At 54.8% G+C, this 228,378-nt stretch carries 222 protein-coding genes, 2 tRNA genes, 1 pseudogene and 1 riboswitch (2 of these 226 running past the window's edge); of the genes and pseudogenes, 101 read left to right on the top strand and 124 right to left on the bottom strand.

The genetic code is table 11. The features are described from left to right. Both AAC632_RS02660 and AAC632_RS02665 read right to left on the bottom strand, forming a co-directional pair. Positions 1–262 carry the 5' end (the start) of an aspartate-semialdehyde dehydrogenase gene (locus AAC632_RS02660; RefSeq protein WP_340253858.1) on the bottom strand. Its footprint begins 761 nt before the window's first position, so 262 of the gene's 1,023 nt are visible here — the first part of the coding sequence; its start codon is at positions 260–262; the stop codon falls past the left edge of the window. Positions 263–353: 91 nt separating this feature from the next. After that, positions 354–1,529: an MFS transporter gene (locus AAC632_RS02665; RefSeq protein WP_340262902.1), complete on the bottom strand. Its 1,176-nt coding sequence runs from the start codon at positions 1,527–1,529 to the stop codon at positions 354–356. Between the two features lie 177 nt (positions 1,530–1,706). On the opposite strand from AAC632_RS02665, the gene AAC632_RS02670 reads away from it, so the two are divergent. After that, a complete protein-coding gene (locus AAC632_RS02670) occupies positions 1,707–2,726 on the top strand; it encodes an extracellular solute-binding protein (RefSeq protein ID WP_340298275.1) in 1,020 nt (339 codons plus the stop codon). A 140-nt stretch (positions 2,727–2,866) separates the two neighbouring features. Here AAC632_RS02670 and AAC632_RS02675 read toward each other — a convergent pair whose 3' ends face one another. From AAC632_RS02675 to AAC632_RS02710, 8 genes are all read right to left on the bottom strand, one after another. Further along, positions 2,867–4,510: an ABC transporter permease gene (locus AAC632_RS02675; RefSeq protein WP_445322662.1), complete on the bottom strand. Its 1,644-nt coding sequence runs from the start codon at positions 4,508–4,510 to the stop codon at positions 2,867–2,869. Between the two features lie 70 nt (positions 4,511–4,580). After that, entirely contained in the window at positions 4,581–5,549 is a 969-nt protein-coding gene (locus AAC632_RS02680) for a DMT family transporter (protein ID WP_340298273.1), read from the bottom strand. 181 nt (positions 5,550–5,730) lie between these two features. Further along, the gene (gene leuB, locus AAC632_RS02685; protein ID WP_340243754.1) at positions 5,731–6,837 is read right to left on the bottom strand and encodes a 3-isopropylmalate dehydrogenase; all 1,107 of its coding nucleotides are present in this window, start codon (positions 6,835–6,837) and stop codon (positions 5,731–5,733) included. 82 nt (positions 6,838–6,919) lie between these two features. Beyond that, entirely contained in the window at positions 6,920–7,042 is a 123-nt protein-coding gene (locus AAC632_RS02690; protein WP_340298271.1) for a hypothetical protein, read from the bottom strand. After that, entirely contained in the window at positions 7,039–7,323 is a 285-nt protein-coding gene (locus tag AAC632_RS02695) for a hypothetical protein (protein ID WP_340298270.1), read from the bottom strand. The genes AAC632_RS02690 and AAC632_RS02695 overlap by 4 nt, the downstream gene beginning before the upstream one ends. Positions 7,324–7,404: 81 nt before the next feature. Continuing rightward, positions 7,405–7,731: a hypothetical protein gene (locus tag AAC632_RS02700; protein WP_340298269.1), complete on the bottom strand. Its 327-nt coding sequence runs from the start codon at positions 7,729–7,731 to the stop codon at positions 7,405–7,407. Positions 7,732–7,986: 255 nt separating this feature from the next. Next, complete coding sequence (leuD, locus tag AAC632_RS02705; RefSeq protein WP_340298268.1) at positions 7,987–8,592, bottom strand: 3-isopropylmalate dehydratase small subunit; 606 nt, start codon at positions 8,590–8,592, stop codon at positions 7,987–7,989. 73 nt (positions 8,593–8,665) lie between these two features. Then, positions 8,666–9,463, bottom strand: coding sequence for a DUF4198 domain-containing protein (locus tag AAC632_RS02710; RefSeq protein WP_340298266.1), 798 nt, complete (start codon positions 9,461–9,463; stop codon positions 8,666–8,668). A 98-nt stretch (positions 9,464–9,561) separates the two neighbouring features. Between AAC632_RS02710 and AAC632_RS02715 the strand changes: the two genes are divergently transcribed. Further along, positions 9,562–10,641: a HupE/UreJ family protein gene (locus tag AAC632_RS02715; RefSeq protein WP_340298265.1), complete on the top strand. Its 1,080-nt coding sequence runs from the start codon at positions 9,562–9,564 to the stop codon at positions 10,639–10,641. A gap of 59 nt (positions 10,642–10,700) precedes the next feature. Here AAC632_RS02715 and leuC read toward each other — a convergent pair whose 3' ends face one another. Both leuC and AAC632_RS02725 read right to left on the bottom strand, forming a co-directional pair. Next, on the bottom strand, positions 10,701–12,104 hold the full coding sequence (leuC, locus tag AAC632_RS02720; protein WP_340253828.1) for a 3-isopropylmalate dehydratase large subunit: 1,404 nt from the start codon (positions 12,102–12,104) through the stop codon (positions 10,701–10,703). A gap of 192 nt (positions 12,105–12,296) precedes the next feature. Continuing rightward, positions 12,297–13,949 carry a thiamine pyrophosphate-dependent enzyme gene (locus AAC632_RS02725; RefSeq protein WP_340298264.1) on the bottom strand — a complete coding sequence of 551 codons (1,653 nt, stop codon included), beginning with the start codon at positions 13,947–13,949 and terminating at the stop codon, positions 12,297–12,299. Positions 13,950–14,007: 58 nt separating this feature from the next. Here AAC632_RS02725 and AAC632_RS02730 point away from each other — a divergent pair, with 58 nt between their 5' ends. Continuing rightward, the gene (locus AAC632_RS02730; protein WP_340298262.1) at positions 14,008–14,547 is read left to right on the top strand and encodes an NADPH-dependent FMN reductase; all 540 of its coding nucleotides are present in this window, start codon (positions 14,008–14,010) and stop codon (positions 14,545–14,547) included. Here the strand turns inward: AAC632_RS02730 and AAC632_RS02735 are convergent. Then, the gene (locus tag AAC632_RS02735) at positions 14,544–15,602 is read right to left on the bottom strand and encodes an NAD(P)/FAD-dependent oxidoreductase (RefSeq protein ID WP_340298260.1); all 1,059 of its coding nucleotides are present in this window, start codon (positions 15,600–15,602) and stop codon (positions 14,544–14,546) included. The two genes, AAC632_RS02730 and AAC632_RS02735, sit on opposite strands and share 4 nt — an antisense overlap. Positions 15,603–15,682: 80 nt before the next feature. On the opposite strand from AAC632_RS02735, the gene mnmD reads away from it, so the two are divergent. Beyond that, the gene (gene mnmD, locus AAC632_RS02740) at positions 15,683–16,360 is read left to right on the top strand and encodes a tRNA (5-methylaminomethyl-2-thiouridine)(34)-methyltransferase MnmD (protein WP_340262879.1); all 678 of its coding nucleotides are present in this window, start codon (positions 15,683–15,685) and stop codon (positions 16,358–16,360) included. Next, positions 16,357–17,319: a DMT family transporter gene (locus tag AAC632_RS02745; protein ID WP_340253813.1), complete on the top strand. Its 963-nt coding sequence runs from the start codon at positions 16,357–16,359 to the stop codon at positions 17,317–17,319. The genes mnmD and AAC632_RS02745 overlap by 4 nt, the downstream gene beginning before the upstream one ends. Here AAC632_RS02745 and AAC632_RS02750 read toward each other — a convergent pair. Beyond that, positions 17,234–19,213 carry a lytic transglycosylase domain-containing protein gene (locus tag AAC632_RS02750; protein WP_340298258.1) on the bottom strand — a complete coding sequence of 660 codons (1,980 nt, stop codon included), beginning with the start codon at positions 19,211–19,213 and terminating at the stop codon, positions 17,234–17,236. The genes AAC632_RS02745 and AAC632_RS02750 overlap by 86 nt on opposite strands. 206 nt (positions 19,214–19,419) lie before the next feature. Between AAC632_RS02750 and dapA the strand changes: the two genes are divergently transcribed. The 7 genes from dapA to AAC632_RS02785 all read left to right on the top strand — a co-directional run bounded on the left by dapA (position 19,420) and on the right by AAC632_RS02785 (position 24,989). Continuing rightward, positions 19,420–20,292 (top strand): 4-hydroxy-tetrahydrodipicolinate synthase, encoded by an 873-nt coding sequence (gene dapA / locus AAC632_RS02755; protein WP_340262873.1) that lies wholly within the window; start codon positions 19,420–19,422, stop codon positions 20,290–20,292. Positions 20,293–20,310: 18 nt separating this feature from the next. Beyond that, complete coding sequence (gene smpB / locus AAC632_RS02760) at positions 20,311–20,787, top strand: SsrA-binding protein SmpB (RefSeq protein ID WP_340298256.1); 477 nt, start codon at positions 20,311–20,313, stop codon at positions 20,785–20,787. 86 nt (positions 20,788–20,873) lie between these two features. Continuing rightward, positions 20,874–21,722, top strand: coding sequence for a 3-mercaptopyruvate sulfurtransferase (gene sseA / locus AAC632_RS02765; RefSeq protein WP_340298255.1), 849 nt, complete (start codon positions 20,874–20,876; stop codon positions 21,720–21,722). Continuing rightward, positions 21,719–22,276: a GNAT family N-acetyltransferase gene (locus AAC632_RS02770; protein ID WP_340298254.1), complete on the top strand. Its 558-nt coding sequence runs from the start codon at positions 21,719–21,721 to the stop codon at positions 22,274–22,276. The genes sseA and AAC632_RS02770 overlap by 4 nt, the downstream gene beginning before the upstream one ends. Before the next feature lie 9 nt (positions 22,277–22,285). After that, complete coding sequence (locus AAC632_RS02775) at positions 22,286–23,476, top strand: amino acid aminotransferase (protein WP_340298253.1); 1,191 nt, start codon at positions 22,286–22,288, stop codon at positions 23,474–23,476. A 68-nt stretch (positions 23,477–23,544) separates the two neighbouring features. After that, positions 23,545–24,168, top strand: a complete 624-nt coding sequence (locus tag AAC632_RS02780) for a queuosine precursor transporter (protein WP_317657216.1) — start codon at positions 23,545–23,547, stop codon at positions 24,166–24,168. 242 nt (positions 24,169–24,410) lie between these two features. Then, positions 24,411–24,989 (top strand): hemerythrin domain-containing protein, encoded by a 579-nt coding sequence (locus AAC632_RS02785; RefSeq protein ID WP_340298252.1) that lies wholly within the window; start codon positions 24,411–24,413, stop codon positions 24,987–24,989. A gap of 37 nt (positions 24,990–25,026) precedes the next feature. Here the strand turns inward: AAC632_RS02785 and gyrB are convergent, their stop codons facing one another. From gyrB to mutM, 8 genes are all read right to left on the bottom strand, one after another. Continuing rightward, positions 25,027–27,444 carry a DNA topoisomerase (ATP-hydrolyzing) subunit B gene (gyrB, locus tag AAC632_RS02790; protein WP_340298251.1) on the bottom strand — a complete coding sequence of 806 codons (2,418 nt, stop codon included), beginning with the start codon at positions 27,442–27,444 and terminating at the stop codon, positions 25,027–25,029. 73 nt (positions 27,445–27,517) lie between these two features. Continuing rightward, positions 27,518–28,144 carry a LysE family translocator gene (locus AAC632_RS02795; protein ID WP_340298250.1) on the bottom strand — a complete coding sequence of 209 codons (627 nt, stop codon included), beginning with the start codon at positions 28,142–28,144 and terminating at the stop codon, positions 27,518–27,520. Between the two features lie 8 nt (positions 28,145–28,152). After that, positions 28,153–29,229, bottom strand: a complete 1,077-nt coding sequence (gene recF, locus AAC632_RS02800; RefSeq protein ID WP_340298248.1) for a DNA replication/repair protein RecF — start codon at positions 29,227–29,229, stop codon at positions 28,153–28,155. A 39-nt stretch (positions 29,230–29,268) separates the two neighbouring features. Then, entirely contained in the window at positions 29,269–30,387 is a 1,119-nt protein-coding gene (gene dnaN / locus AAC632_RS02805; RefSeq protein ID WP_340298247.1) for a DNA polymerase III subunit beta, read from the bottom strand. 138 nt (positions 30,388–30,525) lie between these two features. Beyond that, the gene (gene dnaA / locus AAC632_RS02810; RefSeq protein WP_340298246.1) at positions 30,526–31,902 is read right to left on the bottom strand and encodes a chromosomal replication initiator protein DnaA; all 1,377 of its coding nucleotides are present in this window, start codon (positions 31,900–31,902) and stop codon (positions 30,526–30,528) included. Between the two features lie 619 nt (positions 31,903–32,521). Further along, positions 32,522–32,791 carry a 30S ribosomal protein S20 gene (gene rpsT, locus AAC632_RS02815; RefSeq protein WP_317657210.1) on the bottom strand — a complete coding sequence of 90 codons (270 nt, stop codon included), beginning with the start codon at positions 32,789–32,791 and terminating at the stop codon, positions 32,522–32,524. 160 nt (positions 32,792–32,951) lie between these two features. Beyond that, a complete protein-coding gene (locus AAC632_RS02820; protein ID WP_317657209.1) occupies positions 32,952–33,728 on the bottom strand; it encodes an enoyl-CoA hydratase in 777 nt (258 codons plus the stop codon). A 64-nt stretch (positions 33,729–33,792) separates the two neighbouring features. Beyond that, positions 33,793–34,659, bottom strand: coding sequence for a bifunctional DNA-formamidopyrimidine glycosylase/DNA-(apurinic or apyrimidinic site) lyase (gene mutM / locus AAC632_RS02825; protein WP_340298245.1), 867 nt, complete (start codon positions 34,657–34,659; stop codon positions 33,793–33,795). Positions 34,660–34,747: 88 nt separating this feature from the next. On the opposite strand from mutM, the gene ubiE reads away from it, so the two are divergent. Then, positions 34,748–35,512: a bifunctional demethylmenaquinone methyltransferase/2-methoxy-6-polyprenyl-1,4-benzoquinol methylase UbiE gene (gene ubiE / locus AAC632_RS02830; protein WP_340298244.1), complete on the top strand. Its 765-nt coding sequence runs from the start codon at positions 34,748–34,750 to the stop codon at positions 35,510–35,512. Positions 35,513–35,515: 3 nt separating this feature from the next. Continuing rightward, positions 35,516–37,045 (top strand): 2-polyprenylphenol 6-hydroxylase, encoded by a 1,530-nt coding sequence (gene ubiB / locus AAC632_RS02835; protein ID WP_340298243.1) that lies wholly within the window; start codon positions 35,516–35,518, stop codon positions 37,043–37,045. Between the two features lie 6 nt (positions 37,046–37,051). On the opposite strand, the gene AAC632_RS12220 is transcribed toward ubiB, so the two are convergent. Next, positions 37,052–37,648 (bottom strand): flagellar motor protein MotB, encoded by a 597-nt coding sequence (locus AAC632_RS12220; RefSeq protein ID WP_445322661.1) that lies wholly within the window; start codon positions 37,646–37,648, stop codon positions 37,052–37,054. 150 nt (positions 37,649–37,798) lie between these two features. Here AAC632_RS12220 and aroQ point away from each other — a divergent pair, with 150 nt between their 5' ends. Further along, positions 37,799–38,236, top strand: coding sequence for a type II 3-dehydroquinate dehydratase (aroQ, locus tag AAC632_RS02850; protein ID WP_340243793.1), 438 nt, complete (start codon positions 37,799–37,801; stop codon positions 38,234–38,236). On the opposite strand, the gene AAC632_RS02855 is transcribed toward aroQ, so the two are convergent. Both AAC632_RS02855 and AAC632_RS02860 read right to left on the bottom strand, forming a co-directional pair. Further along, on the bottom strand, positions 38,237–39,121 hold the full coding sequence (locus tag AAC632_RS02855) for a UDP-2,3-diacylglucosamine diphosphatase (protein ID WP_340298241.1): 885 nt from the start codon (positions 39,119–39,121) through the stop codon (positions 38,237–38,239). Beyond that, positions 39,114–40,178, bottom strand: coding sequence for a glycosyltransferase family 4 protein (locus AAC632_RS02860; RefSeq protein WP_340298240.1), 1,065 nt, complete (start codon positions 40,176–40,178; stop codon positions 39,114–39,116). Before AAC632_RS02860 ends, AAC632_RS02855 begins: the two co-directional genes overlap by 8 nt. 165 nt (positions 40,179–40,343) lie before the next feature. On the opposite strand from AAC632_RS02860, the gene AAC632_RS02865 reads away from it, so the two are divergent. Further along, positions 40,344–41,744 (top strand): amidase, encoded by a 1,401-nt coding sequence (locus tag AAC632_RS02865; protein WP_340298238.1) that lies wholly within the window; start codon positions 40,344–40,346, stop codon positions 41,742–41,744. Positions 41,745–41,909: 165 nt separating this feature from the next. On the opposite strand, the gene AAC632_RS02870 is transcribed toward AAC632_RS02865, so the two are convergent. The 4 genes from AAC632_RS02870 to AAC632_RS02885 form a co-directional block, all read right to left on the bottom strand. Beyond that, positions 41,910–41,985 (bottom strand) — tRNA-Thr (locus AAC632_RS02870). Between the two features lie 59 nt (positions 41,986–42,044). Beyond that, positions 42,045–43,616, bottom strand: coding sequence for a heme biosynthesis protein HemY (locus AAC632_RS02875; protein ID WP_340298237.1), 1,572 nt, complete (start codon positions 43,614–43,616; stop codon positions 42,045–42,047). Positions 43,617–43,629: 13 nt separating this feature from the next. Continuing rightward, a complete protein-coding gene (locus tag AAC632_RS02880) occupies positions 43,630–44,889 on the bottom strand; it encodes a COG4223 family protein (protein WP_340298236.1) in 1,260 nt (419 codons plus the stop codon). Positions 44,890–45,002: 113 nt separating this feature from the next. Beyond that, a complete protein-coding gene (locus AAC632_RS02885; protein WP_340298235.1) occupies positions 45,003–45,731 on the bottom strand; it encodes a uroporphyrinogen-III synthase in 729 nt (242 codons plus the stop codon). 91 nt (positions 45,732–45,822) lie between these two features. Between AAC632_RS02885 and tsaD the strand changes: the two genes are divergently transcribed. From tsaD to AAC632_RS02905, 4 genes are read left to right on the top strand one after another with little or no spacing between them, the layout of a single operon-like run. After that, entirely contained in the window at positions 45,823–46,914 is a 1,092-nt protein-coding gene (tsaD, locus tag AAC632_RS02890; protein WP_340298234.1) for a tRNA (adenosine(37)-N6)-threonylcarbamoyltransferase complex transferase subunit TsaD, read from the top strand. Then, positions 46,911–47,849 (top strand): NAD(P)H-dependent glycerol-3-phosphate dehydrogenase, encoded by a 939-nt coding sequence (locus tag AAC632_RS02895; RefSeq protein ID WP_340298233.1) that lies wholly within the window; start codon positions 46,911–46,913, stop codon positions 47,847–47,849. The genes tsaD and AAC632_RS02895 overlap by 4 nt, the downstream gene beginning before the upstream one ends. Before the next feature lie 5 nt (positions 47,850–47,854). After that, complete coding sequence (locus tag AAC632_RS02900) at positions 47,855–48,127, top strand: YciI family protein (RefSeq protein ID WP_340298232.1); 273 nt, start codon at positions 47,855–47,857, stop codon at positions 48,125–48,127. After that, on the top strand, positions 48,127–48,543 hold the full coding sequence (locus tag AAC632_RS02905) for an EVE domain-containing protein (RefSeq protein WP_340298231.1): 417 nt from the start codon (positions 48,127–48,129) through the stop codon (positions 48,541–48,543). Before AAC632_RS02900 ends, AAC632_RS02905 begins: the two co-directional genes overlap by 1 nt. Positions 48,544–48,758: 215 nt before the next feature. On the opposite strand, the gene AAC632_RS02910 is transcribed toward AAC632_RS02905, so the two are convergent. Both AAC632_RS02910 and ahcY read right to left on the bottom strand, forming a co-directional pair. Then, positions 48,759–49,100 carry a DUF2853 family protein gene (locus tag AAC632_RS02910; RefSeq protein WP_340298230.1) on the bottom strand — a complete coding sequence of 114 codons (342 nt, stop codon included), beginning with the start codon at positions 49,098–49,100 and terminating at the stop codon, positions 48,759–48,761. A 158-nt stretch (positions 49,101–49,258) separates the two neighbouring features. Then, a complete protein-coding gene (ahcY, locus tag AAC632_RS02915) occupies positions 49,259–50,644 on the bottom strand; it encodes an adenosylhomocysteinase (RefSeq protein WP_340262812.1) in 1,386 nt (461 codons plus the stop codon). A 163-nt stretch (positions 50,645–50,807) separates the two neighbouring features. Between ahcY and AAC632_RS02920 the strand changes: the two genes are divergently transcribed. Then, on the top strand, positions 50,808–51,407 hold the full coding sequence (locus tag AAC632_RS02920) for an HD family hydrolase (RefSeq protein WP_340298229.1): 600 nt from the start codon (positions 50,808–50,810) through the stop codon (positions 51,405–51,407). Between the two features lie 3 nt (positions 51,408–51,410). Here the strand turns inward: AAC632_RS02920 and AAC632_RS02925 are convergent, their stop codons facing one another. Further along, the gene (locus AAC632_RS02925; RefSeq protein WP_340243822.1) at positions 51,411–51,968 is read right to left on the bottom strand and encodes an ActR/PrrA/RegA family redox response regulator transcription factor; all 558 of its coding nucleotides are present in this window, start codon (positions 51,966–51,968) and stop codon (positions 51,411–51,413) included. 139 nt (positions 51,969–52,107) lie between these two features. Beyond that, on the bottom strand, positions 52,108–52,791 hold the full coding sequence (locus AAC632_RS02930) for an SCO family protein (protein WP_340298228.1): 684 nt from the start codon (positions 52,789–52,791) through the stop codon (positions 52,108–52,110). A 93-nt stretch (positions 52,792–52,884) separates the two neighbouring features. Here AAC632_RS02930 and regB point away from each other — a divergent pair, with 93 nt between their 5' ends. From regB to trxA, 7 genes are all read left to right on the top strand, one after another. Beyond that, positions 52,885–54,309, top strand: coding sequence for a sensor histidine kinase RegB (gene regB / locus AAC632_RS02935; protein ID WP_340298227.1), 1,425 nt, complete (start codon positions 52,885–52,887; stop codon positions 54,307–54,309). A 158-nt stretch (positions 54,310–54,467) separates the two neighbouring features. Continuing rightward, entirely contained in the window at positions 54,468–54,758 is a 291-nt protein-coding gene (locus AAC632_RS02940) for a hypothetical protein (RefSeq protein ID WP_340298226.1), read from the top strand. Positions 54,759–54,851: 93 nt separating this feature from the next. Next, positions 54,852–55,382, top strand: coding sequence for a tRNA (adenosine(37)-N6)-threonylcarbamoyltransferase complex ATPase subunit type 1 TsaE (gene tsaE, locus AAC632_RS02945; protein ID WP_340298225.1), 531 nt, complete (start codon positions 54,852–54,854; stop codon positions 55,380–55,382). Continuing rightward, positions 55,379–57,058, top strand: a complete 1,680-nt coding sequence (locus tag AAC632_RS02950; protein ID WP_340298224.1) for a phosphotransferase — start codon at positions 55,379–55,381, stop codon at positions 57,056–57,058. Before tsaE ends, AAC632_RS02950 begins: the two co-directional genes overlap by 4 nt. Continuing rightward, positions 57,055–60,033 (top strand): double-strand break repair protein AddB, encoded by a 2,979-nt coding sequence (gene addB, locus AAC632_RS02955; protein ID WP_340298223.1) that lies wholly within the window; start codon positions 57,055–57,057, stop codon positions 60,031–60,033. The genes AAC632_RS02950 and addB overlap by 4 nt, the downstream gene beginning before the upstream one ends. After that, complete coding sequence (addA, locus tag AAC632_RS02960) at positions 60,030–63,485, top strand: double-strand break repair helicase AddA (RefSeq protein ID WP_340298222.1); 3,456 nt, start codon at positions 60,030–60,032, stop codon at positions 63,483–63,485. The genes addB and addA overlap by 4 nt, the downstream gene beginning before the upstream one ends. 62 nt (positions 63,486–63,547) lie before the next feature. Next, entirely contained in the window at positions 63,548–63,868 is a 321-nt protein-coding gene (gene trxA / locus AAC632_RS02965) for a thioredoxin (protein ID WP_340253718.1), read from the top strand. A gap of 103 nt (positions 63,869–63,971) precedes the next feature. On the opposite strand, the gene AAC632_RS02970 is transcribed toward trxA, so the two are convergent. Continuing rightward, positions 63,972–65,300 (bottom strand): ammonium transporter, encoded by a 1,329-nt coding sequence (locus AAC632_RS02970; RefSeq protein ID WP_340253715.1) that lies wholly within the window; start codon positions 65,298–65,300, stop codon positions 63,972–63,974. A 31-nt stretch (positions 65,301–65,331) separates the two neighbouring features. Further along, a complete protein-coding gene (locus tag AAC632_RS02975; RefSeq protein WP_340298221.1) occupies positions 65,332–65,670 on the bottom strand; it encodes a P-II family nitrogen regulator in 339 nt (112 codons plus the stop codon). Positions 65,671–65,916: 246 nt separating this feature from the next. On the opposite strand from AAC632_RS02975, the gene AAC632_RS02980 reads away from it, so the two are divergent. After that, a complete protein-coding gene (locus AAC632_RS02980) occupies positions 65,917–68,091 on the top strand; it encodes a transglycosylase domain-containing protein (protein WP_340298220.1) in 2,175 nt (724 codons plus the stop codon). Here AAC632_RS02980 and AAC632_RS02985 read toward each other — a convergent pair whose 3' ends face one another. Together AAC632_RS02985 and AAC632_RS02990 are read right to left on the bottom strand one after the other, a co-directional pair. Then, positions 68,092–68,694, bottom strand: coding sequence for an MlaC/ttg2D family ABC transporter substrate-binding protein (locus tag AAC632_RS02985; RefSeq protein WP_340298218.1), 603 nt, complete (start codon positions 68,692–68,694; stop codon positions 68,092–68,094). 14 nt (positions 68,695–68,708) lie between these two features. After that, complete coding sequence (locus tag AAC632_RS02990) at positions 68,709–69,545, bottom strand: MlaA family lipoprotein (RefSeq protein ID WP_340298217.1); 837 nt, start codon at positions 69,543–69,545, stop codon at positions 68,709–68,711. 216 nt (positions 69,546–69,761) lie between these two features. Here AAC632_RS02990 and AAC632_RS02995 point away from each other — a divergent pair, with 216 nt between their 5' ends. From AAC632_RS02995 to AAC632_RS03005, 3 genes are all read left to right on the top strand, one after another. Continuing rightward, the gene (locus AAC632_RS02995) at positions 69,762–70,229 is read left to right on the top strand and encodes a RidA family protein (RefSeq protein ID WP_340298216.1); all 468 of its coding nucleotides are present in this window, start codon (positions 69,762–69,764) and stop codon (positions 70,227–70,229) included. Positions 70,230–70,317: 88 nt separating this feature from the next. Then, positions 70,318–71,505 carry a GNAT family N-acetyltransferase gene (locus tag AAC632_RS03000; protein ID WP_340298215.1) on the top strand — a complete coding sequence of 396 codons (1,188 nt, stop codon included), beginning with the start codon at positions 70,318–70,320 and terminating at the stop codon, positions 71,503–71,505. Next, positions 71,502–71,801 (top strand): 4a-hydroxytetrahydrobiopterin dehydratase, encoded by a 300-nt coding sequence (locus AAC632_RS03005; protein ID WP_340262782.1) that lies wholly within the window; start codon positions 71,502–71,504, stop codon positions 71,799–71,801. The genes AAC632_RS03000 and AAC632_RS03005 overlap by 4 nt, the downstream gene beginning before the upstream one ends. A gap of 37 nt (positions 71,802–71,838) precedes the next feature. Here AAC632_RS03005 and AAC632_RS03010 read toward each other — a convergent pair whose 3' ends face one another. Continuing rightward, positions 71,839–72,327: a peroxiredoxin gene (locus AAC632_RS03010; RefSeq protein WP_340262779.1), complete on the bottom strand. Its 489-nt coding sequence runs from the start codon at positions 72,325–72,327 to the stop codon at positions 71,839–71,841. A 92-nt stretch (positions 72,328–72,419) separates the two neighbouring features. On the opposite strand from AAC632_RS03010, the gene AAC632_RS03015 reads away from it, so the two are divergent. From AAC632_RS03015 to yaaA, 5 genes are read left to right on the top strand one after another with little or no spacing between them, the layout of a single operon-like run. Next, complete coding sequence (locus AAC632_RS03015) at positions 72,420–73,628, top strand: NAD(P)/FAD-dependent oxidoreductase (RefSeq protein ID WP_340298214.1); 1,209 nt, start codon at positions 72,420–72,422, stop codon at positions 73,626–73,628. Beyond that, the gene (rsmD, locus tag AAC632_RS03020) at positions 73,628–74,188 is read left to right on the top strand and encodes a 16S rRNA (guanine(966)-N(2))-methyltransferase RsmD (protein ID WP_340298213.1); all 561 of its coding nucleotides are present in this window, start codon (positions 73,628–73,630) and stop codon (positions 74,186–74,188) included. The genes AAC632_RS03015 and rsmD overlap by 1 nt, the downstream gene beginning before the upstream one ends. Before the next feature lie 2 nt (positions 74,189–74,190). Next, a complete protein-coding gene (locus tag AAC632_RS03025) occupies positions 74,191–74,850 on the top strand; it encodes an HAD family hydrolase (protein ID WP_340298212.1) in 660 nt (219 codons plus the stop codon). Positions 74,851–74,910: 60 nt separating this feature from the next. Then, positions 74,911–76,953, top strand: a complete 2,043-nt coding sequence (gene recQ, locus AAC632_RS03030) for a DNA helicase RecQ (RefSeq protein ID WP_340298211.1) — start codon at positions 74,911–74,913, stop codon at positions 76,951–76,953. A 52-nt stretch (positions 76,954–77,005) separates the two neighbouring features. Next, positions 77,006–77,779: a peroxide stress protein YaaA gene (gene yaaA, locus AAC632_RS03035; protein ID WP_340298210.1), complete on the top strand. Its 774-nt coding sequence runs from the start codon at positions 77,006–77,008 to the stop codon at positions 77,777–77,779. On the opposite strand, the gene AAC632_RS03040 is transcribed toward yaaA, so the two are convergent. Both AAC632_RS03040 and AAC632_RS03045 read right to left on the bottom strand, forming a co-directional pair. Then, positions 77,776–78,072: a DUF1244 domain-containing protein gene (locus AAC632_RS03040; protein ID WP_340298208.1), complete on the bottom strand. Its 297-nt coding sequence runs from the start codon at positions 78,070–78,072 to the stop codon at positions 77,776–77,778. The genes yaaA and AAC632_RS03040 overlap by 4 nt on opposite strands. 22 nt (positions 78,073–78,094) lie before the next feature. Next, positions 78,095–78,865 carry an N-formylglutamate amidohydrolase gene (locus AAC632_RS03045; protein ID WP_340298206.1) on the bottom strand — a complete coding sequence of 257 codons (771 nt, stop codon included), beginning with the start codon at positions 78,863–78,865 and terminating at the stop codon, positions 78,095–78,097. A gap of 195 nt (positions 78,866–79,060) precedes the next feature. Here AAC632_RS03045 and pyk point away from each other — a divergent pair, with 195 nt between their 5' ends. From pyk to pheT, 6 genes are all read left to right on the top strand, one after another. Beyond that, positions 79,061–80,509, top strand: a complete 1,449-nt coding sequence (pyk, locus tag AAC632_RS03050; RefSeq protein WP_317657152.1) for a pyruvate kinase — start codon at positions 79,061–79,063, stop codon at positions 80,507–80,509. Between the two features lie 6 nt (positions 80,510–80,515). Further along, a complete protein-coding gene (locus AAC632_RS03055) occupies positions 80,516–80,743 on the top strand; it encodes a hypothetical protein (RefSeq protein ID WP_340298204.1) in 228 nt (75 codons plus the stop codon). 112 nt (positions 80,744–80,855) lie between these two features. Beyond that, complete coding sequence (rpmI, locus tag AAC632_RS03060; protein WP_340298202.1) at positions 80,856–81,056, top strand: 50S ribosomal protein L35; 201 nt, start codon at positions 80,856–80,858, stop codon at positions 81,054–81,056. Between the two features lie 12 nt (positions 81,057–81,068). Continuing rightward, positions 81,069–81,428 (top strand): 50S ribosomal protein L20, encoded by a 360-nt coding sequence (gene rplT / locus AAC632_RS03065; protein ID WP_317657149.1) that lies wholly within the window; start codon positions 81,069–81,071, stop codon positions 81,426–81,428. A 155-nt stretch (positions 81,429–81,583) separates the two neighbouring features. Continuing rightward, positions 81,584–82,654: a phenylalanine--tRNA ligase subunit alpha gene (pheS, locus tag AAC632_RS03070; protein ID WP_340298201.1), complete on the top strand. Its 1,071-nt coding sequence runs from the start codon at positions 81,584–81,586 to the stop codon at positions 82,652–82,654. A gap of 251 nt (positions 82,655–82,905) precedes the next feature. Further along, positions 82,906–85,314 carry a phenylalanine--tRNA ligase subunit beta gene (gene pheT, locus AAC632_RS03075; protein WP_340298199.1) on the top strand — a complete coding sequence of 803 codons (2,409 nt, stop codon included), beginning with the start codon at positions 82,906–82,908 and terminating at the stop codon, positions 85,312–85,314. Between the two features lie 77 nt (positions 85,315–85,391). Here pheT and AAC632_RS03080 read toward each other — a convergent pair whose 3' ends face one another. The 4 genes and pseudogenes from AAC632_RS03080 to ilvD form a co-directional block, all read right to left on the bottom strand. After that, positions 85,392–85,661: a hypothetical protein gene (locus AAC632_RS03080; protein ID WP_340298197.1), complete on the bottom strand. Its 270-nt coding sequence runs from the start codon at positions 85,659–85,661 to the stop codon at positions 85,392–85,394. A 16-nt stretch (positions 85,662–85,677) separates the two neighbouring features. Next, positions 85,678–86,454, bottom strand: a pseudogene (locus AAC632_RS03085) (DUF6478 family protein). A gap of 87 nt (positions 86,455–86,541) precedes the next feature. After that, the gene (locus AAC632_RS03090) at positions 86,542–87,402 is read right to left on the bottom strand and encodes a hypothetical protein (protein WP_340298195.1); all 861 of its coding nucleotides are present in this window, start codon (positions 87,400–87,402) and stop codon (positions 86,542–86,544) included. Beyond that, complete coding sequence (gene ilvD / locus AAC632_RS03095; protein ID WP_340298194.1) at positions 87,383–89,116, bottom strand: dihydroxy-acid dehydratase; 1,734 nt, start codon at positions 89,114–89,116, stop codon at positions 87,383–87,385. The genes AAC632_RS03090 and ilvD overlap by 20 nt, the downstream gene beginning before the upstream one ends. A gap of 156 nt (positions 89,117–89,272) precedes the next feature. On the opposite strand from ilvD, the gene AAC632_RS03100 reads away from it, so the two are divergent. The 6 genes from AAC632_RS03100 (at position 89,273) to AAC632_RS03125 (ending at position 94,992) form a co-directional block, all read left to right on the top strand. Then, complete coding sequence (locus AAC632_RS03100) at positions 89,273–90,187, top strand: CPBP family intramembrane glutamic endopeptidase (protein ID WP_340298193.1); 915 nt, start codon at positions 89,273–89,275, stop codon at positions 90,185–90,187. A 61-nt stretch (positions 90,188–90,248) separates the two neighbouring features. Then, on the top strand, positions 90,249–91,163 hold the full coding sequence (accD, locus tag AAC632_RS03105) for an acetyl-CoA carboxylase, carboxyltransferase subunit beta (RefSeq protein ID WP_340298192.1): 915 nt from the start codon (positions 90,249–90,251) through the stop codon (positions 91,161–91,163). 2 nt (positions 91,164–91,165) lie between these two features. Next, positions 91,166–92,440 carry a bifunctional folylpolyglutamate synthase/dihydrofolate synthase gene (locus AAC632_RS03110; RefSeq protein WP_340298191.1) on the top strand — a complete coding sequence of 425 codons (1,275 nt, stop codon included), beginning with the start codon at positions 91,166–91,168 and terminating at the stop codon, positions 92,438–92,440. 40 nt (positions 92,441–92,480) lie between these two features. Beyond that, entirely contained in the window at positions 92,481–93,428 is a 948-nt protein-coding gene (locus AAC632_RS03115) for an AEC family transporter (RefSeq protein ID WP_340298190.1), read from the top strand. A 17-nt stretch (positions 93,429–93,445) separates the two neighbouring features. Then, positions 93,446–94,072, top strand: a complete 627-nt coding sequence (locus AAC632_RS03120; protein WP_340298188.1) for an HAD family hydrolase — start codon at positions 93,446–93,448, stop codon at positions 94,070–94,072. Beyond that, positions 94,069–94,992, top strand: coding sequence for an ornithine cyclodeaminase family protein (locus tag AAC632_RS03125; RefSeq protein ID WP_340298187.1), 924 nt, complete (start codon positions 94,069–94,071; stop codon positions 94,990–94,992). Before AAC632_RS03120 ends, AAC632_RS03125 begins: the two co-directional genes overlap by 4 nt. On the opposite strand, the gene AAC632_RS03130 is transcribed toward AAC632_RS03125, so the two are convergent. Further along, complete coding sequence (locus AAC632_RS03130) at positions 94,989–96,236, bottom strand: MFS transporter (protein WP_445322670.1); 1,248 nt, start codon at positions 96,234–96,236, stop codon at positions 94,989–94,991. The two genes, AAC632_RS03125 and AAC632_RS03130, sit on opposite strands and share 4 nt — an antisense overlap. A 129-nt stretch (positions 96,237–96,365) precedes the next feature. Between AAC632_RS03130 and zapE the strand changes: the two genes are divergently transcribed. Together zapE and AAC632_RS03140 are read left to right on the top strand one after the other, a co-directional pair. Next, positions 96,366–97,448: a cell division protein ZapE gene (zapE, locus tag AAC632_RS03135; RefSeq protein ID WP_340298185.1), complete on the top strand. Its 1,083-nt coding sequence runs from the start codon at positions 96,366–96,368 to the stop codon at positions 97,446–97,448. A gap of 63 nt (positions 97,449–97,511) precedes the next feature. Next, on the top strand, positions 97,512–98,129 hold the full coding sequence (locus tag AAC632_RS03140) for a TetR/AcrR family transcriptional regulator (protein WP_340298183.1): 618 nt from the start codon (positions 97,512–97,514) through the stop codon (positions 98,127–98,129). Here the strand turns inward: AAC632_RS03140 and AAC632_RS03145 are convergent. Then, the gene (locus AAC632_RS03145; protein WP_340298182.1) at positions 98,126–98,632 is read right to left on the bottom strand and encodes a GNAT family N-acetyltransferase; all 507 of its coding nucleotides are present in this window, start codon (positions 98,630–98,632) and stop codon (positions 98,126–98,128) included. The two genes, AAC632_RS03140 and AAC632_RS03145, sit on opposite strands and share 4 nt — an antisense overlap. A 168-nt stretch (positions 98,633–98,800) precedes the next feature. Here AAC632_RS03145 and rimP point away from each other — a divergent pair, with 168 nt between their 5' ends. The 4 genes from rimP to infB are packed head-to-tail and all read left to right on the top strand — an operon-like array spanning position 98,801 to position 104,135. Continuing rightward, positions 98,801–99,385 carry a ribosome maturation factor RimP gene (rimP, locus tag AAC632_RS03150; RefSeq protein ID WP_340243892.1) on the top strand — a complete coding sequence of 195 codons (585 nt, stop codon included), beginning with the start codon at positions 98,801–98,803 and terminating at the stop codon, positions 99,383–99,385. A gap of 6 nt (positions 99,386–99,391) precedes the next feature. Next, a complete protein-coding gene (gene nusA, locus AAC632_RS03155; protein WP_340262714.1) occupies positions 99,392–100,987 on the top strand; it encodes a transcription termination factor NusA in 1,596 nt (531 codons plus the stop codon). A gap of 23 nt (positions 100,988–101,010) precedes the next feature. Further along, positions 101,011–101,649, top strand: coding sequence for an RNA-binding protein (locus AAC632_RS03160; protein ID WP_340298180.1), 639 nt, complete (start codon positions 101,011–101,013; stop codon positions 101,647–101,649). After that, positions 101,646–104,135, top strand: coding sequence for a translation initiation factor IF-2 (gene infB, locus AAC632_RS03165; RefSeq protein ID WP_340298179.1), 2,490 nt, complete (start codon positions 101,646–101,648; stop codon positions 104,133–104,135). Before AAC632_RS03160 ends, infB begins: the two co-directional genes overlap by 4 nt. 47 nt (positions 104,136–104,182) lie before the next feature. Here infB and tspO read toward each other — a convergent pair whose 3' ends face one another. Genes tspO through AAC632_RS03180 form a run of 3 tightly spaced genes read right to left on the bottom strand, consistent with a single transcriptional unit; the run spans position 104,183 to position 107,280 of the window. Beyond that, positions 104,183–104,653, bottom strand: coding sequence for a tryptophan-rich sensory protein TspO (gene tspO, locus AAC632_RS03170; protein ID WP_340298177.1), 471 nt, complete (start codon positions 104,651–104,653; stop codon positions 104,183–104,185). Positions 104,654–104,671: 18 nt separating this feature from the next. Further along, a complete protein-coding gene (gene crtB, locus AAC632_RS03175) occupies positions 104,672–105,694 on the bottom strand; it encodes a 15-cis-phytoene synthase (protein WP_340298175.1) in 1,023 nt (340 codons plus the stop codon). Further along, complete coding sequence (locus AAC632_RS03180) at positions 105,691–107,280, bottom strand: phytoene desaturase (RefSeq protein WP_340298174.1); 1,590 nt, start codon at positions 107,278–107,280, stop codon at positions 105,691–105,693. Before AAC632_RS03180 ends, crtB begins: the two co-directional genes overlap by 4 nt. Before the next feature lie 170 nt (positions 107,281–107,450). Here AAC632_RS03180 and crtA point away from each other — a divergent pair, with 170 nt between their 5' ends. The 4 genes from crtA to bchO are packed head-to-tail and all read left to right on the top strand — an operon-like array spanning position 107,451 to position 111,746. Continuing rightward, positions 107,451–108,173, top strand: coding sequence for a spheroidene monooxygenase (crtA, locus tag AAC632_RS03185; protein WP_340298173.1), 723 nt, complete (start codon positions 107,451–107,453; stop codon positions 108,171–108,173). After that, positions 108,170–109,174, top strand: a complete 1,005-nt coding sequence (gene bchI / locus AAC632_RS03190; protein WP_340298172.1) for a magnesium chelatase ATPase subunit I — start codon at positions 108,170–108,172, stop codon at positions 109,172–109,174. The genes crtA and bchI overlap by 4 nt, the downstream gene beginning before the upstream one ends. Further along, positions 109,171–110,880: a magnesium chelatase subunit D gene (locus AAC632_RS03195; protein WP_340298170.1), complete on the top strand. Its 1,710-nt coding sequence runs from the start codon at positions 109,171–109,173 to the stop codon at positions 110,878–110,880. The genes bchI and AAC632_RS03195 overlap by 4 nt, the downstream gene beginning before the upstream one ends. Further along, positions 110,877–111,746: an alpha/beta fold hydrolase BchO gene (gene bchO / locus AAC632_RS03200; RefSeq protein ID WP_340298168.1), complete on the top strand. Its 870-nt coding sequence runs from the start codon at positions 110,877–110,879 to the stop codon at positions 111,744–111,746. The genes AAC632_RS03195 and bchO overlap by 4 nt, the downstream gene beginning before the upstream one ends. 52 nt (positions 111,747–111,798) lie before the next feature. Here the strand turns inward: bchO and AAC632_RS03205 are convergent, their stop codons facing one another. The 15 genes from AAC632_RS03205 to bchF form a co-directional block, all read right to left on the bottom strand. Next, positions 111,799–112,242 carry a c-type cytochrome gene (locus AAC632_RS03205; protein WP_340298166.1) on the bottom strand — a complete coding sequence of 148 codons (444 nt, stop codon included), beginning with the start codon at positions 112,240–112,242 and terminating at the stop codon, positions 111,799–111,801. Between the two features lie 91 nt (positions 112,243–112,333). Beyond that, the gene (hemA, locus tag AAC632_RS03210) at positions 112,334–113,545 is read right to left on the bottom strand and encodes a 5-aminolevulinate synthase (protein ID WP_340298164.1); all 1,212 of its coding nucleotides are present in this window, start codon (positions 113,543–113,545) and stop codon (positions 112,334–112,336) included. Further along, positions 113,542–114,381, bottom strand: a complete 840-nt coding sequence (gene puhE, locus AAC632_RS03215) for a putative photosynthetic complex assembly protein PuhE (RefSeq protein WP_340298162.1) — start codon at positions 114,379–114,381, stop codon at positions 113,542–113,544. The genes hemA and puhE overlap by 4 nt, the downstream gene beginning before the upstream one ends. Beyond that, the gene (gene acsF / locus AAC632_RS03220; protein ID WP_340298161.1) at positions 114,378–115,496 is read right to left on the bottom strand and encodes a magnesium-protoporphyrin IX monomethyl ester (oxidative) cyclase; all 1,119 of its coding nucleotides are present in this window, start codon (positions 115,494–115,496) and stop codon (positions 114,378–114,380) included. Before acsF ends, puhE begins: the two co-directional genes overlap by 4 nt. Beyond that, positions 115,493–115,789, bottom strand: a complete 297-nt coding sequence (locus tag AAC632_RS03225) for a hypothetical protein (protein ID WP_317657116.1) — start codon at positions 115,787–115,789, stop codon at positions 115,493–115,495. The genes acsF and AAC632_RS03225 overlap by 4 nt, the downstream gene beginning before the upstream one ends. Before the next feature lie 3 nt (positions 115,790–115,792). Further along, on the bottom strand, positions 115,793–116,266 hold the full coding sequence (puhC, locus tag AAC632_RS03230) for a photosynthetic complex assembly protein PuhC (RefSeq protein WP_340243912.1): 474 nt from the start codon (positions 116,264–116,266) through the stop codon (positions 115,793–115,795). 13 nt (positions 116,267–116,279) lie between these two features. After that, entirely contained in the window at positions 116,280–116,918 is a 639-nt protein-coding gene (gene puhB, locus AAC632_RS03235) for a photosynthetic complex putative assembly protein PuhB (protein ID WP_340298160.1), read from the bottom strand. A gap of 30 nt (positions 116,919–116,948) precedes the next feature. Next, positions 116,949–117,710 (bottom strand): photosynthetic reaction center subunit H, encoded by a 762-nt coding sequence (puhA, locus tag AAC632_RS03240; RefSeq protein WP_340298159.1) that lies wholly within the window; start codon positions 117,708–117,710, stop codon positions 116,949–116,951. A 26-nt stretch (positions 117,711–117,736) separates the two neighbouring features. After that, positions 117,737–119,158 carry a PucC family protein gene (locus AAC632_RS03245; protein ID WP_340298157.1) on the bottom strand — a complete coding sequence of 474 codons (1,422 nt, stop codon included), beginning with the start codon at positions 119,156–119,158 and terminating at the stop codon, positions 117,737–117,739. Then, on the bottom strand, positions 119,155–119,847 hold the full coding sequence (bchM, locus tag AAC632_RS03250) for a magnesium protoporphyrin IX methyltransferase (RefSeq protein ID WP_340298156.1): 693 nt from the start codon (positions 119,845–119,847) through the stop codon (positions 119,155–119,157). The genes AAC632_RS03245 and bchM overlap by 4 nt, the downstream gene beginning before the upstream one ends. Continuing rightward, positions 119,847–120,809 (bottom strand): ferredoxin:protochlorophyllide reductase (ATP-dependent) iron-sulfur ATP-binding protein, encoded by a 963-nt coding sequence (bchL, locus tag AAC632_RS03255; protein WP_317657109.1) that lies wholly within the window; start codon positions 120,807–120,809, stop codon positions 119,847–119,849. The genes bchM and bchL overlap by 1 nt, the downstream gene beginning before the upstream one ends. An 11-nt stretch (positions 120,810–120,820) precedes the next feature. After that, a complete protein-coding gene (locus tag AAC632_RS03260; RefSeq protein ID WP_340298155.1) occupies positions 120,821–124,381 on the bottom strand; it encodes a magnesium chelatase subunit H in 3,561 nt (1,186 codons plus the stop codon). Further along, positions 124,371–125,903, bottom strand: a complete 1,533-nt coding sequence (gene bchB, locus AAC632_RS03265) for a ferredoxin:protochlorophyllide reductase (ATP-dependent) subunit B (protein WP_340298153.1) — start codon at positions 125,901–125,903, stop codon at positions 124,371–124,373. The genes AAC632_RS03260 and bchB overlap by 11 nt, the downstream gene beginning before the upstream one ends. Next, entirely contained in the window at positions 125,900–127,183 is a 1,284-nt protein-coding gene (locus AAC632_RS03270) for a ferredoxin:protochlorophyllide reductase (ATP-dependent) subunit N (RefSeq protein ID WP_340298152.1), read from the bottom strand. The genes bchB and AAC632_RS03270 overlap by 4 nt, the downstream gene beginning before the upstream one ends. After that, positions 127,180–127,659 carry a 2-vinyl bacteriochlorophyllide hydratase gene (gene bchF / locus AAC632_RS03275; protein WP_340298150.1) on the bottom strand — a complete coding sequence of 160 codons (480 nt, stop codon included), beginning with the start codon at positions 127,657–127,659 and terminating at the stop codon, positions 127,180–127,182. The genes AAC632_RS03270 and bchF overlap by 4 nt, the downstream gene beginning before the upstream one ends. A gap of 211 nt (positions 127,660–127,870) precedes the next feature. Between bchF and AAC632_RS03280 the strand changes: the two genes are divergently transcribed. From AAC632_RS03280 to idi, 6 genes are all read left to right on the top strand, one after another. Then, positions 127,871–128,890, top strand: coding sequence for a cobalamin B12-binding domain-containing protein (locus tag AAC632_RS03280; protein WP_340298148.1), 1,020 nt, complete (start codon positions 127,871–127,873; stop codon positions 128,888–128,890). 21 nt (positions 128,891–128,911) lie between these two features. Beyond that, positions 128,912–130,348 (top strand): transcriptional regulator PpsR, encoded by a 1,437-nt coding sequence (gene ppsR / locus AAC632_RS03285; RefSeq protein ID WP_340298147.1) that lies wholly within the window; start codon positions 128,912–128,914, stop codon positions 130,346–130,348. Positions 130,349–130,445: 97 nt separating this feature from the next. Continuing rightward, positions 130,446–131,360 carry a chlorophyll synthase ChlG gene (gene chlG, locus AAC632_RS03290; RefSeq protein WP_340298146.1) on the top strand — a complete coding sequence of 305 codons (915 nt, stop codon included), beginning with the start codon at positions 130,446–130,448 and terminating at the stop codon, positions 131,358–131,360. Positions 131,361–131,364: 4 nt separating this feature from the next. Then, entirely contained in the window at positions 131,365–132,657 is a 1,293-nt protein-coding gene (locus AAC632_RS03295; RefSeq protein WP_340298143.1) for a BCD family MFS transporter, read from the top strand. 1 nt (position 132,658) lies between these two features. Continuing rightward, positions 132,659–133,843 carry a geranylgeranyl diphosphate reductase gene (locus AAC632_RS03300; protein ID WP_340298141.1) on the top strand — a complete coding sequence of 395 codons (1,185 nt, stop codon included), beginning with the start codon at positions 132,659–132,661 and terminating at the stop codon, positions 133,841–133,843. A gap of 14 nt (positions 133,844–133,857) precedes the next feature. Beyond that, positions 133,858–134,379, top strand: a complete 522-nt coding sequence (gene idi / locus AAC632_RS03305; protein ID WP_317657098.1) for an isopentenyl-diphosphate Delta-isomerase — start codon at positions 133,858–133,860, stop codon at positions 134,377–134,379. Here idi and dxs read toward each other — a convergent pair. The 13 genes from dxs to AAC632_RS03370 all read right to left on the bottom strand — a co-directional run bounded on the left by dxs (position 134,376) and on the right by AAC632_RS03370 (position 147,516). After that, a complete protein-coding gene (gene dxs, locus AAC632_RS03310) occupies positions 134,376–136,325 on the bottom strand; it encodes a 1-deoxy-D-xylulose-5-phosphate synthase (protein WP_340298139.1) in 1,950 nt (649 codons plus the stop codon). The two genes, idi and dxs, sit on opposite strands and share 4 nt — an antisense overlap. Before the next feature lie 165 nt (positions 136,326–136,490). Beyond that, the gene (pufC, locus tag AAC632_RS03315; RefSeq protein ID WP_340298138.1) at positions 136,491–137,591 is read right to left on the bottom strand and encodes a photosynthetic reaction center cytochrome PufC; all 1,101 of its coding nucleotides are present in this window, start codon (positions 137,589–137,591) and stop codon (positions 136,491–136,493) included. 1 nt (position 137,592) lies between these two features. Beyond that, positions 137,593–138,594, bottom strand: coding sequence for a photosynthetic reaction center subunit M (pufM, locus tag AAC632_RS03320; RefSeq protein ID WP_340262654.1), 1,002 nt, complete (start codon positions 138,592–138,594; stop codon positions 137,593–137,595). 3 nt (positions 138,595–138,597) lie between these two features. Continuing rightward, entirely contained in the window at positions 138,598–139,458 is an 861-nt protein-coding gene (gene pufL / locus AAC632_RS03325) for a photosynthetic reaction center subunit L (RefSeq protein WP_317657095.1), read from the bottom strand. A gap of 139 nt (positions 139,459–139,597) precedes the next feature. Beyond that, entirely contained in the window at positions 139,598–139,753 is a 156-nt protein-coding gene (pufA, locus tag AAC632_RS03330) for a light-harvesting antenna LH1, alpha subunit (protein WP_340262652.1), read from the bottom strand. 10 nt (positions 139,754–139,763) lie between these two features. Beyond that, positions 139,764–139,916, bottom strand: a complete 153-nt coding sequence (pufB, locus tag AAC632_RS03335; RefSeq protein ID WP_213674587.1) for a light-harvesting antenna LH1, beta subunit — start codon at positions 139,914–139,916, stop codon at positions 139,764–139,766. 213 nt (positions 139,917–140,129) lie between these two features. Next, positions 140,130–140,348, bottom strand: a complete 219-nt coding sequence (gene pufQ / locus AAC632_RS03340) for a cytochrome PufQ (protein ID WP_317657094.1) — start codon at positions 140,346–140,348, stop codon at positions 140,130–140,132. Then, positions 140,348–141,826, bottom strand: coding sequence for a chlorophyllide a reductase subunit Z (gene bchZ, locus AAC632_RS03345; RefSeq protein WP_340298137.1), 1,479 nt, complete (start codon positions 141,824–141,826; stop codon positions 140,348–140,350). The genes pufQ and bchZ overlap by 1 nt, the downstream gene beginning before the upstream one ends. Continuing rightward, positions 141,826–143,412 carry a chlorophyllide a reductase subunit Y gene (bchY, locus tag AAC632_RS03350; protein ID WP_340298136.1) on the bottom strand — a complete coding sequence of 529 codons (1,587 nt, stop codon included), beginning with the start codon at positions 143,410–143,412 and terminating at the stop codon, positions 141,826–141,828. Before bchY ends, bchZ begins: the two co-directional genes overlap by 1 nt. Before the next feature lie 6 nt (positions 143,413–143,418). Further along, positions 143,419–144,423, bottom strand: coding sequence for a chlorophyllide a reductase iron protein subunit X (locus tag AAC632_RS03355; RefSeq protein ID WP_340298134.1), 1,005 nt, complete (start codon positions 144,421–144,423; stop codon positions 143,419–143,421). After that, entirely contained in the window at positions 144,420–145,355 is a 936-nt protein-coding gene (gene bchC / locus AAC632_RS03360) for a chlorophyll synthesis pathway protein BchC (RefSeq protein WP_340298133.1), read from the bottom strand. Before bchC ends, AAC632_RS03355 begins: the two co-directional genes overlap by 4 nt. 133 nt (positions 145,356–145,488) lie before the next feature. Continuing rightward, on the bottom strand, positions 145,489–146,640 hold the full coding sequence (locus tag AAC632_RS03365; RefSeq protein ID WP_340298132.1) for a methyltransferase: 1,152 nt from the start codon (positions 146,638–146,640) through the stop codon (positions 145,489–145,491). Positions 146,641–146,643: 3 nt separating this feature from the next. Continuing rightward, entirely contained in the window at positions 146,644–147,516 is an 873-nt protein-coding gene (locus AAC632_RS03370) for a polyprenyl synthetase family protein (RefSeq protein WP_340262640.1), read from the bottom strand. Between the two features lie 132 nt (positions 147,517–147,648). Between AAC632_RS03370 and crtD the strand changes: the two genes are divergently transcribed. From crtD to hslU, 4 genes are read left to right on the top strand one after another with little or no spacing between them, the layout of a single operon-like run. Further along, entirely contained in the window at positions 147,649–149,190 is a 1,542-nt protein-coding gene (crtD, locus tag AAC632_RS03375; protein ID WP_340298131.1) for a 1-hydroxycarotenoid 3,4-desaturase CrtD, read from the top strand. After that, positions 149,187–150,062: a carotenoid 1,2-hydratase gene (crtC, locus tag AAC632_RS03380; protein ID WP_340298775.1), complete on the top strand. Its 876-nt coding sequence runs from the start codon at positions 149,187–149,189 to the stop codon at positions 150,060–150,062. The genes crtD and crtC overlap by 4 nt, the downstream gene beginning before the upstream one ends. Before the next feature lie 46 nt (positions 150,063–150,108). Beyond that, the gene (gene hslV / locus AAC632_RS03385) at positions 150,109–150,663 is read left to right on the top strand and encodes an ATP-dependent protease subunit HslV (RefSeq protein WP_340262636.1); all 555 of its coding nucleotides are present in this window, start codon (positions 150,109–150,111) and stop codon (positions 150,661–150,663) included. Then, on the top strand, positions 150,660–151,973 hold the full coding sequence (gene hslU / locus AAC632_RS03390; protein WP_340298130.1) for an ATP-dependent protease ATPase subunit HslU: 1,314 nt from the start codon (positions 150,660–150,662) through the stop codon (positions 151,971–151,973). Before hslV ends, hslU begins: the two co-directional genes overlap by 4 nt. A gap of 3 nt (positions 151,974–151,976) precedes the next feature. Here hslU and AAC632_RS03395 read toward each other — a convergent pair whose 3' ends face one another. The 3 genes from AAC632_RS03395 to AAC632_RS03405 are packed head-to-tail and all read right to left on the bottom strand — an operon-like array spanning position 151,977 to position 154,181. Continuing rightward, a complete protein-coding gene (locus tag AAC632_RS03395) occupies positions 151,977–152,561 on the bottom strand; it encodes a Smr/MutS family protein (RefSeq protein WP_340298129.1) in 585 nt (194 codons plus the stop codon). A 3-nt stretch (positions 152,562–152,564) separates the two neighbouring features. Further along, positions 152,565–153,500 carry a murein transglycosylase A gene (gene mltA / locus AAC632_RS03400; RefSeq protein ID WP_340298128.1) on the bottom strand — a complete coding sequence of 312 codons (936 nt, stop codon included), beginning with the start codon at positions 153,498–153,500 and terminating at the stop codon, positions 152,565–152,567. 21 nt (positions 153,501–153,521) lie between these two features. Then, positions 153,522–154,181 carry a Tim44/TimA family putative adaptor protein gene (locus tag AAC632_RS03405; protein ID WP_340262627.1) on the bottom strand — a complete coding sequence of 220 codons (660 nt, stop codon included), beginning with the start codon at positions 154,179–154,181 and terminating at the stop codon, positions 153,522–153,524. A 146-nt stretch (positions 154,182–154,327) separates the two neighbouring features. Here AAC632_RS03405 and AAC632_RS03410 point away from each other — a divergent pair, with 146 nt between their 5' ends. After that, positions 154,328–154,789: an FxsA family protein gene (locus tag AAC632_RS03410; RefSeq protein ID WP_340298126.1), complete on the top strand. Its 462-nt coding sequence runs from the start codon at positions 154,328–154,330 to the stop codon at positions 154,787–154,789. A 56-nt stretch (positions 154,790–154,845) separates the two neighbouring features. Then, on the top strand, positions 154,846–155,352 hold the full coding sequence (gene secB, locus AAC632_RS03415) for a protein-export chaperone SecB (RefSeq protein ID WP_340298125.1): 507 nt from the start codon (positions 154,846–154,848) through the stop codon (positions 155,350–155,352). 3 nt (positions 155,353–155,355) lie between these two features. Here secB and dnaQ read toward each other — a convergent pair whose 3' ends face one another. Genes dnaQ through AAC632_RS03435 form a run of 4 tightly spaced genes read right to left on the bottom strand, consistent with a single transcriptional unit; the run spans position 155,356 to position 158,055 of the window. After that, on the bottom strand, positions 155,356–156,042 hold the full coding sequence (gene dnaQ, locus AAC632_RS03420) for a DNA polymerase III subunit epsilon (protein ID WP_340298124.1): 687 nt from the start codon (positions 156,040–156,042) through the stop codon (positions 155,356–155,358). After that, the gene (coaE, locus tag AAC632_RS03425) at positions 156,042–156,632 is read right to left on the bottom strand and encodes a dephospho-CoA kinase (protein WP_340298122.1); all 591 of its coding nucleotides are present in this window, start codon (positions 156,630–156,632) and stop codon (positions 156,042–156,044) included. The genes dnaQ and coaE overlap by 1 nt, the downstream gene beginning before the upstream one ends. Next, positions 156,629–157,462: a shikimate dehydrogenase gene (locus AAC632_RS03430; protein WP_340298120.1), complete on the bottom strand. Its 834-nt coding sequence runs from the start codon at positions 157,460–157,462 to the stop codon at positions 156,629–156,631. Before AAC632_RS03430 ends, coaE begins: the two co-directional genes overlap by 4 nt. Continuing rightward, positions 157,459–158,055, bottom strand: coding sequence for a Maf family protein (locus AAC632_RS03435; protein WP_340298119.1), 597 nt, complete (start codon positions 158,053–158,055; stop codon positions 157,459–157,461). The genes AAC632_RS03430 and AAC632_RS03435 overlap by 4 nt, the downstream gene beginning before the upstream one ends. A 529-nt stretch (positions 158,056–158,584) precedes the next feature. Here AAC632_RS03435 and rho point away from each other — a divergent pair. The 6 genes from rho to AAC632_RS03465 are packed head-to-tail and all read left to right on the top strand — an operon-like array spanning position 158,585 to position 165,384. Continuing rightward, on the top strand, positions 158,585–159,856 hold the full coding sequence (gene rho / locus AAC632_RS03440; RefSeq protein WP_317657073.1) for a transcription termination factor Rho: 1,272 nt from the start codon (positions 158,585–158,587) through the stop codon (positions 159,854–159,856). 1 nt (position 159,857) lies between these two features. After that, positions 159,858–161,159 carry a tRNA uridine-5-carboxymethylaminomethyl(34) synthesis GTPase MnmE gene (gene mnmE / locus AAC632_RS03445; protein WP_340298117.1) on the top strand — a complete coding sequence of 434 codons (1,302 nt, stop codon included), beginning with the start codon at positions 159,858–159,860 and terminating at the stop codon, positions 161,157–161,159. A 10-nt stretch (positions 161,160–161,169) separates the two neighbouring features. Further along, complete coding sequence (mnmG, locus tag AAC632_RS03450; RefSeq protein WP_340298115.1) at positions 161,170–163,044, top strand: tRNA uridine-5-carboxymethylaminomethyl(34) synthesis enzyme MnmG; 1,875 nt, start codon at positions 161,170–161,172, stop codon at positions 163,042–163,044. Next, positions 163,041–163,667 (top strand): 16S rRNA (guanine(527)-N(7))-methyltransferase RsmG, encoded by a 627-nt coding sequence (rsmG, locus tag AAC632_RS03455; protein ID WP_340298113.1) that lies wholly within the window; start codon positions 163,041–163,043, stop codon positions 163,665–163,667. Before mnmG ends, rsmG begins: the two co-directional genes overlap by 4 nt. After that, positions 163,660–164,451, top strand: coding sequence for a ParA family protein (locus AAC632_RS03460; protein WP_340298111.1), 792 nt, complete (start codon positions 163,660–163,662; stop codon positions 164,449–164,451). The genes rsmG and AAC632_RS03460 overlap by 8 nt, the downstream gene beginning before the upstream one ends. Positions 164,452–164,460: 9 nt before the next feature. After that, complete coding sequence (locus AAC632_RS03465) at positions 164,461–165,384, top strand: ParB/RepB/Spo0J family partition protein (RefSeq protein WP_340298109.1); 924 nt, start codon at positions 164,461–164,463, stop codon at positions 165,382–165,384. Here AAC632_RS03465 and hemW read toward each other — a convergent pair. From hemW to rph, 3 genes are read right to left on the bottom strand one after another with little or no spacing between them, the layout of a single operon-like run. Further along, complete coding sequence (gene hemW / locus AAC632_RS03470; protein ID WP_340298108.1) at positions 165,381–166,544, bottom strand: radical SAM family heme chaperone HemW; 1,164 nt, start codon at positions 166,542–166,544, stop codon at positions 165,381–165,383. The genes AAC632_RS03465 and hemW overlap by 4 nt on opposite strands. Then, positions 166,531–167,142, bottom strand: a complete 612-nt coding sequence (gene rdgB, locus AAC632_RS03475; protein ID WP_340298107.1) for an RdgB/HAM1 family non-canonical purine NTP pyrophosphatase — start codon at positions 167,140–167,142, stop codon at positions 166,531–166,533. The genes hemW and rdgB overlap by 14 nt, the downstream gene beginning before the upstream one ends. Next, entirely contained in the window at positions 167,142–167,855 is a 714-nt protein-coding gene (rph, locus tag AAC632_RS03480; protein ID WP_340298106.1) for a ribonuclease PH, read from the bottom strand. Before rph ends, rdgB begins: the two co-directional genes overlap by 1 nt. Positions 167,856–167,971: 116 nt before the next feature. On the opposite strand from rph, the gene hrcA reads away from it, so the two are divergent. After that, entirely contained in the window at positions 167,972–169,036 is a 1,065-nt protein-coding gene (gene hrcA, locus AAC632_RS03485; protein ID WP_340298105.1) for a heat-inducible transcriptional repressor HrcA, read from the top strand. A 10-nt stretch (positions 169,037–169,046) separates the two neighbouring features. After that, complete coding sequence (locus tag AAC632_RS03490) at positions 169,047–169,619, top strand: nucleotide exchange factor GrpE (protein ID WP_340262593.1); 573 nt, start codon at positions 169,047–169,049, stop codon at positions 169,617–169,619. Here AAC632_RS03490 and mutS read toward each other — a convergent pair. Further along, positions 169,616–172,249, bottom strand: a complete 2,634-nt coding sequence (gene mutS / locus AAC632_RS03495) for a DNA mismatch repair protein MutS (protein ID WP_340298103.1) — start codon at positions 172,247–172,249, stop codon at positions 169,616–169,618. The two genes, AAC632_RS03490 and mutS, sit on opposite strands and share 4 nt — an antisense overlap. A 119-nt stretch (positions 172,250–172,368) precedes the next feature. Here mutS and AAC632_RS03500 point away from each other — a divergent pair, with 119 nt between their 5' ends. Beyond that, positions 172,369–174,630, top strand: a complete 2,262-nt coding sequence (locus tag AAC632_RS03500) for an NADP-dependent malic enzyme (protein WP_340298101.1) — start codon at positions 172,369–172,371, stop codon at positions 174,628–174,630. Between the two features lie 30 nt (positions 174,631–174,660). Here the strand turns inward: AAC632_RS03500 and dnaJ are convergent, their stop codons facing one another. From dnaJ to AAC632_RS03520, 4 genes are all read right to left on the bottom strand, one after another. Next, positions 174,661–175,812, bottom strand: coding sequence for a molecular chaperone DnaJ (gene dnaJ, locus AAC632_RS03505; protein WP_340298098.1), 1,152 nt, complete (start codon positions 175,810–175,812; stop codon positions 174,661–174,663). Positions 175,813–175,888: 76 nt separating this feature from the next. Then, positions 175,889–177,787 carry a molecular chaperone DnaK gene (gene dnaK / locus AAC632_RS03510; RefSeq protein WP_340298097.1) on the bottom strand — a complete coding sequence of 633 codons (1,899 nt, stop codon included), beginning with the start codon at positions 177,785–177,787 and terminating at the stop codon, positions 175,889–175,891. 187 nt (positions 177,788–177,974) lie between these two features. Next, positions 177,975–178,403 carry an ABC transporter permease gene (locus tag AAC632_RS03515; protein WP_340299868.1) on the bottom strand — a complete coding sequence of 143 codons (429 nt, stop codon included), beginning with the start codon at positions 178,401–178,403 and terminating at the stop codon, positions 177,975–177,977. Positions 178,404–178,409: 6 nt separating this feature from the next. Beyond that, positions 178,410–178,796, bottom strand: a complete 387-nt coding sequence (locus tag AAC632_RS03520; protein ID WP_340298093.1) for a hypothetical protein — start codon at positions 178,794–178,796, stop codon at positions 178,410–178,412. A 131-nt stretch (positions 178,797–178,927) separates the two neighbouring features. Between AAC632_RS03520 and cysQ the strand changes: the two genes are divergently transcribed. The 3 genes from cysQ to AAC632_RS03535 are packed head-to-tail and all read left to right on the top strand — an operon-like array spanning position 178,928 to position 180,980. After that, on the top strand, positions 178,928–179,725 hold the full coding sequence (gene cysQ, locus AAC632_RS03525; RefSeq protein WP_340298092.1) for a 3'(2'),5'-bisphosphate nucleotidase CysQ: 798 nt from the start codon (positions 178,928–178,930) through the stop codon (positions 179,723–179,725). After that, positions 179,722–180,522, top strand: coding sequence for a 3-deoxy-manno-octulosonate cytidylyltransferase (locus AAC632_RS03530; RefSeq protein WP_340298091.1), 801 nt, complete (start codon positions 179,722–179,724; stop codon positions 180,520–180,522). The genes cysQ and AAC632_RS03530 overlap by 4 nt, the downstream gene beginning before the upstream one ends. Continuing rightward, entirely contained in the window at positions 180,519–180,980 is a 462-nt protein-coding gene (locus tag AAC632_RS03535; RefSeq protein ID WP_340298089.1) for a hypothetical protein, read from the top strand. Before AAC632_RS03530 ends, AAC632_RS03535 begins: the two co-directional genes overlap by 4 nt. On the opposite strand, the gene AAC632_RS03540 is transcribed toward AAC632_RS03535, so the two are convergent. The 8 genes from AAC632_RS03540 to AAC632_RS03575 form a co-directional block, all read right to left on the bottom strand. Further along, positions 180,977–181,441, bottom strand: a complete 465-nt coding sequence (locus AAC632_RS03540) for a PTS sugar transporter subunit IIA (RefSeq protein WP_340298088.1) — start codon at positions 181,439–181,441, stop codon at positions 180,977–180,979. The genes AAC632_RS03535 and AAC632_RS03540 overlap by 4 nt on opposite strands. A gap of 39 nt (positions 181,442–181,480) precedes the next feature. Beyond that, positions 181,481–182,047, bottom strand: coding sequence for a ribosome hibernation-promoting factor, HPF/YfiA family (hpf, locus tag AAC632_RS03545; protein ID WP_340298087.1), 567 nt, complete (start codon positions 182,045–182,047; stop codon positions 181,481–181,483). A 204-nt stretch (positions 182,048–182,251) separates the two neighbouring features. After that, positions 182,252–183,013: an LPS export ABC transporter ATP-binding protein gene (gene lptB / locus AAC632_RS03550; RefSeq protein ID WP_340298086.1), complete on the bottom strand. Its 762-nt coding sequence runs from the start codon at positions 183,011–183,013 to the stop codon at positions 182,252–182,254. Between the two features lie 6 nt (positions 183,014–183,019). Continuing rightward, entirely contained in the window at positions 183,020–183,511 is a 492-nt protein-coding gene (locus AAC632_RS03555) for an LptA/OstA family protein (RefSeq protein WP_340298085.1), read from the bottom strand. 8 nt (positions 183,512–183,519) lie between these two features. Then, positions 183,520–184,113: an LPS export ABC transporter periplasmic protein LptC gene (gene lptC, locus AAC632_RS03560; protein WP_340298083.1), complete on the bottom strand. Its 594-nt coding sequence runs from the start codon at positions 184,111–184,113 to the stop codon at positions 183,520–183,522. A gap of 9 nt (positions 184,114–184,122) precedes the next feature. Next, positions 184,123–184,734 carry a ribonuclease D gene (locus AAC632_RS03565; protein ID WP_340298081.1) on the bottom strand — a complete coding sequence of 204 codons (612 nt, stop codon included), beginning with the start codon at positions 184,732–184,734 and terminating at the stop codon, positions 184,123–184,125. A gap of 150 nt (positions 184,735–184,884) precedes the next feature. Continuing rightward, positions 184,885–185,262 (bottom strand): diacylglycerol kinase, encoded by a 378-nt coding sequence (locus AAC632_RS03570; RefSeq protein ID WP_340298080.1) that lies wholly within the window; start codon positions 185,260–185,262, stop codon positions 184,885–184,887. 8 nt (positions 185,263–185,270) lie between these two features. After that, positions 185,271–186,917, bottom strand: coding sequence for a phosphoethanolamine transferase (locus AAC632_RS03575; protein WP_340298078.1), 1,647 nt, complete (start codon positions 186,915–186,917; stop codon positions 185,271–185,273). Positions 186,918–187,112: 195 nt separating this feature from the next. On the opposite strand from AAC632_RS03575, the gene AAC632_RS03580 reads away from it, so the two are divergent. The 5 genes from AAC632_RS03580 (at position 187,113) to AAC632_RS03600 (ending at position 190,504) form a co-directional block, all read left to right on the top strand. Next, the gene (locus tag AAC632_RS03580) at positions 187,113–187,637 is read left to right on the top strand and encodes a helix-turn-helix transcriptional regulator (RefSeq protein ID WP_340298077.1); all 525 of its coding nucleotides are present in this window, start codon (positions 187,113–187,115) and stop codon (positions 187,635–187,637) included. Between the two features lie 222 nt (positions 187,638–187,859). Beyond that, a complete protein-coding gene (locus AAC632_RS03585) occupies positions 187,860–188,069 on the top strand; it encodes a hypothetical protein (RefSeq protein ID WP_340253398.1) in 210 nt (69 codons plus the stop codon). Positions 188,070–188,632: 563 nt separating this feature from the next. Further along, on the top strand, positions 188,633–189,523 hold the full coding sequence (locus AAC632_RS03590; protein WP_340298076.1) for a hypothetical protein: 891 nt from the start codon (positions 188,633–188,635) through the stop codon (positions 189,521–189,523). Continuing rightward, complete coding sequence (locus tag AAC632_RS03595) at positions 189,523–189,954, top strand: hypothetical protein (RefSeq protein WP_340298075.1); 432 nt, start codon at positions 189,523–189,525, stop codon at positions 189,952–189,954. The genes AAC632_RS03590 and AAC632_RS03595 overlap by 1 nt, the downstream gene beginning before the upstream one ends. A 127-nt stretch (positions 189,955–190,081) precedes the next feature. Then, the gene (locus AAC632_RS03600; protein WP_340298073.1) at positions 190,082–190,504 is read left to right on the top strand and encodes a hypothetical protein; all 423 of its coding nucleotides are present in this window, start codon (positions 190,082–190,084) and stop codon (positions 190,502–190,504) included. A 53-nt stretch (positions 190,505–190,557) separates the two neighbouring features. Here AAC632_RS03600 and AAC632_RS03605 read toward each other — a convergent pair whose 3' ends face one another. Together AAC632_RS03605 and AAC632_RS03610 are read right to left on the bottom strand one after the other, a co-directional pair. Next, the gene (locus tag AAC632_RS03605; protein ID WP_340298071.1) at positions 190,558–190,857 is read right to left on the bottom strand and encodes a hypothetical protein; all 300 of its coding nucleotides are present in this window, start codon (positions 190,855–190,857) and stop codon (positions 190,558–190,560) included. Between the two features lie 8 nt (positions 190,858–190,865). Beyond that, positions 190,866–191,423, bottom strand: a complete 558-nt coding sequence (locus AAC632_RS03610; RefSeq protein ID WP_340298070.1) for a hypothetical protein — start codon at positions 191,421–191,423, stop codon at positions 190,866–190,868. Between the two features lie 107 nt (positions 191,424–191,530). On the opposite strand from AAC632_RS03610, the gene AAC632_RS03615 reads away from it, so the two are divergent. Both AAC632_RS03615 and AAC632_RS03620 read left to right on the top strand, forming a co-directional pair. Continuing rightward, the gene (locus AAC632_RS03615; protein ID WP_340298068.1) at positions 191,531–191,869 is read left to right on the top strand and encodes a hypothetical protein; all 339 of its coding nucleotides are present in this window, start codon (positions 191,531–191,533) and stop codon (positions 191,867–191,869) included. A 1-nt stretch (position 191,870) separates the two neighbouring features. Beyond that, complete coding sequence (locus AAC632_RS03620) at positions 191,871–192,584, top strand: hypothetical protein (protein ID WP_340298066.1); 714 nt, start codon at positions 191,871–191,873, stop codon at positions 192,582–192,584. A 368-nt stretch (positions 192,585–192,952) separates the two neighbouring features. Here the strand turns inward: AAC632_RS03620 and AAC632_RS03625 are convergent, their stop codons facing one another. Continuing rightward, the gene (locus AAC632_RS03625; protein WP_340298065.1) at positions 192,953–193,120 is read right to left on the bottom strand and encodes a hypothetical protein; all 168 of its coding nucleotides are present in this window, start codon (positions 193,118–193,120) and stop codon (positions 192,953–192,955) included. Between the two features lie 302 nt (positions 193,121–193,422). On the opposite strand from AAC632_RS03625, the gene AAC632_RS03630 reads away from it, so the two are divergent. The 4 genes from AAC632_RS03630 to AAC632_RS03645 all read left to right on the top strand — a co-directional run bounded on the left by AAC632_RS03630 (position 193,423) and on the right by AAC632_RS03645 (position 197,244). Next, the gene (locus AAC632_RS03630) at positions 193,423–194,124 is read left to right on the top strand and encodes a recombinase family protein (protein ID WP_340298063.1); all 702 of its coding nucleotides are present in this window, start codon (positions 193,423–193,425) and stop codon (positions 194,122–194,124) included. After that, a complete protein-coding gene (locus AAC632_RS03635) occupies positions 194,124–195,119 on the top strand; it encodes a hypothetical protein (protein ID WP_340298062.1) in 996 nt (331 codons plus the stop codon). The genes AAC632_RS03630 and AAC632_RS03635 overlap by 1 nt, the downstream gene beginning before the upstream one ends. Before the next feature lie 411 nt (positions 195,120–195,530). Continuing rightward, the gene (locus AAC632_RS03640) at positions 195,531–196,997 is read left to right on the top strand and encodes a peptidoglycan-binding protein (RefSeq protein ID WP_340298061.1); all 1,467 of its coding nucleotides are present in this window, start codon (positions 195,531–195,533) and stop codon (positions 196,995–196,997) included. Between the two features lie 40 nt (positions 196,998–197,037). Beyond that, positions 197,038–197,244: a hypothetical protein gene (locus tag AAC632_RS03645; protein ID WP_340298060.1), complete on the top strand. Its 207-nt coding sequence runs from the start codon at positions 197,038–197,040 to the stop codon at positions 197,242–197,244. On the opposite strand, the gene AAC632_RS03650 is transcribed toward AAC632_RS03645, so the two are convergent. After that, positions 197,226–198,914 carry a site-specific integrase gene (locus AAC632_RS03650; protein WP_340298059.1) on the bottom strand — a complete coding sequence of 563 codons (1,689 nt, stop codon included), beginning with the start codon at positions 198,912–198,914 and terminating at the stop codon, positions 197,226–197,228. The two genes, AAC632_RS03645 and AAC632_RS03650, sit on opposite strands and share 19 nt — an antisense overlap. A gap of 124 nt (positions 198,915–199,038) precedes the next feature. Beyond that, positions 199,039–199,125: transfer RNA gene (locus tag AAC632_RS03655), tRNA-Leu, on the bottom strand. A gap of 196 nt (positions 199,126–199,321) precedes the next feature. Between AAC632_RS03655 and AAC632_RS03660 the strand changes: the two genes are divergently transcribed. Next, positions 199,322–200,302, top strand: a complete 981-nt coding sequence (locus AAC632_RS03660; RefSeq protein WP_340298058.1) for a complex I NDUFA9 subunit family protein — start codon at positions 199,322–199,324, stop codon at positions 200,300–200,302. Between the two features lie 3 nt (positions 200,303–200,305). Here AAC632_RS03660 and AAC632_RS03665 read toward each other — a convergent pair whose 3' ends face one another. Beyond that, on the bottom strand, positions 200,306–201,109 hold the full coding sequence (locus AAC632_RS03665) for an undecaprenyl-diphosphate phosphatase (RefSeq protein ID WP_340298057.1): 804 nt from the start codon (positions 201,107–201,109) through the stop codon (positions 200,306–200,308). 214 nt (positions 201,110–201,323) lie between these two features. Between AAC632_RS03665 and AAC632_RS03670 the strand changes: the two genes are divergently transcribed. From AAC632_RS03670 to gltB, 3 genes are read left to right on the top strand one after another with little or no spacing between them, the layout of a single operon-like run. Further along, positions 201,324–202,757 (top strand): NAD(P)-dependent oxidoreductase, encoded by a 1,434-nt coding sequence (locus tag AAC632_RS03670; protein ID WP_340298056.1) that lies wholly within the window; start codon positions 201,324–201,326, stop codon positions 202,755–202,757. 6 nt (positions 202,758–202,763) lie between these two features. Beyond that, positions 202,764–203,471 (top strand): hypothetical protein, encoded by a 708-nt coding sequence (locus tag AAC632_RS03675; protein ID WP_340298055.1) that lies wholly within the window; start codon positions 202,764–202,766, stop codon positions 203,469–203,471. Between the two features lie 58 nt (positions 203,472–203,529). Beyond that, the gene (gene gltB / locus AAC632_RS03680) at positions 203,530–208,068 is read left to right on the top strand and encodes a glutamate synthase large subunit (protein ID WP_340298054.1); all 4,539 of its coding nucleotides are present in this window, start codon (positions 203,530–203,532) and stop codon (positions 208,066–208,068) included. A gap of 43 nt (positions 208,069–208,111) precedes the next feature. On the opposite strand, the gene serB is transcribed toward gltB, so the two are convergent. After that, complete coding sequence (serB, locus tag AAC632_RS03685; protein ID WP_340298053.1) at positions 208,112–208,987, bottom strand: phosphoserine phosphatase SerB; 876 nt, start codon at positions 208,985–208,987, stop codon at positions 208,112–208,114. 150 nt (positions 208,988–209,137) lie between these two features. Between serB and AAC632_RS03690 the strand changes: the two genes are divergently transcribed. Then, a complete protein-coding gene (locus AAC632_RS03690) occupies positions 209,138–210,643 on the top strand; it encodes an alpha/beta fold hydrolase (RefSeq protein ID WP_340298052.1) in 1,506 nt (501 codons plus the stop codon). Here AAC632_RS03690 and AAC632_RS03695 read toward each other — a convergent pair. The 16 genes from AAC632_RS03695 to AAC632_RS03770 form a co-directional block, all read right to left on the bottom strand. After that, positions 210,640–211,716 carry a lipocalin-like domain-containing protein gene (locus tag AAC632_RS03695; protein ID WP_340298051.1) on the bottom strand — a complete coding sequence of 359 codons (1,077 nt, stop codon included), beginning with the start codon at positions 211,714–211,716 and terminating at the stop codon, positions 210,640–210,642. The genes AAC632_RS03690 and AAC632_RS03695 overlap by 4 nt on opposite strands. After that, the gene (locus AAC632_RS03700) at positions 211,706–214,156 is read right to left on the bottom strand and encodes an FtsX-like permease family protein (protein WP_340298050.1); all 2,451 of its coding nucleotides are present in this window, start codon (positions 214,154–214,156) and stop codon (positions 211,706–211,708) included. The genes AAC632_RS03695 and AAC632_RS03700 overlap by 11 nt, the downstream gene beginning before the upstream one ends. Continuing rightward, positions 214,153–214,821, bottom strand: coding sequence for an ABC transporter ATP-binding protein (locus AAC632_RS03705; RefSeq protein ID WP_340298049.1), 669 nt, complete (start codon positions 214,819–214,821; stop codon positions 214,153–214,155). Before AAC632_RS03705 ends, AAC632_RS03700 begins: the two co-directional genes overlap by 4 nt. Positions 214,822–214,885: 64 nt before the next feature. Next, the gene (locus AAC632_RS03710) at positions 214,886–215,638 is read right to left on the bottom strand and encodes an energy transducer TonB (RefSeq protein ID WP_340298048.1); all 753 of its coding nucleotides are present in this window, start codon (positions 215,636–215,638) and stop codon (positions 214,886–214,888) included. After that, on the bottom strand, positions 215,635–216,060 hold the full coding sequence (locus tag AAC632_RS03715) for an ExbD/TolR family protein (RefSeq protein ID WP_340299871.1): 426 nt from the start codon (positions 216,058–216,060) through the stop codon (positions 215,635–215,637). The genes AAC632_RS03710 and AAC632_RS03715 overlap by 4 nt, the downstream gene beginning before the upstream one ends. Then, positions 216,057–216,464, bottom strand: coding sequence for an ExbD/TolR family protein (locus AAC632_RS03720; protein ID WP_340298046.1), 408 nt, complete (start codon positions 216,462–216,464; stop codon positions 216,057–216,059). The genes AAC632_RS03715 and AAC632_RS03720 overlap by 4 nt, the downstream gene beginning before the upstream one ends. Then, on the bottom strand, positions 216,461–217,075 hold the full coding sequence (locus AAC632_RS03725) for a MotA/TolQ/ExbB proton channel family protein (RefSeq protein ID WP_340298045.1): 615 nt from the start codon (positions 217,073–217,075) through the stop codon (positions 216,461–216,463). Before AAC632_RS03725 ends, AAC632_RS03720 begins: the two co-directional genes overlap by 4 nt. Beyond that, on the bottom strand, positions 217,072–217,743 hold the full coding sequence (locus tag AAC632_RS03730; RefSeq protein WP_340298044.1) for an adenosylcobinamide amidohydrolase: 672 nt from the start codon (positions 217,741–217,743) through the stop codon (positions 217,072–217,074). The genes AAC632_RS03725 and AAC632_RS03730 overlap by 4 nt, the downstream gene beginning before the upstream one ends. Continuing rightward, positions 217,740–218,504, bottom strand: a complete 765-nt coding sequence (locus AAC632_RS03735; RefSeq protein ID WP_340298043.1) for an ABC transporter ATP-binding protein — start codon at positions 218,502–218,504, stop codon at positions 217,740–217,742. Before AAC632_RS03735 ends, AAC632_RS03730 begins: the two co-directional genes overlap by 4 nt. Continuing rightward, positions 218,501–219,490, bottom strand: coding sequence for a FecCD family ABC transporter permease (locus AAC632_RS03740; RefSeq protein ID WP_445322660.1), 990 nt, complete (start codon positions 219,488–219,490; stop codon positions 218,501–218,503). Before AAC632_RS03740 ends, AAC632_RS03735 begins: the two co-directional genes overlap by 4 nt. Before the next feature lie 5 nt (positions 219,491–219,495). After that, positions 219,496–220,275, bottom strand: coding sequence for an ABC transporter substrate-binding protein (locus AAC632_RS03745; RefSeq protein WP_340298041.1), 780 nt, complete (start codon positions 220,273–220,275; stop codon positions 219,496–219,498). Between the two features lie 28 nt (positions 220,276–220,303). Continuing rightward, a complete protein-coding gene (locus AAC632_RS03750) occupies positions 220,304–222,217 on the bottom strand; it encodes a TonB-dependent receptor plug domain-containing protein (RefSeq protein WP_340298040.1) in 1,914 nt (637 codons plus the stop codon). Between the two features lie 143 nt (positions 222,218–222,360). Beyond that, a riboswitch (cobalamin riboswitch) is annotated at positions 222,361–222,561 on the bottom strand. A 73-nt stretch (positions 222,562–222,634) separates the two neighbouring features. Next, positions 222,635–223,552: a metal ABC transporter permease gene (locus AAC632_RS03755; protein ID WP_340298039.1), complete on the bottom strand. Its 918-nt coding sequence runs from the start codon at positions 223,550–223,552 to the stop codon at positions 222,635–222,637. Further along, positions 223,549–224,727 carry a metal ABC transporter permease gene (locus AAC632_RS03760; protein WP_445322659.1) on the bottom strand — a complete coding sequence of 393 codons (1,179 nt, stop codon included), beginning with the start codon at positions 224,725–224,727 and terminating at the stop codon, positions 223,549–223,551. The genes AAC632_RS03755 and AAC632_RS03760 overlap by 4 nt, the downstream gene beginning before the upstream one ends. Positions 224,728–224,738: 11 nt before the next feature. Then, positions 224,739–225,530, bottom strand: a complete 792-nt coding sequence (locus tag AAC632_RS03765) for a metal ABC transporter ATP-binding protein (protein WP_340298037.1) — start codon at positions 225,528–225,530, stop codon at positions 224,739–224,741. Between the two features lie 16 nt (positions 225,531–225,546). Further along, on the bottom strand, positions 225,547–226,494 hold the full coding sequence (locus AAC632_RS03770; protein WP_445322658.1) for a metal ABC transporter solute-binding protein, Zn/Mn family: 948 nt from the start codon (positions 226,492–226,494) through the stop codon (positions 225,547–225,549). 182 nt (positions 226,495–226,676) lie between these two features. Between AAC632_RS03770 and AAC632_RS03775 the strand changes: the two genes are divergently transcribed. Continuing rightward, a complete protein-coding gene (locus AAC632_RS03775) occupies positions 226,677–227,483 on the top strand; it encodes an alpha/beta hydrolase (protein WP_340298036.1) in 807 nt (268 codons plus the stop codon). Here the strand turns inward: AAC632_RS03775 and AAC632_RS03780 are convergent. Beyond that, the gene (locus AAC632_RS03780; protein WP_340298035.1) at positions 227,480–227,947 is read right to left on the bottom strand and encodes a MarR family winged helix-turn-helix transcriptional regulator; all 468 of its coding nucleotides are present in this window, start codon (positions 227,945–227,947) and stop codon (positions 227,480–227,482) included. The two genes, AAC632_RS03775 and AAC632_RS03780, sit on opposite strands and share 4 nt — an antisense overlap. A gap of 260 nt (positions 227,948–228,207) precedes the next feature. Between AAC632_RS03780 and AAC632_RS03785 the strand changes: the two genes are divergently transcribed. Further along, a protein-coding gene (locus tag AAC632_RS03785; RefSeq protein ID WP_340298034.1) for a phosphoserine transaminase crosses the window boundary here: on the top strand, positions 228,208–228,378 show its start. The gene runs 984 nt beyond the window's last position; 171 of the gene's 1,155 nt are visible here — the first part of the coding sequence; it begins with the start codon at positions 228,208–228,210; its stop codon lies off the right edge, out of view.

The raw sequence follows: 228,378 nt of genomic DNA on the forward strand, positions 1-228,378 counted from the left end.
CTTGCGAGGCCGCAATCGGTGCATAGGTTTTTGTAGCTTCAGACCCAACCGCGAAAAATGCTATATCCCAGCCTGTGAAATCGAATGTATCGAGATCCTTGGTCTTTAGGGTCTTGTCACCAAAGCTGCATTCTGTGCCAAGCGATTTACGCGAGGCAAGCACGGCGATCTCGTCAACGGGGAATTGACGCTCGTCTAGAATGTTGAGCATTTCGCGGCCCACATTGCCCGTGGCGCCGACAACGACAACTTTGTAACCCATGTTCCATATCCTTCAGGCTTACGACTGCGCATGCCCTTAAATCATGTGCGACCAAAGCGAAAGGGGCACTTGGCGCGCAATCTGATCGCGCTTAGTCAAGGCGATCTTCGCTAAAGAGGTAAATTGCGCATCCGATCAGAACGGCAAGCCCAAAGACCCCAAACAAGGCCCCATAGGCGGCAGGCAAGGCCATCGTGCCTGACAGCGCAGTGAAGAAAGGGGCTGAGGTGAATTGCATCACACCCACCCCACCGATGCCAAACAAATTCATCAAGGTCACACCACGCCCAACCAAATGCGGGGGAAAGAAGCTGCGCCCATGGGCAACAAGGGCAGGGAAGGACGCCCCAAATAACCCCAAGGCCGCAACCAGAACAGTAGCTGTCAAAATACTGCTTTCGGGAACAGCCCAAATCGCCAAACAGGCGAAGGCACCCAACAGGTTCCCAATCAAGATAACCCATTTGCGCGTGCCAAAAAACCGATCCAGCGGGCCATAGGCAAAACTGCCCACCACCATCGCAACCCCCATGATCAGGCTCACCGTGCCGATCTCAGCAACAGTTAGACCAAAGACATCCCCCATATAAGGCCCAACCCACAGGCCACGCACCCCCGCTGACGGGGCATAGCCCACAAACATCAACGGGAAGATAAGCCAAAGCGCAGGAATGCGCAGCAGATCCATCAAACTGCCTTTTTGATCGCCTTCTGGTTTTGCGGGGTCTTTGATCAAGAGGAACAAAGCCAGCGCAACAAGACCCGTCACAAGCGCCAAGCCCCAAACGGTTTCGCGCCACCCCACGGCCTCAACCGCCCAAGCCATGGGTGTTGCAGCTGCCAAGTTGCCCATTGATCCAATGCCAATCGTCACACCTGCCAGCGTGGCAAAGATGGCCGCAGAATAAACCCGCGCAAAGATGTAATAGGTTGCCATCAAAACGGGCGAACAGCCCAATCCGATCAACCCCATTGCAATTTGCACATCGCGCACATCCGCCGCAGTCGCAAACAGGGCAGCACCCCCCGCACCGCCAACAAGCAGCAACACCGATGCGGTCAGGCGCGGCCCAATGCGGTCAAGTGCGATACCCACAGGAATTTGCATCGCGGCAAAAACGGCGAACCACACGCCCGAAGCTGTCGCCAAGCTTTGCGGAGTAGCCCCGATATCGGATGCCAAAACAGGGGCCATGACGGCCAAAAACGCACGATAAAACTGGCTCAGCACATAGGCGAGCACAAGAAAAGCAATGCCCGCTTTCATGGCTGGCTGTCCTCCTCATCCCTCAGGCAAACTGATGCCGTAGCACCAAGGCAAGGGCAAGCCAGAAGTTAAATCTGATAATTTTTGTCGGAATTTATTTGACCCGCCGCGTGAATCGTGATCAAAAGCGGCATCCCGACTAAAATTGTCGGAAATAACTCGAACAGGAGCTTTAGGATGACCCGACCCCTCTCCCTGCTGCTTGGCAGCGTCGTTTTTCTAACCACCCTAACCGCGGCGCAGGCGCAGGAATTGAACCTGTATTCTTCGCGCCATTACGACACGGATGAGCGGCTATATTCTGATTTTACCGCTGCAACAGGCATCACCATCAACCGCATCGAAGGCAATGCAGATGAGCTGATCGCGCGGATGCAGGCCGAGGGCGCCAATAGCCCTGCAGATGTGTTTTTGACTGTTGACACAGTGCGCTTGGCGCGGGCTGCCGAAATGGGACTGTTGCAGCCCGTGGAAAGCGATGTGCTAGAAACCCGCATTCCTTCTTATCTTCAAGATGACAGCAACCAGTGGTTCGCGTTCTCGCAGCGCGCACGGATTTTGTTCTATGACAAAACCGATGTCGCCAACCCGCCCCAAACCTATCAGGATTTGGCCAAGCCAGAATATGCAGGCCAGATCTGCATCCGCTCTGCCACGAATGTCTATACACAGAACTTCACAGCAGCCTTGATCGCACATTTGGGTGTCGATGCTGTGGAGGACTGGGCCAACGCCGTGGTTGAAAATTTCGCCCGCGCGCCCCAAGGTGGCGACACGGATCAGCTGCGCGGCATTGCCTCTGGTGAATGTGACATTGCGATGTCGAACACCTACTACTTCGCCCGCATCCTGCGCCAAGGGGACGACCAAATCACCCCTGACCAACTGGCCAATATCGGATGGGTGTTTCCAAACCAGAACGATATCGGCGCGCATATGAACGTGTCTGGCGGTGGGGTCGCGGCCCATGCCCCGAACCGCGAGAACGCGATTGCCTTTCTGGAGTATCTGACCTCAGATCAGGCGCAACAGTATTTCTCAGCGGGCAATGATGAATACCCTGCCGTTCCGGGTGTGGGCCTCGCCCCATCGGTCGCGGCACTGGGCATCTTCCGCCCTGATGCGATTGATCTATCGGATATTGCCGAAAATGTCGGCGCAGCGGTTGAGGTTCTGAACACCGCAGGTTGGGAATAGGTTCGCGCAACAGGCCACGAACCACCAAACAACTCACGAGCGTCCTCTCAAGGGGCGCTCGTTTGCTTTTGGGGCGCTGAGGCGTGTTATGCCCTGACCCCACATAGCCCACCTATGGGCGCGGGGTATGATCAACCCGTTCACCTATCTTCTCGGCTCAGGCTCCAACATAAGATGGCCACTGGGATCAAACCAACGGCACCGATGATCAAGCTGGGAACTGCGGCCTCAGCCAATCGTTCATCCGCGGCCAATCGGTGCGCTTGCACGGCGAGCGTATCATAGTTGAAGGGGCGCAGGATCAAGGTGGCGGGCAGCTCCTTCATCACATCAACGAAAACAATCAGCAGCGCGGTCAAGATCGAAGGCTGCAAGATCGGCACATGAATCCGCCGCAACATAGGTGCAGGCCCATGCCCCAATGTGCGCGCCACCGCGTCCATATTCGGGTTCAAGGTGGCCATGCCCGCCTCATAGGTGTTCAGCGCCACCGCCATGAAACGCACCATATAAGCCATGATCATTAGCCAGATCGACCCGCTGATCAAAAGGCCCGTATCAATACCGAAATTCGTCTCCATGAAGTGGTCAAGCGCATTGTCAAAGGCCGCAAAGGGAAACAGCAGACCCACCGCAGTCACGCCACCGGGCACAGCATACCCAATGCCCGCAACCCTAAGGGCCGTTTTTGACATCGGCGTGGGCCGCAAGCGCGCACGAAATCCAAGCGCAATGGCCGCCCCGACAGTCAGGAAAGCCGCAAGCGCGGCAAGTGTCAAAGAGTGCCGCAAGAAGCCCAAATAGCGTTCTGTGAAAAGGATATGCGCTTGATCAGCCGCAAGCATGATCAAGATCCACACGGGCAAAACAAAGCCAAAGAGAACGGGCACACCGCAGAATAAAATAGCCCCCAAAGCAGCGCGGCCATTGAGGGTGACAGGCTCCATCACCTCAAATCTACGGCCCGCGTCATGATGACGGGAATTGCGGCGCTGTCGGCGTTCGAAAGTGGCAAGGGTCAAGGCCACAACCAACAGACACAGGGCAAGCTGCGCCGCCGCTGCGCGGTCAAACAAGCCAAACCAACTGACATAGATGCCCGTGGCAAAGGTCTGAACACCGAAATAGGCGGTGGTTCCGTAATCAGCCAAGGTTTCCATCAAAGCAAGCAGCACACCCCCTGCAATCGCCGGGCGAGCAACGGGCAGACTGACGCGCCAGAATGCGCCCCATGGCCCCTGCCCCAACGTGCGCGCCGCGATATAGGCGGTAGCGCTTTGGCGCAGAAACGCTGCGCGCGCCAGAAGATAAACATAAGGGTAAAGCACCAAGACCAACATTGCCGCCGCACCACCAAGTGATCTGATTTCAGGGAACCAGTAATCGCGAGGGCCCCATCCCATAAAGGCGCGCAAGGTGGACTGCACGAGTCCTGGATGATCAAGCAAATCCGTATAGGCATAAGCCAGAACATAGGCTGGGAAGGCCAAAGGCAGGGCGAGGGCAATTTCCAACACCCGCCGCCCAAAAAACCGCGTCATGGTGACAAGCCATGCGGCACCCGTCCCAATTACGGCCGTTCCTAGCCCTACGATCACACTGAGTTGCAAGGTCGCCCCGACATAGCGGGGCAGAACGCTTTGGCTAAGACTAACAATTGTGTCGAAACCACCCGAAAGCGCGGCAATCGCCACAGCAATCATCGGCAGAAGGCATAATGCGACCACAAGCTTGCCCAAAAGGCCAAACCAATGATCCCCCGTGATGCGCATTTTCTCAGTCATAAGAGAGGGCTTATGTGATTTTCAGACCTGAGGGAAGACATCCGATTAAAACAGTCGGAAATATGCGCCGCTAGTCTGTTTCTTCCTTACCGCGCAAAATTGCCGTCATCCGTGGCACGCTTGGTGCCCCAATGCGGCCATGTGTACGCAAGACAGGCTTTTGGCTATCCGCAGGCCGGCTATCTTCGCGCAGCACGATATAAATACCTGACGCGATGATAACGGCTGCACCGATTACTGTGGCTTGATCCACCCCTTCGCCGAAAAACATTGTGCCAAAAAACACGGCCCAAAGGATCTGCGAATATTGCATAGGCGCAACGATCACCGCATCCGCCATGCGATAGGCCAAAATCACAAGCCACATCGCAAGCAAGGCCAAAATTGCGACCAGCGCCATCAATGCCATATCCAAGAGCGGCATCGGCTCGTAGACGAAAGGCAGAAGCGCGCCCATGACGATAAAATTGGCCATCATCGGATAAAGCATCAGGGTAACGGAGCGTTCCTCAGACCCGATCTTGCGCAAAATCACCGAGACTAAGGCGCCGCCAAATGCAGCCGCCAACGCGGATAAATGCCCAAGGTTCAAATCCGCCGCCCCTGGTCGAAGCACGATCAAAACACCGACAAGCCCCACGACCACCGCGCTTGCGCGCCGAATGCCAATGCGTTCGCCCAACATAGGGATGGCCAGCAATGTGATCAGAACTGGCATCGCAAAAATGATCGCATAGGTCTGGGTCAAGGGCAGGGCTGAGAATGCGTAAAATGCAGTCGCCCCCGTAAACACCACCGCAATCGACCGCAATGCTGTCCAGAACGGGTATTTGGGCCGCAATGTTTCTGGCTTGGGCTCGCCCATCAGCAACAACATGGTGACGGGAAAGCCAAACAAAACCGAGAAGAACACGATCTGAAAAACCGAATAGCTTGCGCCGAGATATTTGATCACCACATCGTGGGTAGCGTAGATTCCGAATGCCGCCAATGCGATCAATGCGCCTTTGATGTTGGTGCTGTTGCGATCTTTCGACATGGCATTTCCTTGGCTTCTTCCTCAATCAAGGCATCGACACAGCCGCTTGCCAAGATTGAATATGAGAGATGGCGATATTCCTGCCCCCGATGCTGCAGCTTTGCATCGGGTGGCGTATATGCACAAAAACACCCGCTCAACCTTGCGGTCAAGCGGGTGAAAATCAGAACAGAGCCGAAACTTACAAAGACGCGTCTAGCGCTTTGACAATGGCATCGCCCATCTGAGCGGTCGAAACGGGTGATCCGCCCTCTGGCCCCATCAAATCGGCTGTGCGCAGGCCATCGGCCAAAACGGCCTCAACCGCTTTTTCCAAACGGGTCGCCTCATCCCCTTGATCAAAGCTATAGCGCAGCGCCATCGCAAAGCTGAGAATGCACGCAATCGGGTTTGCTTTGCCTTGGCCTGCAATATCAGGTGCAGAGCCATGAACGGGCTCATACAATGCTTTGGGGCGGCCATTTGCCATCGGCGCACCCAGACTTGCCGAAGGCAACATGCCCAAAGACCCTGTCAACATTGCTGCCAAATCCGACAGCAGATCACCAAAGAGGTTATCAGTCACGATCACATCAAACTGCTTTGGCCAACGGGTCAGCTGCATTGCGCCAGCGTCAGCATACATATGCGACAATTCCACATCAGAATATTCAGCAGCATGCACTTCGGTCACAACCTGACGCCACAACACGCCCGATTCCATAACATTGGCCTTCTCCATTGAGCAGACCTTGTTGTTGCGGCGGCGCGCCAGCTCGAAGGCCGACCGCGCCACGCGGGCGATTTCGCTCTCGGTGTAACGCTGGGTGTTCACGCCAACGCGCTCATTGCCTTCTTTATGGATGCCGCGTGGCTCACCGAAATATACCCCACTGGTCAGTTCGCGGATGATCATGATGTCCAGACCGCCGACCACATCCGCCTTCAACGAAGAAAAATCCGCGAGGGCATCGAAACACTGCGCAGGCCGAAGGTTTGCATAGAGATCCATCTCTTTGCGCAGGCGCAGCAGGCCGCGCTCGGGCTTTACGCTGAAATCGAGATTGTCATATTTCGGGCCGCCGACCGCGCCAAGCAATACCGCGTCAACGCTTTGCGCTTTTTCCATCGTCTCATCGGTCAAAGGCGTGCCATGCGCATCATATGCGCAACCGCCCACCAGATCTTCGGTGACATCAAAAGTCAGGCCACGCTTTGCGCCATACCAGTCGATGATTTTGCGCACCTCGGTCATAACCTCGGGGCCGATCCCGTCACCGGGAAGAATGAGAAGCGATGGGTTGCTCATGGAACTAATCCGTCTTGAAAATCCTGATTGCACACGCCCTATCCTTTGACTGCGTCTGGGTCAAGAAAGGGCCAGTCTTTCATCAGGTGTCAGCGCCGAGATGATCCTCTTTTGATAGCTGCGGATCATGTAGCGCAACCGCAGCAGGGCCATTGCCCTGACCAACAGGCACATTGGCAAAAAGGCCCATAGGGTCACAACTCAAACCGCGCCTCGCCCATCATAGGCAATGGTGCTGCCTGTCTGCGAAAACACAGAACCCAAGACAGGCGGCAATATCAGCGGCAGGCCCAAGCCCCATATGATATTTCTGCGCGCATCACATTTTAACTGATGGGTCACATCGCTGCCCACTGTCGGGTCGAACATGGGCAGGTTTACCCACATGTTGATCGACATTCCCCGACCAGGCAATTTGCTAAAACGTATGAACAGGGCGAATATGAACAATTTGCCAAGGGCGATGGTCAGGGCGAAAGGGGCCATGATCCGGACGTGATCCATGGCCTGCACGGACAGGGGCGCTGCCCCAAACAAGCGTTGTAACAAATAGTCAGGGCTAAGGTGCTAAAGCCCGCTGTCAAACATCACGCCACTCCAATGGTGCGCTCTATTGGCCATTGCACTGACTGCACCCTCTGGCCCGTTGAACTGCTGCAAATGAACAGGGTCAGCTGAAACAAGGCTCAGCAAGAATAACATCGCAAACAAGGCCAAAATGCGCAGACGATTATAGGGGGGCGCATCTCGAAACTCGATGATAGCAGGATGACGGGCGCTATATTCAAACACCACAAAGAGGGCCGCAATCAATCCAAACAGCATAACGCCTTCCACATCCCCGCGGGATGTATCGCCAAGGACAAGCGATGGTGTCGCGATAACAAAAAACACCAATACTGCCCTAAGCACAGCGCCAAAAAGCTGTGAAAGCACCTGCTCTTCCTCGTTCTGGATGGGGTCGGTTCGTGCCTGCCCCTTATTCCACAGTTTCGCCTCATTCTGACGATAAGGCCGCCTCAATTTCCACAATATTGCCTAAATTTAATACCTAATTAAAAACATTAAAAAAGACCCTCACACCGATAAGGATGCAGGGGTCTAAATTTATCCAGTCAGATCAGGGCAAAAGCGCAGGCGCGCTTGAAACTAGACCCAAGGACTCGCGGATTGCGCGGTTGCTTCAAAGGCGTCAATGGCCTCAACCTTGGTCAAGGACAGCCCGATATCATCCAAGCCATTGAGCAAGCAGTGTTTGCGGAACGGGTCGATTTCGAAGGCGATCTTCTGGCCATCGGGGCGGGTGATCTCTTGAGCCTCAAGGTCGATGGTCAAAGTGGCATTCGCGCCGTTTGACGCGTCATCCATCAGTTTATCGACATCTTCCTGCGGCAGAGGGATCGGCAAAATTCCGTTCTTAAAGCAGTTGTTGAAGAAAATATCAGCAAAGCTCGGTGCAATCACGCAACGAATGCCAAAATCCAACAAGGCCCAAGGCGCGTGTTCGCGCGAGGAGCCGCAGCCAAAATTGTCGCCAGCGACCAAAATCTGCGCGTCCCGATAGGCGGGTTTATTCAGAACGAACTCGGGGAGTTCATTGCCTGACTGATCAAAGCGCATCTCGTCAAAGAGGTTTTTACCCAAACCAGAGCGTTTGATCGTTTTCAAAAACTGCTTGGGGATGATCATATCTGTGTCGATATTGATCAGCGGAAGCGGGGCTGCAATCCCCGTCAGGGTTGTAAACTTATCCATGGGCCTCTCCTTGAGATCAGTCAGGCTTTAGCCAATCTGGCCCGCAGGGGCAAGCCATACTCACACCCCGCGCTCATGGGATCATAAAACTCAGACCTGCCCAACGCGTGCCCCACACGGGGCCATCTTCTTGGGGTGTAATCTCATCCAAAACCACAGCATCGGCGAAATAGGCGTAACCTGACATGACAGGCAAGTTCACCTGGCCTTGATCATTGGTGCGATGCAGCATGATCGTGACCTCACCTTCAGGGCTGCGGGCAAACAGCTCAACCTGAACAGCGGCGCGCGGCGTGTCTTGATCAAAAAGCTGAAGCAAGAACCCATCGCTCACATCGTCAAGATAGGGGTTCTCCAATGCAACGAATTCGGTCGACAGACCAAATCGCTGATCTTGTCCTGCCCCCTCTCCTACGGCGAACAGCGCCTTTACATGGCGGGTATAGGCCTCGGAAAAACCCAAACGTGGCAGGCCGCGCGCATTGTGGCGCGCTTCGACCGCGCCAAAATCTTTATGCGCGGCAAATGCTGCAAATGTTTCCCACTCTGACCATGTGACCAATTTCGGCGTGCTTTCGTGGATCATCACCACCAAACCATCAGCAACACCCGCAACATGGGCAGCAGGGCGATCCCCAAAACGCCCCTCAACGGGCCGCAAGCCATTGGCATCAGCAACTTCAAACCGCGTGAAATCTCGCGGCAGATATACCATCGGCGCACCGCGAAATTCAGTGCCCACACGCAAGTCAGCGCGAATTTCCCCGCCAGACGGAACCATGTATTCGAGGGGATCAATCCAAAATTCATGCGCAAATAGCTTGCCCGCCAACAAAATTGCGCCAATGTTCAAACAAACGGCCAGTTTCATTGCATCTTTCCCCCTTAACCTAGGCACTGACCATGATCTTAAGACGCGTTTTGTCAAACAGTTCCCACATCACTTTTTTGTTGGCGATGCTGTGCTTGATGTTCAGCACATCAGCGCGGGCCCATGAAATTCGCCCCGCAGTGGCCGATGTGTCTGTCACCGCCGATGCGGTGGAGATGAGCATCTCCCTGACGCTAGAGCCGCTGATTGCAGGTATTAATCTAGCGGGTCTAGAAAATACCAATGACGCGCCAGAGGCTTTGATCTATGACCAATTGCGCGCGCAATCGCCCGAGGCCCTGCGCGCCGCGTTCGAGGGGGCATGGCCGCGCATTCAGGACAATATCCAGATTATCGTGGATGGGATGACACTGCCCCCTGAATTTGTGGGTGTCAGCATCACCCCCAATCCCGATTTGGAACTACCACGCGACACCACTTTGACCCTGCGCGCCGATTTACCTATGGGGGATGCGCCCGTTCAAATTGGCTGGAGCGCGTCTTATGGCGAATTGGTGCTGCGTCAGGTGGGCGGCGGCGCGGATGCCTATCAAGGCTTTCTCACCAATGGCGAATTATCAGCACCTTTGCCCCGCGGCACTGCCCTCAGAGAGGGGGCATGGCCCGTCTTTACCCGATATGTTGTTGCTGGGTTTGAGCATATTATCCCCTTAGGGAAAGATCATATTGTGTTTGTTTTGGGCCTGTTTTTCTTCTCACTGCGCCTCAAGCCTTTGTTGCTTCAGGTCAGCGCATTTACCTTGGCCCATACCATTACGCTCGCCCTTGCAAGTCTTGAGATTGTGCGCGTCCCCGCCTCGGTGGTCGAGCCATTAATTGCTGCTTCAATCGTCTATGTGGGCGTCGAAAACATTCTTGGCCGTGAAAACCTACGCGCCCGCACGGCTTTGGTGTTCGGGTTTGGCCTGCTGCACGGGCTTGGCTTCGCTTCGGTTCTTGGGGATTTTGGGATCACCGCAGACCGCTTTGGCGTGGCATTGGTCGGGTTCAATATTGGAGTCGAATTTGGTCAGCTTGCGGTAATCGGTCTGGCCTTCCTTGCGGTTGGCCTCTGGTTTGGCAAGCACGATTGGTATCGCCCCTTCATCGCAATCCCCGCCTCGGTCGTCATCTCCGCCATTGGGGCCTATTGGGTGGTCGAGCGCACCTTGCTTTGAGGCAACAAAAAAGCCCCACCAAATCGGCGGGGCTTTTTCGAAATTCACAAAGGGCGAAATTACATCATCTCGCGCACATCAGTGAGGCGTCCTGTTATCGCCGCAGCCGCAGCCATTGCAGGGCTCATCAAGTGGGTGCGACCACCGCGCCCCTGACGCCCCTCAAAGTTGCGGTTTGATGTTGCTGCACAGCGTTCACCGGGCTGAAGTTGGTCAGGGTTCATCGCAAGACACATTGAGCATCCCGCGAGACGCCATTCAAAACCTGCCTCGATGAAGATATCAGCCAAACCCTCTTCTTCAGCCTGCGCGCGCACAAGGCCAGAGCCGGGCACAACCATCGCGCGCTTTACAGCGATTTTCTTACCCTTCAGAATTTCAGCTGCCGCGCGTAAATCTTCGATGCGGCCATTTGTGCAAGACCCGATAAACACCGTGTCAATCTCGACATCCTGCAAACGCTGACCCGGTTTGAGGCCCATATATTCCAAGGAACGGCGCGCAGCATCGACCTTGCCGCCTTTGAAATCTTCGGGTGCAGGGACAAAATCGGTAATTGGCAATACATCCTCAGGGCTAGTGCCCCATGTCACCACGGGCGCAATGTCCTCGCCCTTGATGGTGATGACCTTATCCCAATGTGCGTCCTCATCCGAGAACAGGGTCTTCCACCATGTCAAAGCGGCCTCCCATTGCGCGCCCTTTGGCGCGTGGGGGCGGCCCATGACATAGTCAAAGGTCTTTTGATCAGGCGCGATCAGGCCCGCGCGCGCGCCGCCCTCAATCGCCATGTTGCAGACCGTCATGCGCCCTTCCATCGACAATTCGCGAATGGCTTGGCCGCAATATTCGATCACATAGCCTGTGCCGCCCGCCGTGCCCGTATGGCCGATGACGGATAGGGTAATGTCCTTGGCCGTCACGCCTGGGCGCAGACTGCCTGTGATCTCGACCTTCATATTCTTGGATTTTTTCTGAATCAGGGTCTGGGTGGCCAGAACATGCTCAACCTCAGATGTGCCGATTCCATGCGCAAGCGCCCCAAAGGCCCCATGGGTCGCGGTATGGCTGTCACCACAAACCACGGTCATGCCTGGCAATGTCCAGCCCTGTTCAGGGCCAACAATATGCACAATGCCCTGACGCACATCAGAAACGGGGTAATAGTGTATCCCGAAATCCTTGGCGTTTTTATCAAGCGCCTCAACCTGAATGCGGCTTTCCTCATTCATCCCACCTTTCAAACGATCAGGTGTGGTGGGGACGTTATGATCTGGCACAGCGATGGTTTTCTCTGGCGCACGCACAGTGCGCCCTGCCATACGCAGACCCTCGAAGGCCTGTGGGCTTGTCACCTCATGCACAAGGTGGCGATCAATATACAAAAGGCAGGTGCCATCCTCAGCCTCATGGACGAGATGGGCATCCCAGATTTTGTCATAAAGCGTTTTTCCTGCGGTCATGTCTTTGCTCCTTACGGGCGATTGGATCAGGGAAATCGGTTTGCGTCACAAGGACGGCAAACGCCCCCTGTCGCCAGAGGCACGCCCGAAAAAGCGCCACGGCAGGCGCGCGCGATCATCCATGTCAAACACCCGTGTCATATGGGCCATTTACTGCGCTTGAGGCTGCGGCGCAAGCGGTGAGCGCGCCACCTAGCCTTTGAGATCAGAGAGGTTAAAGGATGGCGCCAGCATATCTGGGTCAAGCCGCAATTCGATCAGATGCAAGCCTCCCTCCAAAGCCGCCTCAAAGGCAGGCGCAAATTCAGCTGTGCGGGTCACCAAATGACCCGTCCCGCCATAGGCCTTTGCCAAGGCGACATAATCGGGGTTGAATAAATCCGTGCCAGACACGCGCGCTGGATAGGTTTTCTCTTGGTGCATCCGAATGGTGCCGTAGCGGCCATTATTGGCGATCATGACGACAATATCCGCCCCAAATTGCCGCGCGGTCGACAGCTCCTGCAAGGTCATTTGCAAGCAACCATCCCCCGCCATGCAAATTACAGGGGTTTCACGATGCGCCAATTTGGCTGCGACCGCCGCAGGCAATCCATATCCCATCGAGCCAGAAGTCGGCGCAAGCTGTTGACCGTAGCGGCGATAAGAGAAATAGCGATGCACAAAAGCCGCGTAATTGCCTGCGCCATTGGTCACGATCCCACGCCCCCCAAGAATACGGGACATCTCAAGCACGACTTCCTCAAGGCGCACATCACCCGTTGTGGTTTGGGGGTTTTGCCACGCGCGATAGGCCGCATGCGCGCGCGCGGCGCGATCCTGATCTTGTGCGGGGATATCATCTAGAACCGCCCGCGCCACCCGCAGAAAAGCGGGGATGTCACAAACCATACTTGCATCAGGGCGATAGACGCGACCCAATTCATCCGGATCAGTATGCGCGTGATAAAGCCGCCCCTGCCAACCCTTGCGCGGATCGCGCAATACATATCCGCCTGTCACCACCTCACCCATGCGGGTGCCTAGGGCCAGAACCCCATCCGCCTTGGCAAAACTTTGCATGGTTGCAGGACAGGCCCCGACACCCAAATACCCCGCGAAGCAAGGGTGATGATTATCAACGTAATCCTGCCGCCTGAAACTGGTGGCGATTGGGATGTCCAAATGTGCTGCAATCTTTTCAGCATCCGCGCGGGTCTGTTCTGACCAATCGCTGCCACCCACCACCATCATGGGTGATTTGCACGCGGCGAGGGCGCCAAGCCATTCCCGAACAATCTGCGGATCAGGCAAAGAGGACGAAACACCCGAAGGGGCAAAATCAACACAGTCCGCCACAGCCGAAAGAATATCCTCGGGTAGAGCCAAAACCACGGGCCCCTTCCGGCCCGATTGCGCCACGCGAAACGCGCGCGCGATATATTCTGGCAGTCGGTCAGTTTGCTCCACTTCCGCGACCCATTTCACGAGCGGGCCGAAAAACGCACGATAATCAACCTCTTGGAAAGCTGCGCGATCCCGATGCGCCAGCGGAACCTGCCCGACAAAACAGACCAAAGGGGTGCTGTCATGCATGGCCACATGCAGACCAGAGGCGGCATTGCTGGCCCCAGGCCCGCGGGTAACGAATAAAACGCCCACCTCGCCCGTGGTTTTTGCATGGGCCTCGGCCATCATGGCCGCACCCCCCTCTTGGCGACACACGATGTTCTCGATTTGGTGATCGTAAAGCCCATCCAATGCGGCCAGAAAACTTTCACCTGGAACAGAGAAAACACGCCGCACCCCATGCGCTGCAAGTTGATCTGCAAGGATTTTGCCGCCATGGCGTGAAGGGGGGGTCATTGTTTCAATCTCTATCCTGACTATCTTTGCGAGGAGCATAGACGAAGAAGGGTGCGAGATGTCCAGAGGAAGATTAATCGGGCTGTGCGGGGCGTTGCGCAAAGGATCAAGCAATCGAAAACTGATGAACGCGGCTGCGCAGAGCTTTGACCCCGCTGAATTTATTGAAGCGAATTTGCAGCTTCCGCTCTATGATGGGGATGTTGAAGACAGCCAAGGCATCCCTGACGCGGTGATCCGCCTGCGCGATCAAATCGCAGCGGCGGATGCGGTGATCATCTCGACCCCCGAATATAACAAGGCGCTGTCAGGCGTTTTAAAAAATGCGCTTGATTGGATCAGTCGCACCGACAGCAACCCGTGGCGCGATAAACCCGTTGCGATTATGTCTTCAGCAGCAGGGCGCGCAGGCGGCGAGCGGGCGCAATATTCACTGCGCCTCTGTCTAACGCCATTTCGTCCACATCTTTTGACTGGGCCCGAGCTCTGTTTGGCGCAAGGGCCAGATCAATTTAAGGGCGAGGTTTTGATCAATGCGCGCGCGCAAAAAACCCTTGATGAATTGATGGTTGAATTGCGGCGTGCAGCGGGGCTTTAGTCCTGTGCTGGCAAGGACACAGCGGGTGCGAAATCAGAGGGGATAGTATCGCGCCCCTCCAGCACCAAATCTGCCATGACATCGGCAACACGGGGGGCAATGCCAAACCCAATCTTAAAGCCACCATTGGCAATAAAGTGATCCGTCCGAAGCGGATGCCGCCCCAGCATTGGCGCGCGGCTTTTGGCACGGGGGCGCAGACCCGCCCAACGCGTGACAACCTGCGCCTCTGCCAAAGCGGGGCATAGCCTGCGCGCCTTTTCAATCAAAAAATCTAGATTGGCGTCCGTGGTGGATGGGTCATTAAAGTCGCGCTCTGACGTTGACCCGATGGCAACCTGCCCGCGCCCCTGCGGCCCTTCATGCGGCACGAAATGCACCCCATCTATGAAAAGCTGTGGCAGGCTGCCCATATCCGCATCAAGGATTGCCGCCTGTCCCTTTTGGCCCGCGCCCACCGCCACTCCAAAAGCATCGGATAGCTCTGCCAAACCTGCGGCACCTGTAGCCTCAACCACGGGCCCCATCAGCGGGGCATCACTGACGATCTGCCCACCCTTGGCCCGCAAAGCTGCGGCCAAGGCGGCCAAACCTTGACGCGGGGCAAGTCTTGCGCTGAGACTGTCGAAAATAACCTGCGCGGTGGGGCTTGTGATCCATGGCGCATAATCGGCGGCAGGGCGGATGTCCCAGATATAACGGCCCTGCCAATGGGTCTTGGCCCCGCTTTGACGCGCGCGCGCTAGATCAAGCCCTGCCTGATCCATGATCGGCTGCACGCGTCCGACCCGCGCATAGCCAGAAGGCAGGTTTGCGGCATCAGCGACACCTGCCCAAAATACGGCTGCCCCATCAAGAGCTTCGAATTGGAATTGTTTTTTCGCGTTCCATTGTTCGGGCACGTGAGGGGCCAAGGCCCCCACAACACCGCCAGAAGAACCTGCGCCAATGCCGTTAGGATCGACAACTTGCACCTTTGCGCCGCGCGCGGCACAGGCCCATGCAATGGCAAGCCCAAAGATCCCTGCCCCCAAAACTGTCACATCGTAGCGCATGATTTCGCCCCTTGCCAAATTTCGGCGACAGGCTCAGTTTGCCACAAGCCCGCAATGTCGCGGGTCTTTTAAGGCAAGCCATGAATAAGAGCCAGCCACATCCCCTTGAATGGCGGACGGGTGATGTTCCCGTCTCGCGCCAATTCGATGATCCGTTCTTTTCGCTCGATAACGGATTGGCGGAAACCACCTATGTCTTCCTCAGCGGCAATGACCTACCCGAACGGTTTTGCGATGGGTTTCACATTGCGGAACTTGGCTTCGGCACGGGCTTGAATTTTCTGGCCAGCCTTGCCGCGTTTCGCGCGGCCAAGACCGCGGGCGTTTTACATTTCACATCGTTTGAAGCCTTCCCGCTGCAAAGTGATGACTTGACCCGCGCATGGGGGGCGCATCGCGCGAATTTGCCCGCCGATGCCTGTGCCGCGCTGACCCAAACCCCTAATTTGCCACCACAAATCATAGGCCCTGACTACGTTTTGCAGCTTGTTTTCGGGGATGCGCGCATGACATTGCCCCAATGGGATGGGGTCGCAGATGCGTGGTTTCTTGACGGGTTTTCACCTGCCAAAAACCCCGAGCTTTGGGAAGATGATCTTATGCAAACCGTGGCAGAGCATACCAAACAGGGCGGCACTTGTGCGACCTACACCGCCGCAGGCGCAGTGCGCCGCGCCCTTGAGTGCGCGGGGTTTTCTATCACGAGAGCGCAAGGGTTTGGCCGCAAACGCCATATGACGAAGGGGCGCAAGAATTGATCGAGCAGAACACCCGCAAGGGCATTTTCCTGATGATTGCCACGACCATCGTCTTTGCCATTCAAGACGGGATCAGCCGCCATTTGGCGGGTGAATACAATGTCATGATGGTCGTGATGATCCGCTATTGGTTCTTTGCGGCATTCGTCATCGCCATATCCGCCCGCAAGGCAGGCGGGCTCAAGGCGGCTGCCGCCACCAACCAACCTTTTTTGCAGGCCTTCCGTGGGATTCTGTTGGCAGCCGAAGTTTGCGTTGCGGTGTTGTCCTTCACGCTTCTCGGTCTGGTCGAAAGCCACGCGATCTTTGCCTGCTATCCGCTTTTGGTCGCGGCCCTATCTGGGCCAATCCTTGGTGAAAAGGTGGGCTGGCGCAGATGGGCGGCCATTGGCACGGGCTTTATCGGCATCCTCATCATCCTTGAACCTGGCGTGACTGTTTTTGCCATTGAGGCGCTAATCCCATTGGCATCGGCGCTGATGTTCGCGGTCTATGGGCTTTTGACGCGCTATGTGTCCCGCCAAGACAGCGCGGCAACCAGTTTCTTTTGGACGGGGATCACGGGTGCGATCTTTATGACGGCAGTGGGCATCTGGTTTTGGGAGGCCATGGCCCCAACCGATTGGATCTGGATGGGTTTTTTGTGCATGACAGGCGCGCTTGGGCATTATTTACTGATCCGCGCTTATGAAGTGGCCGAAGCCAGTGCCGTGCAGCCTTTCGCCTATTTGCAGATGCCGTTTTCCTCGATCATCGGGATATTAATCTTCGGCGATGTGCTGCGGGAAAACGTGGCACTGGGCGCAGGGCTTGTGGTTGCGGCAGGGTTGTTCACCCTCTTCCGCGCCCGCGCCAAAGAAAAAGCGGAGCAAATCAACGCCGTTGCAGCAGTTCCGACAAATGCGGACGCTGCAACGCCCCCGTCAGACGCGCCTCGTAAATCTGAAGGCTCTCCGTGACGCGCATGATGTAATTGCGCGTTTCGGTAAAAGGCACGGCTTCGATCCAATCCACAATATCAACGGAGGGATCGCGCGGATCACCAAATCGCTCGATCCAAGAAGTCGCGCGTGAAAGCCCCGCATTATAGGCGACAGCCAAAAGCACGGGGTTCGTCCCGAAATCTTCGCTGAGATATTGCAAATATCCTGCGCCAAGCCGCGCGTTATAGGCGGGGTCGCTCAGCAAGCGCTGCTCCTCATAAGCGAGGCCTTGTCGGCGCGCCTCGGATTGGGCCGTTCGCGGCATCACCTGCATCAAACCGCGCGCCCCTGCAGGGCTGATAACTGTGGGGTTAAACTCGGACTCGCGCCGCGCGATAGACAGAACAAAGGCAGGGTCAAACCCCAAATCTGCCGATGCCAAATCGGTCACGGGAAAATAGGCAGGCATGATCTCATGCCCATCCAAAGCCGCACGTTTTGCAATCATGACCGCATAATGCGGCTCGCGCAGTTCAAGCGCGAATTGCGCCAGCGCACCTGCCTCGGCACGACTTAGGCTTTCGGTCAAATGGGTCATAAAGCGTTCCGCCAAATCCCCCTCGCCGGCCTGATGTAACAACAACGCCGCGTGAAACACCGAAGAATTCGCAAAGGAAGCCTGCCGCCAATCGCCAAATTGCTCGCGGCCTAGGAACCCTTCATCTTGCGGGAAACCTCCGCGCTCTGCGGCCAATTGACCATAAAAACTTGATTGGAATTCAGCGCCATAGGCATAGGCAGAACGAGCCGCCTCTGTGTTGCTCAAGGCCTCATGCGCGCGCCCAATCCAATAGCCCGCACGTCCTGACGAAATGGGTGAATCCACAACCGATCGCATGGACTCAAAATGGGTCAAGGCGCGGGCAGCATTGCCAGATTTCAGGGCATTATATCCCGCCAACCATTCCAATTCCGCGTAATCGCTTGCATCGCGTTCGGGCGAGAGGAAATGCGGCGCAGCCAATTGGTAGGCCTGCGCAAAATCCCCTTCGCGCATCACATCACGGGCCAATGAGGCACGCCGCCACGACCAATATTCAGGGCGACCCAATCCGTCTTGCGAGTTTGAGCGCGCCAAAATCATCTCACGCGCGCCATCCCAAAGCCCCGCCTCCACGCGCCATCGAAACCGCTCAAAAGCAAGCCCTGCATCATCTGCATACTGCGCTGGAACAGCATCAATCAGCGCGTTGATCCCATCACTGCGCCCAGCCCGAAGGGCCAAACGCGCCGCCGCTAAGGCACGCGCCCCACTTTCCACTTCGGCCATCATCTGCTCGGCAAGGGCGGTTTCACCCTCCCAGAGCAACATATCAAGCCGCGCAAAACTCAGCGCGGTCAGATCCGAACGATGCCGCACCAAGAGATCTGCAACCAAATCGCGGGACAGCGGCATGGTCACCCAAGCCTCACGCAGCACTTGCTGATAGGCTGTGTTGTTTCCACGCGCCTCATGAGCCGCCAACAAACCGCGCAGCCCATCGGTGGTCAGAGGCATAGCACCGCCAAAATAAGCAATAACCTGATCAGGGCTGCCCCCCTCGGCCATGGCCCCCTCACCTTGTTGGTGAAGATATGGCAGACCTGGCCAATCGCTACGGCGCTCTAGAAAATTGGGATATTCTGCCGCTGTGCCCCCTTCGGCGCGCAAAATAACCCATTGCACAACATCGCGGGCAACAGCGTCAGCCAGACCCGATTGAAGCGCGCGCGCGCGCTCAAAATCGCGCTCTGTTGCCGCCGCAATTGCCTCGCTGAGGGGGCTTTGGGCCAACGCAGCGCGAATTGGCATCGCCAATGCGACCAAAGCCAAACCCACGGCCATAATGATCTTATGCCATCTACGTCCTGTGCCTATCGCGCCTGTCACGGGTGAAACCCTATATTTTAAAAGATCAAAACCTGCTCGAGCGCTGTTATGCGCCTCTTTGACCCCCAAGCTATATCTTCCCTCGACATCTGCAAGAGAGGAACTTGGCAATTCTGTCGAAGATCGCTAGTGTCCGCGCGGTCTTGCGCTTATGTTGGGACGGCAAGACAGATCATCGGTCCAGAAACGAAAAAAGGAAGCGTGTCATGTTCAAAGGCTCTATGCCCGCATTGGTAACGCCGTTCACAAACGGCGCTGTTGATTTCGGCACGCTTGAAAAACTCGTGGACTGGCAAATCACCGAAGGCAGCCACGGGCTTGTGCCTGTTGGCACCACAGGCGAAAGCCCAACCCTGAGCCATGAAGAACATGAGGCCGTGATCAAGGCGGTTGTGAAAACCGCCGCAGGGCGCGTGCCCGTTATTGCAGGGGCAGGATCCAACAACACAGTCGAGGCATTGCGCTTTGTGCAATTCGCCAAGGATGTGGGGGCGGAGGCCGCTTTGGTGGTAACGCCCTATTACAACAAGCCCACGCAAAGAGGCATGATTGCCCATTTCGAGGCATTAAACGAAGTCGGCATTCCGATCATTATCTATAACATTCCACCCCGCTCTGTGGTGGATATGATGCCTGATACGATGGGCGCACTCGCCAAGTTGCCAAATATTATCGGGGTGAAGGATGCCACTGGTGATCTCAGCCGTGTGCCCAAGCAACGCATTACCTGTGGCACGGATTTCGTGCAGTTGTCAGGTGAGGATGCCACTGCCATAGGCTTTAACGCACAAGGCGGCGTGGGCTGTATTTCCGTCACAGCGAATGTTGCGCCCGCGCTCTGTGCCGCGATGCAAGAGGCAACTCTCCGCGGCGATTACGCGGCAGCGCTTGAATATCAAGACAAGCTCATGCCGCTGCATGAGGCCATTTTCCTTGAGCCAGGTGTCGCCGGTGCAAAATATGGGCTGTCTCTGTTGGGGCGCGCAAATGATGAGGTACGGCTGCCATTGACCACGCTGAGCGATGCGACAAAAGCGCGGATCAAATCGGCCATGCAGCACGCGGGTCTGATCGCCTGATCGGCAAGAAGGGCCAGTATGGCAAAGAAAGACGAAAATAAAAACTACAAGGTCATTGCCGAGAACCGCCGCGCGCGGTTTGACTATGCTATTGAATCTGACCTTGAGGTTGGAATCGTCTTGCAAGGCTCCGAGGTGAAGTCACTACGCCAAGGCCAATCCAACATCGCCGACAGCTATGCGGCGGTTGAGGATGGCGAATTGTGGTTGGTGGCCGCCTATATCGCACCATATGCCCAAGCCAAAACTTGGGGTCATGAAGAGCGGCGCAAACGCAAACTTCTTAGCTCAAAACGGGAGGTCGCGCGTCTGTGGAACGCCTCGCAACGCGAAGGCATGACCCTTGTGCCCTTGGTCATGTATTTCAACGATCGCGGCATTGTGAAGCTCAAGATTGGCATCGCCAAAGGTAAAAAAGTCGCCGATAAGCGCGAAACCAGCGCCAAGCGTGATTGGAACCGCCAAAAGCAGCGGATTCTTAAACAAAACGGGTAAGCTGTCATGCGCCCTTTGCCTGATCACCAATTTGGGCTAGGTCTTTTTGGAGGTCGCCTTGACCCAACCGCGCCGTGGAGTTTGCTATGACTGATGATCCTAAAACCCTTGTCTCAACCGAATGGCTTGCGGCCCATCTGTCGGATCCTGACCTGCGGATTTTGGATGCATCTTGGTATTTGCCCGATATGAACCGCGATGCCCGCGCGGAATATGACGCGGGCCATATTCCCGGTGCTCGTTTCTTTGATATTGACGAGATTAGCGACACCCAATCTGCCTTGCCCCATATGGCACCACCCTCTGAGAAATTCATGTCGCGGATGCGCGCGATGGGTGTGGGTGATGGGCATCAGGTCGTGGTCTATGACGGGGCGGGCATATTTTCAGCCGCCCGCGTGTGGTGGCTTTTCCGCCTGATGGGCAAAACGGACATCGCCGTTCTTGATGGGGGATTGAAAAAATGGAAGGCCGAGGGTCGCCCCTTGGAGGATATGGCACCAATCCTGCGCGACCGCCACATGACCGCACAACGCCAAGCAAATTTGGTCAAGGATGTGACCCAAGTCGCTGCTGCCGTGAAATTGCGCGATTGGCAGATTGTTGATGCGCGCGGTCCCGCGCGGTTCCGCGGTGATGAACCTGAACCGCGGGCAGGACTGCGCGCTGGCCATATTCCAGGTGCATTGAACGTGCATTATGCCACGCTGCTCAATTCCGATGGCACCATGAAAAAAGGCGAGGCTTTGCGCGCCGCTTTTACCAATCAAGGCGTTGATCTGGAGCGGCGGATTATCACAAGCTGCGGCTCTGGCGTGACGGCGGCTATTTTGTCCTTGGGGCTAGAGATCCTTGGGCATCGCGATCATGCGCTTTATGATGGATCTTGGGCCGAATGGGGCCAATTCGATCAGCTGAAAGTTGAGACGGGATGAGCCTGATTAAGGCAGGAACCGAGGTTCCCTATCGCGTCACTTTTTTGCGTATGACCGCGCGGCCTGACACCCAAACAGCGCTGCCCCAAGACATCACGCTTGAGCGCGTTATGGATCCGCCACTTTGGTATTTTTTTGCGCTCTATGACGCGGTGGGACGCGATTACGAATGGGTAGATCAACATAATCGCCCCGAGGCTGAACTGCTCGCCTTTCTCGAAAGCCCATTGGTCGAGCTGTGGGTCGCCAAACGTGGCGGCGTGCCGCATGGGTTTTTCATGCTTGATTTCACCGACCCGCCGATCTGCGATCTGGCGTATTTTGGCCTTATGCCAAATGCCGTTGGCCAAGGGTTGGGCCGCGCCCTTCTTAACCAAGCATTGGCACAAGCATGGGATGGTGCAGGCGTCACATCCGTCACAATAAACACCTGCACGCTTGACCATCCACGCGCACTGGCGCTCTATCAATCGGCGGGTTTCGTGGCTGAACGGTTCGAGGATCGCAGTCGCATTCTAACCCGCGACAGAGACACATCGCTTCACCCTGCCTAAAGGCCTATGATGTTTGAAACGCTGACCGCCCCCGAGGCTGATAAAATCATCCGTCTGATGGGAATTTTTGCCGCTGACCCGCGCCCTGAAAAAATCGACCTTGGTGTAGGGGTCTACAGAAACGGCCAAGGACAGACCCCAATCATGGCAGCGGTCAAAGATGCCGAGCGGCGGATTTGGGACGCACAGAACAGCAAATCCTACGTCTCGCTTGCAGGCGATAAGGCCTATCTTGAGGCGGTCGAACAGTTGCTATTTTCCACACGCGGGGCGAAAGCCACGATTGCAACACCTGGTGGAACGGGGGCGTTGCGCCAATGTTTTGAGGCGCTCAAATATCTGCGCCCAAACCTGACGGTATGGCTGCCAGAACCAACATGGCCCAACCACGCCTCAATCCTGCGCTATTTGGATCTGCAGGTTCAGACCTATCGCTTCCGCGATGAGGCAACAGGCGGGTTGGATCACGCAGGCCTGATGGCGGATCTGGCACAAGTGGCACAAGGGGATGCCGTGGTCATCCACGGCTGCTGTCACAATCCAACGGGGATTGAACCAACCCCAGACACATGGCGCGACATCGCCGTGACACTGGCCAAGCGCGGGGCCTTGCCCGTGATTGATATGGCCTATCTGGGATTTGGCAGTGGGATTGAACAAGATCGCGCAGGTTTAGATATGATCTGCGCTGAATGCCCTGAAGTTTTGGTGGGGTTTTCAGCCTCTAAATCCTTTGGGCTGTATCGGGATCGCGTGGGTGCGGTTCTGGCTCAATGCCACAGCCCTGCCATTCAATCTGAGATGCAAGGCTTGCTGACATGGCTTAATCGCCAGAATTACGCCTTTCCCCCAGATCATGGGGCGCGGGTGGTGCAAGTGATTTTGGATGATCCCGAACTGCGTGCCAACTGGGTGGCCGAGCTATCGGCGATGCGTCAAGAGATCGACGCGAACCGCCAATGCTTTGCCAATGATTTACGTCAGCACCAAATGGGTCGCCTCGCAGATCAAATCGCGGAACAACGCGGGATGTTCTCGCTGCTGGGCCTCAGCCCCGATGACGTGCGTCAGCTGCACGAAACGCGGGGGATTTATCTGGTTGAGGACAGTCGCGTCAATCTTGCGGCAATGACACCCACGGCCAGCCGCATCGTGGCAGAAGCCATTTCAACGCTTGCACAAGCTGGGCAATCAGAATAGAGCGCGCCCTGTCCCGCGATGCGCGCGGGGCCAAGTCTCCGACTACCTTGTCAAAACGGATGAACATTATGAAATCTTCCTATCTTCCTGGCATCCTTGCCATGGCGGCCATCGTTTTGGCCTCAAATATCCTTGTGCAGTTTCTATTCGGCAATTGGCTGACATGGGGTGCCTTTACCTATCCACTGGCCTTTTTGGTCACTGACATCATGAACCGCGTCTATGGTGTCGCAGCCGCGCGGCGCGTTGTGTTTGCGGGTTTTGTGACGGGCGTGATCTGCTCTCTCATCGGCACGCAAATCATGGGCGAGTTTGGGCCATTGGTGACGTTGCGTATTGCTCTTGGTTCTGGCCTTGCGTTCCTCGTGGCGCAGTTGATGGATGTGGCCATATTTGACCGCCTGCGCGCAGGCGCATGGTGGCGCGCGCCTGTCGTCTCGACCTTGGTTGGGTCTAGCCTTGATACCGCGCTGTTCTTCACCATCGCATTTTCAGCAAGCCTCAGCTTCCTTGAACCTGCCAATGATGTCTCTTGGGCGGGCGATATCTTGCCCATCTTGGGCCACGGCCCCGAAGCGCCGCTGTGGGTATCCCTTGCCATTGCTGACTGGTTGGTCAAGCTCGCGCTCGCGCTGATCGCGCTTGTGCCATTCCGCCTGATTACCCGCAAAGTTTTGGCACAGGTTGCGTAAAAACTTTTGACAAACACAAAATATGTGGCAACCTGTGGATAACAGAAACGTAATGAAAGGAGGTGATCCAGTGTCTAGAGAGGTATTGGAGAAAGGGTTCGGGACAGCGATGGAGGTGCGCCTTTAAGCAGCCTTAAGGGCGATAACCGAAATGGCTGGGCGATGATTTCCTAACCGCGCCCACCTCCTGATTTCTCGAAGGGCCGCTTGCAAGAGCGGCCCTTTTCGATGAGAGGTTTCCCATGACTGAGATAGATCATCTTGCATTGGCCCACCGCGAGGGCCTGCCCGATGCGCTGCGCATTCTGTTGCAGGATTACCCGCGCGAGACATGGCAAGCGCATCCAAATTTTGGTGGCTTGGTCGCATTCTGGTTAGATCGCCACCTTATGTTCCGCAGACTTGACGCCATGTTGACCGATGCTGTGCAACAGGCGCTAGATCGCAACAATGATCCGCAAAACTTTGCGCGCAACCTGTCTCGCTTTGGTGGGATGCTTCTTGAGCAATTGCACGGCCATCACACGATCGAAGATCAGCATTATTTTCCGTTGCTTGTGCAAAAAGAGCCCAAACTTGAACGTGGTTTTGATATTCTTGACCGTGACCACCACGCGCTTGATCCGCTGTTGGCGGATTTTGCTACGGCAGCGAATGGGGCGATTACGGGCGCGCTTGCGGGTAAAGGACCAGATGCAATTGCCCCTCTTGAGCGAGAGATGGCCCGCCTGTCCCGTCTGTTAGATCGGCATTTGCAAGATGAAGAAGAACTGGTGGTTCCCGTCATTCTAAAATTCGGCCCTTCGGGCCTAGACGGTTAACCCAAAGCCCCCGCGCTTGGGGGCTTTGGGGGAGAGTTTAAAAATCTAAGTTCTCAACACTCAGAGCGTTGGCTTGGATGAATTCGCGGCGGGGTTCTACGACATCGCCCATCAGTTTGGTGAAAATGTCATCCGCATCGGCCAGATCGTCAATTTTGACCTGCAACAAGGTGCGCGCCTCTGGGTCAAGGGTTGTCTCCCACAGCTGGCCTGGGTTCATCTCACCCAAACCCTTATAGCGTTGCAGGGTCAGGCCCTTTTCACCTTCCGCCAAAATGGCATCCAGCAATTCGGTCGGGCCATGGATGATTTGGCTACGTTCTTTACGGGCAAGATGCGCTGGCTTTGCAAAAATCTCGCGTGTTTCGGCGCTGACGGAGGAGAGCTTGCGCGCCTCGCCAGAGCGCAGAACCGCACCATCAAGGTTTCTGATTTCTTCCACCCCGCGCAAAACGCGGCTAAGGCGGATCCCATGATCTTGGGTGATACGCCCTTGCCATCCGCGCTCGTATTCCACGGCGACCAAATCAAGGCGCGCCGCGATTTGATCCGCAACACCCTGAAGATCGCTGTTCAAGCGGTCTTGATCAAAGCCGCCCGCAAGCGCGGCCTGTTCAAGGATGTGACGGGGATAATGGGTTGGGAAGGCCTCAAGAACACGGCGGAAGGCACGCGCGCCATCAACAACACGCGCTAAATCTGCGCCTGCAATTTCTTCACCAGAGGGCATACGCAGAACCGCGCCATCAACGCCCATTTGGATCAGGTAATCATCAAGCGCTGCTTGATCTTTCAAATAGACCTCGGATTTACCGCGCGCCACCTTGTAAAGCGGCGGCTGCGCAATAAAGAGATTTCCCGCCTCAATGATCTGCGGCATCTGGCGGAAGAAGAAGGTCAACAACAACGTGCGGATATGCGCGCCATCAACATCGGCATCCGTCATGATGACGATCTTGTGGTAGCGCAGTTTTGATAGGTCAAACTCGTCCCGCCCGATGCCTGTGCCAAGCGCGGTGATCAGCGTGCCGATCTCTTGGCTTGACAACATGCGATCAAAGCGCGCGCGTTCCACGTTAAGGATTTTCCCGCGCAGAGGCAGAACCGCTTGATTGTGCCGCGACCGGCCCTGTTTGGCGGAACCGCCGGCGCTGTCACCCTCAACCAAGAACAATTCAGATTTGGCAGGATCTTTTTCCTGACAATCCGCCAATTTACCGGGCAGGCTGGCCACATCCATTGCCGTTTTGCGGCGGGTCAACTCGCGCGCTTTACGCGCGGCTTCGCGGGCCAAAGCCGCTTCGACAATCTTGCCCACGATATTACGGGCCTCTTGGGGATGTTCTTCAAACCATTCGCCAAGCTTTTCGTTGACCAAATTCTCCACCGCAGGGCGCACTTCTGAGGACACCAATTTGTCTTTGGTCTGGCTTGAGAATTTTGGATCAGGCACTTTGACAGACAACACGCAGGTCAGCCCCTCGCGCGCATCATCGCCTGTGAAATTGACCTTTTCGCGCTTAGCGATACCCGATGTATTGGCGTAGTGGTTGATCGTGCGGGTCAGCGCACCACGAAAACCTGCCAAATGCGTGCCGCCATCACGTTGTGGGATGTTATTGGTGAAGGGCAGCACGTTCTCATGATAGCTGTCATTCCACCACATCGCGACCTCAACGCCGATGCCATCGCGTTCGCCCGACATAAAAATTGGATCTTCCAGCATTCCTGATTTGGAGCGGTCGATATATTTCACGAATTCGCGCACACCGCCCTCATAGACCATCTCGCTGCGCAAAGGTTCGGCTGGGCGTTCATCCTCAAGCACGATTTTGACGCCCGAGTTCAAAAAAGCCAATTCACGCAGACGCGTCTCTAGGGTTTTGAAACTATATTCCAAGTTCGAAAATGTGGTCAGCGAGGCGAGAAAACGCACTTCCGTGCCCTTTTCACCATCGGAGTCCCCCACAACGCGCAAATGCTCGACCGTTTCGCCACGTTCGAACTTGGCGTAATGCTCTTTGCCATTCCGCCAAATGCGCAGTTCCAGCCAATCGGAAAGGGCGTTTACAACCGACACGCCGACACCATGCAGACCGCCAGAAACCTTATAGGAGTTCTGGTCAAATTTGCCGCCTGCGTGCAGCTGGGTCATAATCACTTCGGCAGCAGATACGCCTTCCTCAGCATGCATATCCACAGGGATACCGCGGCCATTATCGCGCACAGAAACTGAATTATCGGCATGAATTTTGACGGAAACTTGCGTGGCGTGACCTGCCAATGCCTCGTCAATGCCATTATCGACAACCTCATACACCATATGGTGCAGGCCAGAGCCATCATCAGTGTCACCGATATACATACCGGGACGCTTACGAACTGCCTCTAAACCCTTTAGAACTTTGATAGAATCTGCGCCGTATTCCTGCGGCGCGGGCGCGTTTTCGGCCATGGGGACCTCTGCCTGTTTCTTATGCGGTTTTATAACGCGTTATTGTGGGAATGTCACGCCTTTGCCACAATATTTAGCGGTTGAAAACCGCAATCGCTATGGCCACCAAGATCAGCAGGCCGCCTGCGATCTTGTTGATCCGTGTCAGCGCCACTGGGTTCGTCATAAGGCGGCGCGCACGATCCACAAAAAGCGCAAAAAACGTATTTCCAACCAATGGCACAAACATGGAAATGACCCCAATCAGGGCGATATCGGTCGCGTTAATCGTGCTGAGATCAAAGAACCCCGGCAGCATCCCCATGTAGAATAAAATCGCTTTGGGGTTGGCTAAAATCACCGCAAGGCCTGCAATGAACCCTGCCCAGACCCCATTGCGATTAAGGCGGCTATCGGCGCTGATTTGGTGGCCTGCATGACGGATTAGCATGACCCCCATACCTGCAAAAACAACCACAGCGAGCCAACGCAGCGCCTCCATCACCCAATCATAGCTTGCGACAATCCATGCAAGCCCGACCAAGGCCAGAACTGACCATGCGGTATCCCCCAGTGCCACCCCCAACATCAGAGGAAACGCCCCACGCATCCCATGCGCCAATGTGCGCGCGGTCAAGGCCAACCACACAGGGCCAGGGGTGAGAAACAGCACGAAAAGCGCGCCCGCATAGAGCGCCATTTGGGCCAGCGTTATTGTCATTGTCCTACCTAATTGGCCGCCTCCACCCCGAGCGGCACCTCTTGCGCACGCACGCCAAATTCCATGAACAATTCTGCGCCTGTGCCTGTCAAGAAAGCTTGGGCATTCAGCGCGCATATTTCGTCAAAGAGGGCTGCTCGCCTGTCTGCATCAAGATGTGCCGCCACTTCATCCAACAGCACCAAAGGTGCGCGGCCCGTGTCATGCTTTAATGCGCGGGCATTGGCCAAAATAAGAGAAACCAAAAGGGCCTTTTGCTCACCCGTGGAGCATTGCCGCGCTGGGGCATCCTTGGCGCGATAAATCGCGCCAAGATCAGTGCGATGCGGGCCTACCAACGTGCGCCCTGCTGCCATGTCCCGTGACCGCGTGTCAGACCACAACGTGACCAAATCGGTGGGCGCGGTAAAACCCTCTCCCTCCTCCAAGGTCAGATCTGCGATAGGGAAACTGGTTTCCGCCTCCTCTTGCGCGGCAGCAATGCGGGTCAAGGCGGCGTTGCGATTGGCGTATATTTGCTCTGCGGCACCCATCATCTGACGTTCAAGCGCCGCATACCAACCCGCATCGCGCACCTGATCCTTTAGCAAGCGATTGCGATCCCGCATGGATTTTTCATAGGCAAGAACCGCCTCACCATGATCTGGAAAGAAGCTCAGCGTAATGCGATCCAAAAACCGCCTGCGCCCTTCGGCTCCTTCAATCCAAAGCCGATCTTGCGATGGCACCAGCCAAACCATCCGCAAAAGGCGCGCAAGCGCCAATTGGGGCGCGGATTTCTCATCTATCTCGACCTGACGGGGGCTGCTTGGCTCGGCGCGGGTGATGATCTCATGCACAGTGTCGTCAATCTGCAGGGTCGCCGCCACGCGCCACCCAATCACCTCTGGGCGGCGGATCAAATCCTCGGACGGGGCGCGCCGCAGCCCCCGACCAGGGGACAGCATCGAAATCGCTTCTAAGATATTTGTCTTACCCGCCCCATTTGGCCCATAAATCGCAACAGGCCGCCCATCGAAAGACAGCCGCAAACCAAGATGGCTGCGAAAATGCGACAGATGTAAATTCGAGATATAGGCACTCATCCCGCGCGCTCTTTCAATCTACTTGGCGCGCGCGGCGCCTCAGACCCGCATCGGCATTACAACATAGATCGCGCTGGTGTCGTTCCCTTCGCGCATCAAGGTTGGATCACCCGATGAATTGAACATGAACACAGCGTTCTCGCGATCCACTTGGCTGGCGATTTCAAGCAGGTATTTAGCGTTAAAGCCGATCTCGAGCTTTTCATCCGCATAGGCAACCGCCAACTCTTCCTCGGCCGCGCCTGCATCTGGGGCATTCACCGACAGAACCAAACGATCCTCATCAAGGGACAGTTTCACCGCGCGTGAGCGCTCGGACGACACTGTGGCAACACGATCAACTGCACGCGCGAATTCAGAGGCATCCACCTCCAATTTGCGAGTGTTTCCCGATGGGATCACGCGCTGATAATCAGGGAAGGTTCCATCAATCACCTTCGAGGTCAGCGTGATCTCAGGTGTAGCGAACCGAATTTTTGTCTCAGATACGGAAACCGCAATCACCGCATCGTCATCTTCCAACAATTTGCGGATTTCACCCACGGTTTTGCGCGGCACGATCACGCCGGGCATGGCCTCGGCACCTGTGGGCAACTCGGTATCCACGCGCGCCAAGCGGTGACCATCTGTGGCAACCGCGCGCAGCATCCGTCCCTCTTCACCTTCGGCAATATGGAAATAAACGCCGTTGAGATAATAGCGTGTTTCCTCAGTCGAAATCGCGAATTTGGATTTATCGAACAAGCGGCGCAGCGCCGGCGCTTTGGCCGAGAAATTTGCGCTATATTCGGACGAAGACATCACAGGAAAATCTTCCTTGGGCAATGTCGCCAAAGAGAAATTCGATCGGCCCGCCTGAACGATTAAGCGACCCGAGGCTGCATCATCACTGATTTGTACCAAGGCCCCCTCAGGCAGTTTGCGCGTAATTTCATGCAGTGTGACCGCCGAAACCGTGGTGGCACCCGCTTGTTCGACATGGGCATCCACCTTGTCGACCACCTCAATATCAAGGTCGGTGGCACGAAAGGAAACATGGCTACCATCCGCCTCGATCAACACATTCGCCAAAATAGGGATCGTGTTACGGCGTTCGACAACAGATTGGGCTTGGCTGACAGCTTTGAGCAGGGCCGCGCGCTCGATCGAAAATTTCATAGCCTCGTCTCCAACATATAGCGGGGCGCAGAGGTTACTATCTCTGCGCCGCAGCACAAGTATTTTATCAGCAATGTTTCGATTGGCACAGTCGGGGTCAATGACAATCTTTCGATTGGCATGGCTTGGTGCGGAAAATCACGCCTCCAAAAGACGGCGCAGCAATTCTGCATCTTCCACGAATTGGCTATCCGTGCTCATCAATTCTTCGATTTTACGGACGCCATGCAAAATGGTCGTATGATCACGGCCCCCAAATTTGCGCCCGATTTCTGGCAAGGATCGCGTTGTGTATTTCTTACACAAATACATCGCCATTTGCCGAGGGCGCACAATATTGCGCGCGCGATTGGGGCTCATCAAATCTGCTGGACGCACTTTATAATAGTCGCAGGTTTTTTTTATGATTTCATCCATCGTCACCTTGCGGCTGGTCGCGCGCAAAATGTCAGAAAGGCATTCTTGGGTCAGATCTAGCGTGATCTCGGCACCAACCAGATCAGCAAAGGCGCAAAGACGCGTCAAGGCTCCTTCAAGCACCCGCACATTCGATGAGACACGATGCGCAATGAATTCCAAAACCCCGTCTGCGATTTTCAAATCACGATAGCGTTGGCGCTGTGTCTCCAGTTTGGATTGCAGAATACCAAGGCGCAATTCGTAATCGGTTGGATGTAAATCCACCACCAAGCCGCATTGCAAACGCGAGGCGATCCGACTGTCGAGATCCTCCATATCAACAGGCGCACGATCCCCTGAAATGATAATCTGTTTACCAAGTTCCACCAAAGCGTTGAACGTGTGAAAGAACTCTTCTTGTGTAGAATTCTTGCCCGCGATGAATTGCACATCATCAACCATCAAAACATCAACCGAACGGAACATCTGCTTAAAGCCGATCGTATCTTTTTCCCGCAACGCACGCACAAAGCGATACATGAACTGTTCAGCAGATAGGTAGTGAATGCGCTGATTGGGCTTTTTTTTGGTCAACTCCCAAGCAATCGCGTGCATCAAGTGGGTTTTGCCAAGGCCAACACCGCCGTAAAGAAACAGCGGGTTAAACGCCACGGGGCCACCTTCGGCAACACGGCGTGCGGCGGCGTGAGCCAACTCATTCGGTTTGCCCACGATAAAATTCTCGAACGTGTAAGCAGGGTTCAAATTAGACAAAGGAATGTCCGCATCGGCGCTGATCGCGGCCGAGAGGTCAGGCGCAGACTGCACTGGCGCCCCAACTGCGGGCGTTTGCGGTGCATTAAGTGTTTGGGGCGTGCTCTGCACCAAGAATTCCAAGCGGTCTACTGCAAGCCCTGCGCCATGCAGGTGGCGCAAAATTACATCCCCAAATTTTTGCGAAACCCAAGTGCCAAAGAAATTCGTGGGGACACGGAAACGCGCGATGCGGGCATCGATGCAGTCGAACTCAATCGGCTCAATCCAAGATTTGAAGTTATTTTTTCCAATCGCCGATTGCAGTTCATTACACACATCCACCCACTTGTCGTTCGTCATTATGCACCTACGCTTATTTTTAATTTTGCCGCATGAGAACCGCCTTTCTGGCAGCTCCCACGCGGATCATCCCCGCTTAACGTTTTCAGAAAATCTGCCTGGCCCATTGCAAGTCCAACGGCATAATTATGCCCGCTTGCAACGTCCAAACCGCGACAGCGAACCGTCTTGAACGATTTTTGCAAAAAAGGTGCCCACTCGCAGTTTGCGAGATCCTGTTTTGCCGTTCATAAAATACGGTCACCCTCTCGAGGGAACACAAATACGTTCGGTGCAGACGCTTGGCATCTCAGCCATAGATCAGAGCGATAACCATGCGTACAAACGCAATAGCATCACTCAACCTATAGGCAGATTAATCCACCCTGCGCCGCGCACAAAAATTTGCGCGCGTTGGTCCTTACACCTGTCAGCTGTCCCCCCAGACAATCTGAATCACCTTGCAAGGCTAGCGGGAGTCGCGCCCCCCTCGCAATAAAACTTCACGCTTGACACAATTCTTTTTCAAACCCGAATCTGATGCATCCGCAGAACGGCCTTGATCGACAAAGATTTTCCCCAAAAAAAACGCCCGCACAGGCGGGCGAATTTGTCATAATAATTAGGTCAAAGCCCAATATTACTTGGCCGAAAGCGCCTTAACACGGGCCGACAGACGCGACATTTTCCGCGCAACCGTGTTTTTATGCAGGACACCTTTTGTCACACCGCGCATCAGCTCAGGCTGTGCATCGCGCAACGCGGCTGCAGCAACAGATGCATCGCCTGTTGCAATCGCTTCTTCAACTTTGCGCAGGTAAGTGCGAATACGCGAACGGCGCGCTTTATTTACTTCATAGCGGCGCTCATTCTGGCGGGCGCGTTTTTTGGACTGAGGCGTATTTGCCATTGGTTGATCCCTTCTCTCAGGCTCGTATCAATTAAAATGCAACGCGCGCCTGTCCAGCACCAACCACGGGTTTATAACCGGGTCCTCTGGCCAAAGCGGGCCTCACACGCATGTCTGAGACGCGCATTACGGGAATTCTGACAGAATGTGAAGCCCTGAATCACTTGTCGCGAAACTGGGCTTCGCGCTTTTCAAGAAAGGCTGCCATGCCTTCCTTTTGGTCTTCAGTGGCAAATAGCGCATGAAACAGGCGGCGTTCAAACAAAACACCTTCACGAAGCGTGGTTTCATAGCTGCGATTGACCGATTCTTTGACAGCCATCACGGTGACCATGGATTTCTCAGCAATCTTGGCCGCCGCACCCATGACCTCTTCCATCAATTTTTTGGCAGGGACAACACGGCTGACAAGACCGGCCCGCTCTGCTTCTTCAGCGGTCATGAAGCGGCCTGTCAGATGCATATCCATCGCTTTCGACTTACCCACAAAACGGGTGAGGCGCTGCGTGCCGCCGATCCCCGCGACAATGCCCAAATTGATCTCAGGCTGTCCGAATTTTGCAGTATCCGCGGCAATGATGAAGTCGCACATCATCGCCAATTCGCATCCACCGCCCAAGGCATAGCCCGCAACGGCGGCAATAATGGGCTTGCGACAGCGCAGTAATTCTTCCGTCTCAGTTGTGAATAAATCGCCTGCGAATACATCGACAAAGCTTTTCTCGGACATTTCTTTGACATCGGCCCCTGCGGCAAAGGCCTTATCCGAGCCAGTAATAACGATTACGCGAACCTTATCATTAGAATTGGCGGATTTGATGACCTTGGACAATTCGCCGAGCAACTGAATGTTCAGCGCGTTCAACGCATCAGGTCTGTTCAGCTTGATTAGGCAGACATGGTTTTCAATGTCCACAATCAGGGTTTCATAGGCCATCGCCAGTCAATCCTCGCAGGTTTGCATTTGCGGCAGGGTTAACAGGATAAGCCAAAAGTTGAAACTACCTTTGACAGGCAGGGCAGTAGAAACTTGACCGCCCCGATTGCACAATACGGCGGATCACGCCCGCGCATCCCGACTTGAGGCAAGGCTGGCCTTCGCGGTCATAGACTTGGAATCCATGCTGGAAATATCCTAATTCCCCATCTGCTTGGCGATAGTCACGCAAGGATGACCCGCCCGCTTCAAGTGCCTCGGATAAAACCTCGCGAATGATTGGGACAAGGGACGCAACACGCGCAGGTGCAATTCGACCTGCTTGACGGGTTGTGGATATCCCCGCGCGAAACAGGGATTCGCAAACATAGATATTTCCCAAGCCCGCCACGATCCGCTGGTCGAGCAATGCCGCCTTGATCGGTGTTTTGCGCCTAGACAGCGCATCGACCAAATAGCGTTCATCAAACTGGTTACCCAAAGGTTCTGGGCCGATCTCGCGGATCAACCAATGATCCGCCTCACCCGCAGTCGCAAACAAATCCATCGCACCAAATCGGCGTGGATCGTTAAAGGTGACACGCGCGCCTTGTGCCATTTCGAAAATAACGTGATCATGTTTTTGAGGGGCAGGATGGCCATGCACGAACTGCGCAAGTGTCTCGCGCGCGCCTTCAGGCAGCGAAATCAACATTCGCCCCGACATGCCCAAATGGATCAAGACAGTCGTGCCGCGATCTAAATCCATTAAGATGTATTTCGACCGCCGCCGCAAACGCAGGATACGCGCTCCAGAAACATCCCGCGCCATATTGGCAGGGAATGGCCAACGCAAACCCTCACGATTGAGGCGCAATTCTGTGATCACCTGCCCCTCCATGACGGGGATAAGACCACGGCGCACTGTTTCCACTTCGGGAAGTTCTGGCAAATTCTTCACTCCTTGTTCCAAGCGTCGCATTGTCAGGCGGCCCTTGCTGCCTATAAGAGAGGGGAGTAGAGAAGGAGGGCAAGGCCCAATGACATCGAAAGATGAAAGCCAAGACAGCCGCACCACCCATTTCGGTTTCCAAACCGTGGGCGAGGATGAAAAGGCAGGCATGGTGCATGGCGTGTTTTCCAATGTGGCAAGCCGCTATGATGTGATGAATGATGTCATGTCCGCAGGTATTCACCGCGTTTGGAAAGATGCGATGATGGATTGGCTTGCCCCGCGCGCGGGTCAGGACTTGCTCGATGTTGCGGGCGGGACGGGCGATATCGCTTTCCGCTTTCTCAAACGCGCGCCTTCTGCGAAGGCAACAGTGCTTGATATGACGCAATCCATGCTGATCGAGGGGCAAAAGCGCGCTGAAGCCGCGCATATGGCCGACAGCCTGAATTGGATTGTGGGCGATGCCATGGCGCTGCCCTTTGAAAACAATCGTTTTGACGTCTACACCATCAGCTTCGGCATCCGTAACGTGACCCGAGTGCAGGATGCGCTGAATGAGGCGTTTCGTGTCCTCAAATCTGGTGGACGCCTGATGGTTTTGGAATTCAGCCAATTGCCGAATACGGGCCTGCAAAAGCTATATGATCTCTATTCATTCAATGTGATCCCGCGCATGGGTCAGATGATTGCCAATGATCGCGACAGCTATCAATATTTGGTCGAGTCAATCCGTAAATTTCCCGATCAAGAGACCTTTGCAGGGATGATCCGCACCGCTGGGTTTGAGCAAGTATCCTATCGTAATCTCAGCTTTGGCATCGCCGCGCTGCATTCTGGTTGGAAAATTTAACCGATGCGCGGGCCACATAATATTTGGCGTGTTATCCGCACAGGCGCCACATTCGAGCGCACAGGTGCGATGCGTGTGGCGCTTGAGGCGCTGAAGGCGCCGCGATCCTTGCGCATTGCAGCACGGGTTTTGGGCCTGCCGTTTGCATGGCTGGGGCATCGCGGTGACCCCGCCCTACCACCTGTAACACGCGCGCTGACGGCCCTTGGCCCTGCCTATATCAAATTTGGGCAAATTCTATCGACCCGCCCTGATGTGGTGGGTTCAGAATTGGCGCAACAATTGCGCGTGCTGCAAGATAAGCTGCCACCCTTCTCGACAGAGCGCGCCAAAAAGGTCATTTCCGATGAATTGGAAATTCCTGTCGACCAATTATTCAGCGCCTTTTCCGAGCCAGTCGCAGCCGCCTCTATCGCGCAAGTGCATCAAGCGACCTTGGCTGAGACAGGACAAGAGGTTGCAGTTAAGGTGTTACGCCCCCAAATCGTGCGCGCCTTTCGCAAAGATATCGATGCCTTTTACCTGATCGCGTGGCTGGTCGAAACCCTTGCACCTGCCACTCGGCGGTTGCGTCCACGTGAAGTGGTCGAGCATTTCGAAGGTGTGGTTCTGCAGGAACTTGATCTGAGGATCGAAGCTGCCGCAGCAGGGGAATTTGCGGCCAACACGGCAAATGACGAAGGCTTTGATGTGCCTCAAATTCAATGGGGCCTGTCATCGCGGCAGGTGATGACGATGAGTTGGGCCAAAGGTGTGCCGCTTGGCGATGTCGCAGCGATTGACGCGGCAGGCTTTGACCGCCGCGCCTTAGCTGCGCGCGTGCTGCAGATGTTCCTACGCCACGCTCTGCGGGATGGCTATTTCCATGCCGATATGCACCAAGGAAATCTCAAAGTTTCACCTGTGGCTGACATTGTGGCCTTGGATTTCGGAATCATGGGGCGGCTCGATGAATACACGCGCCGCGTCTACGCCGAAATTTTGATGGGCTTTATTCGCAAAGATTACCGCCGCGTGGCAGAGGTGCATTTTGAAGCGGGATATGTGCCCGCCGATCGCGATGTTGATCAATTCGCGCAAGCCCTCAGATCGGTTGGCGAGCCAATTTTCGGCATGGATGCAAGCCGCATTTCCATGGCACGACTTCTGTCATATCTCTTTGATGTGACTGAAAAATTTGGCATGGAAACGCGCACTGAACTGATCTTGCTGCAACGCACAATGGTTGTTGTTGAGGGGGTTGCGCGCTCCCTTGATCCACATATCAATATTTGGGATGTGGCAAAGCCCGTGGTCGAAGATTACATCGCCCGCAACATTGGGCCTAAAGCCGTAATCGCCGACCTTCTGAAAACGGCAAAGGTGCTCGCGCGGTTCGGGCCACGCTTGCCAGATTTAGCTGAGGCGGCGCTGCTTGCGCAGGTCAACACCAAACCCACAAAGCCTGTCTCAAGGTGGAAGGAGCGTGTGGCCTATGGCGCGCTCGGCTTTGGTTTGGCGGGGGGAATTTTGGCAATCGCTGAATTTCTATAGGCGTCTTTATGGCATGCGCAGCACCTCAACCTGATCGGCGGCGATTTCAACCCCACCTGCCATAACCAGGCGCAGTTGATCCCCCTCCATCCGCGCTTCATGAATGCGGGTAAATACGCGGACAGGTTCGGTTTTTGGAACCTCCTTCCCCTCGATATAGGCGCGCGTCTCAAATCGATAGGTGCCATTCGGCAAAGCGGCGCCTGCCTCTGTTTCACCCGTCCATCTGAGCCGTCCCCCTGCAGGGTCAATTGCTTGGGTTTGCACAACTTGGCCCCCGGAATTCATCACCACCAATTCCATCCGCGCGGCACGATCATTTTGCGCCGCGGAGAGCTCGGAAAAGGGGCTTTCACCGCCAAATGCGCCCTCGCCACCACCAGAAATTCGGGCAATTGGAACATTGGGGCTAAAATAATCTGCGATACCCTTGCGCTGCTGCTCGGTTGTGGCGTTCAAAAGCCACATCAACATAAAGAACGCCATCATCGCGGTCACAAAATCCGCATAGGCCACTTTCCACGCGCCGCCGTGATGACCATCCCCGCCAACAACCTTTTTCCGTTTAATGATAATGGGGCGATTTTTCAGATCATCAGCCATAGGCGGCACCCACATTCCCAAAGACAAAGCCTCACCAGCCCATAGCGTAATGCGAGAAACTTTAGGATCGGGTAAACGGCTTTTGCACTTCCCCCAAAGCCGTGGTTAACTGCACGAAAGAACAATCTGCTCATATAGGATGGCATAACGATGGCGCGGATGATTTACATTCTCAATGGCCCAAACCTTAATCTCTTGGGCAAGCGAGAGCCGCATATTTACGGGCATGAAACCCTTGAAGATGTTGAACGGCGGTGTAAGGCGCTGCTTCCCGAAGGGTTTGATCTCTCTTTGCGCCAATCAAATCACGAAGGCCAACTCATTGACTGGATCCATGAGGCGCGCGAAGCCGCCTGTGGTATTGTCATCAATCCAGGCGCTTATACCCATACCTCAATCGCAATTTATGATGCGCTTTGTGCCTATGAGGGGCCAGTGATTGAGGTGCATATATCGAATGTTCATAAACGCGAAGCGTTTCGCCATCATTCCTATGTCTCTGGGCGTGCCGAAGGCGTGATCGCAGGGCTTGGGCTTGACGGATATGAGGCCGCCACGCGGCGCATCGTGACCCTAAATGGCGCGTAATTAGCCCACGCGGCGGTCATGCCATAGCTTTCGGATATAGGTTTCCACAGTCGCGCCAAGCATATCATTGCGGCGGGGCAAATCTGACTGCGTGTCCCCTGTTGGCGCTGTTTCAATCAACTCAAGCTGGCCATTTTCATGTTCGGCAATCGCGTGATGCGGCCCGTCACGGCGCACCCATGAGCCACAATTGGCGAACACACCCCCGCCGGCTTGGCTCAATTCAGGCATATGACTGTGGCCGCAAATGATGCCGTCCAACCCGTCACGCGCAGCGCGCTCAAGCGCGAGCCGTTTGAAGGACTGACCCAAAAGCGGCATCCCCCCTTCAATGGATTTGCGCAAAGACCATCTTTTTTTTCGGCTGGCCACCTCTGAGACGCGGCGCGGGTTGATAGGCTGAACATAGCCTTTCTCAGTCAACCACGACCAAAGATTATCCAAGGATTTAGACGACCCTTTGACCAGACGATTGTCAAATTGATCGCCATGCATGACCAAATACCGCCGCCCATCAGCCGCCAAATGGATCACCCGCTCCTCAATCCGAAGCCCTAATTTTCGCAAAATCAATGGTCGGAGAACCGTGGGTAAAATCTCGCGCAACTTTTCGTCATGATTGCCCGTGATGACCGTCACCCGCACACGTTCATCGCGGCGCAGGCGTAATATCTCGCTCAACACGTTCTGACAATCGTCATTCCAGAACCAACGCTTTTCTAATTTCCAGCCATCAATCACATCGCCAACCAAAAACAGGTTGCGGAATTCATAGCGCGCCAAGAGCCGCCGAACGGCCGCAAGATCAGCAGCTTTGTGGCCCATATGCAGATCAGAGAGAAACAAACTTCTGATCTTGATTGGCTGACGGCGCGGATCAGCCATGGCTCTCGCAGACAAGGTTCTTGTGGAACACATCGGCCACTTCTGGCCATGAATAGCGCGCCTTGGTTTTGTCATGCCGTTCTTGCGGGCTACCTTTGGCAGCAAGAGCGCGGCGCACAGCATCCGCAAGATCAGTGTCACTGATCGCCCCAAGGGTCGGATCGTGACCCATAATGTCGGATGGGCCTGGTTCGTCAAAGGCCGCAATTGGCAAGCCTGAGGCCAACGCCTCAATCAAAACAATTCCAAACGTGTCAGTGCGCGAAGGAAATACGAAAACATCCGCATCCCGATAGGCATCGGCCAAAGCGCGCCCTGTTAAGCTGCCTGTAAACCGCACGCTGCCATAGGCTTTGCGGAGATGTGACAAAAGCGGGCCATCCCCCACAACGATTTTTTCCGCTGCAATTGGAAGCGCAAGGAAAGCTTCGATATTCTTCTCTTTAGATACGCGCCCCACATAGAGAAGCCTTGGAGGCTCGGCGCGCTTTGGATCGGGGACGGGATAGAACAGATCATAATCTACACCACGCAACAACCGCACCATCGGCGCGGTAAACCCGCTATCTCGCAACTGCTGCTCAATCCGCGCAGTCGCAACAAATACGCAGGTCGAGGCATTGTGAAATTTACGCAAAACGGCCATGACACTCCGCTCAGCGAAACTGCTCAAAAATTTGGGAACGCGCAGCGCAATATATCGGGCAAAATCGGTGTGGAAGGCCGTGGTGAATGGAACGCCGCGCGCCGTGCAATAGCGCCAAGCCGCCCAACCCAGTGGGCCTTCAACCGCGATATGGATTGCATCTGGCGCATAGTCTTCAATCAATCGGCGCAAAGGGCGCGCGGGTAAGATTGCCAGTTCAATCTCTTTGTAAAATGGCAGCGCGATCCGCCGAAAATCTTCTGGGCCAATGACCCGAACATCCACATTGCGCGCTTCAAGCGCAGCGATGATATTTTGGTAAGTGCGCACCACACCATTGATCTGGCCGCCCCATGCGTCCGAAATGATCAAAACACGTTTTGGCATTGGCGCTGTTGAGGTGCCGCCCATAGTCGCCTCGCTGATCCGCCATCAAACTTCGTCCCAGATGGCGCGTCTTTGTGACAGGTGCGTGTCAACTTGTGCAAAAAGCCAAAAATTTCTGAGATTTGCTATATCTTCACAACAGCGCAGGCTTCGTTCTTTATGGGGCAACCACATTTTGCGAGATGGATCATGACGACAGCTTATCGCCCCGCCCATGAATTGATGGATGAAATCGCCAAAGGCAGTCTTTCTCCGAGCGCGCTGATGGAAGAAAGCTTGGCGCGCATCGCGGCGACCAATCCCAAGATCAATGCCATCGTGGCGCTCCGTGATGAAGCTGCCTTGATGGACGAGGCCCGCGCCATGGACGCGGCCCCTCTAAAAGGGCCACTGCATGGCCTGCCTTTTGCTGTGAAAGATTTGGTTGCCACCAAAGGGATCACAAGCAGCTGGGGATCACCGATTTTCAAAGATTTCGTACCGAGCAAAGACGACCTTCTTGCAGCGCGCCTCAGGGCCGCTGGTGCGATTTTAATCGGCAAGACGAATGTGCCTGAGTTCGGTTTAGGATCGCACAGCTTTAATCCCCTCTACGGCACAACCAAAAACCCGTATGATTTAGAAAAATCGGCAGGCGGGTCATCGGGCGGCGCAGGTGCGGCTTTGGCGGCGGGTTTGGTCAGTCTTGCCGATGGATCAGACATGATGGGCAGCCTGCGCAATCCGGCCGCATGGAATAATCTATATAGCCTAAGGCCCACGCATGGTCTGGTGCCCGCCGAACCCCAAGGCGAAATGGTCATGCATCCCTTGTCTACCGATGGGCCAATGGCACGCAACCCACAAGATTTGGCACTTTTGTTGAATGTCCTTGCAGGGCCTGATCCGCGCGTGCCGTATCATTGGCCCAAATGTGACTTTCAAAACCTGCCGCATTTCTCTGGGGCCAAAATTGCATGGCTTGGCGATTGGGGTGGGGCCTTAGCTTTGGAGCCTAGCCTAATCACCCATCTCGAGGCCTCTTTGGCAATTCTGTCCGAAGCAGGTGCTACAGTTGCGCCAGACAAACCACCTTTCCCATTCGAGAAGATTTGGGCCTCATGGTGCAGGCTTCGGCATTTTGCAATCTTGGGAAAATTGGGGGGCTATGCGTCCAATCCTCTCCAACGCGACCTGCTAAAACCCGAAGCGATTTGGGAGATTGAGGGCGGTCAATCTCTAACCCCTGCCGATATTCTCGCCGCAAGTGCGGATCGATCTGACTGGCTACGGGCCTCTGCGCACAGCTTTGAAACCGTTGATTTCCTTGCCCTCCCCGCAACGCAGACATGGCCCTTTGCAGCAGAGCTACGCTATCCCAAGGCGATCAATGGCCGCGCAATGGATACCTATCACCACTGGATGGCGGTCGTCACACCCGCAAGCCTTGGCGGCTTACCCGCCCTAACCCTGCCAGCTGGTTTTTGTGAAACAGGCCTTCCCGCGGGAATTCAAATCATCGGGCCAAAAGGATCAGATGCGCAGCTTCTGGCACTCGCCAATGCCTATCACAGCGTCAGTCCGTGGAAGGACAAACGCCCCATACTGTAACCGCCGCCACTCAATCAAGATCCGAGGCAAGCGATGAAGGCAACGCGCACGCGCGCAGGAGCAAACACGCAGCCGCGCGCGTGCGGGACGCGAAACAAAAAAGGTGGATGATCGCCACCCATTAACCGCCAATATACTGATATTTCGTAATAATTGGTCTGAGAGTGGTGCCGCTGAAGGGACTCGAACCCCCGACCCCATCATTACGAATGACGTGCTCTACCAGCTGAGCTACAGCGGCCACGGGCGCGCTCTTAGCAAGGTTGTGCGCGCTTGTGTAGACCTTAATGTGATCCGTGTTTAATTTACGCCACGGGCGGCCTGCACCGCGTCTGCGCCCTTACTGGCGTCCTCCTCATCATCAATCCGGAATTCAGGGCCCAAAGTTAACGTATCCTCGCCCGATACGGGCTCGACCATAGGCTCAGATGGGGCTGTCTGCTGTGGGGTTGCAACTGTTTCAGGCGTTTCCACCGCAGCGGGGCTTGGGCCATCCAAGGCACCCACGATCAAAGGCAGCATCTGTTCAGGCCCTTGGAGCGCGGCCTCACTTTGCGGTGGCACCGCCCAATGCAATGTATCGAAGCCATCACAATGGGTGCAGGTTGGGCGCCATTCGGCATGAACATGGCCACAGGCCTCGCACAACCATTGCGGCCCACGCGATGCTGTAACTGCTTTTGCAAGCCAAGCCCGGACCAGACGATCTTCACCGCCTTCGCCGCGCTCAATTGCGGCCATAACAGTCAGGCTGCGCGCATCTGGCTCATCCTGTGCCAAACTGCCAAGGGCCTTGCGGGCCTCGCCAAATTCCTTCGCGGCGATTTGCAATTCCGCCTCCAAAAGGCGTGCCTCGCGGTGGCCTTGATGCTGCTTTAACAAAGGACGGAAGCGTTTGATCCGCGCCTCTGGCGTTTCTTCGGGAACGATTTCGGCAAAAGCCGCGGCCAGATCAGGGTGCGGCGCAAGACCCCATGCTTTTTGGATCATCGATGCGGCCTGCTTTGCCTTACCCTCGGCAATCGACATGCGCGCCGCCATCACTGCGGCGGGCACAAGGCTGGGCGATTGGCGATTGGCGGATTTTGCCAACTCTGTCGCACGGGCAATTTGGCCATCTGCCAAAGCCTCACGCGCATCGGCAAGGGCCAAGACAGCATCACGGCGCTTATGCACATCGCGCGGCAAAGTGCCTGACCGCAGTTTTGCATTCAATGTGGCCCGTGCCCCTGCCCAATCTTCATATTGCGCTTGAAGACGCAGCAACGTGTCCTGCATATCCGCATTTTTGGGCCGCAGGGCGAGGGCCTTTTCAGCGAGTTTCAACGCCGTGTCGGTGTCACCTGCGGCCAATTTCTGCTGCAACAAGCCCCGAACACCGACAAAACGGGTGCGCTCATCTTGAACCAAGGCTTTGAATGCTTCGGTCGCGCGGGCCTTGTCGCCCGCCATTTCCGCCCCTTGGGCAATCAATAAATTCGTCACCTCTGGCCGCGTCAGCAGCTTGGCTGCCCGCTCTGCTTTACGGATGGCCAAATGCCCTTCACCCGCGGCAAGGGCGAGGATCGAGTCCGACAATGCCTCAAACCCGCGTTTTTCACTGCGGCGATTGAAGTAACGGGTCAGTGCAGTTTCATCGCCATTGAGGAAACGGATACCCGCCACGACCAGCCCTGTGAGGCGCATCAAAACCCACACCAGAACCAAAGCGGCCAGCGCCAACAACATCGACACAAAAGGTGTCAGAACAAATTCGCGCCCTGCCACCGTGATTAGCGCCACATCACCGATCTCGAGCAAATAGGTGGACCCAATCGCCAAAAGGGCGGTGGCGGCTACGAAAATCAGCGCCTTGAGCATGGACCACAACATCACATCACCCCCCTTAACCCGCTTGACCGATTGCGGCGCGATAGGTTTCGAAGGCCTCAGTCACAGAGAGATGCACCTCAACCTGAGCGACCCAATTCGAAAATACGGCTTGGGCAGGGGCAGGCAGGGCCGAAAGTTCGGCCAAAGCCAAAGACAAATCGCCTTGATCAACAGCCCCTTGGGCACGGGACAAGATTGCATCTGGGTCATCCCCGTCACGCGGGCTCAGCGACCGACCACCAATTTGGCCTTGCAGGAACGCCCCCACTCGCGCGCTTAGTGTATCGCCTGCCGTTTCGCGCAAGGCAATTGGCAGCGCATCGCGCGCCAAGGGCGCAAATTCCGTGTGAAGCTGCGACAGGCGTACTAGTCCCGTCTCGGCCGCAGTGTGCAACAGGGCGGGGGCGGAGATGCCTGATCCTGCCTCCGCATCAGATAGCGCTGCTGCAAACGGCGCACCGCTTTCCATCGCCAATGTCAGGCGCACAATCGCGCTGCTTGCCTGCAGGCGCGCCACTTCATTGGTGATCGTCTCACGCAATGCAGCGAGTTCGGTTTCAGCATCTCGTGAAACGGCCTCAAGCGCGCCCCTTTGGCTGTCTACTAGCGCCTGCAATATGGCAATCTGCTGATCCAACGCGACACCATTTGCCCCCAAAAGTGAAACATCTACACCTTCGGGGCGGGCTTCAAGCGTGGCAATGCGCGATTGCAGATCGGAGAGCGCGTTGGCTTGCGCCGCAAGATCGGCGTCAAGCTCATCAAGCTTGGTGGTGATTGGGGCCAAATCAACCTGCGGCACCGAGACTGCATCAATATCCGCGCGAAGATCGGCCAAATCCGCCTCAAGCGGTGCAAGATCGACTGTGGCAGCCCCTTGGTCCGCGAGGCCTGCGCGCAGTTCATCCTGTGTTGCCTCAATGGCAGAGAGACGCGAAGCAATATCATTGGAGAGCTCCGCGCTTGGCAAAAGACTGGCCGCAGCGAAGCCAAGCCCGGCGGCAAGACCACCGCCTAAAACCATCGGCCAGACCGAATTGCGTGGCTTTGGTAAAGTCGTGGCAGCAGGCGCTGTATCGGATTGGCTTGGCACAGCATCCGTTGCGGGCTTAGTTGCAGCATTCGGCGCAGGTTTTGCAGTGGTTTTTGCCGTGGTCTTTACAGCCGCTTTAGGTGTCGCCTTCGCTGAGGTCGATTTGCGCGCCTGTGATGGTGTCCGTTTTGAACGCGACCCCGTCGAAGCCTGCGAAGATGTTGATTTTTTTTCCGCCATACAGACCTCTTACCCGTCAGAATCATGCTGTCCAGTTACATTGACAGCGTTTTTCAGCAGCTTAGAGCAGCCATCCCATGCGCTCAAGCTTTGCAGGCCACCCGATCGCGCCTTTAGCGAAGATATCTCGCTAGCGCATCAATCATCGCGCCCGCATTAGGGGATTGCGCCACAGATACCCGCGCTTGAAACGCGGCAGGGATGGCATCAGCGGTTGCTGCACTGATCGCAACAAGCCGCAAATCCACGCCCATGTTTTCTGGCAAAGCATCAAAAAACAAGGCTGCAGAGCGGGGTGAAAACAGCGGGACAACAATCGATCTATCGCTCTGAAAAAGTGAGGTAAATTCAACATCAGGGGCCAGTGCATCCTGCGCGTATATCGCCAAGTGATCAGCAGTCTGGCCTGCAGCTTGCAAGACCGCGCACAGATCGCCCGCTTGGTGGCGCCCGTGCAAATGGAGCACCCGCGCCGAGCGCGGCAGATCGGCCAAGATCAACGCTGAAAGATCGGTGACATCACCCTCCGCAGATCGTGCCACTAAACCCAAAGCCTGCGCCGCTTGCGCGGTTTTTTGCCCAACACAATAGGCTGTGACCCCCAAAGCCGCGTCAGGTTCCTTTGACAATTCAGAAAAGGCAGAAACCCCGTTTTCCGAGGTGAACACGACCGCATCATAGCGCGAGATATCCACATCCACTGGGATCACAGACATCGTCATCAGGGGATGGATCGAAAGCGCGGGCCGCTGCCCCAAAGCCGCCGTCATCTCATCAGCAAACCGCTGCGATTGCGCAGCAGAACGGGTCAGAAGGATCAAAGGGCAAGCATTGTCAGCCATAGCCTGCAATGATACCTGCCTTGCGAGGCGCTTACAATTGGCTTCCATCGCAGATATCTTTGGTCTGTAATGGGCGAAGGATTCACGGGGCATGACCGCAGGGCAAACACTAACCATCTTGGGGCTGGAATCGAGCTGCGATGATACGGCCGCTGCGGTGCTGCGCCGCGAGGGTTCGGGGGATCTTATTCTTCTGTCTTCTGTTGTGGCAGGTCAAACGTCTCTACACGCCGAATTTGGTGGCGTGGTTCCCGAACTGGCCGCCCGCGCCCATGCTGAAAAATTGGATCACATGGTCGAAGAGGCCTTGGCGCAGGCAGATATCCCCTTAGCCGATATAGACGCCATCGCGGTCACTGCGGGCCCCGGTCTCATTGGGGGCGTTTTGTCAGGCGTCATGGCCGCCAAAGGATTGGCTTATGGTCTCAGCAAACCCTTGATTGGGGTTAATCATTTGGCAGGCCACGCCCTGACCCCACGCCTGACAGATGGGATGCGTTACCCCTATCTGATGCTCTTGGTTTCAGGGGGGCATTGCCAGTTTTTACATGTCAAAGGCCCTGACGATTTCACGCGCCTCGGGGGCACAATTGACGATGCCCCAGGCGAAGCCTTCGATAAGGTTGCACGGATCATGGGATTGCCCCAACCTGGCGGGCCATCAGTGGAAAAGGCGGCACAATCTGGGGACCCCCGCCGATTTTCACTTCCCCGTCCGCTCTTAGATCGCGAGGGCTGCGATATGTCATTCTCAGGCCTAAAAACGGCTGTGCTACGCCAACGTGATCAATTGGTTGCCGCCCAAGATGGGCTTTTTGAACAAGACCGCGCGGATATTTGTGCCAGTTTCCAAGCTGCAATGCGTGATGTTTTGGCCGAGAAATCACGCCGCGCCTTGGCCTTGGCAGATGGGATCACGGGCTTCGCTGTGGCGGGTGGGGTGGCCGCAAATCAAACCCTGCGCAAGGCGCTTGAGGCTGTCTCGGATGAGGCCAATACGCCATTTGTCGCGCCACCATTGGCCCTATGCACAGACAATGCTGCTATGATCGCCATGGCGGGGCTAGAACGCTATCTCGAAGGGGCGCGGGATGATATGACGTTATCCGCCCGCCCACGCTGGCCCTTGGATCAAAGCGCCCATGCCATGCTTGGCTCAGGAAAAAAAGGGGCGAAGGCATGATTGATATCGCAGGCGCAGGCGCCTTTGGCACAAGCCTTGCCATAGCATTGGCCCGTGCGGGTCGGCCTGTGCGCCTTTGGGCCCGAGAGGGTGCCGAAAACATGCGCCAATCCCGCGAAAATACGAAACGTCTGCCCGATATCCGCTTGCCTGACCAAATAGAAGTCACGGATGATTTAGACGCGCTGAGAAGCGATATTTTGCTACTGGCCATTCCGACGCAAAAGCTTGGGTCATTTTTAGATGGCTATAGGCCGCACGCGGGTCATCTTGTCTCCTGCGCGAAGGGGATTGATTTGACCACGGGTCTTGGCCCTGCATCACTGCTGAGCGCGCGATTTCCAGACAAAGTCGCGGCACAGCTCACGGGTCCCAGTTTCGCGGTCGATATCGCGCGCGGCCTGCCAACTGCCCTGACCTTGGCGTGTCAGGATGCGACCGCCGTGACTACGCTGCAAAAGGCGCTATCCACGTCCAATCTACGCCTTTACGGAAGCACCGATGTTATCGGGGCAGAGATGGGGGGCGCCCTAAAAAATGTAATCGCCATTGGGGCAGGTGCAGTCATGGGGCGGGGCTTGGGCGAGAGCGCGCGCGCCGCCCTTATGGCCCGCGGCTTTGCCGAAATGCGCAGGATCGCACGCGGGTTTGGCGCGATAGATGAAACGCTTTCAGGACTGTCGGGACTTGGCGACTTGATCCTGACCTGCACGTCGGAAAAATCGCGCAATATGCGCTTTGGCCTCTCCCTGACCCAAGGCACAGCTTGGTCGGAGGACAGCACAGTTGAGGGGGTTGCGACCGCGCGGGGCTTGGCCGCGCGGGCTGAAATTGACACACCCCTTGTCGATGCCGTGGCCAAGCTGAGCGCAGGTGAAGTAGAGTTTGACGAAATAACAGAGGCGCTTTTGGCGCGCCCTTTGACCATGGAGTAAAGAAAATGCGTTACGCGTTGATGTGCACAGACAAGGCCGAAGCCCTACAAGCCCGCCTTGATAACCGCGAGGCCCATTTGGCCTATATCGCCGAGACAGGCGTGGTTGAAATGGCAGGCCCACTTTTGGATGAGGCAGGCAAGATGATCGGATCGCTCATCATCATCGAGGTCGAAACCCGCGCAGACGCCGAAGCTTGGGCCACAAATGATCCTTACGCAAAAGCAGGGCTTTTTGCGAAAACCCGCATCGAAGCATGGAAAAAGGTCATCGGCTGATGGCGTATTGGCTGTTCAAATCCGAACCCGACACGTGGAGTTGGGCGCAGCAATCTGCCCGCGGGGATCAGGGAGAGGAATGGAACGGCGTGCGCAATTATCAGGCGCGTAACTTCATGCGGCAAATGGAAATCGGGGATCAGGGGTTTTTCTATCATTCCCAGACCGAAAAGGCCGTGGTGGGCCTTGTCGAAGTCATCGCCACAAGCCACCCCGACAGCAACACGGACGACCCGCGTTGGGACTGCGTGGACATAAAAGCCCTCCGCTCCATGCCCCGCCCTGTGAGTTTGGAAATGGTTAAGGCCGAGCCTCGTCTTGCCAAAATGGCCTTGCTGCGCCAATCGCGCCTCTCGGTGCAACCCGTGACACCAGAGGCCTGGGATATCATCTGTAAAATGGGTGGGCTGGAATAAAGAAGGAGGGTCTCGATCAGATCGGAACCCTCCGCCACCCACGCGCTCTTCTCGCTCCGCACGTGTTCGAATGAGGGCCCGCCATACTGGGTATGGATAACATAACCCTTGCGAGCAATCAAAAAAAAGCACGTCGAATTTTATCGATCACATAAGAAGGCCCCCAACACCGCCGTGGCAGTTGGGGGCCTGTTTGACTGATAAAGCGGTCAGGTTCAGCGATAGACGCTTTCTTTACCGAAATGCTTGACCAGCATGTAATAGATCACCGCGCGGTATTTGTTCCGCTCTGAGCGACCATAGGTTTCGATGACGCTATTGATCGCATCCATCAACTGAGGGCCATCGGCCAGACCCAGTTTCTTGATCAGAAAATTATTCTTCACCGTTTCCAATTCGGACGGTTGGCTGCCTGCCACTGTTGAGGCATCTGCATTATAAATGGACGGCCCTAGACCAATCGTCACCTTGGTCAGAAGATCCATATCCGCATTCATGCCGCATTTGTTTTTCAAATCGCCCGCATATGTGGCGATTAAATCATCACGTTTGCCCATCACAAACTCCCCCTAAAGACACATTGGCCCGAAGGGTAATCCCATCGGGCTAAGGGCAGACTGGCAAGTCAAAGATAAAAAATAAACCTAAAAATAAAAGATCGGGTGCTTTTGCCCGATCTTTCAATCTTTTCAGCCATATCGCGCAGGGTCGCGCGTCAGTAGCGGTAATGCTCTGGCTTGAATGGGCCTTCAGGCTGAACACCGATATAATCCGCTTGGGATTTATCCAGCTTGGTCAGCTTCACGCCAATCCGATCCAAATGCAGACGGGCCACTTTCTCGTCCAAATGCTTGGGCAGAATGTAAACCTCGTTCTTATAATTTCCGCCATTCTTCCACAATTCAATCTGCGCAAGCACCTGATTGGTGAAGGAAGCGGACATCACGAAAGAAGGATGGCCTGTGGCATTGCCAAGGTTCAACAAGCGGCCTTCAGACAAAAGAATGATGCGGCTGCCCGAGGGCATTTCGATCATATCCACTTGCTCTTTGATATTAGTCCATTTGTGGTTTTTCAAAGCCGCAACTTGGATCTCATTGTCGAAATGGCCGATATTGCCCACGATGGCCATATCCTTCATTTCGCGCATATGTTCGATGCGGATGACGTCCTTGTTGCCCGTGGTGGTGATGAAGATATCCGCGCTTGCGACCACATCTTCCAACAGCACCACTTCGAACCCGTCCATCGCGGCCTGAAGCGCGCAAATCGGGTCAACCTCGGTGACTTTAACGCGCGCGCCCGCGCCGCGCAAACTCGCGGCGGAACCTTTGCCCACATCGCCATAACCACAGACGACAGCAACCTTACCTGCCATCATCGTATCAGTCGCGCGGCGGATACCGTCAACGAGCGATTCTTTACAACCGTATTTATTGTCGAATTTCGACTTGGTGACGCTGTCATTGACGTTGATCGCAGGGAAGGGCAACTGACCCTCACGCACCAATTGATAAAGGCGGTTCACGCCTGTGGTGGTTTCCTCAGAAACGCCCTTGATCTGGTCGCGCACTTTGGTGAACCAGCCCGGGCTTTGCGCCATGCGCTTTTTGATCTGCGCTTTGATCACTTCTTCTTCTTCAGATTGCGGGACGGGGATGATGTCCTCGCCCGCTTCGGCGCGCGCGCCTAAAAGAACATAAAGCGTGGCATCACCGCCATCATCCAAGATCATGTTGGGGCCATCCTCAAAGAGGAAGGATTTATCAAGATAATCCCAATGCTCTTCCAAGGTTTGGCCTTTGATGGCGAAAACGGGGATGCTGGCCTTGGCAATCGCGGCAGCCGCGTGATCTTGGGTCGAGAAGATATTGCAGCTTGCCCAACGCACATCGGCACCCAAAGCCGCCAATGTTTCAATCAGAACGGCAGTCTGAATGGTCATATGCAAAGAGCCGACAATGCGCGCGCCTTTGAGGGGCTTTTCGGCGCCATATTCCGCACGCAATGCCATCAGGCCTGGCATTTCCGTTTCAGCAATGTCCAATTCTTTGCGGCCATAATCGGCAAGGGCGATATCTTTGACGATGTAATCTTTCACGAGTGCAGCCTCCTTGAGGGCGGATAATCATGTCTCTAATTTGGCGTGGCCATAGCAGCCTTGCGGCCCCACAGCAATGGCGCTGCGTCCATTCGCGCGGGATGCGTTGCATCTGAAGCGAAGGGCTATATGGTTTCGCAAAACGTGAAGGACAAAAGAACCTATGCCGCGCTCAACGCCCATCCGTGCTTGGCAACGAATGTTATCGGGTCGAAGGCTAGACCTGCTTGACCCCACACCCGTTGATATCGAGATCGAGGACATCGCCCATGGCCTCGCGTTCGTAGCGCGTTGGAACGGTCAAACGCGCGGCGATTATCCTTATTCCGTGGCTGAGCATTCGCTGTTGGTTGAACATATTTACGACCTGCAACATCCCAACGGCCCCTTGAAATGGAATCTGGCTGCGCTTTTGCACGATGCGCCCGAATATGTGATTGGCGATATGATCAGCCCCGTTAAATCTGCCGTGGGGCCTGGGTATGCGGAATTGGATGCACGCTTAACCGCTGCAATTCATCTGCGGTTTGGCCTGCCTGCAGAATTGCCCAAAACGGTCAAAACACGGATCAAACAAGCGGATCGCATCAGCGCGTGGATCGAGGCCGTGCAAATCGCAGGCTTTTCAGAAACCGAAGCAGATCAATTTTTTGGCAGGCCCGAAGCCAAGCTTCTGTCGCAAATCACCCTTGCGCTGCGCCCGCCCGCAGAGGTGCGCGCAGATTTCACAGCACGGCACAACGCGCTCATCGTTCGGATTTAAGACTTACTTAGGGCTGCGCTTCGCCAAAATCCGTTGCAACGTGCGGCGATGCATATTCAAGCGCCGTGCCGTCTCAGACACATTGCGATCACATAGCTCATAAACGCGTTGAATATGTTCCCAACGCACGCGGTCAGCACTCATCGGGTTTTCGGGCGGTGGGGGGAGATCATCATCACTGGCCAAAAGCGCGGCGGTGATGTCATTTGCATCCGCTGGTTTCGACAGATAATCAGTCGCGCCAATCTTTACCGCAGCGACCGCAGTTGCAATCGCACCATAACCCGTCAAAACGACAATCCGCGCATCGGGCCGTTTCGCGCGGAGTGTTTCCACAACATCCAAGCCATTGCCATCTTCAAGCCGCAAATCGACAACTGCATAAGCAGGCGGGCGGGCCATCGCGATTGCTTTCCCTGCTGTCACAGTTTCGGCGGCTTCGACCTCAAACCCACGCTTTTCCATGGCGCGCTGCAATCGGCGCAGAAACGGCTCGTCATCATCCACCAAGAGAAGTGACTTGTCAGGCCCGATATCCCGTAAACTGCGCTCTTGCGACATTGGCGTTCCTCCCATGGAGCCAGTCTGCCCAAGGCTCTGGCGGCCAAAATTGGTCTGTATAGCTTAATTAGGGAGAAAATCTGCGCGGGTCAAATGCACGATGTCCGTGACCCACGCAAAGTGATTTGCAAGCAAAGGTTTAGCTGCTTGCATCGAGGAAACACTGCACCGCATCTGCCATCTCTGCAGGGGCGGTATCGCGGCGGAAGAATTCGACAAACCCTGTATCAGGCAACACCAAATAGGTAAAAGTCGAATGATCCACCAAATAATATGGATCGCTCCCATCATCATGGCTGTTGTAATAGGTGCGATAAGCACGGCTTGCAGCGGCGACTTGCGCGTCACTCCCCGTCAGGCCGATCATATCGGGATGAATGTTTTCGGTAAATTCACGCAGCCTTTCGGGCGTGTCGCGCTTAGGATCAATTGAAATGAAAACAGGCAAGACGGCTTCACCGCGTGCGGCGAGAATATCCACAACTTCTGCATTTCGCACCGTGTCCAGCGGGCAAACATCAGGACAAAACGTGTAGCCAAAATAAAGCAAGGTTGGCTCAGTGATCAGCGCCCCACTTGTGACCAACGCGCCGTCCTCGGTGATTAATTCAAACGGGCCGCCAATGGTATCAGACCCGCCCGCGATAACGGTTGAGCGGCATTGCGCATAGGCATCCTCGTTTTGAACAAGCCCCGCGCCACCAAGCGCGCTTGGTTGTTGAAACAATGTCAAAGGCGAGCGCCCTTGCAAGATCAATGCCGTTGTCCCGCCCAAAACCAGAACGAGAATTGCAAAGGCACCAATTGCAAAATACCGTGTCATGAAGCAGCCTTTCACCGCGTTAGTCCCATTTGGGGCAATCTATGGCGAGACCCGCAGAAATTCATCCCCACCTGACTGTGACAGAAAGCCCCAATGACCAAAGACCCCGCCCAAAGATTATTTGCCGATGATGCGCGCAGCGATTGGGTGCGATTAGAGACGCTCTTGCTGTTGCGCTGGTTGGCGATCATTGGCCAGACGATCACTGTCGCCATTGCCGCCTATTTCATTGGCCTTCGGGTGGAATTGGGCCTGTGCTTTTTGGCCATTGGCGCGAGTGTCATCTCTAATCTTGTCGCGATGGCTATTTTCCCACGCAGCCAGAGATTGTCTGATCGCGATGCAATGCTTACCCTTCTTTTTGACCTTACACAGCTGGGGTTTTTGCTGTTTCTGACAGGAGGGTTAAACAATCCTTTCGCCTTGTTGATCTTGGCGCCTGTAACCATTTCGGCCACCGCGCTGACGCTAGGTTCAACTGTCATGCTTGGCGGGATTGCCATTGGTTTGATTACAGTTTTGGCCTTTTACCATGTGCCACTGCGCAGTTTGGACGGATCAGTTCTACAAATCCCCCCGCTTTTCTTGCTTGGGTTTTGGATTGCGATTGTCATCGGCATCGTCTTTCTATCCTCCTATGCGCGGCGCGTGACCAAAGAAACGCATTCGATGAATCAGGCTCTCTTGGCCACGCAAATGGCCCTTGCGCGGGAACAAAAGCTCACCGATCTTGGGGGTGTGGTCGCTGCAGCGGCCCATGAACTGGGCACACCCTTAGCCACGATAAAACTTGTCTCTAGCGAATTGGCCGATGAACTGGCCGAGGCGTTATCAAGCCGACCTGATCTGTTCGAGGATGCAAAATTGATCCGTGACCAAGCGGATCGGTGCCGTGATATCCTTCATTCCATGGGGCGTGCGGGCAAGGATGATTTGCAAATGCGGTCCGCCCCCTTTGGCGAAGTGCTCCGCGAAGCGGCGGAACCCCATGCTGATCGGGGTATTGACCTGCTCTATGATCTGGCACCCGCCCTACCCGATGTCGGCGATGAGGACAGTGCCCCGCCTGTGATCTATCGCAAGCCTGAAATCATCCACGGCCTGCGCAATCTTGTCCAAAACGCCGTAGACTTTGCCAATGCGACAGTCTGGATTGAGGCAACATGGGATTTGGCCGAAATCCGTCTTTGCGTCATTGACGATGGCGCCGGTTTTCCCCCTGAGGTGTTAAGCAGGCTGGGCGATCCATTTTTACGCCGCCGCACCAGACAATCCAACAGCCCGCAACGTATCGGGTATGAAGGCATGGGACTTGGCCTATTTATCGCCAAAACCCTATTAGAGCGTTCGGGCGCGCGGGTTAGCTTTCGTAATTCCAGCGACCCATTCCTGACAGCAGCGGAAAAGGGCGCCAAGCGCGGCGCGGTGGTTGAGGTTGTTTGGCCAAAGTCGCGGATTTGTTTGTCTGAAGAGGAACGAAATAAGCCCCTAGGACAAAACAAAACTTTTTCTCCGTGAAAAACCCTCAAAATTTACGATAATTAACAGAATATTAAGATTTAATCCCCAGTGTTATCCCCAAGGGGTGTTTATGCCCTTCACGCAGCGCGCGTTCATTCTGCACAGTGAGCGCGCTAATATTAATTGGACGATGCACATCTCTGGGGGGTAAGGGTATGGCCGCAATCGGTGCAAACCCGCTATTCATTGTCGGTGGTGTCAGCTTCTTGGCGGCTCTGGTGGCTAGCCTGATGGTTCAGTTTGTCATTTTGCAACAAGGCCGCAAACTGGGGGGGCGGATGGATCGCATCCCGCAAGATGCGATGCGGAAATATGTGTTTCGCGAAAATTACCTGATTTCAGATGTCGAAGCCACTGATTGGTATTTGGCCGATCCCGAGGATCGCGCAGGCGCTTGGCGCAATCTTGCCCTAGGCTTAGAGCATCTGCACCAATCACAATGCTGATGAATTACGCCGCATCACAAAACGGGTAAATATCGAAGGCCGATCCCTTCTCTATGGCTTGCGCCCCGTCTGATCCCTTGTAAACTTGGCGCAATGTCTGATGGATCCGCTGCACCCCTCTCTGATTTGCCACCTTGCCATGCACATCTGTGCTTGGCTTCGCCCGAAGCCATGTCAGAATTTACAGAGGCCCTCGCGCCGCTTTTGGAGTCAGGTGATGTTTTGGCGCTTTCTGGTGATCTTGGCGCAGGTAAAACCCATTTCGCGCGTGGGGTGATCCGAACCCGACTCGCGCAAATCGGACGCGTGGAGGACATCCCCTCCCCAAGTTTTACGCTGGTGCAAATCTACGAGGCCCGCCCCTGTGATATTTGGCATGTTGATCTGTATCGCCTCGGTGATCCGCGTGATGTGGATGAGTTGGGCCTTATAGATGCGTTTGAAACGGAAATATGCCTGATCGAATGGCCCGAACGGATGATGGCCGATCTCCCAACGCGCACAATCTGGCTTTCGTTTATATATGACCAAAGCGCCCCTGATCAGCGTCATATCAGGCTCTGTGCGTCCCAAGATCATCCCAAACTTCCGCAACTTTGCGCCTTGGCTGAGAGGTATCCATGACCACGCTCTCACCAGAGGCACGCGCTTTTCTCGACCGCATGGGATGGGGCATGGCCAAGCCAAGCCCAGTTGCAGGCGATGCTTCGGCGCGCAGCTATACCCGCCTGCATCTCTCAGACGACTATAGTGCGGTTCTGATGCAGGCGCCTAAAAGCGAAATCAAAAGCCAAGCGGCGTTTCGCTATGTGGCCGCCTATTTGCGCGGCTTGGGCTTGTCGGCGCCCACAGTTTTTGGCGAAGATGTTGATGCAGGCTTCCTCTTGGTTGAGGATTTTGGCGATCAAACCTACAGCGCAATTTTGGATCAAGGCCTGACCCATGAGGTTGAGCTTTATCACACCGCGCATGATCTTTTGGCGGTTTTGGCGCGGACGGGCGCAATGGGTGGGCTACCCATTTTGGCCGCCGCTGAATTGGCGCGATTGACCGTAGTCACCTTTGAAGAATTGCCCGAAAACCATGCGCTGAAATCTGAACAAGCCGCCTTTCAAAACGAGCTACAAGGCCTTGCAACATGGATCTTGCGGGGCGTGCCTGTGACGGTGTTGCGCGATTTCCATGCGGGAAATCTGATTTGGCTGCCTGACCGCACAGGGCTGCAACGTGCGGGCGTTATTGATTTTCAAGACGCACTCTGCGGCCCCAAAGGCTATGACCTCGTCTCGCTGATTGATGATGCACGGCGCGATCTGTCGCTTGAATTGCGCACCACATTGATCCGCGATCATGCGCATATTTTGAACATCAGCGAAGATGATATGATCCTGAGGACAAGCCTGCTCTCGCTGCAACGCAACTTCCGTATTTTGGGGCTGTTCCGCCGCCTCGCGCGGACTGGAAAACCAGAGTATCTGCGGCATATGCCACGGGTTGCCGCCCATATTCTTCGCGCTTTAGACCATCCAACGCTTGCGCCCTTGGCCACAACAGCGCGTGCGATCTGCGCGCATTATCTGCAATCCACCGCCGATCACGCCCCCCGCGGTGCAATGATCATGGCCGCAGGGTTTGGCACGCGTATGGGGGCGTTAACCAAAACCACGCCAAAGCCATTGCTGCGGGTGGCGGGACGGGCCTTGATTGACCATGCGCTTAATGTTGCGCGCGCGGGGCATGCCGCGCCATGCGTGATCAACACCCATTATCACGCCAATCAAATGCGCCACCATCTGCGCAACGCAGAGGTCATCCTCAGCGAAGAGCAGCCAGAGATTTTGGAGTCAGGCGGCGGTATTCGCCATGCCCTGCGCTACTTCGCGGATACTGCGATTTTTACACTGAATTCTGACAATGTTTGGACGGGCCCAAATCCCTTTGCCACGCTGTCTGCTGCTTGGCGGCCCACAGAAATGGATGCGCTGATGCTGCTTGTCCCACGGGACAAGGCCACAGGCCGTCAGGGGGATGGTGACTTGGGCCTTGATGCCACAGGGCGGGTTTTGTTTGACGATCCCCAAAAGCCCTATGTGTTCACAGGCGCACAAATCCTAAAGACCGCACCAATCGCCGCCATGGATATCCCCAAATTCGGCCTTCGGATGCCGTGGGAAACCCTTGCGCAAGAGGGGCGGCTGTTTGGTGTCATCCATCAGGGCGGATGGGCCGATGTGGGGCATCCAGAGGGGATCGCGTCAGCAGAAGAATTGCTTGCCACTGAAAAGGTAGCCGCCACATGAGCGGGCGAAACCTCTTTGCCACCCCCATTGGGGTAGAGTTTACCTCAGCATTGATTGCAGGGCTGGACGCGCGGCTTGCAGGGCAGCCACCCGAGGCGATTGCGCGCGTGGAAATTTGGGTGAACTCCGCCCGAATGGAACGAAATCTGCGCGCCCAATATCTGCGCAAAGAAGCGGCATTTTTGCCCCGCATTCGGCCATTCGAGGCCATGGCGCATCTGCCTGATTTGGGTGGTATGGCACAACCTGCCTCAGATTTGCGGCTGCGTTTGCATCTGGCGCAACTGGTCGGGCGGCTTTTGGATGCAGCCCCTGATTTGGCACCGCGTGCCTCGATCTGGTCGCTTGCCGATAGCCTTGCCAATCTATTGGCGGAAATGCACGAAGAACGGGTCGCGCCCGAGGTGCTACAGCGTCTGAATGTCGAAGGACATTCAGAACATTGGCAGCGCAATCTAGAGTTCATCAAAATCCTACGGCACTATTTTGAGGACAACCCCGACCTGCTCACCCAAGCTGCACGCCAAAGCAGTTTGATTGATCGTTTAGCGCAACATTGGCAGGACAACCCACCTGACCATCCCGTTATTATTGCGGGATCAACAGGGTCACGCGGGGCCACCGCGCGCCTGATGAAGGCGGTTGCAGGGCTTAATCACGGCGCGGTGGTTCTGCCAGGATTGGATTATGATCTACCGCATGACATTTGGCAGGCGCTTTTGTCGGGCGATGGCCCCACGGGCGGCCTGACGGGGCAAGACCATCCGCAATACCGATTGGCAAAATTTGCGCATGACTTGAATGTGAACCCTTGGGAAATCCCCCGTTGGATTGAAACCACGCCCCATAATGAAAACCGCAATCGCCTTGTATCCCTTGCCCTAAGACCTGCCCCACAAACGGATCAATGGCTTGAGGAAGGGCCAAAACTTAGCGATCCCCAAGGCGCTCTGCGCGATGTGACCTTGATTGAAGCTGAAACCCCGCGCGAGGAGGCGATGAGCATCGCCCTCGGACTGCGTCACGCCATCGAGGCGGACAAACGGGTCGCGTTAATATGCCCAGATCGGATTTTGGTGCGTCAGGCCTGTGCCATCCTTGCCAGATGGTCGCTCTATCCTGACGATTCTGCAGGCGTGCCCTTGGGGGAAACGGCAACGGGGCGCTTCTTGCGCCATGTCAGTGATCTGATGCTTGCGCCTTTGACGGGCGAGCGGTTGTTGATCATGCTCAAACACCCCCTTTGTCACTCTGGCGGCGCAGATCGGGGCGCGCATCTGCGCCGCACCCGCGAGCTAGAACAAAAGATGCGGCGGTGTCTGTGGGCGTTTCCAAAACGATCTCAGATTATGGATTGGGCGGCTGAGCAAACCGATGATCCAGACCTGATGATCTGGGCGGACTGGGTTTGCCGCGAATTGATAGATCGGCCCATCTTGCCACAATCAGGTGCGATGGCTGAGTTCGTGCGCGCCCATATCGCTTGGGCCGAGCGTTTGGCAGCGGGCCCTCAGGCCACTACCGAGGCCGAAGCATCGGGCGCACTTTGGCGCCAAAATGCGGGCGAAGAGGCGCTACGCCTGATGAACCGCTTAGGCAAAGAAGCCGATGCCGCAGGCGCAGTGAGCTTGCGTGATTATCGTGACCTCTTTTCTGGCATCCTCAGCGAGGCCCTTTTGCGCAACCCCGTCCGACCACATGCAGATCTGTTGATCTGGGGGCCGATGGAGGCGCGGGTGCAAGGCGCAGATCTTTTAATACTTGCAGGCCTGAACGAAGGGGTTTGGCCCAATTCAAGCGGCGCTGATCCATGGCTTAATCGCGCCATGCGGGCTGAGGCGGGGTTGCGCCTCCCAGATCGGCGCATCGGCCTTGCCGCGCATGATTTCCAACAGGCACTCGGCGCGCAAGAAGTTTGGCTCACCCGCGCCAAACGCGATGCAGAGTCCGCCACCATCCCGTCCCGATGGCTCAACCGCTTGGTGAACCTCCTTCGTGGCAGCAGCGATGCAAGCCGCGCGGCCTTGAGTGAAATGACCGAACGAAGCGCGTTTTGGTTAAGCCTTGCCGCAGAGATCGACAGACCAGAGGCGCAAGACCTAAAGCCACGCGCCAAACGACCTGCACCGAAGCCCCCCGCCGATGCGCGACCAAAATCCCTTTCGGTGACGCGCATAGAGACCCTCCTGCGCGACCCTTATGCGATTTACGCCCGCTATGTATTGGGTCTGTATAAATTGGGCGAATTAAACGCCCTGCCCAATGCCACAGATCGGGGAACCGCGCTGCACCGCGTGTTGGAGCGCTTCGTTGACCAATGCCGCAGCGCCGAAGACTTCGGCGACCTGACATCCGCCCGAACAAAACTTTTGACCATGGCCGATGAGGTATTTGCCACAGATGTCCCATGGCCCTCGGCCCAACGGATGTGGCGCGCCAAGGTCGTTAAATTCGCCGATTGGTTCGTTGAAGGGGAATTGCAACGGCGCCAAACCCAAACCCCAGAATTGCTTGAGGCCAAAGGATCTTGGCCGATTGCCGAAATTGATTTCACCCTCACAGGCAGTGCAGATCGAATTGACCGCGATCAAAACGGGAATTTATGGATTTACGACTATAAGACAGGATCCGCTCCAACGCCCAAGCAAGAAGCGAACTTTACGAAGCAACTTTGGCTTGAGGCGTTGATGGCCGAAGCGGGCGCGTTTACGGGCAAACCTGAAACCGTTACAGGTCATGGCTATCTTGCACTTGGGAAACAATCGGATGGCAGCGATTACATCACTGCAGATGATCTGCGCGGCATGTATGAAAGCTTCCTGACACTCATCCGCGCCTATCAGTCGCCCGACAAAGGCTATATCTCGCGGCGTGCCGTGTTTGATCAGAATTTTGACGGCGATTATGATCACCTCGCGCGCTACGGGGAATGGGACGAAACAGAGCTTCCACCACAGGAGGCTGACCCAGAATGACCCTGACGCCCCCAAAATTTGACGAAGCCACGCTGGCACAGGTGATTTCAGCGGATCCTTTGCGCTCGACTTGGCTGTCGGCCAATGCTGGCTCCGGAAAGACGCGAGTTCTGACAGATCGCGTATCGCGCCTCTTGCTGCAATCTGTGCCGCCTGAACGGATTTTATGCCTGACCTATACCAAGGCTGCCGCGGCAGAGATGCAAAACCGCCTTTTCTCGCAACTTGGCAAATGGGCGATGTTAGCCGATGCCGAGTTAATCAAAGCCTTGGCGAAATTAGGGGTAGCCGAGGACGACCTTGGCACAGACACGCTCGCCCATGCCCGCACGCTGTTTGCGCGGGCGGTTGAGGCACCAGGCGGTTTGAAAATCCAGACAATCCACTCCTTTTGCGCCTCAGTTTTGCGGCGCTTTCCTGTTGAGGCGCACATATCGCCCGCCTTTGAGGAAATGGATGATCGCGACCAGACCGACCTCATCTCGGAAATCCTCGAAGATATGGCTACCGATAGTATCGGACAGGGCCGTATCGCATTGGATGCGGTCGCCCCGTTTGTGTCTGACCTCGATGGGCACGAACTGGCCAAGGCGGTCATCAACAAGCGAGAGGCGTTTGATCCTGCCGCCACAGAAACTCAACTACGCCAGTTTTTTGAGCTTGGAACCAAAACTTTTGCAGATCTGATATCTGAGACATTCATGGGGGATGAACAAGCACTTTGCAATAAATTGGCCAAGCTGTTGAGCTATGACAACAACAGGCAAAGAAAGTCCAAGATCACACTAGAAACCTATGATTGGTCAAAACACAGCCTTACTTCCATCGCTGCGATAGAAGATGTTTTCGTCAACGGATCAACGGCGAAAAACAATCCAGATCAGGCCAAAGGCGCCACAATTTTCAACACAGATGTGCGCAAGGAAATGGGGGATGATTTCCCAGCCCTTTGTGATTTCATGGAGCGCCTTGCAACAGCGCGGCAGACCCGCCGCGCCTTGATCATGTTTGAAAAATCAAACACGCTGCATCAATTCGCGGCAGAGTTTCTCGCCCGATATGATCGCGCCAAGGAACGGCGTGGTTGGCTTGATTTTGACGACCTGATCCGCCTGACCAATCGACTTTTGACCAAAACCAGTCTGGCCCAATGGGTGTTGTTCCGCCTTGATGGCGGCATCGACCATATGCTTGTGGATGAGGCGCAAGATACCTCTCCCGCGCAATGGCAGATCATTGCAAAACTGGCTGAAGAATTTGCGGCGGGCCAATCCGCGCGCGATGGTTTGACCCGCACAATTTTCGTTGTGGGGGATAAAAAGCAATCCATCTATTCTTTCCAAGGGGCCGATCCCGAAGGGTTTGATCGCATGCGCGATGAGTTTGATCATCGCCTTGCCGCGGTGCAGTCGAAACTCCATAAAAACGTGCTGAAATATTCCTTCCGCTCGGCGCCAAGCATTTTGCAATTGGTTGACCGCGTGGCCGCCGATCAAGCCTATGCGGGTTTGGGCCAAGATGTGGAACACGCGGCCTATTTTAGCGACCTTCCCGGGCGGGTGGATATTTGGCCCGCAATTCCAAAAACCGAAAAAGCGGATATCCCCGAATGGGACAGCCCCGTAGATTTGGTTCATGACAGCCACCACACCGTGATTTTGGCTGATCAAATCGCTGATTTCATCGCGCAGAAAATCAATTCAAAGCAGATGATCCGCCTGAAAGGGGTAGACCCGCGTCCTGTGCGACCGCGTGATTTTTTGATCTTGCTGCGCAAGCGCAGTGATTTGTTTCACCAAATCATCCGCGCGCTCAAGTCACGGAATTTGCCCATCATGGGCGCGGATCGCCTGCGCATCAGCGCAGAACTGGCTGTGCGCGATCTCACGGCATTGATGAACTTTCTTGCGACACCAGAAGACGATCTTTCACTGGCTGCTTTTTTGCGCTCTCCCCTTGGCGGTTTGAGCGAAGACCAACTTTACGAGTTAGCCCATGGCAGGGCGGGCACGCTGTGGCAGGCGCTCTCTAACCACTCTGCTTACGCGGGGATCGTGTCCACGCTGTGGGAGTTGCGGAACAAAGCTGATTTTGAGAGGCCCTACGAGATTCTGGAAAATATCCTCACCCAAAAAGATGGCCGGCGCGCTTTGATTGCGCGGTTGGGTCAAGAGGCCGAGGATGGGATCAACAGCCTGCTGCAACAGGCGATGAGCTATGAGCGCCACGATGTGCCTAGCATTGCGGGCTTTGCTGCATGGCTTCGGCGCGGGGATGTGACCATCAAGCGGGACATGTCAGGGGATGATGACCAAATCCGCGTCATGTCCATTCACGGGGCCAAGGGTTTAGAAGCCCCGATTGTGATCCTGCCCGATACAGCGCGACAGAATAGTCGTGGCGGGGGTGGGGTTAATCTGCTTCAACCCAAAGACGGGCCACTAATTTGGGCGAATTCGTCAGACGACCTCGATGCCGATCTGCGCGAAGTCCACGAGGCGCGCAAAGCCGCGCAGAATGAGGAAGAAAACCGCCTGCTTTACGTTGCAATGACCCGTGCAGAGACTTGGTTGGTTGTCGCAGCCGCAGGTGATTTATCAGCAAAGTCGGGCGACAAACTATGTTGGTATGATCAAATTCGCGCCGCCGCAGAAAACCTGCCCAATGTGAAAGCCATAGACATGGCGGGGCAAACGGGGCTGCGACTGGAGAATGGCAACTGGGATAGTCACGCCCTCGACACATCTGAACCCGCCTCGCCTCAAGGTGTTTCTGCACAGGTGAAAGCAGCCCTCGCCTCATGGGTGCGACAAGCACCGCCTCCAAAGGCAAAAGACAAACCTGCGCTCACCCCTTCAGATTTGGGGGAGACACCCGCACCTAGCCCGCAAGAGGCCGCCCTCAAGACCCAATTGCGCGATGCGGAGGCAGCCAAACTGCGGGGGCGGCGTCTGCATCTGTTGTTAGAGCATTTGCCCAAAACAACACCCGCCGCATGGGCTGCAACCGCGCCCATGATTTTGGCGGCTGAGGGCGATTGCAGCCCAGAGGAATGCGCCGCCCTCTTGAGAGAGGCAGAGCGTGTCTTGACCCACCCCAATTTGCATGAGCTGTTTGCAGGGGATGCCTTTGCCGAAGTGCCGCTGACAGCCTTTAGCAAAACATTGAACCATCAGGTCTATGGCGTGATTGACCGCTTGATCCTGCGCGATGCAGAAGTATTGGCAGTAGATTTCAAATCCAATCAAATCGTGCCGCAAAGCCCTTCTGAGGTTTCCGAAGGTTATCTGCGCCAAATGGCGGCCTACGGCGAAATGCTAAGGGCGCTATATCCCACACGGGTCGTGAAATTGGCCATTTTGTGGACAAGTAGGCCAAGCTTGATGGAGCTGCCCGATAATCTGTTAGAACAAGCGCTGCAAAGAGCCGCAGGGAAAGGCGTGGGTTCTTGACGCGGGGCAACGGCATTCATAGGTTCCGTGTTAACCACTGTCATCCCAAGGAGGGCTATATCATGGCCACGACCGCAGTTACCGATGCGACCTTCGATAGCGAAGTTCGCCAATCCTCTCTCCCCGTCATTGTTGATTTTTGGGCAGAATGGTGTGGCCCTTGCCGCCAAATTGGCCCCGCTTTGGAAGAACTTTCGTCTGAGTTTGAGGGCAAGGTGAAAATCGTCAAAGTGAATGTTGATGAGAACCCATCCTCGCCGATGGAGCTGGGCGTGCGCGGCATCCCTGCATTGTTCATGTTCAAAGATGGCGAAGTGATTTCAAACAAGGTCGGCGCAGCGCCTAAAGCCGCGCTTCAGAAATGGATCGAAGACACGATCTAATTCACTTCTCAGATATGATCAAAAGGGCGCCCTGATGGGGCGCCCTTTTTCGTATGCCTCTGCCTGAAGGGAGGGAAGATCAGGCAGAGGTAGCGTTCTTTACTCAGCCTTTGGTGAAGTCAGGATAGGCTTCCATGCCCAGCTCTGCCACATCAAGGCCACGGATCTCGTCCTCCTCGGATGGGCGCAGACCCATGATGCCTTTGAGGATGATCCAGACGATCAGCGAGGTTACAAAGACGAAGGCACCGATTGCCGCGATACCGATGATCTGCGCGCCCCAGTTGCCTGTGTAGAAGGCAACGGCAAGTGTGCCCCAGATACCTGCTACAAGGTGAACAGGGATTGCACCCACGACATCGTCGATCTTCATTTTGTCGAGCATTGGCACCGCAAAGACCACAATGACACCACCCACAGCACCAGTCAGCAGAGCGCCGAACAAGGACGGAGCGAGAGGCTCGGCAGTGATCGACACCAGACCTGCGAGAGCGCCGTTAAGCACCATGGTCAAGTCAACCTTACCAAATAGAACCTGTGTCAGGATCAGGGCGGCAACGGCACCTGCTGCTGCGGCCATATTGGTGTTGGCGAAGATACGGCTTACATCCGCAACGTCACCCACAGTGCCCATGGCCAACTGCGAACCACCGTTAAAGCCAAACCAACCCAACCACAGGATGAATGTGCCGAGCGTGGCCAAGGCAAGGTTAGAACCAGGCATTGGGTTCGTCTTGCCGTCTTTGAACTTGCCCAAACGGGGGCCAAGGACGATAGCACCTGCTAGTGCGGCAAAGCCACCTGCTGCGTGCACAAGGGTCGAGCCTGCGAAGTCGGAGAACCCAAGTTCAGACAACCAGCCACCGCCCCACTGCCAAGATGCTTCAATCGGGTAGATGAAGCCAGTCAGCACGACAACGAAGACCAAAAACGGCCATAGTTTAATGCGCTCGGCCAATGTGCCCGAAACAATCGAAGCCGTCGTGGCGCAGAACATCAACTGAAAGAAGAAGTCGGAACCGACAGATGCGTAATCCAATGCGGTATCTTCGGGGGACACGCCGACAGGCTCAAGTGAGGTTGGCGCAAAGGCCCCAAGCCAACCGCCGATGCTCCAGCCATCGCCTGGATACATCAGGTTAAAGCCAACCAACCAATACATGATCGCAGCCAAAGAAAAGAGCGCGATATTTTTGGTCAGCTGCATGGTGACGTTCTTGGAACGCACCAGACCCGCTTCCAACATGGCGAAACCTGCCGCCATCCAGAACACGAGGAAACCACCCATCAAGAAAAGAAGGGTCGTCAGAATATAAGAAGTGTGAAGCGCAGGTTCACCCGTAGCAACTGTGGCGTCCTGTGCAAGCCCCATTGAAGGCAGCGCGACCGAAGCGGCCACGGCGGCGAGGGGAAGGAGGGATTTGGTATTCATTGGAATGATGTCCTTCTTGTCGAAAGAGCGCTCAAAGCGCATCGTCGCCAGTTTCGCCCGTGCGCACGCGCAACGAAGACGCAACGTCCAGAACGAAAATCTTGCCATCGCCGATTTTGTCGGTTTTGGCGGATTTGTGGATGGTGTCGACCACCTGGTCGGCAAGACCATCAGCGACCACGATTTCCAGTTTGACTTTCGGCACGAAGTTCACGGCATATTCCGCGCCGCGATAGATTTCAGTATGACCAGATTGCGAGCCAAAGCCTTTGATCTCGGTCACCATCATGCCGCGCACGCCGATCGAAGTGAGCGCCTCGCGCACTTCTTCCAGCTTGAACGGTTTAATTGCTGCAATGATGAGTTTCACGTCATTTACCCCTTGCGGTTGATGCTGTCCCCTAAGGACGTCACGGCTCTCACAAGACTGTGAGACGGGGGTGGCGACAATAAAACGGGCGGTTTCCAAGGGGCTGGAACGGGAAAAATGCAAAAATTTTGCGCAAATTTTGGTATCTGCCCAATTATTAATCACATGATTTATGACTTCTTTGGCCCCTCCCCCCTCCACAAGTGAGTCGAAAAGGCCTATTTTGTAGAAAATTGGCAGGTCAAAATGAGCAAACTCCCTTCAGGCAGACGGCCCCTCGTGGCCCCACGCCGCAATTCCGCTTCTGCATCACGCAGTGGGAGCGGTGCAGCTCGGCCTGCGCGGCGCAGTTCCAAGAAGAAGAAAAAACCAAGCGGCAATCATTCGCTGCTTGGGCGGTTTTTCCGTTGGATTGGGCGTATGGTGTTTGCCGTGGCGTGGCGTGGCGCGCTTTTCCTTGCGCTGATCCTATTTGGCTTCACCTTCTACTATTACAGCAAGCTGCCCCCCGTGTCCGACCTGTTAGACGCGCGCGCGCGCGGCTCCGTGACGATGTTGGATCGCTACGGCGAAGTTTTCGCATGGCGCGGCGAGCAATTTGGCGGCGCAATCACACGTGACACTGTCAGCCCTCACCTCTTGCATGCGGTTGTCGCAACCGAAGATCGCCGTTTTTACAATCATTTTGGCGTGAGCCCGCGCGGCATTTTGGGCGCAATGATCATTAATATGCGCGAGGGGCGCGGGCCCTTGCAGGGGCATGGTGGCTCAACCATCACGCAGCAGGTGGCCAAGCTGATGTGTTTGGGCACACCCTATGATCCAGAACTCTGGGACAGCGAAGCCGCCTATGAGGCGGATTGCCGCGAAACAACCATCGCCCGTAAACTGCAAGAAGTGCCCTTCGCCCTCGCAATGGAGTGGCGCTACAGCAAAGATGAAATCCTGAACATCTATTTCAATCGCGCCTATCTGGGTGCGGGCACTCGGGGGTTTGAGGCGGCAGCGCAGCGGTATTTTGGAATATCCGCCGCCGAAGTTAACGCACCCCAAGCCGCAATGTTGGCAGGGCTTTTGGTGGCACCTTCCTATTTCGCTCCCACCCGCAACTTGGAGCGTGCGCAAGAGCGGGCCAATGTGATTTTGGGCCTCATGGCGCGCGAAGATTATTTGACGGCTTCTGAATTGTCCGCCGCGCGAGCCAACCCTGCCACGCTTTCGGATGCAGCCCGCGACAATATGGGGGGATATTTCGCCGATTGGATCATGTCCGAAGGGCCAAGCTTTCTGACACGCGACACCACAGAAGATGTGATCCTGCGCACCACCTTTGACCCCGCCATGCAGCGCGCCGCTGAAGACGCAATCAATGATGTCTTTACCAACCAAGTCCGCGAAGGATCAGAGGCGCAAGCCGCAATTGTTGTGATGAGCGCCGATGGGGCTGTGCGTGCCATGGTCGGGGGGCGCGATCTGCGGGGGGCAGGTTTGTTCAACCGCGCAACACAGGCACAGCGCCAGACAGGCTCGGCGTTCAAGCCCTTTGTCTACGCAACCGCGCTGGATTTGGGATGGCGTTTTGACGACCTTATTCTTGATGCGCCGCTGACATTGAACATTCCAGGCTCTGGCGCATGGTCACCTGAGAATTACTCGGGGGAATTTTATGGCGAGGTCACCCTGACCGAGGCGCTTCAAGCCTCGCTCAACACCGCTGCAGTGCGTTTGTCTGAACAGGTGGGCCGGGATTTGGTGCGGCAGGTGGCCAGTGAATTCGGCATAGACAGCGATATGGCGGCTGGCCCTGCCTTGGCGCTTGGGGCTTCTGAATCAAGCCTCTTGGAAATGTCGGGCGCCTATGCAGGTATTTTGAATGGTGGCTCTGCGGTTACGCCTTATGGCTTGTTGGAATTGCGCCTCATGGGGGAGGACACTCCCTTAATGGGCCAAACAGGCGGTATTCGTGAGCGCGTGATCACGGATAATGCAGCGCGCCAATTGATCTATATGATGAACCAAGTGGTCGAAAATGGCACAGGGCAACGGGCAAATCTTGCCGATGTTGAAGTGGCGGGAAAGACGGGCACCACCAACTCAGCGCGGGATGCTTGGTTTATTGGCTTTACCTCCGATTATGTCGCAGGCGTTTGGATGGGTTATGACGATAACCGCCCTCTAACAGGTGTCACAGGCGGCGGATTACCCGCTGAGTTGTGGCGCCAAACAATGGAGCGTATCCAAGCAAATCAACCCGCCTCGCCTTTGCCAATGATTGACCCAATCGCCGAAGGCAGCCGCGGGCCAAATCGTGTGTTAAGCACCAATGAGGGCACAGGCCAAGTCCTAGACGGCGCGGCTGATCTTGCAGAGCAAATTTTGATGCAGGTTTTGGGCGGACTTTTGGGGCGCGGCGACCAATAATCAGCTGGCGTTGAGCGCCGCAATGAGGGCGTCAATGCTGCCGCCATTGGCATCGAGAATCGAGCGCATTTCTTGGCCTTCGGTGCTGCGAAGGTCGATGCCTTCAAACAAGATATTAAAGATGCGCGGCTGCCCAGATCCATCAGACACAAGCCAAATCACCTCAACAGGTGATTGCCCCGCAAGGCGCGCGCGGGAGCGCACTTCGAAAAAGCTGCGGATCGGACGCGCACCCGTCACTTCGATTGAGCCGCCCTCAAATTCATGGAAACGCGCGCCGTATTTACGGGCAAGATACCCGCGCAAGGCCTGTGTGAACCCGCGCCGCTGCGCATCTGACGCACTGCGCCAATCCACCCCCAAGACAGTTTGGGCAATAATCGGCATATCCGCATAGCGATCCAAAATGCGCTCGAACTGTGCGGGCGAAGCCGCGGCACTGCCCGATGCAATGGCGTTTAAATCGGCGCTGACTGTCTGGATCAATGCAGCCGCATCGCCCTCGGTCATCGCGGCTTGCGCCATATGCGCTGTGAAAAGCGCAAGGGACGAGGCCGCAATCAAGGCTGTCAACACAGCACGGCGGTTTGGACGGTCAAACATAGCGCGGCCACCTTTCACTGTGCATAAGGATCCGCGTAGGGATCCAGATATGAATCAGCATGGGGGTCAGATGCGGATGCAGCCTCCCCCTCGCCACTCACGGTTTCCAAATCACCACTTGCGAAATCGTTCAACTCAAACCGTCTGTTCTGCAGATAAATTAGTCGTGACTGCGCATAGCTATCCGCGCTGTCATAAAGCACTGTATCAATTGTGCCGCGCAACGCGTAGCGCAAGCCAACAGTGTCAGCCACGCGCACCCGCCGCGCAGCAGACAGGGCATCATCACTGGGGCTGAGATGCCCCAAGGGATTCATGGCAAAGTCAACAATAAGCCCCGTTGCATCCCGTGTGGTTGACGGGCCGAACAAAGGCAATTCCAAATACGCCCCCTCGCCCGTGCCCCAAACATGGAGGGTCTCACCGAAATCGGCGGGTTGCCCCTCGATCCCCATCAGGGTTGCGACATCAAACAGACCGACCACGCCGATGGTCGAGTTGATCAAAAACCGCGCCCCATTGGTTGCCGCCTGATCCAAACGGGCCTGAAGAAGATTATTCACGAAATTCGAAGGCTCGCCCAAATTCGAGGCCATATTACCGATACCCGTGCGCACAGGCGCAGGGATAACCGTGCCATAGACCATCGAAACAGGGCGCAAAACAACCGTATCGACACCTTTGTTAACCGCGTGCATTCCGCGGTTAACGGGTTCCAAAGGATCATTTGCGCTGCGGCTTGCTGCACCATCGCCCACGGTCGAGCAGCCTGCCAGAATGGCAAAAAGACCTGCGCCAAGCACAGCTCTTGCTCCCCGCTTTTGCAATGTAAAGGTCTTCACAGCCGCCACTTACCAAAATCCTATGAGTCGCAAGATGAGAATAATAGATTAGCGCTGCCTGTTGGCCAGCCCAAGATCAGAAACAATATTTTTTAGATTTAATCACCAATGTGTGCCCATTTGGCCAAGTTATTTGCAGCTGCACTAAAATGCATCGCAATTGCCAATTGGCGGCGGCTGTGGCAGCGGTAGGGTCAAAGCAATGTTATCATAAGGGATACTGCAATGAGCCAAACCTACGAAGCCCGTCTTGCCGAACTGGGCGTGACCCTTCCAGACGCGCCCGCCCCTGCCGCCAATTATGTGCCATTCGTGCAATCGCGCAACATGGTCTATGTATCGGGCCAAATCTCGATGAAAGATGGCGCGCTGATTACCGGCAAATTGGGTGCCGATCTTGACGTGACCGAAGGCGCGGCTGCCGCCAAATGCTGCGCCATTGCCCTATTGGCCCAACTTAAGGCGGCCTGTGGCGGTGATCTTCAGCGTCTACGCCGCGTGGTGAAACTGACGGGGTTTGTAAACTCTACCCCAGATTTCACCGATCAGCCCAAAGTCGTAAACGGCGCCTCGGATTTTCTGGTTGAGGCCTTGGGGGATGCAGGGCGTCATGCCCGCTCAGCGGTTTCCGCTGCGGCTTTGCCGTTGAATGTGGCGGTTGAAATCGAAGCGATTTTCGAAATCTCCGCCTAAAGCTGACTCGCACTGCGCGGGTCTGCCTTGACCCGCGCGGGCCATGCGCCACATCTCATACTCTGACAACAGGGTGACAGCGCGCGCAATGAGCAACGACAATCTCACCATCGAAACGCATGATCGGATCAGCGCAATTGATGCCGAAGATTGGGATCGTTGCGCCTGCCCAGAAGCGCGCGATGGGGGCAGGCCCCTCGACCCTTTTACAACCCACAGATTTCTTGCGGCGCTTGAAGATAGCGGCTCCGTTGGGACGGGTACAGGATGGCAGCCGCTCTATCTCAGCGTCAAATCTGAGGGAAAAATCATCGCCTGCGCGCCGATGTATGCCAAGTCGCACAGCCAAGGCGAATATATCTTCGACCATGCCTTTGCCGATGCCTATATGCGGGCGGGTGGACGCTATTACCCCAAGCTGCAAATCGCCGTGCCTTTTACCCCCGCCACAGGGCGGAGATTGCTTGTCGCCCCAGAAGCAGAAGGTGTTGGGGATCGCGCGCTGATCACGGGTGCGCTTTCGGTGATGGAAGATCACCACCTATCTTCGCTTCATATCACCTTTTGCGCGAAGGACGAGGTGGCCGCCCATGCCGATGCCACCCTCCTGCCACGCAAGACCCAGCAATTTCATTGGCACAATCAGGGCTATCAAACCTTCGATGATTTTCTTTCCGAGCTCTCCTCGCGCAAGCGTAAGAACATCCGCAAAGAACGGGCAGAAGCACAGAATTTTGGGGGCGAGATTGTGCTTTTGACGGGTGATCAGATCGAACCGCATCACTGGGATGCATTCTGGGAATTTTACCAAGACACGGGCGCGCGCAAATGGGGGCAGCCCTATCTAACACGGCGCTTTTTCGATATCGCCCATGAAACCCTGCGTGACGATATGCTGTTGGCCCTTGCCATGCGCGCGGGGCAGCCCGTGGCGGCGGCGCTGAATTTCATCGGACGCGAGACGCTTTATGGCCGCTATTGGGGCTGTGTCGAAGACCATCCCTGCCTGCATTTTGAGCTGTGCTATTATCAGGCGATTGACTGGGCAATTGCGCAAGGTCTGTCACGGGTCGAGGCGGGTGCACAGGGCGGGCATAAACTGGCACGCGGATATCTGCCCGTTGAAACCTATTCGCTGCATGCGATGCGCGAGCCCAGTTTTTCGCGCGCTGTGGCGGAATATCTCAAGGCTGAGGCCCGCGCGATGGAGGAGGAGATCGAGATCCTCACCAGCTATGGCCCATTTCGGAAAAGAGCCGTGGAGGAACAGGAATGAGCATTGCAAAACTGACCCAAGCCGAGCGCGATAGTGATCTGGCTAGCCTTATAGAAAACGGATGGTCACTTGTGGATAACCGCGATGCAATCGCGAAAACCTATCAATTTTCCAATTTTATTGCCGCTTTCGGTTGGATGACCCGCGCTGCGCTACAGGCGGAGAAACTGGATCATCACCCCGAATGGTTCAACGTTTACAACCGTGTCGAAGTGGTTCTGTCCACCCATGATGCAGGCGGCCTGACAGGTTTGGATATCAAATTGGCCCGCGCCATGGATCGCCTTGCAAGCTGAACGCCCTGCCCAACGCGAGGCAGGGCGCGCTTGTCTTTTAGATCGCCGCCAAAAGGGCTTCGCCACCTGAGATTTCGCAGGTGCCAGGGCTTTCTTCAGGATGAAATACTTTCACGATGCCGTCTTCCGCATAAAGCGCATAACGTTTTGAGCGGTCGTAAAAGCCCACAGGTTCGGCAGTAAAATTCATACCGACTGATTTGGTAAATGTTGCTGCTGGATCAGCAAGCATTGTCAAACCTGCGGCCTTTGCCCCGGTTGTCTCTGCCCATGCTTTGACCACGAAAGGATCATTCACAGAGATGCAGATGATCTCGTCCACACCTTTTTTATCAAATTCTGCCTTAGTGCGAATAAAGCTCGGCACATGGGCAGAGGTACAGGTGCCAGTATATGCGCCAGGCAGACCGAAGATCACAACTTTTCGATCCACCAGTTTATCGGTCAAAGCGATAGTTTCAGGACCATTTCCACCAATTTGCAGAAGGGTTGCTGGTGGTAGTTTAGAGCCAACGGTGATCGACATTTTTTAGGCGTCCTTCGCTTGTAAAATTTCTACGTAACTTTATAGGGTGAAGTCAAAACAACGCCAGACCAAATCTGATGAAGGGCGCGTAAATGGCAGGGATTGCAATTATCGGGGCCGGGCAGGCAGGGGCGGCGCTTGCCGCGAAACTGCGCAGCGAAGGGTATGAGGGAGAAATTGCGCTCTTTGGCCGTGAGCGCGTGCCTCCGTATCAGCGTCCGCCCTTGTCAAAGGCCTATCTTTTGGGAGAAAGCCCAAAAGAGCGCCTCTTTCTTCGCCCTGAAACCTTCTACGCCGATCAGAACATCAGCCTGCATCTTGGCCAGACCATCACCAAAATTGATGCCGCAGCACAAAGCATGACCACTGCTGAGGGGGCGGTTTTCATCTATGACCAACTTGCATTTACCACGGGCGCAGAACCCCGCCGCCTGAGTGCCGAACAAGGGGGCGATTTGGGTAATGTTTTGACCATGCGCAGCATGGATGATGCTGACAGGCTCGCGCCCCTATTGGAGGACAGCAAACGCGCGGTGATTATCGGAGGCGGTTATATCGGTTTAGAGGCCGCCGCCGTCTGCGCCAAGCGCGGGATGCAGGTTACTGTAATCGAGGCCACCCCACGCATCTTGGGCCGTGTCGCTTGTGAAGAAACCGCCACCTATTTCCGCGACTTGCATGAGGGCAATGGTGTCACCATCCGCGAAGGCGTAGGGCTTGATCGGCTCAGTGGCACCGATGTGGTGCAAGCAGTACATCTCACCTCGGGCGAGACTTTGGCGGCGGATTTGGTTTTGGTTGGCATCGGGATCATACCTGAAACCCAACTGGCCGAAGCCGCAGGGGTTGCGCTCGATCGGGGGATCGCAACAGACGAGATGGGGGTAACCTCGCGTCCGCATATTTGGGCCGCTGGGGATTGCACAAGCCTACCCTATCGGGGGGAACGTATCCGCCTTGAATCGGTGCAAAACGCGATTGATCAAGCCGAGGCTGTGGCCTGTAACATGCTTGGGGCTGCAACACCTTATGTCCCCAAGCCTTGGTTCTGGTCGGATCAATATGACACTAAACTGCAAATCGCAGGATTGAACACGGGCTATGATCGCATTGTCATTCGCGACAATGGCGAGGGTGCGCGCTCGCATTGGTATTATCAGGGCGACACGCTCTTGGCGGTGGACGCGATGAATGACCCCCGCGCTTATATGGTGGGCAAGCGATTGATTGAAGCGGGTAAAAGCCCCGATGCAGCAGCCATTCAAGATACAAGCGGCGATATAAAATCGCTCCTGCGCTGATGCGGATTATCGGCGGGACATTGCGCGGCAAGAAATTGGCCGAGCTTGGCGCGGGTGATCTGGCCGCACATTTGCGACCGACCTCTGACCGCGTCCGCGAAGGCCTGTTCAATATTTTGATCAACGGGGCGCGCGGAAATCTTGTGTCGGAGGCCCGCGTCCTTGATCTTTTTGCGGGGACGGGCGCCTTGGGGTTGGAGGCGCATAGTCGCGGTGCAAGCTATGTGCAATTTGTGGAAAATGGCGCAAAATCAAACGCCATTCTGCGCGAGAATGTCACTGCCTGCCGCGCCGAAGCGACCACCCACATTCACCGAATGGACGCGCTGAAACTGGGGGGCGCGACATTGCCCCCCTCGACCCTTATCTTCCTTGATCCGCCCTATGGAAAATCCATGGGCGAAGCAGCCCTTGCCGCAGCCCTGTCGGGCGGTTGGATCGCGCCCGAGGCCATTGTGGTTTGGGAGGAAAGCACCCCCCCCGTTTTGCCACCAGAATTCACCCTTCTTGATCAGCGCAGCTATGGTGGCACGCTGATCACCCTAGCCCAAAGATTTTAATCATGCCCCTTTCCCCTGCCCCTCAACTTGTGATTTTCGACTGCGATGGCGTCTTGGTGGATAGCGAGCCAATCACGAACCAAATCTTAGTCGACAATCTGGCGCATTATGGTTTGCAGGTGTCACTTGCCGATTGCATGACGCTTTTTGTGGGCGGCACCATGCGGGGGGTAGAGGCCCGCGCGCGCGAATTGGGGGCCGACTTACCCAAAGATTGGATTGATGAGATTTACGGCGATATTTACGCGCGCCTGCGCCAAGGCCTGCCATCCGTTCGCGGAATCGAAGCCGTGCTTGATCGGCTAGAGGCGGCAGATATTCCCTATTGCGTGGCCTCAAATGGCAGCGAGGAAAAGATGGAGATCACCCTTGGCGCAACGGGGCTTGCGCGCCGCTTTGAGGGCAATCGCTTTTCGGCCCATACGCTTGGCGTGGCCAAACCTGATCCGCGCTTGTTTTTGATTGCGGCTGAGAAAATGGGGGGCGATACCGCCCATGCCGCAGTGATCGAAGACAGCCCCACAGGCGCAAAAGCGGCCGCGCGGGCGCATATTCCCTGCTTTGGCTATGCGGAACATGATGACGGCGCGCGCCTTGCTGCGGAAGGGGCCTATGTGTTCCACGATATGGCGGATTTGCCTGCGCTTTTGCGCTTGCCTTAACCTTGTGCCTTTGGCCCCGATATGGGACAGAAGGACCAAAGAAGCAAAAAATAATCAGGCATGAGCAGCGCAGAGGCCCTTTTATCCCGTGTATTCGGCTTCCAAAGTTTCCGCCTTGGACAGGCGGAGATTGTCGAGGCCGTGGCCAAAGGTGAAAACGTCCTCGCCATTATGCCGACAGGTGGGGGGAAATCCCTTTGCTTTCAGTTGCCCGCCTTGATGCGTGATGGCGTCACTTTGGTCATTTCGCCCCTTATTGCATTGATGCGAGACCAAGTGCGGGGCTTGCGCGAGGCAGGGATCAATGCAGGCGCGCTCACCTCAGGCAATACGGCCGAAGAAACCGATGCGGTCTGGGACAGTCTGTCCAAAGGCGAATTGAAACTTCTCTATATCGCGCCAGAACGCTTGGCCTCGGGCGGGATGGAGCGGGTTTTGGCAAAATCGAATGTCAGCTTGATTGCCGTGGATGAGGCCCATTGTGTCAGCCAGTGGGGCCATGACTTTCGGCCTGATTATCTGAAAATTGGCGCTCTCAGGCGCAGCCTTGATGTGCCGCTTGCGGCCTTCACCGCGACAGCGGATGCCGAAACCCGTGCCGAGATTGTGACGCGGCTCTTTGATGAACAAGCCCCCCAAACTTTTTTGCGCGGCTTTGACAGGCCAAATTTGAGCCTTGCCTTCGAGGTGAAAAATCAACCACGCCAACAAATCTTATCTTTTGCAGCAGCGCGCAAAGGACAGTCAGGCATTGTCTATAGCGGCACACGCGCAAAGACAGAAACCTTGGCACAAGCCATGCGCGAGGCGGGACACAATGCCTGCTTTTATCATGGCGGGATGGAGGCCGAAGATCGGCGCATCGTTGAAAGCCGCTTCGCCAATGAGGATGGTTTGGTTGTGGTTGCCACCATCGCCTTTGGAATGGGGGTCGATAAACCCGATATCCGTTGGGTGGCCCATGCCGATCTGCCCAAATCCATTGAAGGCTATTACCAAGAAATTGGGCGCGCAGGTCGCGATGGCGCACCTGCGGACACGCTCACACTTTACGGCCCCGATGATATCCGATTTCGCCGCACCCAAATTGACGAGGGGCTTGCCCCGCCAGACCGCAAAGCGGCAGATCACGCACGGCTGAACGCGCTTTTGGGTTTGGCCGAGGCTATTTCTTGTCGCAGGCAGGTCTTGCTGCGTTATTTCGGGGAAGACAGCGCGCCTTGCCGGAATTGCGATCTGTGCCAAACCCCGCCCGCGTTATTCGAAGCGGGCGAAGCCGTTCAAAAGGCGCTATCGGCAATTTTGCGCACAGGCGAAAGTTTCGGCGTTGGCCATCTAACCGATATTCTGGTCGGCAATCCCACCGAAAAAGTGCGCGAGCGGGGCCATGACAGTTTGCCCACATTTGGGGTCGGGCGCGAATTTGATACGCGGGGATGGTCAGCCGTTTTTCGGCAAATGATGGGCCATGATTTGGTGCGCCCTGACCCGACACGGATGGGCGCTTTGCGGATGACTGAGGCCGCGCGACCGATATTACGCGGGGAACAGGGCATCACACTGCGCCGCGATACCGTGCAAAAAACAACGCGCCAACCACAGGTCAAAACACTCGTTTCCGAGGATGATGCGCCCCTATTATCTGCCCTCAAGGCCAAGCGCCGTGCATTGGCCGAGGCGGGCGGCGTGCCACCCTATGTCATTTTCACCGACAAAACCCTGATCGAAATGGCGCAAACGCGGCCCCAAGACCTTGACGCTATGGCACGCATCTCAGGCGTAGGCGCGGTTAAACTGGAACGCTATGGCACAGATTTTCTGGCCATCATTACAGGGGAAAGCAGCGCCAAGCTGCATCCTGCACGCCGCAAATTGGCGGGGCAGGCAGGGGCTGATCTCTATGATCAATTGCTCGAGTGTCAGGCGGGGCTCTATTACGGGGCAGATAACACCGAAAAACCCTTAAGCTGCACCGCTGCGCAAATCGCGAAAATTGCGCAAATGCGTCCGCGAGATTCGCAGAGCCTGTCGCGGATTCTGGATGAAAAGCGTATCGCACGATTTGGTGACGCTTTTCTCGAAATTTTGCGCACGGGTGGATAATCACCGCGCCTAAGCCTAAGTTAGGGTCAAGTTCTGGTTCAGGAGGTTTGATATGCTGGTCGTCATTTCCCCCGCAAAGCGTCTTGATTGGGCTGCGCAAGAGGCAGCCACAACCGCACCTGCCTTTGCCGCGAACGCGCGCGAATTGGCGGCTGTGGCCAAGAAACTGAGACCCGCTGATCTAAAAAAGCTCATGTCCATCTCTGATGATTTGGCAAAGCTGAACCATGAGCGGTTCCAGAATTTTGAGGCCGAAACCGATCTGCGCCCCGCAATCTATGCTTTTGCAGGCGACACTTATACAGGACTAGAGGCGCAAAGCCTCTCTGACGATGGTTTGCGCTATGCCCAAGACCATTTGAGAATTTTATCAGGGCTTTATGGCGTTCTGCGCCCGTTGGATGCCATTGCGCCCTATCGCCTTGAGATGGGCAGCCGCATGAAAAACGCCAAAGGGGCCAACCTTTATGCCTATTGGGGGGATCGTTTGGCGCAAGCCCTAAACGAGCAGGCACAAGCCACTTGCAGCGCATATTTGGTTAACTGCGCCTCGGTCGAATATTTCGGCGCGGTGGATGAAAACAGCCTCGCCCTGAAGGTGATCACCCCCGTTTTCATGGAGGACAAACCCGCAGGGCCAAAAATCGTGAGTTTTTTCGCGAAAAAGGCACGCGGTTCAATGGCGCGGTTTATCGTTGAAAACCGCATCACCGACCCTGAAGGCCTCAAGGATTTTGATCTTGGCGGCTATAAATTCGCACCAGAGCTCAGCACAGCAGAAAAGCCGACTTTCCTGCGGGATGAGGCCGCTGCAAAGGCGGCTTAATCGGCGGGTTTGTTCTTCTCGAAATCAGCCAATTGCGCGGCGCTGGCATCGGATTGATACTGCGCTTTCCAATCGTCATATGGCATTCCGTAAATTGCTTCGCGGGCCGTTTCTTTGTCGATGGAAAGACCCTGTGCCTCAGCCGCTTCTTGATACCACCGCGAGAGGCAATTGCGGCAGAACCCTGTCAGGTTCATCATATCAATATTCTGAACATCTTTGCGGCTATCAAGATGCGCAAGTAAGCGGCGAAATGCGGCGGCTTCAAGTTCGGTGCGGGTATGCTGATCCATTCTGCCTCTCCTTTATTTTACGCTAAACTTGGGCATCGCGAAGGGCTTGGTCAAGCAAAGGAGCCAATCGCACGGCCCATGCTTTTTGATCCTCAGGGCGTTCAATCAAATCATTGCGCAATTCAATCAACACATGGGGTCGCCCTGTCTGTAGGCCATGGCGATCCATTGCATCCCCACCCAAGGCCCCTGAATAGGGTTGGTTATCACCCACACAAAGATCTGCTTCGCCACGCAATAGATCAAGCAGTGGCGCAGCCAAGCGCGTGTCTTGGGCATAGAGCACCCCAACCTGCCACGGGCGCAGAGCGCGACCGCGGAATTGCGGGGTAAAGGAATGCACGGCCAAAAGCACCGGGTTGGACCGCGCGGCAATCACTTGGGCCAAAGCATTGTGATAGGGGCGGTGGAACTTCGCCAAGCGGCGCTCAACCTCAACCTCGTCCACATGGCGATTGGTCGGAATGATGGTGCCATCATACAGCTTCATCACCAAGGTCGGATCATCCTCGCCCCGATTGGGATCAATCACCAAACGTGAAAAGGTCGATGCGACAACGGGCGCATCCATCAGCACACCCAAATGGCGCGCGACACCCAAAGCACCTACATCATAGGCGATATGGCGCGCCATATCTTCGGGCGCGATTTGAAGATCACCGCCGTTGACACAAGGCGGCACCGCATTGGACGCATGATCCACCGAAATTACCCAACGAGAGGGGCGCATTTCCCCCTCGACTGTGACGGGCACAAAATCAGGATCCGATATTTGCAGGTTTGACTTAGCCATCGTCACGGAATGCTCACACTTGTTTGTCAGATTGGGGTTAAATATCAATCGAACTCACAAAGGGCTAGGTCATCAATTCGAATTGAAGATAGATTGCTCTTATGCGCGCTTCGTCTATAAGAGGCGCAAGATGTGAGCGCTAACATTTGCGCAAAGCAGAACCAGACCAAGAGAGCGGCCAGAGGGGAAGATCGGATGAAACGGATGCGGAATGTGAAAATTGTTGCGACATTGGGGCCTGCCTCCAGTGACGAAGCGACAATTGAGGCGCTGTTTGAAGCAGGCGCGGATGTGTTCCGCCTTAATATGAGTCATGGCACGCAGGACGACATCGCCGCCCGCCATGCGATCATTCGCCGTATCGAAGAAAAAACAGGCCGCCCCATAGCAATCTTGGCCGATTTGCAAGGGCCAAAACTACGCTGCGGCGTGTTTGAGGGCGATGCCGCGCAAGATCTCGAGGAGGGGGCTGCCTTCCGTTTTGACCTCGACAAAACACCGGGCGATGCGACCCGCGTTTGTCTACCCCATCCAGAAATTTTCGAAGCCTTGGAAGTTGGCGCGCATCTTTTGGTCAATGATGGTAAGCTTAAACTGCGCGTCACCAAATGCGGCAAGGATTTTGCCGATTGTGTCGCGCTCAATGCAGGCACAATTTCGAACCGCAAGGGCGTGAACGTGCCTGATGTGGTGCTGCCTTTGGCGGCGCTTTCGGCAAAAGACCGCAGTGATCTGGAATTTGCTTGCGAATTGGGGGTGGATTGGTTGGCGCTGTCCTTTGTGCAGCGTGCCGCTGACGTTGAAGAGGCCCGTGGATTGGCGAAGGGCCGTGCGGCGATCTTGTCGAAAATTGAAAAGCCCGCGGCCGTGAAGGCGTTTGATGAAATCCTTGCCGCTTCAGATGGGATCATGGTGGCACGCGGTGATTTGGGCGTGGAATTGCCAGTCCAAAACGTGCCGCCCATCCAAAAACGTCTGGTGCGCAAATGCCGCTCTGCGGCCAAGCCCGTGATTGTGGCAACCCAGATGCTTGAATCCATGATCGAAAGCCCCGTGCCAACCCGCGCCGAAGTCTCGGATGTGGCAACCGCGATTTATGAGGGTGCGGATGCTGTCATGCTCAGCGCTGAATCAGCGGCGGGCCAATATCCGATTGAGGCCGTGCGCACGATGGACGCGGTCGCGCGCGAAGTTGAAAGTGATCAGACCTATCGCGAAGTTATTGACGCGTCCCGCCGTGTGAACCGCGCCAGTGTTGCGGATGCAATCGTGGTGGCCGCGCGGGAAATCGCCGAAACCACCAACATCAAAGCGATTTGCTGCTTCACCCAATCAGGCACCACCGCCGCCCTTGTGGCTCGCGAGCGGCCTTGCGTGCCCGTGATTGGCCTGACGCCCGTCTTACGCGTGGCGCGGCGGATGTGTTTGACATGGGGAACAACCTGCGTGCTGACCGAAAAGGTCGAGCGGTTCAAAGGCGCCGTCATCAGCGCCGCGCGCGCCGCGCGTGAAGGTGGGTTTGCCGAGGCTACGGATCAGATTGTGGTGACCGCAGGCGTGCCGTTTAACGTGCAAGGCACAACAAATATTCTGCGGGTCGCCCCTTGTGATGAACGGCTGATTTATTCTGCCGATCCTGAGTAAATTTGAATGGCCCTTGCAAACCTACTTTTGGTGACAGGGACACTCTGTGCAGGGTTCGGCGCGGTTGCGGTGATCTCAGCTTGGGCAAATCGCAAACGAAACGTCACCGCGGCGGGCGTTTTGGGGGCAGGGCTGGCGATGCTGATTGCGGTTTATACCCTCGGTGGCCTTCCCATCGGATGGGCGCCATTTGCAGCAAGTTTTGTTGAGGTGGCGGCGCTTACACTCCGCTGAAGAGGGGTTGCGCTTTCACCGTTTTGGGGGTAAGCGGCGCTTTCCAACGGTGCGATCGGCCAAAAGTGGCATGCCGAATCGCGCTTGAACGTTGCCTAAGAAGGAGACGAAAATGCCCAAGATGAAGACGAAGTCGAGCGCCAAAAAGCGCTTCAAAATGACGGCGAGTGGCAAGGTCAAAGCTGGCCAAGCTGGCAAGCGCCACGGCATGATCAAGCGGACAACCAAGTTCATCCGCGACGCGCGCGGCACGACAATATTGTCAGCCCCTGACGCGAAGATCGTCAAAACCTACATGCCATACGCTCGTTAAGGAGGCGCTGAGATGTCCCGCACAAAAGGTGGTACCGTCACCCATCGCCGTCACAAGAAGGTTCTTGACGCGGCAAAAGGTTATTATGGCGCGCGTTCGCGCAACTTCCGCACTGCAACGCAGGCGGTCGATAAAGCCAACCAATACGCAACCCGCGACCGCAAGGCGCGTAAGCGTCAATTCCGCGCTTTGTGGATTCAGCGCATTAACGCTGCCGTGCGCAGCTTTGACGCCGATCTGAGCTATTCGCGCTTCATCAATGGCCTTGCAAAAGCAGGGATTGAAGTCGACCGCAAGGTTCTGGCTGATCTCGCTGTGCATGAGCCAGAAGCGTTTGGGGCGATTGTTGCACAGGCGAAAGCCGCGCTCTAATCTGCGCCAAAATTTGGTCAGTGAAGCCCCTGCCAACGATTTGGCGGGGGTTTTTCTTTGCTCAACACGCAGCCAAAAGCCGTTGCCCCTGTTGCAGGCCTTGCATTTGAGGGTTCTTGTGATAGCTCAAGCGGCAATTCTACGGAGACAAACCCATGACCGCATTTGATGACCTGCGCCACCTTTGGCTTGATCGCATTGCTCAGGCCTCGGACGAAGCCTCGCTTGAAGAGTTGCGTGTGGCTGCCCTTGGCAAAAAAGGTGAGATCAGCCTGAAGATGCGCGAGCTTGGGCAGATGAGCGCCGAAGAGCGTCAGGTTGCAGGCCCCGCGCTGAACGCGCTGAAGGATGAGGTCAACAGCGCGCTTATGGCGAAGAAATCCGCGCTTGGCGATGCCGCACTAGATGAACGGCTCAAGGCAGAATGGCTAGATGTGACCCTGCCCGCCCGCCATCGCCGTCAGGGCAGCATCCACCCCGTGAGCCAAGTCACCGAAGAAGTCACCGCGATTTTCGCAGATATGGGCTTTGCCGTGGCAGAAGGCCCACAGATTGAAACGGATTTCTACAATTTCGATTCGCTGAATATTCCAGGCCATCACCCTGCCCGCGCTGAGATGGACACATTCTACACCCACCGCGCCGAAGGGGATGACCGCCCGCCCCATGTGCTGCGCACGCATACAAGCCCCGTGCAAATTCGTTATATGGAGGCCAATGGCGCGCCTTGCCGCATCATTGCACCTGGTCGCGTCTATCGCGCCGATTACGACCAGACCCATACACCGATGTTCCATCAGGTCGAGGGCTTAGCAATTGATAAAGATATCTCCATGGCCAATCTGAAATGGGTTTTGGAGGAGTTCTTCTCGGCCTTCTTCGGCACGGCAGTCAAAACGCGCTTCCGCGCCTCGCATTTCCCCTTCACCGAACCCTCTGCCGAGGTGGACATCCAATGCTCATGGGAAGGCGGCACGGTCAAAGTGGGCGAAGGCAATGACTGGCTCGAGGTGTTGGGGTCAGGCATGGTGCATCCTAAGGTTCTGCAAGCAGGCGGGATTGACCCCAATGAATGGCAGGGCTTTGCCTTTGGCATCGGGATCGACCGCTTGGCAATGCTGAAATACGGCATCCCCGATCTGCGCGCATTTTTCGACTCAGACCTGCGCTGGCTGCGCCATTACGGCTTTGCCGCCTTGGATATGCCGAATTTGCATCGGGGGTGAGGGGGATCAATCCCCACGCCCCGCCCGAATAGCGCCGAAGGCGCCGGGCGAGCGCCTGCCCGCCCCACCGGGCTGGCGCTATGGCACCGCCTTCGCGCGCTCAGGGGTCGCCCGATCTTGAAACGATAAAGTGCTGACCCCAAAACGGATCAGCGCCACCCCACGGGCAGGCGCGCGCCCTCATTCCACCCTTCCAATCACGCGCGCCGTGGTTTAATCGACATCCGACCGCTTAAACGGAGGCCCACGCCATGAAATTCACGCTGTCTTGGCTGAAAACCCATCTCGACACCACCGCTTCGGTTGAGGACATCGCCGATGCGCTGACCGATCTTGGGCTTGAGGTGGAAGGGGTCGAAAACCCCGCCGCGAAATTAGCAGGGTTTCGTCTGGGCCGCGTCACCCATGCCGAACAGCACCCAGATGCGGATCGTCTGCGCGTCTGCACTGTGGCCACCGATGAGGGGGACAAGCAAATTGTCTGCGGCGCGCCGAATGCGCGTGCGGGCATCACTGTGGTTGTCGCACGCCCTGGTGACTATGTGCCGGGCATTGATGTGACGCTTTCGGTTGGTAAAATCCGCGGGGTCGAAAGCCACGGGATGATGTGTTCCGAGCGGGAATTAGAGCTTTCGGACGAACATAACGGCATCATCGAATTGCCCTCAGGCGAGGTGGGTCAAAGCTTTGCGGATTGGTTGGCAGAGCATGATCCAGAAAAGATTGACCCTGTGATTGAAATTGCCATCACCCCGAACCGCCAAGATGCGCTTGGCGTGCGTGGCGTGGCGCGGGATTTGGCCGCGCGCGGTCTTGGCACGTTGAAACCCTATGAGGTCGCCCCCGTCAAAGGCAGTTACCCCTGCCCAATCTCCGTGACGATTGACACCGATACGCTTGATGGCGCGCCGCATTTCACAGGCCGCGTGATCCGTGGCGTAAAGAACGGGCCATCGCCCGCATGGTTGCAAGCGCAGCTCAAAGCCATCGGCCTGCGCCCCATCTCCGCCTTGGTCGATATCACCAATTTCTTCACCTATGACCAAAACCGACCCTTGCACGTTTTTGATGCCGATAAGGTCAAAGGCGGCTTGCGTGTTCATCGCGCCAAAGGTGGCGAAGAATTATTGGCCTTGGACGAGAAAACCTACCGCTTCGGCGCGGGCCATATGGTGATTTCCGATGACAATGGCCCCGAAAGCATCGCGGGCATCATGGGCGGTGAAGAAACGGGATGCACGGATGAAACCGTGAACGTGTTTCTTGAATCGGCTTGGTGGGATCCTGTGCAAATCGCCTATACAGGGCGTGATCTGAAAATCCATTCGGATGCGCGGTATCGCTTTGAGCGGGGGGTTGACCCTGAATTCACCCGTGACGGGCTTGAGGCGGCAACGCAGATGATTCTTGATCTCTGCGGCGGTGAAGCCTCAGATATGGTTGAGGCGGGCGCGGCGTTGAAAACGGCGCGCAGCTACAGCTTGAACCCTGCGCGCGTGATCAGCCTTGTCGGTATGGACATCCCGCGCGAGGAACAGGTGCACATCCTGACCGCGCTTGGTTTTTCGGCCAGCGGCAGTGGCGAGACACTTGAGGTTTGGGTGCCCTCGTGGCGGCGCGATGTTCAAGGTGAGGCGGATTTGGTGGAAGAAGTGGCGCGTGTCGCTTCGCTCACCAAACTGGCGCCAAAGCCCTTGCCCCGCCTCAGCACAGGCGTGACCCGCGCCGTCCTGACTCCAATGCAAAAACGTGAAGCCACAGGGCGGCGCACCCTTGCCGCTTTGGGGTATAATGAATGTGTCACCTATAGCTTTATTGATCAAAAATCTGCGGCGCTCTTTGGCGGCGGCACGGATGCGGTGCGTTTGGAAAATCCGATTTCTTCGGAAATGAGCCATATGCGTCCCGCGCTTTTGCCTGGCCTTTTGCAGGCAGCGGCCCGCAATCAGGCGCGCGGCATGACAGATTTGGCCTTGTTTGAAATGGGGGCCGCGTTCCATGGCGGGGAACCTGAAGAACAGCATACGCAGGCCGCTGGTCTTTTAATCGGTCAAACGGGCCCGCGTGATCCGCATGGGGCACGCCGCGCTGTGGATGTGTTTGATGCCAAAGCCGATGCTGAAGCCGCCCTTTCGGCCATGGGTGCGCCTGCGCGGATGCAAATCATGCGCAGCGATGATCCTTGGTGGCATCCCGGACGGCATGGAGTTCTGTGCCTTGGCCCTAAGAAAATCTTGGGCGTATTTGGTGAAATTCACCCCAAAATCTTGCGCGAGATGGATGTGAAAGGCCCTGCGATGGGGTTTGTTCTTTATCCAGCTGAAATTCCATTGCCCAAGAACGTTTCGGCCAGCCGTGGCGCCTTGGAAATCAGCGATCTGCAACCCGTGGAGCGCGATTTCGCCTTTGTCACCGATGTCACGACCGCTGCTCTTGATCTGGTCAATGCGGCCCTTGGTGCAGATAAGGCTTTGATCACCGATGTTAGCGTCTTTGACGAATTCATCGGCGGCGCACTTGGGGAAGGGCGCAAGTCAATCGCGCTGACTGTGCGGATGCAGCCGCGCGACAAAACATTGACCGAGGACGAAATCGAAGCCACTGCCGCCAAAATCATTGAAAAAGTGGGTAAGGCGACAGGGGCAACCTTGCGCGGTTAATCTGCGCCCGTTTCGCTGCAATAGCGGCGAAAGGTGGATTTCAGCAAATCAAATTCTGCGCGCAGATCCCCCGCAATCTACGGATCACAGACCACAGAAAACCGATCTAACACCGCCCCTGTCTCGTGGCGGATGTCGACAATTTGCACCTGCGCCCCAATCAGATGTGCTGGCAGCTCAAGGCGCAATAGACAGGCTTGACCCGTGCCACGCGTGGCTGTTCCGATGGCAATGACCTGCCCGTTCACAACAGCCTCAAAGCGCAATGCGTCCTCAGTCATATGGGCCACTGTGGCCTCATAAACCCCATCTTTAAGGCCCAACCGCGCAAGCGTCAGTTCCGTCATGCTTTGATCCCCTTACTCAAAGTTCGGCGCGCGGCATGCATACCACGAGAAAATCGCCCATCTGCAATAAGTTCATGCTGGGGCGCTCAAAAATCAGATCAATCCAGATTTTTTCGATCCGTTTGTCGTTTACTTTGGAATAGGCCATGTCGAATTCGGCACTGAGCCTGCCGTTGTGCCATTCTATTTTGCGCACCATTTGCTCGGAATTCGGGCCATGGATCACTTTGACCTGCGCATAAAGATCAATCGGAAAATCCATGCTGATATCGAGCGAAACTTTAAGAATATCCGACAGCTTAACGCTCGCCGCCCGCGCGCGGGGCACATCAAGGGCCATGGATAAAAACGATCCATCAAACCGAAAAACTTATAAGGAAATGGCAAAAGGGGCGCTTGCGTGAGGATCATTGCGCGGGGTTTGGCGCAAAATAATCTCTGATTGCGTGCAATCATGAAAAATCTTGAGCCCCCCTGTCAGATCAAAGGGGCTTTGCACCGCAACTGTGGTCGCGGGTTCAATCGGTTGAAAAAAGGCATCAGGGCGATACCCCCAATGCGCAATTTCAGGCAAACCCTCTTGGCGGTCTTGTCCAATGGCGCGGCGGCGCAAATCCTGATCCGCCAATCGCGCCAAAGTCATCAAATCACCTGCATAGGCGATGGCCTCAGCGCGGCGCTTTTGCAAATCCGATAGGGACAGTTTGCCAAGCCGCGCTTTCAAAGCCGTAATATCGGCGTTGAATTTTATCCATCTGGCCTGCGAAAATGACGGCCTGCGCCAAAACCCCATCCGATTGCCCTCAAGCTTGGCCCGCCCCTCCCAGTCAGAGGGGGGCCTTTTTCCAGTTTAGCAGAGATAGAGGTAAGGGGATTTTCTCTAATTGAAAAGCCTACGCAGCAATCCAACCGTATCAAGTGTGCGCACAACGGTGCGCGCGGCCCGTGCGGGTGACACGGTACGGGTGGTTGGGCGGGTTGGGGCACTGCTTCCTGAACCATCGCCGCTTTGCGCGGTGGCTTGATCGCTATCATACGGGCCATCAGGCAAAGGGGTTGGTTCCGCCTCGGCCAGAATCGCGGGCTGTAAACTTGTTTGATTATTGGCCGTAGCGATTTGACCCGCAAACGCGCGCAACGTCTCAAGGCTTTGCGCCTCGGTGAGGTTACTGTCTTCGAGCGCAAGAACACTGAGCGTGGCGATGCGGTTGCCCACATCCATATAGACGCGCCAGTAATCCTCTTTCACACCCCGAATGCTGCTGGCCGAACTGTCGCGCGCATTCAAGAAAAACACATCGCCTTGATGAAACATATCCAGAATTTCAACCGAATTTGGATCTTGGTCACGGCTTAACAAGCCACGCCCTTGCTCGGAGGTGAAAAATGCAGCCATTGCGGGGATATTGCTGCGCAAACTGCCCTCTGGCCCTGCCTCGGAAATGGCGGCCGTCAGGATTGAGGGATGTTCTGGCTGTGGCAGGCGCGATGAATTTCCAATAGCCGCGCAATTTCCCAAAAGCACAAAGGCGCTTATGCCGCGATCTTGGGTCGCCGCCGGATCTATGCAAAACCCATCAGGCCCAGTGACCACCAAGCGGTCACTGGTTACGGCAATTTCTGTATCCACATCTGGAGGGGGCCCCGCATAAGGCGCCCCACCGCCCGAGCAGCCGAAAAGAAAAAGGCCCGCACCCAAGAGGGTGCAGGCCTGAACGGATTTAGATGTCCATATAGACATGCTTCTCCTCTTTGCCGCCTGGATGCGTGACCGCCCCATAGCGCGCTGAACCCACCTGCTGCGCATATTTCCAAAGCGCACCTGTAGCGTAGATTGTCGGCTTTGCGCCTTGCCAATCGTCGCGGCGGGCTTCCAATTCGGCATCAGACAGATCAACGCTGATCTCCCCATTGATCGCGTCAATCGTGATCATATCCCCGTTTTTCAAGAGACCGATTGGCCCACCATGGGCGGCCTCTGGCCCAACGTGACCGACACAGAAACCACGGGTCGCACCCGAGAAGCGGCCATCAGTGATCAGCGCCACTTTCTTGCCCATGCCCTGACCAGACAGGGCCGCCGTGGTTGCCAACATCTCACGCATACCTGGCCCGCCAGATGGGCCTTCATTGCGGATAACAATGACTTCGCCTTCTTTGTAATCGCGGGTTTGAACAGCCGCGAAAGCGTCTTCTTCTGATTCAAACACGCGGGCAGGGCCTGTGAATACAAGCTGCTCTTTTGCCATACCCGCAACCTTGACGATAGCGCCATCTGGGGCAAGGTTCCCTTTCAGACCGACCACGCCGCCTGTTGGCGACAGGGGTTTCTCGATGGGATAGATCACGCGACCATCTGCTTCGCGGGTGATGATGTCGATCTCTTCACCAATGCTGCGGCCTGTTACGGTCAAGCAATCCTCATGGATCAGACCTGCTTTCCGCAATTCTTTGAGAACGACAGGAACGCCGCCCGCCTCATACATATCTTTGGCCACATATTGGCCACCGGGTTTGAGGTCGACAAAGTAGGGGGTGTCTTTGAAAATCTCACAGACATCAAACAGGTCGAAATCAATACCCGCCTCATGGGCGATGGCAGGCAAATGAAGGCCTGCATTGGTCGAGCCACCTGTGCAAGCCACAACGCGCGCCGCGTTCTCAAGACTTTTGCGGGTCACGATATCGCGGGCGCGGATGTTCTTTTCGATAAGCTTCATCACAGCTTCGCCCGAAGCCACGCCATATTGGTCGCGGGACTCGTAAGGCGCAGGCGCACCCGCTGAATTGGGCAGGGCCAAACCGATGGCCTCAGATACACAGGCCATGGTGTTTGCCGTAAACTGACCGCCACAGGCACCTGCCGAAGGACAGGCCACACGTTCCAAAATAGCGAGCTGTTCGTCAGAGTAATTGCCCGCCTGATGTTGACCCACCGCCTCAAAAACGTCTTGCACGGTCACATCTTTGCCGTCCAACCGACCCGGCAGGATGGAGCCGCCATAGATAAACACCGATGGCACATTGAGGCGCACCATGGCCATCATCATACCAGGCAGGGATTTATCACAGCCCGCCAAACCCACCAGCGCGTCATAGCAATGCCCGCGCATGGTCAATTCGACAGTATCCGCAATCGCTTCACGCGATGCCAAAGAGGAACGCATCCCCTCATGCCCCATCGCGATCCCATCGGTCACAGTGATGGTGGTAAATTCGCGCGGCGTGCCATTGGCGTGCTTTACACCCAATTTCACCGCCTGCGCCTGACGGCTGAGCGCAATGTTACAAGGCGCTGCTTCGTTCCAGCAGGTGGCGACACCCACAAAAGGCTGCGCGATTTCGTCCTCGGTCAAGCCCATCGCATAGTAATACGAGCGATGCGGTGCGCGCGCAGGCCCTTGCGTCACGTGACGGCTTGGCAGTTTGGACTTATCGAATTTGCTCTGCGACATGGCAGCCTCCCTTGGGGTCGATAGAAATGTTACACTCGGCATAAACTTTGGGCCCCTGCGGCACAAGCGCGATTGGAAAAAGACCCATGAAACCTAAGTTTCAGACTATAGAAGGGCCATTTATAGGTTCAAGCGGAATGGGGATTTAAAGCGCTGATGCTTCGGGGATTTTTTGCACCACAAAATCAGCCCAATTTGATGGTCGAAGCCGCGCGGGCGCAACCTGCTTTGTGGCGGGTGATTGTGGGCATGGTCATCTGCCTTTTGACCTTTGTCTTGGGGCTGTTAGCCTATTTCTATGCAATGTCGCATGTGATCGGTACAAAATTCGAAGCCGTATGGACGGCTGATCCGCAAACATCTGGCCCGAGCCTGACGCTGATCCTTCTGGGCAGTTTCGTGACCATGCTGGTCGGCCCGTTTTTTGTGGCATGGCTGCTGCATGATCGTAGCCCATTGTCACTATTTGGCCCATTGCGCCAAATGCACCGACAGTTCTGGATTGCGGTGGCGGTGTTTTCTGCCCTCGCGACACTCAGCGCGCTGATCCCGACCGATTTTGCCCTTGTGAAAAGTCTGGGCCTCAAACAATGGTTGCTTGTGCTGCCTCTCGCCCTTGGGCTGATTGCCATCCAGACAGGGGCTGAAGAACTTCTGTTTCGCGGCTATCTTCAAAGCCAACTGGCCGCGCGGTTCAAATCCCCAATCATCTGGGCGGTTTTGCCCTCCGTTCTGTTTGGTCTTGCCCATTTTGCACCAGAAGAACATGGCAGCGCGGCGTGGTATCTTGTGTTGGCCACAGGCGTTTTCGGGCTTTGCGCCGCTGATTTGACCCATCGCTTTGGCACAATCGGGCCAGCGTGGGGATTTCACTTTGCGAATAATGTGATGGCAATGTTGGCTGTTTCGCTGCCGGGTGCTTTGGGGGGACTTGCCCTTTATCATTTACCGATTGCAGCCAATGATGCCGAGGCCATGGTTCCCCTCATCTTGCGCGACATTGCTGTTACAATTGTGATTTGGCTTGGCATCCGTTTTGCCCTGATATGGCGCGAAAATGCCCATCGCTGATTGCAATCTGCCGCGCCATTGCCTATTGCGAGTGTAAGGATCGGCCAATGGAAAAGACCCAATGAACTGGATCACCAACTACGTCCGCCCAAGGATCAATTCGATGTTCTCGAAGCGCGATATGCCCGAGAACCTTTGGACGAAATGCGATGAATGCGGAACCATGCTGTTCCATCGTGAATTGAGCGACAATCTGAATGTCTGCACAAATTGCGATCATCACATGGTCATCACCCCGCGAGAGCGGTTCAATGCCTTGTTCGATGGTGGTATTTTCACCAAGGTCGAAGTGCCAAAGCCAATTGCAGACCCGCTGCAATTCCGCGACCAAAAGCGCTATCCCGACCGCATGAAGGCGGCACAGAAATCCACGGGCGAAACCGATGCGATGCTTGTGGCCGAGGGTGAAATGGGGCGCACGCCCATCGTGGCCTGTGCGCAAGATTTCAGCTTCATGGGCGGCTCGATGGGGATGTATGTTGGCAATGCCATCATTGCTGCTGCCGAGCGCGCGGTTAAATTAAAGCGCCCTCTGATCCTGTTCTCCGCCGCAGGTGGCGCGCGGATGCAAGAGGGTATCCTCAGCCTGATGCAAATGCCCCGCACCACAGTTGCGGTAAATATGCTCAAAGAGGCGAACCTGCCTTATATCGTGGTTCTGACCCATCCAACCACTGGGGGCGTAACCGCCTCTTATGCGATGCTTGGCGATGTGCAGATTGCCGAACCAAATGCGCTGATCTGCTTTGCTGGGCCACGGGTCATTGAGCAAACCATTCGTGAAAAATTGCCCGAAGGGTTCCAACGCGCCGAATATCTGTTGGATCACGGGATGCTTGACCGCGTGACCCATCGCACCGCGTTGCGCGATGAGTTGATCTCGATCCTTCGGATGCTGATGGGCATGGAACCCCCAGTCAAAGGGGATCTGCCCGCCCCAACTGAGGCTGCGCCAAACGAGGCGGAGGCAAAATAAAAGTGAGCACCCCCCGCTCGGATCTCTTGTTGGAGCGCATGATGGCGCTTCACCCAAAGATCATTGACCTGACGCTCGATAGAATGTGGCGGATCTTGGCCGCCCTTGGTGATCCGCAACAGGCGTTGCCGCCTGTCATTCATATCGCGGGCACCAATGGCAAAGGGTCAACCCTCGCCTATATTCGCGCGGGGCTTGAGGCGGCAGGGAAAAGCGCACATGCCTATACATCACCGCATTTGGCACGGTTTCATGAACGCATTCGGTTGGCGGGAACGCTGATTGACGAAAACCACCTATCTGACATTCTTGATGAATGTTTGGCGGCCAATGGCCCAGATGCGATTACCTATTTCGAAATCACCACCGCCGCCGCGCTTTTGGCATTTGCCAGAAATCCTGCTGATTACACGCTGTTAGAGGTGGGTTTGGGCGGACGTTTGGATGCAACCAATGTCATCGACCGCCCCGCATTAAGCGTGATCACCCCCGTTGATCTCGACCATCAACAATATCTTGGCGATACAATCGAGGACATCGCGGGCGAAAAGGCAGGCATTATCAAGCGCGGGCGCCCCGTAATTGTTGCCCCGCAGCAAGAGGCCGCACTGGAGGTGATCGAGGCACGCGCCGCGCGGCTCGGCGCGCCCATCTATGCCTATGGCCAACACTGGCATGTTGCGACCGAAGCAGGGCGATTGATTTTCCAAGATGAAACAGGCCTTTTAGACTTGCCGCTGCCCGCCCTTGCGGGCCCGCATCAAATCCAAAATGCAGGCACGGCCCTTGCCGCAATGCGGGTATTGGGTTTGGACGAGGCGGCCTGCGAGGGTGCCATGCGCAACGTCACTTGGCCCGCGCGCATGCAGCGCCTGCGCCAAGGGCCGCTGTTTGACACTGCACCCGATGCTGAACTTTGGCTTGATGGGGGGCACAACCCCCATGCCGCGCTTGCCATTGCGGCCACGCTCAAAGGCTTGCCCCAACGCGAGACGCATTTGATTTGCGGCATGCTGAACACAAAAGATGTGACAGGCTTCATGGCCCCGCTTGCGCCCTTCGCCTCATCGCTGCACGCTGTCTCAATTCACGGCCAAGCCGCAACACTGAGTGCCGAGGACACAAAGGCAGCCGCAACCCGTGCAGGTATAGCGGCCCAAACCGCACCAGATGTCATCAGCGCCTTGCGCGACATCTGCGCCACAACCCCGAATGCGCGGGTTTTGATCTGTGGTTCCCTTTACTTGGCGGGCGAAATTCTAAAAGAAAACGGCTAGGCTACTAGACAGCGCCTGCACTCTGGCCTAGCCCTATTTCATGCTCGCGATATTCCTCAAAACACTTCCATTTTTTGCGCTGATCGGTGTGGGTTTCCTCGCCGCGTATCGTGGGTTTTTCACGCAAAGCGCGACCGCCTATCTGACAAAATTCGTGTTTTACTTCGCGCTATCGGCCATGTTGTTTCGCTTTGCCTCGACCTTATCGCTTGGCGATATTTTCGATTGGAATTTCATCGGGGCCTATCTGTTTGGATGTTTCGCGATTTATGCGCTTGCGACTGTCGTTGCCTTGATCCGAAAGCGGCCCGCTTCGGAAGCTGCGATTGAAGCGCAATGTGCCGTGATCGGGAATACAGGGTTCTTGGGCGTGCCGATGTTGGTGGTTTTGATGGGGCCTGCGGCGGCGGGGCCTGTCTTGATGATCTTGGCCACTGATTTGATCGTTTTCTCAAGCTTGATCGTGATCATTATCACGGCAAGCCGCGATGGCCGCATGAGCTTTACAATTTTCCGCTCAATCACGATTGGGTTGGTAAAAAATCCGATGATTGTGTCGATGGTCGCGGGGCTATCCGTCTCTGCCGCGGGGCTAAGCCTTCCTGCACCTGTGGATGAATTTATGACGCTTTTGGGCGCGGCGGCGACCCCATGTGCGCTCTTCGCAATTGGGGCGTCATTGGCAGGCAAATCAACCGAGCGGGCTTCGGTCGCGCTTTGGCTGTCATTCGCCAAGCTGATCTTACACCCTGCTGCTGTCGCCATTGGTGCGCTTATAATTTTCGAGGTTGATCCCTATGCGGCTGCGGTGATGATCGCGGCCTCCTCGCTGCCTGTGGCAGGAAATATCTACATGCTGGCGCAGCATTACAACGTGGCCCCGCAACGGGTGTCTGCCTCGATTCTGATGTCGACCGCCATTTCCATTCTGACTGTGTCGCTTGTGATCGGATGGCTGTCTCAAATGGCGGGCCTAAGCCTGCTTTGATCGCGAAAGGTTTGATCATGTCCAAGATTGAAGCGGTGATTTTTGACATCGGCAATGTGCTGATCGAATGGCAGCCCGAGCGGTTCTACGACCGCACCATCGGGGAAGCGCGCCGCCGCGAGATGTTTGCCACTGTGGATTTGCACGGCATGAATGACCGCGTGGATTTAGGTGAAGGGTTCCGCGATATCATTTATGAAACGGCAGAAGCCTATCCTGAGTTTCGCGCGGAAATTCGGATGTGGCATGATTACTGGTTGGAATTGGCAAACCCTGTGATTGATCATTCCGTGATGCTCTTGCGCCGCCTGCGTTCCAAGAATGTGACCGTCTTCGCATTGACCAATTTCGGGATCGAAAGCTTTGCCTATGCGCAAGAGCATTTCGATTTTCTGAACGAATTCGACCACGCCTATGTCTCTGGCCTTATGGGGGTGATCAAACCCAACCCAACCATTTATCAAATGGTCGAGGATCATTGCAAAATCGCACCAGAGGCGCTTTTGTTTGCAGATGACCGCCCTGACAACATCACCGCGGCCAAGGCGCGCGGATGGAATGCGCATCTGTTTACAGCGCCGCACGGATGGGCCGAAGTCTTGGTCGACCATGGCCTTCTCACCAAGGATGAAGCAGGACTATGACACAAAGCCCCTTCCAAATCATCGGGCCTGACGCCGAAGCCAAGCTTGATTGGCTCAAACTTGGCGTGGCGTTGGAAGCGGGGCATATGCTACCGCGTGCGGAAATTTCGGATAGTTTTCTCTATCGCGGCAAGGACACGTTGCTCAATCGTGCCGCATGGATTGACGGGCTTGGCCTCTTGGTGAAATCAGCCACAATCTTTCCTGAGAACGCCGCGCAAAATTTGCCGGCTGTGAATGGCGGTGCGGCGCTTTACAGCGATAAGAATGGCCTTCTTGAGGCTTTGGTCGATTTCCATCTTTTGACCAAATATAAGACCGCAGGCGATAGCCTGTTTGCCGCAATGAAACTGGCGCGACCTGGGATTAAAACCATTTTGATCGTTGGCGCAGGCACAGTTGGCCGCTCTCTGCGCGCGGCATATGGCGCGGGGTTTCCTGAAGCGCGTTTCCTGATCTGGAACCGCAATAGATCGCGGGCCGAGGCCCTTGCCCGCGATTTCTCCAATACGGATGTCGCCGAAAGCCTAGCGGATGCCGTGCAGCAGGCCGATATTGTCACCTGTGCAACCATGGTGACAGAGCCCATCTTGCAGGGTGAATGGCTCAAGGCGGGACAGCATATTGACCTCATCGGGGCCTATCGCCCCGACATGCGCGAGGCGGATGATGCTGCGCTCAAAAAGGCGCGTATCTTTGTCGACAGCCGTGCTACCACGATTGAGCATATTGGCGAATTGAAACGCCCCATCACGGCGGGGGTCATCACAGCAGATGATGTTGTGGCCGATTATTACGACATCGCCTCTGGCACCTTTGCGCGGGGCAATGACGCAGAAATAACGCTGTTCAAAAACGGCGGCGGCGCACATCTTGACCTGATGACCGCCGCCTATATCCGTGACGCGGTGAAGGGTTAGGCGGCCAGCGCCCGCTCGCGCAGGGGGCTTTCTTTCACGGGCAAATGGACAATGGCCGAAAGCAGCCCCACGCCAACACCCACCCACCAAACCGTGGTATAGGTGCCATGCAGGTCATACATCCAACCGCCAAGCCAAACCCCGATGAAGCTGCCCAATTGATGGCTAAAGAACACGATACCATAAAGCGTGCCCATATAGCGCAGCCCATAAATATACCCCACAAGTCCTGAGGTGAGCGGCACTGTGGCCAACCACAACGCGCCCATCATGACCGAAAACACAATCACGGTCAGGGGCGTGATCGGCATTAAAATGAACGCTGCCGCAATAATGGTGCGGCCAAAATAGATGCCCGCAAGCAGGTATTTCTTAGAATAGCGTTTGCCCAAATAGCCCGCCAAAATCGTGCCACCAATATTGGCCAAGCCAATCAGCGAGATCGACACCGCCCCAAGCGCAGATGTGGTCGTAATGCCCAAAGAATGTAGGAAAGATCCAGGCTCGATCGGGCCGCAAAGTTCGGTCACAAAGGCGGGAAAATGCGCGGTGACAAAGGCAAGCTGATACCCACAGGAAAAGAAGCCGATAAAAATCAGACTGAAAGAGGGATCGCGAAATGCTTTGCCCAAAATCGCGCTCATGCTTTCTTCAAGTTCTGCCTTGGATAGGGTAGCAGGCGCGCGCAGCATGGGGAGAAACAAAAGCGCAGCCAAAATTGCCGCTGCAAAGATCAAAAAGACGCTTTGCCATGGCATCACCGCCAACAGCGCCTCAGCCACAGGCGCGCCAAAGACCTGACCCGCAGAGCCCGCTGCAGTCGCAATCCCAAGCGCGAGTGAGCGATGCTCATCCGATGCGGCGCGGCCCACAATCGCCAAGATCACGCCAAAGCCCGTGCCCGCAACGCCAAAGCCCACAAGAATTTCCAAAAGCTGATGCGCGCCGGGCGTAATTGCATAAGCCGAAAACACCAAACCCGCCGCATACATCAAAGCGCCAATGATAATGGCTTTGCGATCCCCGAATTTCTCAGCAATCGCGCCAAAAATCGGCTGCCCCACGCCCCAAGCTAGGTTTTGAATGGCAATGGCCAAGGAAAATTCGGCGCGCAGCCAACCAAATTCGTCCGCTATGGGAATTTGAAAAACCCCAAAACTTGCCCGAATGGCAAAGCTGATCATAATGATAAAACAGCCCCCGATGAGGACGGGGGTGAAAATCGAATTGCGCTGCATCTTCATTTGTCCTGTCAAAGGCCGCAGGCCTGTCATGCTGCGATAGAGATTGCGCCGCAAGCCCAAGGGCGTCAATGCTGATTGCGCATGCAATCCCTCTGGCCAGAGGGGCCAGAGATGTCCTATGAGGCGCTTATGTCGCAACATTTAACCGCCATATACGACACCCGCGTCAGCGAAGGCTTACTGCGCGCAGACCCCGCCCAACGCGAGGTTTTGCACCGCTTTGAAGCGTTACGCGAAACGCTTGAGGCGCGGCCAAAATCAGGGCTTCTTGCGCGTTTCTTTCAGGAAAAACCGCAATCTGGCCAACATAGTCGCGGATTTTATGTCTGGGGCGGGGTTGGGCGCGGGAAATCTATGATTATGGATTTGTTCTTTGCGCACACGGCGATTAACGGGAAACGCCGCGTCCATTTTTACGCCTTTATGCAAGAAATCCAATCAGCCCTGCACGAGGCGCGCAAAACAGGCACAGATGATGCGTTGAAACCCGTGGCTGAGGCAATTTCAAAAGACCTGCGCCTGCTGTGTTTTGATGAGATGCAAATCACCGATATCACCGATGCCATGATCGTAGGCCGCCTTTTTGAGGCATTGTTCAAGGCAGGGGTGAGCATCGTCACCACCTCCAATCGCCCCCCAAAAGATTTGTATAAAGACGGGTTGAACCGACAGCTGTTTGTTCCGTTCATCACGCTATTAGAGCAGGAATTAGAGGTGATTGAAATGCAATCACCCACCGATTACCGCCAAGACAGATTGTCAGGCGAAACCACCTATTTCACGCCCATCACCGCGGCCACGCGCCAAAGCCTTGATAAGATTTGGCACGATCTGACCCATGGGCAGGAAGAACCCCTCGATTTAGAGATCAAAGGCCGCCATGTCGTCATCCCGCATTATTGGGCGGGCATGGCCCGCGCCGATTTCTGGGAGCTGTGCGGCAAACCTTTAGGCGCGGGTGATTATCTGGCGCTCACTGGGGCGGTGAAATTGCTGATGTTGGAAAACGTCCCGCGTCTTGGCATCGACAATTTCAACGAGGCAAAACGCTTTGTCACCCTCATTGATGCGCTTTACGAGGCAGGTATCCGGGTGATCCTATCTGCCGATGATGTGCCAGAACATCTTTACGCCGAGGGCACGGGCAGTTTCGAATTTGAACGCACCGCCAGCCGCCTGCGCGAGATGCAATCGGCGGATTGGGGCCAATAGATTGCGGCAAGGCTTGCAAAAACTGAACTGATCGGTTTACAATCAGGTCAGGGAGTATGCGCCATGAACATGCAAGCACAGACACGCAAAGGTCGGAAATTCGATCAAGTCATTAATGGCGCGCGTAATATTTTCCTAAGTCAAGGGTTCGAAGGGGCAAGTGTCGATGTGATCGCGCGCCAAGCGGGCGTGTCCAAAGCCACGCTTTATTCGTATTTCCCCGACAAGCAAGCGTTGTTTATGGCGGTTCTGAACCAAGAATGCGACCTGCAACGCCGCGCGCAAATGGATATCGAATTTCTGCAGCGCGATGTGCGCGATGCCTTGCACCATTTGGCCTATTCGATGCTTGAATTCCTGATGTCAGACGAAGGTGTCTCGATCTTCCGCGTCTGCGTGGCTGAGGCCCAAAGGTTCCCCGAATTGGGGCGTGCTTTCTATGAAACAGGCCCTTCAACGGCTATGTCCCATGTCGCGGGCTATCTCAGCACGCCAAAGGTGGGCAATATGCTTGATATAGATGACCCGATGAAGGCGGCGGATTTGTTCATGAAGCTGTGCCGTGGTGATCTGATGCTGCGCCGTCTTTTATGTGTCAGCAGCGAAGCCACCCATCAAGAAGTGTCGGAAGCCGCAGATGAGGTGGTGGCTACATTTATGGCACGGTATCGCAAGGCCTAATCTACAAGAGATTTGAACATCACAAGGGCGTCCACCAATCCTTTGCTTGGATGATCAAAGGCTTGTGGCAAACGTCCCACAGTCCCGAAACCTGCCTTTTGCCATGTCGCAACCGCGCGCCTGTTTTCGGAGACGACAAAGTTATACTGCATCCCGCGATAACCTTCGGCGCAGGCAGTCTGCAGCGAATGCGCCAACATCACGCGCGCAATCCCGCGCCCCTGCGCTGCTGTGGCAGTGATATAGCCGCAATTGCAGATATGGGCGCCGCCGCCCGCCTGATTGGGACGGATGTAATAGGTGCCAACGACCTCACCCCCCTGTTCCGCCATGAACACGGACTTTTCGGGGGCCGTCCAAAAGGCCAAGGCATCGGCCTCGGATATGTCTGGGTCGACTGTATATGTATCACCCGCCCGAAACACGGGCAGCAACAGGGAAACAAGCGCCGCATCATCTTGGGCCGTTTTTGGTCGAATTGTGATTTCGGTTTTCGCGTTCATGTTGTGCAAATGGCCATGCCGCGCCCCAAAGCGCAAGATGGCAGCTTGCTATAACCCCCGATTCTCTCTATATGACAGCCCAACAGGTGCTTGGGGGTCCAAACTCCACGCTCCACCCTAGATGCTTCCGCGGGCCCTGTGGCCCGTTTTTTTATGTCCATAGGTCTTATGTCCAACCTGATCGCAAAATCGAGCATTGATCGCCGCATGGCTGAGATCATTACCCCTGTCATCGAAGATATGGGGTTTGAACTGGTGCGCGTGCGCCTGATGGGCGGCGAGACAAAAACCCTGCAGGTGATGGCAGACCGCCCCGATGGCGGGATCAATGTGGATGATTGCGCCGATATCTCAACGGCGATTTCGGCAAGCCTTGATGTCGAAGACCCGATTGAGGGGGCCTATAACCTCGAAGTTTCTAGCCCCGGTATCGACCGCCCGCTGACGCGGTTGAAGGATTTCGATATCTGGCAGGGCTATGAAGCCAAACTTGAAACAAGCGAAATGATCGATGGCCGTAAACGCTTTAAGGGTGTTTTGGCGGGGATCGAAAACGATGAAGTGCTTATCAATGTTGAACAAGGTGGCGAGACAGTCACCCTTGGCCTCAATTTTGATTGGCTTTCGGATGCGAAGCTCGTTCTGACCGATGACCTGATCGCCGAGATGCTGCGCCAGCGCAAAGCCTCGGGGGTCATTGACGAAACCCAATTTGATGAAATCACGCAAGAGCCCGAAGAGGCGGAGGACTGAAAATCCATGGCTATTACATCAGCAAACCAACTTGAGCTGTTGCAAACAGCAGAGGCCGTTGCCCGCGAAAAGATGATCGACCCCGATCTGGTCATCGTGGCAATGGAAGAAAGCCTCGCCCGCGCCGCGAAATCGCGTTACGGCTCGGAACTGGATATCCGCGTTTCGATTGATCGCAAGACAGGCCGCGCGACATTTACCCGTGTACGCACTGTGGTTGAGGAAATCGAAAACCATTTCGTTGAAATGACACTGCGCGATGCGCGTGCCTATAAGGCGGATGCAGAAATCGGTGACGAGATCATTGACGAAGTGCCCCCTGTTGAAATGGGCCGTATCGCCGCGCAAAGCGCCAAGCAGGTGATCCTGCAAAAAGTGCGCGAAGCTGAGCGTGATCGCCAATATGAAGAATTCAAAGACCGCGCAGGCACAATCATTAATGGTGTGGTAAAGCGCGAAGAATATGGCAATGTGATTGTCGATATTGGCCGTGGCGAAGCCGTTTTGCGCCGTAATGAAAAAATTGGGCGCGAAAGCTATCGCCCCAATGAGCGCATCCGCTGCTATATCAAAGATGTCCGCCGCGAAGCGCGCGGCCCTCAGGTTTTCCTCAGCCGCACCGCGCCTGAATTCATGGCGGAATTGTTTAAGATGGAAGTGCCTGAAATTTACGATGGCATCATCGATATCAAGGCCGTTGCCCGTGACCCAGGCTCTCGCGCGAAGATCGCGGTGATTTCCTATGATAACTCAATTGATCCCGTTGGTGCTTGTGTGGGTATGCGCGGCAGCCGCGTGCAGGCCGTGGTGAACGAGTTGCAGGGCGAAAAAATTGACATCATTCCATGGAATGAGGACGCCCCAACCTTCCTTGTGAACGCGCTGCAACCTGCCGAAGTGACCAAGGTGGTTTTGGACGAAGATGCAGGGAAAATCGAAGTTGTTGTTCCTGACGAACAGCTGTCTCTTGCCATCGGGCGCCGTGGTCAAAACGTGCGTTTGGCAAGCCAGTTGACAGGCCTTGATATCGACATCCTCACCGAAGAAGAAGAAAGCGCGCGCCGTCAGGCCGAATTCGCTGAACGCACCAAGCTGTTCATGGACACATTGGATTTGGACGAATTCTTTGCCCAACTTCTAGTATCCGAAGGCTTCACCTCTTTGGAAGAGGTTGCCTATGTCGAGCAAGAAGAATTGCTTGGCATTGATGGTGTCGATGAAGCCACCGCAGACGAGCTTCAGGCCCGTGCGCGTGACTATATCGAAGAGCAAAATCGAAAAGTACTCGAAAGCGCCAAGGCGCTTGGTGTCGAGCAAAGCTTGATCGATTTCGAAGGGCTAACGCCACAGATGCTTGAGGCGCTTGGCCAAGATGGGGTCAAAACGCTGGAAGACTTCGCAACCTGTGCTGATTGGGAATTGGCAGGCGGTTGGACAACCGTAAACGGCGAGCGCGTCAAAGATGAAGGCGTGCTTGAGAAATTCGATGTCAGCCTCGAAGAAGCCCAGAATATGGTCATGTCCGCCCGTTTGGCCTTGGGTTGGGTGACCGAAGAAGACCTTGCATCTGATCAAGAAGACGCAGGCGAAGAAGAAGAGTAAGCCCGATTTCAGGAGCCAAAACCATGTCCCGTGGCGGTGCCACCAAAACCAAAGACACGTCCGAGCGGCGCTGTATCGCAACAGGCGACACAGCGCCAAAGGCGGGGCTGTTGCGTTTTGTGCTCAGCCCTGAGAATGTGGTGACGCCCGATATCCTAGAACGCCTACCAGGCCGAGGCATATGGTGCAGCGCTGATCGCGCGGCGGTGGAATTGGCGGTCAAGAAAAACCTCTTCTCCCGCTCAGCCAAAGCGCAGGTGACTGTGCCAGATGATTTGGTGGGCACGCTTGAAACCCTGCTTGCGCGGCGCATTGGCGATTTGATTGCCTTGGCGCGCAAATCTGGTGATGCCGTTGCAGGGTTCGAAAAGGTCAAAGATTGGCTTGCCACGCGCCCTGTGCGGGTGCTGCTTCAAGCTTCGGACGGGTCTGAACGAGGCAAGTCCAAGCTTTGGACGCCTGAGGGCGCGCGTTACTTCGATTGCCTGACCGCTTTTGAATTAGGTTTGGCATTCGGGCGAGAAACTGTGATACATGGCGCGCTGGCGACTGGCGGACTCGGCGATCGTGTTGTAGAGGAAGCAGCAAAGCTGCAAGGGCTGAGGCCCAAAACCAGCTTGAACAACGGCAAGACCGTTGGGAAGGACAAGAAAGACGCATGAGCGATCAAGACGGAAAAAAACCACTCGGACTATCTGGCGGCGCCCGCAGCGGACGCGTGAACCAGAGCTTTTCGCGTGGACGCACGAAAACGGTTGTTGTGGAGACCAAGCGCAAGCGCGTGATGGTTCCCAAATCGGGTGCAGGCGGCAAAGACGATGGCACGGGTGATATGGAGGGGGGCAACGCTTCCGCCAATCCAGAACTCGAACGCCGTATGAAGGCCGTAATGGCCGCCAAGGCCCGTGAGACCGAAGAAGAAGAACAGCGCCAGCGCGAAGAGCAAGAACGCGAAGAAGAGCGTCTACGCCGCCGCGCCGAGGCCGAAGCCCGCGAACGCGAAGAGCGTGAACGCGAAGAGGCCATCCGCGCCAAGGAAGAAGAAGAGCGCCGCCGCCTTGAGGAATCAAAGGCCGCAAAGTCCCGTAAAGCGGACAGTGCCCCTGTGGTGACATCCCCCGCAGATCTGCCTGATCCTGCGGTCGCGGCTGCCCGCGCGAAATCGGCCGCAGCGCCTGCGCGCCGCGATACGGATCGGGACGATAAGCGCGAGCGCGTCTCGAAGGGTGATCGCAACAATGATGGCCGCCGTTCTGGCAAGCTGAGCGTCAATCAGGTTTTCTCTGATGGCGAAGGCGGGCGTCAGCGCAGCCTTGCTGCCATGAAACGCAAGCAGGAGCGTCAGCGCCAAAAGGCGATGGCGTCCCAAGGTGACCGCGAAAAAATCGTTCGCGATGTGCAAATTCCAGAAACCATCGTGGTTTCCGAATTGGCCAACCGCATGGCCGAGCGCGTGGCCGATGTGGTTAAATCGCTGATGCAAATGGGCATGATGGTCACGCAGAACCAATCCATCGATGCCGATACGGCGGAATTGATCGTCAGCGAATTCGGTCACCGCGTGCAGCGTGTATCTGACGCGGATGTGGAAGACGTGATCAAGGTCGAAGAGGACAGCCCAACCGAGCTGCAACCACGGCCACCCGTCATCACCATCATGGGCCATGTTGACCACGGCAAGACCTCGTTGCTTGACCGCATTCGCAAGGCAAATGTCGTCTCTGGCGAAGCAGGCGGGATCACGCAGCATATCGGGGCCTATCAGGTGCGCACCGAAAGCGGCGCGCTTTTGACCTTCCTTGATACGCCGGGTCACGCGGCCTTTACCTCCATGCGAGCGCGTGGGGCGAATGTTACGGATATCGTGGTGCTTGTGGTTGCCGCCGATGACGCGGTGATGCCGCAGACCATCGAAGCGATTAACCACGCCAAGGCGGCCAAAGTGCCGATGATCGTGGCGATTAACAAAATCGACAAACCCGCTGCCAATCCTGACAAAGTGCGCACCGATTTGCTTCAACATGAGGTGATCGTTGAGAAGATGTCAGGTGAGGTGCAGGATGTCGAAGTTTCCGCCGCCACTGGCCAAGGTTTGGATCAATTGCTTGAATCCATCGCACTTCAGGCCGAATTGCTTGACCTGAAGGCGAACCCTGACCGCGCAGCCGAAGGGGCCGTCATCGAGGCGCAGTTGGATGTGGGCCGTGGCCCTGTTGCGACTGTTCTGGTGCAACGTGGCACGCTGAAACAAGGCGATATCTTCGTTGTGGGCGAGCAATGGGGTAAAGTCCGCGCGCTGATCAACGATCAGGGCGAGCGCGTTAAAGAAGCGGGGCCATCCGTTCCTGTTGAGGTTCTGGGCCTGAACGGCGCACCCGAAGCGGGTGACGTTTTGAACGTGGTGCAAACCGAAGCACAAGCCCGCGAGATTGCGGATTACCGCATCCAAGTTGCCAAAGACAAACGCGCCGCAGCAGGTGCTGCAACAACCTTGGATCAGCTTTTGGCGAAGGCCAAGGCGGATGAAAACGTCAAAGAATTGCCCATCGTGGTCAAAGCTGACGTTCAAGGTTCGGCCGAAGCCATCGTTCAGGCGATGGAAAAAATCGGCAATGACGAAGTGCGCGTGCGCGTTCTGCATTACGGGGTGGGCGCGATCACAGAATCCGATATCGGCTTGGCCGAGGCTTCGGGTGCGCCTGTCATGGGCTTTAACGTCCGTGCTAATGCCCCTGCGCGCAATTCCGCCAACCAAAAGGGAGTGGAAATCCGCTATTACAGCGTGATCTATGACCTTGTGGATGATGTGAAGGCGGCAGCCTCAGGTCTGCTTGGTGCTGAAATTCGTGAAAACTTCATCGGCTATGCCCAGATCAAAGAGGTGTTCCGCGTCTCTGGTGTTGGCTCGGTTGCGGGCTGTCTGGTCACCGAAGGTGTCGCGCGCCGCTCGGCGGGTGTGCGCCTGTTGCGCGATGATGTCGTGATCCATGAAGGCACGCTGAAAACGCTGAAGCGCTTCAAAGACGAAGTCAAAGAAGTGCAATCGGGTCAGGAATGCGGCATGGCCTTTGAGAATTACGATGACATCCGCAAAGGCGATGTGATCGAGATTTTTGAACGCGAAGAAGTCGAGCGTAAGCTCAGCTAAGCTGTTCGGAACATGACAAAAAAGCGCGCCCCGCGGGGCGCGTTTTTTTATGCCGATCCTTTGGCAACCTCAGGGTTCAACCGCCAAACCTCAAAATTCAAAGCGCCTGCAATAGTGACCCAAAGCAGATAGGGCGCAATCAATACGCCCGCGACCGGATCAAGCGCCCAGAAACTCAGCATTGTGCCGCAAACCGCAACCCACAGTGCGCCGAGGATGACCATGCCCGCACGAATGCGGCGCAAACCAAAGAAAACTGGGCTCCATAGCGTGTTCAGCGCGATTTGCAGCGCCCAAAACCCCATCGCTTGGCCATTCTCCGCCACCAATGCCACGCGCGCCGCTGCATAGGCGGAGGCGATATAAAGCACTGTCCAAGCAACGGGAAAGAGCCAATTCGGCGGCGTGAAAAATGGCTTTCGCAAATCCCGATACCAGGCGCCTGGGGGAAACATCGACCCCGTGACCGCAGCAGCAGCGCAGGCGGCAAAAAATAATATGAAAACAGACCAATCCATGACGGGGCAGTTAGCGCGTTATGGGTTCGGTTCCAGTATGCGCCCGCGATCTTGCGCCTCTAATTGCGTCAGAACGGATATGACCTGATCACTCCATCCTGTGCGATCTGGTTGCCGCTTGGCGGCGGCATCGACCAAAAATCGGGTTTCTTCCAAAGGGGGGGCATAAAGCATCGGGCTGCGCGGCGCCAAAGTGATGATTGCGGCCTGAATCGCAGAATAGCTGAGCAACCCAAATTTTTGTCGCGCCGTTGTGAAAGCGCGTTGCGTGACACCATCATACCCGCGCCGCGCCACAGCACCGCCAATCGCATCATAGCAGTGCCGCGCCGCCAAAATCCCCGCACGGCTGATCAAGGGCAGTTGGGACACACCCGCCTCGGAGCGTTCATAAAGCCTGCGCGCCTCAGCCAAGAGCCTGCGATTGATCCGCCGAAGGGCAGGCGAAATACGCGGATCGGAGAGAAAGCGATCAAGGTTAACACCTTCTTCCTCAAGCCAATCTAGGGGCAAATAAACGCGCCCCGCGCGGGCATCTTCGCCCACATCGCGGGCGATATTTGTTAATTGCATGGCGACGCCCAAATCACAGGCGCGCGCCAATGCATCGCCCGAACGCACCCCCATCAATACGCACATCATCGCCCCGACAGCCGAGGCAACCCGTGCCGAGTAACCACGCAAATCTGACAGCGTGTCATAGCGCCGCTCGGTTGCATCCCATGCGAGGCCCTCAAGCAGGGCTTCGGGCAAGGCGCGGGGCATTTCGAAATCCTGCACCACCGCAGAAAAGGCACGATCAGCGGGACAGTCGACAGGCCGCCCACGATAGATACGATCCAACCGATTACTAAGATCAAGAACGGCATGTGCCTTGTTCTGACTGAAATCCACTGCATCATCGGAAATGCGGCAGAAAGCATAAAGTGCCAGCGCAGGATCGCGCACAGTGCGCGGCAAGATGCGCGATGCAATATCGAAGGAATGTGACCCTTCGGCAATTGCCTCGCGGCAATAGGCAAGATCCTGATCGTCAATCATTCTGCGGCCATCTTTATCTCATGGCCAGATGAGACGGAGACCGCATCTGGCACCAGTTTTGCCAACACTTCAGCCGATGAAATGACCCCAGGCAAACCCGCCCCAGGATGCGTGCCTGCCCCAACGAGATAGAGACCCTCCGCCTCCTCCGACACGTTATGGGGACGAAAATAGGCGCTTTGCAGGATACGCGGCTCGATTGAGAAGCCAGACCCGTTGGGGGAAAGATAGCGACTTTCAAAATCTGCGGGGGTCAGCACCTCGGAGGCGGAAAGATGCGCGCCCAAATCAGGCAAAAGTTGATCTTCCAAAACCTGCTGCACCTTTTGGCGATAGGCTTCGCCCATCTTGGCCCAATCCACAGGATCATCAAACCCCAGATGCGGCACAGGTGAAAGGGCGTAGAACGTATCATCCCCCTCTGGCGCACAGCTTGGGTCAGTCACCGAGGGGCGATGAACATAAAGGCTCATATCTTCGCTAAGTTTGCCTTTGATAAAGATATCTTTGACCAACCCACGATACCGCGGGCCGTTGAGGATCGTATGATGACCCACATCTGCCCATTTGTTGCGCGTGCCGCGTGTTCCGAAATACCACACAAAAAGACCCATCGACCAACGCGCGCGGGTTAATTTTCCATCCGTCCAACGGCGGCGGGGGCGATTGCGCATCAAATGCTTGTAGGTATGGCCCGCATCCGCGTTTGAGACGACAATATCCGCCGCAACACTCTCGCCCGTGGCAAGGCGCACACCAGTGGCGCGGTTATCGTGAAAGGTGATTTCATCCACAACGTGATGAAAGCGAAGCGCGCCGCCTTGATCCTGAACAACGCGGGCCATGGCCTTGGCAATCGCGGCGACACCGCCCATCGCATAATGGACACCGAATTCCTTTTCGAGATGGCTGACCAAGATATACATCGAGGTCACGTTAAACGGATCCCCCCCGATAAAGAGCGGATGGAAGCTAAACGCCATCCGCAGTCGTTCATCCTTAAACCGCTTTGCCGCATGCGCATAAACCGAGCGATCCGCACGCAGCATGCCGAATTTTGGCAAAACCTTGATCAAATCCCACAGCTTGTGCATAGAACGGCGGCCAAGATCTTCGAACCCAAACCAATAGCGCGCGGCGCTGTCTTGCAAGAACCGCTCATAGCCCTTGGCATCTTGCGGCGAGAGGCGCGCCACTTCGGCGCGCATCGCATCGGTGTTTTGGCTGGCGGTAAAATGTGACCCGTCTGGCCAACGGATTTCGTAAAATGGCTCAATCGGGCGCAGATCAACATCCTGATCGAAATCGCGCCCGCAGGCCGCCCATAATTCCCGAAACACTTGCGGCACTGTGACAATGGTCGGGCCGAGGTCAAAGCGATGCCCGTTCTGGTAGAGCGCAGAACCACGCCCGCCCGCCATATCCAATTTATCAATGACCGTGACGCGATAGCCCTTCGCCCCCAACCGCATAGCCGAGGCCAATCCACCCAACCCCGCACCAATCACAATCGCATGGGGGCGAGCATCACCCGCATTTGGGGCAAAGCCTGATTGAGGATCGCTATGCACTCGGTGGTCATCCATCATAGGCCCTATCGTAAACTGTCTAGTTTAATTTACAACACGAATTCACAGCTAAAGCTGATCACGAATAGAAGCACCCAATAAAACAAAAGAAATAATTGAAATATATTGTTCTCTTTCCTTTATTGGCTAAATCTGTCACTATTAGTTGACAGATAAAAAGATCGGCCATGCAATCTGTAACGCTAAGCTTATTTCGATTTGGAACCGTCTCCGCACGGATGTGGGCCTTTGCCCAAATGGCAACGGCACGATTCGCCTTGCGCCGTGAGGCAGGGATCGGCTTTTTCAAATTGCTTGGCTCAGGCACGGGTGAGGGATTTACGCCCATTCCGAATGTTTCGGTTTATGCCATTCTTGCCACTTGGCCCGACCATGTGACCGCACAATCTCAGATTGCAAAAAGTCCAACCTTCCGCCGCTATCGCGCACATGCAGTCGAAGATTGCACCCTGTATCTCACCCCCAGCACAACGCGGGGGGAATGGGATGGGCAAGCGCCGTTTGTGACCGATGCTGAGCCAACAAACGGCCCGATTGCGGCGTTGACCCGCGCCACAGTAAAGCCCCTAAATGCGCTGCGCTTTTGGCGGCGCGTCCCCGATATTTCGCAGGTCATTGGCGATGATCCTAACGTTCTGTTCAAGATCGGCGTTGGCGAAGTGCCTCTCCTGCATCAGGTCACGTTTTCAATTTGGCCAGACACGCAAACCATGGCGCGTTTTGCACGCCATGACGGCCCGCATGCCCGCGCCATAAAAGCCGTGCGCGATGGCGCATGGTTCAAAGAAGAACTCTACGCCCGCTTTGCCCTAAAAAATATCGAAGGCACGTGGGAGGGCGGCTGTCCCCTGCAATCCCGTATCCCGACCTATGAAAGGCCCATTATATGAGCCACGCTTTTCCTTTTTCTGCCATCGTAGGCCAAGATGCGATGAAACAAGCCATGCTTTTGACCGCTATTGATGCGGGTATTGGCGGCGTTTTGGTTTTCGGGGATCGCGGCACGGGGAAATCAACCGCTGTGCGGGGCTTGGCCGCTTTGCTGCCTCCGATTGCGGCGATAAAGGGGTGCCCTGTGAATTCTGCCAGTGAGGCAGACATACCTGATTGGGCCAATGTTGCGGATCGCGAGGTGGTCGAAAAACCCACACCCGTGGTCGACCTGCCGCTTGGCGCAACAGAGGATCGTGTGGTCGGGGCCTTGGATATCGAAAAGGCGCTCGCCAAAGGTGAAAAGGCCTTTGAAGCAGGGCTTCTTGCGCGGGCCAATCGCGGCTATCTCTATATTGACGAGGTCAACCTGCTCGAAGATCACTTGGTCGATCTTTTGTTGGATGTGGCGCAGTCTGGCGAAAATCTGGTCGAGCGGGAGGGTCTCTCAATCCGCCACCCTGCCCGATTTGTTTTGGTGGGTTCGGGCAACCCAGAAGAAGGCGAATTGCGGCCCCAACTTTTGGATCGTTTCGGCCTTTCAGTGGAAGTGAAAAGCCCAAAGGATATCGACACACGCATTGAGGTCATCAAGCGCCGCGATGCCTTTGATCAAGACCGTGCGAAGTTTGTGAAATCATGGGCGAAATCGGATGAGGCTATCCGCAAATCCATCATTGCCGCGCGCAAACGCCTGTCAAAAATCCGCACAAGCGATGCGATCTTGAAGGATTGCGCCGCCCTGTGCCTTGAACTTGGATCAGACGGGTTGCGCGGCGAATTAACCCTATTGCGTGCCGCCCGCGCGCAAGCCGCGTTCGAGGGATCCTCCGAAATCACACGCGCCCATTTGCGGGCCGTTGCACCCATGGCGCTGTCACACCGCTTGCGCCGCGACCCGCTCGATGAGGCAGGCTCAACCACGCGCGTGATGCGCACAGTTGAGGCTGTGCTGCCATGACACCAGCACAGGACAGATGGGCCAGTTTCAATCTGGCCATCGCCCTGTTTGCGATTGATCCCGCACCCCTTGGGGGTATTTGGCTTCGGGCCCGCGTTGGCCCCGTTCGGGATCGGATTATTCAGGCTCTAAACACCGCGTTAGAAACTGATTTTTTTCCGCGCCTTCACCCAAAGTTCAGTGATGAGGCCCTGTTTGGGGGGTTAGACCTAAGCGCAACCTTGGCAACTGGGCGCCCTATTCAAACAGAGGGACTTCTTAACAAGGGCGGCACAGTAATCCTAACAATGGCCGAACGTGCCGAATCCGCGCTTTTGGCACGATTGGCGGGAGCGTTGGATGCTGAGACGGGCTTGTCGATTATTGCCCTAGATGAAGCCGCCAAAGAAGGCGAAGGGTTGAGGCTTAGCCTCAGTGATCGCCTCGGACTGCATCTGCAGCTTGATGCCATTCCACAATCGGCGGCGCAGGAAATGGAATTTGACGGCACAGCTTTGGCCGAGGCGCGTGCGCGCTTACCCCATGTGCGACATGCGCCTGACGACTATCGTGATCTGTGCTTGGTGGCTGAGGCGCTTGGCGTCACATCATTGCGCGCCGTTCAGCACGCGCTGCGCCTTGCCCGCCATTCAGCGGCCTTGATGGGGTCGGATCAGGTCGAACAGGCGGATTTGCAACTGGCTGTGGAATTGGCCCTTGCCCCACGCGCCACGCAAATCCCAGAACCAGCCCCGCCTGAACAATCGCCTCCCCCACAACCACAAGAGCCCGAGGCGCAACAAAGCCCATCTGACCCCGAAGATCCGCAAAAGGTGGGGGAGGATCTTCCCTCCTTTGAGGCGTTGATCGAGGCGGCAAAGGCCATGCTTCCGGCCGACCTCTTGGCACGATTGGCAGCACAGCGTGCCACACGGCAAAGCAAGGGCAGCTCAGGAACGGGCAACCGCAAGAAAGGCAATCACCGTGGCCGCCCCGTTGCCTCGCGCAGTGGCGAATTGGGGGGCGGCGCGCGGATTGATTTAATGGCAACCTTGCGCTCCGCTGCCCCATGGCAAGGGCTGCGCGCCCAGACGACAGCGCCCAAGCCGCGCGGCCTGCATATCCGCAAAAGTGACATCCGCGTAAAGCAGTTTGAACAAAGCTCTGACAGGGTGATTATCTTTGTGGTGGATGCGTCTGGCTCTAGCGCGATGTCCCGCATGGCCGAGGCCAAGGGGGCGATTGAGTTGATGTTGGCAGAGGCCTATGCGCGGCGCGATCATGTGGCCTTGGTTGCGTTTCGCGGCGCAGGCGCGGATATTTTGCTAAACCCCACGCGATCCCTCGTGCAGACCAAACGCCGCTTGCAAGACCTACCAGGTGGGGGCGGCACACCGCTTGCCGCAGGGCTGAAATCGGCCCTTGATCTGGCGGTTCTCACAATTGGAAAGGGAATGACGCCGTCCATTGCGGTTCTGACGGATGGGCGCGCGAATGTCAGTCTTGATGGCAGCGCAAATCGCGCGCAGGCGGGTGAAGATGCAAACAGTATGGCAAAGGCCCTGCGCGGTCGCGGTGTTCCCGCGATTGTCATCGACACGGGGCAACGCCCAACACGAGGGCTGGATGATCTGGCCAAGGTGATGGGCGCGGCCTATGTGCCGCTTCCGCGCGCAGATGCCAAATCCCTCAGCGCCGCTGTCGAGGCGGCACTGCCAAGCGCATGAGCGGGCTTGCGGATATTCCAAGCAACTGGCCATGGCGCGCCCATAGCCAAATCATCGCGTCACATCCGCATCGGTGGCATGTGCAGATTATGGGCACAGGCCCTGATCTGGTTTTGATCCATGGTGCAGGCGCATCTACGCATTCTTGGCGGGCCATGATGCCACTTTTGGCACAAACTCATCGCATCATTGCCTTTGATCTGCCAGGTCAGGGCTTTAGCCGTGCTAGCACCCGCAGTCGGTCATCCCTGTCCTTGATGGCGCAAGACGTTTTACGGCTTTTACAGGGCCAAGACATCACGCCTGAGGTGATTATTGGCCATTCTGCGGGGGCCGCGATTGCCTTGCAAATGATGCTGCTTGCGCCTGATACTGCACAAGGGGTCGTGACGATCAACGGGGCGGTTGAGAATTTCTCTGGTGCTGCGGGTTGGCTCTTTCCGATCATGGCAAAAATGATGGCGATGAACCCACTCACGGGGCTTTTCTTAGGCTCAGGGATGAGTGACCGCAGGCTGATTGCGATTTTGCAAACAACAGGCTCGGAACCTGACGCAGAAACCTTGGGCCATTATCGCGAATTGATGCGCAAACGCGCGCATATCGAGGCAACTTTAGCAATGATGGCGCAGTGGGATTTAGAGATGCTGCACCGCAGCCTTCCCCAGATCACTGCGCCGATCCTGTTCCTGCATGGCACCAAGGATCAAGCAGTTCCACTAGAGGTCGCGCAGCGCGCCCAAGGAATGGTGCCGCAGGGCGCCCTGAAGGTGATTTCGGATGCAGGGCATCTTTTGCCTGAATCACATCCCGCCGAGGCGGTTGATGCGATCACCGATTTCGTCCAATCGCTTCGCAAAAAATGAAAAAGGGCAGATCAATGTCTGCCCTTTTCAATGCCGTCACAAAACGATGCGGTTACTGCGCCGCAAGGCTTGCGAGATATGCATAGACGTTTTTCGCGTCATCTTCGTTACGAGCACGGAACGCCATAGCACTGCGTGCGCGGTTGTCACCGGTTGCTTCTTTCAAAAAGGCGGTCGGGTCTTGCATATAGGCCACAAACGCCTCTTCCGTCCAAACAACCCCTGCTTCACCTGCCGCGGTGATAGATGGAGAATAACGGAAATCTTCGATCGATGCCACAGGACGACCTGCAACGCCGTAAAGATTTGGGCCTGTGCGGCCATTGCGGCCTGCCAGAGTTTCACCTGCATCGTTTACCACCATGTGGCAGGCGACACATTGATTGAAGACACGCTCACCTGCAGCCGCATCACCCGATGCGCCATGGCCATCCGCGAAGGCGGACGTTGCAGCGCATAGTCCTGCGACTGCTGCGATGATTGCAGATTTTTTCATGGTTCTCTCTCCCTCGGTTAAAGGTAACCGCTGAGCAACCTAGCCCTTTTTCAAGCCGCTCCAAGGGCAATTTGCAGAAAACTTGTCAAATCTACGCGACTGCATGCGAAACAGCGCATTGTTTCCAGAGTGTTTTCAGGGCCAAAACAAGATATTCGACGTCCTCATCCGTGTGCAAAGGGCCGGGGGTAAAGCGCAGGCGCTCGGTGCCTTTGGGAACTGTGGGGTAATTGATCGGCTGCACATAAATGCCGAATTGTTCCATCAAAATATCCGACAGCATTTTGCATTTCACGGGATCTTTCACCATCACAGGGATGATGTGGCTGGCATTGTTGACATGCGGAATGCCTTCGGCATCAAGGCGGGCGCGCAAACGGGCAACTTGGCGTTGCTGCATGTCGCGCTCATAGCTTGAGTTTTTCAGATGATGAATCGAGGCGCGCGCAGCCGCCGCAACGGCAGGGGGCAGCGCCGTTGTAAAGATAAACCCGCTGGCAAAGCTGCGGATGAAATCCACCAAAGCATGGCTGCCCGTGATATAGCCACCGACCACACCATAGGCCTTGCCAAGCGTGCCTTCGATCAGGGTGATACGATCCATCAACCCTTCGCGTTCGGCCACACCGCCGCCGCGCGGGCCATACATGCCGACCGCGTGAACCTCGTCAATATAGGTCATCGCGCCATGCTTTTCCGCCACTTCAACGATCTCGCGGATCGGCGCAATGTCGCCATCCATCGAATAGACCGACTCAAACGCGACAATCTTGGTCGCATTGGCAGGCAATTCTGCCAATTGCCGATCCAAATCGGCGACATCGTTGTGCTTCCAAACCCGCTTTTCGCATCGTGCATGACGGATGCCCTCAATCATCGAGGCGTGATTCAACGCATCCGACAAAATCACCGCATTCGGAAGACGGCTGCCCAAAGTCGACAAGGCGGCCCAATTTGAAACATAGCCCGAAGTGAACAGAAGGGCCGCTTCCTTGCCGTGCAGGTCAGCCAATTCCGCCTCGAGCAATTTGTGGTGATAGGCATTGCCCGAGATATTGCGCGTGCCGCCTGCACCTGTGCCGCAGGCCTCGACTGTGTCGATCATTGCCTTGATCACATCGGGGTGCTGGCCCATGCCCAAATAGTCATTCGAGCACCAAACAGTGACTTCTTCTTGACCTTCGCCGTGATTTTGGACGCGGGGGAAATCTCCACATTTGCGCTGCAATTCTGCGAAGACGCGATAATTGCCCTCTTGTTTCAGGGTGTCCAACTGGCTCTGAAAGAGTATGTCAAAATTCATCGCACGTCCTCATTTTGCAAAATGGCGATCTGGGGGCCGTCTTGGCCATTGCTTTGGCGAGACGGAAGCATCCACCGCCACAGCCGTTCATCAGGAAGGGGCAGAACCATGAACCAATGCTCTAACAAAGCGAGCACGGTCAGGGCTGCCAATAAAGCGAAACCAATCTCTTGCGACATGGTTTGCGCGCTCCAAATCCGCTCCATCCAACAGGCAGCGGCAAAGCTGAGGCCTGTGATCGAGAGCGGAAACAGCCAATTCATCCGCGCGGTGCGAAAGTGACTTGGCAAATGGTTCAAGGGTTCGGGAATGAATTCCACATTGATTTTTCGTACCCCAAGATAAAGGTTCAGCTTGGCGCTGATCCGCGCGAAAAACAGAATTGCGAATGTCCACATCCCAAAGGGGTTCACGGCGTCCAGACTAAACAGGATCATCGTCACCATCATGAACACCAACAGAAGCTCATGATAGGCAATGGTGCCCCATGCGCGGATAAAGCGTTCCCATTCAGGAACCCCATCCCTCAGGCGGTTGCGATTGGGGCCCGTGATGACACCCGTCAAAAAGGCAAGCTCGATCCACCCCCAAAGCGCGATGGCAGATAAAAACGCTACATAAACCCCGGCTAGGCTCTCGTCATAGCGGGATTCCAAGAACCCAACCGCCCCCAAGATCAAAAAGGGCAGGTTCATCAAAACGGCCCAAATTCGGGCCTGACGGCCTGCCTGATCTGCGCGCCGCACAACCAAAAGGATTGCCCCTGTGGAAAACCACCACAGGAACAAGGCGACCAAGGCCGCCACCCAAGGATTATGCAGCGCAGCCGCGATCAATAGACAGGCTCCATCCGCGTGCTGACAGGCACGGCATGAGATTTCGCAGGGATCGTGAACAGGTTCACAAAGGCCAGACCCGCACGAATGCTAGCGCCAATTCGCTTGAAGAATTTGCCATGCGCCTTGGCATCGGCCAAATCCGCATTGGCGGCTTGCAACGCCGTTAGACCTTTCTGCCAACGGGGATGGTCAATGTCCAAAGTGATTGGGAAAATCTGCTTTGAGATGTCACTAGTCTTGCGGAACACTTCGTGGCCATACCAATCGGTATCTACACCCAAAGCCTCGTGAAAGGCGGGGCGTTGGTGGTCGCGCACATACATCGTTGCGAAAACGGCGGTGAGGAAGAATTTGATCCACAAGACATTCACGCCGCGCGTCAGCTTGGGATCAGTTTTCATCAACAGCGCGAATGCCTCGCCATGGCTAAACTCATCATTGCACCATTCCTTGAACCATTTGAAAATCGGATGGAACCGATGTTCAGGATGCGCCTCAAGATGGCGGAAGATGGTGATATAGCGCGCATAGCCGATCTTTTCGGACAGATATGTGGCGTAATAAATGAATTTCGGCTGGAAATAGGTGTATTTCTTGGCTTGCGTCAGAAAGCCCAAATTCACCGCAATCCCAGCTTCCCGCAGCGCGTCATTGATAAAACCTGCATGGCGGGCTTCATCACGGGCCATCAACTGGAACAATGTGGTGATGTCCTCATTGCTGCCGCGCCGTTTCATTTCTTTGTAGAGAACACAGCCCGAGAATTCGGCCGTGCAGGAGGAAACAAGGAAATCAATGAATTCCTTTTTCAGCTTTGGCTCCATCCCATCCCAATCGATGTGATCCCAATCTTCGTTTTTCTTGAAATGGCCCTTATTGGGGTCGGATTTCATTTGATCAATCAGCTGATCCCAATCGCTGCGGACTGATGAAACATCAATCGCATCCAATTCGTCAAAATTGGTCGTGTAAAACCGCGGGGTCAAAAGCGTGTTTTGCATCGCAAGCGCGGTTGCGCTTTCACTGTCAACCACCGCTTGTTCGTAATTGCGTGCCGCCAAAGCGTCTTCAACGGTGGTCGCATCTGCGGAATGTTTTACTTGGACATTCATAGCGAAACCTCCTCTGAGAAACTAAATTCGCACAGTTCCATGAACTCGAAATCACCTGTCATTTTTGTCCAAAGCTGTTCGATTTTGCTGGCGCGGGTGATCGTGGCGGTGCGGGTTTCACACACCACTTCGCCATAAGGCGCCATTACCGGCGCGCCATGCACCAATACCTCGTCACCTGGATTAATGGTTGCGCCGTTCAAGAATTTCACATGCGCGTGCAGGCTTTCGAATTTGTGGCTCACCTCAACCTCGCAAGGGGCCGTTTCGGTCGTTCTGGTCATCCATCCCATGGGTCATTCCTCCATGATGCGGGCAAAAACCCGCTCGTTATCCGCGCCAAAGCCATAAAGCTCGGTGCGGAAATCCGTCAGATCATCGCGTAGGGCGAGGCGGCCATCGGCCATCCGAACTAAACGGATTGGATCGCTGCCAGATGCGCCAACAGCGCCGCGGCGGCGTTCAAGCACGCGATAAATCCCCGCGACAAAGCCACCTTCCTCTTTGCTCAAGGTGACAATCACATTGCCTTCGGTATCCATCACGCGTGCTGATCCATCCATAGAGCCGAAAATCTGGATCAACCGCTCCTCCACAACGGGCAGTTCATCCGCGGATGGGGGCATTGCCGCGAGCGGGCGATCCGTCAGCTTGGCATAGGTCACGATGACAAGAACGCTCATGCACAGCACAAACATTGCGCGCACCAGAACCTTGGGCACCATTTCGCGGTCACGTTCGACCAGTTTATCTTCAGGGCTCATTGCCATAATCAGATCCCCCTTATTCTGCCGCAACCGCGCCACTTGGCGCAGGATCACGTTTGACAACGGGTTGGCTGACCACGGTTTCTGCCGCCTCAGACAGGACCGCAGCCACGTTTTGCGCATCAGGAATGCAACGCAACGCAGGTTGGGTGTTTTTCATCACCCATGGCCTCACATGGGGCCATGTATTCAAATAGGATAACCGCACATTGGATGGCATCAATTCCAAGGCAATCGTGCCAGTCCCATCCTTGCGCAATCCCAAATTCGCATTGGCCACCTGACGGTAGGGCAGGTTCAACGTCATCGTCAAAGCCGCACCAATCCGCATGGCAACACGGCGGTTTGTGATGGTGTAAACCGTTGCTTTGGCTTGGACATAGGCCACACCTAAAAGCAGAACCGCCACAATCGCGCCAAGCACCAAGAAGAAGGATGCAGCAATCGCACTGTCGGCCCATGAGGTGACGGCCGCCCCAGATGTGGTGCGCCAAGCGAAGAGGAATAGGAAATATCCAACGACCCACCAGAAACTCAGCGCATCTTTCGCCAGAGCAAACCAATGGGGTGCGCCCTGCCAAAGAATTTCTTCTCCAGCAGGGGGCTTTTCGGGCAAACCACGAACAGGCTCGGTCTGAAAGTCGTCATGTGGCATGGGTCGTCCTCCTTTAGAGGTGGTAAGAAATTACAAAAGCGGGTCTGTCCGCTCTTGGGAGGCGTAGAGCGTGCCGCCACCGAAGAAGCCTGAGATTTTATCTTCCTCAAGCAAGGTCACTTGATTGGGTGACTTGGTGACAGGGACTTTAGTGAAATGCTCTGCAAAGATCGAATTGACGACAACGCGGTCAGATTTGATCTTGGCTATCTGGATCGGAACCAAGCGGGCGGTTCCGTCAGCAACTTCAACCTCAAGATACCGCACCAATTGCTCGGGCGCATCGACCCACATATCAGTCACAGTGCCTGCTGCAGCGCCATCCCCCGCGATAACTGTAAGGCCACGCGGATCACGACCCGCTGAAACGCGGTAATCGTCCATCTGCCCCATAGGGACAATTTTCGGATGACCATGGCCGTCCAATTCGGGCAGGTCACGGCGCTTTGCCCAGCTTGCAGGGCCAACACCATCAACCATTGGATCGCCAGTGGGCTCAAACGGATAGCCATTCGCAGCATTGGTCTGACGCAGGGCCAGATTGTCACGCGCTTGCACATCCTTGCCTGGAACAGTGACTTCACCGCGGCCATGCATCAGTTTGAACGTCTTTTCCTTTGGCAAAGGAAAAGGCCCCTGATTGGCGGCAACGCTGCCATCATCATTTTCCAGCGGATAACCTTCCCGCATATTTTCAGTTTGCAGATAGTAAATCAGTAGGGCGAAGAAGATCCAAAACAGCCATATAGACAGGCTGGCCAGATCAAAATTGCCGAAAAATGCATTTTCCATGGATTTTATCCTCCTAGGTTCGGCGGTTACGTGGGCAGGTCGGCGAGCCCGATCTTGCCGGCCTCCCCGCGCGAGTATGTGCTTTGCGTCCGCACAAGCGGGCCCAAAGCGACAAGGGTGAAAAACAGAAGCAAAATTTCAAAATGATAGACGACCGAATAGCCCGTGGCGGGGCTATTCAACGCCTCGCCCAAGCCGCCAGAGATGGCGATCTGGTTAATTGTGTCACGCAGGCTACCCCCGATTGCGATGGACAAACCTGCGGCCGTTGCCTGAGCCGCGCCCCATGCGCCAAGCGCCAAGCCACGGCCCGCGCTGCCCTCGGCGGGCATGGTCATTGCGGCGGTGAGCATTGAAACTGAAAACAAGCCGCCGCCAAAACCAATGAGGCAGGCGCCCAAGAAGAACATAAATTCAGACGCCATCGGATTTGCAAAAATCACAGCGGAAAACGCGGCAAGCCCCGCCAATATCCCGCGCGCGCCCATCCGATAGGGGTTGATGCCATCTGACAGCCACCGCGCGGCCAACGCGAAACCAACCAAGGCCCCCGCTGACCATATCGCGGTCAAAAGCGTTGTTTTCGATACGCTCAACCCAAGGATTTCGCCGCCATAAGGTTCGAGCAAGACATCCTGCATGTTGAAGGCCATGGTGCCAAGGAACACCACAACCAAAAGCCTGCCCGCAGGGCCACCGCGCGCAAAATCGCGCCATGCATCGCCAAAACTTGGCGCAGGCTCTTCCCGCTCGGCCCTGGTCATCAAGCGGACTCTTTCCTGCTTCCAAAGGGCAATCATATTCAGAACCAAGGTCGCAACAGCCGCGCCTTGCACGACACGGATCAGGGTCAAGCCCGAGAAATCGCGCAGCAGCCAGCCAATCACGAGGGCTGAAATCGCCATGCCCACCAAATACATGACATAGAGCAACGCCACGACCCGTGGCCGTGTGTCCTCGGTCGCGCGATCTGCAGCCAAAGCAAGCCCTGCGGTTTGGGTCATATGCATCCCCAACCCCGTCATGACAAAGGCAAGCCCCGCAAGAACCTCACCCGCAAAGGGTAACTCGTGCACAACATCACCGCCCAAAACCAACAGGCTTGCAGGCATGATCGCGAGACCACCAAACTGCCACAGCGTGCCAAACCACAAATAAGGTATCCGCTTCCACCCCAACGCGCTGCGATGGTGATCCGATTTGTGACCCAAAAAGGCACGAAACGGCGCAATCAACACAGGCAAGGCGACCATGATCGCCACCAATGTTGCAGGCAATGACAGCTCTACGATCATCACGCGGTTCAGCGTGCCCAAAAGCATGACCCCCGCCATCCCAACCGAGATCTGAAACAGGGACAAGCGTAGCAATTGTGCCAAAGGCAATGCGTCACTCGCGGCATCTGCAAAGGGCAAGAATTTTGTGGAGATGCGAGACAAGGCGCTCATTTCACATACTCCAAACAAGAGGAGATATAAAACCCGCGCGAGACCCGCGCGACCTCGGAAATCGAGCCTGTTGCCCCTGTTTGTGACGTATGATGACGCAAATATTTTGCCGTGTGCGGGATCATCATAGGCGAGCGATCTGAGCGCGGGAACAATTTTCCTAAACCCCAAAAGGCCATTAGAAACGCTGTGCGCGGCGCAACAGTGAACACCACCTTACCAGAAACGCGCGGACAGAGCTGCGCCAAGGCGCGGCCCAAATCTGGCGCCTCGTAATAGATCATCGAGTCCATCGCGATCACATGATCAAAGCTGCCTAAATCAGGGGACAGCATATCGCCTGCGCGGAACTCGACCTGAGATTGCAAAGTTTCTGGAAGGCGCTTTTTCGCGATTTCAACCAAAGAGGGCGAGATATCAATCGCGACTACATATGCACCCCGCGCAGCCAGTTCAGCGGTCATCTGCCCCGCACCACAGCCCGCATCCAAAATGCGCAATCCCGTCAAATCCTCAGGCAATTGCCCAAGCATTATCGCGCGCATCTGATCACGCCCTTCGCGCACAGTTTGGCGCACGCGCGAGACAGGCGCATCCGAGGTCAGCCGCTCCCATGTTTTGGTGGCGGTTCTGTCGAAATATTCTTCAACACGGGCGCGGGTCGCGCCATATGTCGGCGTTGCGACCATCAATCAAACCCTAGCAATTCGAAGATACGCCGATCCTCCAAGGGTTCAGGCGCAAGTGGTTCTGTGCCAGCCCAAAGCGTTTCAGCCAAACGGATATATTCTGCACGGCATTGCACGATATCCTCGTCATCGGGCATCTCGAACAGTGTCTTTTTCTTGAGGCGGGAACGGCGAATGGCATCCACATCAGGCATATGGCCAATGCGGCGGAACCCGACCTCTGAACAGTAACGATCCACCTCATCGGTGTCGCGCGAGCGGTTCGCGACACACCCCGCAAGGCGGACGTTGTAATTCTTGGATTTGGCCTGCACTGCCGCAATGATGCGGTTCATCGCATAGATACTGTCAAAATCATTCGCTGTGACGATCAAGGCACGATCTGCGTGCTGCAAAGGGGCTGCAAAACCGCCGCAGACCACATCGCCTAGAACATCAAACAAGACGACATCCGTATCGTCTAACATGTGGTGCTGTTTCAGCAGTTTCACTGTTTGACCCACAACATAACCGCCGCAGCCCGTGCCAGCGGGGGGGCCGCCCGCCTCGACACACATCACGCCATTGTAACCCGTGGTCACGAAATCCTCGGGGCGCAGTTCTTCGGCGTGAAAATCGACATCCTTCAAGATATCAATCACAGTCGGCTGCAAATGCCCCGTCAGGGTAAATGTGCTGTCATGTTTTGGATCACAGCCGATTTGCAGAACACGCTTGCCCAATTTGCTGAACGCAGCAGATAGGTTTGAGGAGGTTGTGGATTTGCCAATCCCACCCTTGCCATAAACCGCAAAGACCTGCGCGCCTTCGATCTTCAGGCTTGCATCCTGATGCACCTGCACAGAGCCATCCCCATCCTCGCCCTTGCGCAAAATTGGGGGGGTGGCCAAGCCCCGCTTGGCCAGTCCTTCGGCCTCTCGCGCGTTCGCGCGGGCGGCTGGGGGATTTTTATGGTCAAGCATCGTGGTCTCTCCTATTCCGCTGCAACATCCAGGCCTTCGAGTCGGTCTTCCAACTCATCGGCACTGGCCTGAAGCGCGGCCAAAGTTTCATCATCGGGCTGCCAGTAATTGCGTTCAAACGCCTCAAGAAGGCGGTTTGCCATCCGCACAGAAGCCTGCGGGTTCAGCGCCGACAAACGCCGCCGCATCTCTTCATCCAACACAAATGTTTCGGACAGGCGTTGATACACCCAAGGCTCGACCTGTCCTGTGGTCGCCGACCACCCAAGTGTGTTGGTCACTTGCGCTTCAATCTGGCGCACGCCTTCGTGGCCGTGTTTCAACATCCCTTCGAACCATTTCGGGTTCAGACTGCGCGACCGCGTCTCAAGCGCCACTTGGTCTTGCAGGCTGCGCACGATGCCCGCACCGCGGGTTTGATCGCCGATGAACACGGGCGCATCGCTGCCTTTTGCGCGTTTAACAGCACGCGAAATGCCGCCCAAAGTGTCGAAGTAGTGATCAACCGTGGTGACCCCCAATTCGACCGATTCAAGGTTCTGATAGGCCAAATCAACATCGCCCAAAGCGGCCTGAAGGAGGCTTGCGTTTTTCTTGGCTTTCCCGTCACGGCCATAGGCAAAACTTTTGCGGGCCTCATAGGCATCGGCCAGTTCGTCCTCTTCACCCCATGCGCCACTATCGACCAAGGCGTTGACATTCGACCCATAGGCCCCTTCGGCATTTGAGAACACGCGCAAGGCAGCGTCTTCGATATCGCAGCCCATTTTCTGCGCATAATCGAGGGCATGGGCGCGGATGAAATTTTCTGCGCAAGGCTCATCCGCCGTTGCGGCCTTATAGGCCGCTTCTGCCAACATCCGTGTCTGAAGGGGGAGAAGGTCGCGGAAGATACCCGACAGCGTCATCACAACATCAATACGCGGACGGCCCAATTCGGCAAGCGGGATCAAATCAGCCCCGCAGAGGCGCCCATATCCATCAAATCGGGGGGCAGCACCCATGAGCGCCATCGCCTGCGCAATCGGCCCACCATCAGATTTAATGTTATCAGACCCCCAAAGAACAATCGCCACCGAACGGGGTAAATCACCCACCGCATCGAGCAAACGCTGCGCTTGTTTCGCACCGTCCTGCATCGCAAACGCGGTGGGCATACGGAACGGGTCAAAGGCGTGAATATTGCGCCCCGTTGGCAAAACATCAGGGCTGCGGATGAGGTCGCCACCTGCAACAGGCGCGATATAACGCGCCGATAGGGCGCGCATCAGCGCAGGCAATTCGTGATCCTCTCGCAGCAATTGATCGACCCGAGCCAGCGTTTCAGGGTCTGTTTCGGCCATCACGCGCAAATGTTCGGCCCGCTCCGCATCCCCCATGGAGCGGCCCATGACATGCAAGCCGTCTGGGATCAGCGCCGTTTCCGTTTCAAGCAGGGTCAACCACAGATGATCGGGGTCGCTGCCATCCAAATCAACCACTTCGGCCTGCATCGCAATCAGCGCGGCAAGGTCGGCACGCTCATGCGCATCAGGGGCAAGACTGCGATAGCGCGACAGGCTGTCTTTTAGCTCGGACAGGCCCTTATACAGACCCGAAGCCGCCAAAGGCGGGGTCAAATGCGTGACTGTAACGGCATTAGAGCGCCGCTTGGCCAAAGTTGCCTCGGACGGGTTATTTGACGCGTAAAGATAAATGTTCGGCACTTCGCCAATTAAACGATCAGGCCAATCACGCGCGCCAAGCCCCGCCTGTTTTCCAGGCATGAACTCAAGCGCGCCATGCATGCCAAAATGCAAAATCGCATCTGTCTTAAACGTGTTGCGCAACCAAAGATAAAATTGCGCAAAGGCATGGGTGGGCGCAAAACCTGTCTCAAACAACAGGCGCATTGGATCACCTTCATAGCCAAAGGTGGGCTGCACACCGACAAAGACATTGCCGAAATGGGCGCCTAAAATGAACACACCGCGGCCGTTTGACTGCACCTTACCAGGCGCGGGGCCCCAGGCCGCCTCAATCGCAGCCAAGGGGGGTGTGTTGCGTAAGATCGTGTCTGCATCAACAATATCGGCTACATTGGCCTCTTGCCCATATTGCGCCGAGTTGCCCTTGAGAACCGCTGCGCGCAGATCATCGACCGAAGCGGGTAGGTCGACCCGATAGCCTTCGGATTTCAGGGTCGAAAGTGTGTTATAGAGACTTTCAAAGACACTGAGATAGGCCGCGGTGCCCACAGCGCCCGCATTGGGCGGAAAACCAAAGAGAACAACCGAAATCCGTTTGTCGCGGTTCGCCTTACGCCGCAAAACCGCCAGACGTGCGGTTTTTTCAACCAATGACGCGATACGCTCATGGCACGGGGCCATCGCCTTTTGACAGGCACTGGCTTGGCACATATGGCTGCACCCTTGGCAGCCTTCCGCACCATGGCGACCACCAAAAACAGTGGGATTTGTTGCGCCATCAATCTCGGGCAGCGCAACCAGCATCGTAGTCTCAACTGGGCCAAGCCCGCCACCTGATGCGGCCCATTGGCCCAATGTCTGAAATTCAATCGGATGCGCCGCGATATAGGGCAGATCGAGATCGCGCAGCACCTCAACCGCCGCCGCGCTGTCATTATAGGCAGGGCCACCAATGAGGCTAAAGCCCGTCAACGACACCATCGCATCCACGCGATCATTCGTGAAATACTCGGAAATTGCAGGACGGCCATCCAACCCACCCGCAAAGGCGGGAACCACGGCCAAACCTGCGGCCTGCATTTGACGGATCACGCCATCATAATGGGCGGTGTCAGACGCCAGAATGTAAGAGCGCATCATCAACAAGCCGACTGTCGCAATCGGATTTTCAGGCTGGGGCAAATCAGCAAGATCGGTGGTGATGCCATTATGCGGCAAGTCAGGGTGATAGAGCCCAAGTTCTGGGTAATCAATCGGCGCTTCAGCCTCTGCGCCATGGAGATCAGATTGGCTGGAATAGCGACCCACCAAGAAGCGGATCATTTGCTCGACATTATCATCCGAGCCACCCAACCAATATTGCATCGTCAAAAACCATGCGCGCAAATCCTGCGCCTTGCCGGGAATAAAGCGCAGAATTTTCGGCAATCGGCGCAGCATAGTCATCTGCTTATGCCCAGAATTCGCGTTTGGTTTGGATGAGCCACGCAGCTTTTTCAAAAGCTTCATCGCGCCTGAGGCGGGCTTGAGCATATCCAACTCGCCCATACGGGTCAGCGATACGACCTCTTTAGCCGAGATCACCCCAATCATCGCATCACAGGCATCACGGCGGGCCTGCAAGTCGGGCAAGATTGCGGTGATATGTTCCTCAATGAACAAAAGATTGGCAACAATGATATCGCCATGGCGCACAGCCAAACGCGCCTCTTCCAAGGCGGCGGGGTTTTCGGCCCATTCGGCACTGGCATGGACGGAGACAGACAGCCCTGGAAACTCGCCCGACAACCGTTCGCTGACGCGGGCGGCAGGGCCTGCCGCGTGGCTATCCAACGTGACAATGACCACGCGATAGCCGGGGATATGATCGCCATCACCGCGCATAATGGGCCTTCGCCTCATAAAGCGTATCTACGCTGATCTCAGACATGCCGCGCTCGGCTGCGAATTTTTCGGTATTCCGCTTGGCCTTACCCCGCACAAAGAACGGGATTTTCTTCAATTCTTTTTCCGCACAAGCGAGCCAAACCATGACATCGGAGCCCGTGTCTTGTGCGCGCTCGTGAACCTCTGGCGTAGGGGCAGTGGGGGCCACAGCCTTACCCCCGTGGTGACTGGCGCCTGCGTCATCATGGAATTCGAAATCCTCGCGGAACATGGTCAGCAAATGTTCCTCAAGACCCATCACAAGGGGGTGAATCCATGTATCGAAAATGACATTTGCGCCTTCCCATCCCATCTGGGGCGAATAGCGGGCAGGGAAATCTTGCACATGAACCGGGGCCGAGATCACGGCGCAGGGGATACCCAAACGCTTGCCGATATGGCGCTCCATCTGCGTGCCAAGGATCATCTCGGGCGCGGCTTCTTCGATGGCTTGCTCAACGGCAAGATAATCGTCACTGATCAGGGCCTCTAGACCAAACTCTTTGGCCAAAGCACGGATGGGGCGGGCAAATTCGCGGTTGTAGCAGCCAAGCCCAACCACCTCGAACCCCATCTCATCACGGGCGATGCGGGCGGCGGCGTGCACATGGGTCGCATCCCCGAATAGAAACACGCGCTTGCCGGTCAGATAGGTGCTATCGACTGACTTACTCCACCAAGGTTGGCGCAGGCGGGTTGTGTCGATTTGTGGCTCTACACCGCAGATTTGAGCCAGTTCATTCACGAAATCATGGGTCGCGCCTACGCCAATCGGCACAGTTTTTGTGTAAGGTTGATCGCAGACCCGCTCAAGATGCCGTGCCGCAGCCTCGGCATGTTCAGGATACATCAGGATATTGGCATGGGCCGCGCCCAATCGCGCGATATCCTCAGGCGTTGCACCAAATGGGGCAACAACATTCACGGCAATGCCCATTTGTGTCAGAAGATGTTTGATTTCTTCAATATCGTCTCGATGCCGAAACCCAAGCGCCAAGGGGCCAATAAGATTGACCGAAACCTCCGCACTGCGCGGCATGGGTTTGGCCAAGGCTTTTACGATTTGAAAGAACGTCTCATCGGTGCCGAAGTTTTCTTTGCGCTGATAAGACGGCAGTTCCAATGGGATCACAGGGATAGGCAGACCCATGGTTTCAGCCAAGCCACCGGGATCATCTTGAATCAATTCCGCGGTGCAAGAGGCCCCCACAATCATGGCTTGAGGCACAAACCGCTCATAGGCCGCGCGGCAGGTATCGCGGAAGATACCCGCGGTATCTGCGCCCAAGTCGCGCCCCTCAAATGTTGTATATGTGACAGGCGGGCGGTGGTCGCGCCGCTCAATCATCGTGAATAACAAATCCGCATAGGTATCACCTTGCGGCGCGTGCAGCACATAATGCAGACCGCGCATCGCGGTCGCGACACGCATGGCACCAACATGGGGTGGGCCTTCATATGTCCAGACGGTCAATTTCATCGCGCGGCCCCCTGCTCGAGGATCGCGCGGCGGCGCAAGGGGCGTGAAAAGAGCCCTGCCAAATCCCCCGCCTGTTCGTAGAAATGGACGGGGGTAAAGACCAGCTCAATCGCCCATTTTGTGCTCAGACCTTCGGCCTCAAGGGGATTTGCCAAACCCAGACCGCAAACCGTCAAATCGGGTCGCGCAGCGCGCACGCGGTCAAGTTGGACATCAACATCCTGCCCTTCTGAAATGCGCGGCCCCTCAGGGATCAACGCCAAATCAGGGCCAACCAAGCCACGATGGATATAGGGCGCGCCGATCTCAACGGCCTCCATTCCACATTCACGGGTCAAGAAACGCGCAAGTGGGATTTCCAACTGGCTGTCGGGCATGAAGAACACGGATTTCCCACGCAAAGCCGCGCTTGCATTCTCAATGGCCTTACGGGCGCGTGCGCGGGGGGCCTCCGTAACACGGGCAAATGTGGCGTCATCTACGCTAAACTCATCGGCGATGGCGCGCAGCCATAGGGTTGTGCCTTCCTCCCCAAAGGGAAACGGCGCCGTAATCCGCCGCGCGCCGCGCCGCTCAAGTGCGGCTGTCGTGTCGCCCAAAAACGGTTGGAGGCAGGCAAAGACGGTATTTTCACCAATCTCAGGCGCACCCTCAGCACGCGAGGACGGCAGAACACGGATCGGGCCAATGCCCATCTCCGACAAAAGCGTGATCGCCTGATCTTCGACCACATCGGGCAAGGCGCCAACCAAGACCAATTCCCGTGCTTGGCTTTCCTTCAGAACAGGCACCATCGCGGCAAGGCAAGCATCCTCGCCTTGGGTAAATGTGGTTTCAATCCCGCTGCCCGAATAATTCAGCACCCGCACATGGGGGGCGTGGGCGGTCGTCAAACGCTCGGCCGCGCGGGCGAGATCCAACTTGATCACCTCAGAAGGACACGAGCCCACAAGGAAAAGCTGCTTGATATCGGGACGGCGCGACAACAGCCGTGCGACCTCGCGATCCAATTCGTCATTGGCATCTGCCATACCCGCCAAATCGGTTTCTTCGAGGATTGCTGTGCCAAAACGGGGTTCAGCAAAAATCATCACACCCGCGGCAGATTGCAAAAGATGCGCGCAGGTGCGGCTGCCGACAACGAGGAAAAACGCATCCTGCATTTTACGGTGAAGCCAAATGATGCCCGTGAGGCCGCAGAATACCTCGCGCTGTCCGCGCTCTTTTAGAACGGGCGCATCGGCGCAGCTTTGGGCCTTGATTGGTGCAGGGGTGTTCATCTGTCCCCCTCCAGCCGCGCTTGGCGCAGCTTATAGAGGAACTGCGCCGCGTTGATTACATAGGCCGCGTAGGCCGCGAGCGCGGTCCACATTTGCTGAACCGCAGGCACCCCTTGGATCAAAGCCGCCACATAGGCCAAATGCAATGCGATCACGAGAAAGCTGACCACATCCTCCCAAAAGAATGCGGGGGCGAAAAGATATTGGCCAAACACCACTTTTTCCCAAATCGCGCCTGTCACCATGATGGTCAAAAGCACCGCCGTTTTGGCAATGATGGAATATGTGGCGAGGTCATAGCCCGCGCCCGTGATCAAGAATCGTCCGACCAGCGCAAGCGATACAAGAAAGACAACAAACTGAATCGGCGCAAGAATCCCCTGAACCAATGTCCAGATGGTTGCGTCACGCCTTGCGCGCTCATCCACGCTGTAAAGCTTGCGTGACGGGCTTGCTGTCAGACTATCCGATGGCATTTGTCTTTGATTCCAGTCTGTCAATTAAGGAAAGGCTAGCCCTCAAAGGGGTAAAGTGTCAATTAAAACTTACAGTCTTGAACTTGACAGTCGCCAGTTTTGCAAGGGTAATGGCCCTGTGACACGAGCACTAATTTCCCAATATTTTTTGCATCCAAGGCGCCCATCAGCGCTTTGGCGCTTGTTGACGCAAGGGAATTGTCAATTTTCTTTGACAGATGCGGTCGTTTGCGAGACACTTGCAGGCGAAACAACTGCCCTTGAGACAGGGCAGCGGTTGTGCAACACACGCGGCAGACAGATGACGGGCCGCGACTATAGCGGCCAATACAAGGAAAAAGATCGCCCCGATCTTTTAACACAGGCCAGTAAGACTGCCTTCTCTTCAGTCTTGTTGGTGGTGAGGAGCCGAATGACCCAAGACGGTGACACTACGTCCCGCAAAGGGACGGAAAAACGCAAGGCAGAAATTACTTCGCTGGCCAAGGCCGCGATTTCTGTTTTGGCGCGTCAATCAGCACCCACCCCCGAGGGCCTCGCGCGCCGCCTTGAAACCTTATCAGAGGCTTTCATCTCGCCCGAAGAGGCGCATCGTCACGATGCCCTCACCAAGCTGGCCCAAGAAGGTGTCAGCATCGAGGATACCATTGACTATGTCATTCCAGCGACCGCCCGTTTGATGGGGTTCCGATGGGCGAATGACAGTTTGAGCTTTGCCGAGGTTTCCATCGGCTCGGCCCGATTGCAGGAAACAGTGCGTGGACTGACCACGCAGCAACGCCACGAAATTGTCAAAAACCGCGGCACGATTCTATTGGTTGTTCCGTATCCTGAGCATCATACGCTCGGTGTATTTGTTGTTACCGATCAGCTTAGACGGCGTGGTTACGATGTTCATATTTCCGTGTCTCAACACGCAAGGCAGGTTGCCGAGCGGGTGAAGCGTTTTAAGTATGACATGATAGGTGTAACGGCGGCTGGACGGCGAACGCTTGCATCCGTAAGGGATTTGGTGGAAATAATAAAACAGAGCGTTCCTTGTATAACGCCCGTCATCGTGGGGGGGTCTATTGTTGACTCTGGCCTCGATACGGTCGGCATCACAGGGGCGGACTTCGCGACCGCTGATATCGAAGCTGCGCTTGAATTTTGTGGGCTAACAAAAACAGACGTTGGGCCCGCCGAAGCGTTGCAAGGCACTGAACGAAACGATGCGACCGAGAACAGGTAACGGAAACGGACGGAACGTCGTATGAACACGCGCGGAACAGATTTTTGGGATCAGCCCGCAGGCTCGCCTATCGCGCCTGAGCATTTTAACGATATTGTCGCGACTGCGGCGGATTTAGCGATTGTGCTAGACACATCTGGTCTTGTGCGTTCGGTTATCACCAATCCCCTGAACCCCAGTTTGGGCCGTCTCGACCATTGGAAAGACCGCGATATTCGCGAATTCATGGCCGAAGATTCGCTATCCAAACTAGAGGCACAGCTCGAGGCCTATCGGGGCGGCAAGAAAAACAAAGTCGAAGCGATTGAGGTCAATCACTACGACAATGCCAGTTGGGAATTCCCAATTCGCTACACGCTCCACAAAACGGGGCGGGATGATGTTATTCTCATGCTTGGCCGCGATCTGCGTCCAATTGCGGAATTGCAGCACCGCTTGGTCAAAGCACAGCTTGCCCTTGAAAAAGATTACGAAACCCACCGCGATTACGAAACACGCTACCGCGTGATCATGGAAGCCGCGCGCGATGCGCTTATTTTGGTGGATGTGAATTCTGGTCGGATCACCGATCTTAACACCGCCGCCGCGCAGGCGCTGGGTGGCACGGCTGATAGTCTAACTGGCGCCACCTTTGCCACTGAATTTGAAGGCAAACGGCGGGTTGAATTCATCGAAACCTTGGTGGCGCGCGCAGGTGACAGCATCGGTGGGCCGATGATTGTCACGACCAAGCGACAGAATAAATCTGTATCGCTTTATCCATCGCTGTTCCGTGCTGCGGGCGACAATACATTGCTCTGCCGGATTGAACTTGATGGCACCTCTGAGGTGATCGCTGCCGAGCTGTCTGAGGCGATGGCAATCCTCTATCAACATGGTGCAGATGCGATTGTCTTTACAGATAACCACGGCACCATAAAATCTGCGAATGACGCGTTCCTTGGCCTCTGCGATACAGCGCGGCTGAGCGATATTCGCGGAAAGTCCCTCAGTGAGTTTTTGATCCGTGGCAGCGTTGACATGAAAGTGTTGATCGACAACGCCTCGCGCGCGGGGAAAATGCGAGTTTATTCCACGCGGCTTGAGGGCAGCTATGGCTCAGAGCTTTCGGTCGAGATTTCTGCAACCCATATGATGGGTCAATCCATGGGCGGTTTTGCCTTTGTGATCCGTGACACATCTCGAATGGAAGTTGTGCGCGAGCCAAGATCACCGCTTCCTGCAGGCGCGCCTGTAGGTGATGATGCGATGCGCAATGTGATGGACTTGGTGGGCTCCGCACCCCTCAAAGAAATTGTCGCAGCAACCACCGATGTGGTTGAGAAGATGTGCATCGAAACCGCCGTAGAATTGACGGATAACAACCGCGTTGCAGCCGCCGAGATGTTAGGCCTGTCGCGTCAGTCACTCTATGTGAAACTGCGCAAATACGGGCTTTTGAACAAGAACGGCCAGTAAATCTCCCTTAAAACTTGGGCATAGCGCGTCTTTTGGCGCGTGCGTCAAGTATAGTTTACACTTGCCGAGTCGCTTACTGTCAGTGTAACTTGACAGTATGAGCGTAACGACCGACACGCATACCCGCCAGACCCCGCGTGCCTTTCCTGAACCACGCGCCGTCTTGACGCTCCTTAAACCCATTACATGGTTTCCCCCAATGTGGGCTTATCTTTGCGGCGCAATTTCTACAGGAGCGGCAACTTCAGGCCATTGGTTGGGCTTGGCTTTGGGTATTATCTTGGCGGGGCCGATTGTCTGCGGGATGAGCCAAGCAGCCAATGATTGGTGCGACCGACATGTGGACGCGATCAACGAACCCTATCGCCCCATCCCTTCGGGGCGCATCCCTGGGAAATGGGGATTGTGGATTGCAATTTTCATGTCAGGCGCCGCCGCCATCATCGGGCTTGCGCTTGGGCCTTGGGGATTTGGCGCAACGCTTGTGGCGATCGCCGCTGCTTGGGCCTACTCCGCCGAGCCTGTGCGCCTGAAAAGATCTGGCATTTTGGGGCCTGGATTGGTTGGTCTGTCCTATGAAAGCTTGCCTTGGTTCACGGGCGCTGCGGTTTTATCGGCAGGTGCGCCGTCTTGGCCCATCGTGATAACGGCGCTTCTGTACGGCATTGGCGCGCATGGGATCATGACGCTCAACGATTTTAAGGCCTTGGAAGGCGACCGCCAAATGGGCGTGAATTCGCTGCCCGTAACCCTTGGCCCACGCCGCGCCGCATTGGTGGCGGCATGGGTGATGGCCATTCCCCAATTCATCGTCATTCTTTTGATGTTCCACTGGGACAGGCCTTGGTTCGGCTTTTTCATAACGGCCTCGCTGTTGGCGCAAATCGCCGCGATGCAGGTTTTAATGCAGAACCCAAAAGAACGCGCGCCTTGGTATAATGCCACAGGCGTCTCGCTTTATGTCTCGGGCATGATGATCGCGGCCTTTGGCCTGCGCGGCTTGGGGGGATAGCGGCATGAGCCTGACATGGGTGCAGATTATTCGACTTGGGTTTATTCAGCTGTGCCTTGGCGCAATTGTGGTTTTAACAACCTCGACCCTAAACCGCCTAATGGTTGTGGAATTGGCCCTGCCAGCGATCCTGCCTGGCCTCTTGGTTGGGTTGCATTACGCCATTCAAATCACTCGACCCCAATGGGGTTATCGCTCCGATACAGGCCGGTCACGTAGCCGTTGGATCATCGGGGGCATGGCTATTTTGGCGAGCGGCGCAGTTTTGGCGGCCTATGCGCTGTCGCTTTTTGCAAGCCATTACATGCTCGGCCTATCCGTCTCCATCTTGGCCTATGTGATGATCGGTGTTGGGGTTGGGGCATCTGGCACATCACTTTTGGCGCTTTTGGCAACCGCAACCGACCCTGCGCGCCGTCCTGCTGCGGCCACCATCACATGGCTTTTGATGATATTCGGCATTGCCGTAACCGCTGGGGTCGCTGGTCAATTCCTCGACCCCTATAGCCATACGCGACTGATGGCTGTGGTCAGCGTGGTATCATTTGGCGCGGTGGGTCTGACGATTTTGTCGATCTGGGGTATTGAAGCGAAGGTCACCGCCCGCGCCGAAGAACAATCCGCGCCCTTTTTGGAGGGCTTGCGCGAAATTTGGGCCGAGCGCAAAGCGCGCCATTTCACGATCTTCGTGTTCCTCAGCATGTCTGCCTATTTCATGCAGGAATTGATCCTAGAACCCTATTCGGGCCTCGTGTTTCACTTCACCCCAGGTCAATCAACCTCCCTCTCTGGCGCACAAAATGGCGGCGTGTTTTTGGGTATGGTCTTAGTGGGCGTTGCGGGAACCGCGCTGCGCCTTGGCAGCCTCCGCCAATGGGTGGTGGGGGGGTGTTTAGGGTCTGCTGCCGCGCTCCTCGTGATTGCATGGCTTGGTCAAATCGGGCCAAGCGCACCGCTTTTGCCCGCTGTGGTGGCCATGGGGTTTTTCAACGGCGTTTTCGCTGTTGCGGCCATCGGATCTATGATGGCGCTTGCAGGCGAAGGCCGCACCGCCCGCGAAGGCACAAGAATGGGCCTTTGGGGGGCAGCCCAAGCAATTGCCGCAGGGTTTGGTGGTCTGATCGGCGCCGCCCTTGTTGATCTGGCGCGCCCTGTGATGGGCGATGCCGATGGGTTTGCCACCGTGTTTCTATTCGAGGCCGCACTTTATATCGCATCCGCCCTTATGGCGGCACGCGTGATTACAGGGCCCGCGCAACCAAGACTTTCCACGCCCCTTTCAGTGCCAGGAGAATAAAATGGATTATGATGTTGTAGTCGTAGGGGGTGGCCCATCAGGGGCGACCGCCGCACATGATCTGGCGCTGTCTGGCCATCGTGTTGCTTTGTTGGATCGCGCAGGACGGATCAAGCCCTGCGGCGGCGCAATCCCACCCCGCTTAATCGCTGATTTCGACATTCCAGACGCGCAGATCGTTGCGAAGATCACAACGGCGCGGATGATCTCACCAACAGGGCGCAAAGTGGATATCCCGATTGAAAACGGCTTTGTTGGCATGGTGGATCGGGAAAATTTCGATGAATTTCTGCGTGTCCGCGCCGCCGACGCAGGGGCCGAGCGTTTCACAGGCACCTACACAAAGATCGAACGCGATGCACAAGGCACACATGTCATCTATCGCGACAAAGAAACAGGCGACACCCGCCGTTTGACCTGTGCGGTGGTCATTGGGGCGGATGGCGCGCGCTCGAACGTAGCGCGGGACGAGGTCAAGGGCGGTGATCGCATTCCTTACGTCATTGCCTATCACGAAATTGTCGAGGCCCCCGAAGGCGGCACCGATGCTTATGACCCGGATCGTTGTGATGTGGTCTATGACGGACGGATCAGCCCTGACTTCTATGGTTGGGTTTTCCCACATGGGAAATCCGCATCCATTGGTATGGGGTCGATGGATAAAGAGGTTGATTTGAAAAAAGCCACCGCTGATTTGCGCGCGTTTTCACATCTGGCCAATTGTAAAACCATTCGCCGCGAGGGAGCGCCTATTCCCCTCAAACCGCTCGACCGTTGGGACAATGGGCGCGATGTCGTGCTTGCGGGCGATGCAGCAGGGGTGGTTGCCCCCTCTTCGGGTGAGGGAATTTATTATGCCATGGTGGGTGGCCGTGTGGCGGCCACAGCCGCCACAGCAAAGCTGCAATCAGGCCGTATCAAAGACCTAGATCTGGCGCGGCGGTTGTTCATGCGCGAACATAAGGGCGTGTTCAAAGTTTTGGGTGCGATGCAAAACGCCTATTACCGATCCGATGAGCGGCGTGAGCGGTTTGTCAGCCTGTGTCACGATATTGATGTGCAGCGCCTGACCTTCGAGGCCTATATGAACAAGAAACTGGTCAAAGCGCGGCCTTTGGCGCATATCAAGATCGGTGTTAAAAATCTGGCCCATTTGACGGGTTTAATTTCTGCGACACGTGTGTAGCGATGGATGATGTCATGATCCCTGCATGGATCGGGGATGAGCTAAAACCCGTAGACAAGCTGTTGGCGCATCAGCGCGGACTGCGTCATAAGGCGATTTCCGTCTTTCTGATGCGCGGGACAAAGGTATTGATGCAGCGGCGCGCCTTGTCCAAATACCATACACCTGGACTTTGGACGAACACCTGCTGCACCCACCCACATTGGAACGAAGATGCACTTAGCTGTGCGCAACGCCGATTGGGCGAGGAACTGGGCCTACCCATCATTGCGTTGGAAAAACGCGATCGCGTGGAATACCGCGCGGATGTTGGCGGCGGGCTCATCGAGCATGAACTTGTCGATATATTTGTCGGCGCGTTGCCCCCTCAGATTGAGCCAACACCCAATCCCGATGAAGTGGTCGATATTGCTTGGATGGATCTCGATGGTCTATCCGCCCGCGTCAAAGCAGCGCCGCAGAGCTTTACCCCTTGGCTCAGGATCTATCTTGAGGAACACGCGGCAAAGATTTTTGGCGCTGACGCAAAGGTCTAGCGTTTCAATTTTGCGACTTTGCTGTCCTGCTCAAAATTCGGCGCGGCAATGCCAAGCGCGGCCAAGCCTGCGCGCATAATATCATCAGTCGCCAATCCCGCATCGCGATACATCGCCTTGGGGCTTGCATGTTCAATGAACCGATCAGGCAGATGCATGGTGCGGATAGACACGCCACCATCCAAACGGCCTGTGGCGGCAAGATGATGTAAAACCAAGGCACCAAACCCGAGTGCAGAGCCTTGTTCAACAGTGACAATAGCCTTGTGATGGGCGACCAGATCATTCACCAAATCTGTATCCAGCGGCTTGGCAAATCTTGCATCCGCGATGGTGACAGAGATGCCGCGCGCGGCCAAGGCGGCGGCAGCTTCCTGCACTTCGGACAAATGCGCCCCAAGGCTCAGCAGGGCAATATCACTGCCTTCTTGCAGAATGCGTCCCTTACCAATTTTCAATATCTGCCCGTTTTCAGGCATGGCAACGCCAGTGCCCTCACCGCGCGGATAACGCAGCGCAATTGGCCCATCGTCATAGGCGACAGCAGTCGCGATCATATCGACCAACTCCGCCTCATCCGCACAAGCCATCACCACCATATTGGGCAGGGCCGCGAGGTAATTAATGTCAAATGCGCCTGCATGTGTCGGGCCATCGGCGCCTACCAATCCTGCGCGATCAATCATAAAGCGCACAGGTAAATTTTGCAGCGCCACATCATGCACAATCTGATCATAACCGCGCTGAAGGAAGCTAGAATAAATCGCGCAAAATGGCTTGAGGCCACCTGCGGCCAAAGCGGCGGAAAATGTCACCGCATGTTGTTCAGCAATACCCACATCGAAAATACGATGTGGCATGGCCTGCTGCATTACGTTCAGACCAGTGCCGCCTGGCATGGCCGCTGTGACACCAACGACTTTGGGGTCATTTTGCGCCTCAGCCAAAAGGCGTTTGCCAAAGACGCCCGTATAACTAGGCGCATTGGCGGTAGCCTTTTGCTGAACACCAGTTTTCGGGTCAAATTTCGCCACACCATGATAGCAATCATCCGCCATTTCGGCAGGCGCATATCCCTTGCCCTTTACTGTCACCGCATGGATTAAAACAGGGCCAGTGGCATGGGTTTTCGCATGGCGCAGCGTCTCTAGGAGCGCACCCATATCATGACCATCAATCGGGCCGATATAGTCAAAACCCAAATGCTCAAACAGGTTTTCCCCATGCGGCAGATCGCCAATTTGCGCTTTTACCAATTCTCGCGCACGGGTCGCGCCCGCACGAAATGGCTCGGGCAAAAGGGGCACCATGCCATCGGCAATATCCTTTAATGCCGAAAGCGGCGAATGTTTCGCCAAATCTTGCAGATAGCGGGACATAGCCCCAACTGGGGGCGCAATGCTCATATCATTGTCATTCAGGATCACGAATAAGCGCCGCCCTAAATCGCCCGCGTTGTTCATGGCCTCATAGGCCATACCTGCGGAAATCGATCCATCGCCGATGACGGCAATAGCTTCTCCAGTGGCCTCACCCAATTCACGCGCCATGGCAAAGCCCAGCGCAGCAGAAATTGACGTGGAGCTATGTGCCGCACCAAACGGGTCAAAAGCCGATTCACTGCGTTTTGTAAAACCCGACAAACCACCCTCTTGGCGCAAGGTGCGGATGCGATCACGCCGACCCGTCAGGATCTTATGCGGATAGCATTGATGCCCGACATCCCAGATTAGCTTGTCATAGGGAGTGTTGAACACCGCGTGGATTGCCACAGTGATCTCAACGACACCAAGGCTTGATCCCAGATGGCCGCCCGTTTCCGACACAGCGGAGATCGTCTCAGCGCGCAACTCATCCGCAAGGCGGGCCAATTCGTCATCGCTCATGCGGCGCAAATCTGCGGGGCTATGAATGCGATTTAGAAGCTCGGTCGTTGGTCGTGTCATCTTTCCAGCCCTCCCAAGCCAGAAAAAACCACGGGTGGGTAAACCCCAAACCCGTGGCAAGGCGCACCTACGAAGGGACGATAGGTGAGTTCTGATGGTCTGATCTGTTCTGCGATATAGTATCTATACCGCAGAACAGGGTTTTATTTTGGCCGCAGCCAAACATCACTGAAAGGCCGAATAGTCAGGCTCGCCTGATGTTGTGGCAAGCTCAGGCCAATTCACGATCACGTTCAAGCCACGCAGTGGACGCTGCTGCCCCTGGTGACAGGTGCGACAGGCCAGTTTAGGCACATCACCATGCACAGGCCCAAGTCGTTCTGCAGGCAGAACATCAGCCAATGGCAGGACGTAAAGGTCAAGCGCCTCTTGCACCATCTGAATGCCAAGCGTTGCAGTCGCCCATTGTGGGGTGACCTGTGCCGCATCGTAAAAGGCCCGCGTGTTGTGACAGAAGGTGCAGTTCACGCCCAAAGAATTCGCAATGTAATTCATGAAGGCATAAGTGCGTTCTGCATGTTGGATCAGCGGATCCCCGTCCATCTGCTGCACGCGCGAAGCTAGATCATGCACACCGATGCGGTTATACTGGCCATCTTCGTTCAAGAGCAGGTAGGTTTCCAGATAATCCGAGGGCAATGATGTCGAGTTTGACACCATCGTCACGCGGTTCTGGTTTGCTGACCAACCGCCTGCGTTTTCATTCACAGGCGACACTTCGAACCAGATATTATTTGGCACGGGCTGACCACGGTGACAGGTGTAGCAGGTGACACCCACTTCCGCATTGGCGTTAACGTGACCCCCCCAGAATTCATTAATATTCTGGGTCATCTCGATCATGTTCCGCGCCACCACAGTTTGGTAGTTTTCCTCGCCTGCAAAGAGGTCGGGGATACCTGTCCAAATACGCATTGCCTCGATTAATCGATCATAATTCTCAGGTGTCAAATAACCCAAGGTTGGCTCTGCATCTGCACGCACGATACGGATCGGACGCGCATTGGCTTCGGGAACAATTGGCTCGGTGGTGTAGAAATTATCCGCGTCAGGATAAGAGGCCGCTAAGTCAGCTTGGAATTCAGGCACACCCATCCCTGTCCCGCGCGGGCCAGTTTGCAGCGTGTCTGTTTTGAACGGCTGACCGAAATTCACCAGCATTGCTGCTACAAAGACCGCAGCTCCGGCCGCACCAACTAAAATGGCAGGGCCAAATACATTAGTTGGATTTTTCTCGTTCCATTCGTTGAACCATTTAGGCAACATCTTAGTTTCCTCCCGTGGTTTGACCAAGGAAGCCCTCGTAGCTACCGTAAGCTTCATAACCATAGGGCGCGAGATACTCTGGTGCAAAATTATGCTCCTGCGCCCAGATGAACCAATTATCCACCACGGTTCCTGTCAAAAGGATGCCGATGCCACCTGTGATCGGGGTTAAGACCGCAAACCACCAAGCCCAACGGTGAATCCCCTCCATTGTGGCGTTAAAGCCCATCGTCCAGCGCCAGAACAAAGCGGCGCGTTCGGATGCCGTGCCACGATCATAGATCTGTTCCAATTCACGGTCGCCACCAAAGCGCGACACCGCCAGAATGGTCGCGCCATGCATCGCAAAGAGCAGAACCGAGCCATAAAGAAACACAATCGAAAGTGCGTGGAACGGATTATAATAGAGGTTCCCGTAGCGGATTGAGAAGGCTGTCGTCCAATCTAGGTGTGGGAAAATGCCATAAGGCACCGCCTCACTCCACTGGCCCATCAAAACGGGGCGGAACAGACCCAACACAAGGAACAACCAAATCGCTGCCAAAAAGGCCCAAGCGATATGTTTGCCCATCTTATGCTGTTCAGCCAAAAGATAGGTGCGCAACCACCATGACATTACCGAAACAAGTAGAAAGAAGCTTGCGATTATATACCAGCCGCCTTCGTTCAGCGGTGGAATGCTCAGACCATATTCAGGCCCAGGAGGTTCAAGCGCCAACCAGAACAGTTGACGAATAAACTCGGGGATCGACCAACCCACTTGGGACAGCATGTTGAGGCCAACGATATTGAACCACAGCAAACCTGTCGCCAAGCTGATGGTCCCTGCCCAACCCAGATATACGGGGCCAAGCTGCGCGTTGCCGATCAAACCTGCAAGGGTCGAGAAGGAGGCCGACTTAGTGCGCTCAGCCGCCAGATTGTTTTCATTGTCCATCCCCATCTCGGGACGGCCTTGCACCTGCACCTGCGTGAAGATGTTTTGATATTCGAAATACGCCATGGTTTACATCCCTCCCGAAACCGCGTGGATCGGGCTTGGATCTGGCCAGATCGGCAGTGTCAGCCACCAATTCCACCATTCAGGCCAACCGCTTGTCCAAACGGGGCCAGAGATCACGATACAAACCGCGCTCCAGAAACCAGCATTCAAAGCCAGCAACAGACCCAAGCGGTGTATCCCTAAAGTGCCAATAGAATAGCCGATGAAATCACGGAAGAACGTATCTTCATGATCAGGGCTTTTCGCTTCTTCGCCTTTTTCAGGATTCGCCGCGGATAGGATCAAACCACCATGCAGCGCCAATGCGAGGGTCGTGGTGAAGAAGAAGGTCACCGCAATCATATGGGCTGGGTTATAGTGGAAATGCAGATAGGAATACCCAACGTTGGATACCCAATCGAGGTGGCTAAAGATACCATAAGGGAAGCCATGGCCCCATGCGCCAAGCAACAAGGGGCGCACAACAACCAATGTAACATAAGCCAAAATCGCGAAGCTAAAGGCAAATGGAACATGATAGCCCATGCCAAGCTTTCGACTGATTTCAACTTCTCTTAAGGCCCAGGATACAAAGGCGCCAACGGCACAAATCGTTATGATTTGCCAAAGGCCGCCTTCGAGCAGCGGGGCCATGCCCAACCCGTAAGAGAGATCAGGTGGGGCAATATTGATCGTCCAAGGATTGAACGTGCCTTGCATGGCCGCCCCCCAGAAGATCAAGATGGTTCCAAGGGCAGCGAAGAAGATCGTGGTCACCCCAAAGAAGCCCACATAGAAAGGGCCAACCCAGAAGTCGAACAGATCGCCGCCAATCAGCGTCCCTCCGCGGACGCGATATTTTCTTTCGAAGCTTAGCAAAGCCATGCGTCTGTCTCCGCGTTTGGCGGCTTTGGATCATCTCCACTTAGCCGTCCGTTATTGGTCGGTTAGCTGCGGGCGGGCAGCCCGCCCGCAGCGATGTCATAAGGCATATCAGGCGCGCCGCAGGCGGCAGGCCTAACTCTTACATGCCTGCTGCAGCTGCACTCTCAAACCAGTTGAGACCCGAGCTCAGAACCACCAAGTGGATCATTGCAGCGAGCAAGAAGAGAAAGACGCCCTGAGCCACGAAGACGCGGCGCGGGTCGAAGATCAGCCAGATTTTGTAAAATTTGGACATGTCTTACTCCTCAGCCGAACCACGGGCGCCAGATATACGTGGCGATATGAGCAAGCAGGGCGATACCTGCGAACAGCCAAAGGCCGCTCATATACACCGAGTGGAGCTCTTGCGCCTGCTCGTCGGTCAGACCTGTAAAGGACAGATCGGTGTTACCAGCCATGAACTTTCCTCCGGAACGTTTGACTAGTGCCGCACACCCTGCGGCCGGGCCCCGACAAAACCTCATTGTCTTGTCGGCATTCCACCCACGCGGGTAGTCAACCCGCATTGGCGAACTTGTGTCGGCTCCGGTCGTCACGCCGAAAATTTTATCGTCTCACCTATGTGCCTCGACCGGGTCTAATCGGTCTCGAACGGCGGCTTAGCGAGAGGATCAGGCCGAAAAAATCATCGGCGTGATAATCCGCGCCTGGCTCCAAGCGCGCTTTACGGGGCCTTTTTCCGTCAAGCTTCCTGTGCGCAGCGCAGCCAAGCCCCAAGTGAGCGTGGCAAGCGGCAAGGTCGCGAGAAAAATGATCCCGAAGTAAATCATGAACTCCGTTTTGGGCGGCTTTGACCGCGCAATTTGGGTGTTGGAGCTAATATCTGTCATTATGCGCCTCCCTCGTTCAGCGTCTCAAAACGGCGCGGCGCGAGTTGCGCCACCGTTTCTTTCACGACCCGCTCAGCCCCGCTTTCAAGCGCGGCTTTTTCTGCGGCATCGCGTAAGGTTTTGGCCGCCGAAATCCGTGTCAAAACGGGGTGTTCGGCAACAATTTTGTCGAGCAACGCCTGCGCATCAGCGTCCCATGGGAAATCGCGGCGCAATGTTGTCGGGGTTGCTTTGGCGCTGTCCATCTCGCTGCCAAGCGGAAGAATATGGAACAGGGCATCAAACAGGCTGTTGCAGATTTCCTGCAAAAGATAAGTCGCGCCTGCATATCCCATGAAGGGCGTGCCTATGGCGCGGCGGATCGCGGCGCCAGGGAAACTTGCAGGGATGAAAGACGGGCGAGGGCCATGGCCCGCGCTCATTTCCGCGAGATACATCTTCTCATTGATGGAGCCCATCAAGACCAAGGGACGCTTTGCAGAAATCAGGCTGCGCACTTCGTCATTGTTGGTTTTTTTGCCCGCTGTGCGTGCCACCGCAAAAGCACAGGGCAGCCCAAGATCACTTTCAAGGAAATGCCGAATGCCACGGGTGTAGGTTTCGTTCGCCACGATGCCAAAATTGGCCGTTGCGAAGAAATCTTGCGTGACCGACCGCCACAAATCCCAAACAGGCTTGAGGGTCGAATGCTTTTCGCGGGTGATAAAAGGCTCGGGATCTAGGCCCAGCATCTCGCCCAATTGGCGCAGGAATTTCGTGGTCGACTCAACCCCAATGGGCGCTTGCAAATAGGGCTTGCCCAAAACCTCGGCCAAACCGCGCCCAAATTCGCGATACATCACGATATTGGCATCGGCATTAACCAAGTTGCGCATTTCGGCCAAATGGCTGCCCAATGGCATGACCATATTCACTTCGGCCCCGATACCTTCCACAAGGCGGCGAATTTCATGCAGATCAGAGGCCATATTAAAGGTGCCATACATCGGCCCAAGAATATTGACCCGCGGCGCAGAACCTTCTTCACGCTGTTTCTCGGGCGGCATACGCCCCTTGGTCATGCCAAATTCCGTGAAAATCCACGTCATGGCACGATCTGCGGCCTCCCATTGATCTTCATCAATGGTGCGCGGCAAAAAGCGTTGAATATTGGTGCCTTGCGGTGTGACCCCCCCGCCTATCATCTCGGCAATCGAGCCCGTGACAACAACGGCAGGAAGCGCGGGGTCTAGCGTGCCCCAAGCGCGTTTCATCGCGCCCTCAGTGCCATCTCGGCCCAATTCTTCCTCGCCAAGACCCGTGGTCACAATCGGCAATTCATGGGGTGGCAACGCATCGGTGTAATGCAGAACCGATGTGACGGGCAGGTTTTCACAACCCACTGGGCCATCGATGACCACCTGCAATCCTTTGACGGCGGTAAAGGCGTAAACCGCCCCCCAATATCCGCCCGCGCGATCATGATCTTGGATCAACATCAGATCATCTCCTGCGCTTTGGCGGCACGGGCCGCTTTGTCGAGTTTTTTCTGATGCGTGGCGCGGAAATCAGGCCGCTCATTTGGGCTGCCTTCCCAAATGCCTGCCGTATCCGCGTGACCGACACCTTCAAAGAAGGCGCGCATATGATCCATGCGATCTTTGTTGGACATGGCAGCGTTGACCACCTGCGCCAAAGACCCTGCACCCGCTGGCCCCATCAAAGGACGCGCGGAAATCAAATTGGTGAAATACAGGCTTGGGATGCCAAGCTCTTTGCCCTTCTGCACAACAGGGGTCGTGCCGATGGCAAGATCAGGCTTGATTGCTTCCATCGCGGCGCAGTCATCTTCGAGACTTGCGCGGAATTTAACCTTAACACCCTTGGCTGTTAGCCAGTCCAAATCAGGCTCTGACCAATGTGTTTTCGGGCAGGCCGTGCCAACATAGGGCACATCGGCCCCACTCTCGATCAGCAGGCGCGCGACCAAAAGCTCTGACCCCTCATAGCCCGACAAGGTGATCGTTCCGTTGATCTTTTGGGCGGCAAGCGCACCCTTGATCGCGGGCAAAAAGGCGTTTTGCGCAGCAGCAATCTGATCCGCCGCAACACCATAAGCCGCACCAATCGCAGACAGCCATGCGGCTGTTCCGTCATATCCAACGGGGGCGCTGCCAATAATCGTGCGGCCTGCGGCCTGAAATTCTCGGATGGCGGATGTGTAAAACGGGTGGATTGCTGCCACCACTTCGCTATCCAAGGCAGAATAGAGCTCGCGCCACTCACGGCAGGGAACGACCGGACCTGCCGCCAGACCGAGCGGCGCGAGCATCCCACCAATCCCAATGGGATCGGCTGGGAACATCTCGCCCAACAGGGTCACTGTCGGGCGATCTGATTTGCCCGAAACAGGGGCTTGGACGGGGCCAGCCTCCACCTCTTTACGGGCATAATTCAACATAGCGCCTGCAAGCACATCTTTGGCTTCGGCATGGGTGGGAATTCCAAATCCTGGCACATCAATGCCCACGATCCGAACACCGTTAATCTCCTGCGGCAGGAGACGCAGCGGAACACCAGAGGCAGTCGGAACGCAAAGATTGGTCACCACAATCGCATCATAGCGCGCGGGATCTGCCATCTCGTGAACAGCATCCCGAATGTCCTCGAAGAGTTTGCCCGTAACCAAACTTTCCGAGTTGAAAGGCACATAGCCGACTGAACGGCGCGCGCCATAAAAATGGCTGACAAAGCTGAGGCCATAGACACAGCAGGCCGAGCCAGACAAAACCGATGCCACGCGGCGCATCCGCAACCCTACGCGCAAACTGCCAAAGGCAGGGCACATGCTTTGGGGTTTGTCATGCGGCCCCTGCGGGTAATCGCGGGCATATTGATCAAGGATTTCGGATTTCCCCGCCATGCGTGCGGCGGCTTCCATTTCGGCCGCCCCTGCGTGGCAACCCATACCCTGCCCCAATTCGGGCGGAGTCTGCCCATCCGAAGCGGCAGATGCATCAGCGCGATCTTGGCCGAGGATTACCTCGGCCTCATCGGCAGCATCATATCTCACTTCTTCGGACATTCTTCCTCAGACCTCGTCATAAATTACTTCAAGCGACTTTTTCGGCGCGGCGTTCTTGCCGCGCATATCGGCTTCGGTTGCAGGCTCTAGGACAATGCCCGCACCTGTATCCTTGCCATCGAAAAGGCCGATCAATTCATCTTGGTTCAGTGCCGTTGGTCGTAACGGCGGCGCTTCGCCGACATTTTCACCCAAAGCCGCAAAGAGCGCGCCCCATTGGCTTTGGTTCGTCCCAACGATTTGGTAATTCGCAGATTTCTTGCGCAGATCATCATCCGCAGGGATCGAGGCCAAAACGGGTATATTCACCGCATTGGCAAAGGCCTGAGCCTCGCCTGTGCCGTCATCTTTGTTGATGACCAAACCCGCGACACCTACATTGCCGCCCATTTTGCGGAAATATTCCACCGCCGAGCAAACATTATTCGCCACATACAGAGATTGCAGATCATTTGATCCAACCAGAATCACCTTCTGCGCCATGTCACGGGCAATCGGCAGGCCAAACCCGCCGCAGACCACATCGCCCAAGAAGTCGAGCAGGACATAGTCAAAATCCCAGTCATGGAAGCCCAGTTTCTCAAGCAGCTCAAAGCCGTGGATGATCCCACGCCCACCACAGCCGCGGCCAACTTCTGGCCCGCCAAGCTCCATCGCATAGACTCCGCCACGCTTAAAGCAGACATCCCCAATTTTCACCTCCTCGCCCGCCAATTTCTTTTTGGTCGAGGTTTCGATGATCGTTGGGCAGGCTTTGCCACCAAAAAGTAGGCTGGTCGTATCGGATTTCGGATCACAACCAATCAACAGAACCCGCTTTCCTTGCTCGGCCATGATATGGCTGAGATTGGCAAGGGTGAAACTTTTACCGATGCCGCCTTTCCCATAAATCGCAATGATCTGCGTTTTCTTAGTGGGTTCGCCCTGAGGCACTTCGAGGGTCGGCTCTTGCTGCGCCTCATCGCGCAGGCGGGCATCGAAATCCTTAAGATTGGGAACATCGAGGGTCATTCTGGCTTCTCCCAATTCAAAATCATTTTCAGGCAAGCAGCATCTTCAAAGGCTTGAGGATAAGCGAGGCTTGCCTCTGCGGCGGGCAGTTGATGCGTGATCAAACCACCAAGGCTGAGCTGTCCCGCTTCGATCAAATCGCGGGTGGCAACCAAGTCGGCGCGCGTCCATTCCGCCGCGATCCGCAGCCGCGCTTCACGCATGAAGGCAGGCGGAAAGGCGAATTCGAGAGATTCGGGATAGAAACCTGCCAAGACGACTTCACCGCCCTTGGTCAGGCGCCCGATCATTTCATCCAACAACGCCGCCACGCCCGAAGCATCGTAGATGCAGCGATAATCACGGCGCGTATCATCGGTGGAATTGGTAACGAGATATCCCTCTGCGCCTGAAACCCGGGCAGGGTTAACCTCCCATACAGTCGGGGCAAGGCCGCCCAGCGCCAAAGTAAGACGCGCCAAGAGACGACCAAAGACGCCATGACCCACGATTAAATCAGGCAAGTCATGGCCCGCGAGCGCATGATAGGCTGTGGCAGCCAAAGCCAAAAGCGCGCCTTCAGGGCCGCTGGCACGATCAATGCGCACGGCGCGCTCTGGCGCTGTAACCAACATGGAAGACGCGCCGCCAAACAGGCCACGCACATCGCCATAGCAATTCGCGCCCGGTACAAAAACATGATCACCAACTGAAAATTCGCAATTTTTCGGTGTTGAAACGACCTCACCAGCAGCTTCATAGCCCGGGATGAGGGGGTAGCCCATGCCTGGGAAGGGCGGCATGCGGCCAGACCAAAACAGTTTTTCGGTTCCAGTGGAAATGCCAGAGTGACACACGCGCACAACCATATCCTCTGGCGCAGGCGCCACGAGGCTAACCTGTCCGAGCCCTATTTTCTTTGGCCCTTCGAGTATGACGGCGGTCGCGTGCACGGTCGCACTTCCCCTTGGTTTTCGGATCAAATCGCGCCTCAAGACGCAATGAGATTCCACTGTGAGTCATGTGTCAGTTTAATATTACAGCACTGTATGTCAATTAAAATGGACAGTTTATACAAAAAGATTGTCAGCTTTTGTTGACAGTCTTTTCAGCTGTAACGATCCGCGTCACAAATGGACGCCCCGTTTTGACGGGCGAAACCCGCGCAAACCCTGCTTTCGACAATAATTCGCCGATTTGGGCGGCGCTGCGGACTGTGCCTGTGCCCATCGCCATACAATAGAGCGCGAAATACGCATCCGCGCTGCGATCTGGCGCTTCCCCGCCCGACATCGGCTCGGCGATGACGATCTTACCGCCTTCAGGCAAAGCGGCGTGAACCGATTTCAGCAATCGAAGGACGGTTTCATCTTCGTGATCGTAAAGAACGCGGATGAGGGTGATAAGATCTGGCCCAAGTGGCAAAGGATCATCGCGGAAACTGCCCGAGACAATCGTGGCCCGCGCGGCAATGCCTGCGCGCTCAAACCGATCTTGGGCCAGTGCCGCCACCTGCGGCAAATCAAAAAGGGTCACCTGAACGTCTGGATGAGCCTTGGCACAGGCCGCCAAGAACACACCCGTGCCACCCCCGATATCCATGACATGCTGCGCCTTCCCAAAGGACAGGCTTGAGAGGATTTCGTCACTTACAAGATTTTGCGTCTCTGACATCAAATGCGAATAGCGCTCTGCCGTAGCAGGATCTTCCGCGGCGGCGGCCCCAAAAACATAAGGCCAAAACCGTGCAAGGTCTGGGTCTGTTTCCCCCCGAAAAAACCCTTCCGCAGGGCCCAAATCGCGATATAGAATATCGTGGTGCAAGATCATGTCGCGCAGGCCACCCACGCCATTGATCGCTGCGCCTAACCGCGCTAAGGCATAGCGCCCATCCCGCAAACGGGTCAAAAGCCCAAGACTGGCTGCGGCCTGACATAAGACAGAAACCCGTCTTTCGGGCGCATCAATCTTTGCGGCCAATTCAGAAGGATAGGCAGGGCGGGCGCGCAAATGGCGTTGCAGATCAAGCGCAACAAAAGCCTGCAAAATCTGGCTATAAGTAAAGCCTGCCACCAAATCAAAGAGCCGCTCGCCATCCCGTTTTGCAGCCCCACGCGTAAAGAGGGAACGCGCGGCCCATGATTGAAATGCAGCCGTACCCACCAAATCCAGATAGCGCGCGCGCCATTTATCCCAAAATTTTGGGCGCGGTTCGTCACTTGGGGAAATAGCGGCCATATCTCATTCGGCCGCGTGATGTGCGGGCAAAACAGGCGTAAGCCGCTCTGCATATACGCGCACCATATCACACAGCGCCGCTTCACCCGCACAAGACGGGATCGAGGCAATCGCGCCAGATAAAATATCCTCCAACCGCGAAACAGCGCCGCGCACGCCCAGTTGTGAAACAGCATTGGGTCGCCCGTTGAGATCATCCTGACCCACAGGCTTACCCAAGGTTTTTTCATCGTAAAGCGCATCACGCAGATCATCGGCAACTTGGAATGCTTCACCAATCCGAGCGCCCAGTTCTGTCCAAGGTTCGGGATCTTCCCCCGCAGCAGCGGCACCCATTTTGGTGGCGGCAACAAACAGCGCGCCTGTTTTCGACCGATGATAGGCGGACAGGTCTATCTTATCTTCGCTTTCCCAGCCTTGGCCTGCGCAAATTCCATTGGGCATGCCTGTGGCTTGGCTTAGGATTTTGATCATCTCAACTGCCCGCAATGGATCATCCACCGCGGCACGAGCCAAGACCTCAAAGGCCAAAACAATCAGCGTATCACCTGCGAGAACCGCAATGGGTTGCGAATAAGCGATATGCACCGTGGGCTTTCCGCGCCGCAAATCCGCATTGTCAAAACAGGGCAGGTCATCATGAACGAGGCTCGCGCAGTGGATAAGCTCAATCGCCGCGCATGCCGCATTGGAAAGATTCGGCTTATCATCCCCACAGGCCTTCGCCACAGAAAGGGAGATTGTCGGCCTGATCCGCGCACCGCCCGGATTGACGGCATGATCCAAGGCTTGCGCCAATTTGCGCGGTGCAGGCTCTTTCATGGCTAAAGAGAGGGCAGAAGAGATCGCTGATTCTATGCGGGCGGACAGGGACATGGTCACTCAGCCTTAATCGAGGTTTGCGCGGAGGATCCCACGCATATGTAAATTAGACTGGACAGTTTACGGGAATATGTCAACAATATCTGACATAATCTCGCGAGTGGCCCTAATGAAAGACGCAACACTGTGACCCGCCCTATTGCACCTGTCAGGCCCCGCGCCGTGGTGATCGGTGCAGGTATGGGCGGTCTTTCAACCGCGCTGCGCCTCGCGCATGCGGGATGTCAGGTCGCAGTCTTTGATGCGATGCCCCATGTCGGCGGCAAAATGCGGCAAGTGCCATCTGCGGCGGGACCGATTGATGCGGGGCCAACAGTGGTGACGATGCGCCATGTGTTTGACGAGCTGTTTCAAACATTAGGTTTGAGGCTTGAGGATCATGTGACCCTAACACGGGATGACATCCTTGCCCGCCATTTCTGGCCAGATGGCAGCGAGTTAGATTTTCATGCTAATCTCGAAGAAACGCTTACGGCTATTGATCACTTTTCAGGTTCCAAGGCACGCGGCGAGTTTCTCAAATTCCACCAAGATACGGCCGCGCTTTTTTCAGCATTCGAGGGGCCAATGATGCTGCGCGCTCATCCGCGACAAACGGATTTGACGCTCACGGTCTTGAAATCACCCCATCTGATGCGCGCAATGGCCCCGCACCAAACTTTGGCGCAAGCGGTTTTTAAGCGGTTCAGCGATCCCCGTTTGGCACAAGTTTTTGCGCGCTATTCCACTTATGTTGGCGGCAACCCTTATCTTAGCCCCGCGCTGCTTTCGCTGATTTGGCAATCCGAGGCGGCGGGTGTGTGGCGGGTCAAAGGCGGCGTGCATCAACTGGCCCGCGCAATGCAAAATATCGGGCAATCCATGGGTATCGAGTTTCAGCTTGGGCAATCCATCGAGGCCGTTACAAAAGATGCGGATCATGTCACTGGCGTCACCCTTTCAGATGGTCGGCATGTTGCGGCAGATATTGTGGTGTTTAATGGTGACCCGCGCGCGATTCATATTGGGCTTTTGGGCCAAGACCACGCGCCGCGTGTCACCCGCGCACAGGTCGAACCGCGCAGCCTATCTGCCTATGTTTGGAGTTTCGCCTCCCGCGCTTGGGGCAAGACCCTGGCCCATCACAACGTATTTTTTGGTGATGACCAACGCAGCGAATTTGACCCTATCGAAAATGGTGCGCTGCCGCGTGATCCAACGCTTTATATCTGCGCTCAGGATTCTGGGCTCAACTCTAACACAGATACGGCGCTGCAAAGATTTGAAATTATCATGAACGGCGCGCCGACCGAGGCCCCAACAGAAAGGGAGGTGGCCGCATGTCGTCATCTGACATTCCAAACATTAGCGGATCGCGGGTTGATCTTTCCCGACCCGATCCCCGACAGCGCATTGATGACACCACAGGATTTCGCAACGATGTTTCCCGCCTCGCGCGGATCCCTTTACGGGCTGAGCCCACATGGAATGACGGCAGCATTGAAACGGCCGCGGGCGCGGACCTCTCTCAAGGGTCTATACTTGGCGGGGGGGGGCACCCATCCGGGGGCGGGAATTCCGATGGCCTGCCTCTCAGGACGGCACGCGGCCGAGGCGATCTTGACGGACCATTCTTTAACCTTGCCGTCCCGCCCAACGGCTATGCGTGGTGGTATATCGACGGCATAAGCGATGACGGAACCAAGGCTATTTCGATCATCGCCTTCATAGGTTCAGTTTTCTCGCCGTGGTATCGTTGGTCGGGGCGCAAAGACCCCGAAGATCATTGCTGCTTGAATGTTGTCACCTATGGCAAAGGCGGCCGTTGGACGATGACAGATAGGGGCCGAGATGCGCTAGAGCTTTCGGAAACAGAAATGAAAATAGGCCCTAGTCGCCTGTCTTGGGACGGTTCAGCCCTCACCATTCATATTGATGAACGCACAACACCACATGGCGGGCGGTTGCGCGGCAAAGTGACACTAACCCCACGCGCAGTGACGAATGTGGAATTGCCGCTCTGCGATGATGGTGCGCATATTTGGCGCCCTTTCGCACCCGTTGCCGATATCCAGGTTCGTCTCGAAAATGCAGGTTGGTCATGGTCTGGGCATGGATATTTTGATGCGAATTTTGGCACTCGCGCCTTAGAGGAAGATTTTGATTACTGGACATGGGGCCGCTTTCCAACGCGAGAGGGCGCTTGTTGCTTCTATGATGCAACGCGCTGCAATGGCAGCAATCTTGCGGCCGCCATTGCCTTTGATGAAACGGGCAAGGCATCGCCCGTTGATGCGCCGCGCACTGCAAGGTTTAAGTCCGCATTTTGGGGGGTGCGCCGTGAAACCCGCGCGGATCCAGATTTTGCCCCACATGAGGTTCGGCCCATGTTGGACGCCCCATTTTACAACCGTGCTATGGTGCGAACCAAAATCAATGGTGAGACCGTGACAGGGGTTCATGAATCGCTTGATCTTAATAGATTTCGCAAAGCATGGATGATGCCGATGCTAGCCTTTCGTGTGCCCCGCCGCAAAAATTGGCCGAAGCGGTGGTTGTGATCTGATCGTGCCGCTTCCATATTGAGCGGAACATGAAAGGGTAAACATGTCGAATAGTTTTCCAGATTGGCATGGCACAACCATTATCGGTGTGCGCAAGGGTAACGAGGTTGTGGTTGCAGGTGATGGTCAAGTCAGTCTTGGCCAAACCGTGATCAAAGGCACAGCACGCAAAGTCCGCCGCCTTTCCCCGGGCGGGTATGAGGTGGTCGCAGGATTTGCAGGGTCGACAGCAGATGCGTTTACCCTGCTTGAGCGTCTCGAAACAAAGCTTGAGGCAACACCAGGCCAATTACAGCGCGCCAGTGTTGAATTGGCGAAAGATTGGCGCACGGATAAGTATTTACAAAAGCTCGAGGCGATGTTGATCGTCACAGATGGATCCGAGCTCTATGTCATCACGGGCGCGGGCGATGTTTTAGAACCAGAACACGGGATTGCCGCGATTGGGTCGGGGGGAAATTACGCATTGGCCGCGGCCCGCGCGATGATGGATAGCGATAAGTCCGCCGAAGATGTGGCCCGCCGCGCAATGGAAATTGCGGCTGATATTTGCGTCTATACCAATGGCAACCTCACAGTGGAGCGGATCACAAAATGACCGACCTGACCCCCCGCGAAATCGTATCGGAATTGGATCGTTTCATCATTGGGCAAGCCGACGCAAAGCGCGCGGTGGCGGTTGCCCTGCGCAATCGGTGGCGGCGCAAGCAACTTGGGGATGATTTGCGTGATGAAGTTTACCCAAAAAATATTCTAATGATCGGGCCGACTGGGGTGGGTAAAACAGAAATCAGCCGCCGTTTGGCGAAACTGGCCCGCGCCCCGTTTCTCAAAGTTGAGGCGACAAAATTTACAGAGGTGGGCTATGTCGGTCGTGATGTCGAGCAGATCATCCGTGATCTGGTCGATGCCGCGCAAATTATGGTGCGCGACCATATGCGCGAAGAAGTTACCGCCAAAGCGCACAAAGCCGCCGAAGATCGTGTGATCGAGGCGCTTGCGGGCACCGATGCGCGCGACCAAACCCGCGAGATGTTCCGCAAAAAACTTCGCTCAGGGGAATTGGACGACACTGTCATTGAATTGGAAGTTGCGGATCAATCCAACCCAATGGCCATGTTTGAAGTTCCAGGCCAGCCGCAAATGGGGCCAATGGGCGGCGGCATGAACCTTGGCGATATATTCGGCAAGGCCTTTGGCGGGCGGAAAATCCGCAAGAAGATGACTGTGGCGGCGAGCTATGAAATCCTTATCGGTGAAGAAGCTGATAAGCTTTTGGATCAAGAAACAGTCACGAAAGAGGCCATTCGGGCCGTTGAAGAAAATGGCATCGTCTTTATTGACGAAATTGACAAGGTCGCCGCGCGCGCGGAAACCCGCGGGGCGGATGTCAGCCGCGAAGGGGTGCAGCGTGATCTATTGCCTCTGATTGAAGGGACAACAGTCTCGACAAAACATGGGCCAGTGAAAACAGACCATATCCTGTTCATTGCCTCTGGCGCATTTCACATCGCAAAACCCTCTGACCTGTTGCCAGAACTTCAGGGGCGTTTGCCCATACGGGTAGGATTGCAGGCACTGACTGAGGATGATTTCTCCCGCATTTTGACAGAAACCGATAATGCCCTGACCCGCCAATATTCCGCTTTGATGGCGACCGAAAACGTGACTGTTGAGTTCACCGAAGATGGGATCAAAGCCTTGGCCAAAATCGCGGCAGATGTGAATAAATCGGTCGAGAATATCGGTGCGCGGCGCCTTTATACCGTGCTGGAGCGTGTTTTCGAGGAGCTGAGCTTTACCGCGCCTGACAGAAGCGGCGAAGGCGTGGTCGTTGATGAAAAATATGTGCAAACCTATCTCGCCGACTTGGCAGGTAAGGCCGATCTTAGCCGCTATGTGTTATAGTCTCTATTTCCTGAGATAGACATAGAGCGCACCCGCCCCGCCATGGCGAATATGCGCCTCACGAATATCAAGGATATAGCCCGCGATTGATGGGTGGCGCAGCCACCGTGGCACGTTTTGCCGCAATACCCCACGGGCGGGCGCAATCGGGTCATAATGGGGGCCGCTAGACAGATTGCCCTTACCCGTAATCACAAGGGCCAAACGATATCCACGCGCATGGCAGTCAAGGATAAATCGCTGCAACGCAGGATGGGCTTGGGCCTGTGTCATGCCGTGAAGGTCAATTTTCGCCTCTGGCTGCAACTTTCCCCGCACCATGCGGCCATGCAATTTTTTATCCATACGAACGGGGCGCTTTTCGGGCGGGTTTTGCGGTTTCTCAGATGGGGCTGTCAGCCCAATGTCAAAGTCACTGAGATCTAACTTTGGCGTAAAATCGACAATCTCACGCGGGGGAATGGCCGCCGTGTCGGGTTTTGCAAGATAGAAATTGGCGGCGGCACGTTTCAATGGCTTAGCACTGCGTGCAACGCGATCCCATAAAACGCGGTCTTCGCTGCTTAGGTTTTTTGGTTTTTTCGCCATGGCTTATCCTGCCCATCCATTGGGCAAATCATGACCCTTGGGCCAAAGCACGGTCAAGCTGGCGGGTTCATTTATTGCGCCCGCACTCCTGCCCGCAGCATCACCTGATCCACAGAAAATATCGGCCCGCTGCGCGCCTTTAATGGCAGAACCACAATCTTGGGCAAAATAAATCCGCGCCGCACGCGTCTCGCCTGCAACCATGACGGGCAGACCATAAGGGATATATGCGGGATCAATCGCAAGCGAGCGGTTCGCGGTCAAAACCTGCCCTGTGGCACCGACCGCGCCATTTTTGTGATGCGGTTCAAAGAAGATATAGGAGGGGTTTTTCTGTAAAAGCGCGTCCATTTGGTCGGGATGGTGCCTCAGCCAATCTTTGACCCAATCTGCGGTGATCTGTTTCGCACTGATTTCGCCCATCGCGACCAATTCAGCCCCAATGGAACGATAGGGATGCCCGTTTTTTGCCGAAAACCCAAAGCGGCGCGTCTCACCATCTGGGTAGGTCACGGCAACAGATCCTTGGATATGGCAAAAATACTGGTCTATGCGCGAGTTGAGATAGACCAGTTCCAATCCTTGCGCCGAAAGCAAGTTGCCCGCTTCGATTTCGGCGCGTGTCGCCCAAATCTCCGGCATATCTTTTGGGGCGGCGTACAGCGGGAACCTGTATTCAGCATCTGGCGCGGCGCGGGCGGGCAAAACGGGTTCATAATATCCCGTGATATGTCCTGCAAAGGCGGGGCCAAGTTTGAGAGGCTGAAAATTTGATTGAAAAAACGCGCGGGCCTGTGAGGGGCGAACACTGCGGGCGGCTGTCACAAGGTCAGCTATCGCCAAATCCGTTTGAGATTGGAAAATTGAAAGGATTTCGGCGTAATCCTCGTCATCCCAACCCAAAAGATCGGAAAATCCTATGGGTTGGGGATAAGTCACCACGCAGTCCTTACGCTAGGATCAGCCGCCTGTGGCAACCAAAACCCAATTTGGATTGCGGCTTCCCATTTCGCGGGCGAAGGTCCAAACGTCCCGCTGGCGTTTGATTTCGGTTGCGCTGCCTTCGACAATTTCACCATCAGAGTTGCGCACCACAGAGGTCAGTTCTGCAGCGAAGCGAACCGTGACCTCACCCTCGCGCGAGGTGACGTCAAACTGGGCTTCTTGAACAGCGATATCATTGAGGCCCACAAAGTTTGCTTCAATCTCAAGGCCTTGCGCACGGCGCGCTTCGATAACCTCGTCAAAGCTCTCGGCAACCTCGGGGGATAGGAAATCGCGCACTTCCGAAATATCGCCACGTTCAAACGCCATGAGAATCATTTCATAGGCGCCGCGCGCACCAGTCAAAAATTCTCCCACCGCGAAACTGGGCTCTGCGGATTTCATCGCGGCCAAGGCACGGGCGCTTTCTGATCCTTCAGGAACATGATCGGTGATATCCCGATCAGGGCCGCCCTCGATCACCTCAAAATTACGGGATTGTGCAGATTTTGAGGTTTTTACGACTTCGGGCGATTTCTCAAACCCCTCACGCGTGCCAAGAACGGCGCGCAACCGCAGGATCAAAAAGATCGCGATTGCCGCGAGAACCAAAAGGGAAAGAAATGATGAGTTCATGTGGGTCTCAATCCAATTTTGATACAGGCTAATGTTGCCGCAGGGGTTTTAGACTGCGCTTGAGGTTCATATGTAGGGAGGGAAGGGGGCCAAGTCCATGAAGCTGGGCGCGGTTTTACCGACTATCTGCGGGAAAGGCTGAAAAAATGTGGCTATTTGTTCTTTTTCTAGCGATTCCGCTGATTGAGATTGGCTTGTTCATACAAATTGGCGGATTTATTGGGTTATGGCCAACCTTGGCTGTGGTCGTTTTAACGGCAATTTTGGGGACATGGTTGGTCAGATCACAAGGATCACTGGCGCTGTCGCAAATCCGCACCAGCTTTAACGAATTAAATGACCCAACCGAGCCGCTGGCCCATGGGGCGATGATCCTAATTGCGGGCGCCCTGTTGCTAACACCTGGATTTTTCACCGATGTGATTGGATTTTCCTTGTTGGTGCCGCGCGTTCGACAATTTTTGATCCTTCAGGTCAAATCACACATAAAAACCACCAGTTTTCAAAGCCAAGCCAATTTTCGCAGCCAATCTGGCACAATCATAGATGAAGATGGCGAGATCTTAGATACAGACCCGCATGGCCCATCGGGGTGGACACGGCATTGAGGCTTTTGGATCGGGCTGTTAAGACGCCTTAAAAATTTGCCTTTGGGAGATGAAAAATGGCGAAAAAAGATGCGGATGCAGCGCAAGACAGCGCAACACAACAACAACCCGTAACGCCGCAAATGAAAATCTTGGGACAATTCGTGCGAGATTTGTCGTTTGAGAACATCGCAGCGCAAAAATCGGTTCAAGGCGCGGGTCAGCCCGACATTCAATTGCGTGTCGCGCTCGATGGCGGAAAGCGGCCCACGGAAAAGCAGTATGACGTCATCGTAAAAGTGACGATTGAAGCGAAAACCAAAGGGGACGCCCCTGAACCAATCTTTCGCGTCGACCTTGATTATGCTGGTATTTTCCACATCGACAACGTGCCCGAAGAACAGCTCCACCCGTATCTGATGATCGAATGCCCTCGGATGCTTTTCCCGTTCATCCGCCGCATCGTTTCAGACGTCACGCGGGACGGTGGGTATTTGCCGCTGAACCTCGACACGATTGATTTTGTTGCGCTTTATCGCAATGAATTGGCGCGCAAAATGACCGAACAAAAGGCAGATGCCTAAGCGTTAACGCATCCAAACAGCCTTGTCGCCCATCTCGGAGATAAAGTCATGATGGGCGGCGGTTTCCTCATCTGTTAAACGCGGCTTAAGGGGTTCTGGCCGCGCAGAGGCGCGCCGCATTGGCCGTACAACATCACGATCTTTGTCCTGATCATCTGGCGAGAGGGCAAAGTCAGGCTGCTTGCCCCCGATCAACTCGAAATAGACCTCGGCCAAGATTTCCGAATCCAAAAGCGCGCCGTGTTTTTCGCGCATAGAATTATCGACACCAAAACGGCGACATAGGGAATCAAGGCTTGCGGGTGATCCAGGGAATTTGCGCCGCGCTATAGCCAACGTGTCGATCGCCTGATCATTTGGCAAAAGCGGTTTGTTCACCCATCCAAGTTCTGCATTCAAAAACTTCATATCGAAGCTTGCATTGTGAATGACCAGCTTTGCATCACCGACAAAATCCAGAAAATCTTGCGCAATGGCGGCAAAAACTGGTTTATTGGCCAAAAACTCATCGCCCAATCCATGCACGTTAAACGCCTCTTGCGGCATCGCGCGTTCAGGGTTGATGTATTGGTGGTATGTCTTGCCTGTTGGCAGGTGGTTCCACAATTCAACCGCGCCAATTTCGACAATGCGGTGGCCTTCGGACGGCTCAAACCCTGTGGTTTCGGTGTCTAGAACAATCTCGCGCATCACGTTGCCCTTGCCGTTAAATCGTTGATCAAATCATGCACGGCTTTGCGCGCGCCCTCAAAGCTATTTGTTTCTATCACATAATCCGCGTGGGCAATTTTTTCAGAACTTGGCATCTGGCGCACAAGAATTTGATGAAATAGCTCAGGATCCATTCCCGCTCGTGCCATGACGCGGGCTTTCTGCGTTTGGGCATCAGTGGTCACAACCAAAACGGCATCCAGCCATTGATCCGCACCTGTTTCATAAAGAAGCGGAATGTCACAAACAATCAGGGACTGATCTGCATGGTCGTCAATGAATTTGGCTCGATCTGCGGCGACGAGAGGGTGAATATGAGATTCAAGCCAATTGAGCGCGTTCAGGTCTGTTTTGACCCAATTTTTCAATGCTACACGATCCACCGCGTCATTTTGGATCAACCCCATATTCAACGCTGAAAGCAGTGCCACCGCAGCGCCACCTTTGGCATAAAGTTTGGCCACTGTCGCATCGGCATCCCACACAGGAACACCCGCCTCACGAAACATATCTGCGGTGGTGCTTTTGCCCATCCCGATTGAGCCCGTAAGACCAAGAAGAAAACTCATTTCGCCAAAACCGCGCGGCGCAGATCATCGGTCACAGCGGGCTCTTTTCCGAACCATTTCGCAAAACCAGGCGCGGCTTGGTGCAACAGCATCCCCAAACCATCAACTGCGATTGCGCCCATGGCGCGCGCTTGTTTTAAGAGATCCGTTTCAAGAGGGGCATAAACGATATCGTTCACAACGGCGGTTTTTGGTAAATTACTCAAATCCGCCGCAAGGGGTGGCTGGCCTATCATGCCCAGCGATGTGCTGTTCACCAGAAGGTTACAATCCCCAAGAAGGCTTGGAAGATCTGACACCTCATGCATAGAAACACGATCCCCAAATCGGGCAGATAGGTTTTTCGCACGATCAAGATTACGGTTCAGCACCCGCACCTGCGGTGCGCCTGCCTCTAGCAAAGCATAGATGACCGCCTTTGCCGCGCCGCCCGCGCCAAGAATAACAGCAGGGCCATCCTTTGCATCGAATGCGGGCGCGTTTTGTTGAATATTGGCAAGAAATCCGTAGCCATCGCTGTTATCAGCCTCGATTTTGCCATCTTTGTGAAAGGTTAGGGTATTGGCGGCGCCAATCGCACGCGCGCGATCAGTGACAATATCGGCCAAATCCAAAACGGTTTCTTTATGGGGAATCGTCACATTTGCGCCAACAAACCCCATCCGCGGCATCGCAGCCAGAACCTGTTCTAAGTCGGTAGATGTTACATGCAGCGGCACATAATGGCCCGAAATCTGATAGGCCCGCAGCCAAAACCCATGCAACACGGGGGATTTGCTATGATCAATTGGGTCACCAATAACAGCCGCAAGTGGCACCGATGCTGTCATCTTTCTATAAAACCTCGCAGCGCCAAGAAGTTCAAAACCTCGGTGAGTGGCAGGCCCAAAACATCAAAATAGCTGCCCTCGATCCGAGAAAACAGGCGAATGCCCTCGGATTCAAGCATATAAGCGCCAACTGCCTGTGCGATATCGAGCCAATTGCGGGAAAGGTAGGCGTCAAGATAGCTGTCACTAAATTCTGCCATAAAGAGACGCACGACACCAATATGGCGCCAAATTGGCTGAGCCTCGTGATAGATCACCGCAGCGGACATAAGTTTGTGCGATTTTCCACGGAGCATCGTCAATTGCGCGCGCGCGTCCTCCAGACTGTCTGGTTTTGATAGAACATTACCCTCAAATTCCAAAATCTGATCACAGCCAATAACAACAGCGTCAGAATTTTTTCGCGCAAGTTTGGCGGCTTTCGCCTCGGCCAATTGATCTACCAAATCGCGTGGCGGGGCACCTTCGGCCAACAATGATGTCTTTAATGACGATTCATCGATTCGCGCATTTTCTGCGATAAATGACACCCCAGCGTTCTGCAAAAGCTGCTGTCGGATTGCCGATTGGGACGCCAAGATGATTTTTTGCATTGGATAATTCCGTGGGAAGTCTTGGGGATAACCCTTTGGATCAAGTGATGACATAGTCGCATGCGCCGCTTCAACCACAGGTTATTGCTGCGAGGCGAAAAATTATCTTTCGGTTATCCACGGGTGTAATTTCTATCCTAGTAGATCGGAAAAAATACGACAGACACGGACATATCCCAATTTTTTCCACAGCTTTTCACTCGTATTTTTTCGCTAACTATCTGATATTATTTATTTTTATAGAATTTAGATTTGTGGGGGTAAATATCATACCCAGTGGAGTGCTTGTTGATAAGATAATGATAACTAAGTTTCCAAAGTTTTGCACCGCACAACTAAATCATCACCCTTTTCTTAAAATTATTATTTTCTTTTTTAACATTGGCAAAATTTTACGCGCTGAGCTGCAGATTGACTTGAGTTCCATCTCTGCGTAGAAGACAGGCCAAGCGGTCATCCGATCTCTATCCTTCCCAATTGTGCAAGAGCCCTTAAACGCGATGCGTCTCAAGGGACATATGGAACTCTCATGACAGTTAATTCTCTCAACCTTGCTGATCTAAAGGCAAAATCACCTAAAGATCTTCTATCTATGGCAGAAGAGCTGGAGATCGAGAACGCCTCGACCATGCGCAAAGGCGACATGATGTTCGCTATTCTCAAAGAGCGCGCTGAAGAAGGGTGGGATGTTTACGGCGATGGTGTTCTGGAAGTTTTGCAAGACGGGTTCGGGTTCTTACGCTCACCCGAGGCCAATTATCTCCCAGGCCCGGACGATATTTACGTATCGCCTGATATGATCCGTCAGCATAGCTTGCGCACGGGTGACACAGTCGAGGGTGTGATTGCTGCACCACGCGAGACAGAGAATTACTTTGGCCTCACCAAAGTTTCCAAGATCAATTTTGAGGTGCCAGAAAAGGCGCGCCATAAGGTTGCCTTTGATAACTTGACGCCGCTTTATCCTGATGAGCGGTTGAAGATGGAGATTGAAGATCCAACAATCAAAGATCGTTCTGCACGCATCATTGATTTGGTATCGCCCATCGGTAAAGGCCAGCGTGCCTTAATTGTTGCCCCGCCACGCACGGGTAAAACCGTGCTTTTGCAGAACATTGCGCATTCTATCGAAACGAACCATCCAGAGTGCTATTTGATTGTTTTGCTGATTGATGAACGCCCCGAAGAAGTGACGGATATGCAGCGGTCAGTTAAGGGTGAGGTTGTATCGTCAACCTTTGACGAACCTGCAACGCGTCACGTTGCGGTGGCGGAAATGGTCATCGAAAAAGCAAAGCGGCTTGTCGAGCATAAACGCGATGTTGTTATTTTGCTCGATTCTATTACGCGTTTGGGGCGCGCGTATAACACTGTTGTCCCATCATCGGGCAAGGTTTTGACAGGCGGCGTTGACGCGAACGCCCTGCAACGCCCTAAGCGTTTCTTTGGTGCGGCGCGTAACATCGAAGAAGGTGGATCGCTGACAATTATCGCAACCGCCTTGATCGATACGGGCAGCCGTATGGATGAAGTGATCTTTGAAGAATTTAAGGGCACGGGTAACTCGGAAATCGTGCTGGATCGTAAAGTGGCGGATAAGCGGGTCTTCCCAGCTATGGATATCTTGAAATCTGGCACCCGTAAGGAAGACCTTTTGGTCGATAAGGGCGATTTGCAAAAGACCTATGTCTTGCGCCGCATCTTGAATCCAATGGGCACTACAGACGCGATAGAATTCCTGATTTCTAAATTGAAACAGACCAAAACGAACTCGGAATTCTTCGACTCCATGAACACCTAAGATGCCGGGCTTCATTGCGGATACCATCTTCGCGCTCGCCTCGGCCAATGGTCGGGCGGGCGTTTCCGTTATTCGTGTATCGGGTGCGGAGGCAGTCGATTTATGCTCAAAATTTCTTGGCGGCCTTCCAGATGTTGGTCAATTTCGGCTTCGACCTTTCAAGAACAAAGACCAGATTATTGACCATGTTTTGGCGTTGCGATTTCAGGCCCCGCATAGCTTTACAGGCGAAGATGTGATTGAGCTGCATTGCCATGGCAGCCCTGCAGTCGTGAAAGCCGTTCTTGCGGCTTTGTCAGAAACTGACCGCGCCCGTATGGCCGAAGCTGGCGAGTTTACCCGCCGCGCCCTTGAAAATAATAAGCTTGATCTTGCTCAGGTTGAAGGCCTGGGTGATCTCATCAATGCAGAAACAGAGGCACAAAGACGCCAAGCCAACCGCGTTTTTTCGGGACATTTGGGAAAATTGGTTGAGGCGTGGCGGCAGTATTTGTTGCGCGCGACAGCTCTCATCGAAGTGACGATCGATTTCGCGGATGAGGAAGTGCCCACTGACGTGACCCCTGAGGTACAGGGCCTTATCACGCAAGTGGTGCAGAGTTTGGATGTCGAAATTGCAGGCAGTTTGGTGGCTGAGCGCATCCGTGACGGGTTTGAGGTCGCTATAATCGGTGCGCCAAACGCAGGCAAATCCATGCTTTTGAACGCTATTTCTGGGCGGGACATCGCCATCACCTCAGAAATCGCAGGAACAACCCGCGATGTGATTGAGGTGCGCCTTGATCTCGGTGGCCTGCCTGTGACGCTACTCGATACCGCTGGCATCCGTGACAGCATGGATATGATTGAATCCATCGGTGTTGAGCGGGCGATAGATCGCGCAAAATCCGCAGATTTGCGGGTTTTTCTGAAATCTAACCCAAAGGAACAGCCGCCCTTTGATCTGGACGTTGATGATATATCCATATTGGGTAAGGCCGACATACAGAGCGGCAGCGGGATTTCCGTATCAGGACAGACAGGTCAGGGCGTGGATGAGTTGATCGCGTTAATTTCAGCGCGCCTATCGGATCGCGCGGCCAATGTTGCCACCGCAACCCATATGCGCCATCGCCAAGCGATGCTTGATGCGCGGCAAGGCCTGGATGATGCGCTGATTGCGCTTGCAAAAGGCGATAGTCACACAGACATAGCTGCGGAATATGTGCGATATGCTATAAGAAAGCTAGATTCGCTGATTGGCCGTGTCGATGTTGAAATGGTCTTGGGCGAAATCTTTTCGCAGTTTTGCCTCGGTAAATAAGAAAAGCGGAGTGTTTCACGTGAAACATCATGATTTCGATGTTGTTGTGATTGGGGGTGGCCATGCAGGTGCAGAGGCCGCTCATACAGCCGCGCGGGCCGGCGCAAAAACCGCGCTTGTCACATTATCCTTAGATAATATTGGCGTTATGTCCTGTAATCCAGCCATTGGCGGCTTGGGTAAAGGCCATCTGGTGCGTGAGATTGATGCCCTAGGGGGTGTTATGGGTTTGGCTGCGGATCGATCAGGTATTCAGTTTCGCTTGCTGAATCGCCGCAAAGGCCCTGCGGTTCAGGGCCCGCGCACGCAATCTGACCGCAGACTATACCGCGCTGCGATGCAAGATCTGCTCGCCAGAACAGAGAATTTGTCAATTATAGCGGGTGAGGTAGCCGATTTTCTTGGCACTGACGAGGCAGTGTCAGGCGTTGTTTTGGCGGATGGTGCCGAGATTTCAGCGAAATCAGTGGTTTTGACAACAGGCACATTCCTGCGTGGGGTTATCCATATTGGCGACAAAAGTATGCCTGGTGGGCGAATGGGTGATAAGCCTTCGGTGAAATTGGCGCAGCGGATCGACAGTTTTGCCCTGCCACTTGGCCGTTTGAAGACAGGCACGCCGCCGCGTTTGGATGGGCGCACGATTAATTGGGATATTTTAGAAACCCAACCCGCGGATGATGATCCTGTCCTATTTTCTTTCCTATCGAATAAGCCACATGTGCGCCAAATTGCCTGCGGTATTACGCATACCAATGAAAAAACGCATGAGATTATCCGCAACAATCTTGGCCGCTCTGCGATGTATGGCGGGCATATTGAGGGGATCGGGCCCCGGTATTGCCCCTCTATTGAAGATAAGATTGTGCGATTTGCTGACAAAACCTCGCATCAAGTGTTCCTTGAGCCTGAAGGTCTAGAGGATCACACTATCTATCCAAACGGGATTTCAACCTCGCTTCCCGCTGATGTTCAGGTGGATTATGTCCGCTCGATGGTTGGGTTAGAGGCGGTTGAGATCCTTCAACCAGGATATGCGATTGAATATGACTTTGTAGACCCCCGCGCGCTTGGGGCCGATTTGCAGGTTAAGGCTGTAAAAAACCTTTATTTCGCTGGGCAAATCAATGGCACAACGGGATATGAAGAGGCGGCCGCGCAGGGGCTTGTGGCGGGTGTTAATGCAGCGCGTTCCGCGCAGGGGCGGGATGTAGTGATATTCTCGCGCCGTGAAAGCTATATCGGCGTGATGATTGATGACTTGGTGACCCGCGGTGTCAGCGAACCCTATCGCATGTTCACCTCGCGCGCCGAATTTCGTCTTTCTTTGCGCGCGGACAATGCGGATCAGCGTCTTACACCGCTTGGTATTGATCTCGGCACAGTGGACGAGACGCGCAAGCGTTTATTCGAAGACAAGATGGTCCAGATTGACGTCTGCTACACCCTCCTGCGGAACCATAATCTGACGCCATCTGAGGGAAAGAAGTACGGGCTAAATATGAACCAAGATGGTCAGCGCCGTAACGGGGTCGAGCTTTTGGCCTTCCCCGACATAGAATTTTCCGATCTTGAGGCCATTTGGCCCGAATTGATCGACCAGAGTGCGGCGACAAAGGCGCAGATTAATCGAGAGGCGCAATATGCCGCCTATATTGAACGCCAAGAGCGCGATGTTCAGGCGCTTAAGCGAGACGAAGCGCAATTAATCCCCGAAACCCTGAATTTTATGGAGATCGAGGGGCTATCAACAGAATTGCGGCAGAAATTGACCAAAGTGCAGCCACGTGATTTGGGGCAAGCAGGCCGAATTGATGGCATGACCCCAGCCGCCTTGACGTTAATCCTGACAAAACTGCGCCAAATTCAACGGAAATCCGCATGACCGAAGGCGAAGCGCAGGTATATCTTAGCTCCGTTGTTTCACGTGAAACATTGGATCGATTGCAGATTTACGTTGATATGTTGGTGAAATGGCAAAAGGCGATCAATTTGGTAGCCCCTGCAACACTACCTGATGCCTGGTCCCGCCATATCGTAGATTCTGCACAAATCTTTCCATTGGCGGCAAAATCCAGTGGAAAATGGCTAGATATGGGCAGTGGCGGCGGTTTTCCTGGATTGGTTTGCGCAATTATTGCAGCAGAAAAATCCCCATATATCAGCTTTCATTTCATAGAATCTGATTTGCGCAAATGCGCGTTCTCGCGGGATGTCGCGCGTCAGGTCGGGATATCTATAAATGTGATGTCCCGCAGGATCGAAGACGCGCCGCCCCAAAATGCTGACATCATTTCTGCCCGCGCGCTTAGCGATTTGTCCAAGCTTTGCACGCTGTCCTATCGCCATTTAGCAACAGATGGGCAATGTTTGTTTTTAAAGGGCCAATCTGCCCCGCAAGAAATCGACACCGCAAAGGAATCGTGGCAGATGTCGATCAAGACTCATCCGAGCGTAACCAGTGACGACGGTCAAATCATAGAAATAAAGGAATTACGCCGTGTCTGAACGCGCCTCTCTACGAATTATCGCGATTGCCAACCAAAAAGGCGGGGTTGGAAAAACAACCACAACAATCAATCTTGGCGCCGCATTGGCTGCAATGGGCAAACGTGTTTTGCTGATTGACCTTGACCCACAGGGCAATGCCTCGACCGGGTTGGGTGTCGAAGATCGTGATCTCTCAAGCTATGATTTGCTGATTGAGGGAGCGAAACTAGCGGATGTGACGCAGAAAACCAAGGTTGATGGCATTGATGTTGTCCCCGCGACAACCGATCTCAGCTCGGCTGATGTTGAACTCAGCGATAATGAAAAACGTATTATCCTATTGCGCAATGCGCTTAGCGCGGCGGATTTGCGCGCCTATGATTATGTTTTCATGGATTGTCCGCCATCCTTAAGCCTTTTAACAGTTAACGCTTTGGTCGCTGCGGATTCTGTCTTGGTGCCCCTTCAGGCCGAATTTTTCGCATTGGAAGGTTTGTCACAGCTCATGTTGACAGTGCGCCAAGTTCGTGAGGGTGCAAATTCGGAGTTGCGCATCGAAGGCGTGGTTTTGACGATGTATGACCTTCGGAATAACCTTTCAAAATTGGTTGAAGATGATGCACGGCAAACCTTGGGGGAATTGGTTTATGAAACCAAAATCCCGCGCAATGTTCGCCTGTCTGAAGCGCCATCCTTTGCGCAAACTGTTTTGGATTATGATGCAACCTCAACAGGCGCGCTTGCCTATAAGGCGCTTGCAGAAGAAATCGTGGCGCGCCACGATGCGGTAAAGTTGCGCTAGGAGAAGATAATGAGTAAACGGGATAAACGCGGTTTGGGGCGTGGTCTGTCTGCGTTGATGCAAGACTTTGATGTGGGGAAGAGCCCAACCTCGAATGCCGCGCCAGCGCAAGATATCGAGGGATCGCAACCTGCCCCAGCGCGCCGTGCGGATACCAAACTGCCGATTGAACGTATTCGTCCTAATCCCGAACAGCCGCGCCGTAATTTCACCCCAGAAGCACTGGAGGAGCTTGCCGCATCGATTAAGGAAAAGGGCATTATTCAGCCTCTTATCGTGCGCGCCGATCCAAACCATGATGGTGATTATCAGATTGTTGCTGGCGAACGCCGCTGGCGCGCTTCGCAAATGGCGCAATTGCATGAATTGCCCGTCATTATTCGGGATTTCACAGATGTTGAGGTTCTCGAGATCGCGATTATCGAAAATATTCAGCGCGCTGATCTGAATCCAATCGAAGAGGCAATGGGGTATCGGCAGCTGATTGATCGTTTTGGCCATACCCAAGAAAAACTGGCTCAGGCGATGGGGAAAAGCCGCAGCCATATTGCAAACTTAATGCGTCTTTTGCAGTTGCCTGATGATGTGCAGGCTATGCTGCGCGAAGGGCGCCTGTCAGCGGGTCACGCGCGTGCCCTGATCACAACGCCTAATGCCTTGGAACTGGCACGCGAGATCATTGCCAAAGGGTTATCGGTGCGCGAGGCGGAAAAACTGGCAAGCGCGGCAGGCGATAAATCTAAATCTCCGCGCCCAACAGCACCAAATAAAGACGCTGATACCCGCGCGATTGAGGCGGATTTGTCAGCCGTCTTGGGGATGAAGGTGGATATCAGTCATGATTTAGGGTCTGGGGCTGGTAAGATCTTAATCATCTATAAAGATCTCGAAGCCTTGGATGAGCTGATGCGCCGTTTGGGGAGCGGGGCCTAGGCCAATAAGCCGCGCAACACGCCATTCAGCACGGGCCGTCCAGACGCAGTGCAACTCAGCCTGTCGCCATTTAGATCGATTAACCCTAAATCTTTGAATTCATTCAACTTTTCTAAATTAACTGCTATATTTGATAGGTTTTTGATCCGTGCAAGAGATACGCCTTCACTGAGGCGTAACCCCATCATTAACGCCTCAACAGCTTGATCATACGAAGAAATTTCTTCCCGTGCGGTTTCACCTGAACCCGTTCGGTTCACTTGATCCAGCCACAGATTTGGCGAAAGCGGTGTCGCTGTCGCGTATTTCACGCCGCCGAGCGTTAAACGCCCATGGGCCCCAGGCCCTATGCCGAGATAATCGCCGTAGCGCCAATAAACCAAGTTATGCCGAGACTGCGCCAAATCGCTGGCATGGTTGGACACCTCATATGCCGGCAATCCCGCACTATCGCAGAGTTCTTGGGTCACATCATACATATCAACGGCCAAGTCTTCAGTGGGTAGGCCATCGAGCTTGCCGATCTTGGCACGTGCGCCAAAGGCGGTGCCCTCTTCGATTGTGAGCTGATAGGCGGATAAGTGATCTAACCCTAAAGAGAGGGCGCGGCGCAACTCCGTGCGCCAATCCTCTAGGCTTTGATGCTGCCGCGCATAGATCAAATCAAAACTGACACGGGGAAAGATGCCGCGCGCAATGTCAAAGGCGCGCAAGGCTTCCTCGGCGCCATGCAGGCGACCGAGTGCTTTGAGATCAGGGTCATTTAGGGCCTGGATGCCCATAGACAGTCTCGAAACGCCCGCTTCGTGATACTGTTTAAATCGACTTGCCTCCGCAGAGGTCGGATTGGCCTCTAGGGTAATCTCTAGACCATTTGCCGCGGGCCAGTGCTGTAAAATCCGCGCGACAATGGCGTTGACCAGATCCCCATCCATCAAAGATGGCGTGCCGCCGCCAAAAAACACCGACTTTAGAACGCGCCCGCCGCATTCAGCGGCCAATCGATCAATTTCACTCAGATAGGCATGTTTCCAGCGTGATTGATCAATGGACTGCGATACATGCGAGTTAAAATCGCAATAGGGGCATTTAGCCTGACAGAAGGGCCAGTGGATATAAATCCCAAAGCCGCCATTTTCCCAATCGTCACGCTTGTTCAAACAGGCTCACCAATTTCGCAAATGCATCAGCGCGGTGACTGATTTTGTTTTTTTCCCAACGATCCATCTCACCAAAGGTGATGTCATAGCCTTCGGGTTGGAAAATCGGGTCATAGCCGTGTCCTTGGTCACCCCGCATTGGCCAAACCACCTGACCCGCCATAACGCCTTCGAATATCTCGTCATGGCCATCGGGCCATGCAAGGACAAGCGTGCAGCAAAACCGCGCGAGGCGTGGATGTGGGGCGTTTGCAGCCTCTAGCTCATCATGGGCGCGCTGCATGGCAATTACAAAATCGCGCCCGTTCGGGGTTTCGGCCCAATCAGCCGTGTAAACACCAGGAGTATTTCCAAGCGCGTCAATCTCAATACCGCTGTCATCGGCCAAAGCGGGTAGACCTGTTGCCTTGGCGGCAGCATGGGCCTTGATCCGCGCGTTTTCGATAAAAGTTGTGCCTGTTTCTTCGGGTTCGGGCAGATCGTGATCCTTGGCGGACACGGTCTTGATGCCAAATGGCGTCAAAAGCGCAGATATTTCCTCAAGTTTGCCTTGATTATGGGTGGCCACAAGCAAAGTGTTTGAGGTGAATTTCCGCATCACGCAACCGCCGCGTTTTGCGCCAAAACAAGCTCTGCAACGCCTTTCGGAGCAAGCTTTTGCAATTCTGCGAATTCATCCAAGGAAAAAGTCGCTGACTCTGCGCTGGCTTGAATCTCAATCAGCTTACCTGCGCCGGTCATAACAAAGTTACTATCGGTTCCAGCCTCTGAATCTTCGGGGTAATCGAGATCAAGAACAGGTTGGCCCGCGTAAATGCCGCAAGAGACGGCGGCAACATTATCCAAAATCGGGTCAGATGTAATGGCGCCAGAGGCAAGCAGCTTATTCACAGCAAGTCGCAATGCGACCCAACCCCCGGTGATAGAGGCGCAGCGCGTTCCACCATCCGCCTGCATAACATCGCAGTCGATGGTAATTTGACGTTCACCCAACGCGGAGCGATCCACGCCCGCCCGCAATGCGCGACCAATGAGACGCTGAATTTCCTGTGTGCGTCCCGATTGTTTGCCAACCGCAGCCTCACGCCGCCCCCGCGTATGCGTGGCGCGTGGTAGCATCCCATATTCAGCGGTGACCCATCCCAAACCAGAATTTTTCAAAAAAGGCGGCACGCGCTCTTCGATTGTGGCGGAACACAGAACATGGGTATCGCCGCATTTGATCAAACACGACCCTTCCGCATGGCGCATCACGGCAGTTTCAATAGAAATTTTTCGCATTTCATCTAGGTTTCTGCCTGAAGGACGCATAAATATCTCCTTGTGATCCACCTCTGTGGGATAGTCGCAGTAAAGGGGCAGTTGCAAGCAGGATTGATCATCTGCGGCCCATTCGCAGAAATTAGGTGATGATTTGGGGCTGAAGAATGAGTGAAACATCACAAATTCTCGCTGAGTTGAGCGAGAGATCGCGCGAAGTTTTTCGCCGCGTGGTTGAGGGCTATCTTTCCACTGGTGAGCCCGTTGGATCACGCAGCCTGACCCGCAACATGACCGAACAGATTTCAGCCGCCACTATCCGAAATGTGATGCAGGACTTGGAATATCTCGGCCTGCTCGACAGCCCGCATATTTCGGCGGGGCGTGTTCCCACCCATTTGGGACTGCGCATGTTTGTGGATGGGTTGCTTGAGATTACCGAACTCGGCGAAGACGACAAAACCCACCTTGATGCGACAGTTCAAAGCAATTCCGACACGGTTTCAACGGCTTTGGATCGGATTGGCAAGGCATTGTCGGGCATCACCCATGGCGCCAGTTTGGTGCTTGCCCCGAAACACGAGGCGCCGATCAAACATGTTGAGTTTGTATCCCTCTCAACCGAAAAAGCCCTTGTTGTTTTGGTGTTCGCCGATGGCCATGTTGAAAATCGGCTATTCACCCCACCGCCTGGATTGACGCCAAGTGCGATGCGCGAGGCTGCGAATTTTGTGAACGCATGGGCAGAAGGGCGCACCGTTACAGATTTGCGCGCGGTGATGGAGCAAGAGGTCAAAACACGCCGCCGCGAGATTGATGAAATTGCAAAATCGCTAATTGAACAGGGCTTGGCGATTTGGGAAAATTCTGGTCATCGGGGCGAGCGCCTTATTGTTCGCGGGCGGGCGAATCTATTGGACAATGCGCCAGAAATTGCAGATCTCGAACAGATCAAATCCTTGTTTGATGATCTCGAACGCAAGCGGGACATCGCGGAATTTCTTGATTTGACCGATCGCGGCGATGGTGTGCGCATTTTTATTGGGTCTGAGAACAAGTTATTCTCACTTACGGGTTCCTCTTTGGTTGTCTCTCCCTATATGAACTCGGAACGGAAAATTATCGGCGCTGTGGGCGTGATTGGGCCAACGCGCATCAATTACGGTCGGATCGTGCCGATTGTGGATTACACGGCACAGTTGGTTGGGAAATTAATTTCTGATCGTGCATAAGAGGTGAAAGATGGCAGAGCCACAGGAAGAGCAATTCCTTGATGATATTGACGCGCCTGAGGAAGATATCGACCTTGCTGAAGGCATTGGCGAAGATGTTGATACCAGCCCCGAAGGCGTTATTACTGCGCTGACCGAGGAGCGGGATCAGCTGCGCGATCGTTTGTTGCGCGTCATGGCGGATTCCGAAAATCTGCGCAAACGTGCCGAGCGGGATCGCCGCGAAGCCGAGCATTATGGCGGCACCCGCCTCGCCCGCGATTTGTTGCCTGTTTATGACAACCTCAACCGCGCTTTATCGGCTGTTGGCGATGAGCAACGTGATGTTGCTGGCAGCGTGATTGAAGGTATTGAGCTGACCTTGCGCGAGCTTCTGAATGTTTTCTCAAAACATGGCGTGACAGTCGTGAAACCCGAAGAGGGCGACCAATTCGATCCGCAAATGCATCAGGCGATGTTTGAGGCCCCCGTTCCAGGCACGACAGCGGGCCAGATCATTCAGGTTATGACCGAAGGATTCCTGTTGCATGATCGCCTTTTGCGCCCTGCGCAGGTGGGTGTGTCATCAACACCGAAATCCTAATCTTTTATCAACGCCTTTAGGTCGTAAATCAAATCGAGCGCCTCGCGCGCCGTCATCTCATCTGGATGCACGGCGTGCAGGCGATCCTCAAGCGGGGATGATTTGGGGGCCTGTGGCGCAGGCTGTGCGGTAAAGAGCGGCAAATCATCAATCAGCGATTTCTGCGCGCCGCCCTCACGATCATTCTTTTCCAGTTTCTTCAAAACTTCTTCGGCGCGATGAATCACCGCAGGCGGCAATCCTGCAAGTTTCGCAACCTGAACCCCATAGGATCGATCCGCGGCGCCTTCGCGTAATTCGTGAAGAAAGACGATCTCACCTTCAAATTCTTTGACCGCAACGGTTGCATTGCGCGCGCCTGATAGGGTGCCCGCAAGCGCGGTTAATTCGTGGTAATGGGTCGCAAAAAGTGCGCGGCACTTATTAACATCATGTAGAAATTCGAGCGTGGCCCATGCGATCGACAGCCCGTCATAGGTGGCTGTCCCGCGCCCTATCTCATCAAGGATAACCAAGGCGCGATGATCGGCTTGGTTCAAAATCGCGGCTGTTTCCACCATCTCGACCATGAAGGTCGACCTGCCGCGCGCTAGATCATCAGAGGCCCCAACGCGACTGAAAACTTGGCTGACCAATCCCAGTTTTGCCGATCTTGCAGGCACAAAACCGCCCATTTGCGCCAAAATCACAATCAATGCGTTTTGCCGCAAATAGGTTGATTTACCCGCCATATTGGGGCCAGTCAGCAATTGTATGGCGGCGGCATCACTCTGCGGGGATAGCGCGCAGTCATTTGGAACAAAGCGATCTTTGCTGCCGTGAAGCGCGTCCTCAACCACAGGATGGCGACCTGCGACAATATTAAAATCGCGATCTTTTGTAATCTCTGGCCGCACCCAATCTTGTGCCCGCGCGATATGCGCCAAGGCTAGATAAAAATCCGCTGATGCGAGGGCAAATGCGGCGCGCATGACGGGATCAAACTGCGCTAAAATCTCTTGGCGCAGCGTCTCAAAGATTTGTTTCTCAATCTCAATCGCCCGCGCGCCAGAATTAAGGATCTTCGTTTCGAGTTCTGACAAGTTGACTGTGGTAAAGCGCACCGCATTGGCCGTGGTTTGGCGATGGATAAACTGCTCGGACAGGGGGGCAGATAGCATCTTTTCCGCGTGGGTGGCGGTCGTTTCTATGAAATAGCCAAGCACATTGTTGTGTTTGATCTTAAGGGATGGAATGCCTGCCGTGCTAATATAGTCGGCTTGCATTTTTGCGACAATTCCACGCCCCTCATCCCGAAGGGCGCGCATCTCATCCAGCTCAGGGTGATAGCCTGACGCAACAAATCCCCCATCGCGGGCGAGTAAAGGCGGCTCCTCAATCAGGGCATCTGTCAGCAGCCCAATCAGGGGTTCATGATCGACCAGATCAGTCACTAAATTGTGCCATAACGAGGAAAGTTCGATCCCACCAAGCTGTGCTGCCACCTCCTGCGCTTGGCGCAGACCAGAACGGATTGCGGCCAAATCCCGTGGACTGGCCCGATCCAAGGACAGGCGTGACAGCGCGCGTTCCATGTCAGGAACTTTCCGTAAAATCTCGCGCAGCCTTTCTGAAATCCAAGAATTCGTCAGCGCAAAGGTCGCCGCATCATGTCGAGCTGTGATTTCGTCAAAATCTGTGGACGGGGCGGAAAGGCGCCGCTCCAACAAACGCCCACCTGCACTGGTCACAGTTTTGTCGATCACCGCCAAAAGACTGCCTTTGCGCCCGCCCGACAGCGATTGTGTAATTTCCAAATTTTTCCGCGTTGCGGCATCAATCAACATCACCCGCGTCAAAGATTGCCGCTGTGGCCGTTGCAAGCGGGGCAAATTGCCTTTCTGCGTGATGTCCAAATAATCGACCACCGCCCCCATGGCGGAGAGATCAGGACGTTCAAACTGGCCAAAGGCCTCTAGGCTGTCGACTTTGAACAAATCGGTGAGCCGTGTTTCTGCGGATCTGCTGTCAAAACTTGACGGTGCAAGGCGTGTCACGCTTGCGCCAGTTTCTTCGATTAAGGCAATGCGGCTAGGATCAAGGTTTTCCGAGATAAGAATTTCGCGCGGTGCGAGGCGTGCCAATTCTGGGCCAAGCCGTGCGGGGGTTACGGGCATCACCCAAAACCCCCCAGTCGACATATCGCACCATGCAAGTGCGGCTGATCCGTCCCGTGATTCAAAATAAGCCGTTAGATAATTGTGGCACCGCGCGTCAAGCAGGCTGTCCTCGGTCAAAGTGCCCGGGGTGACAACCCGCACGACATCGCGCTTAACAACCGATTTTGATCCGCGCTTTTTCGCCTCGGCGGGGTCTTCGAGCTGTTCACAGACGGCAACGCGAAATCCTTTGCGGATCAATGTCAGCAAATAGTTCTCAGCCGCATGAACGGGCACACCGCACATAGGAATGTCTTCGCCCAGATGTTGACCGCGCTTTGTTAGGGCGATGTCCAATGCCTCGGCGGCGGTGACAGCATCATCAAAAAACATCTCATAGAAATCGCCCATGCGGTAAAACAATAACGCATCCGCGTGGCGGGCTTTCACCTCAAGATATTGCGCCATCATTGGCGTGATTTGGCCTGTCATTCCTGCCCCCTTCTTTGGGCTTACCCTACTGTCTCTGCGGCATTGTTTGAAGGGACAAAAGAGATGCGTTGTCGCTACGGTCAAGGGATTGTAAACCGAATGAAAGAGGAGGCGAATTTATGGCAAATAAACCAAAGGTCACGCGTGAAGAGGCTTTGGCCTATCACTTGGAACCCCGCCCTGGGAAAATTGACATTTCCGCGTCAACGGCCATGTCGACCCAACGGGATCTCAGCCTTGCTTATTCGCCAGGTGTGGCCGTTCCCTGCGAGGTGATCGCGCAAAAGCCCGAAACCGCTTATGATTATACTACCAAGGGCAATCTGGTTGCCGTGATCTCAAACGGGACAGCCGTTCTAGGTCTTGGAAATCTAGGCGCACTCGCCTCAAAGCCCGTGATGGAAGGTAAAGCGGTTTTGTTCAAACGCTTTGCCGATATCAACTCGATTGATATCGAGCTTGCCACGGAAGATGTCGATGAATTCGTGAACGCCGTGCGCCTGATGGGGCCCACCTTTGGCGGGATTAATCTTGAGGATATCAAGGCCCCCGAATGTTTCATGATTGAACAGCGTCTCAAGGAAGAAATGGATATTCCCGTCTTTCATGATGACCAACACGGAACAGCGGTGATCTGTGCGGCGGGTTTGATCAATGCGCTGCATTTGACGGGCAAAAAAATCGAAGATGTCCGTATCGTTTTGAACGGTGCAGGCGCGGCAGGGATCGCCTGCCTTGAGCTGCTGAAATCCATGGGGGCGCAGCATCAGAATTGTATTATTTGCGACACGAAAGGTGTGGTTTACCAAGGCCGCACGGAAGGGATGAACCAGTGGAAATCGGCCCATGCGGTGAAAACCGATTTGCGCAGTCTTGAAGACGCGATGCGCGGCGCTGATGTTTTTCTTGGTGTTTCGGCAAAAGGGGCGGTCACGCAAGACATGGTCAAATCCATGGCCGAAAACCCTGTGATTTTCGCCATGGCAAATCCTGATCCAGAAATCACGCCAGAAGAAGCCCACGAGGTGCGCCCAGATGCGATCGTGGCCACGGGGCGCAGTGATTACCCCAATCAGGTGAATAACGTTCTTGGTTTCCCGTATTTGTTCCGCGGTGCGTTGGATATTCACGCCCGCGCCATCAATGATGAAATGAAAATCGCCTGCGCGCGCGCCTTGGCCGAACTTGCGCGCGAAGATGTGCCTGATGAGGTCGCAATGGCCTATGGTGAAAAGCTGTCTTTTGGCCGCGATTATATTATCCCCACACCTTTTGACCCGCGATTGATCTATACGATTCCACCCTCTGTTGCGCGCGCGGGTATGGATACGGGCGCAGCGCGGCGGCCAATCTTGGATCTCGATGCCTACGCCAATGATTTGCAGGCGCGGATGGATCCGACCTCCTCCATCATGCAGGGCATTTATGCCCGCGCCCGTAATGCGCAAGCGCGTATGATTTTTGCCGAAGGGGACGATATTCGCGTCTTGCGCGCCGCGGTGGCCTATCAGCGCAATGGTTTGGGCAAGGCACTGGTCGTTGGGCGTGAGGCTGATGTCGCGGAAAAACTCTCAGCGGCGGGTTTGGCGGATGCCGTGTGCGAGCTTGAGATCGTGAATGCCGCAAAAACGCGTCACTTAGATGCTTATAAAGATTTTCTTTACAACCGCCTGCAACGCAAAGGCTTTGATCGGCATGACATCCATCGTCTGGCCGCGCGAGATCGTCATGTGTTCTCGGCTTTGATGCTTGCACATGGGCATGGGGATGGTCTGGTCACAGGGGCCACGCGAAAATCCGCGCATGTTTTGGGCTTGATTAACCATGTTTTTGACGCCTCCGCCAAGGATGGCGCGGTTGGTATCACGGTGCTGATGCATAAGGGCCGTGTTGTTTTGGTGGGCGACACGCTTGTCCATGAATGGCCCGAAGCCGAGGATCTGGCCCTGATTGCCAAGCGCGGGGTAAATGTTGCGCGTATCTTGGGCCTTGAGCCGCGTGTCGCTTTTGTCAGTTTTTCAACATTCGGCTACCCTGTCTCTGAGCGCGCGGTGAAAATGGGGGATGCCCCTGCGATTTTGGCGCGCGAGGGGGTTGATTTCGAATTTGATGGTGAAATGGCGGTGGATGTTGCGCTTAATCGGGACGCGATGCAGCAATATCCATTCTGTAAACTCTCTGGCCCTGCTAATGTTTTGGTTGTTCCTGCGCGTCACTCCGCCTCGATTTCCGTGAAATTGATGCAAGAAATGGCGGGGGCTACGGTCATTGGCCCGATTTTGACAGGGCCAGATCGGCCTGTGCAGATTTGTTCAACTGTTTCCACCGCCAATGACATTTTGAATATGGCTGTCATGGCGGCGTGTGAAATCGGAAAATAACAAAAACCCCCGCAACAGCGGGGGTTTACGTTAGTTTTTCAGATCATCGAAAAAGCTTTTGACCTTGTCAAAGAAGCCTGACGCGTGGGGGTTATTCCCCTTATTCAAGCTTTCCTCGAATTTCCGAAGCAGGTCTTTTTGCTCGGAATTCAAGTTCACAGGCGTCTCAAGCGCCAATTCGATATACATATCACCTGTACCATTGCCGCGAAGTGCGGACATACCTTTGCCGCGCAAACGCATTTGGCGACCAGATTGCGCGCCTTCGGCCACCTTCACGCGGCTGCGTCCGCCATCAATGCACGGCACCTCGACATCGCCACCCAAGGCAGCGGTGACCATCGACACGGGCACGCGGCAATAAAGATCAACGCCATCGCGTTTGAAAATTGGGTGTTCGGCGACTTCGATGAAAATATAAAGATCACCCGCTGGCCCGCCGCGTAGACCTGCTTCGCCCTCGCCCGAGCGGCGAATGCGTGTCCCTGTTTCAACACCAGGGGGCACTTTGATGGAAAGATGACGATCTTTTTGTTCACGACCTGCGCCTCCGCATGATCGACAGGGGTTTTTCACAATTTGACCCACGCCTGAACAGGTGGGGCAAGTGCGTTCCACAGTGAAAAAGCCTTGTTGCGCGCGGACTTTGCCCATGCCCGAACAAGTGGGGCAAGTAACGGGTTCAGATCCGCCCTCTGACCCGCTGCCCGAGCAGCTTGAACACGTTACGGCAGTGGGAACGGTAATCTCACGGCTGAAACCCGCATAGGCTTCTTCCAAGGTGATCCGCATATTATAGCGCAAATCAGAGCCGCGCGTGCTGCGCTGACGCCCACCGCGGCCACCGCCACCGCCCATGAAATCGCCAAAAAGGTCTTCGAAAACATCAGAAAAGGCGCTAGCGAAATCACCGCCTGCGTGAGGGCCGCCCGCACGGGGGCCGCCTGCCATACCGCCATCAAACGCCGCATGACCAAAACGATCATAAGCCGCTTTTTTATCGGCATCTTTCAGAACTTCGTAGGCTTCATTCGCTTCTTTGAACTGCGCTTCCGCATTCGGATTGTCAGAATTGCGGTCGGGGTGTAGTTCTTTCGCCTTTTGACGATAGGCTTTCTTGATTTCTTCAGGCGAAGCGCCACGCGCCACACCCAAAACATCGTAATAATCGCGCTTCGACATCGGTAGACACCCTTTTCTTAACGCATAGACCAGCCAAGGCACACCCCAGCTGGTCTATCGGGATCAAATTTCCTGATTAGGAGCGCTTTCTTTCGTCCAGATCTTCGAAATCGGCATCTACGATGTCATCATCGACACCAGATGGCTCATCACCGCCTTCGCCATCCTCGGCTTGGGCTTTATAAATCGCCTCACCAAGTTTCATTGCAGCTTCGGTCACGTTCTGGATGCCAGATTTGATCTTGCCCGCATCATCGGTCGCGATCTGTTCTTCCAAGTTTTTGATGGCCAACTCGATTGCTTCAACTGTGGTCGGATCAACCTTATCGGAGTGTTCTTCCAAGGATTTCTGGGTCGAGTGGATCAGGCTTTCCGCTTGGTTCTTGGTTTCCACCAATTCCTTGCGCTGCTTATCGGCATCAGAGTTTTCCTCAGCCTCTTTGATCATGCGATCAATATCCTCATCGCTGAGGCCGCCTGATGCTTGGATGGTGATCTTTTGCTCTTTGCCCGTGCCTTTGTCTTTTGCAGAAACCGAGACAATCCCGTTCGCGTCAATGTCAAAGGTCACTTCGATCTGCGGCATGCCGCGCGGTGCAGGTGGGATATTTTCCAGATTGAACTGGCCCAACATTTTGTTATCAGCGGCCATTTCCCGCTCGCCTTGGAAGACGCGGATTGTCACCGCGTTTTGATTGTCCTCAGCGGTCGAGAAAATCTGGCTTTTCTTGGTTGGGATGGTCGTGTTGCGGTCGATCAGACGGGTAAAGACGCCGCCCAAGGTTTCAATCCCAAGGCTTAGCGGGGTGACGTCCAGAAGAACAACATCCTTCACATCGCCCTGCAATACGCCCGCTTGAATGGCTGCGCCCATGGCTACAACCTCATCAGGGTTCACGCCTTTATGGGGTTCCTTGCCAAAGAAGTTAGACACTTCTTCGATTACCTTAGGCATACGGGTCATGCCGCCGACCAAAACCACCTCGTCAATATCGCCCTTGGAGAGGCCCGCATCTTTCAACGCGGCCTGACATGGTTTCAGCGAGCGTTTGATCAGATCACCCACAAGGCTTTCCAATTTCGCGCGGGTCAGTTTCAGCACAAGGTGCAAGGGCTGGCCGTTTGACCCCATTGAGATGAACGGTTGGTTGATCTCGGTCTGGGTCGAAGAGGAAAGCTCGATCTTTGCTTTCTCCGCCGCTTCCTTGAGACGCTGAAGCGCCATTTTGTCTTGCGTCAGATCGACATTGTTTTCCTTTTTGAATTCCTGCGCGAGGTAATTCACAATCGCCATGTCGAAATCTTCACCGCCAAGGAACGTGTCCCCATTGGTGGATTTTACCTCAAACAGGCCATCATCAATCTCAAGGATTGTGATGTCGAATGTGCCGCCGCCGAGGTCATAAACCGCGATGGTCTTGGTGTCTTTCTTGTCCAACCCATAGGCCAATGCGGCCGCTGTCGGTTCGTTAATGATGCGCAGCACCTCAAGGCCTGCGATTTTACCCGCATCTTTGGTCGCCTGACGCTGTGCATCGTTGAAATAGGCAGGCACAGTGATTACGGCCTGTGTCACATCTTCGCCCAGATAATTCTCGGCGGTTTCCTTCATCTTGGTTAGGATTTGTGCAGAAATTTGGCTGGGGCTGAATTTCTCGCCCTTTACCTCGACCCATGCGTCACCATTGCCGCCGTCAATGATATTGTAGGGAACAAGGTTCTTGTCCTTTTCCACTTCGGCATCGGTCAAACGACGCCCGATCAGGCGCTTTACAGCAAAAATTGTGTTTTCAGGATTGGTAACAGCTTGGCGCTTTGCCGATTGACCCACCAGACGTTCGTCATCGGTGTAGCCAACAATCGATGGTGTGGTGCGAGCGCCTTCAGCGTTTTCAATCACGCGCGGTTGCGCGCCGTCCATAATCGCAACACAGGAGTTTGTGGTGCCGAGGTCAATGCCAATTACTTTAGCCATCTTTTCTGGTCCCTTTTCTTCAAGCGAACATGCGGCAACGGCCCGATCTCGGCTCCGTCACTGCTTATGTATGAGCTGCTTACAACAGCCTGTTTCGGTGGCTATATAGGCAGGCACATCGCCCCCTGCAAGCAGCGCAACGCTAGGAATTTGGGAAAGATCACAAGGAATTCTACGAAATTCTTGGCTAGCGCCCCATATCCCACGACATTGAGGCCCGCTTGGTTGTGAAAAACTCAGCCATCAGGCCAATAATCAGCAGGCCACAGGCCACATAAAGCGGGTATTCCCAATTCGTATGATGCGGAAAGTAATTCACGAACCCGGCGCCGTGCATTTGGTCGACAATGTGAAACAAAGGGTTCCAATCAAACATCGAAATGATGAATCCCGGCACCATATTGGCGACAAACATCTTGCCTGACGCGACCATATTGATCCGCATATAGGCCTGTTGCACAAATCGGGTCACTTCGGGGGACCATGGGCGCATCGCGCGAAACACAAGCCCCACGCCAAAGCCAGAAAACCACGCCAAAAGGTAAATCATCAAAGCGGCTTTCCAGTTGTGGAAGGTCACCGTGCCGCTGAACGTGTGCAGCGCGAATAAAATCATCAAGAGCTAAATGGTTTGCACGTAAAATGCCGAGATCAGCGAGGATGCAATCGCCACAATTGGATTCATGGGCCCATGTTGCATCAGGGATGAGGTGTCGCCTTTTGTGGCAGAGACAGCAGCCACTGCGCGGATATGGCAGAGGTATAAATAAATCCCTGACAAGAGATACATCATGAAATCGCCGCGCAGTTTCGCCTCGCGCGCGCCGATGAAATAGAACATCAGATAAAATCCGCCGACAAACATCCCCGCCTGTAAAATGCTGATCATGATGGCCCAAAAGGCATTGTGGTGCGATGAACGCACCTTTTGAACCGAGGCGTGATAGGTCACCTCAAGCATGGAAAAGAGGCTACGCCTCATCGTATTCGTTTGTCGCGCTTCAAACATGGATGCTGGCCTTGATCCATAGATGTCGGTTTGTTTGGCAAGATATATATGATCTACTTGCCCCATCCAACGAGATTAGGATAACCGCAAAAGGCCATTTAAGGCAATCTGGTTAAGGAAATTGTTACAAAATGGATTTTGACAAGATCGAGCGCGTGTTTCGAAGTCTGGCCTTGGGGGCCGGCGAAAAAATCATGGAGGTTTATGCCTCAGATGATTTTGGTGTTGAAAGCAAATCAGATGACAGCCCCGTAACCCGCGCTGATCAGGCGGCGGATGCCTATATCTCTGCGGGTCTGCGCGCAGCCTTTCCCGATCTTGCGCTTGTGACCGAAGAACAGGCCGAAACCCATCGGCAATCCTTGCGGGATTTCATCATTGTTGACCCGCTTGATGGCACAAAGGAATTTGTGCAGCGCCGTGGGGATTTTACAGTCAACATTGCGCTTGTTTTGGATGGCCGTCCTATGCGTGGTGTTGTTTATGCGCCCGCGAAGCAGCGATTGTTTTACACCCGTGCGGATGGCAAATCGGTTGAGGAACTCACGCCCTTTAACCACGATGAAATTGGCCCGCAGAAATTGCTTTCTGTGGCAGAGGCCGACAATAGCGCTTTGCGCGTTGTCACTTCGAAATCACATCGCGATGCCGCCACGGATGCCTATATCAGTGCCTATGAAATTTCAGATTTGCGCAGCGCAGGCTCATCCTTGAAATTCTGTTTGGTTGCTTCGGGTGAGGCGGATTTTTATCCGCGCCTTGGCCGTACAATGGAATGGGATACGGCCGCGGGTGATGCAGTGTTGCGCGGTGCGGGCGGCCAGATGGTGGAGTTTTCAACCCATCAGGAACTTACCTATGGCAAGGCAGGTTTTGAGAATAGCTTCTTCATCGCCTATGCCCCAACCGTGGAGTTGATCGAGCCATGAGCGTCATTTGTGTCATACCCGCGCGGTATCAATCCTCACGCTATCCGGGCAAACCCTTGGTGCAGTTGCGTGGGGTTTCGGGCAAATCTATGAGCTTGATTGAACGCAGTTGGCGCGCCGCTTGTGCCGTAAGCGGTTTTGACGCGGTCTATGTGGCCACGGATGATGAGCGCATTCGAGACGCGGCCCAAGGTTTTGGCGCGCAGGTTGTGATGACCTCGTCCGATTGTGTGAATGGGACGGAGCGCTGCGCAGAAGCTCTCAATAATCTTGGACAAAATGTTGAGATGGTGGTGAACCTTCAAGGGGATGCGCCGCTGACGCCTACATGGTTCTTGGAGGAGTTGATCACAGGCCTACGCGCTGATCCGTCTGCGGACATTGCTACCCCCGTTTTGCGCTGTGATGGTGAAACCTTGGCCGCATTCAAAGCGGATCGTAAGGCAGGACGCGTTGGCGGAACCACGGCCGTTTTTGGCAGCGCGCACCAAGCACTCTATTTTTCAAAGGAAGTGATCCCCTACACCACGGGTATTTCTGAGGACGCCGAAGAAACCCCCGTCTTTCATCATGTGGGTGTTTACGCTTATCGCCCCGAGGCGCTATTGGCCTATCCGACATGGCCGACAGGGCCGCTAGAGACACTTGAGGGGTTAGAACAATTGCGCTTCCTCGAGTCTGGTCGCCGTGTGTTATGTGTCGAGGTTGAAGCAAAAGGGCGCAAATTCTGGGAATTGAACAACCCTGAAGATGTGTCACGGATCGAAGTCATGCTTGCGGAGATGGGCCAAGAATGAGCCAGCCGCGCGTCAGCGTGATCGTGGTCAGCCACGGACGCCCTCATTTTGCAACGGCGCGGCGCGTTTTAAGCAAAACCTACGGGCTTGTTTTGCCAAATCAAAGTGGAGCGCAAGATTGGTTACTTGAGGCGCAGCGCGCAGGATTCTTGCAATTTCTAAAATTTCTACGGGGCAATCTGGCGGGGCAAACGGGCCTTCCTGTTGATCCTGCTTGGGCCAGCCAGACTGCAATTTTGCAAGGTATGGCGCAGGTGAAATTGCTTGATCTCTTGTTGCGGGCCGAAGAATTGCCAAATGCCCTTCCTGCTTTGGCGGGACAAGATCAGGCCTTCGTTCTGCCCAATCCCTGCGATCCAAATTCGCTTTCCGAGATATACACGACTGAAATTGAGGAGGTCTGCGCCGTGGCCTATCGGCGCGACTATGTCAGTTTTGGATTTGGGGCTTGGGCTTAGGCCGCTTGGCTTTCTGCGCTGCCTGTCAACAACGTGTGCAGTGTCATTGGGTCAGAATTTGCCCGCAATTTTTCGCAAAGTTCCGCATCCCGCAATGTGCGCGACACGCGTGCTAGCGCCTTGAGGTGATCCACGCCCGTATCGGCAGGAGCAAACAGCGCAAAGACCAGATCAACAGGCTGTCTGTCTGCGGAATCAAAGTTGACGGGACGTTCGAGACGGAAAAATACGCCTGTGATTTTCGTGAGCGCCGACAAACGTGCATGGGGCAAGGCCACGCCATGCCCCACGCCTGTTGGCCCTAGGCTTTCACGCTCTTGCAGAGCTTCAAAAATTTCCGAGGCGCTGACGTCAAGCAAACCTTCAGCCACATCTGCAAGAGATTGCAGAAGCCGCTTCTTGCTTGTCACATCAGAAACAACCTTCACGCCTCGCGGCTCAAGGAGCATCGAAAGTTCCATTTGCGTGTATTCCTTACCCGTCAGGGTCATTATTTCGGTCTAGCGGGGATCAATCCAGCCGATATTTCCGTCTTCGCGGCGATAGACGATGTTTACGCCTGCGCTCGCTTCGTTTCGGAATACCAAGACAGGTGCGCCCGCCAATTCCATCTGCATTACAGCCTCACCCACAGAGAGCGAAGGGATTTTAGTTTCGGTTTCTGCGATGATGATGGGCTGTAAGGTGTCATCCGCATCATCTTCGTCTTTGTCTGTTGACGCGAGGATATACGAGGCGGCAGCGAAATGTTCAATGGGTTCTGCGCGTTCGCGGTGATGATCTTTCAATCTGCGCTTGTATCGGCGTAGTTGCTTTTCCATTTTCTCACAGCACTTATCAAAGGCCGCGTAGATTTCTGTATCGCTGCCTTTGGCAGATGCGCTGAGTCCAGTGGAAAGGTGAACATTGGATTCGCATACGAACTCATGCCCACTTTTTGAGAAAACGACATGTGAATCCGTTGGTCTTTCAGCATATTTTGCAACTGCCGCGCCAAGCCCGTCTTTCACATAAGTTTGGAGTGCTTCGCCAATATCGATTTGTTTCCCACTGATTTGATAGCGCATGTTACCTCCATTACGTAAAGATAGCGTTGAAGCGAGGTTGCAACGCTACACTATAAAAGAAGATGTCAGGGATACCGCCTGCCCAAATCTTTTTCTGCCTGCGGTCAGCAGCGCGACAGGAAATAAGAGGGTTTCGGCTCTGTCAAACATCACCCCTATTTGGCGACGAATCCCCGCCATCTGTCAACGTAAAGCAGAAGATGATCAGCCGATTTTGAAATTTTGACCCAAATAGACGCGGCGCACATTCTCGTCTTGCACGACATCTTTGGAGGTGCCGCTCATTAAGATTTTGCCGTCATGCAAGATATAGGCGCGATCCACGATCTGAAGCGTTTCACGCACATTATGGTCTGTGATCAAAACACCAATGCCGCGCGTTTTGAGGTCGGCAACAAGGCTGCGGATATCATTCACTGCAATCGGGTCAACGCCCGCAAAGGGCTCATCCAGCAACACATAGCGCGGGTTTGACGCCAAGCAGCGCGCGATCTCCACCCGCCGCCGTTCCCCACCTGACAGGGCTAGGGCGGGCGCGCGGCGCAAATGTTCAATCGAGAAATCGCTCAGCAAATCTTCAAGGCGTTTGCGCCGTGTTACGGCGTCTTTCTCGGATATCTCCAAGATTGATAGAATGTTTGCTTCAACCGATAGGCCGCGGAAAATCGACATTTCCTGTGGCAAATATCCGATGCCCGCCCGTGCGCGGCGATACATTGGCAACCGCGTCACATCGTGGCCATCCAACATTACCCTGCCACCATCAGGCGTGACCAAGCCCGCGATCGCATAGAAACTGGTGGTTTTGCCCGACCCGTTTGGGCCAAGCAGGGCCACGACCTCGCCTCTGCGCAATTCCATGGAAACATCACGAATGACGGGTCTGCGGCGATAGCTTTTGCGGAGGTTTGAAACGATCAAACCCGCTGCGCCCTCTTCGACCTTTAATGTCACCCGCTTTGCCATGACTTACTAGTTTGCCCCCTGCAAAGTTGTGCGCACACGCCCATCCACCGTGCCCTGCCCCGTGGCAATATCCAGTAGCATTCGCTCACCCGCAATAACACCGCTTTGTTGACTAACCAAAACATTGCCAATCATTTCCATTTCGTTGCGAGCTACGAAATAGGTGGCGGTTTCAGCCTCGGCTGCGTCCACACCGCGGGTAATCAAAACCCCACCCAGAGCTTGCACTTGGTCGATATCGTTTTGACCGCCGGTTTCGGCATCGGTTTGATAGAGGACGTGGATTTCAGCCGCTGAGATGCGCAAATCGCCCTGCACAGCGATCACATTGCCGCGAAATATTGCATTTCCGCTGGCGTCATCGACCTCAAGACTGTCGGAGACAACTTCGATTGGGGCGCTGCTGTCATGCGGGGTGCCGCCAAAGCCCACTTGCGTCTGCGACTGCGCAGGTTGGCCTATGGTCATCAAGAAAATAGCGATGAAGAATTGCCGCATATGCCCCCCTATTTTCCCTCGTATAGCAGCCGCACGCCACCCTGAAAATGCACAACCTGATGATCTGACGGGCCAGTGATTGCCATTTGCCCCGCTTCAAGGCGAATCCCGTCCGATGTGATCAAAACCGCCACGGGCGCGATAATGTCACCAGATGCGGCATTTATAGATAATTCCTCAGTATCTAGCCTATAGCCTTCGGGTGATGTTGCAACAATATTTCCAGTTAAACGCGTGTCAGTGGTTTGGCTATTCCATAAGGCTTGATCGGCCGTGATTTGATTGCGCCCGCCCGCTAACCGCGTTATTTCTGCCGTTACATTGGTGGCAAGAATTTGATTGGCATCTCCATCACTTGGCTCTGCGGAAGATGCGATCAATTCCACCGCATCGCCAGATCCTGTAACCATCGCAAAGCGGGGGTTGGTCATCCCTTGCTGGCCCAATTGGCCATCGGCGCTTCGCGTGGCAAGAGGTAACGCTTGGTTCGGATCAGGGCGCCCCGAAAACAGAAACATCAGAGACAACACCACCAAAGCAGCAAGCGGAAGAACCAACTTGCTGAATGTTATGATCCGAGAATAGGTGGCACCTTGGGGCATGGGGTTGGATCAATGCGCAAAGATGTCAATCTCTGGCCATCCCGCCAAATCAAGCTTGGCACGGGTTGGCAGGAAATCAAAACACGACTGCGCCATCTCTTGGCGGTTCTCACGGGCGAGCATGGCGTCAAGTTTATCCTTGATCTGGTGCAGATACAGCACATCCGAGGCCGCGTAATCCTTTTGGGCATCGGTCAAATGGCTTGCCCCCCAATCAGAGGATTGTTGATATTTTGACATATCCACGCCAATCAATTCTTGAGCGAGGTTCTTCAGCCCGTGCCGATCTGTGAAGGTGCGCACCAGTTTTGAGGCGATCTTTGTGCAATAGACAGGGGCGGCCAAAGCACCAAAGCGATGATACATTGCCGCGATATCGAAACGCCCGAAATGAAATAATTTCAGCGTGTTCGGATCCGTCAAAAGCGCGCAAAGATTTGGGGCTGCTGTTTGATCTTGGGTGATCTGCACCAAATGCGCGTTTCCATCCCCGTCAGAGAATTGCACCAAACACAGGCGGTCACGATGTGGGTTTAACCCCATTGTCTCGCAATCAATCGCCACAATCGGCCCCAGTTTTAGACCTTTAGGAAGGTCGCCAAGATAAGTATGGATGGTCACGTGTCTAGCCTTTCACGGGCGGATATGGTGATGCCCTCTTGCGGCCATCTTTGCCCATTTCCCATCTGATTACGAATAAAAATTGGGTATAGGCGGTGCCCATTGGGGTCAAGGCAATGATCTGTAAATTTATGACCAGTGATGCAGGGGTTACAGGTCGAGGAAAATGAACGCGATATAGCCAGCCACCACCAGAGACACGAGGCCAACGGCGAGCGATCCCAAATCCTTGGCATTGCGTGCGGCCAGCGACCATTCTGGAGAAATGCGATCAACAATTTCTTCAATGGCTGTGTTCAGCGCCTCTGTTGCGAAAAGCATTAAGAATAAAGAGCCAAGTGTAAAAATTTGCGCAGGCGCAGCGCCAGAAAAACCAACCGCCCCAATCGCGAGAACGGCAACGCCGACCTCTAATTTGAAGGCGGTTTCGCGCCAAAGGCGGCGCAACCCCGCCATAGAAAAACCCGCTGCGTCTATGATATGCAAAAGACCCTGTCGGTTTTGGATCTGTTTTTCAGGCTTGTTCATCGATGTCCTCATCCCGCATCTGCGCTGCACGCCGTTGTGATATCAAGGCGAGGGTCGCGCGCTTCGGTGTCCAAATTCAACAGGCCGAGCATAGAGTGGAAAACCATATCTTGCGATGTGCCTGAGTTGCGATTGCTTTCCAAACAAGTCTGATCAATCCCAAAGCGCGATTGATAGGATTGCCCAAGCCAAACAAGAAACGGCACATGGGTCTGCACATCAGGGGCCATGAATCGGGGCAATCCGTGCAAGAACACGCCGCCCTCGCCAAGGCTTTCGCCATGGTCGGAAATATAGAGCATGGCTGTGTCAACATTCTGTGCTTGGCTCAGGCGTTCGATGGCACGTGCGAGGACATAATCCGCTTCTATGATCGTGTTATCATAGGCATTGATAATCGCTTGATCCGTACAATCCGCAAATTCAGCAGATCGGCAGTCTGGCGTAAACTGTGCGCGACTTTCTGGATAGCGCATGAAATAGGCAGGGCCGTGGCTGCCGATCATGTGCAGAATCAACAAGGTATTGCCCGTGGCAGTCTCTAAAACCTGATCAATGAGGGGCAAAAAGATGGCATCTGTGCATTCACCGGCTGCACAGGCATCGGGGTCCCATGTTGCGTCAACCTTGGCCCAGTCTAGGCGCTGCATCACGGTTTGATCGCCTGTGTTATTGTCCCACCATTGCACATCGAACCCCGCGCGCGAGATTACATCCACAAGGTTTTCTGATGCAAAATACCTATCCCGCGAATAGTCGTCTTGGCTGAAGGGCGAAAACATACAAGGCACAGAAACGGTCGTGACGGTGCCGCAAGATGTGGTGTTCGGAAAATAGATTACATCCTCGCGGGCAGCCAGATTTGGCGTTGTGTTTCGTGCATATCCTTCAAGGCCGAAATCCGTGGCCCGTGTCGTTTCACCGACAAACAGGACAAAAACCAGCGGCTTGTCCGAATTCGAAAGCTGCGCCCCTTGCGCTACATCTTCGCCAAGGGGGGCGACTTCAATTCTTCCTGTGGCATATTCATGTTTGATAAACTTAGCCACCGACAGCAGCGTTGCACCTGGCTGATAGGATTCCATCAAAGCATGATTTTCCCGCAACACGGATGAGTAGGTTTTATAGTTCGTAAAGAGAAATCCAATCACCAAGGCAAAGCTAACAACGACCCCGAGCGGATATCGCCAAAGTTGATGGATAACCCGCGCCCGCCGCACGGGAATTTTCCACAAAACCAAAACGGGCAGGACGCCCCTCAGTCCGATCTTCAGAACCATAGATGCAGTTATGAGGTGACGCGATTCTGCGACTGTCGTTTCCAAAGTGCTGCGCACCATTTCTTCATCAATGAACACGCCAAAGGTTGTTTGGAAATAATCTGCGGAGGTGGAAATCAGGATCAAGACCGCCAGAAAGGGCTTTTGCAGAACGCTTGGCCCGATCAATTCAAGCAGCAATAAGGTCAAGGCGCCCACAGCCGCGGCCAAGCCGATGGCAGCAAGAAGATCTCCCTCAAACAGGCTCATCAGTCTTTGCCAAAAGGCGGTATTGAGCAGCGCCATAATATAGGTCGCCCCAGCTAAGTTGAGGGCAAAATGGGGAAGGCCGTTGCGCAACATAGTATTGCGCGTCTCTGGTGTCGGGTCTTGCACGGGCTGCACCTTGCGTGGTCGTTTCGGGATGGGGCGTGTCGCAGGCTTGCAGATACTTATAGGTTTTGGTCACGCCAACTGAACCACGGTAGTAAAGCCTGTGGATTATATCTTTGGTTTAGTCCGATCTTAGGCTACCGATGGCGGCAAGATTTCAGTATAATGAAGAAGTTGCACAGAGTTTCGGGATCCCTTATGCCAAAACCCATGTTTCAAGAAGAAAAGGCCCTGAAATTTACGTCTTTATTTCTGCTTGGCAGCGTTTTGTTTTTCGTATTCGACATCGTAAGTGACCTTTACGAGCGGTTGATAGCCCGCAACGCGCCGAGTTTTCTTGATTTGGTGCATCTCACCTTCGAAGTTGCATCGGCGGCCGCATTGATCTTGGCCATTCGCGTTTTGTTGCGGCAGCTGCGCCTGATGCAGGAGCGAAATATCGCTCAAACAGAATCGCTACGCCTGCTACGCGGTGAAATGGATCATTTCGTACGGAATAAATTCACGCATTGGGGGCTTAGCCCCGCTGAGCGTGATATCGCGATGTATATGCTGAAAGGCTTGAGTATTTCCGAGATTGCCACCGCCCGCGCCACCGCTGAGGGCACAATCAAGGCGCAAAGCTCGAGTATTTTTCGAAAAACGGGCGTAAATTCCCGCACCGAATTGATGAGCCTGTTTATGGACGAATTTCTAGACGTCGTACCAGAGAGCAATCTCTGAGCGGTTTGCGGCATTTCGATTTTTGGGATTGGTGCCCAGGAGAGGCATCTAGCCAACTATCATAAGCCTTATAAATAAGGGCATTATTAGCCTACTATCCAAGCGTTGTGTAGCAAAACATATAACGTTGTGTAGCAAAAAGCTTGACATCAGAGACTATTTCTGATATAACTATACGCACAAACCATTCCCCTAAATCGCTATAACTAAGGAGGTTCGCAGATGCGTGCTTTATCAGTCGATTCCTTTGCTGAGGCACTGGCAGTCAGACGCCTTTTCCCAAACTGGTATTACACGAACAGGTATCAGCAGATTATCGTTGATGCGGCTAAATCAAACCCTGATTTCTTCGAAGCTGACACCTATGAGGGAGCGAGCTTTGCTCGCGTCACCGACAGTTCAACCACACCCACAACTTCGGAGGCCGTATGAATCTAGTAGCTGCAATCATTCAGGCTCAGGATAGAGCCGCTCTGAAACCTGCCTTCGCAGAGAAGGTCGAAATCGTGACCTGCCTTTTGCGTGCCAAGCAGGTTTTGCCTTTTCGGAGATCAATCCAGAACGGTCATAGGCATCACGAACTGGCTGGCGCAATAGCCCTAGCTCACGAGTTGAACACCACCCTTGATATTCGACATCGTTCTGCGGCCCTGTATCATGCAGATGGTCAGAGTACGATGATCCCCAAGTGGCTAACACGATGCTTGGAGACTGGGATTCTTGAAGCCGACAATGCGAACAACGTGCCGCATGGGAAACTCCGTGTTACTAATCTCGTCAGCAGGTTTGTAGCCTGACACGGCTATCATTCATTTAGCTTCAGTAGACATGGCCCTGAGTAGCGCTATTCATCTGTTAGCTAAAGTGGCTACGAATAATACCTAAATAACCATACATTATCAGTAGTCTTTTGCTGCTGATACCGCACCCCTGCTTTAGCAGTTGCAGGTGCAACCAATCATCCCATGACAACATAACGATAAGGAGCCGCACTCATGACAGGCTTTATGAGCAGACCAATGGGCAGTAACCAAACCATCCTCGAAGACTTACGATCACGCCTATCACTCAACGTATCACGTGATGCTGAAACACTTTTGGCTTCCATGCCTGAAGAGCAGCAGAACGCTATTCTAACAATGGCTAAAGAAGCTAATCGTTCCATGCGGTTTAGTCGTGTGTCAGCCGCACAAGCTATTACACGCCTTTATCCCAACGCAGACATGGACAAGCGCAAGGTAATCTTGGCGTTACTGAATGCTGAAGAAGAAGCTCCCAACGTCCAAGCACGACAGGCTGAACTTGATAGGGCTTACACGCAGTGGGAAACATTGCCGCCACTTGAAGAAGTCTTAGCTCGTGGCCCCTCCTTCAGAAGCACACGCAATAAAGCCAGTAGCCAGACAGAAGCGTTAATCTCTAGGCCACAGCGCTCAACGCCTGCCTATACTAGTAACGATAAGAATGACGATGCTTCCAGTTTCATGGACGCTCTCACAGCCAGTGAGTCAGGCGGTAGGGCTGATGCTGAATACACCACACGTGATGGACGCAGATATGTAGGACTTTTGCAATTCAGTGATGCCAGACTGCAGGACTATCGTAACGCTACAGGAGAGACATTCACGCAGGACGAGTTCGTGCAGGATGTAGAGCTACAAGCCAGAGTTTCGCAGTGGCACGTAGCAGACATCGACAAAGCTATTGATGATCTTGGAAGTGAGGCTGCTGGCTATGACAGGGATGGGTTACGTGCGATTGCTCACTTAGGCGGACAAGGTGGGATGCGCAGGTTTGTCAGGAGTAATGGCAGCTACAACCCCAGTGATGAACTTGGCACATCATTGTCTGACTACTACGCCAGATTCAGCAGTGGTGCGTCCTGATGAAACACGAAGCAAACTTTGAACCTGCATCCACCTATGAACACTCACCGTTGAATACTGAGTTGTTTGGAGATTACGAGTTGCTAATAGATGAATGTTTCGGTGGCTGTCGTGACATGAAGCAAAAGGTTGCTAAGGCAGATAAGCTCAAACGAGGTGGCATATCTATCTTGCTCAACGCTCTGAACAACAGGAAGATTAAGCTAACTCCGTTCCAGCATAGATTGGTGCTGCAGCTAAAGGAGGATCACGATTACTGGATGTCTCGTCAGTCTGACCTGAAGAACATTAGCCTTCGAGACAACGGTAACTATCAGGTCAAGGTAACAGTGGAGCATAACCGCTACTCCTCCACCTTCGAGACTTTAGAGGAAGCTGAGTATTGGCGTGACAGAATGCTGACCCTAAGTGCCGATATAAAGACATGCTAAGTTATTGATTTCATTGAGATGGCTGGGGACAAAAAGAGGGGGTCAAGTAGGGTAGCCGCTAAACCCTTAGTTTTGTCCCTGAAGCTAATCTGTTGACCACGATTATGTCACGGCTCAGACTGGCGATATGACAGGCTCACCAGAATACGATTACAAGTGGCGCGGTAAGCAGCGTAAGAAGCATTTAGCACTGGTTATTGACGCCGTAGCCAAAGGAGCGCACCCACCAGAAGTAAACCCTAATCCTTTGTTTGAATGGTTGCGTGGTGAAGTGGCTGCTAAAGGTGGAGCAGTGGCTTGGGCAACTAAACAAGGCACTAAGAAGGGCAGAACGCCATTCATGATTGCCGTCCACCGCAAGCGCAAAAAGCTGAAGTTGCCACCGTTAGGCGAAGTTTCTGATGCAGTTCGTGAGTTGTACAACCCTGCTGAGGCAACAGAAGAAGTCGTTACTCAAGAAGCCCTGACCAAAGATGACATCCTTAAGAAGGCTGAAGCCGCAAGTAACGAAGCGTGGGATTACAAGAAGGTAGACTGGTCAAGCACGTAAGCTCTCTAAATGCAAAACCCTCGTTTCCGTGTGGGGTTTAGGAGTTGCCTACGTTAATGCTCACAACTGTATTCTAGGTAATTCAGATCAGTGATTGCAGTGCAGGTATAGACCCCCGGTTCAACATACTCATTGGGTTGAATGTAAAGTTGTTCGTCCACACGTACTATAAAGTGGTGAGTTGGTTTGTTATCGTCTGACCAAATGATTTCCCAGTCCTGAATCTGACCATATCTCATAATTGCCCACGATGCATCGTCTCCGCCATACCGTGTTTCTTCATTGATTAACTCCGCTTCAGCAGCAGTGAAGACAGACAATAAAGCTAATACGATGGTTATAAGCAGCTTCATCTTTAGACTCAGAATGTTAATGTTCCATTCTTGAAAGTTTCATTATCTTGGACTGGCTTAGGCGCCATGACCCTTATTGCAGCCTTGGCATTTAGAGCAAAATAAGACTTCTCTTCTTGCGACCATATAGTGTTCTCAGCCAAAACCTCATCGAAGTACGGTGCGGCCTCAACAAGATATAGCCATAGTTCTACCCATCTTTGATGCAATTGCTCTTCAGGCTTTATTCTATCTTCCAGCTGCCGCAAATAAGCGGCTTGTGTGAACCAACCACACCTATATCGCCCATGGACTGATGTAGTGTCTTTCTTAGACACCGTATCAATCTGTTCAGTGAATATCTGCCAGTCGTAAGGCTCGTTCTTTTGGGCGTGGATTCTTTTATTTGCGTTGTGAATGGGTTTAATAACGAAATACGCTACTAGTAGCTGTACATTAGCATTTCTGGTCTGTTCATATACTAGCTCTTCGGCAACACGTAGTAGGCTTTCGTTATCAATAGTTGATAAGTTCAAGCCTTCAGTTTTAGCTTCGTTGGCAGAACGACTGAACAGTTTCTTAAACATCACAAACCTTGGCGCTTGTTAGCTTCGATGCTTTGACGAATGCTTTGCTTCATATAACAATGAGACCATTCGAATAACGATGCGTCAAGGATAGCAGGGAGCTAATCATGATCAGAGCCATTACGCAGCTTTACCGCTTCTTATTTGCTGCACTTGTAGTAATAGCAGTTGCTCTTCCAATCATTGGTTTCCTTGTCAGTCCAAAGCTTGATTATCCACCAATCATGGCTGTCATTGGCATGATTTTCTATGTGTTCTTCTTGGTTATTATTGTTGGGGCATTAGCCGTGCAACTTGATAACAACAGGCTGCTTACTCTGATTGCAGAGGGGCAAAAAGGCCAGCCAAATAGCCAGCGAGATACTCCTGCTTCAGTCGCTAGCCGTAGAACCATCAGCCCTCCTTTGAGAACAAACAAGCAGGCCAGCGAGGGTAGTGAAGACTGAGATGAAACACCTCGTAGCCATAGCGCTCACCGCAACACTTCTAGCCGTAACATCAGCTACGGCACAGGAAGTTGATCCTCGCATAGAGGCAATGGTCTCAGAACTTCATGCAGAAGGTTATACGGAGTTTACGCTCAATGACTCCATCTTCACGCCACCGACTTTGGTAGCTGAACAAGCGGCTATCCTTCTTCGGCTAAGGCTTGATCCTGATACTCTTGCACCAACAGCAGCCACTATGGCGTTAGACACAGACGGTGACGGCATACTCTCTGCAAGAGAGCGGCGTAAGCGGATTGAGCTAGTTGACGCATCTGGTCAAGCAATCTTGGCGTTGAGCGCAATAAACGAAGTAACTAACCGTATTGAACAACATATGCAGGCGTCTTTGGTATTTGTTCAATCTCTAGGGGGTGCTGGTGGTTGGGTTGCCATTCGTACAAATATAGTGTTTGGCGGTTGTGATGCTGATCCAAATGAAGACTGTCACTTTGATCCAATATGTGGGTGTGAAGCTCCATATGCAAACCTGTCCCCTGTTGGCAAAGCTTTGGCTGATGGCAAAATCGGTGGTGGACAAAATAGCGATGCTGTTAGAGATGCCGCAAGAGATGCCGTAGCGCCTGCCATCAATGATCGTGCTAACGATGCCAGAGATGCCGCCAGAGACACCGCAAGAGATGCCATCAGTGATCGTGCAAGCGATAGACGATAGGGCCACGCCATGAAGCGCATCATCTTAGCCACAACCATTGCAGCCAGCACTTTGGCAGGAACCGCTTCTGCTGGGCAGTATGTGCAGTGGCGTTGACGTGACAGCAGGTTGATCTCCACCAACCAACCGGAACGGACTTGCAGCAACACACTCACGTTTAGTCACGCCAACATAGGATTAGCTAGGCTGGTTCTGCCCAAAGTAAATCTTGCAGGTGCAACTAATGTGTTTGGCAAGGGTGCTGGCGTAACAGAGGGTCATTCCCTGCTAGGAAGCGGGAGGGGGACTACACCACCACGCAGCTTCGGTGTCACACCAGCCTGACAACCATAAGGCGAATATCGCCATGTGTAAACTTTGGTGATTAACTAGATAGAACGTTGAACAGATACGACTGTTCTTGCTTCAGGCAGTATGTTCAGCACAGCCATTGAAGCTGCGGTTGAGTCACGAGCAAAGATTAGCTGCCCATCAATCTTTTGGCCTTGAGCATCAAGATAATCAACGAGGTATGGCTTTAGTTTGTCTTTGCTCATTGCCGTGTCTCCCATGTGACTATGTAAGGGATACGGCTGATTTGCTTTGATGGATCACTTTATGGCTGCTGAATACGCCAAGCACGTAAGTTCTCTAAATGCAGAACCCTCGTGCGTGTGACTGCCCAAGCATGATATAACCCCCATAGGCATGGGGGCTGGCCCGCCCCAAACGTAAAACCCCTAGTCCTTCAATACGCATCACACTGATAATGCTTTCGCCCAAGTAAAACAGGGGATTCACATGGTAGTTCATATGTGTTACAATTCATCATACGGACATATCATGGAAAGTTACACGTATGCCCAATGCTAAGTGTGCAGCCTATTTGAGGGTATCCACCCAAAGACAAGGTCAGTCTGGATTGGGCTTGGAAGCACAACGTGCTGCACTTACAGCCTTTGCTAACTCTCGTGGCATGGACGTGGTCAAAGAGTTTGTTGAGGTTGAGTCTGGGAAGAATAGCAACCGCCCTCAGCTACAGGAGGCTTTGGCTCACTGTCAGGCAATGGAAGCCACACTTGTGGTGGCGAAGCTTGATCGCCTGTCTCGTGATGCTCACTTCCTGCTGTCCTTGCAGAAGGCGCAAGTAGACTTTGTGGCGGCTGATATGCCTGATGCAAACACCATGACGATTGGGATTATGGCACTTGTAGCGCAGCAAGAACGAGAGGCTATCAGTCAGCGTACAAAGGATGCATTGGCTGCGGCAAAGGCACGAGGGCAGCAGTTGGGTGCGTATCGTAATGGCGTTTGGGTTGGGCGCACAGGCACTGCTGAAGATGCAGAACACGCAAGGAAGGCACGTGCCGCACAGGCGCTAGTTGCCAGTATCAAGCGACTACCGATGCTTAAGGAAGTTGATCCAGATGGAACGCTATCTCTGCGCCAGATTGCAGAGAGACTGAATGAGTTAGGCGTTCCTACGGTGTCTAAACGAGGCAGGTGGTCTGCCAACTCTGTGCGAAGGCTCAAACAACATGCAGATAGGGAGGCAGGTTAATGTCAAACCCACCGCTTACAGAATACAAAGACGATGGTTGCCGTTATGTAGAATGGCATTGGTTGAAGAAGTATCGGTTTGATAATCGTAATGACCTCATTGAAGCCGCATATCCTGATGCTGATCATGGCGCTTGGCTACGTGGGTTCATATCTAGTCCACACAAAGATGCCCTCCAGACATATCTCACTAACATCTTACGCAATGATCTGATCACGCTTGAAGAAGTGCGCCAGAACCTTCGTATCATTGCAGGAGACGCAGCAAGTGATCCATTCACTCAAGTGACAGGCATGATGACAGACTTGCTTGGCAGCTTCTTTGATAGTGATCCTGTGGTTGAGGCTGAGAGTGTCCCTGCGGCTGAACCAAAGCCTGATGCTGGTGGTAAAAGCAAACCCTCAAAGCCACTCAATCCCACGCTGATCAAACGAGAGCAGAAGGGTATTGCTGCTGAGCAATGGTCACGCAACCAGTACGGCGAGGGGTTCATAGAGAACAAAGCGTTCATCTCAAAAGCCAAGAAGATGGTTACGGATATGGCTCGTGCAGGTGCATCACGTGATGAAGTCATCGCAGCCACAGACACGCTTATTGCCACGTATGAGCAGAACTATGGGGCTGAGCCACTTACCGAAGCACAGCAGCAGAGCTTCCGTGATAACGTGGTGCTGAAGCGCTATGACCGCCTTTACAAAGCAGACATGATCGAACAGGCCCTGCTTGATGGCACGACAGGGGCCAAGCGGCAGGTAGAGATTAAAGCATTTGCCTTATGGCATCAGATCAAACGTGTAGCAGTAAATGGCGAAACACCTGAGATAGGCCAAAACACCTTGCTTAAGTGGGTTGGTGGTAGTGGAAACACATACATGGAACCTTTGCAGCTACTGATTGATCTGGAGGCGATTGATCAGCACGAAGAAGGCAAGAAGTACAAAGTCAGGAATCCAAACGAAACTGGTGTTGCTGCTAAATACAAACGGATGGTGTGAAACTTAACACGTATATTATACATATAAGTATAGTATAACTACATAGCTACAACTACAGAGATAGCCGCCCCTTTCAAGGGGGGCGGCATAACTACAAAGTTACAACTGCCCTTCCGCAGACTATATCATTCGTATATTCTAACTATAAGTAAGCTATATTACTTCTCATAGAAGTAATCTTATACTATTCGTATATTTATGCATTGACAGCGGATAGGTAAACTAGCAAGCCGACACCCCACGCACACTGCTACGAGTGTTCTCCACATCTGTATGCTCATGTAGGCATCTGCACATAAATATTGAAGCTATGTTAATTAGCACTACCGTTACTGTAGTGGACAAAATCCTAATTGACTTCGTTTGATAGATCCATCCAGTGGCCAAATATGGACGATGGAGGTGTAGAAAATGCAATTTGTTAGAACAATGTGCGTGGGTGCGGCCTGTGCGCTGTTTGCTGTGTCAGCATTTGCACAAACCTATGATGAAGTCCGTGAAGCCCAGACGCTGCTCTATCAGGCGGATTACAATCCAGGGCCGATTGATGGTGAATGGGGGAGGCGCACTGAAGGGGCTTTAGTCTCATTTTTGCAAGATAATGGGTTAGAGTATGACGGTGAGCTATCCCAAAATGAATTGAACTTGCTACGGGAAGCACCTGCTGGAGATCGCTTTCGCAGCATCCAATACACTAGTTTTGGGCGTGAGATCAGTAGCGATACAAGTCCTCTGGGTGTAACTGTTTTTGATGGGTTTGAACTACCTCAGTTCCTAAACCCCACGCCTAACGACAGGACATTGGAATTTTACTTTTTCCGCTGGTTGGGAGAACGGCGTGGTTTCAAGGTAGATGGCTCAGACACCCCTCGACCTTTATCATTCGCCTCAACTCCTAATGAGTATTTGCAGCATGAGTTGCGCTATAGCTCCATGCTCAGTTACTTAATGTATGAGAACGGAGCGGTGATCTATGACGATATTGCGCCATCCAATCGCTTTCCAAATTTGACCATCTCCGAAGATACGCCTTTTAGAAGCCAGTCAGTGGGCAAAAGTCTTGTATCATACTTGGTAGGCCATGCGATTTGTGCTGGCTACATAGACGGCCTTTCAACCACCTTGGAAGATTGGCCCATGGTGCAAAATACAGTTTATGAAACTGCTCAGCTACTAGACGTTCTCAACATGAGCGCCCGAGATCAGGATGTGGTGAATGACGATGGCTTCCCGAGTAGCGGTAGGTTTTACAACACAGGCCTACTGGGCATCCAAGACTTTGCTCAAAGTGAATTGGCTGGAAGTCGACCTAGTTCGTCACAAATATACAACTACAATGGGCTATCTACTAATATTGCACTTAACTATCTATTTTATCGTCTCGGTGATGAATGGGATCAATTCATAGTTGGCGTGTTGCAAGATCATATTGGCTTTGAAGATGAGTTCACCCTTATGAACTCCAATTTTACTGCGCCAACAGAAGGTGATAATTGGTACATGTTCTACGCCACCAGACACGATTACCTGCGCTGGGCAATTACCATGTATGAGGACTGGCAAGCTAATGATTGTATGGGGCAGTATTTGAGAGACATTTACAACTCAAGAGTCTCAAAAAACCAAAGGCCATCTAGGACGCAAAGAACTTGGACCGTTGCTCAAAGTTATGGTGGGCAATTCCACTTAGATTTTACAGGAATGGAAGATAGAGTTTTGTTCGGTATGGAGGGCCACGGTGGTCAAAACACAGTCGTAAACATGGAAACTGGTAGGATAGTAGTGATTAACTCAGCGCACACAAACTTAGATTGGCAAACGCTTGTTTATGAAGCAATGCGCACTGGAACTTTGCCCGATCAGCATCCGAGCCGTTAGCTAGATCAAGTCCAACTAGAGCAAGATCGGTAACTTCGCCATGAGTGATGATCAGGCGGCTGCGTGGGCAGGAACATCAAAAGGGCCTATCCTTCTTGAGGTAATCAATATCCTCACGGAAGATGTTAAGGCACTGAAGGTTGTAGATCGCAAACAACCGCAGAAGGATGGCGGTGAGGCAAAGGCTTTTCAAGGAGCGGATTTAGCCGCTCTACTGAATAGTCGAACCTATTGGCCCTGCATTTGATCAATCCTGCTTTGCAACGCTGCGTTCATGTCCGCATCGCCCCACGACTTGGCAGCATGAGCCTTCTTTAATCCATCAATGAGCGCTTCAGGCGGTATGCCGTGCTTTACATATTCCGATTGCTTGCCGACCAACCCTGTAAGTTTCCATCCACTGATATAACCTGCGAATTGCGTGTTCTGCCCAGCCGCTAAATACTTGTGTTGCAGCGTGTGGCGGAAGCTGTGGAAGGTTAGCTTTACGTCGCCATCACGCAGATGATGAATGTGTTTCTGATTAATGAGATTGCTCACGGCATCTGAACCTTTTTGGCCTCTTCCATATCGTGGGAATAGGGCCGCATTAAGGATGTCACTATCATGTGCGCGAAGCGCACTGATCCGCTTGTCGTGATATTCAACCAGCCTATCAAGAACATCACCAAACAAAGGCACACGGCGTTGAACGCCATCTTTTGTAAGCTTCCTAATAGTGTTGTCACGGAAGAAGATAAACGGAATGGGGTGCTCATTCGTTGGATGAAGATAAAGATCGTTCATCTTCAAACCAGCCGCATCGCCAATACGACAGCCAGAATGATTACCAATAAGCGCTATTAGCTGAGCTTCTTCGTTCATGCGTGGCAGGTGTTCAAACATGAATATCTCAAGCTCACGTGGTGAGAATGGTCTACGATCCTTGTCAGGTACGAGCCCAACCTTCTTTTTGTCATCGTGCTCTTTGTTCAGCTTTGACCGCTTTCTTGCAAAAGGGTTGTTAGTCTTTACGTCAGTGGGCCAATCTTCTTTGCGTTCCTCATATGCCATGTTCCAGATCGAACTCATGGTTTGTAATTCACGTCCAACGGCTGACGGTGATTTGGGTATGTCAGAGCCATTCTCTCTAATAGCCAGACGGGCTAGGAACTGTTTCACATCGCCACTGCGTATGGATGCTATAGAACGCTGTAACCCAGCTTTTGGATCACCGTTGCCCAACACAAAAGCAAGGTGGCTAACTATCCGTTCCACTCTTCTAGATTCATCTTCTTTGGCGTCAGGGCTGTTGGCTTTCTTTGCGATGAACTGAAGGTATTCTTCTTTGGCGACACCCAACGTTGGCACACTTATTTGAATGCCAACGTCTTTAGTTTTGCCCAATGCAATGTTCAGCTTGTAAACCGCATCGTCCAACTTTTGTTTGGTAACGGGATCGCCTGAGTGATCATATTCCATCGCAAGTTCATGGACGTCATCATACAAACCGCCTTCGAACTGGCCGTGTTCGTCATCTATCTGAATCCATGATCCGTATGCAAAGGCTTGCCTATCACGTAGAAACTTGCGGATTACCTCTGGTGGACTGTCGATACTTGGTACTTGCGAATGGTGAAGGCCAGCTTCTCTGAGCCGATACTCGAAGTACTGGAAGTTTCGTATTCTTGTTTCATCAAGGCTCTCACTGGCAGCAAGCTCTTGTTCTTTGAGATTAAGCTTGTCCTCGAAAAGCCTATCTTCAAACTTGGATCGCCTCTTTGCCTCAGCTTCGTCCTTCGTTTTGAGTGCGAGAATATGTTCTGTCTGGCGACCACCATTATCACGCCACACGCCCTGTAAATGCTTCGGGATTCGCCTGCGGTAATACCACCAGCCGTTTGCTCTTTGCGTGGGATTCTCGTGACTTTTCGGCATAGTGAAACATTTACCACGAACAACGTTGTGTAGCAATTCTCAAAAAGTTGTGTAGCAATCCGAAAGCCGAATAAGCTTACTTCCTCAACTATTCTTGATATACTGGGAAAAGCTGCACTGTTAGTGGTGCCCAGGAGAGGACTCGAACCTCCACGTCCATACAGACACTAGCACCTGAAGCTAGCGCGTCTACCAATTCCGCCACCTGGGCCAGTGTCGTGAGGCTGTCTGTTATATATCGGCATGGGTGCTGTCAACGGCTGTTGCATGGCTGTGGCGTATTTGGATGGGGTGATGTGGATTGCGCGCATGTGACGCTTGAGCGTGATATAATTGCGCCTTGTTTCGCTTGGGTTTGCCGCGTATCAATCGCGCAAATCCAGACCAGACGACCGAAAGGCAGAACGATGTCCAAGCTTGTGACAATTTTTGGCGGCTCAGGTTTTGTGGGGCGCTACATCGCAAGACGTATGGCTAAGGAAGGTTGGCGCGTGCGTGTTGCCGTGCGCCGCCCTAATGAAGCAGGTTTTGTGCGCCCTTACGGTGTGGTTGGTCAGGTCGAGCCTGTCTTGGCCAATATCCGTGATGATGCTTCGGTGCGTGCCGCGATCAAAGGGGCCGGTGCGGTTGTGAATTGCGTGGGTATTCTCGTTGAATCAGGGAAAAACAAGTTTGATGCCGTTCAGGCCGAAGGGGCTGCACGCATTGCGCGGATTGCGAAAGAGGAGCGCGCCGCGCGGCTTGTCCATGTGTCCGCTATCGGTGCGGATGCAGACAGCGATAGCCTTTACGCACAATCCAAAGCCCAAGGTGAAGCAGGCGTTAAGGCGGCTTTCCCAAATGCGGTGATCTTGCGGCCTTCGATTGTGTTCGGACCTGAAGATCAGTTTTTTAACCGCTTTGCTGCGATGGCGCGGCTGTCGCCTTTCGTGCCTTTGATGGGGGCGGGCAGCAAATTTCAGCCTGTCTATGTTGATGATTTGGCCCAAGCGGCTGTTACCGCCATTCTTGATGATCGGTTTAGCGGAATTTATGAATTGGGCGGGCCAGAGAAGCTGAGCTTCCACGCGTTGATTGAAAAGATGCTCAAGGTGATTGGCCGCCGCCGTGTGATTTTGAGCATCCCAAGCCTTGCTGCGGCGCCTTTGGCCTTTGGCCTTGATATGGCGCAGGCGGTGACATTTGGCCTTTTCACCAATGGTGTCCTCACCCGTGATCAGCTGCGTCAGCTCAAGCGGGATAATGTCGTGTCGCCAAATGCAAAAACCTTGGCAGATTTCGGTATTACACCGACTGCACTTGATACGGTTTTGCCAGAATATTTGTGGCCTTATCGCGATGGCGGCCAATATGCAGCAATCCGCGATAGCGCATCTAAGCTGCGATAAGCCCTAGCTATACGCGACCACCAACAGCACCACGCCCAGGATCACCCGATAGATCACATAGGGCGTGTAGCTGATGGTTTTCAAAAGGCGCATCATCACAGACAGGGCCAAGAGCGCCGCGACAAAGGCGAACCCTGCGGCGATAGCACCATCGCGTGCGGCGGCCATGTCGGCTGTGCCAATGACCTCGAGCCCCAATAGTGCGCCTGAGGCGATGATCACTGGAATTGACATGAGCATCGACAACCGCGCCGCATCTTCGCGCCCGTAGCCTAGTTTTCGTGCGGTAGTGATGGTGATGCCCGAGCGCGATGTGCCGGGGATTAGTGCAAGAATTTGCGCACACCCCATAACCAGCGCGTCTTTTAGCGTCCATGCCGTGGCAGGCCTCGTTTCTGTGCCTGTGCGGTCTGCCCAATAAAGCACAATTCCGAATCCGAGCATCGTCCACCCGATGACCGCAGTTGAGCGCAGTAGGTCAGAGAGGCCTGTAAGGTTGAACACCAATCCTGCCACAACCACGGGTACTGTGGATATGATTAGGCACAGCGCGAGAAATGCGCCGCGTGTGTCAATCTGGCCGCGCAGGAGGCGGAAAAATCCAAACAGCGTCTCTTTTACATCGGCCCAGAAATACAAGATCACGGCGCCCAAGGTGCCGACATGCACGGCGACATCAATCACCTGACCTTGGTCGTCATGACTCATCAGCGCGGGCAATAGAATCAGGTGACCAGAGGAGGATATCGGAAGAAATTCCGTGATCCCTTGGATGGTAGCGAGAATAAAAAGATAAAACAGGCTCATGAGTTCTATGTCCCAATAAAAACAAGTCTCATCTAAAGACTTGAATTAATGTGATATTTTTTCAAATAGGTAATGGTTCGATACCTATTTTCGTAAATCAAAGTTGCAAATTGGCCGCCAGAAATGAAAACAGCATTAAATAGGTCATCATTGCTGTCTTTTATGTGGTGCGCTTTCGGAATATGAGAAGCGCGTTGAAGATGGGAGAAGTTCCGTGGCTAAGCAACCGATGTTAAAATTTGTCTCCGTGGCTAAAGAAACGCCCGAGAAGAGATCCGCCGAAGAACGCCGTGCGGATTTTCGCGAGATCTATGCCGAGTATGCCGAGCAAAAAGCCGCGGAGCAAGCAGGCCGTTGCAGCCAATGTGGCGTGCCCTATTGCCAGTCGCATTGCCCGCTTCACAACAATATTCCCGACTGGCTCCGCCTGACTGCCGAAGGGCGCTTACGCGAGGCCTATGAGATCAGCCAAGCCACAAACACATTCCCTGAAATCTGTGGACGTATCTGCCCGCAAGATCGCCTGTGCGAAGGCAATTGTGTGATCGAACAATCTGGGCATGGCACCGTCACCATTGGCTCGGTCGAGAAATACATTACCGATACCGCATGGGATGAAGGTTGGGTGATGCCCATTGCCCCCACAACCGAGCGGGCAGAATCCGTGGGCATCATTGGCGCAGGGCCAGGCGGTTTGGCTGCCGCAGATCGGCTGCGCCGCGCGGGGCTTCAGGTGACAGTCTATGATCGTTATGACCGCGCAGGCGGGCTTTTGAGCTACGGGATTCCAGGGTTCAAATTGGAAAAGCCCGTGGTGATGCGCCGCAATGAGCTTTTGCAAAAAGGCGGGGTCAAGTTCGAGTTGAACACCGATATTGGCCGCGACATCACCTTTGAGGCGCTGCGCGAAAAGCACGACTTCATCGTGATCGCGACAGGCGTCTATAAATCGCGCGACTTGGACGTTGCGGGGCATGAGGCTTCGGGGATCGTCAAGGCATTGGATTATCTCACCGCGTCCAACCGCAAAAGCTTTGGCGATGCTGTGCCTGATTTTGACACTGGCGCATTGAATGCCGAAGGCAAAAAAGTTGTCGTGATCGGCGGTGGTGATACTGCGATGGACTGTGTGCGCAGTGCGATTCGTCAGGGTGCGACCTCTGTGAAATGCCTGTATCGCCGTGACCGCGCGAATATGCCTGGCAGTCAACGCGAAGTTCAGAACGCCGAAGAAGAGGGCGTGGAATTTGTCTGGTTGTCCGCGCCAAAAGGTTTTGTTGGTAATCCTGTAACAGGTGTTGAGGTTCAGAAAATGCGCCTCGGCGCGCCTGATGCGACAGGCCGTCAAAGCCCCGAGGTGATTGAGGGCGCCGATTATGTTGAGGACGCGGATCTGGTGATCATGGCCTTGGGCTTTGAGCCAGAAGATCTGCCTACGCTTTGGAGTTGCGCAGATTTGCCTGTCACCCGTTGGGGGACGGTAAAGACCGATTTCCTTAGCCATGAAACGGCATTGGAAAACGTCTATGCCGTTGGCGATATTGCGCGTGGGGCGAGCCTTGTTGTTTGGGCGATCCGTGATGGCCGTGAAGCAGCGGATGCGATCCTTGCAAAAGTTGCAGGCCACGGCGTGATTGCGGCTGAGTGATCCGATATGGCCCGTCTTGCGCATAGCATCGCACGTCACTTGACCCTTCTCGCATCGGCGGGCGGGGTCATTGGTGTTGGGGCGATGGCGCAAGCGGCGCAAATCACACCGCCTGCGGGGTGCGAAGCCTTCCTCACGGTTCAAAGCCGCGGATGCATGGTCTCGCATTATTGGACTTGTAAAGGTGATTCTGCGGGCGAGCATTGGCGCCTCAGCCTAGATGTCGATGGGCCAATGTCATTATCCCATACGGATCGTGAGTTTCGGTGGCTTGAATCGCTTGATCTTCGCACGGGCCTTCGGTCGCGCTTGGTCCAACCTGAAATTGACCCCGCAAGCCTCAGCGAATTGCTTGAGACAGGGCGGGATAGTTTCACCTTTTCGCTGTCTGTCTCAGAAGGTGACGCGCCCTTTACCCGCGATTACAGCGGTTTTGACGCGCTTACGGGTGACACAGCTGAGATTGACGGTGAGGTTCTGGCACGCACGGAATTTGCCTACACCGAAACCACGCCAGACGGCGCACGCAGCACTGTGGGCAACCAATATGTCAGCCCCTCTTTGCGGGTGTTCTTTGGCGGCACCGAGACGTTGACCCTGCCAAGCGGGGAAGAAATCTTCTATGACGCAAGCCCCGTTGATTTTGCCCGTCCCAATGAGGCGGGATTTCTGAATGCACTGCCGCTTTATGATTGCGGTGATGTTTTATCCTAGGGCCTCGGCCCGTTTCGCGCATCCCGATGATGCCCCTTCCGAAAGAAAGGTATGAGTGATGACCAAGTTTGATGCCGAATGGGTGGCCGCAGAAGAGGCCAAGCGCGCGTTTATGGCCGAGCATGGTATGTATTCCCTTGAGGAGGAACATTCCTCTTGTGGCGTAGGCTTAGTCGTTGCTGTCGATGGCAAACCTTCACGCCGCGTGGTGGAAAACGGGATCAACGCGCTTAAGGCCGTTTGGCATCGCGGTGCTGTGGACGCCGATGGAAAGACAGGCGATGGCGCAGGCATCCATGTGCAAATCCCTGTGCAGTTTTTCTACGATCAAATTCGCCGCACTGGCCATGAGCCTGCTGCTAACAAATTGATTGCAGTCGGTCAGGTGTTCTTGCCGCGTTCGGATTTTGGTGCGCAAGAGCGTTGCCGCACAATTGTCGAAACCGAAGTTTTGCGGATGGGGCACTATATTTACGGCTGGCGCCATGTGCCTGTTGATACCGCTTGCCTTGGTGAAAAGGCCAATGCAACGCGGCCCGAGATTGAGCAAATCTTGATCCGGAACGAAAAGGGCATCGATCACGAACAATTCGAGCGTGAGCTTTATGTCATCCGCCGCCGCATTGAAAAAGCTGCTGCGGCCGCAGGCGTGGGGCAACTTTATCTGTGCTCTCTCTCCTGCCGTTCGATCATCTACAAAGGTATGATGTTGGCGGAACAGGTGTCGGAATTCTATCCCGACCTTCAGGATGAGCGGTTTGAATCCGCCTTCGCGATTTACCACCAGCGGTATTCAACCAACACATTCCCACAATGGTGGTTGGCGCAGCCATTCCGCATGTTGGCCCATAATGGCGAAATCAACACGCTCAAGGGTAATGTGAACTGGATGAAGAGCCATGAGATTCGCATGGCATCCACCTATTTCGGAGATATGGCCGAAGATATTAAGCCGATCATCCCGCAAGGGTCGTCTGACTCTGCCGCTTTGGACGCTGTGTTCGAGGTTTTGGTGCGCGCAGGTCGCAATGCGCCAATGGCAAAAACCATGCTCGTTCCCGAGGCTTGGAGCCAAACCGCCAGCGAATTGCCGCAGGCATGGCAGGATATGTATTCCTATTGCAATTCGGTGATGGAGCCATGGGATGGCCCCGCCGCTCTTGCAATGACCGATGGACGTTGGGTTTGTGCGGGTCTTGACCGAAACGGTCTGCGTCCAATGCGCTATGTGGTGACGGGCGATGGGATGCTGATTGCGGGTTCCGAGGCAGGCATGGTGCCTGTTGACGAGGCGCGCGTGATCGAAAAAGGCGCGCTTGGGCCTGGTCAGATGATTGCGGTCGATATGGAAACGCAAAAGCTATTCCACGATACCGAGATCAAGGATGCCTTGGCCGCGGCGCGCCCTTTTGGCGACTGGGTCGGCAAGATCACGGATTTGGCCAAGGAAACCGAAGGCCTTACGGAAACAGCGATTTTCTCAGGCGAAGATCTGCGCCGCCGTCAGGTGGCCGCGGGCTATACGATTGAGGAATTGGAACATATCCTCGCACCAATGGCCGAAGATGGCAAAGAGGCCTTGGCCTCTATGGGCGATGATACGCCAAGCGCGGTTTTGTCGAAGAAATATCGGCCATTGAGCCACTTCTTCCGCCAGAATTTCAGTCAGGTGACGAACCCCCCGATTGACAGTTTGCGCGAATATCGGGTGATGAGCCTCAAGACGCGCTTCGGCAACCTGAAGAATGTGTTGGACGAAGATAGCAGCCAGACCGAGATTTTGGTTCTCGACAGTCCTTTCGTGGGCAATGCGCAATTTGACGCGATGGTAAAACATTTTGGCGATGCAGTGGTGACGATTGACGCGACCTTTGCTGCGGGTGCGGATAAAAATGGCTTGCGTGATGGGCTGGAGCGCATTCGCCAAGAGGCCGAGGATGCTGTGCGTTCGGGTGCAGCGCATATCGTGTTGACCGACCGTTTCCAAAGCTCAGAAAAAATTGCGATGCCAATGATCTTGGCGACAACCGCGGTGCATTCCTGGCTGACGCGCAAGGGTTTGCGCACATTCTGCTCGCTCAACATCCGATCAGCGGAATGCATTGACCCGCATTATTTTGCGGTTCTGGTGGGCTGTGGTGCAACCACAGTGAACGCCTATTTGGCAGAGGATTCGCTGGCAGATCGCATTGAGCGCGGTCTGTTGGAGGGCACTTTGACCGAAGCGGTCGCCCGCTATCGCAACGCGATCGACCAAGGCTTGCTGAAAATCATGTCCAAAATGGGGATTTCAGTGATCTCCTCATATCGCGGTGGTTTGAACTTCGAGGCTGTGGGTCTGAGCCGCGCCATGGTTGCGGAATATTTCCCCGGCATGACGAGCCGCATTTCGGGCATTGGCGTTTCGGGCCTTCAGAAAAAATGTGAAGAAGTACACGCGCTTGGTTGGTTGCAGGGCGATGGAATCCTTCCGATTGGCGGTTTCTATAAATCCCGCCGTTCGGGGGAAACCCACGCTTGGGAAGCGCAGTCGATGCATATGATGCAGATGGCCTGCAACAAAGCCTCTTTTGAATTGTGGAAACAATATTCCGCCAAGATGCGCGCCAACCCGCCCATTCATCTGCGTGACTTATTGGACATTAAGCCTTTGGGTAAGCCCATTGCGATTGAAGAAGTGGAATCCATCACCTCAATCCGCAAGCGCTTTGTCACGCCGGGCATGAGCCTTGGGGCGCTTAGCCCCGAGGCCCATAAGACGCTCAACGTTGCGATGAATCGTATTGGCGCGAAATCCGATAGTGGTGAAGGCGGTGAAGATCCCGCACATTTCACGCCAGAGCCCAATGGCGACAACCCAAGCGCCAAGATCAAACAGGTCGCATCGGGCCGCTTTGGCGTTACAGCGGAATATCTGAACCATTGCGAGGAGTTGGAGATCAAGGTCGCACAAGGTGCCAAGCCGGGTGAAGGCGGTCAGTTGCCTGGTATGAAGGTGACAGATTTGATTGCGCGCCTTCGTCACTCGACCAAAGGTGTGACGCTGATCTCGCCGCCGCCGCATCACGATATCTATTCCATCGAAGATTTGGCGCAGCTGATCTATGACCTCAAGCAGATCAACCCCCGCGCGAAAGTCACCGTGAAATTGGTGGCCTCATCGGGCGTTGGCACGATTGCGGCGGGTGTCGCCAAGGCAAAGGCGGATGTCATCCTAATCTCAGGCCACAATGGTGGCACGGGTGCAAGCCCCGCGACCTCGATCAAATATGCGGGTCTGCCATGGGAGATGGGTCTGACCGAGGCGCATCAGGTCTTGTCGATGAACAACCTGCGCGACCGAATCACCTTGCGCACCGATGGTGGCCTGCGCACAGGTCGTGACATTGTCATGGCAGCCATGATGGGGGCCGAGGAATATGGTATCGGCACGGCTGCGTTGATTGCCATGGGATGTATCATGGTGCGCCAGTGCCAGTCGAACACCTGCCCTGTGGGCGTTTGCACGCAAGACGAAAGCCTGCGCGCAAAATTCACAGGAAACGCAGATAAGGTTGTCAATCTGATCACGTTCTACGCGCAAGAAGTGCGCGAGATTTTGGCAGAGATTGGCGCGCGCAGTCTTGATGACGTCATTGGCCGCGCGGATTTGTTGACACAGGTCAGCCGTGGTTCGGCGCATCTTGATGATCTTGATCTTAACCCCATGCTGATCACAGTCGATGGGGCGGATAAGATTGTTTATGATCGCAATAAGCCGCGCAACTCTGTGCCAGACACGTTGGACGCACAAATCGTGGCGGATGCAGCGCGCTTTTTGCAAGATGGCGAAAAGATGCAACTGTCCTACGCTGTGCAGAATACGCTACGCACCATTGGCACGCGGACATCTAGCCACATCGTGCAGAAATTCGGGATGCGTAACAGCCTTCAACCAAATCACTTGACGGTGAAATTGGAGGGTTCGGCAGGGCAGTCCTTAGGGGCCTTTGCAGCGCCTGGATTGAAGCTTGAGGTGTCGGGTGATGCCAATGACTATGTGGGTAAGGGCCTGTCGGGTGGCACGATTGTCGTGAAACCCGCTCAAGTCAGCCCTCTGAAGGCCTTTGAAAACGTCATTATCGGCAACACTGTTCTTTATGGCGCCACCGATGGCTATCTCTTTGCAGCAGGTCGCGCGGGTGAGCGCTTTGCGGTGCGTAACTCAGGCGCCAAAGTCGTGGTTGAGGGCTGTGGCTCGAACGGGTGTGAATATATGACGGGCGGCGTTGCCGTGATCCTTGGGTCAATTGGGGCCAATTTCGGCGCGGGTATGACGGGCGGTATGGCCTATCTCTATGACCCAAGCGACGAGGCTTTGATAAATATGAACCTTGAGACATTGGTGACTTGCCCCGTCACAGTCGCACATTGGGAAGAGCAGTTGCTTGATCTGATCACCCGCCATCATGCGGAAACGGCCTCGCAGAAAGCGGATATGATCCTTAAGAATTGGGAGAGTGAGAAGGCAAACTTCTTGCAGGTTTGCCCCAAGGAAATGCTCAATAAGCTGGCCCATCCGATCAGCCTTGAAGCGGCGGCTGTGCCTGCTGAATAAACCAAAAAAACCGCGCGCAAAGAGATTTGCGCGCGGTTTTACTTTAGGCCTTGATAAAATCTGTTGCCGCGTAGCCTTGCATGTAAAGAAGCGCCGTTAGATCACCGTGATTGATCCGATGCTTCGCTTGCGCTTGCACTGTAGGTTTCGCGTGTAATGCGACCCCCGCCCCTGCAAGTTGCAGCATCCCCAAATCATTTGCGCCATCGCCGACCGCCAAGACATCGGCAGGGGTAATCCCAAGCCGTGCTGTGATGTCATTCAAGGCCTCCACTTTGGCCTCGCGTCCCAAGATTGGGTCAGTCACCTTGCCTGTTAGCTGACCGCCTTCGGCGCAAAGCGTGTTTGCGCGGTGTTCGTCAAACCCAAGCCTATCTGCAATGGCCACCGTGAAGGCCGTAAACCCTCCAGATACAAGCGCGGCATAGGCGCCACTTGCCTTCATAGTAGCCAAAAGAACGGGGCCGCCCGGCATAAGGTGAATGCGCTTTTCCAAAACATGGTTGATCACCGCGACATCGAGGCCCTTGAGCAGGCTCACACGTTCGCGAAGCGCGCCTTCGAAATCCAATTCGCCATTCATCGCGCGGGCGGTAATCTGGGCCACGCGCGGGCCAACACCCGCCTCGGCGGCCAATTCATCAATGCATTCTTGGCGGATCATGGTCGAATCCATATCCGCCAGCAGCATTTTCTTGCGCCGCCCTTCTTGGGGTTGCAAAACCATATCCACACCTTCGGCCTGAAGGCTGGCCCAGATGCCTTCGAAATTGGTGGGCGCTTGCGAAATAGTGAATTCTGCCGCCGTGTTTGGGTTCAGCCACACCGCATCACCGCCGCCCAATGCATTGCGGAGGCTTGCCACCAATTCTGGTTCCAAATGGATTGCGGGATTGGTGATTAATGTGACAACAAACATGGCTTTGTCCCTTTGGGGATGTGGCGAAAGTCCATTGACCCTATAGGAAATGTCCTTGGTCTTGGCCAGTCAACAATCACTTTGGGTGCGCAAGCGGCAATTTTGCGTTAGCTTGGGCCAAAGATTGGCTTGGTAAGGGGCAGACTTGGCATGATCCGCGCTGTGATTGGCCTGATACTGGGCGCGCTTCTCGCATTGAGCGCCGTGATCGTCCTCGAGCGGGATCGCGCAGATATCGTGCAGCAGCAGATGCTATGGGGTGACACCTCAGTGACTTGGATGCAGCGCCCTGCATCCACCGGGCCGGTCATTATAATTGCGCATGGTTTTGCAGGGTCACGCCAACTGATGCAGGCCTACCAAATATCTTTGGCCAAAGCGGGTTACGTGACCTTTAGCTTCGATTTTGAGGGGCATGGCCGCAATCGCCAACCGATGCGCGGCGATGTCACCGCGATAGATGGCACAACCCGTTATTTGATGGAGGAACTGGCCCGCGTCACGGATCGCGCCATTGACGCGGTCGGGCAGGCAAACGGGCTGGCCTATTTGGGCCATTCGATGGCCAGTGATATCATCATCCGCCAAGCGATAGAGGATCCGCGTGTTGCGACCACGGCTGCATTATCGGTCTTTTCCTTGGCGATTACGCCTGACGAGCCGCGCTCGCTCCTGATGATCAATGGCCAATGGGAGGCAGGATTGCGCGCGGCGGTGCAATCGGTAATGCAACAAATCGGCGCAAGCGAAGGTGATCGCATTCGCGATGTGACAGGTTTTGCCCGCGCGGCCCTTGTTGCGCCGATGACCGAGCATGTCGGCATTCTCTATTCCCGCGCGGCCATTGCCGAGGTGATTGCGTGGTATGATGCAGAATTTGGCATCACCCGCACAAGCCCGCCCTCTATCGCGCCCTATGGTGCAATAATTTTGGGCGGGTTTGCGGGGATTGTGATGGCCCTCGGTGGGCTTGTGACATTGGGATTTAGCGGAAAACCAAGGCGGGTTTTGCCAATTGCGCCGCGCGCCTTTTGGTTGGCGGCGCTTCTGCCCGCCTTCATAACGCCTGTGGTTTTACGGGGGGCATCTCTGCCATTTTTGCCTGTCATTCTTGCCGATTACCTTGCGCTGCACCTTGCCCTTTATGGGGCGCTTGCGATTGCGATTTTGTTGATCACAGGTCATGGTTCGGTGATTTTTCCAACCCCGCGCCGGGTTTTGCTCAGCCTGTGGACTGGGATCGGGTTTGGCGCTGTCACACTTGGTCTTATGGGTCTTTACCTGGATCGCTATGTCGGCAGTTTTTGGGCAGGGGGCGCACGCCTGCTGCCATTTGTGATGATTTTAATCGGCGCATTGCCCGCGATGATTGCGGATGCGGCGCTGATTTCCGCCGCCCGCGCGCCGATATGGAAACGGATTTTGGTGCGTTTTGCCTTTTTGGCATCGCTTGGCCTTGCGGTCGCATTGGATTTTGATCGGATGTTGTTTTTGATCCTGATCTTGCCTGTGATCCTATTGTTTTATGCCAGTTTTGGCTTTGTCTATGGCCGATTGGGGCGGGGACAGGCGGCAGTTCTTGGCATGGGTTTGGCGCTTGGGCTGTCCTTGGCTTGGGCGCTGGCAGCCAGCTTCCCGCTGTTTCAGGCGGGTTAATACCCCGTCATCTCCAGATATCCGCGCCCAAGATGGCTGCCTGTGCTAAAAATCGGCCCTTCCCAATAGGGGAATGTTCCGCCCATCCATGCATCGGGATTGAGCGCGTTCGTGCGGATATCTAGACCCTGTTCTGGCAGGGTGATGTGCCACCCGACAGGCAAAACCCGCCCCGCCACCTCATGTATCACAATAGGCGTCATGCGGAGTGCGCCATCACCATAAGCGGTGGGTTGGCCATTTGCCGAGATCCATGTGGCCGAGGTAAATCGGGCCTCATCGCGGCTGCGCAATGAGAAACCCATGAGCTTTTCACCCGTTTCAAAATGAAGCGAAACCCAATCCCATCCCGCTTGATCCGCCGCCAATGGTTGCGATGACCATTCGCGATCAAGCCATGCTTGTCCTGACACTTGCCGTGCCCCATCGGGCAAGGTGATGGTTCCGCTGACCTCGTAAAACGGTTGGGAGTAGTAATAGCTTGCCTGGCCTTCATTCGATTTCACTGAAAACCCATTCACCCCGTGGCGCACGAGCGGGCCATGAGCCGTGAGGGTGAGGTCATATGCGAATGTATCGCCGCGCGCGCTGACAATGATCTGGTCAAGTGCATCTGTCTCTGATGGGGTGTTTATAGACTGTAACCCCCAATCATCAATCCAGACCTCAAGCAGATCCTCGGTCAGTATGGCCCCGGCTTGGCCTGTACCGCCCCGGGCATAGCGTTCGCTGTGGTAATGCTGATCAGGCAGGGTGACAGCGGTATGGCCGAGCCAGATTTGCCCGTCTTCCCACGCATTGCTTTGGCCATCAGCGGGGCGGGTTGCATTGCGAAACACAGTCCATTGCGCCCCAAGCGGGTTTCCTGCGGCATCGTTCAGATTGGCGGTCAGATACCACCACTCAATACGATAATCGGTGTGGGCCGTGTGATCCTGTGGAAACGTGATCGGTCGGTTCGGATCGACCGCCGCATATCCTTCGGCGCTGAGACCAAGCCCCGCGAAACCCTGAGCATGGGCGACAGGGGCAATCCATATAAAAACCAATGCAAGTAGCGACTTAGCGTTCATGGGCGAATAGTCCAAGCAACCGATGGGGTGAGAGACGCGCCAATTGCCATGCGGGCCATAGGGCGGCAATCGCGGCAGCCGCTGCCGCCAAAGCGCATAGTTTGATCAGATCCGCAGGAAAGATTTGCAGTGGCAGGCGCCATCCAAAGGCCTCAACATTGATGATGGCCAAAAGGTAATGTGCCAAAGCAAGACCCAAAGGCAGCGCGAAAATGGCGCAGAAACTGGCAAAGGCGATAACCCGCAAAAATTCGGCCCAGGCAAGGTTCCGCCGTCTTTGTCCTGCAGCCCAGATCGGGGCTATTTGCGCAAGACGCATTTCAGACAGGGTCAATAGGCTTGTGAACATGGCGAACCCTGCCACCCCAAGGGTCAGCGCATTCAGCGCATAGGTCACTTGAAAAGTTTGTTCGAACACCCGTAGCGAGATGTCTTTCACCGCCGCTTGATTGATCATGGATTGCGGAGAGAGGCCTGTAGCCTCTGTGATGTCAGCCGCTAAATCTGTGACCGTTGCAGGATCAGTGCGCAGCGCAAAGCGCAAAGGCGGGGATTCGGGGAAGAGCGTCTTAAACAGATCAAGTCCAATGATCGCCTGCCCCTCAGGGTTTCCATAATCTGAATAAATCCCAAGGATTGGCAGGGTGAGGCTTGGGGTTACATCAAAATCTTGACCCAGTTCCAACCTTTCTCGGCGGGCGAGTTGTTCGTTGATCACAACAGCTTGGCCTTCGGCCATCTGTGACCACGCGTCAGGCAGGGCCTCGAGAAATGGCCAGTGATCTCGATATGTGGCGTGATCCACCAGCCCATGCAATTCGGCGGGCAATCCTCCAAATCGCGTAGCTACTAGGGCGAAGGGCAAAATCGCGTCAACACGCGGTGTAAGATAGTCGGTGACACGCGCCGCTTGTTCGGGTGAAGCGGTGGTCAAATACATCTCGGACGCAAGCCGTTGATCCAACCAGCCTGTAAAGGTTGCTCGAAACGAGCCAACCATGGTGGATACGCCAATATTCGTTGAAAGCGCCAGTAAAAGCGCCATCAAAGATAGGGATAAGGCAGGCAAAGACAGACGCATATCAGCTAAGGCCCAGTGCAAAAACGGGGCCCTGACCCGTGTTGCGATGCCCGCCAAAAGCACCGATAGGCCAAAGGGCAAAACCAATGCGCCTCCCAATAAGAGCGCAGCCAAACCGATAAAACCCAGCATCAGGCCGCTGCCAAAGATCACAACAAGGCCAGATAGGGCCAAAAGGCCTAGGCCTAAAAGGGCTTGGATAAGGCGTAAGGCGGCACTGGTTTCTGCCCATGAATTCGGTGTCGCTGATCGCAAGATCGGCAAGCGCGCCACCCGCCAAAGCGCAGATGCCCCCGCAATCGCGGCCCCGATCACGGACATGGCTAGGGCAGCAACGGCCCACATCGGATCAAATTGCAGCACTGCGCCGATATTGGCGCCGTATAGCCCCCGAAGGCTTGCGGAAACCTCTGGCAAAAGAGTTGCGGCCAAACCATACCCTAAACCAAGACCAAGGATGCCTGACCCAAGTGCGAAAACCCCAAGTTCCGCAGCCAAAAGCACAATCAACCCACCCAATGGCACGCCAAGCGCGCGCAAGGCCCGCAGGCTTGTGCGGCGTTGCTCAAAGGCCAGACCAATGGTGGCGTGGGTGATGAACAAACCCACAGCAAAGGCAAGAAAGCCAAAGGCCGTTAGGTTGAGATGAAAGCTATTTGTCAGCCGTGCCAGATCATTGTTGGTTTCGGCCTGCTGAAGGATCAAGTCACCGCGTAAGGCAAGCCAAGTGTCAATCGGCACAAGGCCAAAAGGCTGGGGTGCTGAGACAATCAACGCGGTTGGCCCCATCTCACCCACAAGCTGTGCGATTGTTGCGATGTCACCGATGACCAAGCCCGTTGCCAGCGTGTCATCATAGCTGGCATTGCCCAAGATTGTGCGCGCGTGTTCGGTCAAATCAGGGGGCAGGCCGCGGGATGCCGTGTCTGATGTCATCAACACCTGACCGCCCAGAAGAATATCCGTCACGGGGATGCTGCCAGATCGCAGGCGTTCGGGAAGTGCTGCGACTGGCAAGGTTAGAGGGTCAATCCCAAGCATACGTAAGGCATTTGGGCCAGAGCCAAGCCGTGCCTCAAGAAGCGGTGAAACAAGATAGCCTGCGCGGCGCAATTCGGAAAAGATCGCTTGATCCATAGCGCGGCCATCTTGGCGCAAGATGCGGTCAAATTGATCTTGTCCCAATAAATTCGCGGCGCGGGCATAGCTTGCGCGCGCTTCAGCGTTGAGGGCCTGAACCCCCGACCACAGTGCCGTTGCCAGTGCAAGCCCCGCAATCAGCGCAAAAACCTGCAAAGGATGTCTGCGCCAATGGCCCAAAAGCGCCGATAGGGTGGTCAGGATCAAGGCGCGGTTCATGGATCGAATGCCTGCAACTGCCCGCGTGAGAGATGTCGGCGCGTCTCGCAGGCTGCGGCAATCCGTGCTGAATGGGTGACCATCAAAAGACCCGCCCCGCTTTCTGCGATCAGTCGTAAAAAAAGTGATAGCACCGCTTGGCCATTTTCTTCGTCAAGGTTTCCCGTTGGCTCATCCGCAAGGATAAGGTCAGGGCGCAGTGCCAAGGCACGGCCAACGGCAACGCGCTGTTGTTGCCCGCCTGAAATCTCCTCTGGATAGCGCGTCAAAAGCGTCTCTAAGCCTAGGTTTTGTGACAGATGCGCGATCCAATCGCGATCATATCGACCCGCGAGCCGCGCTTGAAAGCAAAGGTTGTCACCAATGGTCAAAGCGGGGATCAGGTTGAACTGTTGAAAGACCAGACCAATCGACTGACGCCGAATGGCGGCCAAGCCCCCATCATCCAATTTCGTAATATCTTGGCCCTTGATCAGAATTTCGCCGTGATCGGGCCGTTCTAGACCTGCCACCAAGTGAAGCAGGGTAGACTTTCCCGCCCCGCTTTCCCCCGTCAATGCAAGGCTCTGGCCTGCACTCAGTTGTAAGGACAGGTCGTTTAAGACAGTGATCCGACCTTCACCGCTCTCAAAGGATTTTGAGACATTGCGCAGTTCTAATAGCATAATTCACCCGTGAGCTGTCGTGACAAAACATAGGCCGTTTTGCCCCGTTGCACAGCGCGGCGGGCTAGCGCAGGCGCAAGGGCAGATCGAAATTATATCGTGCGGCGCTAATCCCGTCTGGTGCGGGTGGATATGGGCTTGCCTCTGCCACAAAAGCCAAGAGGGCTGTGTCCAAATCAGCTTGGCCCGTGCCCGCCAGAATTCGAACATCATGAAGGCGACCATCGGCATCAATCACAAGCCGCAAGGTTGCTGCGCCGCGCCCGCGTGGGCGGCTGGGGCTGCGTTCTAATTGACGTAAAATTCCGCTGCCCCAATGGGACATCAAGCGCATGATCACATCCTGATCTTCGCTGTTTGTGACGGCGGTTGTGGTGGTTGGCGCGGCCTCGGCCCCACCGCTTGCGCGTGTTGCAGGGCGCGGTGCGGGGGCGGTGGGCGTTGGCGCGTTTGGAACCTCAGGTTCTAGCGCGGGTGCCGCCTCTTGCAGTTGCGGTGCCAACTCAGGACGGCTTTCGGTCAGGTTTGGCGGTGCAAGCGGTGCAATTTCTGAGTGCATGGGCGCAAGTGGGGCAGCCATCGGTGGGATGTCCGGTATGACTTGGCTGAATTCGGGCGGCCGTGACCATTGATCAACAAGGGCTGCCAAATCTTGCGGGGCCGCCGAAAGCGAAAGTTGCGCATGCCCGTGATCGCCTGCCGCTTCATCCCCGACCATGTTTTGCGGCGCCCCTGCGCCAATCCAAGTAGCAGCACCCAGATGCAGCCCAAGCGATAGGGTAAGAAACCCAAATATTTGCGCGCCAAGTCGGATCATAGGGCGCCCCCTGCGCGGGTGATGAGGTCGACACGCCCCACACCAATCGCGGCAAAATCTGCCAAAGCGCGCGCCAGATCTTGGGCGGGTAAGGTGGCATCCAGCGCAAGGTTCAGGGTAAATTCAGTCTCTGCACCCTGTAACAGAGCCAACCGAAGTTCCGCCAACACAGCCGCGCGGCCCTGTTCGGCACCATAGTGCCACAAACCATCCGCTGCGATATACAGCACCGCCTCGCGCGCGGGATCTGATGCTTCGGCTAAGGGTGACACGGGCAGGGTCAGTTCCACAGGCGCCTTGGCGCGTAAGGTTGCACTGGTGAGAAAGAAAATCAAAAGCAAAAAGACGACATTGATCATCGGCACCATATCAAGATCGGCCAAGTGTCGTCTGCTGCGGCCTTGTGCGGGGTCAAGTCTCATTCAATCACCGCAAGATTGTCTAAACCGCCCGCCCGCAGCGCGGCCATCAAGGATAACAACTGTTGAACCGTTGCACCCGCCTCAGGACGCAGAATGATTTTTTGTGCGGCTTCGGATGCATCTTCTTGGATCAGGTTGTGCAATGCGGGGATGAGATCAACGACATCTATGACCTGCCCATTTAGCATTAGATGATCGGCCCCGAGTGTAACCAAACGCGGCGGGCCTTCATAAATCATGGTGGTGCTTGCGGCGGGTGCGGCGGGACGCATAGATACGGTGCTGTCGCGGCCCATTTGTGCGGCGAGCATGAAAAAAATCAACAACAGGAACACCACATCAATCATCGGCGCAAGGCTAGACTTGCGTCTGCCGATGCGGGGTTGGTGAAAGTCTAACCTCATGCCGCGGGGCCTTTGATTGCAAAAATACGCGTGGCGATATCTTCAAAGCTGTGGCGCATTTTGTCATGGATGGTGTCGAACCATGTCAGGCACATCGCAACTGGGATCGCCACGGCCATGCCTGCGGCGGTGGTTAAAAGGGCGGCCCAAATCCCCCCTGCAAGCGTGGCAGGGTCGGCATTCCCGCCCTCAAGCTGAAGGGCTTGGAACGCGTCAATCATGCCCAAAACCGTGCCCAACAGGCCCAAAAGTGGCGCAATCGTCACAACCAATTCCAAGGCACGCAACCCTGCGCTGATCTCTTTAAGCCGCGCGCGGGCGATGCGGGCAATTTCTTCCTTGCGGCTGCTTTCATCCCAGTCGGGGCTTTCGCGCAGGCGGATCGCATCACGGGCAAATTCTGCGCGCATCCCGCTGCGCGCCGCAAGCACGGCGCTGACATCCTCACCTGCGCACCACTGCGAGATTGCCGCATCGGTGGTCTGGCCTGAGCGAAACGCGCCAAGGCGCAAAAGCTGACTGATCTTCCACAGGATCACCGCGAGGCTGATCACAGAAAGCGCTGCAATCAACATAAGGATTGGGCCGCCTTTGAGAAGTAATTCGATCATGCCGTTGCCTCTTCGCTGAGATAGGTGTCGCAGGCTGTCCGCACGGCATCATAAACCACGCGTCCCAATGCGTGACCGATTTCTGTGTGCAGTCCTGCATAGGCCTGGTGCCGATCTTCGCCTTGGACGCAGGCCAAGGTCAGGCAATCCGTGCCTGTTCCTGTGGCAATGACGGGCGCGCCGCTGACCATGACCTCATAGCGCGCCTCCATGACGGCGGCTGTGCGCGCCTCGGCCATAATGGTCAGTGCTTCAATCATCGCGGTTTCACTCAGGCACTGATTGAGACGAGCAGCAATGTTGATCGTGCCATACTCTTCAGGGCGAGCAAGGCGGCGGTGGCCGATGCGTTCAGCATTTGACAGGCCAAGGGTCACCAATGCCTCTGCTTTTGTCTGACTAACCACTGCCGTGTCAAAATGGTGAAAGCGGATATCGCGCGATGTCAGCATCGCGATTGCCTGATCCGCGTGGGCAAGCCTCTCATCAACTTGGCCCTCCAACCACGAGATCACATCAAAATCGGGTGGCAAATCGGCATTGCGCACCTCGCGCCACGCAATCTGTTGGGCAGAGACAAAACCGCCCCGATAGGGGGCAAAACTGAGACAGGCATGCGGTTTGCCGAGATCCCAAATCAGCCATGGATGGGTCAGGGTCGCGGTCATTCGACAACCTCCAAGGCTTGAAAGATCAGTCCCTGTTCTGATTGGGTGATATGCGCAGTGATGCCGAAAACGCGGCGAAGATGATCTTCGGTCAACACTTCCTCGGGCGGGCCTTCTGCAATTTTTTGGCCGCGATCCATCAGGATCAATCGATCACAAAACCGCGCCGCAAGGCCCAGATCATGCAGCGAGACCAGCGCGGCCTTGCCGCTTTGCGTCAGGCTTTGCAGATGCGCCAGCGTGGCAATCTGGTGACGCGGATCAAGCCCTGCAACGGGTTCATCGGCCATGATCAGCGGGCAGTTTTGTGCAAGTGCCCGCGCCATCAGCACGCGCGCCTGCTCGCCGCCTGACAGGGCCGTGGCAGGGCGGGTGGCAAACCCCGTCAAATCCATCGCGGCCAAGGCGTCAGAGACGGCGGCGTGATCTTCGCCGCGTGGGGATTGCCCCGCGCCTAAATGTGGAACGCGGCCCAGCATGACCAAGGTTTCCACTGATACAGGCCATGCAATTTCGCGGGTTTGCGGTAGCCATGCGACAGCACGGGCACGCGCATTGGCTGGCAATGCGCTCAGCGATGAGTGGCCTTGATGCGGCAAAAGTCCAAGCGCGCCACGCATCAAGGTGGTCTTTCCTGCGCCATTGGGGCCAATCAGGCCAACCAAATCGCCTGCCCGCAATTCAGTGCTGACCTGATCCACAACAGGGCATTCCCCGCGATGGACAGTAAAATCCTGCAAGCTGAGACATGATGTGGTCATAGCTCGGCCCGCCTTGTGCGATAGATCAAATGCAGGAAAACGGGCGCGCCGATGATGGCCATGACCACACCCAACTTTAGGTCACGATCAGGCAAGATGATGCGCGCGGCGATATCGGCGGCCAAGACAAGTGCCGCGCCGCCAAGCGCCGATGCGGGCAAAAGCCGTGAGGGGCGTGCGCCCACAAATGGCCTAAGGATATGCGGGACAACAAGACCAACAAATCCAATCGCCCCAACCACGGATGTTGCCGCCCCTGTGCAGGCCGCGACCCCTAAAACCAAAACCCACCGCAAGCGGGTCAGGTTGATCCCTAAGGATGCGGCCGCATCTTCGCCCAAGATCAACGCATCTAACCCGCGTGACGTGGACAAGATCAATATCCATCCCAACACCATAAAGGGCAGGGCAATGGTGATATGAGAAAAGCTGCGATCTGCCAATGATCCCAACATCCAAAAGACGATTTCAGACGTTGCAAAAGGGTTTGGCGACAGGTTCAACACAAGTGACGTCAGGGCCGCAGCCAACGCGCTGATTGCGATCCCCGCAAGGATAAGGGTAAGTGACCCACCCCGTGGCCCCGTCAAAAGCAGCAGCAGCACCACGGCAACGCCCGCCCCGAACAGGCCAAAAAACGGCAAAGCAAACATCATCTGTGCGGCCAGACCCGTTTGCAAAGTGACCACTGCCCCCAATGCGGCCGAAGAGGATACACCAATCAATCCAGGTTCGGCTAAGGGATTGCGCAGATAGCCCTGCAAGGCCGCCCCTGATAGCCCCAAACTTATCCCAACCATGATCGCAAGTAAGGCGCGCGGCAGGCGGATTTCTTGCATCACAAGGCTGACAGCGTCGCCTGTGCCGCCGAAGAGCGCGGCAAGGCTGTCGGCAATAGAAAACCCAGCAGGGCCGATCAAGAGCGAGGCCAAAGTCAAAAGCCCCACCATCAGGCCAAGACCTGTGAAAAGCAGTTTTTGCGACACCCCGCTCATCCCTCCATCTTCGCGCGAATGGCGCGCAAATCTTGGATCGCGCGCAGGACGACAGGGGTGCCACAGACCCAATCCGCATTGGATTGCGTGCGCATCGCGCCAAGATGGGCGAGGGCGGGATGTGACATGACCTCTTCGGAACGGGAGTTGCCTGAATAAAGCTCGGCATGGATGAGCAGATCGGGCTGCGCCAATGTTAACAATTCCAGATCAAGCCGACCTGATCGGCTGCGCCCCATTTCTTCGGCAATGTGACGAAACCCTGCAATCGTGATGATTTCATGGCTGAGCGTGCCTGTGCCAAGGCTATAGCTGTTGGGGTAGTAAAACGCTGCACGCGGGCCAGTCGGCGCCGCGCGTAATCGTGCCAAATCTGCCTCGAATGCATCTGCCACCTCGCCCGCGCGGGCGGTTTGGTGAAGAATTTCCCCCATCTCACGAATGCGGTCGCTGACCTGATCAAGATTGGAGACAATATCAATCTGTGCTGTGGCAATACCAAGGCGGCGCAGCATATCCAAGACCACAGGATCGGAATATCGCCCCGCCACGACCAGATCGGGGCGCATTAGGAAGATTTCCTCCGCCTGCCCGTGGTTGATTGGATAGGCCCGTGCCGCCTCTGCCATAGGTGACATATTGGGATCGGTCGCAATATCGGACACCGAGATCAACTGCCCCTCATCTGCAAGCATCATGGCCAGTTGATCGGTGCAAAGGTTCATAGACACCACACGCAGAGGTGTGGTTTGGGCATCGGCGGCACTGGTAACCATCAGTGCCGCCATGCAAAGCGATATGAGCCTAAAACGTGCCACGAACTCCAATGTAGATTGAGCGGTCTGGGGTGCCGTAACCGCGGGCGGTTTGGTATTCATGGTTTGTTAAGTTCTCAATCCGAAAATATAGTTCGGCACTGTTATTTAAGGAGTAGGTGGCTCCAGTATTAAAGACGGTATAGTTATCACCGATCGCGGAAAAATCTAGTTTATCTTCAACGTGTAGCATATCAATAAATGCGCTCAGATCGTTATTTGGCATGTACTGAAGGTTGACCGATCCGCTGTGGCGTGGAACGGATTTTACGCGTAGTCCAGACTGCTCGTACGCATCAGTATAGGTGTAACTACTAGATAATGCCGCTTCCGGACTAATCTGAATTTGTGCGCCAATTTCGACACCCTTGAAGTTGGTTGTGCCTAAGGTGTTCAATGTTGTCCAACCGCCTGCACCATCGCTGCTAAATTTCATAAAGTCTTCAACATCGACATCAAAATATGTTGCCTCGAAGATGGAGTTTGCTGCGGTATTGTACGACAACCCAAGCTCCAGATTTCTGCTCGACTCGGGCTTTAGATTAGGGTTTCCTCTATACGTTGAGCCCAATGAGGGGAATTCCCAAAGGGACTCGCTTGCCGACGGGGCACGAAAGCCTGTCGCATACGTAGAGCGCAAGGTTAGATAATTTGTAGCGCGATACACGATCGAAATTCTTGGGGAGCTCTGGCTGCTAATAGTTGAATATCGATCGTGCCTCAGACCAAGAGAGATATCTAGCTGTTCATTAATGGTTTGTAGAGCTTCGACAAAGAATGATTGACTGTCTATCGGTCGTACTGGCCCTGCGACATTATTTGATTTGGCTGTAACTTCTTCGGCTTCAAACCCAACTGAAAGCGTGGTGTTATTTGATATCTGCGAAGAACTTAACAACCGCAGATTATTTCTTATACCTTCGAAACTTGAGTCATATGTTGAGCCCCAATTCGCGGCAGTTTCAGCGCTGATCGAGGCTGACGAAAGCGCTCTGTTTGTTTGTGCTCTTGAAAAAGATAGCTCGTGCTCCCAGCCTGAGTTCGAAAAGTTAGCATAGCCACGAAATCCCCTGACGGAGAGAGAGCTTTTTTCATCGCCTGGTGTTCCATCAATAGGTTGCGTTCCATATTCGTCGGACTCGCCGTTTGACGCATCACGGAATATTTGTACGCCGATCTCTGTCGACGGCGTCACTTCATAATTAATAGCGAAATTTTGCCCGTTGGCATCAAAAGTGTCAGTTTCTAAATTTCCGTTATTTTCGTCGGCCGCTGAAATACCACCAGACCTAATGGCGTTCATACCAAAGCTTAAAGTCAGAGGCCCAAATTTTTGTTGATAAGAGTATTGTCCACTATAAGTTTCGTAGCTACCGATTTCGAATTGATACGACTGCTCGATAGAGTTTTCATCCATACTAGCGGCATTAAATGTAGTTATAGATATCACGCCAGCAATTGCATTACTGCCGTAAATTGCCGATTGTGAACCTCGAATTATTTCTACGCGTTGTACGGAGCGTGTGGAAATGGAGCTAAATCCGTTAAATCCGCCAGTGGTAGAAGTTGGGTCGTTTACAAGGATCCCATCAATGTAAACTGCAGTATAACCTGGCCCATTACCGCGTATTCTCACATCGGTTTGTCCGCCCAGACCACCATTGCGCGTAACCGTGATGCCCGGTTGCCTAGAGAGAACGTCCGCCAACTGTACATTGCCTGCATTGTGTAGCTGTTCTTCAGTGATAACTTGGGTTGTAACCCCCGTCCGATCCCGTGCGACATCGGTGAGGCTTGCGGAAAAGACCAATTCATCAAGGGTGAATACATTTTGTGCGGCCAGGGGTGTGGCGGCGAGACCTGCGCACAGCGCGGCGAGGCTCAGAGTGGAAGGCGGGCGCATTTTTGCTCTCCAATTACGAATGGGCGGCAAGGCACATGCCTTGCGCAAAAGTGAGTGGTCATTGGAGGGTTGGCCCTTCCGCAGACGGCGATTTGTGCCACCACTACGGAATTGTCCGTTGCCCGCTGCGCCCACCGCGCTTGGACAGGGTGATCACCTCGGCAGGTCTCCTGACTCGCGGGTCATTGTTTGATCGGGCCTTCCCGTGGCCCATCTGGGGCCGCAGTGGCATATGCCGATCGCACTCGCCGCTTACAGTTGCGGGGGCAGTCGCGGATTTACACCGCGTTCCCTTTTCACCCAATGTTGTCACCAACACTGAGACCGAAGCGAGATCGGTGTAACCTTTGGAGCCCTGCAACTCAAGGGTGAAAGCGACTGTCTGCCTCGGGAAAGCGGCGGCAAACTGTCTTAGGCTTAGGCGGTGGCTGCGCGCCGTTTTGGGCCGAACACGGCGGTAAGCGCCAAGATCAATCCCGAAACTGCCGCAATCATACCGGCGGCGCTGACGGAGTTCTCGAGGCCGATCCAAAGCGGGCCATATCCCGCCAAAACATATCCCAAACTTGCCGAGAGCGTGGCAAAACCCACGCTCCACCAAATTTGACTGCGCAAACGATCCGTCACCAAACGTGCGGCGGCGGCGGGGCATATGAACATCGCGATCACGATGATAGAGCCCACGGCATCAAAGGCCGTGACGGCGGCCAAAGCAGCGACCATCACAAGGCCAAGACTGATGGTGCGCACTGATAAGCCAAGGCTTTCAGCATAGCCTTCATCAAAGGTTGATAGGGTCAAAGGCCGCCAAAAAAGGATCAAAAGCACAATAATAAGTGCCAAAGTCAGGGCCAGACGAGGTAGTTCTGGTGGCAGGCCCGCAAGCGCCACAGGATCAAGCAGCGAGGCCCATCCCCGTGCCTCAAGCCAGATCAGGCTTTCAAGGTTTCCCATCAGTGCGTGTTCGACATCCAAATGAATAGAAGACGCGCTGCTTTGCTCGAGAAGTAAAACGCCAAGCGCAAATAAGGTGGTGAATACCACGCCCATGATTGCGCCCATCTCAATGCGCGAGACACGTTTGATCACATCAATCATCACGACCGCGAAGAGGGCCGCAGCGCCTGCACCCAAAAGCATCGCCCAAGCGTCTAGGGCTTGTGTCACCAGAAAGGCCAGCACGATCCCTGGCAGAACCACATGGCTTATGGCATCGCCAATCAAGGCCTGCTTGCGCAGCACCAGAAAATTTCCAGGCAGGGCGCAGGCGATTGCCGCCAAAATGCCGATGAGAATCGGCGGAAGCGAAAGGGGCACGAATTCAGCGCCGTTCATGACGCGTCCCCCAATCTTGTGTCGATATGGGCCAACTCATCGCGGGTGAAGGCGCGGGATAGGTCGCTCAACCCGTCATGGCGCGACAGAAATTCGGCATAATCGGGTTTGCTGCGCAAATAGGCCAGACGCGCCTCATCGCGCTGTGCTGCTGTGGCTGCAGATTGGCCGCGTTCGGTCATCACCCCATCGGCACGCACATAACCTTCGCGCTGTAAAAGCTTGCGGGTATAGGGCTCCAGAATGCGATAGCCTTGGGCCAAGGCAAGCAAGCCCTGTCTGCGATGCACGCGGCGTTGAAATTTGCGGTGCCGCATCGCGGAGGCCAAGACCCCGCGTGCGGGGGCAACCAAAAGCGAAACGAGAAAAAATCCGGCTGCCACCAAAACGATAATGGCGCCAGTGGGCAAATCGGGAGCAAGGCTTGAAAGGCCCGCGCCAATCACGCCCGATGCCCCGCCAATTGCGCCCGCAATGGGCCAGATATAAGCGGCGCGGTTGCTCCAGAGACGCGCGGTGACAGGGGGTATGATCAGCAACGCAACGATCAAGATCAGACCCACGATTTTCAACCCTGCAACGGTTACGGCTAAAACCAATGCCATGGCCGCCGCATCAATCAGGGGCACGTTCAATCCCAGTGCGCGGGCAAAGTTTTCATCGAACGCCGTGAGGGTCATCGCCCGATGAAGAACAAGACCCACCATGAAAACCAACGCTGCCCCGATTGCAATCATTTCAGCATCTTCACGCAGCATTGCAGCGGTTGAGCCAAGTAAGAGTTGGTCGAGGCCTGCTTGGCGGCCCGCGCTCATGTTTTGGATCAGGGTCAACATGACGACCCCCAACCCAAAGAAGCTCGACAAGACCGCGCCAATTGCGGCGTCCTCGGATAATCTTGTTCGGGATTTCAGAAAATTAACCGCCAATAGGCCAAGTGCCGCGCTGATCGCAGAGCCAAGCAATAAGCCCTCTAATGCGCGCCCAGTACCGCCCAAGGTGACCATCACCATAAACCCCCCGCAGAGGCCAGGCAGGGTGGCGTGGCTGATTGCGTCCGATAGCAAGGCTCGTTTGCGCAGAAACATAAATGTTCCTGTCACCCCTGCGGCAATGCCCAAAACGCCCGCGCCAAACATGACCAAAGCGACATTATAGGTCAGTGTGAAGGCCATGATACCCATGTCTAACAGTGACCCGCTTCTCGCAATCGATCGATTTGCGCTGTCGCCAATCGCCCGCCATAGGCCTCTTGCAAATGTGCGGTGGTAAAGGCTTGGGCCACAGGCCCTTCTGCAATGAGGCGTGTGTTGATCATCGCAACATGGTCAAAATATGCGGTGACAGTTGAAAGATCATGATGCACCGCAACAACCGTTTTTCCCGCATCTTTCAGCTTTTTGAGAACGGCAATGATGGCCGCTTCGGTCGCAGCATCTACGCCTGCAAAAGGCTCATCCAAAAGGTAAAGATCAGCATTCTGGGCTAAGGAGCGGGCCAGAAAGACCCGCTGTTGCTGTCCACCTGACAATTGGCCGATTTGACGATGGGCAAAGTCCTGCATCCCGACCCGTCCCAAAGCATCTTCGGCTATGGCCTGATCGTCACGGCTGATACGGCGTAGAAGCCCTATTTTTCCATAAAGGCCCATCAAGACCACATCGCGCACATTCGCAGGAAAATCCCAATCGACACTGGCGCGCTGTGGCACATAGGCAATGCGGTGGCGTTCAGAGGCCAGTGCGCGTCCGAAAATCGACACTTGCCCCGAGAGACGCGGAACGACCCCCAGCGCCGCTTTAAGTAAGGTCGATTTGCCCGCGCCATTTGGCCCGATGATGGCCGTCATCGAGCGGGGCGCCACCGTGAGATCGACCGAGAAAAGCGCGGGCTTTTCCCCATAGCTGACGCTGAGGCCGCGTATGGCCAGCGGGCTTTGCGGGTCGAGGGGTTGGTCGTTCTGATGAAGCCGTAACATGGCCAATTCCTTGCCGCTAAGGGGTTAATGCGCCATTCATCCCACCTTCAGGGGCTGTGCCCCCAAGGGCGCGGGTGATGGTGGTGATGTTATGATCCAACATCCCGATATAGGTGCCTTCATAGCTGCTTGCTGGCCCCATCGCGTCTGAATAAAGCTCGCCCCCGATGGCGACTGCGTGACCCTGGGCAGCCGCACCTTCTTGGAGGGCGCGAATATTGCGATCAGATACAGAGCTTTCAACAAAAATGGCCCCAATCTGGCGCGCCACCAGCGTGTCGACCAAGGTTGAGATTTGCAAAAGCCCTGCTTCTGATGCGGTCGAGATGCCTTGAATGCCCAAAACCTCGAAATCAAAAGCGCGGCCAAAATAGCCAAAGGCATCATGGGCTGTGACCAGAACCCGCGCTGCTTCGGGGACGCTTGAGAGGCTGCTTTGGGCATAGGTGGCTAGGCGATCAATTTCGGCCAAATGCTGTGCGGCATTCGCTTCGAAAATGGCAGCGCCTTCGGGATATGACGCGCTCAATGCATCGCGCACTGCTAAAACAACTGTGCGCCATAGGGTCGGATCCATCCAGACATGGGGGTCAAATCGATCCTCATACTCTGGATGACTGCGCAATCTGTCTTGTGGGATAGCCTCTGCCACCGCGACAACAGTGCGGGATTGCCCAAGATCAAGCAGGAGCGGCTCAAGTTGCGCCTCAAGATAAAGCCCATTCCATAGGATTAGATCCGCATTCATTAATGCCAGAATATCCGAACGGGTTTGCCGAAAAGAATGCGGATCAACGCCCGCACCCATGAGGGTCTTTAATTCGATCAAATCCCCCCCGATCTGACTGGCGGCATCTGCGATCATCCCTGTGGTGGCGACCACTTTGATGGGTACAGATTGCGCAAGGGCGGGGGCGGCCAGAAAGGGCAGTAGCATCACTGTCAAAATGCGTAGGAAACGCATGAAGGTTTCTCCAGTATCGAAAGACATAGGCCCTTGCGGGCTATCATTGCCACTACAAAAGATGATATTGATAATCATTCTCAAAAAGTCAAGGGACTGCCAATGACTTGCAGCTAGAGCTTACCCTTGCCAATTTTTTATCCTGTGCAAAAGTGAGGCGAATTCACGCAGACGAGGCGGCCATGGTTAAGATTACAGATTTTGATGATGCCTATCAAAACGGGGCCTATATCCCTGATGCAGATGGGTTCATCAAGTGTTGGACAGAGGCTGCAGCCAGTTTTCGCGCGTCCTATCCGCCCGTAACGCATCACTATGGGACAGGCCCGCGCCAGTATTTTGACCTATTCATGCCCGATGGCGCCCCCAAAGGTCTGACTATTTTTATTCACGGTGGCTATTGGCGGCGGTTCTCGCCGCGCGAATTTAGCCATTTGGCCCGCGCCCTGCGAGACGCTGGGCAAGCCGTGGCCCTGCCGTCATACACGCTCGCACCCGAGGCGCAGATTTCTCAAATCACCAATGAAATGATGCGCGCTGTTTGCCATGCAGCGGGTTTGGTGGAGGGGCCAATCCGAATCACGGGCCATTCGGCAGGCGGGCATTTGGCCACCCGCATGATGTGCGAAGGCGTTTTGCCTGACGCGGTCGCCTCTCGCGTGGTTCAGGTGATGTCAATCTCGGGCGTGCATGATTTACGGCCTTTGCTGAACACAGAAATCAACCAAGACCTGCGTTTGACCCCAGAGGAAGCCATGTGGGAAAGCCCCGCATTGTTGCTGCCGCGCAAGACGGCGCGGTTCGTTGCCGCCGTGGGGGGCGATGAGCGGCCCGAATTCATTCGTCAAAATGATCTTTTGGCGAATATTTGGCATGGCGCTGGTGTTGAAATTGAAGCGATGCATCTAGCGGGCTTACATCATTTTGATGTGATCGAGGAATTGGAGCGGCCAGACGGGCGGCTGTTGCAGCAAATATTGGGTGATTAGCCGCCTGCGTAAAGATCAGAGACGACTATGCGCAATTGGTTGCGTTCCTCAGGGCCGAGGCGGTCTAGAAGATCGGTTTCGGCTTCTAGAGCGGCGGCTTGAAGGCGACGGATTTCCTCATTCCCTTTTTCGGACAGGCGCACCACCAAACGGCGGCGATCCACCGAGTCGGCCGTAACATTGATCATATCGAGATCTTCGAGGCGGCGCTGTGCGCGGCTGACGCGTGCGGCATCCATCGCGGTCAAAATGCATAGATCATGCGAGGAACAGGGTTGATTCTCAGGCAAAGCCATCATGATGCGCCATTCTGGAATCTGTAAATCTGCATCCCGCATCAGGTTCTGAAATAGGGCACTTGCGATGACAGCCATTTGGAAAGGCACAAAATCTTTGAGGCTGAACTGGCGTGTTTGCGAGAAATCTTCCACGTTGCACCCAAGGCGTGAATAAGCATCTATCATTCATCTTTAGCGCGAAATACACCGCCGGCGCAAGGAAAACCTGTAAATTAAATCTGACACATGGTTGTCACAATTTAAAGACATTGGGTTACTTGTTTATTTTCGCGCTGCGCATCTCTGCTTTGAGGTGTTTGCGCCAGTCATCAACTGCGACCCTTTTGATTTATTTTCCGACTTGCGCGCCGTACGACATAGGTATAGCAGCACGGGTGGGACACCCCTCCCCAACGAGGGGCATATATCTGTGAGGGTATCACATCATGGCTTTGACCACTCCGGCAACGCGGCCGGCTAATCCGCGTTTTTCGTCTGGCCCCTGCGCCAAACCCCCCGTCTGGACATTGGATAAACTGGCTGACGCCCCTTTGGGTCGGTCGCACCGTGCTGCGATCGGCAAGGCAAAGCTTGCTGCGGCAATTGACCAGACTCGT

The sequence above is a fragment of the Roseobacter sp. HKCC-CH-9351 genome (assembly GCF_037830295.1).
GTDB lineage: Bacteria > Pseudomonadota > Alphaproteobacteria > Rhodobacterales > Rhodobacteraceae > M30B80.

What these genes read in the sequence shown, in the direction of transcription:
- AAC632_RS02665 (WP_340262902.1), bottom strand. Translation starts at nt 1,529, where the DNA reads ATGAAAGCGGGCATTGCTTTTCTTGTGCTCGCCTATGTGCTGAGCCAG.
- AAC632_RS02670 (WP_340298275.1), top strand. Translation starts at nt 1,707, where the DNA reads ATGACCCGACCCCTCTCCCTGCTGCTTGGCAGCGTCGTTTTTCTAACC.
- AAC632_RS02675 (WP_445322662.1), bottom strand. Translation starts at nt 4,510, where the DNA reads ATGACTGAGAAAATGCGCATCACGGGGGATCATTGGTTTGGCCTTTTG.
- AAC632_RS02680 (WP_340298273.1), bottom strand. Translation starts at nt 5,549, where the DNA reads ATGTCGAAAGATCGCAACAGCACCAACATCAAAGGCGCATTGATCGCA.
- leuB (WP_340243754.1), bottom strand. Translation starts at nt 6,837, where the DNA reads ATGAGCAACCCATCGCTTCTCATTCTTCCCGGTGACGGGATCGGCCCC.
- AAC632_RS02695 (WP_340298270.1), bottom strand. Translation starts at nt 7,323, where the DNA reads ATGGCCCCTTTCGCCCTGACCATCGCCCTTGGCAAATTGTTCATATTC.
- leuD (WP_340298268.1), bottom strand. Translation starts at nt 8,592, where the DNA reads ATGGATAAGTTTACAACCCTGACGGGGATTGCAGCCCCGCTTCCGCTG.
- AAC632_RS02710 (WP_340298266.1), bottom strand. Translation starts at nt 9,463, where the DNA reads ATGAAACTGGCCGTTTGTTTGAACATTGGCGCAATTTTGTTGGCGGGC.
- AAC632_RS02715 (WP_340298265.1), top strand. Translation starts at nt 9,562, where the DNA reads ATGTTCAGCACATCAGCGCGGGCCCATGAAATTCGCCCCGCAGTGGCC.
- leuC (WP_340253828.1), bottom strand. Translation starts at nt 12,104, where the DNA reads ATGACCGCAGGAAAAACGCTTTATGACAAAATCTGGGATGCCCATCTC.
- AAC632_RS02725 (WP_340298264.1), bottom strand. Translation starts at nt 13,949, where the DNA reads ATGACCCCCCCTTCACGCCATGGCGGCAAAATCCTTGCAGATCAACTT.
- AAC632_RS02730 (WP_340298262.1), top strand. Translation starts at nt 14,008, where the DNA reads ATGTCCAGAGGAAGATTAATCGGGCTGTGCGGGGCGTTGCGCAAAGGA.
- AAC632_RS02735 (WP_340298260.1), bottom strand. Translation starts at nt 15,602, where the DNA reads ATGCGCTACGATGTGACAGTTTTGGGGGCAGGGATCTTTGGGCTTGCC.
- mnmD (WP_340262879.1), top strand. Translation starts at nt 15,683, where the DNA reads ATGAATAAGAGCCAGCCACATCCCCTTGAATGGCGGACGGGTGATGTT.
- dapA (WP_340262873.1), top strand. Translation starts at nt 19,420, where the DNA reads ATGTTCAAAGGCTCTATGCCCGCATTGGTAACGCCGTTCACAAACGGC.
- smpB (WP_340298256.1), top strand. Translation starts at nt 20,311, where the DNA reads ATGGCAAAGAAAGACGAAAATAAAAACTACAAGGTCATTGCCGAGAAC.
- sseA (WP_340298255.1), top strand. Translation starts at nt 20,874, where the DNA reads ATGACTGATGATCCTAAAACCCTTGTCTCAACCGAATGGCTTGCGGCC.
- AAC632_RS02770 (WP_340298254.1), top strand. Translation starts at nt 21,719, where the DNA reads ATGAGCCTGATTAAGGCAGGAACCGAGGTTCCCTATCGCGTCACTTTT.
- AAC632_RS02775 (WP_340298253.1), top strand. Translation starts at nt 22,286, where the DNA reads ATGTTTGAAACGCTGACCGCCCCCGAGGCTGATAAAATCATCCGTCTG.
- AAC632_RS02780 (WP_317657216.1), top strand. Translation starts at nt 23,545, where the DNA reads ATGAAATCTTCCTATCTTCCTGGCATCCTTGCCATGGCGGCCATCGTT.
- AAC632_RS02785 (WP_340298252.1), top strand. Translation starts at nt 24,411, where the DNA reads ATGACTGAGATAGATCATCTTGCATTGGCCCACCGCGAGGGCCTGCCC.
- gyrB (WP_340298251.1), bottom strand. Translation starts at nt 27,444, where the DNA reads ATGGCCGAAAACGCGCCCGCGCCGCAGGAATACGGCGCAGATTCTATC.
- AAC632_RS02795 (WP_340298250.1), bottom strand. Translation starts at nt 28,144, where the DNA reads ATGACAATAACGCTGGCCCAAATGGCGCTCTATGCGGGCGCGCTTTTC.
- recF (WP_340298248.1), bottom strand. Translation starts at nt 29,229, where the DNA reads ATGAGTGCCTATATCTCGAATTTACATCTGTCGCATTTTCGCAGCCAT.
- dnaN (WP_340298247.1), bottom strand. Translation starts at nt 30,387, where the DNA reads ATGAAATTTTCGATCGAGCGCGCGGCCCTGCTCAAAGCTGTCAGCCAA.
- dnaA (WP_340298246.1), bottom strand. Translation starts at nt 31,902, where the DNA reads ATGACGAACGACAAGTGGGTGGATGTGTGTAATGAACTGCAATCGGCG.
- rpsT (WP_317657210.1), bottom strand. Translation starts at nt 32,791, where the DNA reads ATGGCAAATACGCCTCAGTCCAAAAAACGCGCCCGCCAGAATGAGCGC.
- AAC632_RS02820 (WP_317657209.1), bottom strand. Translation starts at nt 33,728, where the DNA reads ATGGCCTATGAAACCCTGATTGTGGACATTGAAAACCATGTCTGCCTA.
- ubiE (WP_340298244.1), top strand. Translation starts at nt 34,748, where the DNA reads ATGACATCGAAAGATGAAAGCCAAGACAGCCGCACCACCCATTTCGGT.
- ubiB (WP_340298243.1), top strand. Translation starts at nt 35,516, where the DNA reads ATGCGCGGGCCACATAATATTTGGCGTGTTATCCGCACAGGCGCCACA.
- AAC632_RS12220 (WP_445322661.1), bottom strand. Translation starts at nt 37,648, where the DNA reads ATGGCTGATGATCTGAAAAATCGCCCCATTATCATTAAACGGAAAAAG.
- aroQ (WP_340243793.1), top strand. Translation starts at nt 37,799, where the DNA reads ATGGCGCGGATGATTTACATTCTCAATGGCCCAAACCTTAATCTCTTG.
- AAC632_RS02855 (WP_340298241.1), bottom strand. Translation starts at nt 39,121, where the DNA reads ATGGCTGATCCGCGCCGTCAGCCAATCAAGATCAGAAGTTTGTTTCTC.
- AAC632_RS02860 (WP_340298240.1), bottom strand. Translation starts at nt 40,178, where the DNA reads ATGGGCGGCACCTCAACAGCGCCAATGCCAAAACGTGTTTTGATCATT.
- AAC632_RS02865 (WP_340298238.1), top strand. Translation starts at nt 40,344, where the DNA reads ATGACGACAGCTTATCGCCCCGCCCATGAATTGATGGATGAAATCGCC.
- AAC632_RS02875 (WP_340298237.1), bottom strand. Translation starts at nt 43,616, where the DNA reads ATGTTGTGGTCCATGCTCAAGGCGCTGATTTTCGTAGCCGCCACCGCC.
- AAC632_RS02880 (WP_340298236.1), bottom strand. Translation starts at nt 44,889, where the DNA reads ATGGCGGAAAAAAAATCAACATCTTCGCAGGCTTCGACGGGGTCGCGT.
- AAC632_RS02885 (WP_340298235.1), bottom strand. Translation starts at nt 45,731, where the DNA reads ATGGCTGACAATGCTTGCCCTTTGATCCTTCTGACCCGTTCTGCTGCG.
- tsaD (WP_340298234.1), top strand. Translation starts at nt 45,823, where the DNA reads ATGACCGCAGGGCAAACACTAACCATCTTGGGGCTGGAATCGAGCTGC.
- AAC632_RS02895 (WP_340298233.1), top strand. Translation starts at nt 46,911, where the DNA reads ATGATTGATATCGCAGGCGCAGGCGCCTTTGGCACAAGCCTTGCCATA.
- AAC632_RS02900 (WP_340298232.1), top strand. Translation starts at nt 47,855, where the DNA reads ATGCGTTACGCGTTGATGTGCACAGACAAGGCCGAAGCCCTACAAGCC.
- AAC632_RS02905 (WP_340298231.1), top strand. Translation starts at nt 48,127, where the DNA reads ATGGCGTATTGGCTGTTCAAATCCGAACCCGACACGTGGAGTTGGGCG.
- AAC632_RS02910 (WP_340298230.1), bottom strand. Translation starts at nt 49,100, where the DNA reads ATGGGCAAACGTGATGATTTAATCGCCACATATGCGGGCGATTTGAAA.
- AAC632_RS02920 (WP_340298229.1), top strand. Translation starts at nt 50,808, where the DNA reads ATGCCGCGCTCAACGCCCATCCGTGCTTGGCAACGAATGTTATCGGGT.
- AAC632_RS02925 (WP_340243822.1), bottom strand. Translation starts at nt 51,968, where the DNA reads ATGTCGCAAGAGCGCAGTTTACGGGATATCGGGCCTGACAAGTCACTT.
- AAC632_RS02930 (WP_340298228.1), bottom strand. Translation starts at nt 52,791, where the DNA reads ATGACACGGTATTTTGCAATTGGTGCCTTTGCAATTCTCGTTCTGGTT.
- regB (WP_340298227.1), top strand. Translation starts at nt 52,885, where the DNA reads ATGACCAAAGACCCCGCCCAAAGATTATTTGCCGATGATGCGCGCAGC.
- AAC632_RS02940 (WP_340298226.1), top strand. Translation starts at nt 54,468, where the DNA reads ATGGCCGCAATCGGTGCAAACCCGCTATTCATTGTCGGTGGTGTCAGC.
- tsaE (WP_340298225.1), top strand. Translation starts at nt 54,852, where the DNA reads ATGTCTGATGGATCCGCTGCACCCCTCTCTGATTTGCCACCTTGCCAT.
- AAC632_RS02950 (WP_340298224.1), top strand. Translation starts at nt 55,379, where the DNA reads ATGACCACGCTCTCACCAGAGGCACGCGCTTTTCTCGACCGCATGGGA.
- addB (WP_340298223.1), top strand. Translation starts at nt 57,055, where the DNA reads ATGAGCGGGCGAAACCTCTTTGCCACCCCCATTGGGGTAGAGTTTACC.
- addA (WP_340298222.1), top strand. Translation starts at nt 60,030, where the DNA reads ATGACCCTGACGCCCCCAAAATTTGACGAAGCCACGCTGGCACAGGTG.
- trxA (WP_340253718.1), top strand. Translation starts at nt 63,548, where the DNA reads ATGGCCACGACCGCAGTTACCGATGCGACCTTCGATAGCGAAGTTCGC.
- AAC632_RS02970 (WP_340253715.1), bottom strand. Translation starts at nt 65,300, where the DNA reads ATGAATACCAAATCCCTCCTTCCCCTCGCCGCCGTGGCCGCTTCGGTC.
- AAC632_RS02980 (WP_340298220.1), top strand. Translation starts at nt 65,917, where the DNA reads ATGAGCAAACTCCCTTCAGGCAGACGGCCCCTCGTGGCCCCACGCCGC.
- AAC632_RS02985 (WP_340298218.1), bottom strand. Translation starts at nt 68,694, where the DNA reads ATGTTTGACCGTCCAAACCGCCGTGCTGTGTTGACAGCCTTGATTGCG.
- AAC632_RS02995 (WP_340298216.1), top strand. Translation starts at nt 69,762, where the DNA reads ATGAGCCAAACCTACGAAGCCCGTCTTGCCGAACTGGGCGTGACCCTT.
- AAC632_RS03000 (WP_340298215.1), top strand. Translation starts at nt 70,318, where the DNA reads ATGAGCAACGACAATCTCACCATCGAAACGCATGATCGGATCAGCGCA.
- AAC632_RS03005 (WP_340262782.1), top strand. Translation starts at nt 71,502, where the DNA reads ATGAGCATTGCAAAACTGACCCAAGCCGAGCGCGATAGTGATCTGGCT.
- AAC632_RS03010 (WP_340262779.1), bottom strand. Translation starts at nt 72,327, where the DNA reads ATGTCGATCACCGTTGGCTCTAAACTACCACCAGCAACCCTTCTGCAA.
- AAC632_RS03015 (WP_340298214.1), top strand. Translation starts at nt 72,420, where the DNA reads ATGGCAGGGATTGCAATTATCGGGGCCGGGCAGGCAGGGGCGGCGCTT.
- rsmD (WP_340298213.1), top strand. Translation starts at nt 73,628, where the DNA reads ATGCGGATTATCGGCGGGACATTGCGCGGCAAGAAATTGGCCGAGCTT.
- AAC632_RS03025 (WP_340298212.1), top strand. Translation starts at nt 74,191, where the DNA reads ATGCCCCTTTCCCCTGCCCCTCAACTTGTGATTTTCGACTGCGATGGC.
- recQ (WP_340298211.1), top strand. Translation starts at nt 74,911, where the DNA reads ATGAGCAGCGCAGAGGCCCTTTTATCCCGTGTATTCGGCTTCCAAAGT.
- yaaA (WP_340298210.1), top strand. Translation starts at nt 77,006, where the DNA reads ATGCTGGTCGTCATTTCCCCCGCAAAGCGTCTTGATTGGGCTGCGCAA.
- AAC632_RS03040 (WP_340298208.1), bottom strand. Translation starts at nt 78,072, where the DNA reads ATGGATCAGCATACCCGCACCGAACTTGAAGCCGCCGCATTTCGCCGC.
- AAC632_RS03045 (WP_340298206.1), bottom strand. Translation starts at nt 78,865, where the DNA reads ATGGCTAAGTCAAACCTGCAAATATCGGATCCTGATTTTGTGCCCGTC.
- pyk (WP_317657152.1), top strand. Translation starts at nt 79,061, where the DNA reads ATGAAACGGATGCGGAATGTGAAAATTGTTGCGACATTGGGGCCTGCC.
- AAC632_RS03055 (WP_340298204.1), top strand. Translation starts at nt 80,516, where the DNA reads ATGGCCCTTGCAAACCTACTTTTGGTGACAGGGACACTCTGTGCAGGG.
- rpmI (WP_340298202.1), top strand. Translation starts at nt 80,856, where the DNA reads ATGCCCAAGATGAAGACGAAGTCGAGCGCCAAAAAGCGCTTCAAAATG.
- rplT (WP_317657149.1), top strand. Translation starts at nt 81,069, where the DNA reads ATGTCCCGCACAAAAGGTGGTACCGTCACCCATCGCCGTCACAAGAAG.
- pheS (WP_340298201.1), top strand. Translation starts at nt 81,584, where the DNA reads ATGACCGCATTTGATGACCTGCGCCACCTTTGGCTTGATCGCATTGCT.
- pheT (WP_340298199.1), top strand. Translation starts at nt 82,906, where the DNA reads ATGAAATTCACGCTGTCTTGGCTGAAAACCCATCTCGACACCACCGCT.
- AAC632_RS03080 (WP_340298197.1), bottom strand. Translation starts at nt 85,661, where the DNA reads ATGACGGAACTGACGCTTGCGCGGTTGGGCCTTAAAGATGGGGTTTAT.
- AAC632_RS03090 (WP_340298195.1), bottom strand. Translation starts at nt 87,402, where the DNA reads ATGTCTATATGGACATCTAAATCCGTTCAGGCCTGCACCCTCTTGGGT.
- ilvD (WP_340298194.1), bottom strand. Translation starts at nt 89,116, where the DNA reads ATGTCGCAGAGCAAATTCGATAAGTCCAAACTGCCAAGCCGTCACGTG.
- AAC632_RS03100 (WP_340298193.1), top strand. Translation starts at nt 89,273, where the DNA reads ATGCTTCGGGGATTTTTTGCACCACAAAATCAGCCCAATTTGATGGTC.
- accD (WP_340298192.1), top strand. Translation starts at nt 90,249, where the DNA reads ATGAACTGGATCACCAACTACGTCCGCCCAAGGATCAATTCGATGTTC.
- AAC632_RS03115 (WP_340298190.1), top strand. Translation starts at nt 92,481, where the DNA reads ATGCTCGCGATATTCCTCAAAACACTTCCATTTTTTGCGCTGATCGGT.
- AAC632_RS03120 (WP_340298188.1), top strand. Translation starts at nt 93,446, where the DNA reads ATGTCCAAGATTGAAGCGGTGATTTTTGACATCGGCAATGTGCTGATC.
- AAC632_RS03125 (WP_340298187.1), top strand. Translation starts at nt 94,069, where the DNA reads ATGACACAAAGCCCCTTCCAAATCATCGGGCCTGACGCCGAAGCCAAG.
- AAC632_RS03130 (WP_445322670.1), bottom strand. Translation starts at nt 96,236, where the DNA reads ATGAAGATGCAGCGCAATTCGATTTTCACCCCCGTCCTCATCGGGGGC.
- zapE (WP_340298185.1), top strand. Translation starts at nt 96,366, where the DNA reads ATGTCGCAACATTTAACCGCCATATACGACACCCGCGTCAGCGAAGGC.
- AAC632_RS03140 (WP_340298183.1), top strand. Translation starts at nt 97,512, where the DNA reads ATGAACATGCAAGCACAGACACGCAAAGGTCGGAAATTCGATCAAGTC.
- AAC632_RS03145 (WP_340298182.1), bottom strand. Translation starts at nt 98,632, where the DNA reads ATGAACGCGAAAACCGAAATCACAATTCGACCAAAAACGGCCCAAGAT.
- rimP (WP_340243892.1), top strand. Translation starts at nt 98,801, where the DNA reads ATGTCCAACCTGATCGCAAAATCGAGCATTGATCGCCGCATGGCTGAG.
- nusA (WP_340262714.1), top strand. Translation starts at nt 99,392, where the DNA reads ATGGCTATTACATCAGCAAACCAACTTGAGCTGTTGCAAACAGCAGAG.
- AAC632_RS03160 (WP_340298180.1), top strand. Translation starts at nt 101,011, where the DNA reads ATGTCCCGTGGCGGTGCCACCAAAACCAAAGACACGTCCGAGCGGCGC.
- infB (WP_340298179.1), top strand. Translation starts at nt 101,646, where the DNA reads ATGAGCGATCAAGACGGAAAAAAACCACTCGGACTATCTGGCGGCGCC.
- tspO (WP_340298177.1), bottom strand. Translation starts at nt 104,653, where the DNA reads ATGGATTGGTCTGTTTTCATATTATTTTTTGCCGCCTGCGCTGCTGCT.
- crtB (WP_340298175.1), bottom strand. Translation starts at nt 105,694, where the DNA reads ATGATTGACGATCAGGATCTTGCCTATTGCCGCGAGGCAATTGCCGAA.
- AAC632_RS03180 (WP_340298174.1), bottom strand. Translation starts at nt 107,280, where the DNA reads ATGGATGACCACCGAGTGCATAGCGATCCTCAATCAGGCTTTGCCCCA.
- crtA (WP_340298173.1), top strand. Translation starts at nt 107,451, where the DNA reads ATGCAATCTGTAACGCTAAGCTTATTTCGATTTGGAACCGTCTCCGCA.
- bchI (WP_340298172.1), top strand. Translation starts at nt 108,170, where the DNA reads ATGAGCCACGCTTTTCCTTTTTCTGCCATCGTAGGCCAAGATGCGATG.
- AAC632_RS03195 (WP_340298170.1), top strand. Translation starts at nt 109,171, where the DNA reads ATGACACCAGCACAGGACAGATGGGCCAGTTTCAATCTGGCCATCGCC.
- bchO (WP_340298168.1), top strand. Translation starts at nt 110,877, where the DNA reads ATGAGCGGGCTTGCGGATATTCCAAGCAACTGGCCATGGCGCGCCCAT.
- AAC632_RS03205 (WP_340298166.1), bottom strand. Translation starts at nt 112,242, where the DNA reads ATGAAAAAATCTGCAATCATCGCAGCAGTCGCAGGACTATGCGCTGCA.
- hemA (WP_340298164.1), bottom strand. Translation starts at nt 113,545, where the DNA reads ATGAATTTTGACATACTCTTTCAGAGCCAGTTGGACACCCTGAAACAA.
- acsF (WP_340298161.1), bottom strand. Translation starts at nt 115,496, where the DNA reads ATGAATGTCCAAGTAAAACATTCCGCAGATGCGACCACCGTTGAAGAC.
- AAC632_RS03225 (WP_317657116.1), bottom strand. Translation starts at nt 115,789, where the DNA reads ATGGGATGGATGACCAGAACGACCGAAACGGCCCCTTGCGAGGTTGAG.
- puhC (WP_340243912.1), bottom strand. Translation starts at nt 116,266, where the DNA reads ATGGCAATGAGCCCTGAAGATAAACTGGTCGAACGTGACCGCGAAATG.
- puhB (WP_340298160.1), bottom strand. Translation starts at nt 116,918, where the DNA reads ATGCCACATGACGACTTTCAGACCGAGCCTGTTCGTGGTTTGCCCGAA.
- puhA (WP_340298159.1), bottom strand. Translation starts at nt 117,710, where the DNA reads ATGGAAAATGCATTTTTCGGCAATTTTGATCTGGCCAGCCTGTCTATA.
- AAC632_RS03245 (WP_340298157.1), bottom strand. Translation starts at nt 119,158, where the DNA reads ATGAGCGCCTTGTCTCGCATCTCCACAAAATTCTTGCCCTTTGCAGAT.
- bchM (WP_340298156.1), bottom strand. Translation starts at nt 119,847, where the DNA reads ATGGTCGCAACGCCGACATATGGCGCGACCCGCGCCCGTGTTGAAGAA.
- bchL (WP_317657109.1), bottom strand. Translation starts at nt 120,809, where the DNA reads ATGCTTGACCATAAAAATCCCCCAGCCGCCCGCGCGAACGCGCGAGAG.
- AAC632_RS03260 (WP_340298155.1), bottom strand. Translation starts at nt 124,381, where the DNA reads ATGCGCGGTGATGGCGATCATATCCCCGGCTATCGCGTGGTCATTGTC.
- bchB (WP_340298153.1), bottom strand. Translation starts at nt 125,903, where the DNA reads ATGAAATTGACCGTCTGGACATATGAAGGCCCACCCCATGTTGGTGCC.
- AAC632_RS03270 (WP_340298152.1), bottom strand. Translation starts at nt 127,183, where the DNA reads ATGAACACCCCTGCACCAATCAAGGCCCAAAGCTGCGCCGATGCGCCC.
- bchF (WP_340298150.1), bottom strand. Translation starts at nt 127,659, where the DNA reads ATGCCATCGGATAGTCTGACAGCAAGCCCGTCACGCAAGCTTTACAGC.
- ppsR (WP_340298147.1), top strand. Translation starts at nt 128,912, where the DNA reads ATGAACACGCGCGGAACAGATTTTTGGGATCAGCCCGCAGGCTCGCCT.
- chlG (WP_340298146.1), top strand. Translation starts at nt 130,446, where the DNA reads ATGAGCGTAACGACCGACACGCATACCCGCCAGACCCCGCGTGCCTTT.
- AAC632_RS03295 (WP_340298143.1), top strand. Translation starts at nt 131,365, where the DNA reads ATGAGCCTGACATGGGTGCAGATTATTCGACTTGGGTTTATTCAGCTG.
- AAC632_RS03300 (WP_340298141.1), top strand. Translation starts at nt 132,659, where the DNA reads ATGGATTATGATGTTGTAGTCGTAGGGGGTGGCCCATCAGGGGCGACC.
- idi (WP_317657098.1), top strand. Translation starts at nt 133,858, where the DNA reads ATGATCCCTGCATGGATCGGGGATGAGCTAAAACCCGTAGACAAGCTG.
- dxs (WP_340298139.1), bottom strand. Translation starts at nt 136,325, where the DNA reads ATGACACGACCAACGACCGAGCTTCTAAATCGCATTCATAGCCCCGCA.
- pufC (WP_340298138.1), bottom strand. Translation starts at nt 137,591, where the DNA reads ATGTTGCCTAAATGGTTCAACGAATGGAACGAGAAAAATCCAACTAAT.
- pufM (WP_340262654.1), bottom strand. Translation starts at nt 138,594, where the DNA reads ATGGCGTATTTCGAATATCAAAACATCTTCACGCAGGTGCAGGTGCAA.
- pufL (WP_317657095.1), bottom strand. Translation starts at nt 139,458, where the DNA reads ATGGCTTTGCTAAGCTTCGAAAGAAAATATCGCGTCCGCGGAGGGACG.
- pufA (WP_340262652.1), bottom strand. Translation starts at nt 139,753, where the DNA reads ATGTCCAAATTTTACAAAATCTGGCTGATCTTCGACCCGCGCCGCGTC.
- pufB (WP_213674587.1), bottom strand. Translation starts at nt 139,916, where the DNA reads ATGGCTGGTAACACCGATCTGTCCTTTACAGGTCTGACCGACGAGCAG.
- pufQ (WP_317657094.1), bottom strand. Translation starts at nt 140,348, where the DNA reads ATGACAGATATTAGCTCCAACACCCAAATTGCGCGGTCAAAGCCGCCC.
- bchZ (WP_340298137.1), bottom strand. Translation starts at nt 141,826, where the DNA reads ATGTTGATCCAAGATCATGATCGCGCGGGCGGATATTGGGGGGCGGTT.
- bchY (WP_340298136.1), bottom strand. Translation starts at nt 143,412, where the DNA reads ATGTCCGAAGAAGTGAGATATGATGCTGCCGATGAGGCCGAGGTAATC.
- AAC632_RS03355 (WP_340298134.1), bottom strand. Translation starts at nt 144,423, where the DNA reads ATGACCCTCGATGTTCCCAATCTTAAGGATTTCGATGCCCGCCTGCGC.
- AAC632_RS03365 (WP_340298132.1), bottom strand. Translation starts at nt 146,640, where the DNA reads ATGGCCGCTATTTCCCCAAGTGACGAACCGCGCCCAAAATTTTGGGAT.
- AAC632_RS03370 (WP_340262640.1), bottom strand. Translation starts at nt 147,516, where the DNA reads ATGTCCCTGTCCGCCCGCATAGAATCAGCGATCTCTTCTGCCCTCTCT.
- hslV (WP_340262636.1), top strand. Translation starts at nt 150,109, where the DNA reads ATGTCGAATAGTTTTCCAGATTGGCATGGCACAACCATTATCGGTGTG.
- hslU (WP_340298130.1), top strand. Translation starts at nt 150,660, where the DNA reads ATGACCGACCTGACCCCCCGCGAAATCGTATCGGAATTGGATCGTTTC.
- AAC632_RS03395 (WP_340298129.1), bottom strand. Translation starts at nt 152,561, where the DNA reads ATGGCGAAAAAACCAAAAAACCTAAGCAGCGAAGACCGCGTTTTATGG.
- AAC632_RS03405 (WP_340262627.1), bottom strand. Translation starts at nt 154,181, where the DNA reads ATGAACTCATCATTTCTTTCCCTTTTGGTTCTCGCGGCAATCGCGATC.
- AAC632_RS03410 (WP_340298126.1), top strand. Translation starts at nt 154,328, where the DNA reads ATGTGGCTATTTGTTCTTTTTCTAGCGATTCCGCTGATTGAGATTGGC.
- secB (WP_340298125.1), top strand. Translation starts at nt 154,846, where the DNA reads ATGGCGAAAAAAGATGCGGATGCAGCGCAAGACAGCGCAACACAACAA.
- dnaQ (WP_340298124.1), bottom strand. Translation starts at nt 156,042, where the DNA reads ATGCGCGAGATTGTTCTAGACACCGAAACCACAGGGTTTGAGCCGTCC.
- coaE (WP_340298122.1), bottom strand. Translation starts at nt 156,632, where the DNA reads ATGAGTTTTCTTCTTGGTCTTACGGGCTCAATCGGGATGGGCAAAAGC.
- AAC632_RS03430 (WP_340298120.1), bottom strand. Translation starts at nt 157,462, where the DNA reads ATGACAGCATCGGTGCCACTTGCGGCTGTTATTGGTGACCCAATTGAT.
- AAC632_RS03435 (WP_340298119.1), bottom strand. Translation starts at nt 158,055, where the DNA reads ATGCAAAAAATCATCTTGGCGTCCCAATCGGCAATCCGACAGCAGCTT.
- rho (WP_317657073.1), top strand. Translation starts at nt 158,585, where the DNA reads ATGACAGTTAATTCTCTCAACCTTGCTGATCTAAAGGCAAAATCACCT.
- mnmE (WP_340298117.1), top strand. Translation starts at nt 159,858, where the DNA reads ATGCCGGGCTTCATTGCGGATACCATCTTCGCGCTCGCCTCGGCCAAT.
- rsmG (WP_340298113.1), top strand. Translation starts at nt 163,041, where the DNA reads ATGACCGAAGGCGAAGCGCAGGTATATCTTAGCTCCGTTGTTTCACGT.
- AAC632_RS03465 (WP_340298109.1), top strand. Translation starts at nt 164,461, where the DNA reads ATGAGTAAACGGGATAAACGCGGTTTGGGGCGTGGTCTGTCTGCGTTG.
- rdgB (WP_340298107.1), bottom strand. Translation starts at nt 167,142, where the DNA reads ATGCGGAAATTCACCTCAAACACTTTGCTTGTGGCCACCCATAATCAA.
- rph (WP_340298106.1), bottom strand. Translation starts at nt 167,855, where the DNA reads ATGCGTCCTTCAGGCAGAAACCTAGATGAAATGCGAAAAATTTCTATT.
- hrcA (WP_340298105.1), top strand. Translation starts at nt 167,972, where the DNA reads ATGAGTGAAACATCACAAATTCTCGCTGAGTTGAGCGAGAGATCGCGC.
- AAC632_RS03490 (WP_340262593.1), top strand. Translation starts at nt 169,047, where the DNA reads ATGGCAGAGCCACAGGAAGAGCAATTCCTTGATGATATTGACGCGCCT.
- mutS (WP_340298103.1), bottom strand. Translation starts at nt 172,249, where the DNA reads ATGACAGGCCAAATCACGCCAATGATGGCGCAATATCTTGAGGTGAAA.
- AAC632_RS03500 (WP_340298101.1), top strand. Translation starts at nt 172,369, where the DNA reads ATGGCAAATAAACCAAAGGTCACGCGTGAAGAGGCTTTGGCCTATCAC.
- dnaJ (WP_340298098.1), bottom strand. Translation starts at nt 175,812, where the DNA reads ATGTCGAAGCGCGATTATTACGATGTTTTGGGTGTGGCGCGTGGCGCT.
- dnaK (WP_340298097.1), bottom strand. Translation starts at nt 177,787, where the DNA reads ATGGCTAAAGTAATTGGCATTGACCTCGGCACCACAAACTCCTGTGTT.
- AAC632_RS03515 (WP_340299868.1), bottom strand. Translation starts at nt 178,403, where the DNA reads ATGATTTTATTCGCGCTGCACACGTTCAGCGGCACGGTGACCTTCCAC.
- AAC632_RS03520 (WP_340298093.1), bottom strand. Translation starts at nt 178,796, where the DNA reads ATGTTTGAAGCGCGACAAACGAATACGATGAGGCGTAGCCTCTTTTCC.
- cysQ (WP_340298092.1), top strand. Translation starts at nt 178,928, where the DNA reads ATGGATTTTGACAAGATCGAGCGCGTGTTTCGAAGTCTGGCCTTGGGG.
- AAC632_RS03530 (WP_340298091.1), top strand. Translation starts at nt 179,722, where the DNA reads ATGAGCGTCATTTGTGTCATACCCGCGCGGTATCAATCCTCACGCTAT.
- AAC632_RS03535 (WP_340298089.1), top strand. Translation starts at nt 180,519, where the DNA reads ATGAGCCAGCCGCGCGTCAGCGTGATCGTGGTCAGCCACGGACGCCCT.
- AAC632_RS03540 (WP_340298088.1), bottom strand. Translation starts at nt 181,441, where the DNA reads ATGGAACTTTCGATGCTCCTTGAGCCGCGAGGCGTGAAGGTTGTTTCT.
- hpf (WP_340298087.1), bottom strand. Translation starts at nt 182,047, where the DNA reads ATGCGCTATCAAATCAGTGGGAAACAAATCGATATTGGCGAAGCACTC.
- lptB (WP_340298086.1), bottom strand. Translation starts at nt 183,013, where the DNA reads ATGGCAAAGCGGGTGACATTAAAGGTCGAAGAGGGCGCAGCGGGTTTG.
- AAC632_RS03555 (WP_340298085.1), bottom strand. Translation starts at nt 183,511, where the DNA reads ATGCGGCAATTCTTCATCGCTATTTTCTTGATGACCATAGGCCAACCT.
- lptC (WP_340298083.1), bottom strand. Translation starts at nt 184,113, where the DNA reads ATGCCCCAAGGTGCCACCTATTCTCGGATCATAACATTCAGCAAGTTG.
- AAC632_RS03570 (WP_340298080.1), bottom strand. Translation starts at nt 185,262, where the DNA reads ATGAACAAGCCTGAAAAACAGATCCAAAACCGACAGGGTCTTTTGCAT.
- AAC632_RS03580 (WP_340298077.1), top strand. Translation starts at nt 187,113, where the DNA reads ATGCCAAAACCCATGTTTCAAGAAGAAAAGGCCCTGAAATTTACGTCT.
- AAC632_RS03585 (WP_340253398.1), top strand. Translation starts at nt 187,860, where the DNA reads ATGCGTGCTTTATCAGTCGATTCCTTTGCTGAGGCACTGGCAGTCAGA.
- AAC632_RS03590 (WP_340298076.1), top strand. Translation starts at nt 188,633, where the DNA reads ATGACAGGCTTTATGAGCAGACCAATGGGCAGTAACCAAACCATCCTC.
- AAC632_RS03595 (WP_340298075.1), top strand. Translation starts at nt 189,523, where the DNA reads ATGAAACACGAAGCAAACTTTGAACCTGCATCCACCTATGAACACTCA.
- AAC632_RS03600 (WP_340298073.1), top strand. Translation starts at nt 190,082, where the DNA reads ATGACAGGCTCACCAGAATACGATTACAAGTGGCGCGGTAAGCAGCGT.
- AAC632_RS03605 (WP_340298071.1), bottom strand. Translation starts at nt 190,857, where the DNA reads ATGAAGCTGCTTATAACCATCGTATTAGCTTTATTGTCTGTCTTCACT.
- AAC632_RS03610 (WP_340298070.1), bottom strand. Translation starts at nt 191,423, where the DNA reads ATGTTTAAGAAACTGTTCAGTCGTTCTGCCAACGAAGCTAAAACTGAA.
- AAC632_RS03615 (WP_340298068.1), top strand. Translation starts at nt 191,531, where the DNA reads ATGATCAGAGCCATTACGCAGCTTTACCGCTTCTTATTTGCTGCACTT.
- AAC632_RS03620 (WP_340298066.1), top strand. Translation starts at nt 191,871, where the DNA reads ATGAAACACCTCGTAGCCATAGCGCTCACCGCAACACTTCTAGCCGTA.
- AAC632_RS03625 (WP_340298065.1), bottom strand. Translation starts at nt 193,120, where the DNA reads ATGAGCAAAGACAAACTAAAGCCATACCTCGTTGATTATCTTGATGCT.
- AAC632_RS03630 (WP_340298063.1), top strand. Translation starts at nt 193,423, where the DNA reads ATGCCCAATGCTAAGTGTGCAGCCTATTTGAGGGTATCCACCCAAAGA.
- AAC632_RS03635 (WP_340298062.1), top strand. Translation starts at nt 194,124, where the DNA reads ATGTCAAACCCACCGCTTACAGAATACAAAGACGATGGTTGCCGTTAT.
- AAC632_RS03640 (WP_340298061.1), top strand. Translation starts at nt 195,531, where the DNA reads ATGCAATTTGTTAGAACAATGTGCGTGGGTGCGGCCTGTGCGCTGTTT.
- AAC632_RS03645 (WP_340298060.1), top strand. Translation starts at nt 197,038, where the DNA reads ATGAGTGATGATCAGGCGGCTGCGTGGGCAGGAACATCAAAAGGGCCT.
- AAC632_RS03650 (WP_340298059.1), bottom strand. Translation starts at nt 198,914, where the DNA reads ATGCCGAAAAGTCACGAGAATCCCACGCAAAGAGCAAACGGCTGGTGG.
- AAC632_RS03660 (WP_340298058.1), top strand. Translation starts at nt 199,322, where the DNA reads ATGTCCAAGCTTGTGACAATTTTTGGCGGCTCAGGTTTTGTGGGGCGC.
- AAC632_RS03665 (WP_340298057.1), bottom strand. Translation starts at nt 201,109, where the DNA reads ATGAGCCTGTTTTATCTTTTTATTCTCGCTACCATCCAAGGGATCACG.
- AAC632_RS03675 (WP_340298055.1), top strand. Translation starts at nt 202,764, where the DNA reads ATGGCCCGTCTTGCGCATAGCATCGCACGTCACTTGACCCTTCTCGCA.
- gltB (WP_340298054.1), top strand. Translation starts at nt 203,530, where the DNA reads ATGACCAAGTTTGATGCCGAATGGGTGGCCGCAGAAGAGGCCAAGCGC.
- serB (WP_340298053.1), bottom strand. Translation starts at nt 208,987, where the DNA reads ATGTTTGTTGTCACATTAATCACCAATCCCGCAATCCATTTGGAACCA.
- AAC632_RS03690 (WP_340298052.1), top strand. Translation starts at nt 209,138, where the DNA reads ATGATCCGCGCTGTGATTGGCCTGATACTGGGCGCGCTTCTCGCATTG.
- AAC632_RS03695 (WP_340298051.1), bottom strand. Translation starts at nt 211,716, where the DNA reads ATGAACGCTAAGTCGCTACTTGCATTGGTTTTTATATGGATTGCCCCT.
- AAC632_RS03700 (WP_340298050.1), bottom strand. Translation starts at nt 214,156, where the DNA reads ATGAACCGCGCCTTGATCCTGACCACCCTATCGGCGCTTTTGGGCCAT.
- AAC632_RS03705 (WP_340298049.1), bottom strand. Translation starts at nt 214,821, where the DNA reads ATGCTATTAGAACTGCGCAATGTCTCAAAATCCTTTGAGAGCGGTGAA.
- AAC632_RS03710 (WP_340298048.1), bottom strand. Translation starts at nt 215,638, where the DNA reads ATGATCCGACTTGGCGCGCAAATATTTGGGTTTCTTACCCTATCGCTT.
- AAC632_RS03715 (WP_340299871.1), bottom strand. Translation starts at nt 216,060, where the DNA reads ATGAGACTTGACCCCGCACAAGGCCGCAGCAGACGACACTTGGCCGAT.
- AAC632_RS03720 (WP_340298046.1), bottom strand. Translation starts at nt 216,464, where the DNA reads ATGAGGTTAGACTTTCACCAACCCCGCATCGGCAGACGCAAGTCTAGC.
- AAC632_RS03725 (WP_340298045.1), bottom strand. Translation starts at nt 217,075, where the DNA reads ATGATCGAATTACTTCTCAAAGGCGGCCCAATCCTTATGTTGATTGCA.
- AAC632_RS03730 (WP_340298044.1), bottom strand. Translation starts at nt 217,743, where the DNA reads ATGACCGCGACCCTGACCCATCCATGGCTGATTTGGGATCTCGGCAAA.
- AAC632_RS03735 (WP_340298043.1), bottom strand. Translation starts at nt 218,504, where the DNA reads ATGACCACATCATGTCTCAGCTTGCAGGATTTTACTGTCCATCGCGGG.
- AAC632_RS03745 (WP_340298041.1), bottom strand. Translation starts at nt 220,275, where the DNA reads ATGGTTACCAGTGCCGCCGATGCCCAAACCACACCTCTGCGTGTGGTG.
- AAC632_RS03750 (WP_340298040.1), bottom strand. Translation starts at nt 222,217, where the DNA reads ATGCGCCCGCCTTCCACTCTGAGCCTCGCCGCGCTGTGCGCAGGTCTC.
- AAC632_RS03755 (WP_340298039.1), bottom strand. Translation starts at nt 223,552, where the DNA reads ATGAACGGCGCTGAATTCGTGCCCCTTTCGCTTCCGCCGATTCTCATC.
- AAC632_RS03760 (WP_445322659.1), bottom strand. Translation starts at nt 224,727, where the DNA reads ATGGCCTTCACACTGACCTATAATGTCGCTTTGGTCATGTTTGGCGCG.
- AAC632_RS03765 (WP_340298037.1), bottom strand. Translation starts at nt 225,530, where the DNA reads ATGTTACGGCTTCATCAGAACGACCAACCCCTCGACCCGCAAAGCCCG.
- AAC632_RS03770 (WP_445322658.1), bottom strand. Translation starts at nt 226,494, where the DNA reads ATGCGTTTCCTACGCATTTTGACAGTGATGCTACTGCCCTTTCTGGCC.
- AAC632_RS03775 (WP_340298036.1), top strand. Translation starts at nt 226,677, where the DNA reads ATGGTTAAGATTACAGATTTTGATGATGCCTATCAAAACGGGGCCTAT.
- AAC632_RS03780 (WP_340298035.1), bottom strand. Translation starts at nt 227,947, where the DNA reads ATGATAGATGCTTATTCACGCCTTGGGTGCAACGTGGAAGATTTCTCG.